Here is a 219,419-nt window from a genome sequence, read left to right on the forward strand (position 1 = left end):
CGCCCAGGTAGAGGATCCGGCGGACATGCCCCCGGCTGCAGGCCTGGGCGAAGGTGCGGGCCTGCCGCAGGTCCTGCTCCCGGAAATCGGGGCTCTTGTCCGCCATGGCGTGGACCAGGTAGTAGGCCTGGTGGACGCCCTCGAGGGCCGGGTCCAGGGTGGCCGGATCGGAGACATCCCCCCGCACGATCTCCACCCCCGGCCAGTTCCGGCCCGCCAGACGCTCGGGGTTGCGGACGAGGCAGCGCACCCGGTGCCCCGACGCCAGGAGGCGCGGCACGAGGCGGCCTCCGATGTAGCCCGTGGCCCCCGTGACCAGCACCGCCGGCCGGCCCGGATCCATCAGCACCGCGCCTGTGGGCAGGAAACCGGCCGAATCGCTCATGCCGGCACCAGGTCCGCGAAGACGAACCCGTTCCGTTCCACCACCTCACCCGGCGTCAGGGCCACCGGCCGGTCGAACATGGGGCCGTCCCAGGCGAAGGTGTGGAACTCGCCCCGCTCGCCGCAGGGGTCCACCCCCGGGGGCAGGGCCGAGAGCAACTCCGCATCGAAGGCCCGGCCCGCGAAGCCGGCGGCCAGGGCCTGCGGATCCACGCAGACCAGGGTGGCCTTCAGCCCGGCGGCCACCATCTCGCGGGCCAGGCGGGCGGTGTCCTCCCCCCACAGCGGGAAGCGCGGTTCCAGGCCCGTGCCGGCGAGCCGGGCCTCCCGGTAGGCCCGGACATCCTCCAGGAACAGGTCCCCGAAGGCCATCACGGTGATGCCCTCGGCTGCGGCCCGGGCACAGGCCCCGGCCATGGCGGCCCCGTAGGCCTCGTCGGAGCAGGGCCAGGGCAGCGGCACTTTCCAGAGGGGGAGCCCCGCCGCGTCGGCCTGGTCCGCCAGCAGGGCCTCCCGGACCCCATGCATGGCCACCCGGTCGAAGGCCTGGTTCAGGGTGGTGAGGAGGCCGACCACCTCCACCTCCCCCTGCTCCCGGAGCCGGTGCAGCGCGTAGGCCGCATCCTTGCCGCTGGACCAGCTGAGCAGCGCCTTGGGGACCGTCATGGGAGCTCCGGGTCCCAAGTATGGCCGCCGCGGGCCCGCTCGCAAATCCTGACGAAAATGGTAAACTTTGTCGGGAGCCGTCCATGCCCAAGGTCATCAACATCGAACCCACCCCCAACCCTGACGCCCTGAAGTTCCTGGTGAACCCGGCCGTGCTCAAGGCGGGCTCCCGATCCTTCAAGGATTTCGGCGCCGCGGTGGGCGATCCCCTGGGCTCCGCCCTCTTCGGCCTGGGCAAGGTGACGTCCGTGTTCTACATGGACCGCTTCGTGACCGTGAACAAGGAATCCTCCGCCGAGTGGAGCGACCTGATCGACCCCATCTGCGAGGCCATCGAGGACCTGAAGCTGCCCGACGACGCCACCGGCGAGGGCCCGCGGCTGGCCCAGGGCGCCGGGGCCGACGAGAAGCTGGCCCGCATCCACGAGCTGCTGGACACCCGCATCCGGCCCGGCCTGGCCGGGGACGGCGGCGGCCTGGAGGTGATCTCCTTCGACGGCCAGACCCTCGAGATCAGCTACCACGGCGCCTGCGGCTCCTGCCCCTCCTCCACCAGCGGCACCCTCCGCTACATCGAGGGCATGCTGCAGGAGGAAGTGGACCCCGCGATCCGCGTGATCAGCTGGTAGGCGGGGTGGAACCGGGCCCCTGCCCCGCCACGGCGCCTCGGTCATGGCCGCAGGCCATGCCGAGTGGAAGTGGACCGCGTGATCCGCTGGCAGCCGGTCCGGGCCTTCCCCGCCGGAGTGGAGTACTCTAGGGATGTCCTCGGAGGCTGTGTGGCCAAGACGGGCGGTCAGGCTCGGAAGAAGGTGGACCATCTGGCGGCGCTGGCCAACCTGCTGGCGGAGAACAGCGCCGATCCCGCCCACCTGTTCGAGCACGGCCTGGCCCTCCTGATGGAGCGGCTCCAGGCGGAGCGGGCCATGCTGACCCGGGTGGCGGGACTGGGGCACGAGGTCTTCTGGTGGGCCGCCGATGACGAGATCGCCATGCACCGGATCTTCCAGAACCCCGAGAAGGGCTACTGCCCCTGGGTGATGGCCCATCCCGAGCGGCCCCTCGTGGTCCGGGACGCCCTCGCCGAACCCATGTGGCGGGAGAGCGCGGCCTGGACGGACCTGGGCATCCGGGCCTACGCCGGGGTGGCCCTCCGCAACGGGAACAAGGTGATCGGCACCCTCTGCGTCCAGGCCAGCGAGGCCCGCGTCTTCGGTCGCGGCGCCCTGACCCTGCTCAAGGCCCTGGGGCACCTCTTCAGCAAGACCCTGGAGACGGAACACCTGAAGCAGGAGCTGCAGGCCACCCGGGATGCCCTGGAGCTGAGCAGTGCCGTGGTGCAGGACAGCGCCCTGCAGAGCGCCCGGTCGGGGCTGCCCAACCGCCGGTACCTCGAGATCTGGCTGCGGGCCACGGTCTTCCTCGCCCGGCGCCGGAACGAGCAGATGGCCCTGACGCTCTGGACGCAGCCCATGGAGAAGGGCCTGAAGGCCCGCATCCAGGCCGTTTCCGACGCCCTCCGCGGAGAAGACCTCCTGGTCGAGTTGGCGGCGGACCAGTACCTGCTGCTCATGCCCCATACGACGCCGGATGGTGCGGCCATCCTGCTCGCCCGGGTCCGCGAATCGCTGGGCACCCACCCCTCGGGCGGCACCCTCTGGGATCCCCAGGGGGAGGATCTCTCCCTTCGCGAGGCCCTCCGCCGGGCCTCGCGGGCCATGGCCGAGGCCCGGAGCCAGGGCCAGCCCCTGGTCTGGCAGGTGGAGCAGGCCTCCGTGCCGGGACCCTGACTGGCCGGCGCCGGAGGGGCATGGGAAGATGATGGGCTCAGGCAAACCCGGGATGCGTCCCGGTTCAGGAGGTGACATTGGATACCCCGACCCTGGTGAAGGTGGCCCTGGATGCCCTGGGCGCCGATGGAACTCCCAGCCGCGAGGACCTCTGCCATTGGTATGAACTCATGCACCTCGGACGGGTGCTGGACGACAAGGCCCCCAACTACCTGAAACAGGCCATCGGCTGGTCCTACCACGCACCCTGCGCGGGCCATGACGGCATCCAGCTCGCCCTGGGCCTGGCCTTCCGGGCGGGCAGGGACTTCCTCTTCCCCTACTACCGCGACCTGATGACCTGCCTGGCCGCCGGCCTCACGCCCGAGGAGATCATCCTCAACGGCATCTCCAAGGCCACCGATCCCGCCAGCGGCGGCCGCCACATGAGCAACCACTTCGCCAAGCCCGCCATCGGCATCCAGAACGTCTCCAGCCTCACGGGCAACCACACCCAGCATGCGGTGGGCCTGGCCCGGGCCGTGAAGTACTACGGCCGGGACGCGGTGGTGTTCAGCAGCCAGGGTGAATCGTCGCTGTCCGAGGGCTACTGCTTCGAGAGCATCAACGGGGCGGACCGGGAGAAGCTGCCCGTGATCTTCGTGGTGCAGGACAACGGCTACGGCATCTCCGTGCCCAAGAAGGACCAGAGCACCAACGCGCAGATCTGCGACAACTTCCGGGGCTTCCCGAACCTGAAGATCCTCAAGTGCGATGGCCTCGACCCGCTGGATTCCATGCGCGCCATGGAGGAGGCCCTGGCCTACGTCCGCACCGGCCAGGGACCGGCCATGGTGTATGCCACCTGCGTCCGCATCGGAAGCCACTCCAATTCCGACCGGCACGAGCTGTACCGCGACGAGGGCGAACTGGCCGCGGCCAAGGCCCAGGACCCCCTGCCCCGCTTCCGCGCCTTCTGTCTGGCGAACGGCCTCAGCGAGGACGAGCTCCAGGCCATCGAGACCGAGAACCAGGCCCGCTACCTGGCCGCCCACGACCGGGCCATGGCCGCGCCGAATCCCGATCCGGCCAGCATCCACGATTTCGTGATCCCCGAAGGCTGGGTGTCGGACGAGTTTCCCGACGGCACCCACCAGGCCGCGGGCGACCCCATCAGCCTCATCGCGGCGCTGAACCAGACCCTGAAGGAGGAGTTCCGCCACAATCCGGACACCTTCATCTGGGGCCAGGACATGGCCAACAAGGACAAGGGCGGCATCTTCAACGTGAGCAAGGGGCTCCAGCAGGAATTCGGCGAGAAGCGGGTGTTCAACGCCCCCATCGCCGAGGACTACATCGTGGGCACGGCCAACGGCTTCTCGCGGCTGGACGACCGCATCCGCGTGGTGGTGGAGGGCGCCGAGTTCGCCGACTACATCTGGCCCGCCGCCGAGCAGATCGTGGAATGCAGCCACGACTACTGGCGCACCCATGGCCAGTTCGCCCCCAATGTCACCATCCGACTGGCCTCCGGCGGCTACATCGGCGGGGGCCTCTACCACTCCCAGAACGTGGAGGGCTGGCTCACCACCCTGCCCGGCATCCGCGTGGTGGTGCCCGCCTTCGCCGACGATGCGGCGGGCCTCCTCCGCACCGCCCTCCGCAGCCGCGGCACCACCCTCTACCTCGAGCCCAAGTTCCTCTACAACGCCAAGATGGCCCAGGCCGTGGTACCGCCCAGCTTCGCCGTGCCCTTCGGAAAGGCCCGGATCCGCCGGGAGGGCAAGGATCTCACCATCCTGGCCTACGGCACCCCCGTCCACTTCGCCCTGGAGGCCGCAGCCAAGCTGGAGAAGGAGGGCAAGTCCGCCGAGGTGGTGGACCTCCGCAGCCTCAGCCCGCTCGATACCGAGGCGATCCTCCGCTCCGTGAAGAAGACCCACCGTGTGCTCGTTGCCCACGAGGACAAGGTCTTCGGCGGCTTCGGCGGCGAACTGGCCGCGATCTGCGCCTCCGAGTGCTTCGCCTGGCTGGACGCCCCGGTGGGGCGCGTGGGTTCCGAGTTCACACCCGTGGGCTTCAACCGCATCCTCGAGCGGGCCGTCCTGCCCAACGCCGAGAAGGTGCTGGTCGCGGCGCGGAAGGTGCTGGCGTTTTGAAATCCATCCGCGAATGACGCGAATCGCCCTCTGGGCGCGCGAAAACAACCGCCACCGGGAATCCATGGCCAGTGTCATGCCTCCTTCGCGTTCATTCGCGCCATTCGCGGTTTCATCGATTGCTTGTAAGGAGTGCCCATGCAGTTCGGTCCCTGGGATGTCCAGATCATCGGCGGCGGCACCTTCCGGCTGGACGGCGGCGCCATGTTCGGCACCGTGCCCAAGGTGGTGTGGCAGAAGCTCTACCCCGCGGACGAGGACAATCAGATCCTCATGGCCACCAACTGCCTGCTCATCCGGGGCGAAGTGGGCGGGAAGCGCCACGTCATCCTCGTGGACAACGGGAACGGCGACAAGGAGAGCGACGACTTCATGGCCCGCTTCAAGTTCGAGGGCCGCGGTGTGCTGGACGCCAACCTCGCGAAGCACGGCGTGAAGCCCGCGGACATCACCCTCTGCATCCTCACGCACCTGCACTTCGACCACGCCGGCGGCAGCACCCGCCTGGACGGCATGGGCCGTCCCGTGCCCAGCTTCCCCAACGCCCGATACGTGGTGCAGGCCCGGGACCTGGCCGACGCCCGGCGCCCGCACCTCCGGGTGAAGGCCAGCTACCTGCCCCAGAACTGGGAACCCCTGGAGGCCGCCGGCCTCCTGGACACCGTGGACGGCGCCACCACCCTCCTGCCCGGCATCTCGGTGCGACCGGCCCCCGGCCACATCGCGGGTCTCCAGAACGTGGTGGTGGAGGGCGGCGGCCGGCGCCTGGTCTACCTCGCCGACCTCATCCCCACCGCCCGCCACATCCAGCCCGCCTGGGTGATGGGCTACGACCTGGACGTGGTCACCTGCGTCGACGAGCGCCAGAAGGTGCTCGACGAAGTCGCCGGCACGGACACCGTCTGCGTCTTCGAGCACGACCCGGACATCCCCGCCGGCACCGTCAGCCGCGATGCGAAGGGGAAGTACCTCGTGGCGCCCGTCAGCCTGTAGCCGCCGCATCTGGCGTGGCGGGTGCAGCCGGCGGGGGCCCCCAGGCGTTCCGGTAGACCATGTAGGGGGTCCCGCGGACGTGGTAGGCCTCATGGCTCGAGAACAGCGGATGCTTCTCGATCACGTTGTTGTGGACGGGATAGCTGTAGATCAGCCAGACCGGGCGGGGATGGCGCCGGACCGATTCGGCGACGTGCTCGATGAATATCGACATGATCGATTCATCGAACGGGTGGAACAGGAAGAAGACCCCGTCCCCCGGGCGCACCGGATAGTCCGTCGCATCACATTCCAGGACCTCGATTTCGCACGCCAGCCCCCTCCTGCGCCGCACCGCCTCGACATTCCTGCAGGCGAAGGCGCACAGCTCGGATGAGAACTCGATCCCTGTGACATGGTTGAATCCGTAATCCATGGCCATCAGAAGGACCTTGCCCTTCCCGCAGCCGACATCGACGAACGTGCAAGCCTTCGGGGGTGCCACCCTCTCCAGGACTTCGAGGAAGGGACGCTGCTTGGTGGCGCCGTAATACACGCCCCGATGCTTGTTGGGGCTTGCGATGGACAGGCCACCCAGGCCGACCACCCCGGCCGTGTCGGTGCCTTCCCGGAAGTCGTACCAGTGGTTGCCCAGCTTCCCGATCAGGTTCTGCAGGAGGCTTGATACGCCATGCCTCGAGACGTGACCGAAGGCCCGCGACACCAGGTTCCGTTTCAATCCATCCGGATTCATCACCCCTGGCGCTTCACCCATCCTGCCACCACCCCTGGAAGTGAACCTCGCCCCTGCGGGAGAACGGCCCTGGCATCCCCCCCCTTCTGGCCATCGATCGGAGGGGTCCAGGCACCCGATTGTCTCACCACGGTCCATGGAGGCTCCCCCGGCCCGGGCGGCGAGGGACAGGCTGAGGGTCGCCAGGAGGCGGCTGCGGCAGCGGGTGATGGGATCTCCGGCCGCGCCGGCTCCGCGCTATCCTGGATCCGTTCCCCGGAGGTGCCCGTGGCGTTCACGCCAGGATCCAGGCGCGGCGCGATGGCCGACATCAACATGACGCCGCTCATCGACGTGATGCTGGTGCTCCTCATCATCTTCATGATCGCGGCGCCGATGATGACCACGGGCGTCGACGTGAAGCTGCCCGAGAGCCGCACCGGTCGCAACCTGGAGAGCCAGGCCCTGACCGTGACGGTGACCTTCGACGGGCGCCTGCAGTTCGAGAAGGCCTTCATGCCCCTGCCCGTTTTGGCCAACCAGCTCAAGCAGGCGGCGCAGTCCGGCGGCAAGCGGCCCGTGCTGGTCCGGGCGGACCACAACGTGCCCTACGGCCGCGTCATCCAGGTGGTGGATGCCATCCGCGATGCGGGCTTCACCCAGGTGGGCTTCGTCACGGCCGCCGCACCGAACCTGCCCGTGCAGCCCACCACCCTGGCCGCCAACACCGGGGCCATGCAGCCGTGAGCCAGGATCTCCAGGGCTACCTGCGCAGCCGCGCGCACCTGGGCGAGATGGCCTGGAGCACGGGGCTCGGCCTGAGCCTGGCCCTGCACCTGGCCCTGGGCGCCGCCTTCCTCTGGCCCCACGGCCGCGGCAAACGATCGGAGGAGGTCAAGGTCACCTGGGTGAACCTGCCCCCGGCCATGGCCACGCCCTCCGGCGGCTCCGATGCCATGGCGGAGGGGAAGACCGGCGAGCGCCTGCGCCGGGTGGAGGAGGTGGCCCCCCAGCGCGACACCACCCCCACGTCCACGGCGCCCAACCCCTTCGCCGAGAAGACCACCCGGGCCGCGCCCAAGGGGAACAACCCCGACGCCGCCAGCCAGGGGGCGGGCACCACCGCGGCCAAGGGGAAGGCCCCCGCCGCCAACCCCGTCACCGGGGCCGCAGGCCAGGGCAACGGAGCCGGCATCGGCGCCGGCAGCGGCATCCCGGGCCTGAACCCCTCGGCGGGCGTGCAGGGCGGCACCGGCCTCGTGGGCGGCGTGGACGGCGACTTCCCCTTCATGTGGTACCTGCAGCAGGTCCAGACGCGCATCACCGGCAATTGGAGCCGGGTCTCCAGCCAGCAGGGCCGCGTGCAGATCTACTTCCGCATCGCCCGGGACGGCAGCCTCGACCGCGTGCGCGTGGAGATCCCCAGCGGGAACCCCGCCCTGGACGAGAGCGCCCGCATGGCGGTCCTCCGGTCCGCCCCCCTCCAGCGCCTGCCCGAGGGCTACGACGGGCAGTACCTGGGGGTGCGCTTCTGGTTCACCTACCTGGGGAACTGAAGCGGGACGGGCCGGCGCGGCGGCCCCTCAGGGGACCCGGCCGCCCCCTGGATCGGGATCGATGGTGAGGCGGGCCAGGGGCTGGGGGGAGTGCCGGGGGAATTCGAGCGTGTAGTCGCCCGCCGGAAAGGACAGCCTGGTCCCCTTCGGCCCCTTCATCTCCCAGTCCCCCTGGACCTCGAAGGACACGGTGACCTGATCCTTCCTCGGGTCATCGGGATCGAAGTCGAAGGTCCGGCTCACATAGAGCGGCCCGGGTCCAGAGAGGAGCCCCCTCCGGGAGGTTGCTGGTTTGGCCATGCTCATGGATCCACCTCGCTTTCGTGCGGGACGTCCTGGATGACGGGGACACCACCATCGGTTCGGCGGACCGGCCCGTCAAGATCGCCGGCCCCAGGCGGAACGCAGCGCCTGCAGCTCAGCCTGGTGCTCGGGATCCCTGTCCCGGGGCGCCGCGAGGGCAGCGGCCAGGGATTCCCGGGCCTCCCGATGCTGCCCGCGCAGGTGCTGCACCCAGGCCCGGGCCCGCAGGACCTGCGGGGAATCCCGGGTGGTGAGGCGCCAGGCCTCCTCGATCAGGCGCTCGGCCCCGCCGGTGTCCCCTTGGCGGGCCTTGCACTCCGCCAGGGCCGCGAGGGCTTCGGCCTGGTTGGCCGGCGTCCCGCCCTGCTTCAAGGGCTCGAGGGCCTCCAGCAGCCGGATGGCGGCCTGGGTCAACCGCCCCTGGGCCCGCAGGAGGTCCCCGAGCCGGTAGAGGGCCCGCCCCTGGATCTGGACGACGTTCAGCTGCCGGCTCCCGGCCAGGGCGGACTCGAAGCGCGCCTGCGCCTGGTCGAACCGCTTCTGCATGAACGCGGCGATGCCGAGGTTCAGCTGCACCCGGCATTCGCCCAGGCGGTCGGCATGCAGCCTGCGCACCCGCAGCACCTCCAGCCAGGTGCGCTCCGCGGCCGCCACCGCCCCCTCCTCGAAATCGAGGATGGCCAGGTTGTTCCGGGTCGTGGCGATGAGCTGCCAGTCCTCGAGGATGTCCGCGTTGGCGATCGAGGCCTCGTACAGGCGGCGGGCTTCCGCACCCCGGCCCTGGTACTTGGCCAGGTTCGCAAGGTTCACCAGGATGCTCCCGCGCAGCCAGCGCGTCCCCCACTGGGTGGCCAGGTCGAGGGCAGGATCGAGCAGGCTGCGCGCGGCGACCCAGTTCTCGCGGTCGATCCAGTAGACACCGAGCTCATTCATCACCCGGGCCTGGAGGTCCTTGTCGCCCTCCTCCCGGGCCAGGGAGAGCGCCTCCATGAACAGGGCCTCCTCGTTCGGCCGGGCTTCCGCCCGGGCCCGGAAGGCCATCTCGATCACGGCCCGCGCCTCGGAGTACCGGTCTCCAGCCTGGCGCGCCGCGGACCGGGCCCACTGGAGGGTGGGTTGGGCCCTGGGGTCGCCGCTGCGATTGAGGGCCGAGGCATAGCTGACCACGACCGGGGGGAACCGGGGCGCCTCCAGCGCCGCCCGCTCCAGGAGCGGAAGGGCCTGCGGGGTGTCGCCCTGGATGAACCGCTCGAGCCCGCGGCCATAGGCCTCGAGCACCTCCGTCGAGGGGATCGGGGGCAGGTCCCGGGGAGGCCCGAGGGGGGAGAGCGCCCGGCCAAGCTCCCTCAGCACGGCGGGCACCGCCAGTCCGGGCTCGAAGACCGCGGCCCGGGAGACGACCTCGCGGGTCACCCTCGGCTGGCCTCCCGCGTCCATCAGCCGCACCCGCAAGCGCACCCGCTCAGAACCGGGGACAGGTTCCACCTCGCCCAGCAGGACGAGATCAGCCGCGGTCCGTGCCACCACCCGCTGGATGAAGGCCCGCTCCGCCGCGGCCTCCCGCGCCTGGAGGCGGGGGCGGGCTTCCGCCGCGCCGCTGCGGCTGTAGAAGTCCTGGACCACCTCCACCTGCGGGAAGGACCGCAGGAGGTACTCCAGCAGGTCCGTGGCGGTCGTTCCGGCCGCGGTCTCGAGGCCGGGGGAGCCCGTGCGGTTCTGGAGGGGCACCACCACCAGCTTGGCCTGGTGGGCCCTGGAGAATTCGGGGAGCGCCCCCCGGCCGTAGGCCCACAGCCCCAGCGAGACCAGCACCAGCGTCACGACGGCGGCCCCGGCGGCCCACCAGGCCGGGGAGGGGGGCGCCTGCAGGCGATCCAGGGCGGCGACCACCTCGCGGGCAGTGGGGCGGGAGGCCGGATCCGGCGAGCGCAGCCGGTCGATGAGGCTCCAGAGGGCATGGGGACCCGGGGGGTGGGCCTTCGATCCGGACCGCGGGCGGGGGATGGCCCGGGGAGGGGTCCCCGCGTCCCGGCCCTCGCCCGCGCGCCGGTCGCCCGTGATGAGCAGGGAGGCGACGACCCCCAGGGCGTACAGGTCGGAAGCCGCGGTGGCCGGCGCGCCTTCCAGGAGCTCCGGGGCCATGAACCCCCGGGTGCCCAGCACCAGTCCCGACTGGGTGAGGGTCCGGTCCGGAGAGGGGCTGGAGCCCGAACCCGGGAGCGAGCGGGTGTCCGCTGCGGCCGTCCGTGCCCGGCTTCCGTCCGGGGCCGCGTCCAGGTGGCCGGCCTCGAGGGACTTGGCGAGCCCGAAGTCCAGGATCTTGGCCGTCCCCTCGCTCGTGAGCACGATGTTCGAGGGCTTCAGGTCCCTGTGGATGACCCCCTTCGCGTGGGCCGCGGCCAGCGCGTGCGCGACTCCCCGGAGCAGCCCGACTGCCGTCCCGAGCGGCATGGCCCCCCGCTTGATGACCGAGGCGAGCGATGCGCCATCCACCCACTCCATGGCCATCACCAGCGTCCCCTGATGGTCCAGCCAATCGTAGACGCGGCAGATGCCCGGGTGGTCCAGCCTGGCCAGGATCTGGGCCTCCCGCTGGAACCGCGTCAGGGAATCCTCCTGGTCGATCAGGTCGACCCGGATGATCTTCAGGGCGACCCGGCGTTCCAGGGTGGCGTCCCAGGCCCGGAACACCTGTCCCATCCCGCCCTCGCCCACGCAGGCTTCCACCAGGTAGCGGCCGACCGTATCACCGACCTGGAGGGGGCTGTGGGTCTGGAGGGGCATGGAACGCGCTGGCGGACACCCCGGCCGGCCATCCCCGGCCGGCCAGTGCGCCCTTCCTTTCCGGGTATCGAGCGCCCGAGGCATTCTACCCTTCGTGTCCAAGGCCCCGGGAACGGTACACTCCCCCCATGCTCCCCGCCCTCGTCCTCCCCGCGGTCCTCGGCCTGGTCCAGGCGCCGGGGACCGGCACCCTCACGGCTGAGCCCCGGGAGGTCCGCCCGGGCGAATCCGTGCTGCTTTCCTGGGACTGCCCGAGGGCCTCCCAGGTGCGACTGGAACCCGGCGGCATGGTGCTGCCGGGCCACGGACAGGTGACCCTGCGCCCTTCCTACACGACCACCTACCGGATCTTCGACACCCGCGCTGACGGGAGGGAACTGGGCAGCACGGAGATCCGCGTCGTCCCCAACCTCCCCCTGGGCGAGCCGGCCCGGGTCTGCAGCTTCGACGCCAGCGCCAAGGCCGTGCTGCCGGGCCAGCCCGTGGTCCTGAAATGGGAGTGCGCCGGCAGCGCGAAGATCCACATGGAGCCCGGCGGCATGGAACTGGACGGCAAGAGCGAGGTGACCGTCACGCCCCTGGAGACCACCCGCTACACCATCAGCGTGAACAACGCCGCCGGCGGCCAGACCCGCACCCTGGAAGTGGCCGTGCTGGGCCGCGGCAAGGGGGCGCCCGCCCCGGCCATGGTGTGCAGCTTCGATGCCAGCGCCAAGGTGGTGAAGCCCGGCGAGCAGGTGATCCTGCGCTGGGTCTGCCAGGGGGACGCGAAGGTGCGGCTGGATCCCGGCGGCCTGGAGCTGGACGGCCTCTCCAGCATCGGCGTGATCCCCGAGAAGACCACGGTCTACACCCTCAGCGTGAACAACCTGATGGGCGGCGTCTCCCACAGCCTGGAGGTCCAGGTGGAGGCGCCCCGCCGGGTGCTGACGGAGAAGGATCTCGGAGACCCCGAGGCGGCTGCGAAGCCCCTGGCCCAGGAGGATCTGCCCGAGGCCCTGCGCCAGGGCGCCGAGCGGCGGGCCGCCGCCCCGGCCGGCTCCTGGACCCTGCGCATGGTGGTGTCCGGCTACGCCGCCGGCCTGAAGCAGGTGGCCCGGGCGGCAGGTTCGAAGGCGCCGGAGATCATGGTGCTGCCCTATGTCCGCCGCGACGGCTTCCACTGGTGGCAGGCCTGCTACGGCACCTTCCCCACCCGGGCCCAGGCGCTGCAGGCCTGGAAGGCGGCGCCGGAGGAGCTGCGCCGGGCGTTCAAGGACGCCTTCCCCCTCCCGGTGCGGCGGCTACCGGGGAGGCAAAAGGATGCCCCTCCGCCCTCGCCGCGGCAGGAACGAGGGACCTGAACAGGGAGGGACCCGGGTTGCGCCCCTAGAGCCTGACTCCGAGCGTGAACCAGAACTCCCGATTGGGGCGGAACTGCGCAAGGTAGGCTTCACGCATCTTCCAATCGCTGGGGCCGGGATCCACGGTGGGAACCGTGGATCCGAACCCGGTTCCGAAGGCGATCTTCTGGAAGGACCGGAACGTCCCCTGGTCCTGGGTGGCCGTGAAGCTCACGGCCACGAACGTATCCTTGTACGCGTGGCTGGCCGAGTAGTGGCTGCTCGAGAACACCCCATTGGTCTGGTTCAAGGTGTTCCCGTCCACGCTAAGGCTGCTGTTGCGCGGCCCCAGGCTCAGCCCGAATTCCCCGAAGGAGAAGCGCCGGGCCAATCCCAGGCTCAGTCTGCTGGACCGGATGGAGCCCGTGCCGTTGAAGGTCTCCGCCTCGGTCGACACCGAGGTGTGGTACTCGCCCGAGTGGGTGATCGCGGGATGCGCGAGCCCCTCGTTGTACTGGCCGTGGATCCACAACCCCCAGTCGCCTTTCTGCAGGAGTCGGTAGCCGACCTGTACCCCTCCCTGGCTCCAAGTGCCACTGATTCCATTCTGGACAATGGCGTACGGGAGCGTCGGGAAGGTCCCGTTGGAGGTCAGTGAACCTTTCTCCGTCTGCGCATCCGCGTAGAGCAGCCCGAATTCCCATTCACCCGCCTGCAGCCCGACGGAGAGGCAGAAGGGAAGCAGAAGGATCGGGATTCTCAGAAATGGTGCGCATCGCATGCGGGAGCCCCTTGTTGATCGAGTTCTTGACCGGAAGCGTGGAAACGGGTGTTGGTCTCGATGGCGTGGATTCAGGATAACAGAGTCCTCTGATGGTGCCGGCGGCATTCCGGATCCCCTTGGCGCCGGATCCAGGCCCCGCCTCCCGCCCGCGGGGACCGCCTCCAGGTCCGCATCCTTTCTGGTGCGCCTCCGGAATTTCCCTGGAAACCATCCATCTGCGAAACCTGGCCGCCTGGAACGGATGTCCGGAATGGCACCGGGCCTCCCGGCCGCGCCTCACCGCGGGGCGAGCGGGCGCTGCAGGCCTGGAAGGCGGCGCCGGAGGACCTGCGCAGGTCCTTCAAGGACGCCTTCCCTTTGCGGCTCCAGCGGCTGCCGGGAGTACCGGCGTCGGACCTCATCCCTTCGCCGCGGCGATGAGCAGGTAGATGACCACGTCCTGAAAGGCGTGGATAAGCCAGGCCCAGGCCGATCCCCGCGTCTCGATCATGCTCTTTCCCCAGAGATAGCCGGCGAATCCCGCCAGGAGCACGCCTGAGGGGCCCGCGGGGTGGCCGAACCAGTGGTCCAGCCCAAACATCACGGATGTCACGAGTAGGGCCTGGGTGCTCCCGACAGCGGGGCCAAGGCGGGCCAGCAGGACGGCCCGGTAGCGGAATTCTTCCTGGGCGGCATTGATGGCCGCGAAAGCCAGGGCTGCGGGGAGGGAGAGCAGCGCGCGACCAGCCAGGTGAAGGTCCGGATGGACTGTCAGGAATAGCTGGATGGCCAGACCGACCGCGAGGATGACCATCAGAAGGGGTCCCAGTCGGGACCAGGGGAGGTGGGGCACCCATCGAGGCAAGTGGCTCGGAGCCGCCATGTCGCCCTTCACCAGGTACACATCACGGCGGGTGAGGCCGCTCCCGACCAGCGAAAGCGCCAGGAATCCGCAGGAGATGACCGCGTGGATCAGCGTGTTGGCGAACATGCGGGCCTGCCAGCCCTCCCAGGTCAGGGCCCCGGACACCTTGTCCCCCACCACATACCCCGCGGCCAGCGCTGTCAGGGCCAGGAAGTAGCCACGCAGCGGACGCCAGCGCGGAGAAGCCCCAGCCAAGAGGACCAGCGCCGCCAGAATGCTGACCTGAAGGAATCCCATCCACGCGGGTGGATCCGTTCCCAACATGGTGGACCAGACGATGGCCCCGAACCCGCTCGCCGGCAGCATGGCGAGCCAGACGACGGCAGTCGCAGGTACGCGGAGGACATGCTGTTCCGGGGCATGAAGGCAGTCAGCCATGTACAACCCCCCTGATAGGCCTTGGGGCAGGCGGTGAAGAACGCTGTTCAGATTCTTGAGGGGGCCTACGGACAGAACCCGAGACGCGTTTAGGGGTTCCCCAGGCCTCCCGAAACTCGGGGCCTTAGAGCCTCGCCAGCAGGTGCTCCGCCACCCGGCCCGCCGCGCCGGGCTCGCCCAGGTGACCCCGCACCTCGCCCAGGCCGGCCCGGATGCGCGGGGCCTCGGCGGGATCCAGCAGCCGGGTCAGTTCCCGGGCCAGCCGCTCGGGATTCACGTCCGCCTGGAGCAGCTCCGGCGCCACCTCGCGACGGGCCACCACGTTGGCCAGGCCGATGTGGGGCAGCTTCACCACCCGCTTCGCCATCTGGTAGGTGAGGGGATTCAGCTTGTAGAGGATGGCGAAGGGCGTGCCCAGGAGGGCCGTCTCCAGGGTGGCGGTGCCCGAGGCCACCAGGGCCGCATCGGCATGGGCCCGGCTGGCGTAGGAGAGGCCCTCCAGGAGCATCACGGGGGCCGGCCCCAGGTGGGCGCGCACGAAGGCAGGATCGAGCGTGGAGGCCACGGGCAGCACCCACTGCACCGTCGGCCGCTCGTGGGCCCACCGCCGGGCCAGCTCGGCCATGGGCGGCAGCAGGGAGGCCACCTCGCCCTTCCGGCTGCCCGGCAGGAGGGCCACCACGGGCCAGGCGGGGTCCAGTCCCGTCCGGGCGAAGAAGGCCGCCCGGTCGCATTCCGGCTTCACGACCTCTACCAGCGGGTGGCCCACGAACCGGGCGTCCACGGGGAAGCCTTCGAACAGGGCCGGCTCGAAATCGAAGAGGCAGTAGAGGGTGTCCAGGGTGCGCCCCAGCTCCGGGATGCGCCCCTTCTTCCAGGCCCAGACCTGGGGGCAGACGTACTGGTGGAGGCCGACGCCGGGCATCCGCTTCCGCAGGGCCTTCGCCAGGCGCAGGTTGAAGCCCGGGTAGTCGATGAGGAGGGCGCCGGCGATGGCCTCCTCGTCCGCGGCGGCGAGGAGGCTCTTGAAGAGCCGGTTCAGGGACGGGAGGTGCTTGATCACCTCCACGAAGCCCACCACGGCCAGGTCCTTCACGTCCGCCAGCTTGCGATCGAGATAGGGGCTCATGCGGGGTCCGCCGACGCCCACGATCCGGAGGTCCGGCCGCCGGGCCTTCAGCTCGCGCAGCAGCTCCGCGCCGTGCAGGTCGCCCGAGTCCTCCCCGGCGACCACCAGGAGGGTGCCGCTCATGGGCGGTCCCAGTGCTTCCCCAGCACCACGTCCGGATCGGGCACCACGGGGCGGCCCAGGGCCGTGGCCGGCATCTCGGCGGGGAAGAGCACGGGGGGGTGGGCCGCCTCCAGGGCCGCAGCCTCGCGGCGATAGCGATCGGGATCCATGGCGGGCAGGGCCATGTCCCACCGGTAGCCCAGGCGCTGGAGCGGCCGCAGGTCGGCCCCGGGTTCGCAGACCCCGGTCCAGAGCCGGTCCGCCAGGGCCTCCAGGTCCTCGCAGCCCGCATGCCAGCAGAAGCCCACGGCCTCGCACCGGGCCTGGCGCAGGAGGTCGAGCACCGGGACCGTGGCGCCGGGCTCCAGCCGCAGGGCCAGCTTCACGTCCCGGCCGGACGTGGCCTCCAGGAGGGCCTCCAGGTCGCCCAGGAAGCGGAAGCCCGCCTCCCGGTTCGCCGGACGGGCCACGGGCACCACGAGGAAATCGGGACCGAGGTTCCGCCGCTGGAGGACCGAAAGGGCCTCGACCACCGGCGCCGTCCCCGGCAGGTGGACCGTGTGGATCTCCAGTCCGCGGAAGGCCTCCGCCTCCCAGCGGGGATCGGGCTCCCCCTCCCAGCGCAGGGCCACCGGGCCCAGGGCGCGCCAGGGCGACGGATCGAGGGCGGAGGAGAGCAGAGGGACGAACCGCATGAGTAGATCCTAGCAACGCCTGCGATACGGCCTCGAACATTCCCCCGGGCTGGAGACGGCCTATCATGGGACACGGGAGGCACCATGGGCCGCATTTTCACCCTCGAGGAAGCCCAGGCGCTCATGCCCCAGGTGAGGGCCATGACGGAGCCGGTGTACAGCCTGGCCTCCAGCCTGGCCGAGGAGCTGCGCCAGGCCGAGGACGAGAAGGACGAGGCCCGGACCGAGGCCCTGCGGGAGCGCCTCCAGACCCTCGTCCAGAGCTGGCAGCACGCCATGCAGGACCTAGAGGCCGAGGTGAAGGGCCTGTGGCTGGTGGACTTCGATTCCGGCGACGGCTACTGGTGCTGGGCCTATCCCGAGGAGGCCCTGGGCCACTGGCACAGCTACGAGGGCGGCTTCCGGACCCGGGTGCCCGCCGACCAGCGACCCGGCGTGCAGGCCTAGCGCGTGGCCAGGGGTCCCGCGGAGCGTCCCGGCCGGCGCCTCGAGGCGCCATCGGCGCCGCGTGATTTCCGCACGGCCGTGCTGGCGGTGGTGGCGCGCATTCCCGAGGGGCGCCTGGCCTCGTACGGGCAGGTGGCCCTGCTGGCCGGCTTCCCCCAGCGGCCCCGGCAGGTGGGCATGGTGCTCTCGGGCCTGCCCGAGGGCACGGACCTGCCCTGGCATCGCGTCGTGAACACCCGGGGCTACGTGCCCAGCCGGGGCCGCTGGTGGGGCGCCATGGAGCAGATCGGCCGCCTGCGGGAGGAAGGGATCGCCGTGGACGACCAGGGCAACCTGGATCTCGAGGCCCACCGCTGGGACGGCGAGGACTGACGCGGCTTCCGGGTTACACTGGAGGGGCGGAGGGCCCATGAAGGTGCGCGTGTCGGTGCAGTTGAAGCCGGGGATCCTGGATCCCCAGGGCAAGGCCGTGGAGCAGGGCCTCCACGGCTTCGGATTCGCGGTGGACCACGTCCGCATCGGCCGGCTCATCGAGATGGACGTCCCGGGCACCGACCCCGCCGAGGTGAAGGCCAAGGCCCAGGCCATGTGCGACAAGCTGCTGGTGAATCCGGTGATGGAGAAGGCCTCCATCGAGGTGCTCTGATGCGGGTGGCGGTCCCCGTCTTCCCCGGGTCCAACTGCGACCACGACGCCCTCCACGCCTGCGGCACGGTGTTCGGCTGGGACACGATCCCCGTCTGGCACCAGGAGACCCGCCTGCCCGAAGGCACCGACCTGGTTTTCATCCCGGGCGGCTTCAGCTACGGCGACTACCTGCGCTGCGGCGCCATCGCGGCCCTGGCGCCCATCATGGCGGACGTGAAGCGCCACGCCGACCAGGGAGGGCTGGTCGTGGGCGTGTGCAACGGCTTCCAGATCCTCTGCGAGGCCCAGCTGCTGCCCGGCGCCCTGCTGCGCAACGCCACCCTCCGGTTCATCCACCAGGACGTCCACCTGCGGGTGGAGCGGACCGACCTGCCCTTCACGACCGCCATGAAGGCCGGGGAAGTCTTCCGGGTGCCCATCGCGCACGCCGAGGGCAACTTCACCCTGGAGCCCGCCGACCTGGCGGACCTGGAAGCCCGGGGCGGCGTGGCCTTCCGCTACTGCTCTCCCGCCGGCGAGATCGGCGAGGCCCACGTGCCCAACGGCGCCATGAACGGCATCGCGGGCATCGTGAACGTCCGCGGGAATGTCCTGGGCATGATGCCGCATCCCGAGCGGGCGGTGGATCCCCGCCTGGGCCCCACGGGCGGCCAGGGCATCTTCCGGAGCCTGGAATCGGCCCTGGCCAGGGGATAGATCGGGGGTTTGTTAAATTTCCATGCGCGGGGAGGAGAATTCCTGTCATCCTTCCTGGGCACCCCGATGGGTATGTCTATTTCTTCCCTGACCATGACCGAAACCGAAGCCAAGAATCTCCAGACCTTCACCAGCGGACCGCTCCGCCTGGCCATCCTCAAGCGCGATCCCGTGCCCGCGAAGCTGCTGCCCTCGCGCGACGCCTGGACGCTGCTGCAGCCCACGCATGCCGTGCGGGTCTGCACCGGCGAGGACCGCGAGGAGGGTGTCATCCGCTCCGGCGACCTGGCCCTGCTGCTGCCGGGCTTCGGGCACACCCTGAAGCGCCACCATCCCAGCACCCACTTCGGGTTCACGGCGCTCTTCCTGGAGGGGCCCTTCCCCGAGCCCCTGCTCTCCTCGCTGCAGAACCCGCCGCGGAAGTGGCAGGAGGCCAGCTTCGCCGTGCTGCGCAGCCTCAGCCTGAAGCAGCTGTTCAACATCTTCACGCAGGAGCTGAGCAATCCCGACGGCGTGCAGCTCATGACGCGGGAGCTCTTCCTCATCCTCCTGGGCGCCGAACTCGCCCGCCTGACGGAGAAGGAGGACCGCGGCCGCTTCCCCTACCGCCTCAACCGCTCCACGCTGCAGCTGGTGCTGGATCACATGGAAGCCCAGATCGGCTCCAAGAACAGCGTGCCCGAGCTGGCCACCATGGCCCGCTGCACCCCGGACCACTTCATCCGGCTGTTCCGCGAGGCCACCGGCACCACGCCCCACCAGTACCTCATCGAGCGCCGCCTCCAGCGGGCCGTGACCCTGCTGGCCAACGGCGAGCGGCCCAGCGACGTGGCGAAGATCCTCGGCTTCTACGATGCCAGCGCCTTCACGCGGGCCTTCAAGCGCCGGTTCAGCGTGCCTCCGAGCGAGTACGCGCAGGAGGCCTACGAGCGTCAGTTCCCGCGCAAGAAGGATTGACGGGCCACCGGCACATCCATCCTGTTCGAGGTCGGACATGACATCGAAGGCCCTGATCCTGCTCACCCCCCTGCTCCTGGCCTGTGGACGACCGGCCGCCGATGTCCTGCGCCAGCAGCCTGCGCCGGTCCTCTCCCTGGAACTGTCCCTGCCGGAGGGCCCCGGGCAGGCCGAGCTCAAGCGGGCCTACCTCGCCGCCTTCCGGGAACGCTTCGGCCGGGGGCTGGACACGGAGGCGACCGCCCCCGCCCCGGAGCGCATCCAGCTGATCGTGATGATCGGAAGCCGCTCCCCCCACTCCGAATCCGACGCCAGGCGGGACCGCACGGCGGACCAGCTGACCTCGGTGGCGGCGGGCTCGCCCTTCGGCCTCATTCACAGTGCGGTCGGGCCCAAGTCCAACTACGAGCAGCAGGTGGACCGCCTGGGCTACCGCCCGGGCTCCATCACGGGACAGGCGTTGGTGCTGAGGACCGGGAAGCCGAGCTTCCAGGAATACCTGCGGCTGGACCCCCTGCCCATCATCCGTCGGATGCATCCCCTGGGCGAGGAGGCCCGGAACCATGGAGGCATCGAGGCCGAGGAAGCGGACGCCGTGGCCCGGGAGATCCTGGCGCTGCTGAAGGAGAAGTTCGGCTGGGTGCCGCCCAACGCCTGACGATTACCCCACAGGGGCGCCCCTGTCCAGAGCGGCGGGCGACTACTTGGCGACCTTCTCGGTCACGGCCTTGGCCTTGGCGGCCCCCTTCTCCGTGCCCTTCCGGGTCCTGCCCTTCGCCTTGTCGCTGCCAGCCTGGGCGGCTCCCTCGCCCTTGGCGGTGGCGGCCTTCACCTTGTCCCCGGCCACGGGCACGCCGCCGGCCTTGGCATCCACCTTGGCCTTGGCGTCCGCGGCCTTCTTGTCCGACTTGGCCTTCGCCTGGTCGGCCTTCTCGTCGGCCTTGGCCTTGCCCTTGTCCACCATCGCATCAGCCTTGCCCTTCAGATCCTCCTTGGCGGGGATCTGCGCGGAGAGGGCTGCGGACACGGTCAGCAGCAGCGGGAGCATGAGCTTCATGGGAACCTCCTGGGTTACCGGCTATTCGGGCTTGCAGACCTTGCAGGGCTTGTAGCCGGCCCTGGCGGCCTCGGCGGCGTTGGCGAAGGCCACGCGGTTGGCGGGCTTCATCTTGGCGACGAAGGTGCAGTCGGCCCGGTGGAACGTCTTGGAATCCTTGTTGGCCACGATGGCCGACGCGGAGGGGACGGCCTTCGCGGCGGGGGCCGGGCGGGTGGCGGGTGCGGGCTTGGCAGCCGTCGCCGGCGCGGCCTTCGCCTCCTGGGCGGCCTTCTTCTCAGCCTTCTTGGCGGCCTTCTTCTCGGCCTTGGTCTGCGGTGGAGCCGCGGGGGCCTGGGCCACGGCCAGGACGGAAGAGGCGAGGAAAAGCGTGAACAGCAGGCGCTTCATGGGTTCTCCTTGAGCCGAATTCCCAGGGTCGGGTCCCGCCGGAGGCCTGTCAATCAGGCCTTCTCCTCGGCCGTGGCCCGGAAGCGCGGCACACGCCGTGCCTGGCGGACCTGCTCGAAGGCGTAGGCCAGGGGCAGGAGCTGGGCCTCCTGCCAGGGCCCCGCCACGAAGGAGAGCCCCACCGGCAGGCCGAAGACGAAGCCCGCGGGGACGGTGATGTGCGGGCAGCCCGCCACGGCGGCGGGGGTGGAGAAGCTGAGGCCGGAGGAGCTGTCCCCGTTCACGTGGTCGATGAGCCAGGGCGCGCCGCTGGTGGGCCCCACGAGGGCCTGGAGCTGCTCCTTCTGCAGGAGATCGGTGATGCCCTGCCGGGCCTGGGCACAGGAGGCCAGTGCCTTGAGGTAGGCCGGATCCGTGAGGGGCCCCTTGGCCAGGGCCTGCTTCACCAGCTCCTGCCCGAAGAAGGGCATCTCCACGTCCCTCCTCGCCTCGTTGAAGGTCTGGAGGGTGGCGAGGTCCTTCACGGCGCCGCCCCGGCCCGCCAGGTAGGCGTTGAGATCGGCCTTGAACTCGCAGAGCAGCACCTCGAATTCGGCCTCCTCGTAGGCGGCCGACTTCAATTCCACTTCCACCAGCGTGGCGCCCCGGGCCCTGAGCAGGTCCAACGCCGGGCGGATGACGGCATCCACGTGGGGCTGCTGGCCCAGGAGGTTCTTCACCACGCCGAGGCGCGCCCCCTTGAGGCCGTCGATGTGGAGGAAGCGCGTGTAGTCCGCCTGCACCTGGGCCTGGGCCGTGGCGGGATCGCGCGGATCCACGCCCGCGAGGGCGCCCAGGAGGATGGCCGCGTCCCGCACGGTGCGGGCCATGGGGCCCGCCGTGTCCTGGGTGTGCGAGATGGGGATGATGCCTGCCCGGCTGACCAGGCCCACCGTGGGCTTGAAGCCCACTAGGCCGCAGGCGCTGGCGGGGCTCACGATGGAACCGTCGGTCTCCGTGCCCACGGCCGCCGCGCAGAGGCTCGCCGAGGCCGCCACGCCGGAGCCCGAACTCGAGCCGCTGGGCGTGCGGTCCAGGGCGTAGGGGTTCCGGGTCTGGCCGCCCCGGCCGCTCCAGCCGCTGCTGCTGTGGGTGGACCGGAAGTTCGCCCACTCGGAGAGGTTCGTCTTGCCGAGGATCACCGCGCCCGCCAGCCGCAGCCGCAGGGCCGCGGTGGCGTCCTGCTTCGGCGCCGGCGCATCCGCCAGGGCCAGGGATCCGGCCGTGGTCTTCATGCGGTCCGCGGTGTCGATGTTGTCCTTGATGAGCACCGGGATGCCGTGGAGCGGCCCCCGGACCTTCCCGGCCTTGCGTTCCGCATCCAGGGCACGGGCGATGGCAGGGGCGTCGGGGTTCAGCTCGATGACGGCGTTCAGGCGCGGCCCGGCCACATCGTAGGCCGCGATCCGCGCCAGGTACCTCTCCACCAGCTGCTCGGAGGTCCAGTGGCCCTCCGCCATGCCCGCCTGGAGCTGGTCGATGGTGGCCTCCTCCAGCACCAGCCCCTTCGGCGCCGGCGCGGCGCCCAGATCCTTCGCCACCGTGGCGGCGGCCCCGGCGGCCAGGGCGGCCTGGAGGAAGGTGCGGCGGTCGAGGGCGAAGGCATCACGGGTCATGTCGCGCTCCGGCGGGGGTGGGACCAGGATGACAGGCCCTCCGCGGAAGAGGCACCACCAGCCACCGGCCCCCGGCCGCCGTTCACCGATCCGAGGGCACCGGCTCCGGCCCCCGGGCCTACCTTTCTTCCAGGAGGCTCCATGCTCACCTTCGTCCTCTGGCTCATCCTGCTCGTGATCTGCTGGCCCCTGGCCCTTCTGGCGCTGGTGCTCTACCCGCTGGTCTGGCTGGTGCTCCTGCCCTTCCGCCTGCTGGGCTTCGCGGTGGAGGGCGCGTTCGGCCTCGTGAAGGCCCTGTTCCTCCTCCCGGCGCGGCTGCTCGGGGGCCGGGTCTGAGGGGGCCGAGCGGAATTCGACGCATCGATTACCCATTGGTCTAGAATGATGGGGTCCCTGGAGGCCCCCGTGTTCAGCAGCTTCGAGCAGGCCCGGCAGCACGTGCTGGCCCGGAACATCCGGATGATCGACCTGGTGTTCAGCGACCTCTGGGGCCGCTGGCACCACGTGAGCATCCCCGCCTCCCAGTTCACGGAGCAGCTGATGCGCGACGGGGTGGGCTTCGACGGCTCCAGCGTGGGGCTGAAGTCCGTGAAGTCCGGCGACATGGTGCTGATCCCGGACCTGGCCACGGGCTACCACGACCCCTTCTGGGAGGAGCCCACCCTGGGCTTCATCTGCTCCGCCTTCGAGGCCGACACCCGCACCCCCTTCGCCGCGGACCCCCGGAACATCGCACTCCGCGCCGAGGCCCACCTGAAGGCCACGGGGATCGCCGACGAGAGCATCTGGGGACCGGAGTACGAGTTCTACGTCTTCGACAAGGTCAGCTACGAGAACGGCGTGAACACCGCCTCCTACCGGGTGGACAGCCGGGAGGCCGACTGGCACAGCGCCGAGGGCGGCCACGGCCACCTGATCCCCCTCCACGGCGGCTACCACGCCATGCCACCCAAGGACCAGCTCTACAACCTGCGCGCCGAGATGTGCAGCGAACTGGCGCGCATGGGCGTCGAGGTGAAGTACCACCACCACGAGGTGGGCGGCCCGGGCCAGTGCGAGATCGAGACCCCGCTCTTCCCCATGCTGAAAGCCGGCGACGCCACCCAGATGGTGAAGTACGTGGCGAAGATGGTGGCTCACCGCCGGGGCCAGACGGCCACCTTCATGCCCAAGCCCCTCTACGGCGAGGCGGGGAGCGGCATGCATTTCCACCAGCTGCTGATGAAGGCAGGCCGGAACCTCTTCTTCGATCCCGACGGCTACGGCTGCCTCAGCCAGGAGGCCCACTGGTACATCGGCGGCATCCTCGCCCACGGCCCCGCCCTGCTGGCCCTCACGAATCCCAGCACCAACAGCTACCGCCGCCTGGTGCCCGGCTTCGAGGCCCCCGTCAGCGCCTTCTTCTCCCTGGGCAACCGCTCCGCCGCCATCCGGGTGCCCAAGTACGCGGACCGGGAGGAGACGGCCCGCTTCGAGTTCCGGCCTCCCGATGCCACCTGCAACGTCTACCTGGCCCTGGCCGCCCAGCTCCTTGCGGGACTCGACGGGATCCAGAAGCGCCTGGATCCCACGGCCCTGGGCTTCGGTCCCATCGACCAGAACATCTTCGGCTGGAGCGAGGAACAGCGACGGAAGATCAAGAGCCTGCCCACCAGCCTCACCGAGGCCTGCGACGCCCTGGAGGGCGACCTGGACTTCCTCCTGGCGGGGGACGTCTTCGATCGCCTCCAGCTGGAGGACTACCTGCTGCAGCTCCGCGCCCGGGAGGCGGCCGTGCGCAACCGGCCGCATCCCTACGAGATGGCGCTCTACTTCGAGGCGTGAGCCGGCTTCTTCTTCTGGAGCGGGCGCATGAACTCGAAGGCCAGGTAGTTGACGCCCTTGCCGGGAACCGCGCCTGCGCCCTGGACGGTCACCTGGTCCTTCCCGGCGCCCGGGATGAAGGCCGGACGGATGTAGGCCAGCCCCTTCGTGCGCTTCGCCTCGGCCTCCAGGGCCGCGGCGGCCTTCTCGAGGTTGAAGCCCGTCTGGGCCTTGAGGGTGGCCAGGCGGCGGAGCTGGCGGGCGGCCTCCTGGTAGCCGCCGGCCACATCCTTGCCGAAATCGGGCAGGCCCTTGGCTTCCAGCCGGAAGGTCAGCATCACGGCCCGGCAGCCCCAATGGGTGATGGTGAGGGTCGCCCCGCCGTCCAGCACGGCGGTTTCCGTGGCCTCCCGGGCCGAGGTCTTCTTGAAGGTGTCCGAGGCGACACCCGGCTGGGGGGCGGTGAGGACCGGCCTCGGGATGGGCCGCAGGCAGTGGCCGCCGGGCTTGGGGGCCGGGGCCTTGGGGGCGGGCGCCGCCTGGAGGGACGTCAGGGCGGCCAGGCCGAGGGCCAGGAGGGTTCGGACGGACAGGGCACGCAGGCGCATGGGGGCTCCGGGGACGGGAGGGGCTGCCCGGACCGGACCCGGCCGGGGCGATCCCTCTTGTAACAGGGGATCCGGGCCTCCGGAAGGGACCCGGGTCACCTTTACCCCAGCGCCGCCTCCAGGGCCCCGGCATGGAGGGCCTTCAGCTCGGCCGCATCCGCGTCCAGCAGCGGCTGGCCGTCCACCGCCAGGGTGATGCGGGCGCCGCCGGTGGTGCCGATCTTGGCGAGGGGCACGCGGTGGGTGCGGCAGAGGGTGGCCAGGCTGCCTTCGCCTTCGGGCCCCACGCTCACCACGATGCGGCCGGTGCTCTCGCCGAAGAGGAGGCTGTCCAGGCGCAGGGCGCCCTTCGCAAGCAGGAGCTGGCAGCCCATGCCTTCGCCGTCCCTGGCCCCGAAGGCGCTCTCCAGGGCGGTGACGAGCAGGCCCCCCTCGCTGGTGTCGTGGGCGCTGCGGATGAGGCCCAGGCGGATGCCCTCGCGGACGCAGGCCTGGAGCCGCAGCTCCTCGTCCAGGCGCAGCTCGGGGCAGGCGCCCTGCACCTTCCCGGTGCGCACCTTGAGGTACTCGCTGCCGCCCAGCTCGTCCCGGGTCTCGCCCAGGAGGAAGATGCCGTCGTGCTCGGCCCGGAAGCCGGCCCCGCAGATGCGGTTGCCCACCTTGGCGAGGGCCGTGGCGTCCGGGGCGTCCACGGCCACCGGGCCCGCGCACTCCTCCACCAGGCCCACGGCCGCGATCATGGGCGTGGGGAAGATGCTCTGGCCCTCGGTGTCGTTGTAGAGGCTGACGTTGCCGCTGACGATGGGCACGTCGAGGGCCAGGCAGGCCTGGCGGATGCCCAGGCAGCCCTGCTCGAAGGTCCACATGTTCTCGGGCTTCTCCGGATTGCCGTAGTTGAGGCAGTCCGTGAGGCCGATGGGCTCGGCGCCCACGCAGGCCAGGTTGCGGCAGGCCTCGGCCACGGCGTGGGCCGCGCCCCAGAAGGGATCCAGGAAGCAGAAGCGGCTGTTGCAGTCGCTCGACATGGCCACGGCCTTGCCTGTGTCCTGCCCCTTCTCGTCCTTCACGCGGATGATGCCCGCGTCGCCCCGGCCCATGCCCAGGAGCGTGTTGCTCCGCACCGTGCCGTCGTACTGCTCGAAGATCCACCGCTTGCTGGCCACGGTGGGCGCCGCGAGGACCTGCCGCAGCGTGCGCTCCACCTCGGCGGGCTTGAGGTCGGCAGGCAGGGGGGCGGCCTGCACGGCGTCCAGGTAGCCGGGCCGCTGGCGGGGCCGGTCGTACTTGGGCGCCGCATCCACCAGGGGCTGGATGGGGAGGTTGATGACGGGCTGGCCCTGCCAGCTGCCGATGAAGCGGCCGCTGTCGGTGACCTCGCCCACCACGCAGGCGTCCAGCCCCCACTTGTGCAGCACGGCGATGATCTGCTCCTCGCAGCCGGGGCGCGCCACCAGCAGCATGCGCTCCTGGCTCTCGCTGAGCATGAGCTCGAAGGGCGTCATGCCCTCCTCGCGCTGGGGCACCTGGTCCAGGCGGATCTCCAGGCCCGTGCCTGCGCGGCTGGCCATCTCGAAGCTGCTGGAGGTGAGGCCGGCGGCGCCCATGTCCTGGATGCCGATGACCCAGTCGGTCTGGAAGATCTCCAGGCAGGCCTCGAGCAGCAGCTTCTCGGTGAAGGGGTCGCCCACCTGCACCGTGGGCCGCTTCTCCTCGCTGCCCTCGCCGAACTCCGCCGACGCCATGCTGGCCCCGTGGATGCCGTCCCGGCCCGTCTTGGAGCCGATGTACATCACCTTGTTGCCCACGCCCGAGGCAAAGCCCTTGAAGATCTTGTCCGAGCGCAGCACGCCAAGGGTGAAGGCGTTCACGAGGATGTTGCCGTTGTAGCTGGCGTCGAAGGCACAGTCCCCGCCCAGCATGGGGATGCCCATGCAGTTGCCGTAGCCCGCGATGCCCGCCGCCACGCCCTTCACCAGGCCCTTCATGCGGGGGGCGTCGAGTTCCCCGAAGCGCAGGGAGTTGAGGTTGGCCAGGGGCCGGGCGCCCATGGTGAAGACGTCGCGCAGGATCCCGCCCACGCCCGTGGCGGCGCCCTGGTAGGGCTCGATGAAACTGGGATGGTTGTGGCTCTCCATCTTGAAGGCCACGGCCCAGCCGTCGCCGATGTCCACCACGCCGGCATTCTCCCCGGGGCCCTGGATCACCCGGGGTCCCTCCGTGGGCAGGTTCTTCAGGTGGAGGCGGCTGGATTTGTACGAGCAGTGCTCGCTCCACATGGCGCTGAACACCCCCAGCTCGGGGTAGGTGGGCAGGCGGCCGTCCAGGAGGCGCAGGATGACCTGCCACTCGTCCTTGGAGAGGCCCAGTTCCAGGGCCAGGGATTCGGTGACGGCCGGTTCGTGCGCAGCGGACATGGAGGCTCCGGAAGCCCTGATTCTAGCGGCCCCTGGGCCCGCGAACGAGGCTTGACAGCGGCCTCAGGCCCCCTCCGGCTCCTTCGGCACCATGGGCGACTCCCCGCCCTCGTAGGTCCGGCGCAGGACCCCCTGCACGAGCCGCTGGAAGAAGGTGCCCCGGGCCGGATTGAAGACGATGGCGATGGTCGCCTTCACCTCCGTGCCCAGTTCCAGCAGGGGACCGCCCTCCACGCCCGTGCCCAGCAGGACGAAGGGCACGCGCCCCTGGAGCAGCTCGGCCATGGGTTTCAGGCGGCGCCGTTCGTCCAGCCCCAGGCTGGGCAGGTGGAAGAAGACCAGGGCGGGGTTCTGCGCGAAGGCCTCCTTCAGGGCCTGGGCCGTGGGGGGCACGCGGCGCAGGGGCTGGAGGCCGCCCAGCAGGTCCTGCAGGGACGCCTCCAGGGCCGGGTCGCCCGAGACGAGCACCAGCCCCCGGGGCAGGATGGAGACGTTCCGGATGCCCTCCAGCGGGGCCGCGGCCTCCCCGCCCCGGCGGGCGGCCCGTTCCCGGTCCTCCTCCCGGCGTTCGAAGACCCACCGGGACAGGGGCTGCAGCACGGCCTCCTCCAGCTGGGGCCGGAATTCCACCCCGAAGGTGCGGCCCTGCAGGTGGCGCAGCCGGACCCGGGCGTTGATGCGGATGCTGTCGGTCAGGGGGATGGTCACCGCCATGTCCGCCCCGGGCTGGAGCTCCTCCTCGGTGAAGTCCCGGGTGCTGTAGATCCGGGCCCCGGTGGTGCTGATGTCCGCCAGCGTGCCCACCACCAGGTCGTACCGGGGCGTGCTGAAGGTGACCGGCACCCGGCCCACCCGCTCCACCCGGTAGGACCCCCGGTGGTCCTCCTCGTTCAGGGCCTCCGGCACGGCCAGGCGCAGGGTGCGGCGCCCCTCCACCATGCCGAAGCCCCGGAGCTGGGTGGCGGCCTCCAGGAAGCTGACCCCGTGGGGGAAGCGCATCCGGAGCTCGGCATTCCTCAGGCCATAGGTGGCGTCCTCCCGGCCCATGGTGGCCAGGACATGGATCTCCTGGCCCTCCAGCCGGAGGAAGGAGGACTCGAATCGCAGGTAGGGCGTGACCAGGATCAGCAGCTCCCGGCGCTCGCAGGCGCGGAGGAGGATCTCCTGGATCGTCTCCGGGTTACGGATCAAGTTTCCGCCCATCGCCCCCCACCCCGCCTCGCCAGGATTGCCTGCCCTCATCATGGATGGGCTCCCGTAGACTGGAAAGCTCCGGATTTCAGCCCATGACCCCGCCCCGCACCCTGCTCGCCTACAGCGCCCCCCGAAGCGGCTTCGGGGACGAGTGGATGACCTTCCTGCCCATCGGGCTGGGGTACCTGCAGGCCATGCTGAAATCCCGGGGGCTCCCCTGCCGGGTGGCCAACCTGAGCGGGAAGACGCGGAAGGAGGTGCTCGCCTACTTCCGGGACCAGGCCCCCCAGGTGGTGGGCATCTCCATGTTCACCTTCAACCGCAAGCGGTCGTACGAGCTGCTGGCCTGGGCCCGGGAGGCCTGCCCGGACGCCGTCCTGCTGGCCGGGGGCCCCCACCCCACCCACCTGGCCGAGGAGGTCTTCGAGGACTGCCCGGCCCTGGACGCCATCGTGAAGGGCGAGGGGGAGCCCATCCTCCTGGGCGTGGTGGAACGGCTGCGGACCGCACCCGGGTCTGACCTTTGGAAGCGGACGCCCGGCCTCATCCTCCGCGGGGGGGCCACCCTGCCCCAGGCCCCGCTGGAGGACCTGGACGCCATCGGCATCCCCGCCGAGCACCTGGAGGCGGACTTCCTGGACGATGTGGGCCAGCTGGCCTACCTCAGCACCAGCCGGGGCTGCCCGGCCACCTGCAACTTCTGCAACACCCCTGAATTCTGGGGCACCTCCATCCGCTTCCGCAGCGCGCCCTCCGTGCTGCGGGAGATGGCCCGGCTGCGCGAGACCCGGGGCCTCACCTACTTCAGCTTCCGGGACGACACCTTCACCGCCAACCGCGGCCGGGTGCTGGAGCTGATGGAGGGCATCCAGCAGAGCGGCCTCCATCCCCTCTGGAACTGCCAGAGCCGCGTGAACCTGGTGGACGAGGATCGGCTGGTGGCCATGAAGCGGGCCGGGTGCGAGTTCATGCAGTTCGGGGTGGAGCACGGCAGCGAGCGCGTGCTGGCCCTCCTCGACAAGGGCACGAACATGCGCCACGTCCGCAACGCCCTGTCGCTGGTCCGCAAGGTCGGCATGAACCTGGGCATCTACCTCATCACCGGCATCCCCGGGGAGACCTGGGAGGACGTGGAGCAGACCGCCGCCCTCATCCGCGACACCCGGCCCCAGGACTGCCAGATCAGCCCCCTGGCCCTCTACCCCGGCACCCGGATGTTCGACCAGTACCGGGCCGAGGGCCGCATCCGGAAGGACTTCTACCGGGCCAGCGGCGACGCGGAGATCTTCGCCCGGGTGGACGCCCACACGGAGAAGGCCCTGCGCCACCTGGACCAGGCGGCCCAGCGGGCCAAGGCAAAATCCCGCTTCTCGCCCGCCGAATTCGCCGAGCAGAAGCGGTGGCTGGGCTTCTGCGCCGTGACCAACCTGCTCTGCGGCGAGGCCGCCGAGGAGGAGGGTCGCTGGACGGAGGCCGAGGCCGAGTACGCCGAGATCGTCGCCCGCGAACCCGGCAACCCCTGGGGTTTCATGAAGCGGGCCCTCCTGCGCGAGAAGCTGGGGCGCCTGGCCGAGGCCCGGACGGACCTGGGCGAAGTGCTGGCCCTGGCCCCCGGCAACCCCGAGGCCACGGAGCTGGCCGCCCTGTGGGGGATGAAGCAGCCGAAGGCCCGGAGGAAGGGACCCGCCCACGGCCCCACCGCCGAGATGAAGGGCGCCGAGGCGTACCTCAGCCGGCCGAAGATGTAGCGGGCAGGCCCGCCGGCGGCGCCTCCCCACGCAGGGTCCGCCGCCACGCCACCAGCCCCATGACGCAGAGCACCTGGTAGACCCCGTAGAGTCCGCTGGTGACGTAGAGCCCCTTGTAGATCAGCAGGCCGATGGAGAGGCAGTTGGCCGCGATCCAGACCGCCCAGTTCTCGATCCACTTGCGGGTCATCATGAACTGGGCGGCCAGGCTCAGGGCGGTGATGAGGGAATCGAAGACCGGCACCGTGCTGTTGGTGTACCGACGCAGCAGCCAGGCCAGGGCCGCGGTCGCCAGGGCCACGCCCGCCGTCAACGACAGGGCGGCAGCGGCCGGGATCCGGCCCACCCTCAGGGCCCCGTGGTCGCGCCCGCCGTGGCCCCAGCTCCACCACCCGTAGAGGGAGATGGCGATGTAGAAGCCCTGCAGGCCCACATCCGCGTAGAGCCCCGCCCGGAAGAACAGGGCGATGAAGAGCAGGTTGTTGGCGATGCCGATGGGCCAGTTCCAGATGTTCTGGCGCACCAGCAGGGCCACGCAGGCCGCGCCCGTGAGGAACCCGAGGAGCTCGATCCCGGAGGGCAAGGTCAGTCCTCGTGTTTCAGGTTGGGGCTCCGTTCGATCACCATGAGCACCAGCCGCTCCAGCTGGTCCACCATGAGGAAGCGCAGGTCGGGATCCCTGGGTTCGAGGGCCTGCCCCGGCTCGCCTCCGCCCCGCAGGATGAAGAGGAACCCCTTCCGCTCGATGCGGGAGATCCGCTTCCAGGGAAGCCGCCCCGCGCCCAGTCGGCGGGCCAGGAAGGGCGGCAGGGCGTTGTGCTCCACGGCGATGCCCAGGTCGTCCACCAGCACCTGGGAGCCCTCCACGAGCAGCAGGCCGAGCAGGGTGCCCACCAGGAGGAGGCCGCCGGCGACCAGGGCCCCCACGGCCGCCACCATGGCCACGTAGAAGGACCAGGTGGGTTCCCCGGAGAGCTCGGCCACTTCCAGCCCCAGCCGCAGGTTGGGCAGGTGCTCGAGGATCTGGGCCAGGGCCCGGACACCCACGAGCCAGGAGCCGGCGAAGAGCAGCACGGCCATGGCCCGCTGGGCGAAGGAGGGCCGGAACACGAGCGGCGAACCGACGGACATGCGGCCTCAGGCCTCCATCTCGGCGAGGATGGCTTCCGCAGCCGCGGCCGGATCCTCCGCGTGGGTGATGGGACGGCCCACGACCAGCCAGGTCGCGCCCTCCCGGAGGGCCTGGGCCGGGGTCATCACCCGGGCCTGGTCCTGGAGGGCCGCGCCCGTGGGGCGGATGCCGGGTGTGAGGCGGCTGAAGCCCTCGCCGCAGGCCTCGCGCACCGCCGCCGCCTCCCAGGCCGAGCAGACGACGCCGTCGCAGCCCGCCTCGGCGGCCAGCTTCGCGTAGGCTAGGGCCAGGTCGCCGGGGCGGCAGGCGTGGCCCAGGGCCGCCAGGGCCTCGCGGTCCAGGCTCGTGAGGACGGTGACGGCCAGCAGTTCCGTGCGGCCCCCGGCCCGCCGATGGGCCCGGACGGCCTCCACGGCCGCCTCCAGCATGGCCGGTCCACCCTGCACATGGACGTTCACCAGGCGGGGATCCAGCTTGAGGACCGCCTCCAGGGCCCGGCGCACGGTGGTGGGGATGTCATGGAGCTTGAGGTCCAGGAAGACCGGGCATTCCTTCTGCAGCTCGCGGACGAAGGCGGGCCCCTCGGCGCAGAACAGCTCGAGGCCCACCTTGAGCATGCCCACCCGGCCGGCCAGTCGCCGCGCCATGGCCAGGGCCTCCCCGGCCGAGGGCACATCCAGGGCCACCACGAGACGCTCGCGGGGGGTGAGGGCAGGAGGGACGGGATTCAAGGCGACTCCACGTATGATGCGGAGGATCATTCTGGCACCAGAAGGAGGATCCCGTGCTGCCACCTTCCCCGCCGCCCGTCGTCCAGACCCCACCCGTCCCCCAGCTGGACGCGGAGACGCAGCTCCTCGAGGCCTACGATTGGGGCCGGCCGCTGCCCGAGGCGCCGAACCTGAAGGCGCCCGCCCTGGCCCGGTACCGCTGGCTCCGCGCCGCAGCCACCTTCCCCCCCGGAGGCCGGCCGGCCGATCCCTTCCCGCCCGGACCCGACCACCAGGAGGCCGAGGCCCTGCGTGCCCTCCTGAGTCCCGCCCCCCAGGATGTGGCCCGCGGCCTGGCGGCCCTTCCCCTGCGCCAGCCTGGGACGGCCCTGGCCCTCTGGCGCTGGGGGAGGCTCCAGGTCCGCCGGGGCGTGTTCGGCCCCGACCTCCGCCGCGCCTGGGAGGACCGCCTCATCGAAGCGGGACCGGCCATGACCCGGAGCTACGCCCTGCGCCACGCCCTCTGCTGGGCCCTGGCGGACCACGACGAGGTGCGTTTCGCCGCCCTCAAGGCCCGGACCGCCGCCTGGGCCGCGGATACCTCCGCCGGTTTCCAGCGGCTCTTCGGCCTGCTGGGCAGCCCCTCGCCCACCCTGCGCCTCTGGTCCCTGCCGGGCCTCGCGTACCAGGACCTCCGCCTGGATCAGCTCGGCGCCCGACGGCTCTGGGTGCTCCCGGCGGGTCCGGAGTCCCTGCCCCCGCTACCTCCCGGCGTGGCCTGGATCATCCCGGACGGCACCGGCGACCAGGATCCCCGCGGCGCGGAGCTGGCTCCCCGGCTGCGGCAGGAGGGCGAGGCCCTGGCCGCCCGGCTCCAGGCGGCCGGCCGTCAGGCCTGGTTCGCCCCCAGCCGCGAGGACATGGAGCGCCTGGGACTCGCCTGGTTCCCGATCCTCATCACCCTGGACGAACGCGGCAACCTCAAGGACATCCGCATGGGCGACGCCGCCCCCGAACATCCATGAGGACCGCGAACTAGCCGATCCCGCAGCCCTGGAGCAGGCCCACCAGGGAGCCCCACACCATCTGGGACCAGTAGTGGAAGCCCCGGCGGCTGGGATTCTGCGTGTAGCTGGCGTGCAGCCGGTCCTTCAGCATGGGGTAGTTGCCGTCGGGATCGAGCACCGCCGCGGCCACCGGCGACTCGAAGGAATAGGTCACCCAGCGATCCTGGCCGTCCCAGATGATCCGGTGTTCCTCCCGGTTCTCCAGCCGCACCCAGAGCGTGATGGGCACCTTGATGCCGCCCCGCCGCTCCAGGGTGATGGAACCCACCCGGCCCGGCGCGGCGGACTGGGGCGGGGCGAACACCGGCTTGTCGCCCGTGAGCAGCCACCCGCCCTCCTGGACGTCCCGGCCCTTCACGGAGCGGATGGCGTAGTCCAGCACCTCGGTCCCTTCCACGAAGTCGCGCCAGAAGGCCGACAGGTCGCGGCCGGAGACCCGTTCCGCGATCCGCCTGAAGTCCTGGCGGGTGGGGTGCTTGAAGGCCATCTCCTGGGTGTAGGCCCGCATCACCTCCTCCATCACCGGCCGTCCCAGCATGGCCTCCAGCTGGTCCAGCACCAGGGTCGGCTTGGCGTAGGCCGTGACGTAGTAGCCCTGCTCACCCAGCGTCCGGAACCCGAACCGCGTGAGGGGATCCTCCGAGGGCAGCCGCCAGTACCCGGCCCACTCGAGGAAGTCCGTCCCCACCTGGAAGCGGCGTCCCCCCAGCAGGGCGTGGTAGGTGCGCTCGAGCGCCTTGTGGGTGAACCAGCTGGTGAAGCCCTCGTCCAGCCAGGGTTCCTCGAACTCGTTGCTGGCGAGCATCCCGTAGAAGAACTGGTGGCCGAACTCGTGGACGGACACCAGCTCGGGCACCACCCGCAGGTGGAAGGGATCGAAGGGCGTCGAGCCCGCGGTGATGAGCGTGGGGTATTCCATGCCATCCGCTCCCGAGGCCGCCTTCGGCGTGTCGATCACCGTCAGGGTCGGGTACGGGTATTTGAAGAACCACTCGTCGCTCCAGCGGAGGGCGTTCTCCACCGCCCGCCGCTGCCGCTGGAAGTTCGCCAGGTCGCGTCCGCTGCGGTAGTAGAAGATCTGGACGCCCCGGTACTCGAACCGCTCCGGCATGCGCCAGTTGGCATCCGGACGGACCGCCCAGGCGAAGTCGTGGACGTCCTCCGCGTGCAGGCGCCAGATGACGTTCAAGGGGCGCTTGGGATCCTTCTCCACCTCGGTGACGAAGTTCGTCTGCGTGCCCGTGTGGGCCAGGCCCAGGGCGTTCGGCAGCGAAAGCGCCACATCGTAGACGCCGAAATCGGAGAAGAACTCCGTATTGGCGTGGTAGGCGTGGCAGTTCCAGCGGTCGCCCTGGTACACGCCCACCTTGGGATACCACTGGCCCGACATGAGGAAGTCGCCTCCCCAGCCGCTGCGGGCGTAGACCCGCGGGTACCGGTTCTCCCAGGCGATGTCCACCCGGATGGTCTCGCCCGGCGCCACCGCGCGCGGGAGCTTCAGCCAGTAGACTGTCTCGTCCTCGCCGAAATGCCCCTGCAGGACCTGGCCCTCCATGCGCACCGACAGGAGGCGGCAGTAGCCCCAGGCGGAGGGATCCGCGGGATTGGCGATCCAGTCGCTGCGGAGGTGTCCCCCGCTCTCCTTCATGAAGAGGCTCTCCGGCCCCTTGAAGGCGTTGAGATAGAGATGCAGCGGCATCTCGCGGACCGGCGCGGTGCCGGCGTTCCGCCAACTCAGGGTCTCCTGGCCCTCCAGCGTCTTGTGCTCGAAATCCAGCGTGGCCTCGATGCGGTAGTTTGCGATGCGCGGCGAGCGCGGCTTGTCGAACCACTTCTCCGGCGTCCACGTCCGCCCCTGCGCCCCCAGCGCGGCACAGGCGAGCAGGAGCACGGCAGAGAGGATGCGACGGCCCATGGACACTCCAGGAAGTGCCTCGAAGCTTAACGCAGTCCCTTGCCCTCCCGCCCACCCGTGCTAGACTGTCCCTTCGGCGCGGGGTGGAGCAGTCCGGTAGCTCGTTGGGCTCATAACCCAAAGGTCGCAGGTTCAAATCCTGCCCCCGCTACCAAATCGAAAAGGCGACTGTAAGTCGCCTTTTTTGTTTACTTGGAAGAAGTCGCCAGCCCGTAGGGCGAAACGGGTCCAAGCAGGATTTGAACGGGAGCCATTCCGGGTTATTTCAGCCCCTGATAGGCCTCCTGACCTCCTGCATCCGCGGCATTCTGCGCGGGATTTGGGCGAGAAATAGGCGCGAAGACCCAGCCCAGTTAAGCATCCGAGAATCCTGGCCCCGATCGATCTTTGCGGTGGGGAGAGGGTTCGTCCCGGAGTTGAAGCTCCTCCGTGTCCTAATCCTGGGCTGATGCTGAGGTCGTCCTGGAGGCCCCGGATCCTCCCAGATGGATCCGGTCCCGAAAGGGTGGCGTGTGGTGGGGTCTGTCGGAAACCCCACAATGCGCTCCGGCCAAGGACCGTGCTACGGCAGACAGATTTTCACCGTGTCACACACGCCGAACCCACACTAGCTCAAGCCCCGAGCTTTCGTACTGGTTTTCCTGGCGGGTGGCCTACCCACGCAAATGCCAGGCTAGGAACTGGCCCTTTGGCAGGTTCTCGCCCTGGGCCGAGGCCCCGGCAGATTGATCAAAAAAAATAATTCAATCGTGTCGATTCCCCCACGCCTCGTTCGACGCATGAGTAGAGCCGTGGCGTGGCCTTCCGAACTGGACCTCCGCCCCACGGCCCCTCGGAGGAATCCCTTGAGAAAGCTCAAGATCATCGAACACACCTCGCTCGATGGCGTGATCCAGCATGGCCAGGACGGCGATTTCCCCTACGGCGACTGGACCGTGCCTTACCGCACCCCGGCGGGCCGGGAGGCCATCATCGCCGCCCACGGCGGCAGCTTCGACCTGCTGCTCGGACGCCGCACCTACGATATGTGGTCGGATTTCTGGCCCAAGGCGCCGAGCAGTCCCCTGGCGGACGGCCTTAATGCGGCCACCAAATACGTCGCCACCCACCGCCCGGAAGGCCTTGAATGGGGCCCTTATGTGGGCTTTGGGCCGGACCTCATCGAGGGCGTTCGCCGCATCAAGTCGCAGGAGGGCCCGGACCTCATCCTCTCGGGCAGTTCCACGCTGACCTCGCCCCTGCTCGAACACGGGCTTGCGGACGAAATCCTGCTCGTCGTCTACCCGGTCTTACTGGGCAGGGGGAAGCGCTTCTTTGCGGAGGGTACCCCGGCACACACCTTCGAGCTGGTCCGCACGGAGTCCATGTCTTCCGGCGTCATCCTCAGCACCTACAAAGCCGCCGGACCTTTGAACCCCTGAGCCCGCGCCATCCATCCAAGGAGACCCTATGCAACCCACCGTTCCTCCCACATCCGCCAAGCTGCTCTGGACCGGCCGCATCCTCAGCGCCCTGCCGATCCTGTTCCTCCTTTTCGATGGCGCCGTCAAGGTCATGCAGTTGCCCTTCGTCCTCGAAGGCACTGCCAAGGTCGGATACCCCCTTGGCACCGTGGTTTCCCTGGGTGTCACCCTGCTCGCGTGCACAGTCCTCTACGCGATTCCGCGCACCACGGTGCTCGGCGCCATCCTGCTCACGGGCTACCTCGGCGGTGCCGTCGCTACGCACGTCCGCATCGGCGACCCGATGTTCTCCCACGCTCTGTTCCCCACCTATTTCGGGACCCTGATCTGGGGCGGCCTCTTCCTCCGAGAACCGCGCCTAAGGGCCCTCCTCCCCTTCGTCAAATCCATCCACTGACCCTCCAGGAGACATTGCCATGCGCGTCATCGTTCTGATCAAGGCCACCCGGGACACGGAAGCCGGCGTGCTCCCCGACGAAAAACTACTGACCGCCATGGGGCAGTACAACGAAACCCTCGTGGAGGCCGGCGTGATGCTCGCCGGCGAGGGGCTGCATCCCAGCTCGAAGGGCGTCCGCGTTCATTTCGCAGGATCCAGCCGTCGCGTCATCGACGGCCCCTTCGCCGAGACGAAGGAACTCATCGCCGGTTTCTGGATCTGGCAGGTGCGGTCCATGGAGGAGGCCATCGAATGGATCAAGCGCTGCCCCAATCCTACGGGGGATGAATCCGAGATCGAGATCCGGCCTGTCTTCGAGGCCGAGGATTTAGGCGCCGAATTCACGCCTGAGCTGCGGAAGCAGGAAGAACGCCTTCGCGCTCAGATCGCCCAGAAGGCCTAGGTACTTCCACCCACCACACCGAAAGGAATCCCATGCAGACCCTCGGCACCTGCCTCTGGTTCGACGACCAGGCCGAAGCGGCGGCGGCCTTCTATATATCCGTCTTCAAGAACGCCAGGATCCTCGGCACCACCCGCTATCCGGAGGGCTCGCCCCGGCCTTCGGGCACGGTCATGACCGTCCAGTTCGAACTGGACGGCCATACCTTCACGGCCCTCAACGGCGGACCTCAGTACCCTTTCACGCCGGCCATCTCCTTCATGGTGAACTGCGACACCCAGGCTGACATCGACCGTCTATGGGAGGAGCTTGGCGCCGGTGGAACCGAGGTGGCCTGCGGATGGATGACAGACAAGTTCGGCGTGTCCTGGCAGATCCTTCCCACCTCCCTGTTGAAGATGATGCATGATCCGGATTTGGCCGCCTCGCAACGCGCCTTCAGCGCCATGCTTCAGATGAAGAAACTCGACATCGCCCGCCTGGAACAAGCCTTTCGAGGCGCCTGACTCCCCTTCGACGAAACCACCCATCGGCTTGAAGTCCGCCACCCTGGAGATACCTCGATGCCCAAAATGATTTTCGTGAACCTGCCCGTCGCCAATCTCAAGAAGTCGATGGCGTTCTACGCCTCCCTGGGTTTCACCAACAACCCCATGTTCACGGACGATACCGCGGCCTGCATGGTATGGAGCGAGACCATCAATGTGATGCTCCTGACCCATGCCAAGTGGCGCACGTTCACGACACGCGCCATTCCTCCGGCGACCTCCAGCGAGGTGATGCTCGCCATCTCCTGCGAGAACCGGGCAGCGGTGGATGCGATGAACACCGCGGCGGCCGCCCATGGCGGGGTGGCCGACATCAACCCCATCCAGGACCTTGGTTTCATGTACAACCGCAACCTGGCCGATCCCGACGGCCACGTCTGGGAGGCGATGTGGATGGATCCGTCGGCCATTCCCTCGGGTCCCCAGCCAGATTGAAGCGGGGCGCATGCCAGCCGGAAGGTTGCGACTGATCGGTGAAGCTGGTCTGATTTCTATGTGACGACATCCGACACCCACCGGGCCGACACCCACCGCGCCATCGACGCTGTCTGGCGAATGGAGTCGGCTCGGCTCATCGCGGGTCTCACTCGGCTTGTGCGGGATGTCGGCCTCGCCGAGGAGCTCGCCCAGGACGCCCTTGTGGCCGCCCTTGAGCAGTGGCCCGATGCCGGTGTTCCCGACAATCCAGGCGCCTGGTTGATGACCGCGGCCAAGCGCCGCGCCATCGACCGCCTGCGCCGCCTCAAGCAAATGGAACGCAAGCACGAGGAACTGGGCCGGGAGATGGAGGCCCTGCAGGAGGCCATGGTGGACTTCGAGGCAGGGCTCGACGATCCCATCGGCGACGACCTGTTGCGGCTCATCTTCATCTCCTGCCACCCCCTGCTCTCCCCCGAGGCCCGCGCCGCGCTCACGCTGCGGCTGTTAGGAGGCCTGACAACCGGGGAGATCGCGCGGGCCTTTCTCTGCCCCGAGCCCACCATCGCCCAGCGCATTGTGCGGGCCAAGCGCACCCTGGCCGAGGCGCGGGTGCCCTTCGAAGTGCCGCGCGGTGCCGAGCTGTCCACGCGGCTCGCCTCGGTGCTGGAGGTGATCTACCTCATCTTCAACGAGGGGTACTCGGCCACTGCCGGAGAGGATCTGATCCGGCCTGCCCTGTGCGAGGAGGCCCTGCGCCTGGGCCGCATCCTCGCCGAGCTCGCCCCCCGGGAAGCCGAAATCCACGGCCTCGTGGCACTCATGGAAATTCAGGCCTCCCGCCTTCCCGCACGGGTGGGCCCGACCGGCGATCCGATCCTGCTGCCCGACCAGAACCGAGGGAAGTGGGACCAGCTCCTCATTCGCCGGGGCCTCGCGGCCCTTGACCGGGCGGAGCAGCTGGGCGGGACGCCCGGACCCTACGTGCTGCAGGCAGCCATCGCCAGTTGCCACGCACGTGCCCGCAGGGCCGAGGACACAGACTGGGAGCGCATCGCGTCCCTTTACGGTGAACTCACCCGCATCAACCCCTCCCCCGTGATCGAACTCAACCGCGCTGTGGCCCTCGGCATGGCCTTCGGACCCGCCGTGGGCCTCAAGGCCGTGGAGGCGCTGGCCGCCGAGCCTGCGCTCAGGGGCTACCACCTGCTGCCGAGTGTGCGCGGCGACTTGCTCGCCAAGCTCGGCCGCGCGGAAGAAGCCAAAGCGGCCTTCGAGAAGGCCGCCTCGCTCACCCGCAACACCCGAGAGCGCGACTTCCTGCTCAAGCGCGCCGCCACCTGCTGCAGCATCTGATCCCGCAGCCCGGACCTCAGAACCACCCCACCAGGAGAGCCCGATGCCTTACATGCTGTTGATCTTGGAACCCCGCGGGCAACGAGCGGAGCGCGGCGAAGAGGCCGGGCGCGCCGTCTACGAGCGGATGTTGCGCTTCGCGGAGGATCTCCAGGTGCGGGGCCTGCTCAAGCTCACCAGCTCGCTCCGCTCGGATCGCGAAGGCGTCCGCGTGCAGGTGCGGGACGGCAAGACCGCGCTGATCGACGGCCCCTTCGCAGAATCCAAGGAGATGGTCGGCGGCTTCTTCTACCTCACCTGCTCCACGCGGGATGAAGCCGTCGCCATCGCCCGGGCCTGCCCCGCCGCCGAATGGGCCACCGTCGAGGTACGCGAGACCGGCCCCTGCTACGAGGGGACCTGAGGGCTGCATCCCTCGGACATTCGCCGTTGGCCGGTCAGGCACGTGGCGTCTGGACCACAAATTGGGAATCGACGGAGGCCTCCATGCCGATGCTGTTCCCCATGAGCCCAGGTATGAACTGGGTACTGAAGAAAGGGGTTCAATTCATTCCCTGTTCCTCCGTCAGAGATTCCCTGTTCGACTCCAAGGGAATTCCAGCTCGAATCAAGCCCAGAAGCCCGTCTTGATTGGAGAATTGCCCCCTACCCTGGCCCGAATGAGGGCTGAATTGGGCCAATTCCCTGTTGTTTCCCTGTACCAGGGAAAACGCTCACGCTCCCAGCAGTTTGGAGGATTGGCCACACTACCAATCGAAAGCAACAGAAGGCCCGGAAACCGAGGTTTTCCGGGCCTTCTGGTTTTGGGGCCCGGACCGGTTCCAGTGTGACCCGGAGGGGACGCCGAATCGATCTGACAGGCCCTGATGGGACGCCCCCTGCGCCAACGGGGGGCCAAGCCTGATTCCCTTCGGCAGGCATTGATCTGGGCAAGCCCTGGCCTCACGACCTTTGAGAAGGACCTTGGACCCCTAAATCTCCCCCATCCAGATTCCCTTCTGCGGCGTTGGGCTACACAGGGGGAGGATCCATGGAGGCCAGGCTGCCGCTCGGGCAAGACGGGGACCCTGTCCGGTCCGTGGCGGTGACGCCGGCCTCCCTGGTGTTCCTGGCGATCCATCTGGGCGCCCTCGGGACCCTCCTGGCGACGTTCCAGTCCCGCCTGGCCTGGATGGCCCTTCTGCTCTACGGGGTCCGGATGTTCGGGGTCACGGCGGGCTACCACCGCTACTTCAGCCACCGGGCCTATCGCCTGGGCCGGACGGCGCAATGGCTCATGGCCTGCCTGGCCCAGTCCTCGGGCCAGAAGGGGGCGCTGTGGTGGGCGGCCCACCACCGGGACCACCACCGCCATGCGGACGGTCCCGGGGATGTCCACAGCCCCGTGCAGGACTCCTTCTGGTGGAGCCATGCGGGGTGGGTGCTGTCCAGCCGTCATGACGGCACGGACCTGGCGAAGGTGGCCGATCTGGCCCGCTTCCCGGAGCTGCGCTGGCTGAACCGCCACCACTGGGTCCCCGCCCTCGTCACGGCCCTCCTCGCGGCCGCCTGGGCGGGATGGCCGGGGCTCGCCTGGTGGTGTCTGTCCACCGTGGCCCTGTACCATGCCACCTTCTGCATCAACAGCCTGGCCCATGTGTGGGGGACCCGCCGCTTCGCGACCCCCGACCGCAGCCGCAACAACGCGCTGCTGGCGCTGCTCACCCTTGGCGAGGGCTGGCACAACAACCACCACGCCTGCCCCTCGGCCTGCTCGCACCGCTGCCGCTGGTGGGAACTCGACCTGACCCAGGCGGGCCTCCAGGCGCTGAGGATCCTCGGCATCGCCCGGAACCTGCGCCCCCGCCCCCTGGAGGCCCGTCCATGAAGGTGGCTGTCATCGGCGCCGGCATTTCCGGACTCTCCGCAGCCCACCGGCTCACCCTCGGGGGGGCCGAGGTCCATGTCTTCGAGCGGGAGGCCAGGATCGGCGGGCACACCCGCACGGTCACCCTGCCGGACGGGCGGGCGGTGGACACCGGCTTCATCGTCCACAACCGGGTGAACTACCCGGGCTTCGTGGCCCTCATGGACGAACTGGGGGTGCCCACCGGGCCCTCGGACATGAGCTTCGCCTACGCCGGGCCGGAGCTCTCCTGGTGCAGCCGGGGGCTCAACGGGCTGCTGGCGGAGCGCCGCCATGCCTTCAGCCCCCGGTTCTGGCGGCTCTGGCGCGAGGTGGCCCGCTTCAATGCCTGGGGCCGGACCCTGGCCCTGGATCCCCATGCCGGCGAGCGTCCTCTGGGCGAGGCCCTGCGGGAGGGCGGCTTCAGCGAGGATTTCCAGACCGCCTACCTTCACCCCATGGCCGGCGCGGTATGGTCCACGCCGCCCGGGGAGATGCAGGCCTTCCCGGCCCTGGCCCTCCTGCGCTTCTTCCTCCATCACGGGATGCTGGGGTTCACCACCCAGCACGCCTGGCGCACCATCCCCGGCGGCACCTCCCGCTACCTGGAACCGCTGACGAGGCCCTTCGCCGGGCGCATCCGCACCCGCGCGCAGGTGGCCTCGGTGCAGCGGGGCGTCGGGGGGCCGGAGGTGGAGGTGGAGGTGGCCGGGGAAGGCCGCCTGCCCTTCGACGCCGTCGTGTTCGCCTGTCACGGCGAGCAGGTGCTGCCCCTGCTGACCGACGCGGACTCCCTCGAGCGGGAGGTGCTCGGCGCCTTCCGGGACAACCCCAGTCCCGTGTGCCTGCACACCGATGCCTCCGTCCTCCCCCGGGCCCGGCGCGGTTGGGCCAGCTGGAACTTCCGCCAGACGCCCGGGAGCCCCCTGCTGCTCACCTACCACATGAACCGACTCCAATCCCTGGGGCCGGGCGGCGAGGTCTTCGTGACCCTGCATGGCGAAGGTCGCGTGGATCCCGCCAGGGTCGCCGCCCGCTTCGAGGACGGGCATCCACGGTTCGACCTGGCGGCCATCCGGGCCCAGGCCCGGTGGGCCGAGGTCAATGGCCGCGGCGGCATCCACCATGCCGGGGCCTATTGGGCCAACGGCTTCCATGAGGACGGCCTGGCCAGCGGCCGGCGGGCCGCGGAAGCCATCCTGCGCGGAGCGGGCCGGTGAGCGCCGCGGCTGCCGTCCTGCCCTGGGGTGAGGCCGCTTCCCGGCTGCGGGTCCGGTGGACTACCCTGGATCCCCTGCCGCCTCCGGCCATGACCCTCACGCCGCCCCCTCCGCCCTCCGCCGACCTGGCGGGCCTGTCCGACAGCGGGCTGCTGGTCCGCGTCGCGCGTCAGGACGAGGCGGCCCTGGCAGAGCTGTTCCACCGTTACGGCGGACGGGTGCTGGCCTACGTGCGGGCCATGGCGGGCCCGGGCTTCCCCCACGAGGACGCGGTGCAGGACATCTTCCTGGCCCTGTGGCAGAAGGCGGGGCTCTTCGCGCCCGAAGGCGGCGAGGCCACGGGCTGGATCTTCACCCTCACCCGCCACAAGGTGCTGGACCGCCTGCGCAGCCAGAGCCGCGTGCGGGAGCGGGGGGACCTGGATCTCGCGTCCCTGGACGCCCCTGCCCCCGCGGAGGATCCCACCCTGGCGCCCTCCCTCCGGAAGGCCCTCGCGGCGCTGCCGGCGGAGCAGCGGACCCCCATCCGCCTGGCCTACTACGGGGACCTGACCTACGAGGAGGCGGCCCGGCAGCTGGGCCTGCCCGTCGGCACCGTGAAGACCCGGATCCGCACGGGCCTGGCCACCCTGCGGGACCTTTTCCAGCGACGGGAGGCGCCATGACACCCCACGGCCACCCCGGAGCCGACCTCTGGCTGGACTATGCCGCGGGCCAGCTGGATCGCCCGACCTGCAGCCTCCTGGAGGGACACCTGGCCTTCTGCGAGGCGTGCCGGAAACAGGCCCGGGCCGCCACGGCCCCAGGAGGCGCCGCCCTGGCCGAAGCCCCGGAGGCTCCCGTGCCATCCCGGCTCCTGGACGGCATCCTCGCCCGGCTGAAGCCGCCCACTCCCCCGCAGGTAGGCCGTGAGGTCCTGCCTCTGCCCAGGGCCCTGTGGCCGCTGCTGCCCGCCCTGGACGGCACCGCCTGGCGTCAGGCCCTCACCCGGGGGTTCCGTTTCCTGGAGGCGGCGCCGGGCCTCTACCTCATCCACATGCGCCGGGGCTGCCCCTTCCCCGCGCACGGCCATCGGGGCCTGGAGCGCTGCCTGATCCTGTCGGGCGGCCTCCGCGACGGCCATCGCGTGCTGGAGGCGGGAGACTTCGACGAGACGGCCCCCGAGGAAGTCCACAGCCCCGTGGCCCTCCCGGACGAGGACTGCTGGCTGCTGGCCAGCCTGGAAGGGGGCATCCGGTTCCAGGGCTGGCGGGGCGTGCTCCAGCGGCTGGCTGGAGCCTGACCGCCGCCACCCTCCTGACATCCAGATTCCGGTCGGCATCGTTGGGGAAGGAGGAGGCCTTCCCTTGAAACCTGCCGCCCTCGCCACCCTGCTCGCCCCCGCGCTGGTCCTCTCGGCCCTGTGGGGGTGCCGCGGGCCCGCCCGTCCGCCCCTCCGCACCGTGACCTCCGTGGACCTGGGCCGGTTCATGGGGGACTGGTACGTGATCGGCTGCATCCCCACCTTCCTGGAGAAGGACATCGCCAACGCGGTGGAGTCCTACCGGCTGGCGCCCGACGGCACCGTGGCCACCACCTTCACCTACCGCAAGGGGGGCGTGGACGGTCCCGAGAAGCGCATGACGCCCCGGGGCTTCGTGCTGGACCGCGCCTCCAATGCCGTGTGGGGCATGCGCTTCGTGTGGCCCATCAAGGCCGACTACCGCATCATCCACCTGGATCCGGACTACCGGGTGACCGTGGTGGCCCGGGAGAAGCGCGACTACGCCTGGATCATGGCCCGCACGCCCACCCTGCCGGCAGCGGAGTACGACGCGACGCTCCGGTTGCTCTCGGAGGCGGGCTACGACGTGTCCAAGGTCCGGAAGGTGCCCCAGTCCTGGAGCCGGCCATGAGGGACCAGGTCTTCCGGGCGATCACGCACCTCTCCCGTCCCCGGACGGAGGTCTTCGCCTTCTTCTCGGATCCCGCCAACCTCGAGCGGCTCACGCCGCCCTGGCTCTCCTTCCGGATCCTCACGCCCGAGCCGCTCCCCCGGGGCGAGGGGGCCGTCTACGACTACGCCCTGCGCCTCCACGGCCTGCCCCTGCGCTGGCGCACCCTCATCCTCCAGTGGGAGGAGGGCCATCGCTTCGAGGACCTCCAGACCCGCGGTCCCTACGCCAATTGGCATCACGTGCACCGCTTCGAGGACGCTCCGGGCGGCGGTACGCGCATGACCGACGAAGTCCACTGGCGGCTGCCCTTCGGCTGGCTCGGCCGGCTGGCGGCCCCCCTCGTGGCCCGGGATGTCCGGCGGATCTTCACCTACCGGGAGGAGGTGCTCAAAGGCCACTTCCAGGAGTCGACCCCACCGGCCGGCAGGCCGGCGCCCAGGATGGCGCCGTGAACGCGCTCTACACGGGGGTCGTCCGGCACCGCCGCTTCTCCCCGAAGCGGCATGCCTTCGCCTACCCCGTGTGCATGGCCCTCCTGGACGTCGACGGCCTGCCCGGGGCCATGGCGGCTTCCCGCCTGCTGGGCTACAACCGCTTCGCCTGGGCCGCCTACGACGAGCGGGACCACCTGGGCGATCCGCGCCTGCCCCTGCGCCAGCGCCTGGCGGAGAGCGCCCGCGCCCAGGGCTACGACTTCCCCGTAGGACCCGCGGCCCTGCTGACGAACCTGCGCTACCTCGGCTACTGCTTCAACCCCGTCAGCTATGTGTATGCCTGGGACCCGTCGGGGCGCCTGGCCCTCATCGGCGCCGAAGTCACCAGCACCCCGTGGAAGGAACGCACCCTCTACTGGATGCGTCCCGCCGAGGCCGGGCCGGGCCACGCCTTCCGGGTGCCCAAGCGCATGCACGTCTCGCCGTTCATGCCCATGGACCTGGAGTACGACTGGCGCTTCCAGGAGCCCGGGGAGGCCCTGTCCGTGCGCATGATGCTGCGCCAGGACGGGACCCCCCTCTTCGACGCGGATCTCCACCTGGCGCGGCGCCCATGGACGCCCCGGGAGATCCGGCGGGCGCTCGTCTCCTTCCCCCTGCACACCGTCAAGGTCATCACCGCCATTCACTGGGAGGCCCTCAAGCTATGGCTGAAACGCATACCCGTGTTCACGAAGCCGCCGGCATCCCCGCCGGAGCCCGCCCCGGGATCCTCCAGGAAGCAGCCCGCGGCCTGATGCTGCGGGCCCTGTCGGGCCTCCGCCAGGGCTGCCTGGACCTGCACCTGCCCGAGGGGGTCCGCACCTACGGCAACCCCGCCTCGCCCCTGCGGGGCGTGGTCCATGTCCACGACCCGCGCACCTTCCGCAAGGGCCTCCTGGGCGGCGAGGTGGGCCTGGGCGAGGCCTACGTGGAAGGCTGGTGGAGCAGTCCCGATCCGGTGGCCGTGGTGCGGGTGGCGGTCCGGAACATGGCCTGCTTCGACCGGGGGCCCCTGGCCTGGAACGGCCGGCTCCTCGGACGCCTGCGGCACCGCCGCCGGGACAACGATCGGGCCGGGGCCCGGACCAACATCGCCGCGCACTACGACCTGGGCAATGCCTTCTATCGCCTCTGGCTGGATCCCACCCTGGCCTACAGCTGCGCCTGGTTCGACAGCCCGTCGACCTCCCTGGAGGAGGCCCAGGAGGCCAAGTACCGCATGATCTGCCGCAAGCTGGACCTGGGCCCCGGGGACCACCTGCTGGAGATCGGAACCGGCTGGGGCGGTTTCGCGATCCATGCCGCGCGACACCACGGCTGCCGCGTCACCACCACCACCATCAGCCGCGAGCAGTTCGCCGAGGCCCGGGCCCGGATCGCGGAAGCGGGCCTGGCGGACCGCGTTGCCGTGGTGCTGGAGGACTACCGGGACCTGCAGGGGCGCTTCACCAAGGCCGTGTCCATCGAGATGTTCGAAGCCGTGGGCCTGGCCCACTACGACGCCTACTTCGGCACCGTGGACCGGCTGCTGGCGCCCGGCGGGTGCTTCCTCATGCAGACCATCACCATGAACGAGCCCCACTTCGAGACCTACCGCCGGGGCGTGGACTTCATCCAGCAGCATGTGTTCCCGGGATCGGAGCTGGCCAGCCTCCTGGAGATCCACCGCAGCCTGGCCCGGGCCACGGGCCTGGCGGTCACCGGGCTCGAGGACATGGGCCGGCACTATGCCCGCACCCTGCAGCTCTGGCGCGAGCGGTTCCACGCCCGCCGCGAGGAGGCGGGGGCCCTGGGCTTCGACGCGCGGTTCCAGCGCTTCTGGGACTACTACCTCGCCAGCTGCGAGGGGGCCTTCCGGGAGCGCCACGTGAGCGTGGTCCAGCTCCTGATGGAGAAGGCCGCTCCCGACGGGACGCGCCCATGAGCGAAGGGGCGCTGCTCCTGGCTGCGGTGCCGGTGGTGCTGGGCCTGCCCTTCCTGGCCTGGGTGGCCTACCTGCGCACGGACCGGGCCGACTGGATCGATGTGGCCTGGGCCTTCAGCCTGGGTGCCCTGGCGGCGCAGTTCGCGGTGCTGGGCTCCGGCGATCCCATCCGGCGGCTGGCGCTGGGCGTCGCGGGCACGGCCTGGGGCCTGCGCCTGGGCACGCACCTGGCCGTCCGCGTGGCCGGGGGTGCCGAGGACGGGCGCTACCAGGCCCTGCGCGCCGATTGGGGTCCGCGTCCCCACGGGCGGTTCCTGGCCTTCTTCCTGTTCCAGGGCGTCCTGAACCTGGTCCTGGGCCTTCCCTTCCTGCTGGGCACCACCGATGCCGCCCCCGGCGTGCCCGCCTGGACCTGGATGGGCTTGGCCCTGGCCCTGGCGGGGGTCGTGGGCGAGGCCCTCGCCGACGCCCAGCTGCGCGCCTTCAAGGCCACGGGCACCCCGGGCACCGTCTGCAGACACGGCCTCTGGGCCTGGAGCCGGCACCCGAACTACTTCTTCGAGTGGCTCACCTGGATGGGGTTCGCCCTGGCGGCCCAGGGCCGACCGGCCGCCCTCGCGGCCTGGCTGGCCCCCGCCTTGATCTACCTCCTGCTGACCCGCGTCACGGGCATCCCTCCCACGGAAGCCCAGTCCCTGCGCAGCCGGGGCGAGGCCTACCGCGACTACCAGGGCGCCGTCCCCGCCTTCTTCCCCTGGCCCCCCTCCCGAAAGGTCCGCCCATGACCGTACAGACCCTGTCGCTGGACGCCCCCTCCCCGTCCTGGATCGACCGCCTGGTGGACGCCGGCCTGCTGCCGGACGCCGTGATCCGGGCGGGCATCCGCCGCCTGCTCCGCCAGCGGTTGGTGGACGAGCAGCGCGGCGGACCGGAGGCCACCTGGGAGCGTCAGCGGCACCTGTGGCGCCGCCTGGACCAGGGTCCCGTCGCCGAGCAGGTGGAGGCGGCCAATGCGCAGCACTACGAGGTCCCCCCGGCCCTGTTCGGCTGGATGCTCGGTCCCCACCTGAAGTACAGCGCCTGCCTGTGGGAGCCGGGCACCACCACCCTGGCCCAGGCGGAAGCCGCCATGCTCGCACGTACCTGCGAACGCGCGGACCTGGCGGACGGACAACGCATCCTGGAACTGGGCTGCGGATGGGGCAGCCTCACCCTCTGGATGGCCGAGCGCTACCCAGCAGCCCGCATCGTGGCCGTCTCCAACTCCCGGGACCAGGGTGCGCACCTCCGCCAGCAGGCGGAGGCCCGGGGCCTGGCCAACGTGCAGGTCGTCACCGCGGACATGAATACCTTCGCCCCCGAGGGGACCTTCGATCGGGTGGTGAGCGTGGAGATGTTCGAGCACATGCGCAACCACCGCGAGCTGATGCGCCGCATCTCGACGTGGCTGGCCCCGGGCGGGCGGCTCTTCGTCCACATCTTCACCCACCGGGAGCTGAGCTACCTCTTCGAGCCCAAGGATGCCGGCGACTGGATGAGCCGCGAGTTCTTCTCCGGCGGCATCATGCCCTCGGACGCCCTCCTGCTCCGGCATCAGGAGCACCTGCGCCTGGAGGACCACTGGCGCGTGGACGGCCGACACTACCAGCGCACCGCCGAAGCCTGGCTCCAGAACCTCGATGCGCACCGTGCCGAGGTCCTGGACCTGTTCCAGCGGACCTACGGCCCGGACCAGGCTGCCGTCCGGTTCCACCGCTGGCGCGTGTTCGTCATGGCCTGCGCAGAACTGTGGGGCTGGCGCGGCCAGGACTGGCTGGTGAGCCACTACCGGTTCCTCAAGCCTGAAGCCCGCCCCTGACCAGCCCGGAAGAAGGGCGGGATCCGGTCGGTTCTCCCCGGAAACCCTCCTCGGGCGTGATCAGGAAAGGGGGCGACCCATCCCGTTCCTTTTGATGGGGCCATGGCTTCATTCTGGTGGATCCCTGGCCCGGCCCGGCTGAAGCGGTGGCAGCTATCGGTCGTATTTGTAGGTTTTGAACCTGGGGCTCGAATCTTGCTGCCCTCGTATCAGCGGTTTGAGGCATCAAATCATCAGGTTCGAGGGGACGGGTCGGGTCACTTCCGCTGAACTTCCCCAGGGGAAGCGCCGGGATGGCCCTCCCATGACCCCGTTCATGGACAGGCGACAGAGTGGAGAACCAAAGCGTGAACCGGACGACAGGAAGTGCACCTGACGCGGCGAGTCTGGATCAACGGGCGATCAACACCCTTCGCTTCCTTTCCGTGGATGCGATCCAGAAAGCCAACAGCGGCCACCCCGGTCTGCCCCTGGGCGCAGCTCCGATGGCCTATGTGCTCTGGACGCGGTTTCTCCGGCACAATCCAGCCAACCCCAACTGGTTCAACCGCGATCGATTCGTGCTCTCGGCCGGGCACGGTTCCATGCTGCTCTACAGCCTGCTGCATCTGACGGGCTACGACCTCCCCCTGGAACAGATCAGGCGCTTCCGGCAGTGGGGCAGCCTCACCCCGGGGCACCCGGAGCGGGGCCTCACTCCCGGCGTGGAGACCACCACCGGTCCGCTCGGCCAGGGCTTCGGCAACGGCGTGGGTCTGGCCATGGCCGAAGCCCACCTCGCCGCCCGCTACAACCGGCCGGGGTTCAAGATCATCGACCACTTCACCTACGGGCTGGTGAGTGACGGCGACCTCATGGAGGGCGTGGCCGCCGAGGCCGCCTCGCTCGCCGGCCATTTGAACCTCGGGAAGCTCATCTACCTCTACGACGACAACCACATCACGCTCGCGGCCTCGACCCAGCTCACCTTCACCGAGGACCGGGCCCGGCGGTTCACGGCCTATGGGTGGCACACCCAGACCGTGGAAGAGGGCAATGACCTCGCGGCCATCGACCAGGCCCTTCGTGCGGCCCGGATGGAAACGGAGCGTCCCTCGCTGATCCTGGTGCGGACGCACCTCGGGTACGGGTCGCCCCACAAGCAGGACACCTTTTCCGCCCACGGCTCACCCCTGGGTGAAGACGAGGTGACCTTGACGAAGGCGCATCTGGGCTGGCCCGTGGAACCGCCCTTCCTGGTGCCCGCGGAGGTCGAACAGTTGTTCCATCGCGCGCTCGACCGGGGAAGCCGGGCCGAGGCCGAGTGGGCGGTGGACCTCTCCCGCTACGCGGCGCAGTTCCCCGACCTCGCCCGGGAACTGCATCAGCTCATCGAGGGTGAACTCCCGGAAGGCTGGGATGCGGACCTCCCCGTGTTCGAGGCCGACGCCAAGGGCATGGCGACCCGAGTGGCCTCGGGGAGGATGCTCCAGACCCTCGCCGCGCGCCTGCCGGGCCTGATCGGCGGCTCCGCGGACCTGAACCCCTCCACGGACACCGAGTTGAAGGACCTGGGCAATTTCCAGAGCTCCGACCAGGCGGTGGGTGACAGGCAGGGCTCGGCCGGCGGCGGATGGGGCTACGCAGGCCGCAACCTGGCGTTCGGCGTCCGCGAGCACGGCATGGGGTCGATATTGAACGGCCTGGCCGCCCACGGCGGCCTCCTGCCCTTCGGCGCCACCTTCCTGACGTTCTCCGATTACCTGCGCCCCTCGATCCGGCTGGCGGCGCTGATGGAGCTTCCGGTGGTCTACGTCTTCACCCATGACAGCATCGGCATGGGCGAGGACGGCCCCACGCACCAATCCGTGGAGCATCTGGCCAGCCTGCGGGCCCTTCCCGGGCTGACCGTCATCCGCCCCGCAGACGCCAACGAAACCACGGTGGCCTGGCGCGTGGCCATCGAATCGCGCCACCGTCCCGTGGCCCTGGTCCTCACGCGCCAGAACGTGCCGACGCTGGACCGCACCCGGTTCGCGCCGGCTGAAGGCCTCCGGCACGGGGCCTATGTCCTGGCCGATCCGCCCCAGGGTCCCCCGCGCCTGATCCTGCTGGCAAGCGGATCCGAGGTCGGCCTGATCGTGGCTGCAGCCGGGGACCTGCTGGCGAAGGACATCCCCGTCCGGATCGTTTCCATGCCGAGCTGGGAGCTGTTCGAGGCCCAGCCCCAGGCCTACCGGGATTCGGTGCTGCCGCCGACCATCCAGGCTCGGCTCGCGGTGGAGGCGGGGGTCACCCTCGGGTGGCACCGCTACGTCGGGGACAGGGGCGATGTGCTCGGCGTGGACCGTTTCGGCGCCTCGGCGCCCGGACCCGTCGTGCTGCGCGCATACGGATTCAGCCCGGAAAACGTCTGCCAACGCGCGCTGGCCCTGCTTGGCCAGGAAGGCAGGTGATCCCATGGCCTTGCCGCCTTCGGAAGGGAAGCGCATCGGGATCGCCTCTGATCACGGGGGATTCGAGCTGAAATCGGATCTGGCCGCACGCCTGCGCCAGGCCGGTTACGAGGTGGAGGACTTCGGCAACAGCCAGTACATGCCTGGCGATGACTATCCGGATTTTGTCGTGCCGCTGGCCCGGGCGCTCGCGGGTGGGCGCCTCCATCGTGGCGTGGCCATCTGCGGAAGCGGGGTGGGCGCATGCCTGATCGCCAACAGGGTCCCGGGCGTCCGGGCCTGCCTGATCCACGAGTCGTTTTCCGCGCACCAGGGGGTCGAGGACGACGACCTGAACCTGCTCTGCCTCGGTGGCCTCGTGGTGGGCAAGGCCTTCGCGTGGGAGCTCGTCCAGACCTTCCTGGCGGCCCGGTTCACCGGCGCCGAGCGTCACCGCCGCCGCCTTTCCAGGGTGGCCGAGCTGGAAACCCACGGAGCCGGAACATGAAGCACAATCCCTTGAAGCAACTGGGCGCGCTGGGTCAATCCGTCTGGCTGGACTACATCCGGAGGGACCTCATCGCCCACGGCGGCCTGCGGCGTCTCATCGAGGAGGATGGCCTGCGGGGAATGACCTCGAATCCGGCCATCTTCGAGAAGGCGATCACGGGCAGCCACGAGTACGATGACGACATCCAGGCCATGGTGAAGGCCGGGAAAGGTGCCCAGGACATCTACGAGGCCCTCAGCCTGCAGGATGTCCAAGGCGCGGCCGATGCGTTCCGGCCGGTCTACGAGAAGACCGACGGAAGGGACGGGTTCGTGAGCCTGGAGGTGAATCCCCATCTGGCCCGCGACACCGACGGCACCCTGCGGGAAGCCCGGCGGCTATGGGCGGCCCTGGACCGGCCGAACGTCTTCATCAAGGTTCCCGCCACGACTCAGGGGCTGGCAGCCATCCAGCAGCTCACCCGCGACGGCATCAACGTCAACGTCACCTTGCTCTTTGGGCTGCCACGGTACCGGCAGGTGGCCGAAGCCTACCTCGCCGGCCTTGAGGCCCGCCTCGCCCAGGGGCAGGCGGTCTCGCACCTCGCCTCGGTGGCCAGCTTCTTCGTGAGCCGCATCGATACCTTGGTGGATCCGCTGCTGGAAGCAGTCATCGCGCAGGGCGGCCCCAAGGCCGATCTGGCGAAGCAGGCCCTCGGACAAGTGGCCGTCGCCAGCGCCAGGCTGGCCTACCAGGACTGCAAGCACCTGTTCGGCTCGGACCGGTTCCGGACCATGGCCGAGAAGGGGGCGCGCATCCAAAGGCTCCTCTGGGCCAGCACCGGCACGAAGAATCCCGGGTACAGCGATGTCAAATACATCGAGGAACTCATCGGGCCGGACACGGTCAATACGGTCCCCGTCGAAACCCTCGCGGCGTTCCGTGATCACGGTGTCGCCCAGGTGAACCTTGAGCGGGACCTTCCGACCGCCGCCCGCACCCTGGCGCAGCTGCCGGCCCTCGGCATCGACCTCGAGGCCGTGACCCGGCAACTCGAGGAGGACGGGATTGAAAAATTCAACCAGCCCTTTGACAAGCTCATGCTGGACCTGGAGAAACGGTCCCGTTCACCTGCCGCAAAGGGTTCCTGACAACCGTTGGTCCCCCCCACCCGAGGGACGGGGGGAACAGGCATGGAGGCCTCCGCATGAAAAGCCCGAGCAGGATCACGACCTTGTTTGTCGACATCGGGGGTGTCCTGCTCTCCGATGGCTGGAACCATGAAAGCCGGATGGAGGCCGCCGCGACCTTCGACCTGGATGCCCAGGAACTGGAGAATCGGCATCACCAGGCGTTCGATACCTACGAATCGGGCAGGCTCAGCCTGGAGGCCTATCTGGAACAGGTGGTGTTCCATCAGCGACGGGCCTTCACCCCTGACCAGTTCATGCGTTTCATGTTTGGACGGTCCAGGCCCATTCCGGGGATGATCGAGCTGATCCGCGGGCTGAAGGCCAGATACGCCTTGAAGGTCGTGGCCGTCAGCAACGAGGGGCGGGAATTGAATGCGCATCGCATCCGGACCTTCAAGCTGGATGGATTCGTGGATGCCTTCATCTCTTCCTGTTTCGTCCACCTCCGCAAGCCCGATCCGGAGATCTTCCGCCTGGCATTGGACATTGCCCAGGTGCCCGCCCCGCACGTGCTCTACCTTGAAAACACCCCGATGTTCATTACGATTGCGGAAGGTCTGGGGATCCAGAGCCTGCGCCACGCGGACTACGACTCCACCTGCAGGAACCTGGCTTCGGTTGGGCTGAACCCGGATGAAACGCTCCCTTGAACCCACAGGAACCTCCATGAGTCAACCCGCCAGCCGCCTCCCCCTCCTCCAGCGTCCATCCTGGAAGGCCTTGGCGGCTCACCACGACGAGGTGCGGCAGCTGCACCTGAAGGACCTGTTCGCCGGGGACGCCGGGCGCGGCGAGCGGTTGACGCTGTCCGCCGGGGATCTGTTCCTGGACTACTCCAAGAACCGCGTCACGGACCGGACCCTGGCGCTGCTGCTCCGCCTGGCCCAGGAGGCGGGCCTGGAGGAACGCATCAGGGCCATGTTCAATGGCGAGAAGATCAATGCCACGGAGGGCCGGGCCGCCCTTCATGTGGCCCTGCGCGCCCCGGCGGGCTCGACCGTCCTTGTGGATGGACGGAATGTCGTCCCCGAGGTGCAGGCCGTGCTTGAGCGGATGACGGCCTTCGCCAACCGCGTCCGGGCGGGCCAATGGACGGGCCACACCGGGAAACCCATCAGGAACCTTGTCAACATCGGCATCGGCGGCTCCGACCTCGGTCCCGTGATGGCCTACGAAGCCCTCAGGCACTACAGCGAGCGCAGCCTCACGTTCCGTTTTGTCTCGAACCTGGATGGCAGCGATTTCCTGGAGGCGACCCGGGATCTCCATCCCGCGGAGACGTTGTTCATCGTGTCCTCCAAGACCTTCTCCACCCTCGAGACCATGACCAATGCGAACAGCGCCCGCGAATGGCTGATCGCTGGGCTGGGGGGCGACCCCAAGGCGGTGGCCAGGCACTTCGTGGCGGTGTCCACGGAGGCGGAGAAGGTGACGGCCTTCGGGATCGAGGCCGCCAACATGTTCGGCTTCTGGGACTGGGTCGGGGGCCGCTACTCCATGGATTCAGCCATTGGCCTCTCGACCATGGTGGCCATCGGACCCGACCACTTCAGGTCGATGCTCCGCGGCTTCCATCGGATGGACGAGCATTTCCGGACCGCACCCTTCGCGGAGAACATGCCGGTTCTCATGGGCCTGCTCTCCCTCTGGAACACCAACTTCCTGGGCGCGGAAACGGCCGCCGTCCTCCCCTACGAGCAGTACCTGAAGCGGTTTCCGGCCTACCTCCAACAGCTCACCATGGAGAGCAACGGCAAGCACGTCACACGCGAGGGCAGACCGGTGGAGTACCAGACCAGCCCGATCTACTGGGGCGAACCGGGCACCAACGGCCAGCACTCCTTCTACCAGCTGATCCACCAGGGAACCCGCCTGATCCCCTGCGACTTCATCGCCTTCGACCACCCGCTGGTCCCCCTGGGCCGGCATCACGATCTGCTCCTGGCCAATGTGTTCGCCCAGGCGCGGGCCCTGGCCTTCGGCAAGACGGCGGAGGAAGTGGAAGCCGAAGGCACGGTGGCGCGGCTGGTGCCGCACCGGGTGTTCGAAGGCAACCGCCCTTCCAATGTCCTCATGGCCGACCGGCTCACGCCGGCGGTCCTCGGCCAGCTCACCGCCCTCTACGAGCACCTCGTCTTCACCCAGGGCGTAGTCTGGGACATCGATTCCTTCGACCAGTGGGGGGTCGAGCTGGGCAAGGCCCTGGCCATGTCCATCATTCCGGACCTGGAAGGCGGAGCCGAGCCCACGCTGGGCTACGACAGCTCCACGAACAACCTGATCCGCCGCTATCGCGCCTCGAAGGCCAGGAGCCCAGGATGACACCGTCCCAGGACCTTCCCTTCGCCCCCGGCTGGCCGGGGATCCCACCCCGCTGGACCTCCAGCGCCAAGAGTGGGGTGGGCACCGCGCTGCGGTCGAGCGGAAGGACCTGGTTCACGGTGAGCCACGGCATCCTGAACGAAGTCTACTACCCCCGCATCGACCAGGCCTGCACGCGCGACCTGGGGTTGATCGTGACGGACGGCAAGGGATTCCTGTCAGAGGAGAAGCGCCACGCCCGGCATGAAATCACCCCCTTCGCCGAAGGCGTCCCGGCCTTCCGCCTGGTGAACACCTGCTGCGAGGGGAGGTACCGGATCGAAAAGGAGATCCTCTCCGACCCCAGCCGGGAAGTCGTCCTGCAACGGATCTCCTTCATCCCGCTCACGGGTGCCCTCGGGGACTACGCCCTCTACGCGCTGCTCACGCCCCACCTGGGCAACGCCGGGGCGGGCAATACGGCCTGGGTGGGCGAGGTCAAGGGCAGGCCCATGCTGTTCGCCGAGCGGAAGGGCACGGCCCTGGCGCTGGCCTGTTCGACAGACTGGCTGAATCGGTCCGCGGGATTCGTCGGCACCTCCGACGGCTGGTCCGATCTCGATCTGCACCGGCGGATGGCATGGGGCTACGGGCGCGCGGAGAATGGCAACGTCGCGCTGACCGGGGAACTGGATCTCGTCGCCTCGAAGGGGCACTTCGTGCTCGCGCTCGGCTTCGGCCAGACCTTCGGCGAAGCCGCCCATCGAGCGGCCGCAAGCCTCCTGGACGGCTTCGATCAGGCGGCCTCCGAGTACTGCAGCGACTGGAAGGACTGGCAGGGCACCCTGCGGCCAATGCAGCAGCGTTCGGAACCGGGGGCACCCGACCTCTACCGGGTCTCCGCCGCCGTCCTGCGGACCCATGAATCGTCCCGCATTCCGGGAGGCATCATCGCCAGCCTTTCCATTCCCTGGGGGTTCTCGAAGGGCGACGGCGACCTCGGTGGCTACCACCTCGTGTGGCCGCGCGACCTGGTGGAGAGCGCGGGCGGCCTGATTGCAGCCGGGGCCTGGGAGGAAGGAAGCCGGGTGCTCCGCTACCTTGCGGTCACCCAGGAAGCCGATGGCCGCTGGCCCCAGAACATGTGGCTGGATGGCTCGCCCTACTGGGACGGCATCCAGATGGATGAGACCGGTTTCCCGATCCTGCTGGTGGACCTCGCCAACCGGTATGGCGCCCTGGAGCAGGCGGACTGCGAACGCCTGTGGCCCATGGTGCGGCGGGCTGCCGGGTTCCTGGCCCGGAACGGTCCAGTCACCCAGCAGGATCGGTGGGAGGAAGACCCCGGCTACTCGCCGTTCACCCTGGCGGTGGAGGTGGCGGCGCTCCTGTGCGCGGCCGACCTTTCGGACCGGTTTGAGCCGGCGCTGGCCGACTACCTCCGGGAAACCGCCGATGCCTGGAACTCGGCCATCGAACGCTGGACCTATGCCACCGAAACGGAGCTTGCCCGTGAGGTTGGCGTCGACGGGTACTACGTCCGCATCGCCCCCCTGGACGAGGCCGACGCCTGCTCTCCGGCCATGGGGTTCGTACCCATCAAGAATCGCCCCCCGGGGGAAAGCTGCGCGGACGCCGCGCGCATCATCAGCCCCGACGCGCTGGCCCTGGTCCGGTTCGGGCTCCGGGCCCCGGACGACCCCCGCATCCTGAACACCCTCAAGGTCATCGACGCACGCCTCAGGACCGACACGCCCAGGGGTCCACTCTGGCGGCGCTACAACGGCGACGGCTACGGGGAGCATGAGGATGGCGCCCCCTTCGACGGCACGGGCATCGGGCGCCCCTGGCCCCTCCTGACGGCTGAGCGCGCCCACTACGAACTGGCCGCGGGCCGGCCTGCGATGGCGGAGGCCATGGCCTCCGCCCTGTCGCGGTTCGCCAACAAGGGAGGCCTCCTGTCCGAGCAGGTCTGGGACGCGGCCGACATCCCCGAACGCGAACTGTTCTTCGGCCAGCCATCCGGTTCCGCCATGCCCCTCGCCTGGGCGCACGCCGAATACATCAAGCTCTGCCGCTCCCTGGAGGACGGCGCCGTCTTCGACATGCCGCCGCAACCGGTCCAGCGCTACCAGGTGCTCAAGGTGGAGTCCCCCCACATCATCTGGCGCTTCAACCACAAATGCCAGACGATGCCCGTGGGCAAGCGGCTCCGGATCGAGGCGCTCCAGCCGGCCATCCTCCACTGGAGCGCCGACGGCTGGGGAACCGTGGCGGACACCCCCACGCGGGACACCGGGCTCGGGCTCCATGTGGTCAATCTCCCCGCCGAGGCGATCCGGCCCGGTGGCCGGGTGGACTTCACCTTCTTCTGGCCCCTCGCCGGCCATTGGGAAGGCCGGGATTTCGCCGTCGCGGTGGGTCGGGCCCCAACCCCAGACGCAGGAGCGCCCCGATGACCAACCTGCCCCCCTCCGATGCCTTCGTCTTCTTCGGCGCCACCGGGGATCTGGCGTACAAGAAGGTCTTCCCCGCCCTGCAGGCGATGATCGGGCGTGGCCACCTGAATGCGCCCATCCTGGGGGTCGCCCGGGCGGGTTGGACCCTCGACCGCCTCAGGGAGCGTGCCAGGGCGAGCCTCGAGGAGCACGGCGGGGGCGTGGACCAGGCCGCCTTCGCGAAGCTCCTGGACCTCCTGCACTACATCGAAGGCGACTACCACGATCGGACCACCTTCGATGAGCTTCGCAGGCAGCTCGCCGGGGCGGCCCATCCCATCCACTACCTGGCCATCCCGCCCAGCATGTTCCCGGTGGTCATCGACCATCTGGGAGGCTCAGGCTCCGCCAGGAATGCCCGGGTGATCGTCGAGAAGCCCTTCGGCCGCGATCTGGCCTCGGCCCGCAGCCTCAGCGACACCATCCACACCGTGTTCAACGAGCCGGACGTCTTCCGCATCGACCACTACCTCGGCAAGGAGGCCGTGCAGAACCTCATCGTGTTCCGCTTCGCGAACACCTTCCTCGAGCCCATCTGGAACCGGAACTACGTCGAGAGCGTGCAGATCACCATGGCCGAATCCTTCGGGGTCCAGGGCCGGGGCAGTTTCTACGAAGAAGCCGGCGCCATCCGTGACGTCATCCAGAACCACCTCATGCAGGTGGTGGGCTTCCTCGCCATGGAGCCCCCTGCGACCACCTACCGCGACGCCATCCGGGACGAGCTGGTCAAGGTGTTCCGCCAGGTCAAGCCGCTCGGTCCGGGGGACCTCGTCCGCGGGCAGTTCCAGGGCTATCGGGATGAGCCCGGAGTGGCCCCCGATTCGACGGTGGAGACCTTCGCGGCCCTCCGCCTCGAGGTGGACTCCTGGCGCTGGGAAGGCGTCCCCTTCTTCATCCGGGCGGGCAAGTGCCTCCCGGTGACGGCGACCGAGGTCAAGGTCAAGTTCAAGCGCCCCCCCCTCACCCGCCTGGCGCCGGGCATCGGGAACCACCTCCGGCTGCGCCTGAATCCCGAGTTGAGCATCGCGCTCGGGGCCCGGGTCAAGAAGCCCGGCGAGGAGATGATCGGTGAACCCACGGAACTGTCCCTGGTCCATCACGAGTCCGGGGATGAGATGGGCGCCTACGAGCGGCTGCTCGGTGATGCCATGGGGGGTGACGCGACCCTGTTCGCGCGCCAGGATGCCGTGGAAGCCGCCTGGGCCATCGTGGATCCCGTCCTCGGCCATGCGACGCCCGTGCATCCCTACCAGCCCGGCACCTGGGGGCCCGCGGAGGCGGCGGCCATGACGGCCGAGGTGGGTGGCTGGTCGGATCCGGAGGGTTCCCCATGAACATCCTCGTCATCGATGTGGGAGGAACCCATGTGAAGGTGCTCGCGTCGGGCCAGACCGAGCCGCGCAAATTCGAATCCGGCCCCACCCTGACGCCTTCCCGGATGGTGGAGAAGGTCAAGGCGCTCACGGCCGACTGGTCCTACGGCGCCCTTTCGATCGGCTACCCGGGCCTGGTCGTGCACGGCCGGATCGCGGCAGAGCCGCGCAACCTGGGCCGGGGCTGGGTCGGTTTCGACTTCAGCGGGGCCTTCGGCCTGCCGGTCCGGATCATCAATGACGCGGCCATGCAGGCCCTGGGCAGTTATGAAGGAGGGCGCATGCTCTTCCTGGGGCTGGGTACGGGGCTGGGTTCGGCGATGATCGTCGGCGGCCGGATCGAGCCGATGGAGCTGGCCCACCTGCCCTATCGGAAGGGCCGCAGCTATGAGGACTGCCTGGGTCTGGCGGGCATGAAACGGCTGGGCCGGAAGAAATGGCGCAAGCACGTCTGGGCGGTGGTGGACCTGCTTCGGGGCGCGCTGGAGCCTGAGTCCGTGGCCGTGGGCGGCGGCAACGCCGTGAAACTGAAGCAGCTGCCTCCTGGCGTGCGCCGCGTCGACAACGCGAATGCCTTCGTCGGCGGCTTCCGCCTTTGGCAGGATGGAGGGCTCGAACGATGAGACTCGGAATGATCGGCCTTGGCCGGATGGGCTCCAACATGGTCCGGCGACTGATGCAGGCAGGCCATGAATGCGTGGTGTTCGATCGCTCGGACGAGGCGGTTCAGGCCATGGTGGAGGCGGGTGCGATCGGAGCCGCCTCGCTGGACGAGCTGGCCGCGAAGCTGCCGCAACCGCGGGCGGTCTGGCTGATGGTGCCGGCGGCCGGGGTGGACGCCGCCCTGGGGGACCTGGCCCCGCGGCTGGCCCCGGGCGACACCCTCATCGACGGGGGCAATTCGTACTATGTCGACGATGTGCGCCGGGCGAAGGAGCTGGAGGCCCGCGGGCTCCACTACATCGACGTGGGCACCAGCGGCGGCGTGTTCGGCCTCGAGCGCGGCTACTGCCAGATGATCGGGGGGGAGCCGGGGCCCGTGAAGCGCCTCGAACCCATCTTCGCGGCCCTCGCCCCGCCCATGGCGTCCAGCCCCCGGACGCCCGGGCGGGAGGGGAAGGGCGGCACCGCAGAACGGGGGTACCTCCACTGCGGGGGCGCCGGGGCCGGACACTTCGTGAAGATGGTCCACAACGGCATCGAGTACGGCCTGATGGCCGCCTACGCCGAGGGCCTCAGCATCCTGCGGCACGCCAATGCCGGCAAGAAGGCGGGCGTGATCGACGCCGAGACCACGCCCCTGCGCGACCCCGAGCTGTATTCGTACGACTTCGACCTCGCGGACATCGCCGAAGTGTGGCGCCGGGGAAGTGTCATCTCCTCCTGGCTCCTTGATCTGACGGCACGGGAGCTCCTGGAGCAGCCTGATCTTGCGGGGTTCGCCGGACGCGTCTCCGACTCGGGGGAGGGCCGCTGGACGGTGAAGGCGGCCATCGACGAATCGGTGCCCACGCCGGTCCTCAGCGCCGCCCTGCACCAGCGCTTCTCCTCCCGGGGCGAAGCGGATTTCGCCGACAAGCTCCTCTCCGCCATGCGCCACGCCTTCGGGGGTCACCTGGAACGGAAGGAATGAGAAGGGCCGTGCGAGCCCCGTCCAGCCCCGGGGCCACGCGGGGGTGATCCCGGGGGGCCTCAGTGGAAATCCACATCCTCCGGGAGTTCGTTGCGGTCCGCCGCGCCGGCGGAGGGGAAGTGGGTGGCCAGGCGCTCCCCCACCATGCGGATGCCCTCCACCAGGCCCTCCGTGAACGCCCCCTTGCGGAAATGGGAGGAGAGGCAGGCCGAGACGTCCTCCCAGAAGGCCTGCCCGACCTTCTCGTGGATGCCCGAATCGCCCAGGACGGCGAAGCGCCTCCGGCTGGGCACCAGGAAGATGAGCACGCCATTGCGATCGGCCGTGCGCGCCATGCCGAGCCGGCGGAAGGCCTTCCCGGCGGTCTTCTCCACATCCCCCCAGAAGAAGGACGCCACGGAGACCCGGATCTCCCCGGAGGTGACCCGCTCCGCCTCCTGGATGGCCGCCACGACCCGGACCTGGTCCACGCACTTCCTCAGGCTCCTGCGGCTCATGCCCACCATGGGGACCCTCCGTCGCTCACCATGATCCCGATGCCCCCCCGCCGCCGGACCGGCCGCCACCCCCGGACCAGCCGCCGCCGCCTCCGCCGCTCCCTCCCCCGCCGCGACCTCCGGACAGCATGTTGAACAGGAGCCAGATCGCCAGGCCCGGGTGGGTGATGGCCAAGGCCAGGAAACCGAGGCCCAGCAACCCCACGACGATCCAGCCCCCGGGCCCGAGGGGTTGGCTCCCCCCGCGGCCCCGCTCCTGGGGCTGCCGGGCGGAGGCGTCGCCCCCCACCACCTTCAGGATGCGATCCACCCCCGCGTTGAGGGCCCCGTCGGCATCCCCGGCCGCGAGCCCGGGCAGGATCGTCTCCCGGATGATCCGCGAGGCCACGAGGTCCGGCACCTGGCCCTCCAGGCCGTAGCCCACCTCCAGCCGGACCTTCCGGTCCTCCGTGAAGACGAAGAGCACCAGGCCGTCATCCAGGCCCTCGCGGCCCACCTTCCAGGCGGCGAAGGCCCGCACGGTCCAGTCCTCCAGCGGATCCCCGCCGGTGGTCTTCCCGATCCACACCAGCACCTGGTGGCCGGTGCTGGCCTGGTAGGCCTTCAGGCGCTGGTCCAGCCCTTCCCGCGCGGCCGGGGAGAGGAGGCTGGGACCATCGGTCACCCAGCGGGTGGGCGGGGGCGGTGCCGCCGGCTGGGCCCCCAGGCGCAGCCCGCCCCAGAGACCCGCGATCAGACCGAGGAGGACAAGGAGTCGCCGCATGGGCGCGGCGGGCTAGAAGGCGACCTTGGGCGCCGTCTCGGCCCCGGCCTGGGCCTTGAAGTAGGGGCGTTCCCGGAAGCGCTCGCCGAAGAAGCCCGCCAGCAGGACCGTCGGGAAGCTGTTGCGGCGCGTGTTGAAGGCCTGGGCCGCCTGGTTGAAGCGCATGCGCTCCACGGCGATGCGGTTCTCGGTGCCCTCCAGCTGGGCCTGCAGGTCCCGGAAGTTCTGGGTTGCCTTGAGGTCGGGGTACTTCTCCACCACCACGAGCAGTCGGGAGAGCGCCGAACCCAGACCGTCCTGCGCCTGCTGGAACCGGGCCATGGCCTCGGGGGAGGCCGGGGCCTGGCTGCCCATGGAGACCTGGCCCACCTTGGCCCGGGCCTCGGTCACGGCCAGGAAGGTGTCCTTCTCGAAGGCCGCGGCACCCTTCACCGTCTCCACCAGGTTCGGCACCAGGTCCGCCCGCCGCTGGTAGACGTTCTCCACCTGGCCCCACTGGGCATCCACGGCCTGACTGAGGCTGTTCAGGGAGTTGTACGCCCCCATCGTGCCCATGCCGATCACCACCAGCAGCACCACCACCAGTCCGCCACACCCCAGTGCGATCTTTCCGCCCAAGCCCATGGTTCCTCCCGATGCATGCCCCGTCAGGATACTCGTCGGTGCCACCGGGAGGCGCCCGGCCTTCGCGAACCCGGCCGATTCCTCCTTTCCTGCGCGCCATTTCCGGGCGGGACGGAGCCGAGTGCCTACTTTTGAGGATGAGGAGGTCGCCATGTTCAACCGGGTCCTCGTGGGGATCGATTTCTCGCCCGCCAGCCGGCGGGCCTTGGCGCGCGGGGCGATCCTCGCCCAGGAGCTGAACCTGCCGCTGGTGGCCATGCACGTGGTGGAGAACGCGAAGCCTCCCTTCTACGCCGCCTACGCGCCGCTCGGCGATCCGGGCTGGTTCCGCGAGGTGGAGCCCATGGCGCACAAGAAACTGACCGAATGGCTGGCGCCCTACCCGTCCGCCCGGGGCATGGTCGCCAGCGGCAGCCCCGGGGAGTCGCTCATGGCCGAGGCCGACCCCGACACCCTGCTCGTGGTGGGCCAGGTGGGGCACAACGCCCTGGAGCACCTCCTGTTCGGGAGCACGGCCAACCGGGTGGTCCACCACGCCGTCTGCGACGTGCTGGTGGTGCGGGAATCCGAGCCCCGGTAGGGCCCGCCGACACAGCCCTCGCAGCACGAGGTCTTTCCGCTATGATCCTTCGGATATCCGCCGAAGGAGTTCCATGCTGCGCCGCACGCGACTCGCCCTCCTGGTCCTGGCCGCCTCGCTGGCCTCCGCCCAGGTGGATCCCGCAGGGTTCCAGGGCCTCCACTGGCGCATGATCGGCCCCTTCCGGGGCGGGCGGGTCCTGGCCGTGACGGGCGTGCCGGGCCAGCCCGAGCGCTTCTACTTCGGCGCCGTGAACGGCGGCCTCTGGGAGACCCGGGACACCGGGCGCACCTGGCAGCCGGTCTTCGATGGCCAGCCCAACGGCAGCATCGGCGCCGTGGCCGTGGCGCCCTCGAACCCGGACGTGCTCTACGTGGGCACCGGCGAGGCGGACATGCGTTCGGACATCTCCCAGGGTGACGGGGTGTACCGCTCCGCGGACGGGGGCCGGACCTGGGCCCGCACCGGCCTGGAGGACAGCCAGCAGATCGGCCGCATCCTCGTGGACCCGCGGGACGCCGACCGCGCCTTCGTGGCCGCCCTGGGCCATCCCTACGGCCCCAACGCCCAGCGGGGCGTGTTCCGCACCACGGATGGCGGGCGCACCTGGACGAAGGTGCTGGGCCCCGACGACGCCACCGGCGCCATCGACCTGGCCTTCGAGCCGGGGAACCCCCAGGTGCTCTACGCCGCCCTGTGGCAGGCCCGGCGCACGCCCTGGAGCATCTACCCGCCCCTGGAGGGGCCGGGCTCGGGCCTCTGGAAATCCGAGGATGGCGGCGACCACTGGACCCGCATCGAAGGCGGCGGCTTCCCGGCGAAGGTGGGCCGCATCGGCCTGGCGCTCTCCGCGGCCGCGCCCCGCCGCGTGTACGCCCTGGTGGACGGGCCGGAGGGCGGGCTCTACCGCTCCGAGGACGCCGGGGGGCACTGGACAAGGACCACCGCCGACAGCCGCCTCTGGGCCCGGGGCTGGTACTTCGGCCGGATCACGGCGGATCCCGCGGACGCGGACCGGATCTACGTCATGAACACCATCCTCCTGCGCTCGGACGACGGCGGGCATCGCTTCCTCGCCCAGAGCGGGGACTTCACGGGCGACGACTTCCACGAGCTGTGGATCGATCCCGCCGATCCCCGGCGGCAGATCGTGGGCTCGGACCAGGGGGCCCAGGTCACCGTGAACGGTGGCCGGACCTGGAGCTCGCGGCTGAACCAGCCCACGGCGCAGATCTACCACGTGGCCACGGACCGCGGCTTCCCCTACCGCGTCTACGGCGCCCAGCAGGACTCCGGGGCCGTGGGCCTCCCCAGCCTCACCACCTTCCACGGCACCCTCAGCCTGGAGCAGTTCCACGAGATCACCGCCGGCGGCGAATCCGGCATGATCGCACCCGATCCGGACGATCCCTCGATCGTCTACGGCGGCACCGTGGACAAGCTGGACCTGCGGACGGAACAGACCCGCTCCGTGGATCCCACCCTGGCCACGCCGGACCTCCACCGGCGGGCCTGGACCCTGCCCCTGGCCTTCTCCCGGAAGGGCCCGAAGGCGCTCTACTTCGGCAACCAGCGGCTCTACCGCACCCGCGACGGCGGCGAGCACTGGGATGCCGTCAGCCCGGACCTGACCCGGCCCGCGCCCGGCGCGCCGCCCTCGCTGAAGGCGGAGGGCATGACCTCCGATGCCGGCGCCGATCCTCGCCGCGCCGTGATCTACGCCATCGCTCCCTCGCCGAGGGACGGGAAGCTGCTCTGGGTGGGCACGGACGACGGCCTGGTGTGGCGCAGCGCGGACGGCGGCGTCCACTGGAACGACGTCACCCCGCCGGACCTCACGCCCTGGTCCAAGATCGCCGGGCTCGAGGCCTCCCCCTTCGACGCGGGCACTGCCTACCTCGCGGTGGACCGCCACCGGATCGAGGACCGGGATCCCCACCTCTTCCGCACCCGCGACGGGGGGCGGCACTGGACCGCCATCACGACGGGCCTGCCGGAGGGCGAGTTCGTGAACGCGGTGCGCGAGGATCCCGCGCGGCGGGGCCTGCTCTACGCCGCCACCGAGCTGGGGGTCCACGTCTCCTTCGACGACGGGGACCACTGGCAGCCCCTGCGGCTCAACCTGCCGCCCATCTCCGTCCGCGACCTCGAGGTCCATGGGGAGGACCTGGTCATCGCCACCCACGGCCGCGGCTTCTGGATCCTGGATGGGCTCGGCCCCCTGCGCCAGGTAGAGGCCGGGGCGCTCCGGACGCGCCTCCTCCGGCCCGCCACGGCCCTCCGGCTGCGTCCCGCCCAGTTCACCGGCACGCCCATGACCAAGGACGAACCCACCGCCCCGAATCCCCCCTTCGGCGCCTGGATCGACTACGTGCTGGCCGCCGTCCCCCACGGTCCCATCACCCTGGAGGTCCGCGGGGCCGGGGGGAGCCTCCTGCGGCGCTACACCAGCACGGACCAGCCGGCGCCGGTGGACCCCGCCACGGCCCACGCCGCCCCCGAGTGGATCGTCCGCCCCAGCACCCTGGCGACCACGCCCGGCATGCACCGCTTCGTGTGGCCCCTCCGCCGGGCCCTTCCGCCGGAGCTCTCCCACGGCAACCCCTTTGCCGACGGCCTCTGGGTTCCTCCGGGACGCTACGAAGTGACGCTCACGGTCGATGGCCGCACCTATCGCCAGCCGCTCCGCATCGCGCCCGACCCCCGCATGAAGCTGCCCGCAACGGCCTACGCCAGGCAGTTCGCCCTGGCCCGCCGCATCGAGGCGGCCCAGGCGAGGTTGGCCCAGGCCCAGGCCGAGGCCCAGGCCCTGCACCGGGCCCTGGCCCTCCGGATGGCCTCGTCGGGATCCCCCGCGGAGCTCCGCCGCCTGGACCAGGACGTCACCGCCCTGGTGGGCCTTCCCGCCACCGCCAACCCCGCCAATTCCTGGGCCGCCCCCGTGACCGGCCTCCAGACCTTCCGCTACCTCGAGGGGGCGCTGGGCCAGTTGCTCCACGCCGTGGACGGCGCCGACGCCGCTCCCTCCCCGGACGCGATCAAGGGATGCGAACGGCAGGAATCCCTGCTCGCCACCACGCTTGCCACCTGGGAGCACCTGCGTCGCCGGGGGCTCGCCCTGGGGGCCGATCCACATCCGAAGCTGGACAGCCCCCCGCGGGGAACGCACATTTAGCTGCTGCCCGGTTGACAGACCACCCGCCCCGTCCGGTGCGCGTTCCCGGCTCCTGAGGAAGGTGAGACAGGCCCTTCACGGTCGCGACCGTGAAGGTTTGCTCTGCATCCGACGAGGGAGGCCCGCCATGGAACGCTACGACCTGAGAACCGAACCCAGCGGCCGGAAGCGGCTGGCGGTGCCCTACCGGGGCGCCCGGCTCCTGCGCCACCCCATGTACACGAAGGGGACGGCCTTCACCCAGGAGGAGCGGGTGTCCCTCGGGCTCGAAGGCCTGCTGCCCCATTCCGTGACCACCCTCGAACAGCAGTCCAGGCGCGTCTACGCCAGCATCCAGCGGAAGACGGATCCCCTTGAGAAGTACATCGGCCTGGCCGCCCTCCAGGATCGCAATGAGTACCTGTTCTACCGGGTGCTCATCGACCACATCCAGGAGTTCCTGCCCATCGTCTACACCCCCACGGTGGGCCGGGCCTGCCAGGAGTTCAGCCACATCTTCCGCCGGGCCCGGGGCCTGTGGATCACGCCCGAGCATCGGGGGCAGATCGCCGATGTCCTGAAGAACGCCCCCTTCGAGGACATCCGCCTGATCGTCGTCACCGACAATGAGCGCATCCTCGGCCTGGGCGACCAGGGCGTGGGCGGCATGGGCATCCCCATCGGGAAGCTGGCCCTCTACACCGCCGCGGCCGGCATCCCGCCCTGGCAGACGCTGCCCATCAGCCTGGACGTCGGCACGGACAACATGGACCTCCTCGACGACGAGTTCTACCTGGGCTGGCGCGCCCCCCGGCTCCGGGGACCGGAATACGACTCGCTGGTGGAGGAGTTCGTCCAGGCGGTGAAGCGCGTCTTCCCCAGGGCCCTGCTCCAGTGGGAGGACTTCAAGAAGCTCAACGCCTTCCGCCTGCTCGATCGCTACCGGAAGACCCTCCCGAGCTTCAACGACGACATCCAGGGCACCGCCGCGGTGGGCGTGGCGGCCCTCCTCGCCGGTTCCCGGGCCACGGGCATCCCCCTGCGGCAGCAGCGGGTCCTCTTCTTCGGCTCGGGTGCGGCGGGCATCGGGATCGGGCGCCTCGTGCGGGAGACCCTGCGCGGGGAAGGGCTCGAAGGCGAGGCCCTGACCACCGCCACCGCCCACCTGGACCTCCAGGGCCTGCTCATGGATGACGACCCCATGCTGGATCCCGTGCAGCGGGCCTTCGCCTGGCCGGCCGAACTGGCGGACCGGATGGGCCTGGTCCCGGACCGGCGCCGCGACCTCGAGGCCGTGATCCGCGCCTACCAGCCCACCGTGCTCATCGGCGTGTCGGCCAGTCCCGGGGCCTTCACGGAAGGCGCCATCCGCGAGATGGCCCGCCATACCGTGCGCCCGCTGGTCCTGGCGCTCTCCAACCCCACGAGCAAGGCTGAGGCCAAACCGGAGGACATCCTCGCCTGGAGCGAGGGCCGGGCCCTGGTCGCCACCGGAAGCCCCTCCGATGCCGTGACCTTCGAAGGCCGCGTGCATCGCATCGGCCAAGGGAACAACGTCTTCATCTTCCCCGGGGTGGGCCTGGGGGCGCTGGTCTCGGAGGCCCGGGAGGTGACGGACGGGATGTTCGCCGCAGCGGCCCGGCAGCTCGCGCGGGAGGTCCGGGACGATGACCTGGAGGCCGGCAGCCTCTTCCCGTCCACCGCCCGCATCCGGGACATCACCGCCCACGTGGCCGAAGCCGTGGTGCGGGAGGCGCGCGACTCCGGCGTGGCGAACCGGCCCCTGGAGGATGGCCTCATTCCCGGGGTCCTGGCCGAGGCGATCTGGAATCCCACGTCCTACCTGCCTTCGGATCCGGCGCCCCTGCGCCCGGCGGGTACGGAAGCCTCCATGCCGATCTTCGTCTGAAGGGGGCTACTCAGGGGCGAGTCTGCCCCTTCTGTTCCAGGGCGATCCGGATGGCCTCGAACCGGGCCACGTCGCATCCCCCTGCGCGGCAGGAACCGCAGGATCCGCCGCTGGCGCAGCCTCCGCGTCCCAGCAGGGTGCGGAGGAGTCCGCGCCCGAACCAGAGGGCCGCCGCGAGCACCATTCCCATTGCGATGAGGTTCTGGAGGTTCATGGCCACCTCACGCGTAGCCCATCCAGCGGCCCACGACCACGGCCATCCAGGCCAGGCCCCAGCCCAGGACGAGGCCGTAGGCGATGGAGAAGCCGGCCCAGCCCCAGCTGCCGGCCTCGCGCCGGATCATGGCCACGGTGCCGAGGCAGGGCGTGTAGATGAGGGTGAAGATCATGAAGGCGAGCGCCGTGAGGGGCGTGAGGCCGGACCGGTCGCGGAGGGAGACCTGCAGGGGGCTCAGCCGTTCGCCGGGCTTGGGCTCGTCGCTGGCCTGGTGGATGACGGCCATGGTGGAGACCACGATCTCCTTGGCCACGAACCCGGCGGTGAGGGCGATGACGTCCTTCCAGGCCTCCGGGCGCCGGTGGTCGGGGTCGAGGATCGGCTGGAGCAGCGGAGAGACCTTCTGGCCGATGCGGGCGGCGAGGCTGCTGTTCACGATGCGGCTCTCCCTGGCCAGCTCAAGGTCCCGGAGCCGGCTGTCCGTCTCGGCCTGGGGCAGCTGGAGGGCGACGACCGCCTGCCGCTGCTGGAGGTACTGCTCGGTCCACTCCGCGTTGGCGATGCCCGGGTACCGGGACAGGAACCACACCAGCGTGGCCCCGGCGAAGATGGTGGTGCCGGCGCGGGTGAGGAACACGGAGCCCTTCTCCCACATGTGCACCACGGTGCTCTTCAGCACCGGCAGGCGGTAGGGCGGGAGTTCCATCACGAAGGGCGAGCTGGGCCCGCTGAATAGCGCGGACCTGAGGAGCCGGCCCATGAGCACCGCCAGACCCAGCCCCAGGAAGTGCATGGCCACGATGGCCATCGCGGCCTTGATTGGCGTGAAGAAGGTGCCGGCGATGACGATGTAGACCTGCAGGCGCGCGGAGCAGGACACGAGGGGCGTCACGAGGATGGTGATCAGGCGGTCCTGGCGGCTCTCGATGGTGCGGGCGGCCTGGATGGCCGGCACGTTGCAGCCGCTGCCCATGATGAGGGGGATGAAGCTCTTCCCGTGCAGCCCCATGACGTGCATGAGGCGGTCCATGATGAAGGCCGCCCGGGCCATGTAGCCCGTGTCCTCCAGGAAGGCGATGCAGCCCATGAGGATCATGATCACGGGCACGAACACGATGACGGCGCTCACCCCGGGGATCACGCCATCCACCAGGAGGCTGGTGAGCTCCCCGGGCGGGAGGTGGTCGCCTGCGACGGCGGCCAGGGACTTGAACCCCTCGGCGATCCAGTCCTGGGGGATCTTCCCGAGGATGAAGGACACCGAGTAGATCAGCCCCAGGATGAGGATGAAGATCGGAATGCCCAGGTAGCGGTGCGTGAGGATCGCGTCGAGGCGGGCGGTGGGGGTCTTCCCCTCCGCCGCCGGCGTGGCGACCTCCTTCACCAGGCCATGGGCGAAACCGTAGCGGCGCTCGGCGACCAGGGTCGCGACATCCTCCTTCAGGTGCTGCTCGAGGAAGGCCTGGCTCTTCGACAGCTGCTGGCCGATGGCGGCGCGCGCGTGGCTGGTCGCCAGGGTGGCCTGGGCCGCGGGGCTGCCCTCCAGGAGCTGCAGGGCCAGCCAGCGGGGGGGCATGGCCGCGGCGAGGGCCTCGTCCCGCTGGATCTCCCCTTCCAGTTTCCTCAGCTCACCCTCGATGTCGTGCCCGTAGTCCACCGCGATGGACCGGCAGCGCTCCGTCTCGCCGCGGGCCAGGGAGGCCAGGAGCGTCTTCAACTCCTCGACACCCTCCTCGCGGTTGCCCACCGTGGCCACCACCGGGCCGCCGAGCAGGGTCTCCATGGCCTTCAGGTCCATGCGGATGCCGCGTCGCTCCGCATCGTCCACCATGTTCAGGACGAAGGCCATGGGCTTGCCCAGCTCCTTCAGCTGGGTGCTCAGGTAGAGGTTGCGCTCCAGGTTGGAGGCATCCAGGACGTTCAGGACCAGATCCACCTCGCCCGAGGCCAGGGCCTGCGCCGCCACCCGCTCATCCTCGCTTCGGGTCGACAGGGAGTAGGTACCGGGCAGGTCCACCACTTCCAGCTGGAGGCCTTCATGCTCGAAGGTCCCGGTGCGGCGCTCCACCGTCACGCCGGGCCAGTTGCCCACGTGATGCCGCGCCCCGGTGAGGGCATTGAAGATGGTGGTCTTCCCGCAGTTGGGATTCCCCGCCAGGGCGATGACCATGGGCATCAAGCCACCCGCTGGACGAGGATGCAGACGCTCTCCTCCCGCCGCAGGGACAGGTGGTAGCCCTTGATGACCAGTTCCATGGGATCGCCCAGGGGCGCCAGCTTCTCCACCCGCAGGCGGGCCCCGCGGATGAAGCCCATCTCCAGCAGCCGCTGGCGGATGGGGCCCTGCGCCTGCACCTGCACCACCTCCCCCTGGTCTCCCGGCTGGAGCAGGCTGAGGGGGATCGAAAGATTTTGAGTCATAATCTCAACTCCGACATCCAGTGTAACCCACCACCAGAGTGCAACAAGGTCCAAGTCTAAGGAAGTGATCTGTGTCTAAACTGGACCCAATGCGCCCCTCCAGTTCCCTGACCCTGCCCAATGCACTGACCCTGCTCCGGATCCTGGCGATCCCCTTCTTCGCCATCGCCCTCTGGTATGGGCACCACTGGCATGCCTTCATCATCTTCGCAGCGGCCGGCTTCACGGATCTGCTGGACGGGCTCATCGCCCGGGCCTTCGACCAGCGCTCGGACCTGGGGGCGGTCATGGACCCCGCCGCGGACAAGCTGCTCATGACCACCGCCTTCATCCTCATGGCCTGGCGGACCCAGGGCATGACCGCGCCCATCCCCGTCTGGGTGGCCATCCTGGCCATCTCCCGGGACCTGGTGATCTCCTTCTACGCCTTCGCCTCGGTGGAGCGCCTCAGCGAGAGCACCTTCCAGCCCAGCTTCCTGGGCAAGCTCAGCACCGCGGCCCAGCTGGTGGCGGTCTCCCTCGGCCTGCTCTTCAACGCCCTGGGCCCCCGGCCCTGGATGGCCCGCTTCCAGCCGGCCATGTACTACGTGGTGGCGGCGCTGGTGCTGGCCTCGGGCATCCACTACTTCCTGCGGGCCAGCCATCCAACGGCCCAGCGCACCTGAACCTACGGCCAGGCGGCATGCATGAATCCGAGATTGGCCAGGTTCCTCGTGGCGCTCCTGGTCCTCGGCACCTTCGCCTGGGTCCTGGCCTCGGCCGTGGCACCCCGCCTTAGGCAGCAGCTGGCTCCGGAGCCCCCCTCGAACTTGAAACCCGTCTCGGCGCCCGGGCCCGCTTCCACCGGCGTCACCGGCGAAGTGTCCGATGCCACCCGGGAATCGCTGCAGAAGCACCTCGAACAGAGGAGGAAGAAGCAGGAGGCCGGGGCGAAACCCTGATAGCCTTGCTATTCCGCGTCGGGAGACGCCGAAGGAGCCACCATGAGGAAGCCCGCCCCGAAAGGGCCCCAGCCTGCCCGGAAACCCTCGAAGCCGTCGCCGGCCAGGTCCGCAGGCCCTGCGCCCCGCGCCGCCAGGCCCGCCCCGGCCAGGGCTGCCGCCCGGCCGGCCCGGCCTGAGACCGCTGGCGCGAATTCCGGCCAGGGAAGGGCCGGCGGGGCGCGCCCCGGCGCGAAGCCCCGCCCGGAGTCGGCCCGTCCGAAGGCGACGCCCCCGCCCCGCGGCCCACGCCCGAACGGGGCCCCTGGCCAGGAGCGCCTCCAGAAGCTCCTCGCCGCGGCCGGCATCGCCAGCCGCCGGGCCTGCGAGGCCATCATCCTCGACGGGCGAGTGCAGGTGAACGGGAAGACGGTCTCCGAACTGGGCGCCAAGGCCGACCCCCGCCGGGACGAGATCACCGTGGACCTGGTCCCCATCCACCGGGAGGCACCGGTCTACATCCTGATGAACAAGCCCAAGGGCTATGTCACCACGGTGAAGGACGACCAGGGCCGCCCCACGGTCATGGCCCTCCTGAAGGACGTCCCGGGGCGCCTCTACCCGGTGGGCCGCCTCGACTTCAATTCCGAAGGCCTCCTGCTCATGACCAACGACGGCGCCCTGGCCCAGGTGCTCATGGGCCCCGAGCACGAGATCCCCAAGGTCTACCTGGTGAAGGTGCACCGGACGCCCAAGCCCGAACTGCTGAAGGAGTTCCAGGAGGGTTTCCGCCTCAGCGGGCGCCGCCTGAAGCCCTGCCACATCGAGATCGCCGAGAAGGGGGACAACCCCTGGCTGAAGGTCACCCTCACCGAGGGCAAGAACCAGCAGATCCGCCGCATGTTCGCCGCCGTGGGCCACCCCGTGAGCAAGCTGCGCCGCGTGCAGTTCGGCCCCCTGGCCGACCCCCTCCTGAAGCCCGGCGCCTGGCGCTTCCTCAACCCGCAGGAGATCGCGGCCATCAAGAGCCTATAGCAGCGAGGAGACGATCCCCCCGTCCACCGCGAGGGTGGAGCCGGTGATGTAGGCCGCGCCGGGACTCGCCAGGAACGCCACGGCCTCGCCGAATTCCCGCGGGTCGCCGTACCGTCCGGCCGGGATCCGGGTGGCCTGCTCCGCCTGCACCTCCTCCAGGGTCCGCCCGCTGCCCTTGGCGGCCTCGCCGTCGAGGAACCGCACGCGGTCCGTGAGGATGCGGCCCGGGGCGACGCAGTTCACCGTGATGCCGTCCCGGGCCACCTGCCCGGCCAGGGTCTTGGCCATGGCCGTCACCGCCGCGCGGAGCGAGTTCGAAAGCACCAGCGCAGGGATGGGCTGCTTCACCGCGCTGGAGGTCACGAAGAGGATCCGGCCCCAGCCCTGGGCCTGCATGCCCGGCACCACGCCCCGGGCGAGGCGGACGGCGGGCATCAGCAGGCTGTCGAAGGCCCCCTGCCAGGCGGCGTCATCGAAGCCCATGAAGGGCCCGGGCGGCGGGCCGCCGGTGTTCGACACCAGCACATCGACGCGCCCGTGGGTGGAGAGGGCCGCCTCGAGCACCGCCCGGATGTCCTGGGCCCGGCCGAGGTCCGCGACCAGCGGGAGCACCTGCCGCCCCGTGGCTCGGCGGATCTCCTCCGCGGCGCGCACCACGGAGGCCTGGTCCCGGCTGCAGATCACCAGGTCGCAGCCCGCCGCCGCCAGGGCCTCCGCCGAGGCCCGTCCGAGCCCGCGGCTCGCCGCGGTCACCAGCGCCACCCGTCCCTCCAGGGTCCCGACCATGCCGCACCTCCTCGTGAATCCGGTCTTCCATCATGCATGGGGCGAATCCGACCCCAGGGTCCCCTCCCGGCGGGCTCAGGAAAGATGCAGGCTCCTCGCCGCGAGGAGCACTTCCCGCAGGAAGAACACCAGGGCGGCGACGAAGGCGGCCATGGCCAGGATGAACAGGGAAGCCACCGGCAGGGCCACGTTGGCCTTCACCACGGCCCCGAGGAACACCGCCGCGATGCTGACGCACACCAGCAGGGCCGCGGTGGTGCCCGACGAGAGGGCCAGGTTCACGAGCCTGCGCCGCCGGCCCAGGATGCGCATCTCGGCCTGCACGGCCTCGGTGCGGCCGCCCAGGGGGGCCCCCGGCCGCTCGGTCAGGGCCCGGGCCCGGTCCACGATGCGCGCCAGCCGCGTGGACAGCACCCCGAGGATGGTGCCGATGGAGGTCAGCAGGAAGACCGGCGCCACCGACAGCTGGATGACGTGCGAGATGTCGGAGATGGTCTGGTCGGAGACAGGCGAGGGCATGGCTCTACCGGTACCAGCGGTCAGCCCCCGGCGGCCAGCGAAAACATCCTGGGCCGGCTGCTCCCTACAGCGCCTCTTCCTCGAAATCCAGCATGTGGCCGCTCTTCCGGGCCTTGGTCTTGAGGTAGCGCAGGTTGTAGGGATTGGCGGCCAGCTGGTGGCGCTCCCGCTCCACCTCGATGCCCGCGGATTCCAGGGCGCCGATCTTGCGGGGGTTGTTGGTGAGCAGCTTCACGTGCTTGATCCCGAAGAACTTCAGCATCTCCACGGCGCAATCGTAGGTCCTCAGGTCGTCGGGGAAACCCAGGGAGTGGTTGGCTTCCACGGTGTCGAGCCCCTGCTCCTGCAGGGCGTAGGCCTTCAGCTTGTTCAGGAGGCCGATGCCCCGGCCCTCCTGGCGGAGGTAGAGCACCATGCCCCCGTGCTCGGCGATGTGGCGCAGGCCCTCCTCCAGCTGCTGGCGACAGTCGCACTTGAGGCTGCCCAGGACATCCCCGGTCCAGCACTCGGAGTGGATGCGCACCGGAATGCGGCGGCGGGCGTCGATCTCCCCGCTCACGATGGCCAGGTGCTCCTTCCCCGTGGCGTGCTCCAGGAAGCCGTAGACCGTGAACTTCCCGAAGATGGACGGGACGTTGGCCTTGGCGATGAAGGGCACCTTCTCCGCCTGGAGCTTGCAGAACAGCTCGAGCTTCGGGGCGCTGCTGGGTTCTTTGGGAGCCATGGGGATCCAGGGGAAAGGGCCGCGTCCATGAGATGCCGGTCGGCCTACGAATGAGTCTGGGATCGCGACGGTGCGGACGCAACCAATTGCGTCTTGGTAATTATCTAGACAATATCCTTTGCCATCTGGGCGAGCACCGCCGCTTCCACCTCGGCGATGAAGTCCGGCAGCGGCACGGCGGCCTTGGCACCGGAAGCCAGACGGTGCCCGCCGCCCCCGAATCGGCGGCAGACCGCGTTCACGTCGACCCGCTCCCGGGAGCGGAGGCTCACCTTGGCGCGGCCGTCGGCGGCTTCGGAAAACAGGGCCGCCACCTCCACGCCCTTCAGCCTGCGGGGCTCCTCCACCAGCTCGTCCAGGTCCTCGTGGGTGGCGCCGCAGGCGGCCAGGTCGGCCTTGGTGACCGCCACGTAGGCGAAGCGCCCGCCATCGCGGAGCTGCAGGCCCTCCAGGGCCCGCCCGAAGAGCTTCAGCTTGGCCGGCGTGGCGGTCTGGTAGAGGGCGTTGTAGGTGCGGGAGGGGTGGATGCCCTGCCCCACCAGGTCCGCGGCGATGCGGTGGATCTTGGGGGTGGTGTTCGAGTGCCGAAAGTTGCCGGTGTCGCTCACGATCCCCGCGTACAGGGCCTGGGCCATGACATCCGGCAGGGGGCCCGCGATGCGCGGGCGGACCAGATCGTAGACCAGTTCCGCGCTGGCGCTGGCGTCGGGGTTCGTGAACTCGGCGTCGAAGCCCTTCGGCGCGTCCTTGAGGTGGTGGTCCAGGCAGGCCCGCATGGCCTGGGTGGTTTCGAAGGCGGCAGACAGCGGCCCCATGCGGTGGGGCTCGGAGGCGTCGATGAGCAGCCAGGCGTCCGGCCAGGCGGCGAGGTCCCGGTGGACGCCCGGATCGTAGGCTTCGATCCACCCTTCCTGATCCAGGAATCGGAGGTTCTCCGGAAGCGCCGGGGTGACCACGATGCGGGCCGTCCGGCCCGCGGCCTTCAGGTGGGCCGCCAGGGCCACCGCCGCGCCCACCCCATCCCCATCGGGATTCTCGTGGGTGGTGAGAAGGAGCCTGGTGTGGCGATCCAGGAAGGCGGCGAAACGGTCCAGCATGAATCCTGACCTCGACAGTCAGGATATCAGAGGTGTTCCTTCCTCTCGGCATCGGCTTCGCCGATGCGCGAGACCGCGCCGACCCACCGGATCCTAGAGGTGCTCCTCCCTCTCGGCATCGGCTTCGCCGGTGCGGGAGACCGCGCCGACCCACCGGGTTCTAGAGGTGCTCCTTTTTGCTCTCGAGGCTGCCCGGCTTGAAGGCCTTCAGCTCGTGCACCACCTCGGCCAGGAGGGCGCGCTTGAGGGCGTAGGGCAGGAAGGCGCTCTTGAAGCCCATGATGATGACTTCCTTGATCTCCTCGAGGCCGAAACCCAGTTCCTCGTGGATGACCTGGAACTCGCGGCTCACGGTGGTGTTCGTGACCATGCGGTTGTCGGTGTTCACCGTGACCCGGAGGCCCAGGTCGTAGAAGAGGCGGATGGGGTGGTCCGCCATCTTCTTCACGGCCTTGGTCTGCACGTTGCTGGACGGGCAGCACTCCAGGGGGATGCGGTGGTCGTTCACGTAGTTGAGCAGGTCGCCGTCCTCGATGAGCCGCACCCCGTGGCCGATGCGGTGGGCGCCGCAGAGGTGGATGGCCTGGTGGATGCTCTCGGGCCCGTAGGCCTCGCCGGCATGGAGGGTGCAGTTGATGTTGTTCTGCAGCACCCGGCCGAAGGCGTCCTTGTGCCGCTTGGCCGGGAAGTTCTCCTCCGCTCCTGCCAGGTCGAAGCCCACCACGCCCTTGTTCTTGAAGGCCACGGTGAGGTCCGCCAGGCGCAGCGAGATGTCCGGCGAGATGTGGCGCATGCCGCATAGGATCACCCCGGTCTTGATGGGGTACTGCTTCTCCGCAAGGGCCAGGCCCTCCAGCACCGCCTGCACGATGGCATGGAGGGTGAGCCCCTTCTGCTGGTGGAGGATGGGGCTGTAGCGCACCTCCATGTAGCGGACGTTCTCCTTCGCCGCGTCCTCCGCCAGTTCGAAGGCCGTGCGGACGAGGCTCTCGTAGGTCTGCATCACCGAGAGGGTGACGTCGAAGGCCCGGAGGTACTCGACCAGCGACTTGCAGTCCTCGCCCACCTCCACGAAGGGGCGCAGGCTGTCCACGGTGTCCGCGGGCAGCTTCACCTTCTGCTGCTCGGCCAGGTCGAGGATGGTGGGGATGCGGAGGCTGCCGTCCAGGTGGACGTGCAGGTCCGTCTTCGGAAGGCGCTGAAGGTCCTGGAGTGTAAGTTTCGGCATGGCCTAGCCTAACGCCATGCGCGCCGGTGGTCAGCTGTCCGCCTGGCGATCCCACCGGCGCGCAGCGCGGAATTCCCGGAGGGTAAAGCGAAAGCCCGGCTCCGCCGGGCCTTCGCGCGGGGGCCCGGGGGTGTGCACGCAGCGCGACCCTAGATCCTCGCAACGCCTGCGTTGCGAGGAGAACCCCCGGAGAAGATCAGACGCTGAGCTGGCTCAGCCGGTGGGCGAGCGCCGACCCGTCCGTGTCCAGCTTCAGGCACTCCTTGCAGAGGCCGAAGATCTGGTGGCTGTGGTGCATGGGCTTGAAGCCGTGCTCACTGCAGATCGCCTCCTGGAGCTTCTCCAGGTCCGCCCGGAAGAACTCGATGATGGTGTTGCAGTTCAGGCAGATGAGGTGGTCATGGTGCTCGTTGCTGCGCACGGGCTCGTAGTGCGCATGCTGGTCGCCGAAGCTGCTCTTGCGGACAAGTCCGCACTGCACCAGAAGGTCCAGCGTGCGGTAGACGGTGGCGCGGCTGATGGCCTTGCCCTTCTGCTTGAGCGCGATGTGCAGCTGGTCCGCGTCGAAATGCTCCGTCTGCGCGAACACCTCCGCCAGGAGCTCCCGACGTTCTCCCGTGAGCTTCAGCTGCCGGGCACGGAGGAAGCTCTCGAAGCGCTGTTGTTCATCCGGTAGATCGATTTTCGACTTTCGCATGGGGGACCTCGGGGGGCAGTGTAATCGAGTTTAATGAAAATTCCGCGGGTCCAGGGAAACAAATGGGATGTATTATGAAGATGTCCCTATACATATCGGAGTCCTCCCATGGCCGTGGTCATCGTTCAATCCCCCTCCCTTTCGGCGGACCAGAAGCGGCGCGTGGGCGAGCGGATCATCACCGCCCTGCAGAACGAGGACATCGCCCCCGGTTCCGTCGTGGTGCTGTTCCGGCCCGAGCGCGGTGACATCTACCTGGACGGCCTGCTGGTGGAGGCCCAGGCCCGGCCCCAGGCCGCCCTGCCCCCCGCCCCGGCCCCCGCCCCCCGGCCGGCGGCCGTGGAACCCCAGGCGGAAGTGCCCGCCTTCAAGTCCAAGGCCCGCCGGAACAAGGGCGAGCTGGAGGATCTCAAGCAGAACCTCGTCCTGGAGCTCCAGAAGGCCGGCTCCCTCAGCAGCTTCGAGGCCCAGGAGGCCCTGGGGCTGAAGGACTGCGACTGGGCTCCCGCCACCCTTCGCCGGCTCTTCACCGAGCTGGAGGAGGCCAAGCTCATCGGCAAGACGGGCCAGAAGCGGGGCACCCGCTACCAGTGGAAGGGCATCGCCAGCACCCAGGCCCCCGCGCCGGCCGTGAAGCTGGTGAAGGCCGACCCGGAAGAGTAGGTCACACTCCGGGGATGGACTGGTTCGCCTGGGACTTCGACCATCCCGCCTATTTCGACATCTATGCCGACAAGGCCGCAGATGCCGGCCGGGAGGGGCCGGCCCTGGCGGCCCTCCTGGACCTTCCCGCCGGGAGCCGCGTGCTCGACCTCCCCTGCGGCTGGGGGCGGCTCCACCCCCACCTGGCGGCCCGGGGCCTGGCCGTGGCCGGGGGGGACCTCAGCCCCCTGAACCTCCGGCGTCACGCCCTGGAGCATCCGGCCCCCCTGGCCCGCCTGGACCTGCGGGCCCTGCCCTTCCGGACCGGCAGCGCCGACGGCGTCTTCTGCGCCTTCACCAGCTGGGGCTACTTCGCCACGGCGGCGGAGAACCTGGCCCAGCTCCGGGAGTTCGCCCGGGTGCTGCGGCCCGGCGGGGTCCTGCTCCTGGACCTGGTCGGCCGGTCCAGCCTGGAGCGGGCGACGGCCCGCCTCCGGAGCCGCTGGCGGGACTATCCCGACCGGGGCTATCGGGAACGGGTGCGCTGGAGCCCGGATCGCCGGCGCATCTGGACGGAGCGCCAGTGCCAGGGCGCCGCCTTCCGCCACGACATCTGGATCCCCACGGATGCCGAGGTGCGGGCCTGCCTGGCCGAGGCGGGCTTCCGCCCCCCCGCGGCCTCCGGGGGCCTGGACGGCCAACCCTGGTCAGAGGACTCGGAGCGGTGGATCTACCGGGCCGTCACCCGCTGAAGCCCCGCGTGGCCAGCAGGAAGGCCCCGAACCCGAGACCCGACACGCCCAGGGCCATGGGCAGGCCCAATCCCTCCACCAGGGCCCCACCCGCCAGGGGGCCCACCATCATGCCCACGGCATAGGCCAGGTTCAGGATCGAGAAGGCGGAGGCGAAACTTTGGCTGCCCAACCGCTCCACCTGATCGGCCACCGCGGGACTGCAGGGGGACATGAGGAAGCTGGCGGTGGCACCCAGGGCCATCATGGCGCCCACCACCATCCAGGCCTTGGGGAGCAGGGCCGGAAGCGGCAGGAGCAGCGCCGCCAGCACCAGGCCGATCCGCAGCACCGGCAGGCGCCCGGCACGGTCGGAGAGGCGTCCCATCAGGGGGGAGGTGAAGGTGTGGGATAAGGCCGCCGCCGCAAAGCACAGGCCGATCCCGGTGGCCGACAGGCCCAGGCGGCGATCCATGTCCAGGGGAAGCATGGACTCGAGCAGGGCCCACAGCCCGGACCCCAGGGTCATGGCCCCCGAGAAGAGGCGTACGACCGGATTGGCCAGCAACTGTCGAAACGGTAGCCTCGGACCCGGCGCTGCGGCGACCTCGGGGAGCAGGAAGGCCCGACCTGCCGCATCCAGCGCCACCAGGACCGCCCCCAGGAGGAAGGGCGCGGAGGGTCCGGCCTGCTGGGCCAGGAAGCCTGAAAGCGGGGGACCGGCCAGCACACCGAGATTCGCCGCAGCGAAGGCCGTGCCCATGGCCCGGCCCCGTTCCCCGGAAGGGAAGTGGTCCGCGAGCAGCGCCATGCCCGGCAGCCAGGTGGCGGCTCCCGCGACGCCCTGGAGGGTCCGGGCCAGCACCAGCAGCCAGAACTGGTGGGAGAAGGCGAACACCAGGGTGGTGACCCCCAGCCCCGCCAGCCCCCACAGCATGGGGCGCCGCCGGCCGAAGCGGTCCGTGAGCACCGCCAAGGGGACGGTCGCCAGGAGCAGGGCCACGGCATAGCTGCCGAAGAGGATGCCCACCTCCATCTGGTTCAGCCGCAGCTCCCGGGCATAGGCCGGCAGCAGGGGCACCAGCAGGTAGTAGAGGAGCGTGTCCACGTGGAAGGCCAGGGCCGTCACGGCCAGGGCCAGGGTCTTGGGGCGGAAGCGCGGCATGCCTCCCATCATGCCGCGCCGGACCCTCCATCAGTCCTTCACCATCTCCACCTTGGGATAGGCCACCCGGAATCCGCAGGCCTCGTAGGACCGCTGGCTGGGGGTGGACGGCAGCGTCGAGGCGCAGGCCACCCGGCACCCCAGCCGGGCGGCCTCCCGAAGACGGGCCTGGATCAGGCGTTTCTGGAGGCCCCTTCCGCGGAACCCGGGCAACACCGCATCTCCGCTCAGCAGGGCCACATCGTCGACCCAGCCCAGGGTGGCCCCGCCGGCCGGTTCGCCCGCCACCCGGACCAGGTACCGCAGGCACCGGGGCACGTCCGCCGGCAGGGAGAAGGGCGGCTGGAAGGTGCGCCAGTCGTCTCTTTCGGCGAATCCCGCCCCGACCACCCGGCCCTGCAGGTCGCACTCCGAGGATCCCACGGGCGAGACATCCCAGTCGGAATCGGGAAAGGCCCCTTCCGGCACCTCCCGCACCAGGAGCTGCTGGAACTGACCGAGACGGTAGCCCCGTCGGGCCAGGAGCAGCCAGAGGCTGGGATCGGCCGCTGGACTGAGCTCCAGCACCGTGGGCGTTCCGAGGAAGGCCTCGATGGCCGCCAGATCCGCCTCAGTGATCGAATCGACGAGGCCCAGGGCCTGGTTGAGGGGGTGGCCAATCCCGCGGAAATGGGCGTAGCCGCCGCCCACCGGCCGGCTGCGTCCGCCGGCCGCCAGGGTGAAGGCGTCGTTCTGCCGGGCCTGGGCGGATTCGAGACGGCGGATGCATGCGTTCAGATCGAAAGTCATGGAAGCTCCGAGCCGGGGCGGTCGACCGCCCCGTGTTCCTGGGTTCAAGGCATCCGGCAGGGCTGCGCCCACCGGAGGTTCAGGCTGCGTCCGGCACCCGGACGGCGCGCGCGATCATCTTGAACAGAGGCCTACTCGAAAAGGGAATCGGAGATTCCGAAGCCGATTGGACCATGGATCCACGGACAAAGCGAAGCCCCCTTTCGGGGGCTCCGGTGGATCGGTAAGCCGGGTTCTGTCTGCTTCTCACGAAGGAGGGCGTCATTCCTCTGGGATGGATGTCGCCATCCACCTCAAGCGACCTACCCGCCGGCTCGGTCGGGTCAACCCTCGCCGCTTGCGCGGTGCGCCGGCCTATTTGGTCTTGCTCCCTGGGGGGTTTGCCGTGCCCGTCCTGTTGCCAGTCCGGCGGTGGGCTCTTACCCCACCGTTTCACCCTTGCCTGTGATCCGAGGATCCATCGGCGGTCTGTTCTCTGTTGCACTGTCCGTCGGGTCGCCCCGCCCTGGTGTTACCAGGCCCAGCACCCTGCGGAGCCCGGACTTTCCTCTGCCCTTGCGGACAGCGACGCCCTGATCCACGGCCCCAGGTTAGCACGCGGTCAGGGGACCTCCCGGGCGGCCCGCAGCGAGAGCCGGGCCTCCGGACGGACACCCCTGACCAGGTCCAGCACCTCGGTGGCTTGGTGGAAGGGCAGCGAGGGATCCACCCGCAGCAGCACCGGACCCGAGGAAGCGCGGACGAGGGCGGGGAGCTCGGCCAGAGAAGCGGGGCGTCCGTCGAGTTCCAGCCCCCCGCCCGGGAGCAGGGTGATCCGGAGCGAGGGGCCCCCGCTCCCGGGCCCCGGCCGCGGCAGGACCGTGGCCAGGGCCGTGGGGAGGGCCGGCACGAGGGTGATGAACACGATGAGGAGGACCAGCACGATGTCCACCAGGGGCGTCACGTTGATGTCGCTGCGGAGCCTCGCGTCCATGGCGGTCTCACGTCAGGCGGAAGTTGAGGGTGAGGCGGAAGCTGGCGGGCACCGGCCGGCCGTCCACCCGCGCGGGCTCGAAGCGCCACTGCCGGGCGGCCTGCAGCGCGGCCTCCTGGAGGCCCGGGTGACCTGCCAGCACCTTCACCTCCGTGGGAGCACCCGATTCATCGATGGTCATCAGGAGCACCACCGCGCCCTGGACACGGGTCATGCGGGCCAGGGCCGGATAGACCGGTGTCACCTGGTGGAGGACACGGACCATGTTCATGTCGATGAAGCGCACCTGGGAGGAACCCGGGGGCTCCGAGGTGGACGCCGGGCCCGTTCCGATCGGCGCCGGGCCGGTGGGCCGCGGAACCTGGAGCCCGCTGAGGTCCTGCGTGGGCAGGCCGGTAGGGATCGCGGCGGGATCGGGGACCTGGGGCAGCGCCGGCCCGGACACGGGCTGGGCGGCCAGGATCGGACCCGTCGCCGGACCGGCCGGAGCCGGAGGATGCACCGCGGCGGGAGCCGCCGGATTCAGGATGACCTCGATCACCCGGGGCGGTGGCCCGGTCCGGAGGATCGTGGGGGGAAGCGCGGCCTTGGCGCGGGAGAGGAGGACCGCCGAGGCCACCAGCGCCAGGTAGACGCTCCCCGCCATGAGCAGGCTGCGGAGACGGTCGCGGGGCGGTGCCGCGGCGGCGACGGCGTGGGGGAGGAGGGTGGGCGGGAGGTCCGGGCGCACGGAGCCCGGGACGCCCTGGGGGGCGAGCTGGAACATGGCATCTCCTGTGGGTGGCGCTCCCGGTTCCCACAGGCCGCAAGGATGCGGCAACGGCAATCCCGGGCCCTGGATCGCACGTCGGCTGAGGGGTCCAAAGATCGCTTGGAAGAGGTATCGGCCTCGTGGAAGGCCCGTCAACCCTGGCTCCGCAGATGTTACGAGAGGCTGATGATCGGCGGCCTCCGCCACCACCGCGTCACGGATCCGCCGCTCCCGCGGATCGTTCGGGCGCCACGGGGCCCTTGCGTCACGGCCGCCTCACAACGCGGGCAGCGGCAGCAGCCACCCTTCGGTCCGGAAGGCCTCGAGGATCTCCCAGGCGGCGCGGGTGGGGTCCGCCGCCTCCAGCGCGAACACCTCCGCGCGGGCCCGGTCACGGTAGGGGGCGAGGGTGGGATGGGCCACGCAGGCGAGGCGCGCCTCCCGCCGGTAGAGCTGCAGGAGCAGGAGGGCGGGATCCACCGGGGCGAGGTGGACCGTGACCAGGGCGGCACCCTCCTGGTCCTCCCGTCCCCCGGCCTGGAGGAGCCGCTCCCGCCAGGCGGGGGCGGAGGGCCCGGGCGCGCCCAGGGTCTCGAAACGGAAGGGGAGCACGCCCGCAAGGTCCACCACCGCGTCCTCGACCTCACCCAGCCACAGGCACGGTGACCGTTCCCCTTCGAAGGGCGCCTGTGGCAGGAGCAGGTGATGGTCCGGCACGTCGTGCACCAGGCCGTGCACCCGGCGCAGCGTCTCGCGGCGGAGGGAGGGATCCGCATCCGGCCCGATCCACAGGAAGGTCTGCACCGCGCCTGGCACCGCGGCCGGCGCCCGGAGGGGCCCATCCCACCCCTCGGCGCTCAGGGGAAGGTCGAGGGCCAGACCCGCCAGGAACACCGGGAGCTGTCCAAGGGCGAAGGGGAGGGACAGGAAGGCCCCCTCCGGCGTGATGCGGGTCTGGAGCTCCGGGAAGCAGGCCTGGAGCTCGCTGCCGCGGAGGGTTTCCAGCAGGGCCATGCGGTGATCCTCGGCGCGCAGTTCCTCCCGGAGATCCAGGCGCCAGTCGCGACCGCCCCGGCTCCACACCACCTGCTGGATCGCCGAGGGCTCGGGCAGCCCGAGGGCATCCAGGCCCAGGAGCCGGAGGCGCACGGTGCCATCGGGCTCACGGGTGCCCCTGAGCGCGGGCAGCAGCCGCGCCCCGCCCAGGCGGGCGCGCCGGAGGGAACGGACCCAGGCCACCCGGGCGGGGGAGCCGTCCCCCGTCGGGGGCGCGGCCAGGAGATGCCCCAGTTCACCGGCGGTCACCTGCCGGTAGGCCGCGCTCCGCCGGATCTCATGGTGCCGGGCCAGGATGTTCCAGATCGCCTCGATGTTCTGCTGGCTGATCTGCGAGAGCTCACGGCCGGAATCCGTCAGCCGCGCCCCGCCGCGGGAGAGCCGCTCCAGTTCGGGGAGCAGCTTGGCCTCCACGGCCCAGAGGCGGCCCATGGCGCTCTCGATGGCCCGGGCCCGCTCCCCCACTTCGTGGAGGGCCAGCTCGGCGTGCTCGGACATCTGCCGGACGTGGTCCACCTGGGCCACCTGCGTGTCCAGGAGGCGCTCCAGCTCCTGGCCCTGCTGGTCCAGGTAGGCCGCGGAACGCAACAGGTTCTGGAGGCCCGACAGGAGGGTCTCGGTCACCTCCTGGAGGGTCCAGAGGCTGGCGGTCTCATGGTCCAGGCCACGGGCGTGTTCTTCCAGGGTCCGTTCGACCTCGGCGACCCCGCGGGAGGTCTGGCCCGCGAGGTGACGGAGCCGCCCGCCGATGGCCTGGATGCCGGCTCCCCCGCCGCCGGTGCCCTGCTGGGACAGGATGGCCGCGTTCACGGCCAGGAGTCCGGCCTGCTGGGCGGCCTCGTCGATGACCCGGAGGGAGCCCTGGACGCCCCCGAAGGCCCGGGTGCGATCCAGGGCGTCGGTGCGGAATCCCTCCAGCCGCCGGCCCAGGGCCTCGGCCTGGTCCCGCAGCTCGTCCGCCGCCTTCCGGAAGTTGCGGAACTGGTCGCGCCGGGTCCGGGCCTCCTCCAGGAGCCGGGGGGTGTGCTCCACGAGCCCGCGCACGGCCATGCCCATCCGCGCGCCGTGGCGCATGCCCGAGTTGGCCAGGCGCCCCAGGTCGTCGCCCTCCCGGAGGAGGCGGGGGAAGGTGTCCCGCAGCTCCTCCACCAGGTTCTCGAAATGGTCCAGCCCCGTCCGCACCTGTTCCAGGGAGCCCACGAAGGCCTGGGCCTGCAGCCGCCACTGGTCGGCCCGCAGCCGCTGGTCCAGCTCGATGCGGTCCAGCTGGAGGCTCTCCTCGAAGACCGTCTTCAGCTCCGCCCCTGCGGCGGCCAGCCGGTCCGCCGCCCGGTCCCGGTTCTCCCGGTCCGCGACCTGCTGAAGTCGGACTTCCGCGAGCGCCCCGTCCACGTCGCGCCAGTCGCGGACCACGGCCTCCTGGAGGTCCGCCAGGGCCTCCCGGGACGCCTCGACATCCGCCAGCAGCGCATCCAGGGCCCGGGCCGTGAGTTCCGCACCCGCGGAGAGCCCCTGGGGGGGCTGGACCCGCTCGCGGCTGCCGGCGGCCACCCGGGCGATCCAGTCCGGCAGGAAGGCGTCGAGGACCAGGTCGCGCTGCCAGGTGAGGCCGCGGCGCCCCAGGATCAGGAGCCCCGCGAAGGCCATCACCAGGACGGCGCCCTCGCCGGGCTGGATGGAGGAGGGATGGCTGAGGATGGCGTATTCGAGCAGGCCCAGCACGGCCAGGATGACGGCATCGACGGCCAGTCGGCCCCCGCCGAAATGTTCCCAGAGTGAACGGTCCCGCCCCATGCGCCCCTCGATGCCTGAGGACCCCATCGGCGCCCCGGCCCCGGAAGGCAAATCCTGTCAGACCAGACGCCAGAGGACGTCGTAGCTGCGCAGGCTCCCCCCCAGCTCCCGGAGGAGCCGCTGGCGCAGGAGGGCCGTCACGGCCCGCTGGGCCTCGTCCGCCGGATCCACCCGCGGAGCCTCCTCCGCGGCGGCCGTGCGGAGCCGGCGCAGGTGTTCCCGCGCCCCGGGGGGGAGGGCCTCGGAGGGATCCACCGCGGTGCAGCCCGTGCAGCACCAGCCCTGCTCCTCCGACAGGAGGGCCAGGGGCGCGTCCTCCCGGCCGCAGCGCCCGCAGGTCCGGGGATGGGGCAGGAGGCCCAGGCAGTGCAGCAGCCAGTGCTCCGCATAGGCCAGGATCCCCAGGGCGTTGTCCGGATGGGCCTTCAGGGCCCGGCCGCAGGCACTGAGGAGCCGGTAGAGGCGCTCGTCCTCCACGCCCTCCCGGGCCACGCGGTCGAAGAGGTCCGCCAGGCAGGCCATCACCAGGCTCGACTCCAGGTGGCCCAGGGTCAGGGGGCTGAACCTCAGGTCGCAGCGGGTGATGCGCTTCAGGTCGGCCTGCTCTTTCCCGAAGAAGCTCACCTGCACCATGCCGAGAGGCTCGAAGGCCGCCACCCACTTGGCGGTGGGCTTCTTGATGCCCTTCGCCACGCCCGAGAGCCGTTCGCCGTGCTCGGTCAGGAAGGAAACCACCGCGCTCCCCTCCGCGTAGGGGGACGCCTTGAGGACGATGGCGGCGAAGGTTCGGAGCACCCCTCCAGGCTACCGGAGCCGGGGGCCCCGATAGACTGGGGGGATGCGCGCCCACCCCCTGCTGTCCGTCCTCCTGGCCTGTCTGACCCTGGGGGCGCAGGAGGCGAAACCCCGGCTCTACCGCCAGTGGATCGCCGGCGAGGAGGTGGGGGGCGCCTCGAAGGCCACCCGCCGGGAGGGGCCGGACCAGGTGGTGGAGAGCCGGGAATGGCTCTCCCTCACCCGCATGGGCATGACCATCCGGCAGGAGCTGGAGGAGACCGCCCGGCGCAGGCCGGACGGGGCTCTCGTCTTCACCTGGCGGGTGAAGCTCTCCCAGGAACCCTTCGAGGGCGAGGCCGAGTGGTTCCCCCGGACGCCGGGCATCCTGAGGCTGAAGCCGAAGCACGGTTCGCCGGTGGAGAAGGCCGTGCCGGAGGGAGCCATCCTCTGGCCCGAGGACCTGGACGCCCGGCTCCAGCAGGCGGCCCGGGCGGGCCGGCCCGTGCGGGCGGTGACCTTCTCCTTCCCGACCCAGCAGTGGAGCACGGTGGAGCTGGAACCCAGGGGCCGGGATCCCCTGCCCGGCTTCCCCGACGCCGTGCGATTCGCCGGGCGGGAGATCGACGGCGACACCCAGGCCCCCCTGGAATCCTGGATCTCACCCACGGAGGGGGAGGTCCGGCAGAAGAGCGACCTGGGCGGCCTCTCGCTCCTGATGCAGCGCCGCGAGCTGCCCGCGCCGGCGACGTCGGGTATCTCCTCCGCGGGGTTCTTCGAGCAGACCCTCCAGACCCTCCCGCCCCATCCCTTCCTGCCCTGGCTGAAGGAGGTCACCCTGCGGGCCGAGGGGGGCGACCCGGCCCTCAAGGAGGACGCCCAGCAGCGCCGGCTCCCCGACGGGCGGTGGCGGTTCGTCCGTGCCGCCGCGCCCAGCCCGGCGGAGGCGGCGGAGCCTCCTGTCACCGGCACTCCCTCCGCCGGGGACGCGCCCTACCTGGCGGCCACGCCCCTCGTGCCCTTCCGGGATCCCGCCTTCGACGGCCTGCTCCGGCGCATGGCGCTGCCACCGGGGCTCAGCCGCTGGCAGCTGGCCCAGCGGGTGACCGACTTCGTCTTCACCTGGATCACGGACAAGGACTTCAGCGTGGGCTTCGCCTCCGCCCTGGAGGTCTGCCACCACCCCCGCGGCGACTGCACCGAGCACGGCGTGCTTGCCGTGGCCCTGCTCCGCCGCCTGGGCGTCCCGGCCCGGGGCGTCACCGGCTGGGTGGCCCTGGACGGCATGCTGGGGCTGCATTTCTGGGTGGAGGTGGAGCTGGGCCGCCGCTGGGTCCCCGTGGATCCCACCTTCGACCAGGCCCCGGCCTCCGCCTTCCGCATCAAGCTCGGGGATTCCGACCTGGCGGACCTCGGCAGCGTGGGGTGGGAGGGCGCCGCCCTGGCCTTCACCGGCCTGCGCTGGATCCCGGCGGACCGGGGCCCCCGCGCCTGGGGCGCCGATGTCCGCGTGGCGGGCGACCAGGTGACCGGTCCCGACGGCCTGCGCCTGCGCCTCCCCGGAGCCAGATGGACAAGCCGCGACGGCCACCTGGACCTGCATCCCGCCCAGGGCGGCTCCTGGGCCGTGCAGGCCACGGTCCGCCCCGGCGAGGCCCAGCTGCGGGGGACCCGCCACCTCGCTGGCGCGAAGACCCTCCGGGAGGGGTGGTGGGAGCCCGCCTCGAGGACGCTCTGGATGGGCCTGCCCGGCCGCCGCTGGCTCCGGGTCGAGGGCCCCGGCGAGACCGAGGCGTTCGAGCTTCTGGATCAGATGGAGACCGGCTCCGGCACCGCAGGATGAAGGGTCTCCTCCCGCAGGCAGTGGTCCCTCAACTTCTCCAGGCGCTCCCCCAGGGCCAGGCACTGCTCCTCGGTGCAGCAGCTGGTGATCCGGTCGGACAGTTCCTGCACGGGCCCTTCGAGGCGTTCCATGAGGCGCCGGCCCTTCGGCGTGATGACCACCCGGCTCACGCGCCGGTCCTTGGTGTCCTGGACCCGCTTCAGGAGCCCCTGGACCTCCAGCCGGTCCACGAGGCGGGTCACGTTCGCGAAGCGGTAGATCTGGCGCCGCTCGATCTCGAAGATGGGATGGCCCTTCGCGGGACCGCCCCGGACGATGCGCAGCACGTTGTACTGCTGGATGGTCAGGCCATGGGCCTCGAAGAGCCGCTCCTGGACCCGGACGATGGCCTCCCGCGTGAGCAGGAGCTGCAGCATGAGCTGGACGCCCGGGGAGGGGAGCTTCGACAGCTGGAGTTCTTCCTGGAGACTCATGACACCCTCGAGATCTTGCGGCCAAGGATCGCCTCAACCATGGGATTCTGAAAGGTCCGAGGTGCCATTCGTGCCGTCCATCGCCCTGAGTTTGATCAATGTCACGAAACGCTTCGGCGCGACACCCATTCTCGACGGACTGAATCTCGGACTCTTCCAAGGCGAGAAGGTGGGCCTCATCGGCCGCAACGGCGCGGGCAAGAGCACCCTGTTCCGGCTCCTCTCGGGCGACGAGAGCCCCGATGCCGGCGAGGTGGTGATGACCCAGGGGCTGCGGGTGGCGCGCCTCAGCCAGGAGCCCCATTTCGCGCCGGGAGCCACGGTGCGCGCCGCCCTGGAGGCGGCCCTGGCGGACCATCGGACCCTGCTGGCCCGCCACCAGGAGATCCACGACCGGCTTCACGGGGCCCCGGCAGCCGAGGCGGAGCGTCTCCACCTGGAACTGGAAGCCATCGAGCACCACCTCCACCACCTGGGCTGGGACCTGGAGCCCCGGCTCAAGGAGGCGGCCGTCACCTGGGGGCTCGCGGATCTCGAGGTTCCCGTGGAGTCCCTCTCCGGCGGCTGGCGCAAGCGCGTGGCCCTGGCCCAGGCCTGGCTCAAGGATCCGGACGTGCTGGTGCTGGACGAGCCCACCAACCACCTGGACCCCGACCAGGTGGAGAAGCTGGAGGCCTGGCTCCAGGCCTTCGAGGGGGCCCTCCTCCTCATCACCCACGACCGGCACCTGCTGGATGCGGTGGTCACCCGGATGCTGGAACTGGAGGACGGCATCCTCCGCAGCTACGAGGGCGGCTACAGCGACTACCTCCTGGAGAAGTCGGACCGCGCCTTCCGGGAGTCCCGCCTCACCGAGCACATGCAGAACCGGCTTCGGCGGGAGATGGCCTGGCTGCGTCGGGGGGCCAAGGCCCGCACGCGGAAATCGAAGCTCCGCATCCAGGAGGTGCTCGACCTCAAGGACACGGTGGAGGACCGCACCCGCACCGAGACCCGGCAGGGCCTGGCCTTCGCCGCCGGGGGGAACCGGAGCGACGCCCTGCTCAGGACCGAGGGACTCCGGTTCGCCCATCCCGGCGGGCCGGAGCTGATCGGTGGCCTGGACCTCTGGCTGCAGCGGGGCATGCGCCTGGCCCTGCTGGGCCCCAACGGCTGCGGCAAGTCCACCCTGCTCCGCGTCCTGCTGGGCGAGTGGCAGCCCACCGCCGGGGAGGTCGCCCGGCACCCGAAACTGGGCGTGGCGGCCATCTCCCAGGGGCGCGGGGAGCTGGACGGGACCCGGAGCATCCTCGACAACCTGGCGGACCGGGCCTCCGTGGTGAACGTGGGCGGCTCGACGGTCCTGGCCCACGTGTACCTCACCCGCTTCGGGTTCCCCGTGGACCAGCAGGCGCGCACGGCCTCGAGCCTCAGCGGCGGGGAGCGCAACCGCCTGCTCCTGGCCAAGGCCATGCTGAGCCCGGCCGACCTGCTGGTGCTGGACGAGCCCACCAACGACCTGGACATCCCCACCCTCCAGAACCTCGAGGAGGCCCTCCAGGGGTTCCCGGGCACCCTGCTGCTCGTGAGCCACGACCGGTTCTTCCTGGACCAGGTGGCCACCCACACCCTGGCCTGGACGCCGGAGGGAACCGTCCGCTGGGAACTCTACGAGGGACCTCCCTCCACGGTCCGGACCCTGCGGGCCGAGCGCGCCGCCCTGGCGATCCAACCCGTGGCCCCGGCCGCCAAGGCCAAGCCCAGGGAGGAGTCGCCGCGGGCCCGGAAGCCCGGCCTCTCCCAGAAGGAGCAGCGCCGGCTGGCCGAGGTGGAGGAGGGCCTGGCGGGCCTCCACGGGCGGCTGGCGGCCCTGGAGGAGATCCTGGCCGACCCTGCCGCCTTCCTCCGGGCCGACAGTCCGGGTCATGCGGCCCTGGCGGACCAGGCCCAGGCCAAGGCCGACCTGGAAGAACTGGAACTGGAGTGGCTGGAGTTGGAGGAGAAGCGCACCTCCCCCTGAATCGGTCACAACGCCCGGGCAGCGGGCCGAGCCGGGGACAGGGCCCCGGGTTTTCGTCTACCCTGTGGGCTGGACTTTCCTGGAGACGCCATGCGCCCGACGATCCTCGCCGCCCTCCCCGCCCTGGTGCTGGTTGCCCAGGCCCCTGCTCCCGCCCCCGTGGACCTGCGCCAGCAGTTCAACGCCGAACTCCCGGCCATCAACCAGCTCCTGAAGACCTTCCAGGCCAAGGCCGCCATGGACAAGGCGGCCTCCCTGATCCCTGCGCAGCCCCCCGTCTTCGATGGCAGCAACCTCCAGACCATCGTCCGCAGCCTCGAACAGGGCCAGGGCCTGCTGTCCATGTACCGCCTCGCCGGCAGCACGGCCATCGCGGCCGGCCAGTGGGAGAAGGCCCAGGAGATCCAGGAGAAGCGCCTCGCCGCCGCCCAGGCCATCCGCGACAACGTGACCAAGGCCCAGGCCCCCATCCAGGCCGTCTGGGACAAGGCCGTGGCCGATGGCCAGGCCTACATCGCCGCCAACCAGCCGCGCCAGGCGGACCTGCTGGCCAAGGTGAAGGCCTTCACCACCGAATTCGACGCCGTGAAGGCTGACATGGCCGCCGGCAAGCGGAAGCTGACCAAGCAGGAAGCCGACGACATCAACGCCCGGGGCAAGGTGGCCGGTCAGCAGGAGCAGGAGGCCGCCCAGATCGCCGCCACCATCAAGCTCCACCAGGACAACCAGGCCAAGGCCCAGACCGTGGCCAAGTTCCTGGCCGAGAACGTGACGGAAGCCAACGGCATGGTGAAGGCCGCCGAGGATGATCTGGCCAAGGTCAAGGGCAACATCGCCAGCCAGGCCAAGGAGATCGCCGACTTCAACGCCCAGGAGGCCAAGAAGAAGGTGAAGGTGGTGGGCAACCGGACCTGGGTGGACGCCGTCCTCCGCAACCACGAGAACCTGACCAAGCTGACCACGCCCCAGGACGAGGCCGGCTTCCTGAACCGGCTGCTGGTCCTGGATCCCGGCAACCCCATGGCCGAGAAGGTCCTGCGCAACGTCACCGAGGGCAAGGACCCCTTCGCCAAGGAGTCCAAGCCCGTCCGCAAGGCCCACCCGAAGAAGAAGTAGGGCGGCGGCGATGAAGCGTCTCCCCCTGCTCGCCCTCGTCCTCGCCCTGGCCCCCGCCCTCGGCGCCCAGTCCCTCACGGATCGCCTCAAGGACGTGCGGGCCCCCTGGGAGGCCCAGATCGACCGAGGCGACGCACCGGCCGTCCGGAAGGGCATCGAGGCCCTCCTGGGCCGGGAGGGCGTGTCCGTGAATCCCTCCGACTACAACGACATGCATGCCCTGGTCGCCCTGCACAGCCTGGCGGCCCGGGCCTGCGTGTCCGAGGGCAGCTGGGAGGATGCCGTGGCCCACCTGCAGCGGGCCCAGGCCGCCGCGGACGAGAACCTGACCAACGCGACGGCGCTCCTCTCCAAGACCCGGGCCGACCACCAGGCCAAGCTCAAGGAGTTCCAGGCGGCCATCGCCAGCCAGGCCCCCCGGCTCAAGGAGCTGGAGGAGGCCCCGGGCCTGGACGCGCCGCAGATGAAGCTCCGCCAGCAGCTCCGGATCTTCATGGAAGAGCAGAAGGCCGCCATCGCCCAGAGCGAGAAGGCCCTCGCGGACATCGACGGCATCCTGGCCCGGCTCCAGCAGGACAAGGTGAGCACCACCAAGGCCCTGACCGACTGGCAGGTCTTCCTGACCGCCGAGAAGGCCCAGATCGCCGAGGCCGGCGGGCCCGGCCCCTACGTCGCCGGGAAGCTGACCCAGGTGAAGGCCGACGAGGCCCGGCCCCAGGCCGAGCGCCTCGCCTACGCCCGCCGGCTCGAGAAGCTGGATCCCGCCAACAAGGATGCGGCCCGGATGGTGGATGCGCTGCTCGGCAAGGAGGAGCAGCCCGCCCCCCTGCCCCGCCCCATGAAGAAAAAGAAGAAGGCGGCCCCGAAGAAGGGCTGAAACGGAAGGCGGCCCCGGGAGGGGCCGCCTTCCTGTACCTGCGGGTCGGTCAGAAGACCCAGCCCAGGCCCAGCTTCAGGTAGTCCGTGCTGGGCGGATCACCGGCATCGGTGTTGTTGCCGGAGATCGTCTTGTGGAAGGTGAACTCCAGGTTGAACCGCGCACCGGCGTCGTAGCCGAAGCTGTGGCCGAAGCCCACGGTCGCGCCCATCCGGCTCTTGCGGGTGGTGTCCGTGTAGTCGTAGAGCGGATCGCCGAAACTGCGGTCGAACTGCTCGAAGTCCGCGGAGATGCCGCCCAGGAAGTAGAGCCCGCGGTGGCGGAAGGCGGTGCCGTTGGGGAAGATCTCCATCTCGCCGCCGAGGTTGAACTCGGAGTGCCGGAGGTTGATGGTCGCTTCGCCGGGGGCCGTGTTGGTGCCATTGTTGGCGGCCCCGCTGAAGCTCATGCGCAGGGCCAGGCTCCGGTCCACGGGGAAGCTCATGAAGAAGGTGCCACCCAGGCCGAGGTCGTAGCCCTCCTTCTGGGTCGGGATGGTGTAGCCCGCCGAGGGGCTGTAGTACGGGGGATAGGATTTGCTGTTGAAGTCCCCTGTGGGGAAGACCAGGTTCAGGCTGAACCCGAAGTGGGGCGACTGGGCCTGGAGGGCGCTTCCCGAGGCCAGGATCAGGGGGAGGGCGGTGAGCAAGAGGGCGCGACGCATGGGGCCTCCGGGGTGGGGTCGATGTCCGAGAGTTTACGAGCGAAGGACGTGCCAGGTTGAGAAAAGCCGCCTGCAGACTTGGATCCCCGGGGAACCACCCCGGTTGAGCCCCCCGGATCCGCGGTATTTTGCCTCCGCGGCGATGCAGGTTTGCAACGGCGGGCTTTGGCTCCCGCACGGCATGGCCTAATCTGAACGGATCAAGGATGGGTCATGGTCTGGAAGCAGGATCTCGCGAAACTCAAACAGCAGCTGGGGGAGGAGGAACCCAAGGCCCCGCCCCCCAAGGCCCTCCCGAAACCCGCACCGAAACCCTCCGGGCCCAAGGACTTGGATGACGAGGACGCGGTCTTCCTGGCCGCCATGGGCCATCGCCCGGCCCCTCCGGTCCGCCGGGCCACCCCCGAGGCGGTGGAGGCCCCCCCCAGCCCGGCCCCCGCCCCTCCGCCGCCTCCAGAGACCTTCGAGGCCGCGCTGGGGGACCTGAAGGGACTGAAACCCCTGATCGGCACCCCGATCCTCGCCGCCCCCCCCCGGGCCAGGACCCTCGAGACTCCCCCACTCGCGCCTCCTCCTCCGGCCCCGGAACCCCCGCCGCCCCCGGCGGCGACGGCCCCGCCCGCGCCTCCGGCCGCCCCCGAACCCGCGGCGCAGCCGGGGCCGGCGCCGGAGGCCCCGGCCCTCCCCGTGCGCTTCCAGCTGGCGGCGGGCATGGCCCTCGAGGTCGACGGCGTGCTGGATCTGCGGGGTCACTGCCGCTCGGATGCGGTGGAACGCCTCAAGGACCGGCTGGAGGACGGAAGCGTCCTGGGCTGGCGCAGCCTGCAGGTGATCCTCGGCCCGGCCCCGGAGCTGCACGAGGCGCTCCTCGAGCTCCTGAACGGCGGCCAGGTCCCCATGGTCTCCCGCTATGCCCAGGCACCGGTCCCCATGGGGGGGAACCAGGCCTGGCTCCTCTATTTCGGCCCCCCGGCGCCCTGAGCCCCGATTCCCGGACGGAGAACGAACCATGAGTTTGCTGGCCATCGGCAGCGTAGCCTTCGATGACGTGGAGACCCCCTTCGGACGCCGGGAGCGGGCCCTCGGCGGCTCCGCCACCTACTTCTCCCTGAGCGCCAGCCGTTTCCACCCCGTGCGCATCGTCGCGGTGGTCGGCGAGGATTTCGGCCCGGACCAGATGCGGGTCTTCGAGGGCCGCCCCATCGATTTGACAGGCCTGTCGCGGGTGCCGGGCCGGAGCTTCCACTGGCAGGGCGCCTACGGCTACGACCTGAACGAAGCCCGGACCCTCGCCACCCACCTGAACGTCTTCGCGGACTTCCGGCCGGACCTGCCGGCGGGCTACCGGACGTCCCCCTACCTCTTCCTGGGGAACATCGACCCGGTGCTCCAGCTGGAGGTGGTGCGGCAGATGGCCGAGCGGCCCAAGTGGATCGCCCTCGACACCATGAACTACTGGATCCGCGGGGCCCGCCCCGCCCTGGAGAAGGTGCTCCGCGAGGTGGACATCCTCCTCGTGAACGACGCGGAGGTGCGCGAACTCACCCAGGAGCACAGCCTCCTGAAGGCCTACCGGCGGATCCAGGCCATGGGGCCCGGGGTCCTCGTGGTGAAGCGCGGAGAGTACGGCGTGGCCCTCTTCACCCCCGAAGGCCATTTCGCAGCGCCGGCCTACCCCCTGGAGGACGTCTTCGATCCCACGGGGGCCGGCGACACCTTCGCCGGCGGTTTCCTGGGCTACCTGGCCTGGATCGACCGCAAGGACGTCACCGCCCTCAAGCACGCCACCCTGGTGGGTTCGGTGATGGCCAGTTTCACGGTGGAACAGTTCTCAACGGAGCGCCTGGAGCAGATCACCCAGGACGAGGTCCGCAACCGCCTGGCATTATTTTCGGATATGATCCGCGTCGAGGACCTATAATCAGCGCAACTTTCCTCCCAGGGGGACCCTGATGTACCAGCCCATTCGCCAGCATGTTGGCCGGCTGCGCGCCCTTGCGGTGGCGCCCAGTCTGGTGGCGGGCCTGTTGGCCCTGAACGCGGTGACCCCCGGGCTCCAGGCCCAGGAGGCCACCCCCACCCCCACCCCGGGCACCGTTCAGGTGGAACCCCACGCCTCCCGCTGGGACTATCCGAAGACCCTGAACCTCCCCGAGGGCTCCAAGAGCCACATCGTCCAGAAGGGAGACACCCTCTGGGACCTGGCCAACAAGTACCTGGGCAATCCCTACGCCTGGCCCCAGATCTGGGAGCTGAACCAGTGGATCAAGGATCCCCACTGGATCTATCCCGGGGACCCCATCGTCATCGACCTCGCCCGGTCCGTGGCGACGGCAGCCAGCGTCCCCCAGGACGTGACGGACCTCCAGCCGGACAACCGGCCCTCCGGGCTCACCGTGGTGCAGAGGCCGGAACTGGCCTTCAGCTTCCAGGACTTCATCCAGCTCCCCTTCCTGGCCCCCGAAGGCGCCGCCGCCCACTACAAGAGCCAGGGCGCCTTCCGCATCACCGGGAACAAGCACAGCGAGCGCAGCTACCTCGGTGAGGGGGAGACCGTCTACACCACCGGGGGGACCGAGCAGGGCGTGAAGCAGGGCGACCGCTTCGTGATCCTGAGGACCGTCACCACCAAGCTCCGCAGCCCCCGTGGCGGGAAGCAGCCCCTGGGCGACGTCATCCAGCAGATCGGCGTGCTCCGCGTGGTCACTCCCATGGCCAAGGGCTCCGTGGCGATCATCGAGCGCTGCATGGATTCCGTGCAGATCGGCGACCACCTCGTCCGGTTCACCGAACCCGCCAACATCCCGATGCAGCTGCGGAAGGACACCGGCGACCCGGTGAAGCTGGCCTCCGATCCCGCCATGGTGGTCTTCGGCCGGGACTCGCGCATCGACACCGCCAGCGGCGACCAGATCATCATCGACCGGGGCAGCAACAGCGGCCTCAAGGTCGGCGACGTCCTCCTGGCCGTCCGGTCCAAGTCCTTCCCCGTCAGCGAAGAGGCGAACAAGAAGGACAAGGCCACCGAGACCACCACCCACTACCTCGGGCAGGCCATGGTCATCCGCGTGGAGCCGGGCAGTTCCACCTGCCGGGTGCTGCGCTCCGAGGAGGAGATCCGCATGGGGGATCTCCTCACCCGGTAACGCCTGCGATGCCATGAACAGGCCCCCGCCCCGGGGGCCTGTTCATGCCCGCCGGAGGACCACCACCACCCGCTTGCCCCGGGTGGGCAGTTCGTAAGGATGGGGCTCCGCCACCCAGCCCTCCGGGAGGGGCTCCCGGTCCCATTCGGGCCCCTTCAGCGCCAGGAAGGGCGCGCCGGGGCGACCGTGGCGGCCCCACCAGGCCGCCAGCTGGCCCAGGGAGCCCAGGGCCTTGGCCACACCGAGATCCGCCTCCAGGGGCGGAAGCTGCTCGAGCCGCCCGTGGAGCGGGCGGAGGTTCGGAACGGGCAATTCCAGCGAGACCTGGCGGACGAAGGCCAGCTTCTTGGTTGAGGCGTCCACCCCCAGGACCGTGATGTCCGGGCGGGCCAGCGCGAGCACCACGGCCGGGCTGCCCATGCCGGTCCCCAGGTCGGCCAGGCGGGCCCCAGCCGGAAGGGAGGCCAGGAACGGCAGGAGGGCCGCCGCATCCAGCAGCAGCTCCTCCCGGCGCGCGCCGGGGGGGAGGGCCGTCAGGGCGTGGGTCCGGTTCCAGCGGTCCAGCAGCTCCAGGTACCGGGCCAGGGGACGCTGAAGGTCGAGGGGGAGCTGGGGCGAGGCCATGGGTCCAGCATGCCAGGACCGGGCCCGGGCCGGTTCATTCCCGTGAATGTCACGCCTTTGTCCACTGAAATCATCATCTCTGGAACAAATTCATTGGAATAAGGCCGTCCGGCATCTAGACTTCGCATCAGGAACAATGGATGCAAATCCTGCATCTAGAAATGGGTCATTGACGATCCATGGAAAACGACAGATGATGGGTTCCCTTTCTTTGATCTCGCCATGGAGTTGACCATGTCTCAGACTGCGATTCCCTTCATGATCGACTGGTCCAGCCGCAGCAAAATGCGTGGGCCTGGTGAGCAGTCGCTGGGAAAGCTGCTGAATGGACTCCGGAATCGGCTTGCACCGAACGCCCAGGGTATCTCGCTCACTTACGTCGATGATCGCGGCATGAGAAAACTCAACCGCGAACATCGCGGAAAAAATGCCACGACCGATGTGCTCAGCTTCCCCTCCTCGCCGGAGCAGGGCGCGTTCCCGCACCTGGGTGACATCGTGATCAGCCTCCCCACCGCGGAGAAAATGGCCAAGAAGTTCGGGGTCAGCCGTCGGCGCGAAGTCGAGACCCTCGTCATCCACGGCTTCCTCCACCTCTGCGGCTACGACCACGAGAAGGACAGCGGGGAGATGATGAGCCTGCAGGCCCAGCTCGAACAGGAACTGCTGGACGAGGCACCGCTGGCCATGACGCTGAAGCGGGGCCGGAAGCCGGGCAGCAAGGTCAAGAAGCTCAAGGACGGCAGCCGGGTGGTGGTCACCGGCCGGGCTGCCGCGGCGCTGGTCCGCAAGGAGCGTGTGAAGAAGGAGAAGAAGGCCAGGGTGCGGAAGGCGCCCAAGCCGAAGGAGGCCGCCATCAAGCGCGGCCCGGGGCGGCCCCGGAAGGAGAGCGCCGCAGTGGCGCCGGCCCGGCGGCCCGCCCGCCGGAAGCGCACGGCGCCGGCCCGCAGCGGGGTCATCGCCTGAGCTGAGCGTGGCGGAAAGCCCCGGGGGCCGATAAAATGGCCCTTTGGCCCGTCCGCGGGCCGCCCGAACGGAGCCTTCGTGATCAACCTCCTGCTCGGCCTGGGCGCCGCCCTCGCCGTGATCCTGCTCTCCACCCTGCTGCACATCAGCCTATGGATCAGCGTGCCCGTCGGCATCATCGGGGGCGTGGCGATCTTCATCTGGCTGGGCCGCAAGGTCCAGAACGAACTGGAGGGGATCTTCTCCCGCGCCGGGGAGCTGCTCAAGCGCCAGCAGTTCGACAAGGCCATCGAGGTCATGAAGGAGGGCTACCGGCTCGCGCCGAGGCAGTTCCTCGTCAAGGGCAGCATCGATGGCCAGATCGGCGTGGTGCAGTACCTCCGGAAGAAGAACGACGAGGCCGAGCCCCTGCTCGCCTCGGCCTCCATGCAGCACTACATCGCCAAGGCCATGCTCGCCATCCTGCAGTGGAAGCGCGGCGAGAAGAAGAAGGCCAAGGAGACCTTCGACCTGGCCCTCAAGGCCGGCAAGAAGGAAAGCCTGCTTTACGCCACCTATGCGTACGTCCTGGTGGAGATGGGCGAGCGCGACCGGGCCATCGAGATCCTCAACAAGGGACTCGGGGTGTGCAAGGGCGACGAGCGCCTCGTCACCAACCGCAACCTGCTCCAGAACGGCAAGGCCCTCAAGATGAAGGTCTACGGGGAGCAGTGGTACCAGTTCCTCCTCGAGCGCCCCATGATCCGCCAGGAGGCCCCGCCCTTCGCGCGGGTGTCGCGGCGGGCACTCCGCGGTTGAACCCCGCTGCGGAATCAGCGCTGCGCCCCGATTCCGCAGGCATTGAAAAGCCCCACATTTCTTAACTCAGCAACCGCACAGCGGCTGCTGAGCAAAGCAGAACGAACGACTCAAGGAGCACCCCCCATGTCCGGCCACAACAAATGGTCCACCATCAAGCACAAGAAGGGCGCGGCCGATGCCAAGCGCGGCAAGCTCTTCACGAAGATCCTCAAGGAGATCACCGTGGCCGCCCGCCTGGGCGGAGGCGACATCGGCAGCAACCCCCGCCTGCGCCTGGCCGTGGACCAGGCCAAGGGCAGCAACATGCCCAAGGACAACTGGGAGCGCGCCATCAAGAAGGGCACCGGCGAGTTGGAGGGCGTGACCTACGAGGAAGTGGTCTACGAGGGCTACGGCCCCGGCGGCGTGGCCGTGATGATCGAGGCCATGACCGACAACAAGAACCGCACCACGCCCGAGGTGCGCAGCTACTTCGCCAAGTTCGGCGGGGACCTGGGCGCCCAGGGTTCCGTGGCCTACCTGTTCAGCAAGCAGGGCCAGATCGTGGTGGAGCCTGAAGTCTCCGAGGACAAGGTCATGGAAGTGGCCCTGGAGGCGGGCGCCGACGACGTGGCCAACGAGGGCGGCGCCTGGGTCATCAAGACCAGTCCCGAGGCCTACCAGGCCGTGAAGGACGCCGTGGATGCCGCCAAGCTGCCCCTGATCGAGGCCAAGCTCATCATGGCCCCCAGCACCAGCACGGCCCTGGACGGCTCCAAGCTCACCAGCTTCCTCAAGCTGGTGGACCTCCTCGAGGACAACGACGACGTGCAGAACGTGTGGCACAACGCCGACTACGAGGAGCCTGAGGACTGAGGTCCCGTGCCCCACGCCCTCCGGGCGGACGCTGAGCGGCCGGGCTTCCCGGCCGCACGCGTCTCTGGCGGCCCGCGATCGGACGCCGCCCCGCGCCATCCTCCCACTCCCCCGCTTCGCGGGCTCGCGGAGCGGGTCCCCCGGCACAACGCCGACTACGAGGAGCCTGAGGACTGAGGTCCCGTGCCCCACGCCCTCCGGGCGGACGCTGAGCGGCCGGGCTTCCCGGCCGCACGCGTCTCCGGCGGCCCGCGATCGGACGCCGCCCCGCGCCGTCCTCCCACTCCCCCGCTTCGCGGGCTCGCGGAGCGGGTCCCCCGGCACAACGCCGACTACGAGGAGCCCGAGGACTGAGTCTTCGGTCTTCCGTCTGCAGTCTTGCGTTCAGGGCAAGCGTCAGCGGGCCTGGAAGGCGCTCTCGGCGGTGGCGGGCATCTCGGGACCGGCCTTGGGGGCCTGGCCGAAGAGGGCCTTGTTGTAGACGACGAAGCTGGCGGCGAAGAACAGCAGCAGGACCAGCAGGGCCGCCCCGCGCTTCCCGACGGCCAGGGCCTTGGGCGCCATCTCGGAGAGTCCCACCAGGATGACCACCAGCAGCAGCTTGACGTGGAAGTAGTGGCCGTTCCGGAAGGGGTTCTGGCCGTGCTGGATCATCATCACCAGCAGGACAAGGCCGGCGATGAGGGCCAGACGGAAAGCCCAGACCACCACCTTGGACCACACGGTGGCGGCCAACCCGCGCAGGTCCTCGCGGCCCTCCTCGAACCCCGAGAGCAGCAGGGCCACCACGGCGGCGCCCCCGCCGGTGGCGATGGCCACGAAATGGAGCCAACGGACGAGATTCACGGCTTCAAGCTTCAGGTTCATGGTCGCCTCGGAGTGTGAGCCTTAGAGCTTAGCAGCCCTGCTAGGCTCAATCCGTTCGGAGGGCACCATGTCCAAGTTGCGCGTGGCCGTCGTGGGAGTGGGACACCTGGGCCAGCATCACGCCCGGATCGCCGCGTCGGCGCCGGAGGCGGTGCTGGCGGCCGTGGTGGATCCCGATCCGGTGCGCGGACCGGAGATCGCCGGCAAGTTCGGCGCCCCCTGGCTGGCCTCCCTGGACCAGGCGCTGCCGGAGGTCGATGCCGTCCAGGTCGCCGCGCCCACGGGCTTCCACCACGCCCTGGGCATCCAGGCCCTGAAGGCCGGGAAGCACGTGCTCATGGAGAAGCCCCTGGCCGCCACCCTCGACGAAGGGCTCGCCCTGCTGGAGGCCCTGTACGCCGCCCGCGCCTCCCATCCCGGCCTCGTGGCGCAGGTGGGCCACCTGGAGCGCTTCAACCCCGCCGTGGCCGCCCTGCGGGACCGCGGCTTCAAGCCCCGCTTCCTGGAGGCCGTGCGCGTCTCGCCCTTCCCCGCCCGCAGCCTGGAGGTGGACGTGGTGATGGACGTGATGATCCACGACCTGGACCTGCTCCGCGCCCTGGTGGGCCGCCCGGTCATCGACGTGGAGGCCGTGGGCGTACCCGTGCTCACGCCCTTCGCCGACCTGGTGAACGCCCGCCTCAAGTTCGAGGGCGGCGCCTTCGCCACAGTCACCGCCAGCCGCGTGGCCCGCAAGAAGGAACGCACCCTGCGGGCCTTCGGCGACAAGGAGTACGCCAGCCTCGACTTCGCCGCGCAGAAGCTGGAGCTGCTGCGCCTCGTGATGGGCCCCGAGGGTCCCCAGGTGCAGCCTGAGCAAGTGGACATCGAGGAGGGCGAGCCCCTCCGCCTGGAGATCGAGGCCTTCCACGCCGCCTGCCTGGGCCGCGGCACCGAGGGGGTCACCTGGGAGGAGGGCCAGGAGGCCATGCGCGTGGCCGACCAGGTGCAGAAGGCCGTGGCGAAGAGCCTGGCGGAACTGGGGCGGGCCTGAGGGCGGGATGGCCCGCTTCTACGACCTCGCCTCCCTGGCCAAGCCGCTGGTGACGGCGCCCCTGGCCCTGGCCTTCCTCGACCTGGATGCGGACCGGCGCTGGGCCCTGGGTTTCCACGACCGGGAGGCGCCCCTGACGGCCCGCCAGCTGCTGTCCCACAGGTCCGGCCTGCCCCCCTGGCGACCCTTCACGGGGGAGGCCCTGGCGGCGCAACTCCGGCGGCCGTTGCCGGACCATCCCCTCCTCCGCCCCGCCACGCCCGGCCTGGCCACCTACTCCGACCTCAACTACCGCCTCCTGGCGGAGCTGCTCGAGCAGGAGACCGGCGTGCCCTTCGCGCGGCTGGGCGAGGCCTCGGGCCTCCGGCCGACTCCCTGGCCCGAGGCCCCGGTGGAGGTTCCTGATGGCCCCGACGCGGAGGCCTGGCGCCTCGCCACGGACCTCCCCCTGCCGCCCCGGGATCCGCACCTCCCCCACGACGCCAATGCCCGGGCGGGCATGCGGGGCCATGCCGGCTTCGGCGCCACGGCTTCAGACATGGGAACCGCCCTGGCCCGCTGGGTCGCCGCCGGCTGGCCCGCCCGCATGGCCGTGGACACGGCGGCCGGCGAGGACGGCGCCTCCTGGGGCCTCGGCCTCCAGGTGGCCTTCGCCGGACCGGGCCGGTTCGGACAGCTCCTGTCGAATCTCCCCTTGGATCTCGGCGTGCACGTGATCGAGGACCCCTCGACGGGCCTGCCCCCGATCGCGCCGGGCCCGGATCCGGGTCCCGGCGTCCCCTCGGGCTGGTGGTTCCACCTGGGCTACACGGGCCCGGCCCTCTTCTACCGGCCTTCGGACCAGGCCTGCCTGGCCCTGCTCGTCCACCGCCGGGGCCCCCAGGGGGAGCTGCTCCCGGTCGAGGCCCTGCGGGCCCGCCGCTGGCAGGTGCTCCGGTCCTGGGTGGAGGCCCTGGCCTGAGGCGTCCGTGGTCCAATGGAGCCATGTTCAGACCCGCCGCCCTGCTCCTGGTCCTCCTCGCCCCGCTCCTTCCCCTCCGCGCCGCAGAACCCACCGTGCGCATCGGCCTCGACACCCAGGCCACCGAATGGGTGGTCCAGCTGGAGGGCGGCGGCCAGGTCTGCGACCGCGCCGGGAAGCCGGTCATGAAGGTGGCCCCGGACGAGAAGCTGCGCATCTGGTGGGACAGCCGGGGCAGCTCGGATCCCACCCAGGAATACCGGGTCCAGGTCAGCCATCCCCTGGCCCTGCCCGAAGCCGAGGCCCTCATGAAGCGCCTGCGGGCCGTGGGTGAGCATCCTGACCGGGTGAAGGTGCCCGACGCCGATACCTGGCGGGTGCTCACCGGCCACTTCCCCACCACGGAGGCGGCGGAACCCGTGCTCCAGAAGCTCCAGGACCTGGGCCTGGACGAGCTCTGGGTGTCTTCCGAATCCCGCACCGTGCCCCCCCGCAAGGGCCGGGCACTGTATGCCATCACCGAGCGCTACGAGCGCCGCCCCCTGCCGCTCGGGGGCATCTGGTTGAAGCCCGCCGGCGAGCTGACGACCCTCGTGGGGAAGGGCCGGTACCGCGGCAAGGTGGAGCTCTTCCCCAACGCCCAGGGACGCCTCACGGTGGTGAACACCCTGGGCCTGGAGACCTACCTCCGGGGCGTGGTGCCCAAGGAGATGGGGGCTTGGGAGTTCCCCTCCCTGGAGGCCCTCAAGGCCCAGGCCGTGGCCGCCCGCACCTATGCCGTCGCGAACCTCGGCAAGCACGCCAGGGACGGCTACGACATGACCGACACCGTGGCCGACCAGGTCTACGGTGGCCGCGACGGCGAGCAGTCCCTCACGGACCGGGCCGTCAAGGAGACCGAGGGCCTCTTCGCCACCTACGGCGGCAAGCCCATCCTCGCCCTCTTCATGGCCAACTGCGGCGGGCACACCGTGGACGTGTCCGAGGTCTTCGGCGGCGACGCGCCCTACCTGAAGGCCGCCACCTGCTACCCGGTGAGGCCCCTCACCCTGCCCTTCGCCGCAGGCGTGCCCGTCTCCCCGGAAGCCCGCCAGCCCTGGCTCGGCTGGGACCTGCTTCGCCTGGCCTCGGGCATCATCCCGCCGGCCTGGCTGGATCCGAACGTCCTCTCGGCCCCCGCCACCCCGGCCACCCTGGCGGCGCCGGTCCTGGCCCTCCAGCAGCGCCTGGGCCTGGACCCCCTGCCCCTGGCCGCGGAGGGCAACCTGTACCTCGCCCTGGCCCGTTCCCTCGGCTTCGACCGGGTGGTCCAGGGCCAGGAACGGCCCCAGGATGCGGCCTACTTCCAGGCGGACGGCCTGCCCGAGGCCGACCGGCTCCTGGCCGAGTTCCTCTCCCGGCGGGGACTCGTCTCCGCCAGCGCGTGGACCGCCAAGGGGCGTCCGACCCTCCGCGAGGCCCTGCAGGCGCTGGCCCGGCTCTGGCAGGACCTCCAGCCCCTGGCCCCGGGCGAAGGCACCCTCCTCATGGATCGGCAGGTGCGGCGCAAGAACGGCGGCCCCGAGCCGCTGCCCCTGGCGCCGGGCCTGCTCCTGGCGGAGGAGTCCCCGGACGGCTCCCTGCGCCTGGTGGCCAGGTCGGACATCCAGGTGGGCGACCGCCTGAAATGGATTCCCGACGCCTCCGGGGCCGCCCTGGTACTGGTGCGACGGCTGGATCCGGACGGCGCGGCCTGGGACCGCTACAGCCCGACGGCACATTGGCGGGTGGATTACTCGGAGGCCGACCTCCTGACCCTGGTCCAGAAACGGTTGAGGGTCCACGGCATCCAGGGCCTGCAGCTCCTGCACGACGCCCAGGGCCGGGTGCTGGAGGCCACGCTGGTGGACGACCGGGGCCGCCCCCACCGCGTGCGGGGCATGCACATCCGCGGCCTGCTGGGCCTGAAGGACAACGTGTTCCGCTACCTGACCGTGGGCCGGGGCGCCGACCGGCACTGGATCTTCTACGGACGGGGCTGGGGCCACGGCGTGGGCATGTGCCAGACCGGCGCCTACGGCATGGCCCTGGAGGGCGCCACCTTCGACCAGATCCTCAAGCACTACTACCCGGGCATTGCCCTCACGAAGCTCGATTGATTTTCAACCATTCGCTCCTTTTCGGGCATTGACGGCCCCCCGGGGTTGACCCACGCTTGCGTTCCACCGGGGGGAGCATGGTCCTGGACGCCTGGATCCTGGGCGCGCCGCTGAAAGTCCAGCGACGGGAGGACCACCCGTACCAGGAGACTGACCTGGCCACCCTCGGCCGGCACGAGCTGGTGCTGAGCCGGGTGCGGTCCCCCCTCGGGGAGCCGGGCTGCCAGCTCTTCCTGGATGGCCGGGCGATCTATGCCCCGGGGGACCCGGCCCCCGGACGGCCCTGGTTCGACCTCTGCCGGGAACTGGGCTACGAGCCCAGCCGGCATTGGGACTGGGACCCGGCCCTGATCCTCTTCCAGCAGGTGGTGCCGGCCCTGGCGGCGGGGTGGCACGAGCCCCCGATCCCCTTGGACGACCAGGGGGTCCCGGAGGGCGTGGTGTGCCTCGCCACCCTGCGCCAGGCCTTCGCCGCCGCCGTGGCGGGCCTCCGCCAGCGGAACGGCGGTCCCGTGGCGGGCAAGGTGGCCGAGACCTTCGAGTGGCTCCCCCTCCGCGCCGTGGTCTTCCACGACGAGGCCCAGCTGCCCCTGGATTTCGAGGGCCTCGGGGGTCCCTGTGGACGCACCTCCCTCTGGCTCGGCATCCACCGGGACCGGGCCGTCGTGCTGGGCGGGGAGGTCCTGCCCGAACGGCAGGGTCGTCACTGGCTCCCGGGCCTCCCAGGAGGGGACGGGCCCGTGGGGCCCGAGGCCTTCCTGGCGGCCGCCGGACTCGATCCCGTCCCGCCGAAGGGCTTCGAGGCGGCCTTCCGCCACGCCCTGGACCACCTCTGCGGCAGCCTGGAAGGCCTGCTCGACGCCTACCGCCGGACCTATCCCGTGGGCATCCCCTGGCAGCACGATGCCTGGGATCGGCTGCGGGGCCGCACCATCGTGGACGTACGGGCCGGCCAGCCGACGGTGCTGGTGCTGGATGATGGCACCGAGCTGGCCCTGGAGAACGCCCCCCAGGTCTCCCGGGAACCCGGGGGGATCTGACTCTCGGGGACTCAGGCCTTCCGGAGGGCCACGGCGGTGACCTTGTACTCGGGCGTGCCGGTGTGCCGGTCCCGGCCCGGACCCGTGGCCTGGTTCACGAAGGCGGGCACGGAATGGAAGGTGGCGAAGGGCTCGCCGGGCCTCACGCGGTCCGTGACGTGGGCCAGGAGGGTGAAGCTGCCGTGCCGGCTGGTCACCGTGACGGCCTCGCCATCCACCACCCCCAGGCTGGCGGCATCGGCGGGATGGAGCTCCAGGCCGTTGTCCGGCCGGAGATGGCCGTTGCGGGTCCGTCCCGTCATGGTGGCCGCGTTGAAATGGAACAGGCTGCGGCCCGTGTTCAGCAGCCAGGGATGGGTGTCGGTCGCCACCTGGGCGCTGGGGGTGTAGTCGAGGAGCCGGAAGGCGGCCCTCCCGCCGCCGGGGAAGCCCTCCGCGTGCAGGACCGCGGTGCCCGGGTGGGACTCGTCCGGGCAGGGCCACTGGATCCCGCCCTCCCGCTCCAGCCGCGCGTAGGTGATGCCCTGGACGTCGGGCCATACCTGGCGGATCTCGTTCCAGACCGATTCGGCATCCGGGAACCGGAAGGGGCCGCCGGCCCCCAGGCGCTCGGCCAGCGCGCAGAGGATCTCCCGGTCCGAGCGGCTGTCGCCCTTCGGGGGCAGGGCCTGGCGCACCCGCTGCACCCGGCGCTCGCCGTTCATGAAGGTGCCCTCCTTCTCGAAGGGGCTGGCCGCGGGCAGGAAAACGGTGCCGAAGGCCCGGGCCGTCTCCGTCATGAAGAGATCCACGACCACCAGGGCTTCCAGGCCGTGCAGGTTCTCCGCCGTGGTCCGGGCATCCGCATGGCTCAGCAGCACGTCGTAGCCGAGGACCAGCAGCGCCCTGAGGCGGCCCTCCCCCGCGGCATCCAGCATCCCCATGGCCGTGAGCCCCGGGGCCTCCGGCAACGCCGCGCCCCACACCGGCAGATGGTCCGCGAGGGCCCGCGCCAGGGGCCGGTAGCCCGTGAGGCGCGTGGGCTCGCAGCCCATCTGGGCGCTGCCCTGCACGTTGTTCTGGCCGCGCAGGGGGTTCACCCCGGCGCCGGGGAGGCCGAGGTTGCCTGTGAGGAGCGCGAGGTGGGCCAGGGCCATCACGCCGTCCGTCCCCTGGATGTGCTCCGTGACGCCGAGGCCGTGGAGGCACATGGCGGGCTTCGACGTGGCGTAGAGCCGGGCGGCGCGCCGGATGTCCTCCGCCGCCACCCCGCAGGCCGCCGCGGCCCGTTCCGGTGTCCAGGCCTGCAGCGAGGTCACGAAGGCCTCCAGGCCCTCCGTGCGCGACTGGATGAAGGCCAGGTCCGCCAGGCCCTCGTCGAGGATGACCCGCGCCAGGGCCTGGAACAGGGGCAGGTTGGTGCCCGGGCGCAGGGCGAGGTGGACCGTCGCCTCGGCGGCCAGCTCCGTGCGGCGGGGGTCGATGACCACCAGGGGGACGCCGGCCCTGGCCCGCTGGCGGATCCGCGCCCCCACGATGGGGTGGTTCTCCGTGGCGTTCGCGCCCACCACCAGGAGCATCGCCGCCCGCTCGATGTCCGCGAAGCTGTTCGTGGCGGCGCCGGTGCCGAGCACCTGGCCCAGGCCCGTGGCGCTGGGCGCGTGGCAGACCCGGGCGCAGCAGTCCACGTTGTGGGTGCCCAGGGCCAGGCGCGCGAACTTCTGGGTGAGGTAGTTCTCCTCGTTGGTGGCCCGGCTGGAGGCCAGCACCCCCACCCCGCCGGGACCGGCGTTCATGACCGCCTGGCGCAGGGCCACCGCGGCTGCATCCAGGGCCTCGTCCCAGGAGACCTCCTCCCAGGCCCCGTTCCGGCGGACCATGGGCCGGGTCACGCGGTCCTCCGCCTCCTGGAAGCCGAAGGCGTAGCGCCCCTTCACGCAGAGGTGACCGCGGCTCACGACCGAGTCCAGGACGGGCCGGGACTCGGTGATCCGTCCATCCGTGAGGCCCAGGTCCAGCTCGCAGCCCGTGCCGCAGTAGGGGCAGGTGGTGCGCACCCAGCGGTCCGGCTGGCCGTGGCGGATCCGGGCGGCATCCTCGATGGCCCCTGTGGGGCAGGTGTCTGCGCAGGCCCCACAGCTCACGCACCCGCTGGCCAGCAGGCTGCCGGCGGTCTCCGGGACCACGTGCCAATCGGTGCCCCGGGAGACGGCCGTCCACACGTCCTGCCCCTGCACCTCCGAGCAGATGCGGACGCAGCGGCCGCAGGCCACGCACCAGGACAGATCCACATCCAGGTAGGGGTGCCCCGCCTCGCGGAATCCCGACCGGTCGTTCCCCGAAGGCGCCACGCCGTACCGGTCCAGCAGCCGCTGGAAGGGCTTGCCGGCCATGCGCTCCGGGGCCCCGGCGGGGAGGCGGCGGGCGTAGAGCTCCAACATGGAACGCCGGAAGTCCTCCAGCGCGGGCGTGTGGGTCTCGACCTCCAGGCCCTCGGTGGCTTCCGTCGCGCAGGCGCACAGCGGCCGCTCCTGGCCGCGGACCTCCACCTCGCAGAGGCGGCAGGCGGAGGCGGGCTTCAGCCGGGGATCCGAGCAGAGGGTGGGCACCTCGATCCCGTGCCGTGCCAGGGCCTCCAGCAGCGTCAGGCCCGCCGGAACGGTCAGGTCGCGGCCGTTGGCGCGCAGGCGGATGGAGGCAGGTGCCATCGGGGGCGGCTCCAGGGAGTCGGGGCGTGGATCGAGTATGCGCCCCGGCAGGCCCCCATCAAGGTTCTTCGTGGTGATCCCACCGGACCGCGAAGTGGTCCAGGATGGCCTGGCGCTCGGCCCGTTCCTGCTCGGCGATGCTGGCGTAGGGATGGCGGAACACCACGCGGCGCACGCCCCGGCGCACGAGGGCCCGGGTGCAGACGAGGCAGGGCTCATGGGTGACATAGGCCGTGGCCACGGGCCCGTCGCAGAAGCCCAGGGCGTTCTCCTCCGCATGGCTGGTGTGCAGGCAACGCTGGCCGGGCTTGCAGGTGTCCGGCGTGCAGTGGGGCATCCCCGGCAGGGCACCGTTGAAACCCGCCGCCGCGATGCCGCCGTCGGCCCTCAGAAGCACGGCCCCGACCTTCAGGCGGCAACAGGTCCCCAGGCGGCTCAGCTCCAGGGCCATGTTCATGAAGACTTCGTCCTTGAGCTGGGCGCGGACCACGGTCACCTCGAGTGCTTCCATGATCGCAGCCCCGGGCCGAATCGTGCCTTCCGTCACAGTCCCGGCTATTCCACCCTACTGCCGGATGAGCATAATAAAATATAGGCAGGTAATTTATGAGAATCCGCACCCTTCTTGCCCTGTCATTCGTGCTCCTGGCCTCGGTTCCAGGCCTCGTCGCCCAGGGCTGGGACCCCGGGACGCAGGCCCGGGGATGGGCGTTCCAGGACGTGGACGGCTCCCTGTTCTTCTACGATGCCGGCAGCCGCGCCCTGCGCCAGTGGCAGAAGGGGGGCGGACTCCTGGCCACCCAGACCCTTCCGCTTCCCCCGGCCCGCAAGGCGCCGGCACCAAAGGTCGAGCCCACCGCCCCCATCGCCACCACTTCGTCCGCCTACGAATCCGCCGGGGCCCTGCTCTACGGCATCCCCGCCTCCCAGCGGACCCAGGTCCGCCAGGCCAAGGCCGCCCCGAAGGTCGAGGCCGAAGCCACCTGCGACGCGGTGCCCGAACGCTGGGTCCTGGACACGGCCAACCGCATCTGGGTGGTCTGCGAGGAGCGCCTGGTGGTGATCGAGCGGAATGGCCAGATGGGCGCCACCTACCCCCTTCCCGGCCCCGTGGAGGATCTCGCCGCCGACCACGACGGCATCTACCTGAACTACCGCACCATCAAGCCCTTCATCGAGAAGCGCAGCCTCAAGGACGGCCAGGTGCTCTGGACCTACGGCGACCGGGGCGCCCTCCGGGAGGCGGCGGCCCTGCCCCTGCTGGTGGCCCTGAACCGCATGACCCTGGCCGGGGACGGCGCCCTCTACCTGGCGGAAGGCGGCGGCCTGGCCTTCACCGTGCTGGACGCCGACCGGGGCCCCCAGACCCCCGGCCAGAGTTTCTTCACCTACCAGGGCTCCGTCGCCTCCCGCGTCAACCTGGGCCGCGCGGGCCGCGGCCCCCTCCTCGCCTGGGCCGGGAAGGACGTCCTCTTCTCCGCCTTCAGCGGCCCCCAGCTCAGGGGCACCGGCGCGCCCGACGCCAAGGGCGTCGTCCTGGCCCGCTTCGACCTCGCGAAGGGCACCCTGGACTGGCTCCCCACCGGCCTCGCCGAGGGTCACCGCCTCGTCGGCCTCCTGGAGCACGAGGCCGTCTTCCTCAACCCCGAGGGCGGCCTCTCCTACGCACCCATCCGTTAGCGGGACCTGGACGCACCCGGCGCGGGAGCCCGCCTAGGGGGCCTTCACCACCGGCGCCAGGACGTTGCAGGCCAGGCAGCGATGGAAGAACTCGCCGCGCCGGGTGCTGGGGATGATCCGCATGGGCTGGCCGCAGGTGGGGCAGGGGCTGCCGTGGAGCTGGGGGGCGGGCGCGTCCTGGAGTTCGGCCACCACGCCGGAGACGAACCCGCGGATATCGGCCATGAAGGCGGCACGGGTCTCCTCGCCGCGCCGCATGCGCTCGAGGCGGGCCTCCCAGCTTCCGGTCAGCTCGGCGCTGCGCAGGGCCTCGGCCGGAAGGCCCTGGATCAGCCGGATGCCCTTCTCAGTGGGCAGCAGGACGTTGCGCTTGCGCTCGATGTAGGCGCGCTTGATGAGGGTCTCGATCATGTTGGCGCGCGTCGCGGGGGTGCCCAGGCCGCAGTCCCGCATGGCCCCGCGCAGGGCCTCGTCATCCAGTTCGCGGCCCGCGCCCTGCATGGCGGCCAGGAGGTCCCCCTCGCTCATGCGCTTCGGCGGCGTGGTCTTCCCCTCCTTGGGATGCAGGGAGACGACCGCGACGGCCTCGCCCTTCTTCACGACGGGCAGCCCGCCTTCGGCACCCTCGTCCCCCTCCTCTTCCCCGGGGCCCTCCTGCGCCTCGCCCTCGGCCGGATCGGCAGCCTTCTCCGCCTTCCTGCGGCGGTGGGGCGGATCGACGGCGGACCACCCCTCGTCCTTCACCACCGTGCCGCTCGTCTTGAAGAGCTCCCCTTCCACCTCAGTGAGGATCGTGGTCTTGGCCTCCACGCGGTCCGGGAAGTAGGCCCCCAGGAAGCGCCGGGCGATGAGGTCGTAGAGGCGGAGCTCGTCGCCCGCGAGGCCCCTGGCCGGCTTCTCGGTGGGCACCAGGGCGGCGTGGTCCTCCACCTCCTTGTCGTTGACGAAGCGCTTGTCCAGCTTCACCGGCCACCGCTTGCGCAGCGCGTCGAGGAAGGGCTGCAGGTCCGCGAGCTGCCCCTGGGCCAGGGCCTTGATCCACTGGGGCGCCTTCAGCGCGTCGGCCTCCGTGAGGTGGCGGCTGTTCGTGCGGGGATAGGAGATGAGCTGCTTCTCGTAGAGGTTCTGCGCCAGCCCCAGGGTGGCCTCGGCGGTGAGGCCGAAGCGTTTGTTGGCCTCCTTCTGCAGGGCGGTGAGGTCGTACAGGAGCTCGGGCTTCTTCTTCTCCGTCCGGCCCGTGACGCTGCGGATCCGCCCCGGCTTCCCCGCCAGCCTGGCCGCGAGGTCCCTCGCCTCGGCCTCGGTGGCGAAGCGTTCCCGGGTCTCGCCCTCGTGCTCCTTGAACCAGCGCCCCTCGTACTCCCCGTCGGGATGCCCGAACCGGGCCCGGAGCGTCCAGAAGGGCTGGGGCTTGAAGTCGCGGATCTCGAGCTCCCGGCGCACCAGCAGGGCCAGGGTCGGCGTCTGCACCCGGCCCACGCTCCACACGCCGTCTTCCGCACCGGCCCGGCGCATGCGCAGGGTCTGGGCCCGCGTGGCGTTGATGCCCACCAGCCAGTCCGCCTCCTGGCGGCTGCGGGCGGCGTCCCGGAGGCCGGCGTAGGCCTCCCCGGGCTTCATGGCGCCGTAGGCTTCGCGGATGGCCTCGGGCGTGAGGCTGGAGGTCCAGAAGCGCTGGACGGGCTTGGCGCATCCCGCCAGCCGGTAGACGAGATCGAAGATCAGCTCGCCCTCGCGCCCGGCGTCCGTGGCGTTCACCACCTCGGTGATGTCCTCCCGGTTGAGCAGGCGGGCCACCACCTCGAACTGCTCCCGCGTCTGCTCGATGGGCGCATAGCGGAAGGGCTCCGGGAAGATCGGCAGCCGGTCCCAGCGCCAGGCCTTCCACGCGGGGTCATACCCTTCGGGATTCAAGGCCTCCACCAGGTGTCCCACGCACCACGTCACGACCAGGCCGTTCCCCTCGATGAGGCTCCGGCCCCTTCCCGGCAGCCCCAGGGCCTCCGCCAGGGCGCGGCCCATGCTCGGTTTCTCGGCGATGATCAGACGCAGTGCGGCCCCCGGGAGCGTTTCCCATTGTAGGGGAGCGCGGGATCCGGCGCCCCGCCGCTCGCGGCCACCAGGGGCCGGAACCACCCGGGCATGAAGAAGGGGGCCGCGAGGCCCCCTTCCCTGATCCTCGAGAAGATGCTGGCTACTTCTTCTTGCCCTTGGGGGCGGCCTTCTTCGCGGCCTTGGGCTTGGCGGCCTTGGGGGCCTTCGAGGCCTTGAAGCTCATGGACTTCGAGGCGGCGATCTTGATGGGGGCGCCGGTCTGGGGATTGCGGCCCGTGCGCGCCTTGCGGGTCTTCTGGCTGAAGGTGCCGAAGCCCACGAGCGTCACCTTGCCGCCCTTGTTGACGTGCCCGGCGATGGACTCCAGGAAGCAGCCGATGGCGGCGGCCGCAGCGGACTTGGTGATGTCGGCGGTCTTGGCGACGGCGTCGACGAGTTCAGCCTTGGTGAGATTCTCGGCCATGTTGCTGGCCTCCTGTCAGTGAGCGCCATCGGGCGCTGAGGGAGTTGTCGATTGGATCGTGCCTCAAATTTCCATTCATTCAAGCAGAGAAATTCTGTTTTCTCGGTTCGACCCCGCCCGCGCCGCCGGCCGGCCCTCCTCGAAGGGCGCCCCGTCAGGCTAGAATGGGCCCTGCTGCACACCGGTCCCGTAGCTCAGCGGATAGAGCGACCGCCTCCTAAGCGGTAGGTCGTGGGTTCAATTCCCGCCGGGACCACCAGCCGCCCGGACGGGCGGCGCCGGGACGGTCCACGGCTTCCGGCCGCCCCCAGGCCCTGCCCACGCCGGGCCGGCAGGGGCACCGGAACCCGGGGGGTCTGGAGGAGGCCGGGGCCCGTGCGATGATGGCCGATCACCGCTGGATCCCGTGCCTGCCTGCTTCGACGCCCACTGCCACCTCCAGGACCTTCCACCCGGCGGGGTGGAGGCGGCCCTGGACCGCGCCCGGGCCTCCGGTGTCACCCGGATGGCCTGCTGCGCCACGGGCGAGGCGGACTGGGCGACCGTCCTGGCCCTTGCCGCGGCCCATCCGGAGGTGGTCCCCCTCCTCGGCCTCCATCCCTGGAACGTGGCCGACGCCCGCCCGGGCTGGGAGGAACGGCTGGAGGCCCTGCTGGCCGGCCACCGCGCCGGGGTCGGCGAATGCGGCCTCGATTTCGCCCGCCGCACCCTCCCCCGCGAGGTCCAGGTCCACGCGCTCCGTCTGCAGCTGCGGCTGGCGGTCCGGCTCGGCCGTCCCCTGGCCCTCCACTGCGTCCGCGCCTGGGGGGCGCTGAAGGCCCTCTTCGCGGAGGAGGGCGTACCGCCGGCCGGCGTCCTGGTCCACGCCTTCGGGGGCAGCGCCGAGACCGCCCGGGAACTGCAGGACCTGGGGCTCTGGCTCTCCTTCGCCGCCCCCGGACCGGCGCTGACGGCCGTGCGCGAGGACCGCCTGCTGCTGGAAACCGACGGGGCCGAGCCGGCCGGACTGCCTGCCCTGGCGGCGGCGGCGGCCCCCTTCCTGAACCGGACGGCGGTGGACCTGGCGGGACTCACCCGCCGGAACGGGGAACGCTTCTTCAAGGAGATCCTGCCATGAGGTGGTACTCACGCACCGAGCTGCTGCTGGGCGAGGCGGCCCTGGCCCGCCTCGCCCGGGCCCGGGTGGTGGTCTTCGGCCTCGGTGGCGTAGGTTCGTTCGCCGTGGAGGCCCTCGCCCGTGCCGGCGTGGGCCACCTCCGGCTCGTGGACCACGACGTGGTGGGCGCCAGCAACCTGAACCGCCAGCTCCTCGCCCTGCGCAGCACCCTGGGCCAGCCCAAGGCCGAGGTGGCCGCGGCGCGGGTGCGCGACATCAATCCGGACTGCGAGGTGGAGGCCCGCCACGTGTTCATCCACCACGACACACTGCCGGAGCTCCTCACGCCCCGGCCCGACGTGGTGGTGGACGCCATCGATTCCGTGAGCTGCAAGGTGGCCGTGCTCCAGACCGCCCATGGCCTGGGGCTGCCCATCCTCTCCAGCATGGGCGCCGGGGGACGGCTCGACAGCTCGCAGATCCGCGTGGGCGACCTCAGCGAGACGCGGATGTGCCCCCTGGCCACGGTCATGCGCCGGAACCTCCGGAAGGTCGGCATCGCCACGGGCATCCGCTGCGTCTATTCCCTGGAGCCCGCGGACAACAAGCGGCCCGCCAATCCCCTCGACATCGAACCCCACCGGGGTCCGGGCCGGGTGCGGCGGCCCGTGGGGACCATCTCCTACATGCCCGCCATCGTGGGGCTGAAGGTGGCGGAGGAGGTGCTGAGGCTGCTGCTGGCCCGCTAACTCCCCTCGATGGCCTGGCGGAGCACGGCCATGAACTGGCCGCTCTGGTAGGGCTTGGCGAGGAAGCCGGCCAGGCCGCGGCCGAGGAAGTCCGTCACCACATCCTCCTCGCTGTAGCCGCTGGTCATCACCACCGGCACCCTCGGATTGATCTCATGCATGCGGAGGAAGGCCCGGCGGCCATCCATGTGCGGCATCGTGAGGTCCATCAGGACGGCGGAGAGCTCCCCGTGGCGCAGCTCGAAGAGCCCCAGGGCCTCCTGCCCGTCCGCCGCCTCGAGCACCTGGAATCCGCAGGCCTCGGCCAGCCCCCGCGCCACCGCGCGGGCGGAGGCCTCGTCGTCCACCACCAGGAGCACACCCCTTCCCCGCCACCCGATCCCCACCCGGGGAACCTGCCGCTCCCCCGCGCCCAGGGCCTGGGCCGGGAAGAACAGCTTGAACACCGAGCCCCGGCCCGGCTCGCTGTACACCTTGAGGCTCCCGTGGTGGCCGCGGAGGATGCCCAGCATGGCGGAAAGCCCGAGGCCCCGGCCGGTGAACTTGGTGGTGTAGAAGGGATCGAAGATGCGCTCCCGCACCTCCTGGGTCATCCCGCAGCCGGTATCGCTGACCTCGAGGGTCACGTAGCTCCCGGGGGGAAGGGGCAGCGCCGGCAGCAGGCCCACGTTCGTGGCCTCGTCCACGGCCTGTACGCCGGTCCGCACGGTGATGAGGCCACTGACCTCCTCCCCGATGGCCTCCGAGGCGTTCGTCACCAGGTTCATGACGAGTTGCTGCATCTGCGAAGGATCCGCCGAGATCCGCGGCAGGTCCGGAGCCAGGTCGTAGCGCACCGCCGCCTTCTTGGAGATGGAGACCGTCAGGAGCTGGGTCATCTCCATCACGAGGCGGTTCAGATCCACCTCGATGACCTGCAGGCGACCCTTCCCCGCATAGGCCAGCAGCTGCCGGGTCAGGTCCGCGGCCCGCAGCGTGGCCTGCTCGATCTGGTGCAGGTAGGGCAGCGCCGGGCTTTCCGGAGGCAGGTGCATGCCCCCCAGGTTCGCGTTGCCCAGGATGGTGGTGAGCAGGTTGTTGAAGTCGTGGGCGATGCCCCCCGCCAGCACGCCGAGGCTCTCCAGTTTCTGGGACTGCCGCAGGGCCTCCTCGGCCTCCTTGCGCTGGGTGATGTCCGCCCGGATCGCCACGAACTGCGACGGCCTGCCGTCCTCCCCCAGGAAGGGCACGATGGTGGTGTCCACCCAGTAGGTGCTCCCGTCCTTGGCCCGATTCCGGATCTCCCCCTTCCACACGTGCCCGGCCAGGATGGTCTTCCAGAGCTGGGTCATGAAGATCCGCGGGTGGTAGCCGGAGTTGATGATGCGGTGGTCCTGCCCCAGCAGCTCCTCGCGGGAGTACTTGGAGATGGCGCAGAACTTCTCGTTCACGTAGGTGATCCGCCCCTTGGCGTCCGTCACGGCCACGATGGCGTGCTCGTCCAGGGCCCGCTTGAAGTCCTCGAGGTCGCGGATGGCGCGCGCGAGCCGCGTGGGAACCCTCCTGGATCGACTCCCATCAGAACGCGGGGCCGGGAGTGCCGAATCCTCGTCCTGCCGAAGCACCACAGGGAGAACCCTCCATGGCCGCCCAAAACGGACGGATACGGACTCAATATAGACTCCAGCCCCTCCCAGGCAAGATAGACCCAAGGGACTAGGCGTGTCGGCGGATCGGGCGAACCTCGACCCCGGCCTGCTCAGCGCCCCGTCGGGGCGTTGTACTCCGCGTAGGTGCCCTGGAAGTCCTCGATGCCGTCGTCCGTGAGGTGCCAGATGCGGGTGGCCACCTCGTCGATGATGTCCTCGTCGTGGGTCACGAAGAGGAGCGTGCCCTCATAGCGCTGCAGCGCGTCGTTCAGCGCGATGACGGCCTCCAGGTCCAGGTGGTTGGTGGGCTCGTCCAGCACGAGGATGTTCGGCTTCTGCAGCATGAGCTTGCAGAAGAGCAGGCGGCAGGACTCGCCGCCGCTCAGCACGTCCGTCATCTTGTTGCCCTCTTCGCCGCGGAAGAGCATCTGGCCCATGACGCCGCGGATCTGCTCCTTGGTGGCGTCGGGGTCGAACTGATGCAGCCAGGTCACCAACTCGAAGCCCTTGGGGATGCTCTCGGCGAAATCCTGGGAGAAATAGCCCACGTTGGCCTCGTGCCCCCACTTCACCTCGCCCCCGTCCAGCTTCAGGCCGCCTTCCGTCACCTGGGGCGCGTTGGCCAGCAGGGCGTTCAGCAGGGTGGTCTTGCCGATGCCGTTGCGGCCCATGATGGCGATCTTCTCGCCCCGCTGCACCATGGCCGTGAAGCCCTTGATGACCTCGTGGCGGCCCCCCGTCCCATCCTTGTCGGTGTCGTAGCCCTTCCGGATGTCCTCGAACTCCAGGGCGTAGCGGCCGCCGGGCTTGCCGATGTTGAACTTGATGAAGGGGCGCTGGATGTTGCTGCGGGCCAGGTCGCTGGGCTGGAGGCGCTCCACCTCCTTGCGGCGGCTGTTCACCTGGCTGCTGCGGGTGCCCGCGGCGAAGCGCTGGATGAACTCGTTGAGCTGGGCGATCTTCTTCTCGCGCTGGGCGTTCTCGGATTCGATGCGGCTGCGCACCTGCATCTTGGCCATGACCATGTCGTCGTAGCCGCCCGTGTACTGGATGATCGTCTGGTAGTCGATGTCGGCGATGTGCGTGCAGACGTTGTTCAGGAAGTGGCGGTCGTGCGAGATGACCACCACCGTGCCCTTGTAGCGGTCCAGGAACTCCTCCAGCCAGTGGATGGAATCCAGGTCGAGATGGTTGGTGGGCTCGTCCAGCAGCAGGGCCTCGGGGTTGCCGAACAGGGCCTGGGCCAGCAGCACCCGCACCTTCTGCCCGCCCTGCAGCTCGCCCATCTTCCGCTCGTGCAGGGCCTCCGGGATGCCCAGACCATCCAGCAGGACGGCCGCGTCGGCTTCCGCCGTGTAGCCGTCCTCGTCCGCCACGATGCCCTCGAGCTCGGCCACGCGCATGCCGTCCTCGTCGGTCATCTCCGCCTTCTCGTAGATGGCGTCCCGCTCCTGCAGGGCCTTCCAGAGGCCCGCATTGCCCATGATCACCGTGTCGATCACCCGGAAGGCGTCGAAGGCGAACTGGTCCTGGCGCAGGATGCCCATCTTGCGGGGGCGGAGGACGTTCCCCGTCTGCTGCTCCAGTTCCCCCGCGAGGATCTTCATGAACGTGGACTTGCCCGCCCCATTCGGCCCCGTGAGGCCGTAGCGCCGCCCCGGATTGAAGGTCGTGGTGACGTCCTCGAAGAGGACCTTCGCGCCGTAGCGCATGGTGACGTTCTGGACTGCAAGCATGCGGACTCCCGAACCGACCATTGTACGGGAGGGAGGCTGTTTATCCGAGAGGCTGGCTCCAGACGGCGCCCTGTGGCCGCCGCCGTCTGGAGGTACGGCGGCTCCGCCGCCGGAAAAAGCTTCTCCTAGCTGCAAAAACGGCGCCCGACTGGGCGCCGTTTTTGCAGCCTGACGATCCCCTCAGAAGGGGATGTCGTCGTCCGGGAAGCTGCCGTCGGCGGCCGGGCTGGGGGCGCCGGCCTCCTCGAAGTCCTGGCTGCCGCCCCGGCTGAAGCCGCCTTCGCGGCTGCCGCCGCCCTCTTCCATGCGGCCCAGCATGACGAAGTTGTCGCAGCGGATGTCGCAGGCGGTCTTCTTCACGCCGGCCTGGTCCGTGTACTCGCGGTACTGGATGCGGCCCTCGATCATCACCTGCTTGCCCTTCCGCAGGTACTTCTCGGCGATCTCGGCCTGCTTGCCCCAGACCACGATGTTGTGCCACTCGGTCTTGCTCTGCTTCTCGCCCGACTGGTTCTTCCAGGTCTCCGTAGTGGCCACGGAGAAGCGGGCCACGCTCTGGCCCGAGGGCGTGGACTTCAGCTCGGGATCGCGCCCGAGGTTGCCGATGAGCAGAACCTTGTTCAATGAACCGGACATGATGTCCTCCTTATGTCTCGGCGGAGCTCTCCGCCTCACCGTCGTCTCAGACCATCTGAGGGGGTGGTAGGGTAATCACGATTCTCCCGAGGCCCTCCCGTGTCAAGCATTCTGGTGAGCTGCAAGAACAAGTCCGGCGCCGAGAAGCATTACCTTCCCGCCCTGCGGGGCGCGGGCTGGGACGGCCCCATCGTCCTGCTGGCCCCCGGTGATCCGGAGCCGGACCTGGACGGGATCTCGGGCCTGCTGCTGACTGGGGGCAACGACATCCACCCCCGCCACTGGGACGCCGCCGAGGCTGTGCACCCGAAGGCCGAGGTGGACGTCGACCGGGACGCCATCGAGATTCCCCTCATCCGGGCGGCCTGGGACCGGAACCTGCCCGTGCTGGGCATCTGCCGGGGCGAGCAGATCCTGAACGTGGCCCTGGGCGGCAGCATGATCCAGGACATCCCCGAGCACTACGGCTGCGAGCCCACCCGCCACCAGCACGGCACGCCCGACAGCCCCGACATGCACCACCGCGTGCAGCTGGCCCCGGGATCGCGCCTGCGGGCCCTGCTGGGCGAGGATGTCTTCCTCGTGAACAGCCGCCACCACCAGGCCCTGAGGCGCGTGGCCCCGGGCCTGGTGGCCGTGGGCTGGCACCTGGACACCACCCACCCGGCCACCGGCCCCCTCATCGAGGCTGTGGAAGCCGCCGATCCCGCCCGCTGGGTCTTCGGCGTCCAGTGGCATCCCGAGAACCTCATCCACCTCAAGGGCCCCGCCGGCGACGCCGCCCGGGACCTGTTCGCGGCGTTCGTGGCCGCCCTCGGATCCTCCTCCTGAGGCGACGTGACCCCTTCAGAATGGTCAGCAGGCCATTCATTCTGGTGACCATGGACCGCGGCCAGAGGCTGGGCCATGTGTTTAAATATTGAAAACAGTTAAATTAAACTTATGGATTGAGAATTGCAGTGAATCCCCTGTCTTTGAGGAGACAGACCATGAACCTGCAAGACTCGAAACTTCGCGCCGCACCCCTGGTGGTCGCCCTGGTCGCCCTGGTGGGCGTCCAGATCGGCTGCCAGAAGATGGCGTTCTGGCGTTCCAAACCCCAGGAGATGCACTCCGCTTCCGACGTCCCCGCGAGCCAGGGAACCGTGCGGGTCACCGCCGCAGACAACGGGAACAATCAGGTCTCCATCCGGGTGAAGCACCTGGCACCCCCTTCCAAGATGGCGCCGGGTTCCACGGTCTACGTCGTCTGGTTCCGGCCGGTGGATGGCGACAACCAGAATGTCGGCGCCCTGGTCCTGGACAACGATCTCGAAGGCAGCCTGGACACCCTGACGCCCCACCAGCGGTTCCAGATCTCCATCACGCCCGAACCCAATGGGCAGGCAGCCTCCCCGACCAACGAGCCGGTCTTCACCTACCAGGTGGAGAGCAACAAGTGATCTGACGGCCCGCCACTGGAGATCCGCGCAGACAGCGGCTCCTGGCGGTCCGCCAGCGGCCTTCCCCCACCCGGGCCAGCGCCCCGGCCCGCCCTTGGCGTAAGGTGGTGGATCGCCGGTGTCCGGCCTCCAGGAGCGTCCATGTCCGCCCCCATCCGCTTCGAGATCCGAGATCGCATCGGCCTGCTCACGCTGGCCCGGCCGGACAAGCTGAACGCCCTCGTGCCCGAGATGCGCCCCGGGTTCGAGGAGGCCCTGGCCAGGTCGGCCGAGCCGGGCGTCAAGGCCCTGCTGATCCAGGCGGAGGGGAAGGCCTTCTCCGTGGGCGGCGACATCGGCTGGATGGCCCAGGCCCTGAAGGAGGGCCGGCAGGGGGACCTGGAGGATCTGCTCAACCTGGGCGGCGAGGTGGCCTACGGGCTGCTGACCCTGCCCAAGCCCGTGGTGGCGGTGGTGCAGGGTGCGGCGGCGGGCGGCGGCATGGGCCTGGCCCTCTCGGCGGACCTGCGCCTGGCCACCCCGGACCTGGTGTTCAGCATGGCCTTCGTGAAGATCGGGCTGCACCCCGACTGGGGCAGCAGCGTGGCCCTGGGCCGCCTGCTGAACCCCGCCACCGCCGCGGAGCTGATGCTCACCGGGGACCGCGTGGACGCCCCCCGTGCCCTGGCCCTGGGCCTGGTGAACCGCGTGGTGCCCGCGGACCAGATGGAAGCCGTCGTGCAGGCCCTGGCCCGCCAGCTGGCCGAGGGCCCCGCGCCCACCTTCTCCGCCATCAAGGCCACCGTCCTGCGCAACCAGGGCTTCGAGGCCCCGCGGCTCAAGGCCCTGCTGGCGGCCGAAGCCGCCCAGATGAAGGCCGCCATGGCGAGGCCCGACGCCGGCGAGGGCCTCGCCGCCTTCCTGGAGAAGCGGGCGCCCAGGTTCGCCTGATCCGGAATCTGGACAGCGGTGACATCTTGGAAAATACAATCAAATAGGTGGCATCCTGGATTCTATGCCGCCCGTCTTCACCATCTGTGCCGACTGTGAACGCCACGCCCTGCGCCAGCCCCGGCGCGGGAAGCCCCTGGTGGAGGCCCTGGCCTGCCTCACCCGGCTTCTCCTGACGCGGAAACGCCTCCAGGGCCTCGAGGTGGTCCGGGAATCCTGCCGGCGGAACTGCCCCCTGGGGAAGATCTGCGTGGCCCTGGACCGGGACGGCCGGGAGATCCTGCACCACCTGTCGCCGGACGACGATCTCCGGGCCGTGGCGGCGAAGCTGGCGGGCACCGCCAGGCCCGGCCAGGGCTGAGGGCCTACTTCAGGGCCCGGCTCTGGGCGGCCTCGATGAGCTCCTTGATGCGGCGGGCGTCGGCCTTGCGGTGGCCGTGGCTGGTCAGGGGGTCGCTGCCGCCGGTGCTTTCCACCAGGATGTCGGCCCACAGCAGGCCGGTGTCGATGCGCACGCTGGCCACCTTGGAGAGGTGGATGCTGAGCTCGTTCACGGTGAGCCAGGACCGCTTGCGGCGAATCACCGCGGTCTCCGACACCTCGATGACCGTGGGGAAGAGGTGATTCCCCTTCGTCCACCGGCTGGCGCGGAAGGTATCCATCAGAGCGCGTCCTTCGCCGCGGCGGCCACGGCCTGGGGCGTGACCCCGTAGGCCTCCAGCAGCTTCTCGGGCTTGCCGCTCTGGCCGAAGGCGTCCTGGACACCCACGCGCCGCAGGGGCATGGGATGAGCTTCCGACAGGAGCTCCGCCACCACGCCACCCAGGCCGCCGTGGGCCTGGTGCTCCTCGCAGGTGACGACGGCCTTGTGCGTCTTCGCTAGGGCGAGCAGCGTGCCGCGGTCGAAGGGCTTGATCGTGGGGCAGTGCAGCACGGTGGCCTCGATGCCCTCGGCGGCCAGCAGTTCCGCCGCCTCCAGGCAGATGGAGGTCCCCAGGCCGCAGCCCGCCAACAGCACCTCCTGGCCGGGCCGCATCACCACGGCCTTGCCGATCTGGAAGCGGTAGTCCTCGGCGTGGATGCGGGGGAACTTGTCGCGGGTGAGGCGGATGTAGACGGGGCCCTTGTGGACGACGGCGGCGCGGACGGCCTGCTTCGTCTCCAGGGCATCGGCGGGGGAGATCACGGTCATGCCCGGGATCATGCGCATGAGGGCCAGATCCTCCAGGCACTGGTGGGTGCCGCCGTCCTCACCCACGGTCAGGCCGGCATGGGTGGCCACGATCTTCACGTTCTGATGGCCCACGCCGCAGGCCTGCCGTACGAATTCGTAGGCCCGGCCCGTGGCGAACATGGCGAAGGTGCTGATGAAGGGCACCACGCCCGTGGTGCTGGCCCCGGCGGCGGCGGCCACCATGCCCTGCTCGGCCGCGCCCATGTTGAAGAACCGCTCCGGGAAGGCCTTGGCGAACTTGCTGGTGCGGGTGGATCCGGCCAGGTCCGCGTCGAAGACGATGATATTGGCGCCTTCGTTGCCAAGCTCCACCAGGGTGTCCCCGTAGGCATCCCGCAGGCTGTCCATCACCACGCCCGCCTTGCCGCCCACGCCCGCCGTCTCCATGCCCGCCATGCCGATCTCCTCGAAGGAACCATTCTACGCGAAGGGGGGCGGTGCCGCCGGGCGGCGCCGGTACCGGGATCGCCAGGGGCGATCCCGCGGTCCGGTAGGCTGGAGGCATGGCCCGTACTCCCCGCCCCACCGCCCTCCTCTGGGGCGCCTTCCTCGCCCTCTCGGTGACGGCAGCCTTCCTGCGCCTTCGGTCCCCGGGCCACCCCGTCCTGCCCTGGCTCACGGGGACGCTCCTGGGGCTCCTGGCCCTGCGCCTCGCGGCCATGGCCGTGGACTGGCGCCGGGGGCGCCTCCCCGGCACGCGGCTCCTCCTGCCGGCGGTGCTGCTGGCGGAGGGCCTGGGCCTCGTCCTGCCCGGCGCCACCCCGGCCGCCCTTCGGATCCGCATGGGCACGGCCCTGGTTCTGGAGTCCCTGCTCCTGGTCCTGGCGGTCCGCGCCCTGCGCCAGGCCGGAACCTCCGCGGAAGGCTGGCCGGAGGACCGCATCGCCGGGGCCTTCGAGGCCTTCGTCCCGCCCCGGGCGGCCCGGCTCATGGCCCTCGAGCTGGTGATGCTGGGGGGCGCGATCCGCTTCCTCCTGGGCGGCTTCCGCGATCCCCTGCCCGCGGGCTTCAGCCTGCACCGGGAGGCCTTCCTGGGCAGCTTCCTGCCGGTGCTGCCCCTGCTCATCCCCGGGGACGTCCTGCTGCTCCGGGTCCTCTTCTCCGGCCTGCCCGTGGGCCTGCGCTGGCTCCTGCACCTGTCCACGGTCTACGCGGTGCTCTGGCTGTTCGGCCTCTGGGCCGGCCTGCGGCGGCGGCCCCACCGGGTGACGGACGAGGCCGTGGAGCTGAACCTCGGGCCCGTGAAGTCGGTCCGCCTGCGCCGGGACCAGATCCTCGCCGTGGCGCCCCTGCCGGAGTTCGAGGACGACTGGGCCCGCCACCGGCACCTGCGGGGCCTGCACCGGCTCACCACGCCCGGCCCGGCCGTCCTGGAGCTGCGCCTGCGGGAGGCCGTCCCGGCCCTGGGCCTCGTGGGGCCCACCGCCCCGCGGGACCGGGTGGCGGTGTCCGTGGACGATCCCGCGGCCTTCCTCGCCGCGCTGGGCGCCTGATGCGGACGCCCCTGCCCATCGATCCCCTCCTGCCGGAGCTCACGGCCTCGCTCCGGGCCCGGTCGAACCTCGTCCTCCAGGCGGATCCCGGCGCGGGCAAGACCACGCGGGTGCCGCCGGCCCTGCTGGAAGCGGGCCTGCTGGGCGGGGGCGAGTGCTGGATCCTGGAGCCCCGGCGCCTGGCCGCGCGTCTGGCCGCCACCCGCGTGGCCGACGAGCTGGGCGAGGAGCTGGGCCGGACGGCCGGCTACGCCGTGCGCTTCGAGCAGAAGGTCTCGAAGGCCACGCGCCTGCGCTTCGTCACCGAGGGCCTGCTGCTGCGGCGCCTGCACGGGGATCCGCAGCTGAAGGGGATTGCCGCGGTGGTGCTGGACGAGTTCCACGAGCGGCACCTGCACACGGACCTGGCCCTCACGCTGCTGCGCCGCCTCCAGCGCGGGGCGCGGCCGGACCTGAAGCTGCTGGTCATGTCCGCCACCCTGGATCCGGGCCCCGTGGCGGCCTACCTGGACGCACCCGTGCTCCGCAGCGAGGGCCGCGCCTACCCGGTGGAGACGGCCTTCCTGCCCCGGCCGGACGACCGGCCCCTCGACCAGCAGGTGGCCGACGCCCTGGATCGCCTCTACGGCGGCGGCCTGGCCGGGCACACCCTGGTCTTCCTGCCGGGCGCCGCGGAGATCCGGGCCTGCCTGAGGGGCTGCGAGGCCCTGGCCGCGCGGCGGGGCCTCAGCCTGCGGCCCCTGCACGGGGAGCTCGCGCCGGACGCCCAGGCCTTCGCCCTGGCGGCCTCCGACCGCCCCAAGGTGATCCTCAGCACCAACGTGGCGGAGAGCTCCGTCACCCTGGACGGCATCGGCGCCGTGGTGGATTCCGGCCTGGGCCGCGAGGCCGCGCACTCGCCCTGGTCGGGCCTCTCGGGGCTGCGCACCACCCGCATCAGCCAGGCCCGCTGCGTCCAGCGCACGGGCCGAGCGGGGCGCACGGGTCCCGGCCGCTGCCTCCGCCTCTTCACGGAGGCCGACTTCCAGGCCCGCCCCGGCTTCGACACGCCCGAACTGCAGCGGGCCGACCTGGCGGAGCCCCTGCTGGTGCTGCACGGCATGGGCATCCGTGAACCCGCGGCCCTGGACTGGTTCGAGGCCCCGCCGGCTCCCGCCCTGGAGGCCGCGGAAACGCTGCTGACGCGCCTGGGGGCCCTGGAGGCCGGCCAGCTCAGCGCCACCGGGCGGCGCATGGCGGCCCTGCCCCTGCATCCCCGCCTGGCCCGGCTGGCCGTGGCGGGTGAGGACCTGGGCATCCCCCAGCTGGCCCTGCGGGCCGCGGCCCTCCTGGAAGCCGGCGACCTCGCCGCCCGCCAGGGCCTGGAGCGGGCCCCGGCGACCACCGGTCACGGCGCGGATTCCGACCTGCTGCTGCGCCTGGACCAGTTCGAGGAGGCCGAGGCCGCAGGGTTCTCCGCGGGCGCCTGCCGGGCCGCGGGGCTGGATGCCTCCGCCGTCCACCGGGCCCACCGCGCCGTGCAGAGCCTGCGCCGCCACCTGCCCGCCCCGGCCGAGCCCCCCGACGCCGAAGCCCGGTTGCTCCAGGCCCTGCTCCGGGCCTACCCGGACCGGGTGGGCCAGCTCTCCGCCAACGGCACCTGCGCCTTCGCGGGCGGAGGCGGCGCCCGGCTGGATCCCCGCAGCCGGGTGCGGCGGCCCGGCCTGGTGCTCGCCCTGGAGGCCGAGGCGGTGAAGCAGGGCACCGGCACCCAGGCCCTCGTCCGGCTGGCCAGCCGCTGCGAGGCCGACTGGCTGCTGGACGCCTTTCCGGAACGGCTGGAGGACGTGGACGAGCTTTCCTTCCACGCCGGTGCAGGCCGCGTGGAGCGGCGCACGGAAATCCGCTTCGAGGGGCTCGTCCTCGACGCCAGCCGGGGCCCCGCCGATCCGGCCGATCCCCGCGTGGCGCCCCTCCTGGCCGAGGCCCTGCGGGGCCGCCCCCTGGACGAGGTGCCGGCCCGGATGCTGGCCCGCCTTTCCTTCCTGCGCAGGCACCGGCCCGACCTGGGCCTGCCCGAGGACCTCCTGGGTCCTCTGCTGGCGGGGGCCTGCGCGGGCCGGACCACCCTCCGCGAGGTGCAGGACGTGGACTGGACCGCCGCCCTGCGCCAGGCCTTCCCGCCCGAGACCCTGCGCCTCCTGGACGCCTGGGCCCCCGAGGCCATCCAGCTGCCCAAGGGCCGGCCCACGAAGGTGCACTACGAGGACGACCCGCCCTGGATCGCCTCGCGGCTCCAGGATTTCTGGGGCCTGAAGAAGGGCCCGACCGTGGCCGGGGGCGCCGTCCCCCTGACGTTGCACCTGCTGGCCCCGAACCTGCGGGCCGTGCAGGTCACCACCGACCTCGCCGGCTTCTGGCAGCGGGTCTACCAGGAGCTGCGGCCGGGCCTGTCGCGGCGCTATCCCAAGCACCACTGGCCGGAGTGAAGGGGCTCAGCCGCCCCACTCCGCCCGCAGGGCCCGGGCCCCGGCCTCCAGGAGGGCGCCGTCGGTGCCGGCGGCAAGGAGGGTGAAGCCCTGGTCGAGGTGGGTCCGAGCCTCGGTCCCGGTCATGCGGAAGATCCCCAGGGGCATGCCCGCGGCGCGGCAGGCGTCCCGGATCGCGTCCAGGGCGGCGCGGAAGGCCGGATGGTCGAACTGCTCCGGAATGCCCAGGCTCGCGGTCAGGTCGTAGGGGCCCACGAAGACCGCATGCACGCCGGGCACTCGGGCGATGGCGGCGATGTCCGCCACGGCCTCACGCGATTCGGCCTGGACCACCACCAGACCCCGGCCCCCCACGGCGCGGACGGCGGCCTCCGCCTGGGCCGCCGAGTCCACGTGGGGCACGATGAGGCCCGCCGCCCCGCAGGACGCCGCATCATTGAGCACGTCCGGGTCCCCGGAGGGCACCCGCAGGAGGCAGGGGACGGTGCCTGCCAGGACGGCCAGGGTCCGGGAGGCCTCGGCGGGGCCGTAGCCGCCGTGCTCGCCGTCCAGGAACAGCCAGTCGAAGCCCTGACGGGCCAGACGCAGGGCCACCTCCGGCCGGGGGATCTGGACCAGGGTTCCGAGCAGGCGTTCCCCCGCGCGGAGTCGGTCGCTGAAGGCAGGCTGGGACATGAGACACCTCCCTTCCAGCTTGGCCCAGGGGGCGTGCCCCGGACAGCCATTCGCGGTACCGTGGACCCATGCTGAGCTTCCGCCCCATCGAACCCCGGGATGACGCCGCCATGGCGGCCGTGATCCGCACGGTGATGCCCGAATTCGGGGCGGACGGCCCCGGCTTCGCCCTCCACGACCCGGAGGTGGATCACCTGAGCCGGGCCTATGCGGTGCCCGGCGCCGCCTATTTCGTGGTGGTGGACGAGGGCGGCCGGGTCCTGGGCGGCGGGGGCGTGGCGGCCCTGGAGGGCGGCGAGCCCGGCGTCTGCGAGCTGCGCAAGATGTACTTCCTCCCGGCGGCCCGGGGGAAGGGCCTGGGCGAGGCCCTGCTGCGCCACTGCCTCCGGGTGGCGAAGGACCTGGGCTACCGGACCTGCTACCTGGAGACCCTCACCGGCATGGACCAGGCCCTGAGGCTCTACGGGAAGCTGGGCTTCCGCCCGCTCTGCGCCCCCCTGGGCCGCACCGGCCACGGGGGCTGCGACCGCTGGTTCGCCCTGGAGTTGTCCTGATCCTCCCGACCGCCGGGTGACGGAGCAGAGCCCAGTGGGCTCTGCGGAGTCGGGCCCCGGCGAGGAGGGAATCAGGACCGGGTGGGACGAGCTCAAGCCCCCGCGCTCTGCGGAGTCGGGCCCCGGCGAGGAGGGAATCAGGACCGGGTGGGACGAGCTCAAGCCCCCGCGCAGGGCGGAGTCGGGCCCCGGCGAGGAGGGAATCAGGACCGGGTGGGACGAGCTCAAGCCCCCGCGCAGGGCGGAATCGGGCCCCGGCGAGGAGGGAATCAGGTCTGGGTGGGACGAAGGGCATCCGCTGTAGGATGGCCCCATGATCCTCGGCCTCGGCACGGACCTCTGCCCCCCCTCCCGCTGGCGCCGGCTGGTGGAGCGCTTCGGGGCGGAGAAGTGCGCCGGGCGGATCCTCCACCCGGACGAGGCTGCCTACCTCCTGGCCGGCAATCGGGAGCGGCTCCCCGAGCGGCTGGCCGGGCGCTGGGCCCTCCGGGAGGCCTTCGGCAAGGCCCTGGGCGTGGGCCTGGACGGCTGGTCCTGGAAGGAGCTGCGCTACCGGAACGGCCGCATGCAGGCCGAAGGCGCCCTGGCGGACCGCCTGGCCGCCCGGGGGGTCCGGACGCTCCATGGCAGCGTCAGCCATGACGGCGACCTGGCCCTGGCGGTCGTGATCCTGGAGGGCTGACCTCGACGAGGGGACCCCCCTCGCAGGGGTCGGGCCAGGCTCAGGGACCGCGTCTGAAAACTCAAGCCTCCGGCCAGGAAGCCGATCCCGCGGGAAGGACGACCGCATGGATCCCCTCCAGGCCAAGCAGCAGATGACCCTCGCCGAGTTCCGGAGCCTCCGGGACTTCATCTATGCCAAATCCGGGATCTTCTTCAACGAGTCCAAGCAGTACTTCCTGGAGAACCGCCTCAGCAAGCGCCTGGGGGAGCTGGGCCTGCGGACCTACGGGGACTACCTGTCGCTGCTCCAGGGCAGCCAGGGCCCCGCCGAACTCAAGCGCCTCTTCGTGGAGATCACCACCAACGAGACGAGCTTCTGGCGGAACCCCCCGCAGATCGAGGCCTTCCAGAACATCGTGCTTCCCGAGGCGGCGAAGCTGGCCCGGGAGCGGGGTCAGACCCGGCTGCGCATCTGGTCCGCGGCCTGCTCCAGCGGGGAGGAGCCCTACACCCTGGCCATGATCTGCCACGAACTCCGGGACACCGCGCTCCGGGGGTTCACCGTGGAGATCCTGGCCACGGACATCAGCGAGAAGGTGCTGGCCCAGGCCCAGGACGGGGTCTACAACGCCTACACCCTGAGGAACCTGACCCCCGAGCAGCTTCAGCGCCACTTCCTGACCCTGGGGCGCGACCTGTTCCAGGTGAAGCCCGACCTCCAGCGCTACACCGCCTTCCGGAACTTCAACCTGGTGGACTATGGCGGCTACCGGACCCTGGGCAGCTTCGATGTGATCTTCTGCCGGAACGTGCTCATCTATTTCGACGAGGCCGTGAAGGGCCAGGTCCTGAAGGGCTTCCACGCCCAGCTCCACCCCCACGCCTACCTCCTGGTGGGACACAGCGAAAGCATCCACGCCTTCAACACAGGATTCGAACTCCTGCACTTCAGCAAGGCCATGGGCTACCGGAAACGGGCCTGAGGGAGCACACCATGCCGATCACGCCGCAAGAACTCATCGCGAACCTGGGCGACCTCCCGCCCCTGCCCCAGGTGGCGACGCAGCTGCTGCGGGTTTCCGCGGATCCCGACGCCTCCGCGGAGGACCTCCGGAAGATCATCTCCACGGACCAGGCCCTCACCAGCCAGATCCTGAAGATCGCCAACTCCGCGATGTTCGGGATGATGCGCGAGGTGAACACCCTCACCCAGGCGATCATGACCCTCGGCTTCTCGACCATCAAGAGCGTGGTCATCGCCAGCTCCGCCAAGAACCTCTACCACCGCGGCACCGTGGGTCTCCAGGAGCGGCTCATCTGGGAACACGCCCTGGTGACCGCCATCGCGAGCCGCGCCTTCGCCAAGGCCGTGCGCTTCCCGCGGGTGGAGGAGGCCTTCATCGGCGGCCTCATGCACGACATCGGGAAGTCGGTGATGGGCGTGAAGTTCCCCGAGCGCTACGGGGCCCTGCTCCGCACGGTCTACAACGAGGGCGGCGACAGCCTGGCCCTGGAGCTGGACACCTTCGGTTTCGACCATGCCATGGTCGGGGAGGCCCTGGTCCAGCAGTGGAACCTGGCCCCCGGCCTCCAGCAGGCCGTCCGCTGGCACCACGATCCCATCCATGCCAAGGAGGAGCACCTGGCCCTGGCCGCCATCGTCGCCCTGGCCAACCACCTGGCCCTGGAGCAGAAGGCCGGCATCGGCAACCCGGCCCACCTGGAGCCGGCCACCCGCCAGGCCATGGAGATCCTCAAGCTGGGGCCCGAGGCCCTGGAGGCCCACAAGGAGAGCGTCAAGCATGCCATCGAGCAGGACAAGACGATGATCGCGGAGTTCTGAATGGTCACCCCGGAGCAGCTGGCCTCGCGTTTGAAGGCCAAGACCTTGCCCAGCCTCCCCCTCACGGTGGTGGCCCTGGGCGAGGCGGTCCAGGACGACCGCTGCACCGTGGACCGCATCCTCGGCATCCTCTCCAGGGATCCCTCCCTCTCGGCCACCCTGCTGCGCCTGGCCAACTCGGCCCTCTACGCCGGGGACGGCGCGGCGGCGGACCTGCGCACCGCGGTCCTGCGCCTGGGCTTCGATGCCATCGCCAACCTCGGCACCGGCGCCGCCGTGATCCGGACCCTCCGGGGCGGCGTCCACCTGGATGCCCTCCGCCTCTGGCAGCACAGCGTCGCCGTGGGCCAGACGGCCCGGGGGATCTGCCGGCTGGCCCGGCGCCACGGGCAGGCGGAGACCGCCTTCCTGGGCGGCCTGCTCCACGACATCGGCAAGGTCGCCCTGGACACCTGCTTCCCGGAGGAATACCAGGCGGTGCTGGCGAAGGTGGCCGCCGGGAGCTTCTCGGTGGACGCCGAGCACGAGCTGCTCGGCATGGACCACGCCCAGGCCGGCGCCCTGCTGGCGGGCGACTGGCACTTCCCCGAGCCCATCATCGAGGTCATCCGCGACCACCATGCCCCGAAGTCCGGCGACTTCCTGCCGAACCTCATCCACCTGTCGGACCTGCTGGTGCGGACCCGCATCCCGGTCGGGCCCGCGGACGAGCGGCTCAGCTTCTCCCTGGAGAGCCTGCCGGCCTTCCGGGAGGTGCTGGCCGGTTCCCTGGACAAGGACCTGGACGTGGAGCGCCTCACCTTCTCCATCGACGACGAGCTGGACCATGCCCTGGCGTTCGTCGAACTCGCCTTTCAAGCCTGAGGAGCAGTGATGACCGTCCGGATCCTGGTGGTGGATGACAGCCCCTTCATGCGGAAGTCCCTCCAGAAGATGCTGGAGGAGGCCCCGGACCTGAAGGTGGTGGCCACGGCCCGCGACGGCATCGACGCCCTGGAGAAGCTCGAGGAGCACAAGCCCGACCTCGTCACCCTCGACATCGAGATGCCCCGGATGGACGGGCTCACGTGCCTGCGGAAGATCATGGCCACCCATCCCCTGCCGGTGCTCATGGTCTCCAGCCTCACCCAGGAGGGAGCCCAGGCCACCCTGGACGCCCTCTCCCTCGGGGCCCTGGACTTCATCCCGAAGGAGAGCAGCTTCGCCACCATGAGCATCATGCAGATCCAGCAGGACCTGCAGGAGAAGGTGCGCCGCCTGGCCGCCAGCCCCCGGTTCCATCCCCGGCCCCCGGCCGAACCGCCGGCCGTGCGGCCCGCCCGCCCCGCGGTCCCCTCCGTCCCGATCTCCGCGGTCCCGATCCCCGCAGGCACCGCCCTCCCCGCCTCGCCCACCGCCGAACTGCTGGTGATCGGCAGCTCCACGGGCGGGCCCAAGGCCCTGCAGGACATCCTCCCGGCGCTGCCTGCCGACCTGCCCGTGCCCTGCCTCATCGTCCAGCACATGCCCAGCACCTTCACCCGGCCCTTCGCGGACCGCCTGGACGGCCTCTGCCAGGTGCATGTGAAGGAGGCCGAGCAGGGAGAGCCCCTGAAGGCCGGCACCGTCTACATCGCGCCGGGCGGCATCCACATGCTCTACGGGGCCCGCGGGCCGAAGGGCTGCGTGGAGCTCACGCCCGAGCCCGTCTCCTCCCTCCACCGCCCCAGCGTGGATGTGCTCTTCCAGAGCGTGGCGGACCACTACCGCGGCCAGGTGCTGGCCACCATCCTCACGGGCATGGGCGCCGACGGCGCCAAGGGCATGGAGCAGCTCAAGCGGAAGGGGGCCCACACCCTCGCCGAGTCCGAGGAATCCTGCGTCGTCTACGGCATGCCGCGGGCCGCCGTGGAGCGGGGGTGCGTGGACCTGGTGGCCCCCTTGCCCGACATCGCCGGCCACCTGCGCCGCCACTTCCGGCTCTGATGGACATCCCCGGTCCCCTGGTCCCCCTGGCCCTCGGGGCCGTGCAACTGCCCCCGGCGGCCGCGGCCTCGGTCTCCGGCCTCGATCTCCTGAAGGGACAGCTCCTGGAGGCTGTCCTGCTGGAGGTCCTGCCCGACAGCGTGCGCCTCCAGCTTCCGGGCGGCCAGGAACTGCGGGCCCAGGGCCAGCTCCCCTTCCCCGCAGGCAGCCTCCTGGCCCTGAAGACCTCGCCCCTGCCTGGGGGAGCCGGCCTGCGCCTCCAGGTGCTCGGGGCCACGCCCCCGCCCACGGATCCGGTCCTGGCTCCCCTGGCCCAGGGCGAGGCCGCGCCCCTCCTGGCCCGGCTCCAGGTCCCTTCAGAGGCCCTGAGGCCCCTGGCCGACCTGTTCCGGACCCTGGCCGGCGCCGAGGCGGCGGCGACGCCGGAGGGCTGGGCCACCCTGCTGAAGGCGGTCATGACGACCCTGTCGGATGCGGTCGCCTCGCCCCGGGAGGCGCCCTTCCACGCCCTCCAGGCCCAGGAAGGCACGGCCCTCTTCGAGATCCCCCTGCCCTGGGCGCCAGGCGCCGATCCCATGCGGATCTGGGTCGAGGCCGACGCGGCAGGCGGGGACGCGGAGGAGCCCACCCGCCGGGTGTTCCTCAGCGTGCCCTTCAGCGCCCTCGGCGAGGTGCGCCTGGGTGTGGAACGGAACCGCGCCGGGCTCCGCGCACGCCTCTGGCTGGAGGACCCCTCCCGCCTGGAAGGCCTCCGGGCCGGGCTGGAGGCCGAGCTGTCCACCCTGGGTGTCCCCGCCACCCTCCAGCTCCTGCCCCTGCCTACCGCCGCCCCCGATCTGCGGGCCCTGGCGGGGGGCAGCTCCCTTTCGGCCCTCGGATGAACATCCCGGAAGCCTTCCCGCTCGACGAGGAGCCCAGCGGCGCCCAGGGGCAGCTGGGACCCGCCCTCCGACGGTCGCGCATGCGCCCCCTGCCCGTGCTGGCGGCCTACCTGGTGCTCTTCATCCTCCTCCAGCGGGCGGCGGCCCACCTGGCCCCGGCCCCTGCGGTCAGCGTCTGGTACTTCCCCGCCGCCCTCAGCCTGGCGCTGCTGTTCATCCTCGGACCGGCCTACGCCCCGGCCCTGGCCGTGGCCGCCTTCCTCGGGAACCTGGCCCTGGTGCTCCCCCCCGTCGGCCTCCCGGTGTCCCTGGCCGCCCTCAACGCCCTGGCCCACGCCGCGGGCTACGGACTGGTGGCCCTGGCCTTCCGGCGGGGCGGCCTATCCCCCCGGCTGCGGCGGCTGCCGGATGTCGCGGGTTTCCTCCTCACGGCCATGGCGGGGCCGATGCTGGTGGCGGCGCCAGCGGTGCTGGCCCTCCGGGCGGGCTCGGAGCTCGGTCCCCTCTCCGCCTTCACCGCCTTCCACGCCTTCTGGCTGGGCGACACGCTGGGCATCCTCACCCTCGGCCCCTTCCTCCTGGTGTGGCTCCTCCCGCTGGTCCGGGGCGGGCGCCCGGCGTCCTGGCGGCCGGAGCGCCCTGTCGAGGCCGCCCTCCAGTCCGCGGCCCTGGCCCTGGGGGCCCTGGCCACGGTGGACCTGAGCGCGCCGGGGACCCTCCACCTGAAGTACGTGCTCTTCCTCCCCCTGCTCTGGGTGGCCCTGCGGGGCGGGATGAGGGCCCTGAGCCTCGCCATTCCCTTCCTCTCGCTCGTCCTGCTCGGTCTCCTGGCCTGGAAGGGGGGATCGACCTCCCTCCTGATCGACGCCCAGGCCTTCCTGGCGGTGCTCTTCGGAACGGCGCTGCTCATGGGCGCCGCCACGGAGGACCAGGCCGCCGCCCTCCGCGCCCAGGCGCGCCACACCGCGCGGCTGAACCAGCTCGTGGAGGGCACCGGCGCCCTCCCCTGGGAGATGAACCCGGAAACCGGCCGCCCGGGCCGCCTCGACGGCCGGGTGGAGGCCCTGGTGGGCTGGCCCCGCCCCGCCTGGCTGGCCCGGCCCTACTGGGGGGAGGTGGTCCATCCCGACGACCGGGCCGCCTTCCATCGCTTCTGCCGGGAGACGTGGCAGTCGGGGACCGGACGGCAGATGGACCTGCGGCTCCGCACCCCGGAAGGGGCGATCCGCTGGGTGCGGGTCCAGGCCGGCCCGGATCCCGCCCCGGACCGGACCATGGTGATGGGCTTCCTCTTCGACATCCACGCCCAGAAGCAGGCCGAGGAGGCCCGCCACCGCTTCTTCCAGATGACCGGCGAGCTGCTGGCCATCTGGGATGCGCAGGGCCGCCTCCAGGACCTCAATCCGGCCTGGGAGGCCCAGCTGGGCTACCGGCAGGGGGACCTGCTCGGCACGCCGATCCTGGACCTGGTGCACCCCGAGGACCGCGACCCCATCCAGGCCCTGCACACGCAGCTGGCGCAGTCCGGGGGTCCCCTGGGCTTCGAGGGCCGGTTCCGCGCCCGGGATGGCGCCTACCGGTGGCTCCTCTGGTCCGCCACCGCGCTGCCGGACCAGGGCCTGGCCTACGGCGTGGCGCGCGACATCACGGAACGCAAGGGGATGGAGCTCCGGCTGCGGGCCAGCGAGGCCCAGTACCGCTCCACCCTCGCCGCCCTGGAGGAGGGCGTGGTGCTGCGGGACGCGGAGGGCCGCATCCTCTCCCGCAACGCCGCTGCGGAACGGATCCTGGACGGCGAACCCTGGCTGATGGACAGCCCCTTCGACGCAAGCATGGACGTCACCCACGAAGATGGGACCCCCTTGCGGCCCGAGGAACTGCCGCCCCTGCTGGCCCTGCGCACAGGCCTTCCCGTGTCCGGTTCGGTCTTCGGCTTCCGCCGGAAGGACGGCCGCCGGACCTGGGTCCAGGTGGCGGCCCAGCCCCTGGTGGCCGACGGCGCGGTCCAGGGCGTCGTCTGTTCCATCGTTGACGTCACCGCCCAGCGGGCCGCCCTCGAGGCCCTCCACCACAGCGAGCGGGAGCTGCGGAGCATCCTGGACACCCTGCCCGACATGATCTTCCACCTGGACGCCCGGGGCACCTTCCTCGGGCTCAAGACCCCGAGCCAGGAGCAGCTCATCCAGCCGCCCGAGGCCTTCCTGGGGCGGACCGTGGCCCAGATCCTGCCCGAGCTGGCGGAACCCACCCTCGCCGCCACCCGCGCCTGCCTCCGGGAGGGCCGGCCCCAGAGCTTCCGCTACTCCCTGCCGGATGCCGCGGGGACGGAACGCCACTACGAGGCGCGGGTCATCCCCCACCGGGCCGACGAGGTGCTGGCCATCGTGCGGGACATCTCGGACTTCAAGCGCCACGAGGAGGCCATCCAGGTGGCCCTGCGGGAGAAGGAGGTGCTCCTCAAGGAGATCCACCACCGGGTGAAGAACAACCTCCAGGTGGTGTCCAGCCTCCTCCGGCTCCAGGCCGGATCCCACCCGGAGCCCGCCGTCCAGGCGGCCCTCCAGGAGGCCCAGGAGCGCATCCAGGCCATCGCCCTCATCCACCAGAAGCTGAAGCACTCGCCGGATCCCACCCGCCTGGACCTGGCCACCTACGTGGAGACCCTCGCCGAGCGCCTGGTGCGGAGCTATGCCAGCACGCCCACCCTGGTGGACCTGCAGATCCGGGTGGATCCGATCCGGCTCGGTCCCGACGAAGCCGTGCCCCTGGGGCTGGTGCTCAACGAGCTGGTGTCCAACGCCCTCCAGCACGCCTTCCCCCCCGGACAGGGCGGGAGCCTGGAGATCGACCTCGAGGGGCTGCCCGGGGGCCGGGCCATGCTCCGCGTGGCCGACTCGGGCAGCGGACTGCCGGACGGGACCGACCTGGAGCACGGCGGCCTGGGCTTCCAGCTGGTGCGCGCCCTGGCCGACCAGCTCGATGGCACACTCGAACTGGAGCGGCGCAGGGGCGCCGCCATCCGACTGACCTTCACCCCCCGTCCGGGCCCCGGCGCCGTTCCCCATGAATCCTGACAAGATCCTGATCGTCGAGGACGAGGCCATCGTGGCCATGGACCTGCGCCTCCACCTCCAGGCCCTGGGCTACGAGGCGGTGGGCGTGGCCTCCACGGGGGAGCAGGCCCTCCGCCTGGCCGAGGCGCACCAGCCCGACCTCGCCCTCATGGACGTCTCCCTCGGCGAGGGCATGGACGGCATCGAGGCGGCCCGGCGGGTCCAGGCCATGGGGGTTCCCGTGGTGTTCCTCACCGCCTATGCGGACGAGGGGACCCTCAAGCGGGCCAAGGAGAGCGGCCCCTACGGCTTCCTGGTCAAGCCCTTCGATGAGCGGGCCCTCCACTCCACCATCGAGATGGCCCTCCTCCGCCACCGCATGGAGCGCGAGCTGAAGGCCAGCGAGTCGCGCTTCCGGGCCCTCATCGAGAACACCCAGGACCTGGTGGCCATCCTGGATTCCAAGGGTGCCATCCGCTACGCCAGCCCCTCCGCCCTGCGCGTGCTGGGCTACCGGGCCGGGGAGCGGACCGGCTACTCCGTGTTCGACCTGGTGCACCCGGGAGAGCGGCCGAACCTCCTGGAGCAGTTCCAGCAGCTCGGGAACCATCCCGGCATGCTCATCAGCGTCGAGGCCCGCGGGCTCCACCAGAACGGGGGCTGGCGGCTGCTGGAGATCACCGCCCAGAACGCCCTCGACGTGCCGGGGGTGCAGGGGATCGTGATCCATGCCCGCGACATCACGGAGCGGCGGCAGGCCGAGCAGGACCGCCGGGCCATGGATTCCAAGATCCAGCAGGCCCAGAAGCTGGAGAGCCTCGGCGTGCTGGCCGGCGGCATCGCCCACGACTTCAACAACCTGCTCATGGGCATCCTCGGCCATGCCGGACTGGCCCTGATGGAGATGGCGGACGACAACCCGCTGAAGCGCCGCATGCTCCAGATCGAGGTGGCCGCCACCCGCGCCGCCGAGCTCACGAACCAGCTCCTGGCCTACTCGGGCAAGGGCCGCTTCCTCGTGGAGGCCATCTCCCTGTCGAAGGTGGTGGAGGAGATGGGCGGCCTGCTGGAGACCGTCATCTCCAAGAAGGCTGCCCTGGAGTACCGGTTCTCCTCGGACCTGCCGCCCATCGAGGGCGACCCCACCCAGATCCGCCAGGTGATCATGAACCTCATCACCAACGCCTCCGATGCGCTGGGGGGGCGTTCCGGCCGCATCCGCGTCACCACGGGCCTCATGCCCAGCGGACCGGCCACACCCACCCTGGCCGGCACCGCCCCCGAGGGGACCGCCGTGTTCCTGGAGGTCTCCGACACCGGGGCGGGCATGGACGAGGCCACCCTCCAGCGGATCTTCGACCCCTTCTTCACCACCAAGTTCACGGGCCGGGGACTGGGCCTGGCGGCGGCCCTGGGCATCATGCGGGGGCACCACGGCGCCATCCAGGTGGAGAGCCGGCCCGGCGAGGGCACCACCTTCCGCCTGCTCTTCCCCGCCGCCGTGGAAGTCCAGGCCTTCGAGGCCACGAGCCGGACCGGTCCCCAGCCCTACTTCGGCAGCGGCACCATCCTGGTGGTGGACGACGAGGAGAACGTCCGCAGCGTGGCCACCACCAGCCTGGAGCGGTGCGGCTTCACCGTCCTCACCGCCTGCCACGGCCGGGAGGGCCTGGAGCGGTTCCGCACCGATCCGGAGGGGATCCGCGCCCTGATCCTGGACCTCACCATGCCCGAGATGGGCGGCGAGGAGGTGCTGGCAGCCCTCCGCGCCGGAGGCGGCCCCGGCGCCTCGGTGCCCGTGCTCATCTCCAGCGGCTACAGCACCGCCGACCTCGCCCCGGAACTGCAGCGGCACGGGAAGGTCTTCTTCCTCCAGAAGCCCTACGGCCCCAAGGAACTGATCCGTCGGGTGCGGGAGTGCCTGGGGGAGTGATCAGGCCTTGGCCCGGAGCTGCTTCAGCAGCCGCGGCAGGCGGTTGAGGGCGGCCTGGGACTCGGTCCATTCGCGGTGGGGCCGGGCGGGGAAGCCGGTCACGAAGCTCCCCTCGGGCAGGCTCTTGGCCACCACGCTGTTGCCGCCCACGATGCTGCGGCTGCCGATCTCGATGTGGCCCACCACGCCCACCTTGCCCGCCAGGGTCACGTAGTCCCCCAGCTTCGTGGAGCCGCTGATGCCCGTCTGGCTCACCAGGAGGCAGTGCTCCCCCACCTGCACGTTGTGGCCCACCTGCACCTGGTTGTCCACCTTGGTGTCGGCACCGATGCGCGTGGGGCCCAGCACGCCGCGGTCCACGGTCACGCAGGCGCCGATCTCCGCCTCGTCGCCCACCTCCACCCAGCCCACCTGGGGCACCTTCTGGTGCCGGCCGTCCACCAGTACGTAGCCGTAGCCGTCGCTGCCCAGCACCGAATTGGCGTGGATCCGCACGTTCCGGCCCAGCCGGGTGCGCCGGTAGAGCACCACGCCGGAGAAGAGCTCGCAGCCCTCCCCGAGGACGCAGTCGTCGCCCACGTGGACGCCGGGGTGCAGGACGCAGCCCGCGCCCAGGACCGACCGGGCCCCCACGGTGGCCCCGGGGGCGACCCGGCAGCCCGCCCCCAGGGTGGCCGTGGGATGCACGGGGGTTCCCCCCCAGTCCGGCTCGGGTTCGGGGTGCAGCCAGCCGATGGCCTGGGCGAAGGCCCAGTAGGGGTTCGACACCCGGAGGACCGGGCGGTCCCCCAGGTCGGCGGAGGGATCCGCCAGGATCAGGCCCGCCCCGCTCCCCAGGGCCTTGGCGGCGTACTTGGGGTTCGCAAGGAAGGAGACGGAGCCCGCGTGGGCCTCGTCCAGCGGCCGTACTTCGGAAATGGGGCGATCCGGGGGACAATGCTCCAGTTCGCCTCCCAGCCTCGTGGCCAGATCCTGGGCGGTGATCCTCGACATGGCGGCCTCCTCGTCGGTCTTCAGTCTTCAGTCTTCGGCCTCCAGTTTCCACCCTCCCGCCCCGGATTTTCGATGCATCCCGTCCTCTTCCAGATCGGCAGCTTCCCCATCGGCACCTACGGCCTCCTCCTGGCCCTGGCCTTCTTCGCGGGCAGGGCCCTGGCCCAGCGGCAGGGGAAGCTCGACAACCTGGTGCCCGCGGCCATCACGGACCTGGCCATCGCCGTCCTCGTGGCGGCCATCGTGGGCTCCAAGCTCCTGATGATCATCGTGGGGCTCTTCACCCCCGCGGGTCAGGAAGGCGCCATGGCCTTCCGGGACATCTTCACCCTCTCCACCCTGCGGGCCGGAGGCGCCATCCATGGCGGCATCATCGCCGCCACCCTGGTGTTCTTCTGGAAGCTCCGGAAGGGCCAGGGCCTGCCCCTGCGGATCACGGGCGACGCCCTGGTGCCCGGCGTGGCCCTGGGCCAGGCCATCGGCCGCCTGGGCTGCTTCTCCGCCGGCTGCTGCTACGGCACGGAGACCCACGTGCCCTGGTCGGTGACCTTCACCAACCCCGTGGCCCAGGCCTTCAGCGGCACGCCCCTGGACATCCCCCTGCACCCGGTGCAGCTCTACAACAGCCTGGCGAACCTGACCGTCATGGCCGTCCTGCTGATCGCGCGCAAGCGCCGCGGCTTCGAGGGCCAGATCTTCGCCCTCTACTTCCTGGTGGAGGGCCTGGGCCGCATCGTCACCGAGACCTGGCGCGGCGACGGGGACCGCGGCACCGGCTGGCTGGGCTGGTCCTGGCTGAGCACCGGCCGGGCCACGGGCCTGGGCTTCATGATGCTGGGCCTGGGCCTCTGGCTGGCCTGGAGCCGCCGGCGGCCCGCGGCGGCGCGATGAGCCGGATCAGCGTCGAGGCCGACGCCCCCCGGCTGGACCGGTTCCTGGCCGACCGCCATCCCGAGGTCCCGCGGGCCCGCTGGGATGCCCACATCCGCACCGGGAGCGTCTCCGTGAACGGACAGCCGGTGTCCAAGGGCGGCGTGCGCCTCCGGGCCGGGGATGTGATCGAGACGGAGCTGCCCACGCCGCCCCCGCCCGCCGCCCACCTGGCCCCCGAAGCCATCGACCTCCCGACGCTCTACGAGGACGGCCTGCTCTGGATCGTGGACAAGCCCGCGGGCATGGTCGTCCACCCCGGGCCGGGGCACCCCGGCGGCACCGTGGTGAACGCCCTCCTGCACCGGCTGAAGGCACCCGCCACCGCCCCGGAGGACCCCGACGAACCGGAAGAGGACGCGGAGGAGCTTGCCACGGGCTGGCCGGGCCTCGTGCACCGGCTGGACCGCTACACCACCGGCTGCCTCTGCCTCGCCAAGACCCAGGAGGCCCAGCGCGCCATCCAGGCCCAGTTCAAGGCCCGCACGGTGGAGAAGCGGTACCTCGCCCTGGTCCGCCACTCCCCCAAGCTGCCCCAGCTGGGCTCGCTGCTCATCGACGCCCCCATCGCCCGCCACAAGCAGGACCGGCTGCGCATGGTGGTGGCTGAGGGCGGGCGGCCGGCGCAGACGCGCATCCGGGTGCTGGCCCGCACCACCAGCGCCGCCCTGGTGGAATGCGAGCTGCTCACCGGGCGCACCCACCAGATCCGGGTCCACCTGGCCTCGCTGCGGGCGCCGTTGATGGGCGACCCCCTCTATGGCGGACCCTCCCGCTGGCTCGGCGTCGACGGCCAGGCCCTGGCCCTGCCCCACCCGGTCCTCCACGCCTGGAAGCTCGCGGTGGACCACCCGGACTCCAGGGCCCGCATCGAGGCCGAGGCCCCCATCCCCGGGACCTTCCGCGCCCTGGCCGAGGCCCTGGGCCTCACCCTGGCCCCTTGAACCCCGCGCGGGTCGGGCGCATCATCCGGGAGACCCCGAGCCGCCCATGCCCTTTCTTCTGCAGGATCCCCCTCCTGGCTGGAGCCAATGGATCCAGGCCCACCCCCAGGTGCCGAGCCTGGTCTTCGCGGGCCTCTGCCTGCTGATCCTGGCCGGGGTCGGGTTCCCGCGCTTCCGGTCCTGGCAGCGGGGCCGCCACCGCCCGGTGCTCGATCCCCTCCAGCTGGAGGAGCTGCTCCTCGGCACAGGGGCCCTGGTGCTGGACCTGCGGGAACCCGAGGCCTTCCAGCGGGGCCACATCCGCGGCGCCATGAACCTCACCCTGGACCAGCTCGCCGCCCGCTTCCGCACCCCCGATCCCGCGGCCCAGCGGGCCCTCGTGCTGGTCGACGACACGGACGAAGTGTCCCACCGGGCCTACGCCCTGCTGCGGGAGCGGGGGTTCGACTGGCTCTACGTCCTCAAGGGCGGCATGCGCGCCTGGCGGGCGCGGAGCCGGCCCCTGGCGAAATAGGCCCTACGGCTTCGGGGGCGGCACCGCGGCCGCGCTCTCGAAGGCGAGGTGCGTGATCCACCAGCGCTTGCCGTCCCAGGCGCACTGGAGGGCGTTCACGCCGGTGAACGCAACCGGTCCCCCGGCCGTGCGGCGGATGGCGTAGGGCGTCCAGACCTGGGCCAGGCCCTGCCAACGCTTCACCACCGGGGCGGCCGCGGCCTGCTCGAAGAAGCCCGTCTCCCACTGGGGCACCGCGAAGGCCAGGAAGGGCTCCAGCTCGATCACCCGGAGGAAGGCCCCCTTCTCGGGATGGTTCCCCGCCACCTCCACGCGGGCCGTGGCATGGAAGAGCGCCCGGATCTTCGCCAGGTCGCGCTTCTGCCCCGCCGGACCGGAGATGAAGGCATAGAGGGCATTCACCAGGGCCTCGGGCGAAGCCGCCTCCCCGGCCGCGAGCTCCGCCCGCAGCGGCGGGACGGGGGCGGCCGGCGGGGCCGGCTGGAGAGGCTGCGGCTTCCCCTGCGCGGACAGGAGGGCCGCCGGGGCGAGGGCCAGGGCGGCCAGCCGGACAGGACGTCGGATCATGGAGCCTCCGGATCGGGGATGCGCCAGCGGTCCCAGCGCAGCAGGAGCAGCAGGCCGGGAATGGCGATGACGGCGCAGAAGAGGAAGTAGCCGGACCAGCCCAGGCGCTTCGCCAGCTCCCCCATGGGCGCGGCCAGGAAGCCGCGGGACAGGGCCATGAGGCTGGTGAGCAGGGCGTACTGGGTGCCCGTGAAGCGCTTGTCGCACTGGCCCATGAGGAAGGCGGCGAAGGCCGCGCCGCCCATGCCGAAGGCCAGGTTCTCCAGGGCCAGGGCGCCCACCAGCATGCCGAGGCTCGGCCCCACCCGCGACAGGGCCCAGAAGGCCAGGATGGAGCCCGCCTGGACGAAGCCGAAGATCCACAGGGCCCGGCGCAGGCTCAGCCTCAGCAGGAGGGCCCCGCCCACCAGCCCCCCCACGATGATGAAGGTGATGCCCACGGTCTTGGTGGTGGCGCCGATCACCGTGAGGCTGAAGCCCATGCCCCGGATGAGAAAGGGCACGGTCATGGAATCCGCGAGCTGGTCCCCGATCTTGTAGAGGACGCAGAAGGCCAGGATCTCCCCGAAGCCCGGCCGGGAGAAGAAGTCGCGGAGGGGTTCCACCAGCGCCGCCCGGAGGGTCCGGGGCGGCCGAGCCACGGCATCCGTGGATTCCGCCAGCAGCGTTCCCGCCGCCGAGGCCGCCATCAGCGCCGCCATGGCCAGGTAGGTGGCCCGCCAGCCCAGACGGTCCGCCAGGATGAGCGCCCCGGCCCCGCTCACGAGCATGGCCAGGCGGTAGGCCCCGATGTGGATGGAGTTGCCCAGCCCCAGGTAGGCCGGCGGCAGCACCTCCGCCCGCCAGGCGTCCGTGGCGATGTCCTGGCTGGCGCTGGCGAAGGCCACGGCCACCGCCAGCAGGGCCACGCGGAGGAGGGAGATGCGCGGGTCGGAGAGGGCGAGGATCGCCAGACAGGCCGCCAGGGCCCCCTGGGCCAGCAGGAGCCAGCCCCGGCGTCGCCCCAGCAGGGGCGGCACGTAGCGGTCCAGCACCGGCGCCCACAGGAACTTCAGGGAATAGGGGAGGGTCACCAGCGAGAAGATGCCGATGGTCCGCAGGTCCAGCCCCTCCTCCGTCATCCACGCCTTCAGCGTCGAGCCCGTCAGGTACAGGGGCAGCCCCGAGGCGAAGCCGAGCAGGACCAGGGCGGACAGGCGGCGGGGAGGCATCCGGAGATGGTAGCGGGAACGGGCCGCCAAGCCCCCTGCCTAGCCGTGGCGGGCGCGGGGTCCGGGGGGAGGCTCCACGTCCGCGAACCTCCGGCGAGCGGGAGCGACGCATCACGTGGAGGCGCGCAGCGCGACCCTAGATCCTCGCCACGCCTGCGTGGCGAGGGGAACCCCCGGAGAATATCAATCCGCCAGGGTGCTCAGGTCCCCCGGATCCTGCCCCAGGGCCTCGGCCTTGAGGGCGCGGCGGACGATCTTCCCCGACCGGGTCTTGGGCAGGCTTGCGCGGATCTCGATGTCGCTGGGCATGGCGATGCCGCCCAGGTCCTCGCGGACGTGGTCCTTGAGGCTGGCGATGAGGCCCGGCCCCGTGGCGACACCGGGCCGCACCACCACGAAGGCCTTGATGGTCTCGCCCTTGATGGGATCGGGGATGCCCACCACGGCGCTCTCGGCCACGGCGGGATGCCGGATGAGGGAGCCCTCCACGTCGGCGGTGCCGATGCGGTGGCCGGCCACGTTCAGCACGTCGTCGGCCCGGCCCAGCACGGCCACGTAGCCGTCGGCGTCCTTCACGGCCACGTCGCCGGCGCTGTAGCAGCCGGGGATGTCACGCCAGTAGTCCTCGTAGCGCTTCGGGTCGTTCCAGACGGTGCGGAGCATGTAGGGCAGCGGGAACTTGATGACCAGCAGGCCGCCCTGGCCGTCGGGGACCGGCGTGCCATCCCGGTTCACCACGGCGAGGCGGACGCCGGGCATGGGCTTGCCGGCTTTGCCCGGCCGCGCCTCGAAGGTGGGCAAGGTGCCGATCACGGGTCCCGCGATCTCCGTCTGCCACCAGTTGTCCACCACCATGCCGTTGCCCTGGCCCACGAGGTGCTGCTGGGCCCAGCGATGGGCCTCGGGGTTCAGGGGCTCCCCGGCGCAGGCCATCAGGCGCAGCTTCGAGAGGTCGAACTTCCCCGGCGCCTCGGCCCCGTGGCTCATCCACATGCGCACGGCCGTGGGCGCCGTGAACATGACGTTCACCCCGAACCGCTCGCAGATCTCCCAGGTCACGTCCGGGCTTGGGTAGTCCGGCGCGCCTTCCCGGCAGAGCACCGTGGCGCCGATGCTGAGGGGCCCGTAGACGATGAAGCTGTGGCCCACGATCCAGCCGATGTCCGAGGTGCTCCAGTAGATGTCCCGCTCCTGGATCTGGAAGAAGGCCTTGGCCAGGTAGTTCACGCCCACCAGGTAGCCGCCGGTGGCATGGACCACGCCCTTGGGCTTCCCGGTGGTGCCGCTGGTGTAGAGGATGAAGAGCGGGTGCTCGGCGTCCACCATCTCGGGCTCGCAGTGGATCTCCCGGCCCCGCTGGATGTCGTAGAAGTCCTTCTCGCGCTCGCTGGCGAACGTCACGGGCGCATCGCCGGGCCGGGAGCCGCGGCGGTGGACGATCACGTGGTCCACGAAGGCCAGGTCCCGCACGGCCTCGTCCACGATGGGCTTCAGGGCCGTGGCCTTGCCGCGGCGGTAGGTGAAGTCGGAGCACACCACCACCTTGGCCCCGGCATCCTCGATGCGGGACTTGAGGGCCTGCACGCCCATGCCGGCGTACACCACGCTGTGGATGGCGCCGATGCGGGCGCAGGCCAGCATGGAGATGATGCCCTCCGGGGTGAGCGGCATGTAGAGGATGACCCGGTCGCCCGCGCGGACACCCAGGCGCTTGAGGGTGTTCGCGAAGCGGTTCATCTCGCGGTAGAGCCGGTTGTAGGTGTAGGTCCGCTCCTCGCCGTCCTCGCCCACCCAGATGACGGCCGCCTTGTTCCGGCGATCGCTGTGCACGTGGCGGTCGATGCAGCTCACCGTGGCGTTCAGCTTCCCGCCCAGGAACCAGGCGTGGTTCGGCGCCTCGAAGCGCAGCGTCTCCGTCCAGGGGGCATGCCAGTCCAGGGCCTTCGCCTTCTCGGACCAGAAGGCCGCGGGGTCCTCCTCCGCCAGGGCCCGCTCCACCTCGTAGTTGATCGCCGCCTGCTTGGCCAGCCAGCCCCGCATGGGGATCGCCGCCTCGCCCTTCTGGAGGGCCTGGATGGTGGCCTGCTGGGTGATGCTGATGTCCACATCGCTCATGGAGGGCTCCGAGAACGGGGTGCGGTGGATGGGCTGGGTAGGTTGGGAGGGAAGGTAGCACAGGCCCAACCCTGAGGCGCGGAACGATGACCGTCGTCACAGGCACCTCCCCTCCCGGAGAGTCCCAATCTCGAAGCTGGAACCGGCCCGTGCCTACGCGAGGGCCACGGACACCCGGTTCACCTCGAGCACGCGGTCCAGGTCCTTCGGGTCCAGCCCCACGAGGAAGCCCCGGCTGCCGCCGTTGAGGTAGAGGCGGTCCAGGTCGAAGATCGTGGCCTCGGCATGGACCGGCATGGCCTTCCGGGTGCCCAGGGGACTGGTGCCGCCCACGAGGTAGCCGCTGTGCCGGTTGGCCACCTCCGGCCGGCAGGGCTGGACAGATTTCGCACCCACCTGCCGCGCCAGCTCCTTCGTGCTGACCTCCCGGTCCCCGTGCATGAGGATGATCAGCGGCGCGCCGGTCTCGTCCTCCATCACCAGGGTCTTGATGACGGCGTGCTCGTCCACGCCCAGCTCCCGGGCGCTCACGCGGGTGCCGCCGTGGTCCTCGTACCGATAGAGATGTTCGGTGTAGGCGATCCCCGCCTGCTTCAGCAGCCGCGTGGCGTTCGTGCTGGGTGCCTTGGCCATGTCCGTCCCGCCCTTCCGTGGCAGCATGGTGCCATGGTGCGGGACGTGGTGGTGGCGGGCGGGACCGGCGAGGTGGGCCGGCGGCTCCTGGCCCGGCTGGCGGCGCGCCCCGACCTCCAGGTGCGGGCGCTGGTGCGGCGCCCCGGCCTCCCGGTCTCCGCCCCGAACCTGCGGGAGGAGATCCTCGACTTCGAGGACGAGGGGGCCTGCGCCCGGGCCCTGGCCGGTCCCTGCGACCTGCTCCTCATCGCCCTGGGCACCACCCGCGCCAGGGCCGGCAGCGATGAGGCCTTCCTGCAGGTGGACCGGGACCTCCCCCTCCGCCTGATCCGGGGCCTGGCCGCCGCGCACCCGGAGGCCCGCGTCGGCCTCGTGAGCAGCGTCGGCGCGGACCGTCCCCGGGGCCTCTACCTGACGGCCAAGGCCGAGGTGGAGGCCGGCCTGGCCGCCAGCGGGCTCGCCCACGTGATCGCCCGGCCCTCGTTCCTCGTGAGCGACCGGGCGGAATTCCGGCTGGGCGAGGTCCTGGTGCTGCGCCTCCTCGCCCCGCCCTGGCTGGCCCTGGGGCGGGGGCTCTTCGCGCGCCGCGCAGGCTGGTGGCGCTGGGCGCCGGTCCATGTCCGCGAGGTGGCGGACGCCCTGCTCACCGCCGCCCTGGCCCTGGCGCCCGGCCAGCATCGCATCCTCGAAGGACCCGACCTGCATCCGGGGCCCGTCGCCACCTGGGGGAAGCCATGAACGAACCTTCCGTTGCGCTCGTCACGGGCGCCAGCCGCGGCCTGGGCCGGGAGGTGGCCCTGCGCCTCCTGGCCCGGGGCTACACCGTGATCGCGGGGATGCGGAGCCCCGAGCCGCTCATGGACCTGGAGATCCTGACGCTCGACGTGGCCGACGAGGGTTCCGTCCGCGCCGCCGCGGAGGCCGTGCGGACGCGCCACGGCCGACTCGACGTCCTGGTGAACAACGCGGGTGTCCTGCTGGACGCCCACCTGGGAGTGCTGGAGGTGGACGGCGACACCTTCCGGCGCACGCTGGAGACCAACGTCCTCGGCGCCCTGCGGATGGCCCAGGCCTTCGCGCCGATGATGCCGCCGGGCGCCCGCATCGTGAACGTGAGCAGCGGGGGCGGCCAGCTCAGCGAGCCCTCCACCTGGGCCCCGGCCTACTGTGTCTCCAAGACGGCCCTCAACGCCGTCACCGTGCAGCTGGCCGAGGCCCTGAAATCCCGCGGCATCGCCGTGAACGCCGTCTGCCCGGGCTGGGTGCGCACGGACATGGGCGGGCCCGAGGCCCCCCGCAGCCTGGGCCAGGGCGCGGCCAGCATCCTGTGGGCCATCACCGAGGCCGGGCCTGAGGTCACCGGCGGCTTCTGGCGGGACGGCAAGCCGGTCGCCTGGTAGAGGGCTGGATTACCATGGGGCCATGCGGATCGACGCCCTCCGGGATCTCCCTGTCACGCCCCTCGGCCCGGGCACGGCCATCGAGAAGTGCCTGCTGGTCGGCCCGGGGGTCGTGCCGCACCTCCAGCAGTTCGTCCGGGCCACCTTCCAGCCGGGCCAGGTCGCCCCGGTCCACGCCCATGCGGATTGGACCGAGGTGTTCTACATCGAGTCCGGCGCAGGCACCCTGACCGTCGAAGGAACCTCCCATGCGCTCCGGCCCGGCGTGACCTTCCGCGTGGATCCGGGGGAGCACCACGAGATCACCAGCGCACCGGATTCCGAACTGGTGGTCGTCTACGTCTCCGTGAAGGCCTGAAATGGGATCTTCCGGGCCGGGTCCCGGGCCGTCCCCCCTCACGGCCCGCCTGGCGGCTGACCATGGCGAGATCGACGGCCTGATCCACCAGGCCACGGAGGCCTTCGGGCGTGGATCCCCGGGGGAGGCCCACGCGACGCTCGATCGCCTCTGGATGCGCCTCGCGGTCCACATCCGGGCCGAGCACAGGGTGCTGTTCCCCGCGCTCTCGGAGGTCCGCCCCGATCTGCGGGCCTCCCTCGGGCTGCTTCGGGCGGACCACGACGGTTTCATGGCCACCCTGGCGGGTGCGGTGAAGGCCCTGGAGGGCCTCCCCCAGGATCTGGAGAGCGCCCGCGCGGCCCTGGAAGCCGTCCGGAAGCGCCTGGCCCCCCATAACCGCCTCGAGGAGGAGCGGATCTACCCAGCGGCCGGAACGCTCCCGCCGGCCCTCCAGGTCGACCTCCTGGAGGCGGTGTCCCGGGAACTGGCGGCGCTCCCGGCCCGCTACACCCGTTGACGGTCAGCCCTCGAAGGCCCTGAAGCGCGCCCCCTCGGGGACGTCGAGGCCGAAGACCTCCCTCAGGGTGGGGATCACCTCGTCGGGGGCCAGCTCCCTGCCCTCCACGGCGTCTCCCCGGATCTCGGCGTAGGCCCGGTTGCGGAGGATGCGGCGCACGTCGGGACCGGGCAGCTGGGCCGTGAGGGTCCTCACGAACCGCGACTCCGGGTGGGTGCTGGTGTAGTGGTTGGCCATCTCGTAGTCCACGGCGAACCGTTCCTCGGGCAGGAAGGCGTAGAGGTCCTCCCAGGTCCCCAGCCGGAGGGACTGGAGCACCCGCAGCCCGCCCTCGTCCACCACCCGGTACGTGCTCTGGAACTGGGCATGGGCAAGGCCATCCAGGGGCACTGGATGGAGCAGGCCCTCCCCCCCGAAGCCCACGTCGGCGAGCCAGTGCAGGCCGGCCAGCCGGACCAGCAGCAGCATGTGGGTGCGGGGCAGCACCTCCAGCGTCCCGTACCGCACCCGGGCCTCGCAGGGCAGGACCTCGAAGCCGAGGGCCCGCAGCGCCGCCAGGAAGAGGGTGTTCTGCTCGAAGCAGTACCCCCCGCGCCGCCGCCTGACCAGCTTGTCCTGGAGCGAGGCGAGGTCGATCCGGATGGGCAGGCCCATCTGCACATCCAGGTTCTCGAAGGGGATGGTGGTGGCGTGGGCCAGGTGGAGGGCCTGCAGCGTGGCCAGGTCGGGGCGCGCCTCGCCCTGGAATCCGATGCGGCGGAAGTAGGTCTGCAGGTCAAGCCCGTCGCTCATGCCCTGCCCTCCCAGGCGGCGAGGTTCCGGCGGATCTGGGCCGTGTGGAGTTCCAGATGTGCGGCGTAGTTCCGGAGCCAGTCGTCGGTGCCGTAGGCCCCGCTCTGCGTGTGCCGGCCCAGGCGGCCCCAGGCCTCCTCGGGCACCCGGTCCAGCGTGGCGGAGGTGTGGGCCCGCACGGTCTCGATCAAACGCAGGGCCAGGTCAGGGTCCGCGGCGGCATAGTCGAACCGCCGGGCCCACTCGTTCTCGTCGTAGCCCACGATGAGCGGATCGCGCTCGGCCAGCAGGAGACGGATGCGGATGGCGGCGTAGGTCTCCGAATCCGCGCAGTGGACCACCACCTCCTGGGCGCTCCACCGCCCCTCGCTGGGACGCCAGGACCGGGCCGCCGCGGGCACCTCCAGCCAGGCCTGCCGGAGGAGGGCCGGCCCCGTGCGGTACCGTTCGAGAAGGGCGGTTCGGGCGGGGGCATCCAGGGACATGGGCTCTCCGCTTCCAGGATGGCCGGACGACGCGGAAAATAAAGCCTCATGTCACGAGGTCTTTGTGGTTGGATGGACCTCATCTTCCGGAGGTCCCATGCGCGTCCCGACGACTTGCCTCGCCCTGGCGCTCGTCCTCCTGCCCCTGCGGGCCGGTGACCGCGTGACCGGCCAGGCCTTCGCCACCCGCTCGGAGGTGGCAGCCCAGCACGGCATGGCCTGCACCAGCCAGCCCCTGGTCACCCAGATCGCCCTGGATGTGCTGAAACGCGGCGGCTCCGCCGTGGACGCGGCCATCGCGGCGGACGCGGCCCTGGGCCTCATGGAGCCCACGGGCTCGGGCATGGGCGGCGACCTCTTCGCCCTCGTGTGGGACGCCAAGACGAGGAAGCTCTACGGCCTGAACGCCAGCGGGCGCTCGCCGAAGGCCCTCACCCTCGCGCACTTCAAGGAGCTCGGCCTCACCCACATCCCGCCCCACGGTCCCCTGCCCGTCTCCGTCCCGGGCTGCGTGGACGGCTGGTTCGAGCTGCACGGGAAGTTCGGCAAGCTGCCCATGACGGAGGTGCTGGCCCCCGCCATCCGCTACGCCCGGGAGGGCTTCCCGGTGTCCGACCTCATCGCCTACTACTGGGACCGCAGCGTGCCCGCGTTGGGCAAGTACCCCGGCTTCCTGGAGACCTTCACGGTGGACGGCAAGCGCGGCCCCCGCAGCGGCGAGGTCTTCCGCAACCCCCGCCTCGCCAACACCCTGGAGATGGTGGCCAAAGGCGGCCGGGACGCCTTCTACCAGGGCGAGATCGCCCGAAAGATCGCCGCCTACATGAAGGCGCAGGGCGGGTTCCTGAGCTATGACGACCTGGCCGCCCACCACTCGGAGTGGGTGCAGCCCCTCTCTGTGAACTACCGCGGCTACGACGTCTGGGAGCTGCCCCCCAACGGCCAGGGCATCGCGGCCCTGCAGATGCTGAACATCCTCGAGGGCTACGACTTCTCGAAGATCCCCTTCGGCAGCCCGCGCCACGTCCATCTCTTCACCGAGGCCAAGAAGCTGGTCTTCGAGGACCGGGCGAAGTTCTACGCCGATCCCGCCTTCGCCAAGGTGCCCGTGGCCTGGCTGCTCTCCAAGGACTACGCCGCCCAGCGGCGGGCCCTCATCAACGAGACCCGCGCCTCCCGGCGGCTGGAGGCGGGCCATCCGCCCCTGAAGGAGGGCGACACCATCTACCTCACCACCGCCGATGGGCAGGGCAACATGGTGAGCCTCATCCAGAGCAACTACCGCGGCATGGGCAGCGGCATGACGCCCGGCGACCTGGGCTTCTGCCTCCAGGATCGCGGCGAGCTGTTCACGCTGGAGGAGGGCCAGGCCAATACCTACGCGCCGGGCAAGCGGCCCTTCCACACCATCATCCCGGCCTTCATCACCAAGGACGGCGAGCCCTTCCTCAGCTTCGGCGTCATGGGCGGCGAGTTCCAGCCCATCGGCCACGTGCAGATCGTCATGGACCTCGTCGACTTCCACATGGACGCCCAGGAGGCCGGGGACGCCCCGCGCATGAGCCACGACGGGTCCCCCGAGCCCACCGGCGAGAAGGGGAGGCTGCCCGGCACCATCCAGCTGGAGAGCGGCTTCCCCTACGAGACGGTGCGCGCCCTCATGGACATGGGCCATGGCGTGGGCTGGATGCTGGGCGGCTACGGCGGCTACCAGGGCATCCGCTGGGATCCGAAGCAGAAGGTCTACTTCGGCGCCAGCGAGAGCCGCAAGGACGGGCAGGCGGCGGGGTACTAGGCAAGCCGGACTCGCCACGCACCCCGAGGTTCCTGGCGACATCCCAGCCTGCTGCGGACTCCCAAAGCGGCTCTCTTTCCTGCCCCCGAGGGGTAGAATGGGGGTTCGGACCGCGCCGGGCGGCGCACTCTGGGGGAGATGACCGTGCTTCAAGCCTACCGTCAACACGTCGCCGAACGCGCCATCCAGGGCATTCCCGCCCTTCCCCTGACCGAGGCCCAGACCCACGAGCTGGTCGATCTCCTCATGGCTCCGCCCGCCGGCGAGGAGGCCTTCCTCCTGGAGCTCCTGGTCCACCGCGTCCCCGCGGGCGTGGATGACGCCGCCCGCGTGAAGGCCGGCTTCCTCGATGCCGTGGCCAAGGGCAAGGAGGCCTGCCCCCTGGTGAGCCGGGAGAAGGCCACGGAGCTGCTGGGCACCATGCTGGGCGGCTTCAACGTGAAACCCCTCATCGACCTGCTGGACGACGCCAAGGTCGGCGCCCTGGCCGCCGAGGGCCTGAAGAAGACCCTCCTCATCTTCGACGCCTTCGGGGATGTGAAGGCCAAGGCAGACAAGGGCAATGCCCACGCCAAGGCCGTGCTGCAGAGCTGGGCCGAGGCCGAGTGGTTCACCAGCCGGCCCGAGGTGCCCCAGAGCCTCACCGTCACCATCTTCAAGGTGTCCGGCGAGACCAACACGGATGACCTCTCCCCCGCGCCGGACGCCTGGAGCCGACCCGACATCCCGCTCCACGCCCTGGCCATGCTGAAGAACCCCCGCCCCGGCATCGAGCCCGACGAGCCCGGCAAGGTGGGCCCGCTCAAGCAGCTGGAGGCCCTCAAGGCCAAGGGCCACCTCATCGCCTACGTGGGCGACGTGGTGGGCACCGGCTCCAGCCGCAAGTCCGCCACCAACTCCGTGCTGTGGTTCACGGGCGAGGACATCCCCTTCGTGCCCAACAAGCGCTTCGGCGGCGTCTGCCTGGGCTCCAAGATCGCCCCCATCTTCTACAACACCATGGAGGACGCCGGCGCCCTGCCCATCGAGCTGGACGTCTCCAAGATGGAGATGGGCGACGTGGTGGAGCTGCGCCCCTACGAGGGCAAGGCCCTGAAGAACGGCCAGGTCGTCGCCGAGTTCAAGGTGAAGTCCGACGTGCTCTTCGACGAGGTCCGCGCCGGCGGCCGCATCCCCCTGATCATCGGCCGCGGCCTCACCGCCAAGGCCCGGCAGGCCCTGGGCCTGCCCGCCTCCACGGTCTTCCGCCTGCCCGCCGTCCCGAAGGACACCGGCAAGGGCTTCAGCCTGGCGCAGAAGATGGTGGGCCGCGCCTGCGGCGTGACGGGCATCCGCCCCGGCACCTACTGCGAGCCGAGGATGACCACCGTGGGCTCCCAGGACACCACGGGCCCCATGACCCGCGACGAGCTGAAGGACCTCGCCTGCCTCCAGTTCTCCGCCGACATGGTGATGCAGTCCTTCTGCCACACCGCGCCCTACCCGAAGCCGGTGGATGTGAAGACCCACCGCGAGCTGCCCCCCTTCATCACGAACCGCGGCGGCGTGTCCCTGAACCCCGGCGACGGCGTCATCCACAGCTGGCTGAACCGCCTGCTGCTGCCCGACACCGTGGGCACCGGCGGCGACTCTCACACCCGCTTCCCCATCGGCATCTCCTTCCCCGCGGGCTCGGGCCTGGTGGCCTTCGCGGCCGCCACGGGCGTCATGCCCCTGGACATGCCCGAGTCCGTGCTGGTGCGGTTCAAGGGTGAGCTGCAGCCCGGCGTCACGCTGCGGGATCTCGTGAACGCCATCCCCTACTACGCCATCCAGCAGGGCCTGCTGACCGTGGAGAAGAAGGGCAAGAAGAACGTCTTCAGCGGCCGCATCCTCGAGATCGAGGGGCTGCCGAAGCTGAAGGTGGAGCAGGCCTTCGAGCTCTCCGACGCCTCCGCCGAGCGCTCCGCCGCGGGCTGCACCGTGCGGCTCGACAAGGAGCCGATCATCGAATACATGACGTCGAACATCACGCTCATGAAGTGGATGATCGCCAACGGCTACGAGCACCGGGAGACGCTGGAGCGCCGCATCAAGGCCATGGAGGCCTGGATCGCGAAGCCCGAGCTGCTGGCGCCGGACGCCGACGCCGAGTACGCCGCCGTCATCGAGATCGACCTGGCGGACGTCAAGGAGCCCCTGGTGGCCTGCCCCAACGATCCCGACGACATCAAGAAGCTGTCGGACGTGGCCGGGGACAAGATCGACGAGGTGTTCATCGGCTCCTGCATGACGAACATCGGCCACTTCCGGGCCGCCGGGAAGCTGCTGGACGGCAAGACCGACGTGCCCACCCGCCTGTGGATCGCGCCCCCCACGAAGATGGACGCCTACGTCCTCACCCAGGAGGGCTACTACGGCATCCTGGGCCGCACCGGCGCCCGCATGGAGATGGCCGGCTGCTCGCTGTGCATGGGCAACCAGGCCCAGATCCGCAAGGGCAGCACGGCCATGTCCACCTCCACCCGCAACTTCCCCAACCGCCTGGGCATCGACACCCGGGTGTACCTCGGCTCCGCGGAGCTGGCCGCCATCTGCGCCCTGCTCGGCCGGATCCCCACCGTGGCGGAGTACATGGAGCAGATCGGCATCGTCGGCAAGAAGGCCGCCGACATCTACCGCTACATGAACTTCGACCAGATCCCCGACTTCCGGGAGGTTGCGGACACGGTGAAGCTCTAGCCCCACGCCCTTGACCGGGACCCCGGATCGCCTCGGCGGCCCGGGGTCCCGGCCTGCAGGCTGGGCCAGGCCCCTGACCTGTGGTATGCTCCTCAGTCCGAGCAAGCCAACCACCTTTCGGGGGGTTCCCATGGGGATCTTTGAGGGCCACATCCGCGTGCACGAGGGCGACCGCTTCGCGCTGGTGGCCTCGCGCTGGAACGACTTCATCGTGGAGCGCCTCGTCGAGGGCGCCAAGGACTGCATCCTCCGCCACGGCGGCCACGACGAGCAGATGGACCTCATCCGCGTCCCCGGCAGCTTCGAGCTGCCCCAGGCCGCCCAGCTGGCGGCCCGGAGCGGACGCTATGCAGGCGTGGTGGTGCTGGGCTCCGTCATCCGTGGCGGCACGCCCCACTTCGACATGATCGCCGCCGAGGTCACCAAGGGCTCCGCCCAGGTGGCCCTGGACACCAACGTGCCCCTCACCTTCGGCGTGCTCACCACGGATTCCGTGGAGCAGGCCATCGACCGCGCCGGCGCCAAGATGGGCAACAAGGGCTGGGAAGCCGCCCAGAGCCTCCTCGAGATGGTGGACCTGGGCCACGCCCTCAAGGGTTCGAAGGGACGTAAGTAGATGGGTGTCCGCCGACGGGGGCGCGAGTACGCGCTCCAGATGCTCTACGCCATGGACGTGACCGGCTACCAGCCGGACCAGGTCTTCGCGGGCTTCTACGCCATCCAGGACCTGAACCGCGATGCCTTCTACTACGCCCGGCGGCTGGTGGACGGCGTGCACGGCCACCTGGAGGAGATCGACACCGCCCTGGCCCGGTACGCCGAGCACTGGAAGATCCACCGCATGGCCGTGGTGGACCGGAACCTCCTCCGCCTGGGCCTCTACGAGCTCATGTTCGTGAAGGAGATCCCCTTCCCCATCGTCATCAACGAGGCGCTGGAGATCGTGAAGGAGTTCAGCGACCAGGAAGGCACGCAATTCCTGAATGGCATCCTCGATGCCGCGCGGAAAGAATTCCGGGCGGAAGAAACCGGCCCCCGAAGCCGCCGGAAGGCGGAAGTCCCCGAGCCTGACGAAGAATCCTGAGATCCCTGGCCCCAGGGGGTTTGCTATGCTCGTTCCCTTCCCCCGAACGGTCCGTACGCTGGAGTTTCCATGAGCACCTCCCGCAAGAAACCCGTCCCCGCCAAGAAGCCCGCGACCTCCCGACCCGCCGGTCCCCAGACCGTGGGGCTGGAGGAGATCAAGGCCCTCATCGCCCTCGTGGGCCGCGAGCCCTTCCAGGAGTTCGAGTTCGAGGCCGGGGACATGCGCTTCCGGATCCGCAAGGACGGTCCTGCCCCCGTCGTGTCCATGCAGGCCCCGGTGCTGATGGGCACCCCCGCTGTGCACCACCTGCCCGCGCCGTCGATGCCCTCCATGCCCGTGGCGCCCGCCGCCCCCGAGGTCCCCGCGGACGAGCCCGGCATCCACTACGTCACCAGCCCCATCGTCGGCACCTTCTACCGCGCCCCCAACCCGACGTCCGCGCCCTACGCCCAGCCCGGCGACTTCGTGAAGCCCGGCCAGACGCTCTGCATCATCGAGGCCATGAAGCTCATGAACGAGATCGAGAGCGATGTGGCCGGCGAGGTCGTCAAGGTCCTCGTGGAGAACGGCCAGCCCGTGGAATACGGCGAGCGCCTCTTCGCCGTGCGGATCGGGTAGGCCATGAGCGCCGCCATCAAGCGCAAGGGAACGCGGCCCGCCGCCGTCCCCGAGGGCGCCCCGCCCTTCAAGAAGGTGCTCATCGCCAACCGGGGCGAGATCGCCCTGCGGGTGATCCTCGCCTGCAAGGAGCTGGGCATCCAGACCGTGGCCGTCTATTCCGAGGCCGACCGGAACGCCCTCCACGTGCGGTTCGCCGACGAGGAGGTGTGCATCGGTCCGCCGCCCTCCTCCAAGTCCTACCTGAACATCCCCCAGGTCATCGCGGCGGCCGAGGTCACCGGCGCCGAGGCGATCCATCCCGGCTACGGGTTCCTCAGCGAGAACGCCCACTTCGTGGAAGTGTGCCTCGCCTGCGGCATCAACTTCATCGGGCCCAGCGCCGAGATCATCCGCAAGATGGGCAACAAGGCCCAGGCCAAGGCCACCATGCAGGCCGCGGGCGTCCCCCTCATGCCGGGCAGCGATGGCGTGGTCGAGACGGTGGAGGAGGCCCTGGTGGTCGCCGAGCAGATCGGCTACCCCGTCATCGTGAAGGCCAGCGCCGGCGGCGGCGGGCGCGGCATGCGCATCGTGAACTCCCCCGAGGAGCTGCCGGACCTCTACCACACCGCCCGCAGCGAGGCGAAGGGCGCCTTCGGCGACGACAGCGTCTACATGGAGAAGTACCTCCTGGAGCCCCGCCACATCGAGGTCCAGATCATGGGGGACCTCTTCGGCAACGTCGTCCACCTCGGCGAGCGCGAGTGCTCCATCCAGCGCCGCCACCAGAAGCTCATCGAGGAGAGCCCCAGCGCCGCCCTTGATCCCGACCTGCGCCGGCGCATCTGCGAAACCGCGGTACGGGCCGCCAAGGCCGTGGGCTACTACAATGCCGGCACCATCGAGTTCCTGCTCGACAGGCGCGGCGACTTCTTCTTCATGGAGATGAACACCCGCGTGCAGGTGGAGCATCCCGTGACCGAGCTGGTCACCGGCATCGACATCGTCAAGGAGCAGCTCCACATCGCCGCCGGGCGGAAGCTCAGCTTCACCCAGGAGCAGGTCGTCCAGAAGGGGCACGCCATCGAGTGCCGCATCAACGCCGAGGACCCTTTCAAGTTCACCCCCTGCCCCGGCCGCATCACCGCGCTGAACTTCCCCGGCGGCCCCGGCATCCGCGTGGACACGGCCATGCATCAGGACGCGGTCATCCCGCCCCACTACGATTCCATGGTGGCCAAGCTGATCGCCTACGGCGCGGACCGGAGCGAAGCCATCGCCCGCATGCGGCGGGCCCTGGACACGCTGGTGATCGAGGGCATCAAGACCACGGCGCCCCTGCACCGCCGCATCATGGACCACCCCGACTTCATCTCCGGCGCATTCTCCACCAAGTGGATGGAGGGGTTCATCGAGGAGATGAAGCAGGATCTGGCCGGCAACGAGGTGCGCTGACCCCCGGGGCCAGCGCCTCCCCGCCCTCCGGGCTCACAGGCGGAACTGGGCGACGTCCCGAGCCAGGTCCTCGGAGATCCGGGCCAGCTCGGCGGAGGTCCGGCTGATCTCCTGGACCGTGGCGGACAGCTGCTGGGTGGCCGCGGCGTTCTGGCCCACCTCCCTGGACGTCTCCTCCACCCGACGGGCCACCTCACCGGAGGTGTTCGACTGTTCCTCGGTGGCGACGCCGATCTGCTGGACCATGCGCTCCATGGTCTCGATGGATTCGTGGATCCGCCCCATCTGACCCAGCGTGGACGTGACGGCCTCGGTGCCCTGGCCCACTGTCTCGTGGGTCTCCTGGATCAGGCTTTCGATCTCCAGGGAGGCCTGGCGGCTCCGCTCGGCCAGCTTCCGGACCTCCTCCGCCACCACGGCGAACCCCTTGCCGTTCGCCCCGGCCTTGGCGGCCTCGATGGCGGCGTTCAGGGAAAGCAAGTTCGTCTGCCGGGCGATCTCCTGGATCACTCCCACGGCCTTGGCGATGCTCGCCGTGGCCTGGCGGATCCGGTCCATGCCCTCCGCAGCCTCCCGGCCGCCCTGCTGGCCCTCCTGGGTCGCGGCCACGGCCAGGTTCGACTGCTCCACGGAGGCCTTCACGTTCGAGGCCACCTGCTGGACGCTGGCGGAGAGCTGGAGGATGGCCGAGGCCATCTGTTCCGTCGTGGCATGGACAGTCTCGCTGCTGCGCGCGATCTGGTCGGTCGCTGCAGACATCTGCTCCGAGGAGGCCGACAGCTCCGTGGCCCCGCTCGCGACCGAGGAGGCAGCCTGGGCCATCCGGGCGATGGTCTGCCGGAGCTGGCGAAGCATCCCGTTCAGCGACTCGGCCAGCCGCCCGATCTCGTCCTTGGTGTCGACGCTGGCCTCCACCCTGAGATCGCCGCCGGCCGCCGCCTCGAGCACTCCCACGAAGGACCGGATGGGACGCGTGATGCTCCAGGTGATGGTGATGGCCGCGAAGGCCCCCGCCAGCACCGCCACCGAGGCCAGGACCACCAGCGAGACCACCGCCGTGCGGTGGGCCTCCTCCGCCTTCTGGTTGGCTTCGGCCAGCCGGTCGCCCGTGAGCCGCGCCATCTCGCCCATCCGGGTTATCCAGGCGTTGTTGCTGTGCCGGGCCTCGCCCAGGAGGAGCGCCGCGGCCTCCTTCCGCTTCCCGTCCGCGGCCAGGGCCAGGGCCTGCTTGTTCAGGGCCAGGGCCTTCTCCCGGTCCTCCGCCATGCGCGCGAAGAGCGCCTTGGCCTCGTCGGAGAGGAGCAGGGCCTGGAGCTGCGAGGCGGCCTCGGCATAGGCGGTCCGGGCCGTCTCCAGGCGTTGCTGGGTGGCCGCCACCTCGGCCGGGTCCTCGGTCAGGAGGAGGGTGCGGAGGTGGACCTGGATGGACTGGGTCTGGAACTGCATGGTGGTCGCCAGGTATTGCTCGCGGCTGTAGACCCGGACGATCCGGTTCAAGTTCTCCCCCATGGTCTGGACCTGCACCAGCGCCAGGCCCACGGCGAGGACCAGGAGTCCGAGGACGAAGCCGAAGGCCAGCCCAAGGCGGCGGCCGATCCGGATTGATTTCAGCATGCAGGAACTCCTTTGAAGTTGGGGCCCGGAGGGCATGTCCAAAAACCATCGGAGGATCCGGCCGCGGGATTAAGCCGCGTTGAAACACCTGGATGGGGCCGGGGCCCGGACCGGGCAAGGACTGCAGGATTCCCGCTAGACTGGATGCGGGCCGCCTTAGCTCAGTTGGTAGAGCTCCAGCCTTGTAATCTGGAGGTCGCCGGTTCGATTCCGGCAGGCGGCTCCAACCCACGGCACCGAATCCCCGGGATCCTCATGGACCTGATCGCCCAGACCCGACCGTGAGCGATCCCTCGCACACCCGCCCCAGCCTCCTCCGTTCTGCAGGTGTCGTCGGCCTGATGACCCTGCTGAGCCGCCTGTCGGGGCTGGCCCAGACCTTCTTCCTCAGCCACTTCCTCGGCGCGGGCGCCGCCGCGGACGCCTACGCCGTGGCCTTCCGGCTGCCCGCCCTGCTGCGGCGGTTCACGGCCGAGGGGACCATGACCGCGGCCTTCCTCCCCACGCTCGCCGAGGCGGAGGCCGCCGAGGGCGAGGCCGCCGTGCGGGCCGTGGCGGCCCGGTTCCTGGGCACCCTGCTGGCCGTCCTCCTGGTGGGGGTGGTGCTGGTGATGGCCTTCATGACCCCCCTGGCCCACCTGCTCACCCTGGGCCGGCCCTCGGCCCAGGGCACCCTGACGGCCTTCCTCGGACGGGTGATGTTCCCCTACCTGGCCCTGGTCAGCGTCACCGCGGGGTTCGCCGGGTTGTTGAACCTGCGCCACCGGTTCGCCCTGGCGGCATCTGTCTCCATCTTCTGGAACCTGGCCTTCATCGGCTTCGGCTGGGGCACCCTCCATGTGCTGCAGCGGAGGGGGCCGGTCCCCATGGAGACCGTCGCCTTCGTCTGCGCCCTGGCGGTGCTCGTAGGCGGCGTGGTGCAGCTCCTGGTCCTCGTGCCCGCTGTCCGCCGGGAGGGGTTCGGCCTCGCCTTCGGATTGCACCTCCGGGATCCCTGGGTCGCCCGGACCCTTCGGCGCATGGGCCCGGGCCTGCTGGCGGCGGGCATCTACCCGATCAACGCCCTCATCAGCCTGACGCTGGCCTCGGAACTGCCCACGGGCGCCCAGATGGTGCTCTACAACAGCGGCATGATGGGCGAGATGGTCATGGGGCTCTTCGCCATGAGCCTGGCCACCGCCGGCCTTCCCACCCTCTCCCGCCAGGCCGAGGCCCGGGACTGGCCCGCCATGAACCGCAGCCTGGCCCAGGCGGTCTCGGCCTCGCTCCTGCTGGTCCTGCCCGCCTCCGTGGGCCTCGCCGTGCTGTCCCGGCCCATCTGCGCGCTGCTGTTCCGGACCGGGGCCTACTCCCCGGCCGCCTCGGACTGGACCGCCATCACCCTCGTCTTCCAGTGCGTGGGCCTCGCCTTCGTGGCCGCCCAGCGCCTGGGCAACCAGGCCCTCTATGCCCTGAAGGACTACCGCGGCCCGGCCGCCATCGCCGGCCTGACCATGGTGCTGAACGTGGGCCTGAGCCTCGCCCTGCTGAAGCCCCTGGGCACCGGCGGCCTGGCCCTGGCCAACGGGCTGGCCAGCCTCGCCGGCGTGCTGGGGCTGGTGCTCCGCCTGCGCCCGCGGCTCCCCGGCTTCCGCCTGGGGCCCATGGCCAGCGCCGCCCTCCGCGCCCTCGGCGCCTGCCTCCTCATGGGCCTGGTCGCCTGGGCCGGCGCCCAGGCCCTGGCCCTGGACCGCCCCTACGCCTTCGCCCGGCAGCTCCTCGCGCTCCGGCTCCTCCCCCTCGTGGTGCTCTGCGCAGGATTCTACGCCGCCGCCGCCGCGGGGTTCGGCCATCCGGAGGCCCGGGCCCTCATCGGGAAGGCGAGGCAGAAGCTCGGGCGGGGTTGAGGACCCCAGCCAGGCGGGTCCCCGGCCACTCATCCCTTCCGCCGTTCCCGCGTAGGCCATCCGAATCCCAGGAGCCGCCATGCCTACCCGCAAGGAGACCATCTGGTTCATCGCCCTCACCCTGCCCCTGAGCTGGGCGGTCGGTGCCTGGTGGCTGCACGATGAACGCCATGGCCAGCTCCTCCGCATCCTCATGTGCGTGCCGGCCCTGGTGGCCTTCGGTTGCGCCTGGGCCTTCCGGCGGGAACCGCCCCGCGCCGCGGGCTTCGCCTTCACCGGCTGGCGGCCCTGGCTGCTGGCCATGGTCTATCCCCTGCTCATGACCACCTTCTGCCTCCTGCTGGCCTACGGCTGGCAGGCGGTCTCCGGCCGCGCCGGATTCATCGTCTTCCAGCCCCAGGCCCTCAGCGTCCACGTGAGCCGAACGCACGTCCTGCACGGGCCAACGGTGCTCCTGTTCCTGGGCCTCGCGTGGGTCCTCATGCTCCTGCCCTGGCTGCTGGTGGCCATGGCCTACCGGCGGGGCTGGCCCGACCGGCTGCAGGGCGCGCTGCCGCCCCGGTGGGCCTGGCTGCACCACCCGTTCCGCCTCCTCCTCTTCGCGCCCACCTTCCTCGTCCACGGCCTCTTCCCCGGCGAGCTGGGCGAGGAGATCGGCTGGCGGGGCTACCTCGTGCGCCGGTGGGCGGACCGCCCCCTCGTGGCCGCGGCCATCACCATGCCCGTGTGGGCCGCCTTCCATCTGCCCATCATCTTCTCCAGCACCCAGAAGGGGCACCCGGTCATGAACGCGGTGTTCCTGCTCTCCATCGCCGCGGCCGCCGTACCCTTCGCCGCGCTCTACCGCTGGGGCCGCTCCGTCTGGCCCTGCGCCGTGCTGCACTTCAGCTGGAACCTCTGGAATCCCGTCCTGCTGGGCGACGTCTACATGGGGCACCCGGGCCTGTTCGGGGGCCAGGTGCGCATCTTCAACGGCGAGGCCCTGTTCGGGCTGATCTTCAACGGCCTCATCGCCCTCGGGCTGATCCTGGTCTGGCGGCGCCAGCGCACCCAGGCCCCGGCCTGAGCCCCTGTCCCACCGCAGGCCCACCTCTGGCAGAGTCGAAGCAGGAGGGTCCGGCGATGAAGGCGGTCATCCAGCGTGTCCAACGGGCCTCCGTGCGGGCCGGGGAGCTTGAGGCCGCCATCGGGCCGGGCCTGCTGGTGCTCACCGGCCAGGAGGTGGGCGACACGGCGGAGGCCTGCGCCTGGGCCGCGGCCAAGATCGCCTCCCTGCGCATCTTCGAGGATGCCGACGGGAAGATGAACCTCGGCCTGGCGGAGGTGGGCGGCGAGATCCTGGTCGTGAGCCAGTTCACCCTGGCGGGAAGCCTCGCGAAGGGACGGCGCCCCTCCTTCGACCGCGCCATGGCCCCCGCGGCGGCCCGGGTGCTCTTCCACACCTTCCTGGAGCAGCTCAAGGCCGAGTATCCCCGCGTGAAATCCGGCTTCTTCCAGGAACACATGGAGGTCGAGCTGATCAACGACGGGCCGGTGACCTTCATCCTGGAGCGCTGAAGGGCGCTACTTCACATCCCCCTTCTGGATCCCCATGCGCGAGGCCCGGTGGGGCAGGCTCTGGTCCACCCGGGTCAGGAAGTCCCTGGGATGGCAGGTGCCGCAGGTGGCGGCCAGGTGCCGCTTGGCCACCTTGGAGGCGGAGTCCCGGGGGGACACGATCTCGTGGGCCGGGCCGTGGCAGGTCGTGCACCAGGGGGCCTTGGCGTTCCCGGCGGCGCGGGTCACACCATGGGCGCTCTGGTCGTAGTCCTCCACCTCGTGGGCATGGCACCGCCGGCACTGGACCTGGGGCAGCTTCTCGTCGTGGGGGATGGCCGTGATGGCGGCATGGCAATCCACGCAGGCCAGCCCGCCGTGGGAGCGGGATCGGAACACCTCGAGCTTCACGTTGTCGTGGCACTCCACGCAGTCCTTGGCCTGGGGCGGCGCGGCGGCGAGGGAGAGGGGCATGGCCAGGCAGGCGGCCAGCAGCCATCGCATGGGAACCTCCGGGGTTGGGTGGCCCCACCCTATCACAGGCGCCCAAGGGCCCTTCAGACTTTGGGGGCCTCCATCCCGATCTCGGCCCAGCCCTCCTGGGTGGGGCCGTAGAGGCTGGGGGGCTTGAGGCCGGCCTGCCGCATGAGGACGGTCATCTGGGCGCGGTGGTGGGTCTGGTGGGACACCAGCACGTAGAGGGCGTAGGCGCCGCTCCAGCTCTCGCCGTAGAGGGTGAAGGTGCGACCCAGCTCCGTGTTGCTCCAGGAGCCGATGTGATCGAGCAGCGAGTCGCTCACCGCGCGATAGGCCGCGGCGATCTCGGCCATGGTGGGCGGCGGGGCGCCGATGAACCCGTCGGGGCCGAGGCTCACGGGGCCCCTCACCCGGATTCCCAGGTTCTGGGGGAGTTCCAGCACGGTCTCCACCAGGTGCCAGGCCAGCCGCCGCAGGTCCCGGTGGTGGGCATCCACGGCCTGGTGGGCCGCGGCGTCGGGTATGGCCGCGAAGGCGGCGAGGGTCTTGTCGGCCTCCTGGGCCCAGATGGTCCTGAAATCCTCCACGCGCCGGAACATGGCTGCCTCCCGGGAAGTCCGGGAGGCAGCTTACTCCAATTCCGGGGAAGGACCGGCGACTACCAGAGCCCCAGCACCTTCCACCAGAGGCCGCCGATCCCCACCCAGATGACGATGTTGATGAGGCTGATGAGCAGCCCCATCCGCCACCAGGTGCCCACCTCCACATAGCCGGTGCCGAAGAGCACCGGCGCGGGGCCCGTCCCGTAGTGGGTCATTCCCGCGAAGAGGTTGCTGAAGAAGGCCAGGACCAGGGCGGCCAGCACCGGCGGCGCCCCCGCGACCACGGACACGCCCAGGAAGGCGGCGTACATCGAAGCCACGTGGGCCGTGTTGCTGGCGAAGAAGTAGTGGCTGTAGAAGTACACCAGGGCCAGCACCAGGAAGGCGGCGATCCAGCCCTTGCCCGCCACCATGCCGCCCATGGTCTTGCTGAACCAGGGGATCATGCCCAGCTTGTTCAGGAAGCCGGCCATCATGACCAGGGCCGCGAACCAGACCAGCGTGTCCCAGGCTCCGGTCTCCTTCTTCACGTCCTCCCAGTCCAGCACGCCGGTGAGGAGCAGCACGGCCAACCCGACGAGGGCCGAGGTGGTGGGATTGATGTCGCCCAGGGGCTTGGCGAAGATCCAGAGGACCAGCAGCAGCACGAAGACGCCCAGCATCATCCACTCCTGGCGCTTGATGGGCCCCAGCTCCGCCAGGTGCCCCCTGGCCATCTGCACGGCTTCGGGGGTCTCGGTGATCTCGGGGCGGTGCAGCCGGTAGATGACGTAGGGGACCACCAGCAGCGCGAGGAGGCCGGGCACGAGGGCCGCAAGGGCCCAGCCGCCCCAGGTAATGGTCACCTTCAGGTCGCCCGCCAGCTTCTGCGCCAGGGGGTTGGCGGCCATGGCCGTGAGGAACATGGCGCTGGTGATGCAGTCCACCTGGTAGGCCGTGAGGGTGAGGAACGACCCCATCCTCCTCGCCGTCCCGTCATCGGGGCGGCTGCCGTAGGCACGGGCCAGGGAGGCCATGACAGGCATGACGATGCCGCCGGCCCGGGCGGTGTTGCTGGGGATGGCCGGGGACAGCACCAGGTCGGTGGCAGCCAGGCCGTAGCTCAGGCCGAGGGTGCGCTTGCCGAGGAGCGCCATGAAGTTGTAGGCGATACGGGCCCCGAGCCCCGTCTTGATGAAGCCGCGGGAGATGAAGAAGGCCAGCACGATGAGCCAGATCACCACGTCCGAAAAGCCGCTCATGGAATCGGCGATGGTGAGGGTGCCGCTGAGGGCCGTCACGCCGATGCCGATCATGGCCACCGCCCCCATGGGCAGCGGCTTGAGGATGATGCCCAGGATGGTGGTCACGAAGATGGCGAAGAGGTGCAGGCCCTTCGTCCAGTCCGACCGACGCTTCTCCTCGGCCGCGGCCTTCACCTTGGCATCCGCCTCAGCCTTCGCCTTGGCCTCGGCTTCCGCCTTCTGCGTCGCCTGGGACTCGGCCCAGGCCTTCGCCTCCGCTTCGGCCTTCACCTTGGCCTCCGCCTCGGCGCGGCTCAACTTCCGGGGCTTCTCGACCGGGGCCGTCACGGTCACCGGGGCGGGTCGGGTCGCGGGCGGGGCCGCCTTCGGCGGCGCGGGTGCGGCGGGTTTGGGGGCCGCCGGCTGTCCCGTGAAGGCCTTGGCATCGGGCACCGGCACCACCGCCGGCAACCCGAAGTAGAGCACCAGGCCCACCAGGGCCGTGAGGAGCAGCGGCCCGATCCGGGCGCCCTGCCAGCCTCCTTTCGGAGAAGCCGCTCCCGTTCCCGGGACCTGGGGCGAAGGTTGGATGGTCATGGACCCTCCTTCTGGCTGTCTGCGGTTGAAGCTGATAGATGATATCAGCGTAGACAACCAGGAAGGGCGATCCCCGCCCCTCCCCTCCACCGCCAGGCCGGATCCCGCCCGGGATCCCGGCGGGTCCTCAGCTGCCGCCACCCACCGTCACCAGGGCGATTCCCACCTGCGTGGGATCGGCGATGTTGGTGGCCACGATATGGAAGGTCCCCGGCAGGGATGGCGCGGTATAGAACCCCGTGGCGTCGATGGTCCCCCCGATCGCCCCTTCCTGGATGGTCCAGGTGAAGGCCGTGTCGCCCGTGGCGATCACCAGGGCGGTGAAGGCCTGGGTGGCGCCCAGGGCCAGATCCGCGGTGGCGGGCGTCATGGTCACGGTCTGGGTCACGGTCACGAGGGCCGTGGCCGCCTTCGAGGGATCGGCCTGGGCCTGGGCCGTCACCGTGCAGGTGCCGGCGGTGACCGGCGCCTGGAAATGGCCCGAGGCATCCACCGTGCCGCCTCCGCTGGTGGACCAGACCACGTTCTTGTTCCCCGCGGAACCCACGCTGGCGGTGAAGGCGGCCTGGCCACCCGCCGGCACGGAAACCGTCCGCGGAGAGATGGAGATGCTGACGTCTCCCACTCCGCAACCCAGGAGAAGCGGAAGGAGGGCTGGCAGCAGCCGACGCGCGCGCATAGGACCCCCGTGAAGGTGCCCCACTCTACACCCGATGGGCCGACGGGAGGCTAGACCGGCGTGACGCTCCGGCGCTTGGCGGGCCAGGCCTCGCGGCGCCGGGCGCGACCCAGGCGCAGGATCAGCTCGCCCCGCAGGTCGGCGGGATCCACGATGGCGTCCACGTGGAGGTCGGCGCCCAGCTTCTTCAGGTCGATGTCCTCGTTGTACTCGTCCCGGAGCTGCTGGACATAGGCGGCCCGCTCCTCCTCCGGCTTCTCAGCGATCTTGTTGGCGAAGACGGCGTTCACGGCGGCCTCCGCGCCCATGACGGCGATGCTGGCCGTGGGCAGGGCCAGGGTGGCGTCGGGGTCGAAGCCCGGCCCGCTCATGGCGTAGAGGCCCGCGCCATAGGCCTTGCGCACCACCACGCAGAAGCGCGGCGTGCTGCAGCCGGCCATGGCGCTGATCATCTTGGCGCCGTGGCGGATGATGCCCTGCTTCTCCACGGCGCTGCCGATCATGAAGCCCGGCACGTCGCTGAGGAACACCAAGGGGATGCCGAAGGCGTCGCAGAGGGTGATGAAGCGGGTGGCCTTGTCGGCGCTGTCCACGAAGAGCACGCCGCCCTTCACCCGCGGCTGGTTGGCGAGGATGCCCACGGGGCGGCCGTCCATGCGGGCCAGGCCCGTGATGATCTCCCCGGCGTAGAGCTTCTTGATCTCCAGGAAGCTGCCCTCGTCCACCAGGCCCTCGATGAAGTCCTTCATCTGGAAGGGGCTGTTGATGTCCTTGGGGACGAGGGCGCCCAAACCTTTCGCTTTGGGCGATACCGCCTTCGGCGGAACCACGGGAAGGGTGTCTTCGCAGTGCTGGGGGAAGTAGGCCAGGTACTGGCGGCAGAGGGCGATGGCCTCCTGCTCCGTCTTGCAGAGGAAATCGCCGCAGCCGCTCACGGAGCAGTGCATCCGGGCGCCGCCGAGGTCCTCGAGCGAGATCTTCTCGCCGATGACCATCTCGGCCATGCGGGGCGAGCCCAGGTACATGCTGGCGTTGCCCTCCACCATCATCACCACGTCGCAGAAGGCCGGGATGTAGGCGCCCCCCGCGGCGGAGGGCCCGAAGAGGAGGCAGACCTGGGGCACCAGGCCCGAGAGCGCCACCTCCATGTGGAAGATGGTCCCCGCGTGGCGGCGGCCCGGGAACATGTCCAGCTGGTCCGTGATGCGGGCCCCGGCGCTGTCCACCAGGTAGAGCATGGGGATGCGCTGGCGGAGGGCCACCTCCTGGATGCGGATGATCTTCTCCACCGTCCGTGCGCCCCAGCTGCCGGCCTTGATGGTCGAGTCGTTGGCCATGATCGCCACGGGCCGTCCGTCCACCAGGGCCGTGCCCGTCACCACGCCGTCGGCGGGGAGGTCCTTGTGGAGCGCGTTGGCGAAGAGGCCGTCCTCCACGAAGGAGCCCTCGTCCACCAGGAGGCGGATGCGTTCCCTGGCGAAGAGCTTGCCGGCCTCGGCGTTCTTCTCGTGGGCCTTGGCGGCCCCGCCCTTCTTGATGCGTTCGGTTTCCGCGTGGAACTGGTCGGGCTGCATGGGGACCTCGGAGGGAACCTCCAGCATACCGGCCGCCCTCGGGAACCCCCAGCCTCGGCGCGGCTGACAGTGGTCTGCGGGCCTGGCCCCGGCCTCCCGGTCCCGTGGGATCCTTGAGTCATGACCGACTCCGTCGAGGCCTCCGCCCCGCCCCGCTTGTGGACCCGGGGCTTCCTGCTCGTCTGGGCCATCACCTTCCTCACCTTCTTTGCAGCCTTCCAGCTCTTCCCCACGGTGCCGCTTCGGCTGCGGGAACTGGGGGCCTCCCTGGGCGAGAGCGGCCGGTTCATGAGCCTGTTCACGGCCGGCAGCGCCACCGGGGCCCTCTTCACGGGGTCGCTGGGCGACCGGGTCGGGCACCGGCGGATGGTGGTGACCTGCGCGCTGGGCTATGGCGCCTTCCTGGCCGCCTACGCCCTCCTGGCGAACCGCTGGGGCTTCTACCTCCTGGCCTTCCCCCACGGGGTGGTGTGGTCCGGCCTCCTGACCGCCACCATGGCCAGCCTGGGCGCGGTCCTGCCCGAATCCCGCCAGACGGACGGCATGAGCCTCTACGGGCTGGCCAGCCCCGGCGGGGTGGTGGTGGGCCCCGTGCTGGGGCTGTGGATCCAGCAGCACTGGGGCTTCGCACCCATCGGCTGGTATCTCGCGGGCCTCTTCGTCCTGCTGGGCATCCTGGGGACCAGCCTGCCGAAGGACCACCCCCACGCGGCGCCGGAACCCTTCCAGCTGCCCGAGGCCTCGGTCTTCGCCCCGGCCCTCGTCTTCTTCTCGGTGGCCCTGGGCTACGGCGCCCTGGGCTCGTACACGGCCCAGGAAGGCCTGGCCCTGGGCATGCCGGTGCCTTCCGTCTTCCTCTCCTGCATGGCCCTGGGCATGGTGCTCATGCGGTTGGCCATGGCGAAGCGCGGCTTCGGCCGGCGTCCCATCCGCCTGCTGCCGGCCATGCTGCTGGGCGCCTTCGCCGGCATGGCGATCCTGGCGCTGTTGCCCGGCGGGACCCTCCGCCACGTGCTCTCAGCCCTGCTCTACGGGGCGGGCTACAGCATGATGCACACCCTGCTGAACGCCCGCCTGCTGGAGACGGTGGACCCCAAGCGCCGGGGCGCGGCCTTCGGGGCCCTCCTCTTCTCCTTCGACGCCGGCATCGGCCTGGGCAGCTTCGCGCTGGGCTGGGCCATCGGCGCTTGGGGCTTCCGGGCGGGCTGGGCCCTGGGCGCCCTGGCGGTGCTGGCCTCCCTGCCCACGGCGCGGCGGCTCAGCCGGGTGGCGACGACCTGACATTCAAAGAATCGCCACGAAGAGCACGGAGGGAAATCCAAGGGCACCAAGTAGGAAGTCCTTCGTGTTCCTGGTGGCGCCTGCAGAGCGTCTTCGTGTCCTTCGTGGAGCTCCTTCCGCCTTGGCTCAGGCCTTCCGGTGGACCTTGAAGGCGCTGCCCTGGTCGGTGGGCTTCACGATGAGCTCGTCGATGTTCACGTGATCGGGCAGGGCCAGGCACCAGCGGATGCACTCAGCCACGTCGCCCCCGCTGAGCGGCGTCATGCCCTGGTAGACGGCCTTGGCCTTGCTGTCGTCCTTCAGGCGGACGTTGGAGAACTCGGTCTCGGCCAGGCCGGGATCCACGGAGGTGACGCGGATGGGTTCCCCGCAGACCTCCAGGCGCAGGCTCTGGGCCATGGCCTTCACCCCGTGCTTGGAGGCGCAGTAGACGCCGCCGCCCTCGTAGGCCTGGTGCCCCGCCACGGAGCCGATGAAGAAGATGTGGCCCCAGCCGGCCTTCCGGAGATGCGGCAGGCCGGCCCGGATGGTCTTCACCACGCCCTCGACGTTGGTGCGCATCATGGCTTCCAGGTCCTCGTCCGGCGTCTCCCACAGCTTGAAGGTGCCGCTGGCCAGGCCGGCGTTGGCCACCAGGACGTGCAGGCCGCCCAGGGCCTCGGCGGCTTCGGCCACGAAGGTGTCCACGCTGGCGGTATGCCGCGTGTCCACGGCCCCGGCGAAGGTCCGGATGCCGTGGGCCTTCGCCAGTTCGTCCGCCAGGGCCTGCACGCGCTCCACGCGGCGGGCGCCCAGGGCCAGGTGGCAGCCCTGGGCGGCCAGGAGCCTTGCCGTGGCGGCGCCGAAGCCGCTGGAGGCGCCGGTGATGAGGACGATCGGGTGGTCGGGACGCATGGGCGCTCCAGGGCTAGCGGTAGGTGCGGTGGAACTCGGCGAGGTCCTTCACCACCTGCTGGATCTTCTCCGTGGGCGGCAGGATGGTGGTGCGGAAGTGGGCCGTGCCCTCCGCCTGGCCGAAGCCCGAGCCCGGCACCACGCAGATGCCCGTCTGCTCCAGCAGGGCCATGGCGTAATCGAAGTCGGTGCGGCCCGGCGGGAGGGTGATGCTCGGAAACGCGTACATGGCCCCCGCGATGACGTTGCAGGTGATGCCCTCGATGCGGTTCAGTCCCTCGGCCAGCAGCAAGGCGCGGTGCTTCAGGGCGTCGAGGATGGCGGCCCGTTCCGCCGCGTACGTCGCGTACGAGGGCATGCCCGGCTTCGGCGGACGCACCATGGCGTAGGTGGCGACCTGGCCCGCCAGGTTGGCGCAGAGGCTCACGGACTGCAGCTTCAGGATCTGGGCCGCCACGTCCTCAGGCACGTTGCGGTACTCGAAGTAGCCGCCCCGCACGCCGCACTCGCCCAGGAAGCCCTTGGAACAAGAATGGAAGCTGAAGAGGGAGACATCCCTCAGGTCCTTCTGGTGGAGCACCTTGGCGAAGGAGGTGAAGGTGTCGCCGGCCAGGTAGATGTTCTCCTGGTACACCTCGTCGGCCAGCACGGACAGGCCGTGGGCCTGGGCGAAGTCGAGGATCATGCCGATGTTGTCCTCGTCCAGCACGGCGCCCGTGGGGTTGCCGGGGTTGATGACGCAGATGGCCTTCACGCGGGTGCCCTGGGCCTTCGCCTCGGCCAGGGACTGCTCCAGCATGGCGCGGTTGAGCTTCCAGCCCTGGGCCTCGTCCAGGTAGTAGGGCACCATGCGCCCCTCGTAGAGGGTGATGGTGGCGGAGTAGAGCGGGTACTGGGGGATGGGGATCATGATCCCGTCCTCCGGCCCGGCGATGAGGAGGCGGAGGATGGTCTGCACGCCCTTGCTGGCGCCGTCCGTGAGGAAGATGGCGTCGGGATCCACGCGCATGTGGTCCCGCTCGAGGATGAACTCGGCCACGGCCTCGCGGATGAACCGCACGCCCCGGCTCTCGCTGTAGGCCCCGAGGCCGTGCCTCGTCCCGGCGAGGATGGCCCGGGCCGTCTCGACCACATCCACGGGGAAGGCCCCGGACGCGGCGGCCATCAGCTCGGGATACTCGCAGAGGGCCAGGATCTGCCGGTTCCAGGTGAGGGGCTTCTGGCCCAGGGACTGGGGGTTGCCGATGTTGCAGTAGATGATCTCCCGCCCCTGCTTCTCCAGTTCCTGGGCGCGGGCCACGATGGGGCCCCGGACGGCGTACTCCGTCTCCAGGACGGCCCTGCCGAGGTCCTTCAGATGCACGGTCATGCGGTCTCCTTGCCCAGAACCCCCGATTGTACCGCCGGGGGCGGGCCCTCCCACACCACCGTCAGGGAAAGTGGGGCATCGGTCACGCGGGGGGAGGCGATAGACTGGGGCTTCCCGGCCCTGCCCGCCCGACACCCCTTCTCTTCCAAAGAGGTACCCATGCCCGATTTCGGCCTCAGCCCCGAACAGAAAGAGACCAAGGAGCGAGCCCACCAGTTCGCCGAGAAGATCATGCGGCCCGTGGCCCGCAAGTACGACGAGACCGGCGAGTGGGCCGTGGACGTCTACAAGGCCGCCTGGGACTACGGCTACCTCCAGGCCCTGGTTCCCGAGGACTGCGGCGGTCCCGGCGCCAGCCAGATGGAGGAGGCCATCGTCTGCGAGGAGCTGTCCTGGGGCTGCGGCGGCCTCTACACCTCCATCATGGCCAACGGCCTGGCCATGACCCCCGTGCTCATCGCCGGCAGCCCCGAGCAGAAGAAGAAGTGGCTGGGCATGATCGCCGAGGAGCCCAAGTTCGCGGCCTTCTCCCTCTCTGAGCCCAATGCCGGCTCCGACGCCGGCGCCATGAGCTGCCGCGCCGAGAAGAAGGGTGACAAGTACGTGATCAACGGGACCAAGTGCTACTGCACCAACGGCGGGTACGCCGACTGGTACGCCCTCTTCTGCAGCACCGATCCCAGCAAGGGCGCCCGCGGCACCAGCTGCATCATCGTGCCCCGCAACACGCCGGGCCTCGTGGTGGGCAAGGCCCTGGACAAGATGGGCCAGCGCGCGTCCAACCAGGTGGAGCTCTACTTCAACGACGCCGAAGTGCCCGCCGAGAACATCCTCGGCAAGGAGGGCATGGGCTTTGTCATCGCCATGAAGACCCTCGACCAGACCCGCGCCGCCGTGGCCGCCGGGGGCGTGGGCGTGGCCCGGGCCGCCTTCGAGATCGCCCTGGAATACGCCAAGACCCGCATCCAGTTCGGCCAGCCCATCTTCGCCAACCAGGCCATCAGCTTCATGCTGGCGGACATGGCCAAGAAGATCGAGGCCGCGCGGCTGCTCACCTGGCAGGCGGCCTGGATGACCGACAACGGCATCAAGAACTCCAAGCAGAGCGCCATCGCCAAGACCTTCGCCACCGATACGGCCATGGAGGTCACCACCGACGCCGTCCAGATCCTCGGCGGCAACGGCTACAGCCGCGACTACCTGGTCGAGAAGTGCATGCGCGACGCCAAGCTCCTCCAGATCTACGAAGGAACCAACCAGATCCAGCGGCTCGTCATCGCGAAGGAAATCCAGCAGGGGAATTGATCCACCGGGACCCCAACCCTGAACGCCGGCCACGAAAAACGCGCCCGAGTGGCGCGTTTTTCGTGGGACATCCCCGGGCGGAGGCCGCTTCCCTGCGTGGGGGTGGAGGCCCCTCGGGTACCTTCCGCTTTTTGGGTCTTGATGACGCCAGGACCCGCACCTAGAATCCCACCCATACATCCACTGCCGGCCCCCCCGGCCGAGAAGCTGGTAGAGGGACACCCATCGGGGTTCCCATTGACTCCGGAGCGCAAGCCCCCGCGACCTGCTCGCCTGGAGCCAGGCCGCGCGACCACCCTCCAGGCAAAGGGGCCGAGTCCCCGGGAAGAAAGTCATGTCCGAAGGCATCGTGAAGTGGTTCAACGCCGAGAAGGGGTACGGCTTCATCACCCCTGATGAAGGTGGACCCGACATCTTCGTCCACTACTCCGCCGTCCAGACGAAGGGGTTCCGAACGCTCGAGGAGAAGCAGCGCGTCAGCTTCGACATCGTGCAGGGTCCCAAGGGGCCCCAGGCCGCCAACGTCAACAAGGTCTAGGTTCCCGGCCCCTCCCCGGCCCCGGCCCAGGCTGGGGCCGCTCCATGTACCGGGGCCCAGGGGCTGCATACTGGTGCCATGTGGACGCGTCTCCGAACGGCCTACCGCCCCCTGGCCGCCCTGCTTCTCGTCGCCCTCCTGGCCGCGTGGCTGCTGGTGGGCCCGATCCCAGCCCCGCGGACCGGGTTCCTGGCCACCCTGTTGGCCGGTGTCCTCCTCGGCACGGGGCTCCGCGCCTGGCTGACGGGACTCCAGGGCCGGCGCTGCCTCCTCCACGCGGAGGCGGCCTGGGCTGCGGGGAGCCCATCCGACGCGGTGCTCCAGGCCCTGCCCCGCCGCATCCGGGTCGCCGGGGAGCTCGGCTACCGCATCGAACTGCTCCGGGGGGCCGTCCATCTCACCCAGGGGGACCGGGACCGGGCCTGGATGGACCACCTCGAGGCCCAGCTGGCACGGCTACCCCTCTGGCGCCGCCTCCTGGTGGCCCCCTACTTCCGGCAAATCCCCGAGCGGCCCTCCGATCGACGGCTGGCCTGGGGGGATCGCCTCATCAAGCTGGCCCCGGCCATGCCCCGCCTGCGGCACCTCCAGGGCATCCTCCTGCTGCGGCGGGCCACGGACGCCTTCCTCCCCCGGGCCTGGGAACGGTTCGCGGAGGCCCTCCCCCTGGCCGCAGAGGATCCCATGATCCTGGAGGACCTCATGCTGGCGGGGCTCCACCATGGCCAGGAGGAACTCGCCATGCGCGCCTTGCGGCAGCTCCTGGACCGGCATGGCGACCCGCGCCTCGCCTGGGACCGCGCCGCACCCGCCCTGCACCTCCTGCGGAACGAGCGCTGGGGTGAGGCCCTGGCCCTGGTGGCGGGCCTTCCGCCCGAATTCCGGGGACACCCCATCCACTGGCTGGCGGAGAGCGTGTCCCGGCGGCGCCTGGGCGACCTCGAGGGGGCCTGGCGATCCGTGGAGGCTGGCGTCGCCCGCCTCCCGGAGGCCTTCCGGCTCTGGATGGAGCGGTACCAGGTCGCCCTCGAGCGGCGGGCGGAGGACGAGGCCCTGCACAGCCTTGAACGGGCCTGGGACCTGATCCCGGGGACCGATGAGGGGCAGGCCATGCGGGACGAATGGCATCTGCGGAGATCCGAGTTCGCCTTCTGGTGGGAGGACGATCCCGGGTTCGCCTGGGAATTGCTGGCCAAGGTGCCCCCGGAGCGGCAGGGGGACCACCATCCCCCGTTGCCCCTGCAGCTCCGCGTGGCCCTGGGCGAGTACGAAGCGGCCTACCGCGAGGTCACCACGCGGCTCGAGGCCCACCCCGGGGATCTGGACCTGCTCATGCTCCAGGCGGACTGCCTGGCGGGACTGGAGGCCTGGGAGGCCCTGCCGCCCTTCCTCGATGGTTTGGGAGAGTCCGCCCGCACCCGCCCGGCCTTCTGGCACCTGCGCGGTCTCGCCCTGGCCAACCTGGGGGACCCGCTGCCCGCCCGCCTGGACCTGGAGCGCGCGGCCCGGATGGACCCCCTCCACCTTCGGTACCTCCTGGATGCGGGTCATGCCTGTGCGGAACTGGGCGAGTGGGAGCGGGCGGAGGGCCACTGGCGCCAGGCCCTCCAGGTGGACAGCCAGTGCGAGGAGGCCCTCATCCAGCTGGCAGAGGCCCGACGCGAACTCCAGGACCCCGAGGGTTCCCGGCGCTACCTGCGTGAGTGCCTCCTGCACCACCCCGAAAGCCAGGACGCCCAGGCCCGCCTCGCGGAACTCGAAGCCCATTGAGGGTTCACGCTAGTCCTGCTTGCCCTTCAGCAGGGAGATCTTGGTGTCGAAGCGGGTCTGCTCCTCGGGACCGGCCCAGCGCTTGGCGTTCTCCAGGGCCTTGATGGCGTTCTTCGTCTTGCCCTCGGCGAGGAAGATGCGAGCCTGGATCAGGTGGAAGTCCGGCTCCTGCGGCAGCAGGCGGATGGCCATCTTGATGCGCTTGGAGGCTTCGCCCCAGTCGCTGTTCGACAGGGCCTCCTCGGCGAGGAAGGCGTTGAAGTACGGATCGTGCTTCCGGACCTCCAGTCCCCGTTCCCGGTAGGCCTGGGCCTCCTCGATCCGGCCCTCCGCCCGCAGCAGGGTCTCCATGTTCCCGCAGGCGCTGCCGTCCTGGGGATCCACGGCCAGGGCCTTCCGGAAGGAGGTCTCGGCGTCCTGATTCAAACCCTGCTCCCGCTGGACCACCCCGAGGATGTTCCAGCCCACGCCCGAGGTGGGATCCACCTCGATGGAGAGCCGAGCCTCGGCCATGGCCTCGTCGGGGCGCAGCCCCTCCAGGAGCTCCACTGCCCGGTTGCTGTGGAAGAGGGCCAGCACCCGCTTGGGATCGAGGATGGCGACCATCTGGGAGCCCCGGCGCATCTCCGGCAGGAAATCCGCGATGAGTTCCTGGCCGATGTTGCCGGAGGGCACCACCGCCACGACGTGCCGCTCGTAGCGGATGGTGCTGCCCACCCGCCGCCAGCGGCTGATGCGGAGGGACTCGCCGAACCGGGCCTCCAGGTTGATCGTCTTGCAGGCGGCGATGTAGAGGGCCGTGAGGGAGAGGCAGTTGGCCTTGCGGTCCCGCCAGGCCTCCTTCACGGTGCGGGTGTACTCGTCGTCGTACACCATGCCCAGGCCGCCCTCCTCGACCGGGGCGAAGAAGGCCTTCAGCAGCGCCGCGGTCTTGGCCGGGGTGCTGACCTGGTTGAGCGTGTGCTTCCGCGCGAAGACCTGCAGGTCCGGGGGCGGGGCGAAGGGATCCTCGCCCGCTGCGAGGCTGGTGATGCCGATCAGGAAGGCCAGGAGGATTCGGCGCACAGCGGGCTCCGCACACAACATAGGTCTACGGACAGGGACTTCAACCGGTTATGAGATGCTGGGACATGAATGGAGGCAGCATGCCATCTCCCACCGCCGTCGTGTGCGCCTATTCGAGCGTGGGGACCGCGGCCCTCGAGGGGCTGATCGGGGCGGGGGTGAAGGTCCTCGCCCTCTACACCTACGCCCAGGGTCCCGACGAACAGTGGTTCACCCCGCCCGAGATCCTCGCCCGGGCCCAGGGCATCCCGGTCCACATGGCCCCCGCCTTCAATGAGGAGGGCGTATACGAGGCCATCCGGGCCCTGGCACCCGACTTCCTCTTCAGCTTCTACTTCCGGGAGATGATCCAGGCCCGGTTCCTGGATCTGCCCCGGCTCGGTGCCTACAACCTCCATGGCAGCCTGCTGCCGAAGTACCGGGGCCGCGCCCCCCTCAACTGGGTGCTGGTGAAGGGCGAGGCGGAAACGGGAGTCACCCTCCACGCCATGACGCCCAAACCCGATGACGGCGACATCGTGGCCCAGGCCCGGCTGCCCATCGACTGGGACGAGACGGCCCTCAGCCTCACCCGCAAGGCCGCCGAGGCCGGCCGCGCCCTGGTCCGCGAGACCGTGCCGGCGCTTGTGGATGGCACCGTCCGCCGCATCAACCAGAAGACGCTCGGCCCCTCGACCTACTTCGGCGGCCGGAAGCCCGCGGATTCCCGGCTGGACTTCGCCATGACCGTCCAGGAGGCCTTCAACCAGGTCCGCGCCGTGGCCGATCCTTGGCCCAACGCCTTCCTGCAGACCGATCAGGGCGCCGTGAAGGTGGCCTGGGCCCTGCCGGCGGCGGCCGCCTGCCCTCCCGGCCACTTCCGGCTGGCCCCCGAAGGGGTGGTGCTGGGCTTCGCCGATGGCGCCCTGGCCCTCCGGGCCCTCCGCCTGGGGGACGAGCGGCTGGAACGTCCCACGGAGCAGGCCCGGGCCCTCCTGGACCTGGGTGTGCCCGAGGCCTGAGTCGGCCTCACCCGGCACGTCCCCCGGCGGGGTTCCCGGGCCCGATCCTCCGGTCAGTCGCAAGTGGACCCGGATCCCGCCTTGGCAGGCATCGCCTTCGCCTGGGCGGGTGAGGCCCCGAGGAGGCCGTCCAGCAGTTCCCGGAAGCCTTCGTAGGTCGGGGCCCCCACCAGCACCTTGGCCGCGGTGAGGACCTGGCCGTCCGGGCTCAGGGTCCCCACCACGAAGGCCGGGGTCCCCATGATGCCGAGGCGCTCGGCACTTCGTGCGCTGAGGCGGATGCCATCGGCGTACCTGCCCGAGGCGACGCAGGCCTGGAGGGCGCCCGCATTCAGGTCCAGGTCGTGGGACAGCTGCGCCATCCCGGCCGCATCCAGGCCGCGCTGGTCGGCGAAGAGCCGGTCGTGGACCTCCCAGAACTTCCCCTGCTCGGCGGCGCAGCGGGCGATGCGGGCCTTGAATGGCGCATCGGGATGGACCGGCAGGGGCAGGTCCCGGAAGAAGTACTTCACCTTCCCGGTCTGGACGTAGTCCGCATCGAGCTTCGGGTAGATCTGGGTGGCGTAGCGCGCGCAGAAGGAACAGTCGAAGTCCGAATACTCCAGGATCGCCACCCGGGCGCCGGCGGCGCCGCGGAAAGGCTCCCCGTGCACATTGATGGACTGGAGGGCCGCGGGCGTGGGCCCCGCGGCCGGCGGGGGAGCCGCCGCACGCTCCCGGAGGAGGGCCTTGATCTCCGCCAGCTCCGCCAGGATCCGCTGCTGGTCCGCCTTCAGGGTCTCGACCTCCTGCCGGAGCGTGGGCCGCGCCTGCTGGGCCCGGGCGGGCGCCGCCAGGGCGAGGCCCAGGATCAGGGCGGAACAGGGGGCGGGGAGGCGCAGCAGCATCGGGGTTCCTGTGGAAAGGGTCGCCGGGGTCGGATGGATGGAGAGGGCCACCGTCGGGTGGGAGTCCCGACGGTGGCCTCGGGTCGCTGGGGTCGCCCAGCGGCAGGTTACTTCACCAGGGAGCAGAACTGGCCGTTGGAACGGATGGTCACGTTCCGCTGGATGAGGAAGTCCCGGGTGCCCAGCTTCATGTTCGCGTAGGCGCCGTTGCTGACCTGGTAGGTGGTGCCGAAGGTCCAGGCGCAGAGGTCGCCGTTCTCGTAGCCGCGGCGGTTGTACCAGGCGCTGCCGTCGGCATCCGTGGTCGCCTCCTCCAGCTCGTGGGCCAGGACGGAGACCATGCCGTCCACGCCCGCGTTGCCGTTGGGGCCGGTGCTCTGGGCCGCGCAGGAGGTGAGGCAGCGGGCAGCGTTCCCGATGAAGGCGTACCGGATGTCGAGCCCGTTGATGGTGCCGTGGGTGTGCCAGCCGCAGTACTGGCTGCAGAACCCGGAGGACTCCGCCACGTCGGAGGAGGTCAGCACGAAGTAGATGCCGTTCGTGTCGGAGGGAAGGGCCTTGCTGTTGATGGCGTCCGTGACGATGGACTGGATGTTGGCATCCGTCAGGCTCGCGCCGTAGGGATAGGCCACGGTGGTGGCGCCCCCGTAGGTCACGTTCCCGGAGATGCTGTTGGAGGAACCGACGTAGGTCGTGTTGATCTGGAAGTAGGGCGAGCCGCCGACGGCGTTGAAGAAATCGGTGACGATCTGCTGCCCGGAGGCCGTATCGGTGCCGTTGCCCTGGGCCCAGTTGCCGTACCAGATGATGTAGGCGGTGGGCGTGCTGAACACGGGGCCGCCGTGGTACTTCAGCGGGGCCGTCAGGGCGCTGGTGGAGCCGGCCGTGGGGGCCGCGCCGAAGGCGACGTGGGGGCCACTGAGGTTCGGATTCACCCGGTGGTGGATGATCTCGGACGGGCCGCGATCCTGCGCCTGGAGGGCGCCGAAGGCGAGGGTCAGGGCCACGGTGAACCGGAGCCTGGCTGCGGGGGTCATGAAGCCTCCTGTGGGAGTGGGGTTGAGGGGAAGCGGGGCCCCTCCAGCCAGGTCCGCGGAAGGATGGCCGCAGGCCTGCACCGGACGGGGTGGACGGAGGCAGGCGTGGTGGGAAGCCCGGAAACCTGGGTCCCGCCCGATCCTGCTGGTTGTCGAAAGACTTGGAATGGATAGGACGATATTGATTCTTAGTTGCTGTGTCTACACAATTTTTATATGCTTTAATATCAATATTAATATTTATTGAATGGGTGCCTGTCCGAAGCGCCTTCCCGCCTCCCCGGAGGGAGCCCCTGGTGGGCCGCACCGTCCGCGGGCTAGAATTCCGACCACAACCCCATGGAGCAGCCCATGAAGATCCGGCCCTTGGCTTCGGCCCTGGCATTCGCAGTCCTGCCCGTGCTCGTCCTCTCCGCCGGGACGGCCAAATCCCGGAAACACGCGTCCGGCCTCGTCCGGACGGCCAAGGAGGCCAAGGCCATCGCCGAGCAGGACACCGGCGGGAAGGCCGTGAGTGCCCGGCGCATCCCGCTGAACGGGGCCTCGGGCGGCTGGGAGGTGGAGGTCCGCATGCCCCACGAGGACCGCGGCTGGCGCTGCGTCATCGACAGTGACACGCGCACCGTCCACACCAAGACCCACATCGAGAACCCCGGGGGGAAGCCGACGGAGAAGGAGCCATCCGTCCGGATGGTCAGGGGCAGCCGCTGACCGCTCCCCGGCCCCCAGCCTCCGTTCGCCGGTTTTTCCCACTCTGGGCCCGGCGAACCTTGACAGGCCTCCCTAGAATCTAGGGTGCGGCTGGTGCCGCAAGGAGACACCCACATGGGTCTGATGGACTGGGGCAAGGCCCAATTCATTGAAATCATCGAGTGGCTGGACGACTCGAACGACACGCTCGCCTGGCGCTTCCCGGTGCGGGACCAGGAGATCAAGAACGGCGCGAAGCTGGTGGTCCGCGAGAGCCAGGAGGCCGTCTTTGTCAACGAAGGCCAGCTGGCCGACGTCTTCAAGCCCGGCACCCACACGCTGACCACCCAGAATCTGCCCATCCTGGCGGATCTGAAGGGCTGGAAGTACGGCTTCGAGAGCCCCTTCAAGGCCGAGACCTACTTCACCTCCACCCGGCTCTACAACGACCTCAAGTGGGGCACCTCGAACCCGATCATGATGCGCGACGCCGACTTCGGCATGCTGCGCATCCGGGCCTTCGGCATCTACTCCATCCGGGTCGCGGACAGCGGCACCTTCCTCAAGCAGCTGGTGGGCACCAACGGCGTCTACACGGTGGAGGACATCTCCGAGCAGCTGCGCAAGACGATCATGAGCCGCTTCACGGACACCCTGGGCGAGGCGAAGATCCCCGCCCTGGACCTGGCCGCGAAGTACGACGAGCTCTCCGACCTGGTGAAGCAGAAGCTCCAGGACGAGTTCAAGACCATGGGCCTGGAGCTGTCCAAGTTCTTCGTGGAGAACATCAGCCTCCCCGAGGAGGTCGAGGCCATGATGGACAAGCGCACCAGCGTGGGCATGATGGCCCCCGTCCTGGGCGCCTACACCCAGATGCAGGTGGCCGACAGCATCCCCCTCGCCGCCCAGAACCCCGGTGGCGTCGCTGGCATGGGCATGGGCGTGGGCCTCGGCTTCGGCATGGGCAACATGATGGGCCAGCAGATGGGCGCGGCCGCCGGCCAGATGGCCCAGGCCCCCTTCCCCGCCGGCGCTGTCCCGACCTCCGCCGCCCCGGCCAAATCCCTGAAGGACGAGCTGACGGAGCTGAAGGAGCTGTTTGACGGCCAGCTCATCACCCAGGCCGAATACGACACCCAGCGCGCCGCCATCATGAAGAAGCACGGCATGGGGGCCTGAGGCGCTTCCATCATTCCGTTCTTCCCATCTGCGAAATCAAGGGCGGCCCGGGCCGCCCTTGATTTCGCAGCATGTGAAAAACCACTCAATGATGATGGTCCTGCTCCGCATCATGCTGGTGGATGAACCGGTGGTGGTGGCGGTCGGCCATCTCGCGGGTCTCGAAGTGCACCGTCAGGTGGCGGACGCCGAACCGGTCCGCCATCAGATGCTCGATCGCGTGAAGGAAGCCTTCCGTCTCGTCGAGCCGCTGGGCCTCCACGATGACGTGGGCGGTGCAGACGGTGAGGTGGCTGCACACGCGCCAGGACCGGAGGTCCTCCACCCCCTGGATGCCGGGGAGCCCGAGCAGCTCGGTGCGCGCCTGCTCCTGGTCGAAGGCCGCCCGGTGCATGAGGATGCCCACGGCGTCCTGCAGCAGCCTCGCCGCGCCCCACAGGATCAGGGCCGCGATGGCGGCAGCCAGCAGGGGATCCACCCAGCGCCAGCCCGTGAAGCGGATGACCACCATCGACCCCATCACCGCCACATTGGCGAGGCTGTCGCCCAGGGCATGGAGGTAGGCGCTGCGCAGGTTCAGGTCCCGTTCCTGACGGGTTCCCGTGGAGGGCACCAGGATCCAGGTCGCCAGCAGGTTCAGGACCAGCCCCGCCCCCGAGAATCCGATGGCCCAGCCCAGGCGGATGGGATGGGGATGCTCCAGGCGGTCCCAGGCTTCGAAGAGCACCGCCCCGGCCAGCACCACCAGCAGGATCACCCCCATGAGGGTGTTGAAGATCTCGAGCCGATGCCAGCCGTAGGTCCAGCGGTCGTCCGGCTCCTTGCGGTTGGCCACCCGGATGCTGCCCATGGCCAGGAGGTTGACCACCGTGTCGTTGAGGTTCTCCAGGCTGTCGGAGACCAGGCCCAGGGAGCCCGTCCAGAGGCCGCCAAGGCCCTGCACCAGGAAGTTCACGCCGAAGACCAGGGAGCTGAGGGCCAGCCGCCCAGTGGTGGTGGGGCCGTGGGAATGGCTCATCACTCGCCCTTGTACTGGGGCCGGCGCTTCTCCCTGAAAGCGGCGAGCCCCTCCAGGCGGTCCTTCGTGGGGATCACCTGGGCATAGCAGGCCTGCTCGAAGGCCAGGCCCGAATCCCGGTCCAGCTCAAGGCCGCGGTTCACCGCCAGCTTCGCCATGCGCAGGGCCACGGGACCATTGGGAAGGATCTCCCGGGCCAGGGCGAGGGCCCCATCGAGGGCGCCGCCCGCGGGCACCACCCGGTCCACGAGGCCCAGGCGGCCAGCCTCCGAAGCGTCGATGCGGCGGGCCGTGAAGATCAGCTCCTTCGCCCGGGAGGCCCCGATGAGCCTCGGCAGCCGTTGGGTGCCCCCGGCGCCGGGGATGATGGCCAGCGAGGTCTCCACCAGGCCCATCTTCGCGTCATCGCCAGCGACCCGCAGATCCGCCGCCAGGGCCAGTTCAAGGCCTCCCCCGAAGGCCGCGCCCTCCAGCGCGGCGATCACGGGCACCGGCAGGTCCTCCAGCTCCGTGAAACCGGCCCGGAGGCCATGGACGAAGGCCGCCACCTCGGCCGGGGCCATGGCGGCCCGCTCCTTCAGGTCCGCCCCGGCGCAGAAGACGCCGGGCACGAGGCTGTGCAGGACCACCACCCGGGTGGTGGGATCGAAGCGCAGCGCGGCGAGGGCCTGCCGGAACGCCTCCATGAGCTGCCGGCCCAGGGCGTTCTTCGCCTCAGGCCGGTCGAGCCCCAGCAGGACGATGCCCTCGTCCTCCCCAGTCAGCCGTTCGAGACGGATCTCCATGTCGGACCGGCCGGGTCAGCCGAGCTCGACGATGGGATCCCCTTCGTTCAGGAACTGGTCGGCGGTCACGAAGACCTTCTTGACCGTCCCCTCCTCGGGGCTGCCCACGGGAATCTGCATCTTCATGCTCTCGATGATGACCAGGTCCTGGTCCTCGCTGACGGAGTCGCCCTCCCCCACGCACAACTCCAGCACCTTCCCCGCCATCTCGGCTCGAACCACGGCCATCGTCCACCCCATCGAATGCGATGGCCCCAGTCTATCCAGGGAAACGGGAGGATGTGGCTACTCGTCCTTGTCGGAATCGCCGATGACCACCAGGTCGTCGTCCTCGTAGGCGAAGTCGCCCTCTTCGATGAGGATCTCGCGGACCTTCCCGCCCTCCGGGGCATTGATGTAGAAGGACGTGCGGGAGGCATCGGTGCCCTCCAGGATCATGAGGGGCTCGTCCTCCTCCACCTCCTGGCCGGGGCGGACGAGGACGTCCACCACGTAGCCCGGCCATTCCGCCCGCACGATCATGCATCCTCCCCACGCGAACCCGCGATCTGGCCGGGAGAGTATGCCGGGGAAGGAGCCGGCGCAAGTCCCGGAAGCTCTTCTTTCCGTCACATCTGCCCTCTGGGATACTGGAGGGCTTGGAGGATCGCATGGCCGTCGCCTGTGGCATCGTGGGGCTTCCCAACGTCGGGAAGTCCACCCTTTTCAACGCCCTCACCCGTGCGGGCGCGGCTTCGGCCAACTATCCCTTCTGCACCATCGAGCCCAATACCGGCGTGGTGGATGTGCCGGATGCCCGGCTGGAGGCCCTGGCGGAGATCGTGAAGCCCCAGCGGGTGCTGCCGGCAGCCCAGGAGTTCGTGGACATCGCAGGCCTGGTGCGGGGCGCGAGCAAGGGCGAGGGCCTGGGGAACGCCTTCCTGGGCCACATCCGGGAGACCGACGCCATCGTCCAGGTCGTCCGCTGCTTCGAGGATGGCAACGTCACCCACGTGGAAGGCGGCGTGGATCCCGAGCGCGACCTGGGCATCATCGAGACCGAACTGGTGCTGAAGGACCTGGAGGCGGTGGAGAAGGGCCTGGACCGCCACCGCAAGGCCGCCAAGACCGGCAACAAGGAATCCCAGGCCCTGGTCGCGATCCTGGAGCGGGTCTACGCCCTTCTGGACCAGGGCCGCTGGGCCAGTGCCGCGGGCCTCTCGGCCGAGGAGCGGGCCCTCATCAAGTCCTACGGGCTGCTCACCCTCAAACCCACCCTTTTCGTCGGCAACATCGGGGAGGAGGACATCCGCGACCCCCAGGCCAATCCGCACTACCGTAAGCTCCTGGACCTGGCCGCGGCCCGCCACGCGCCCTGCATCCCCATCTGCTCGAAGCTGGAGGCGGAGATCCAGGACCTGCCGGCGGAGGATCGGCCGCTCTTCCTGGAGGAGGCCGGGCTGGCGGAGCCGGGACTGAACGTCCTCATCCGCACCAGCTTCGACCTGCTCGGGCTCCAGACCTACTTCACCGCCGGGGTGAAGGAGGTGCGCGCCTGGACCATCCACAAGGGCGACAGCGCGCCCCAGGCGGCTGGCGTCATCCACACCGACTTCGAGAAGGGCTTCATCCGGGCCCAGGTCATCGCCTATGGCGACTTCATCCAGTACCGGGGCGAGCAGGGGGCCAAGGACGCCGGGAAGATGCGGACGGAAGGGAAGGAATACATCGTCCAGGACGGCGATGTCATGCATTTCCTCTTCAACGTCTGAAGGGCCATGAATTCAATCCCAGGTGGCCTCCACCCGATGGGAGGATAGGTACGTCGAGGTGCGATGAACCAGGTGCGGACATCCGGAGGCGGCGGGCAGGGGGTTCCTGTGGAGAACCCCCTGCGCATCCGCCACCACCTGGAGGAACTGCGGGCCGCCGAGGCGGAGTTCCCGATCAAGGTGGAGGGCACGCACACCCTGCCCTACACCGCCCGGGTGGCGGAGCTCGAGAAGGACTCGATGCACCTGAAGCTCATCCGGCCGCTCCCCCACGAGCTGGCCCCGGGTGCCCCCTTCGAGATGCTCTTCGCCACCGCCGAGCAGCGGTTCAAGGGCCTGCTCACCTTCCAGGGGCGGCAGGGCTACCTCCTCTACCGCTTCACGATCCCCAACCGCCTGGTGCCCTCGGACCAGCGGCAGCACAAGCGCTACGCCTTCCGCCCCCGGGAGAAGGCCTACGTCATGGCCCAGGACGGCGGGGTGCCCGGCTTCGGCCTGGCAGGACCCCTGGTGAACCTCTCCCTCGGCGGGCTGGCCTTCCGCGTGGACCGCGTGGTGCGCCTCGACGACCACATGCGCCTGACGCCGGGCCTCGGCTTCTTCGAGAAGGGCAAGACCCTGCCCATGCTCAAGGTCCGTGATCTGCCGAAGCTCCCGCTCTTCGAGGCCCGGGGCATGATCGCCAACGCCTGCGAGCGGGAGGGCGAGATCATCGTCGGGGTGCAGTTCGGCGAGCTCCGGCCCGCGGAACTGGCCGAGCTCCAGGAGGTCCTGGACTTCCGGGAGAGGATGCAGCGGGCCTCCTCGTCCCCCAGCCCGGCCTCCGCCCCCCGCGAGGGACGTCCGGCCCCGGCCCAGGCGGAGGCATCCCCCTCCCCGTCCCCACGGACGAACCCCGCGGGGACCGAAACGCCCGCGGCCCTGAAGCTGCTGGGACGCCGGACGGCGGGCCTGGTGCTCGCCATGCCCCCGGGTCCCCTCCGGGACGGGGTCCTGGCCGCCCTCGCCCAGGGGGGCTACCTCCGGGTGGAGACGGTGGATGCCCTGCACCAGGCGCTCGCCCTCCTCCGGGCGGACAAGGGCGCCTCCAACCGGGTGCTGCTCGCCCTCGACCCCACGCGCGACGGGGACCTCGCGGAGATCCAGGCCCTCCAGCGGGACCAGGGGGAGCTCCGGGAACTGCCGGTGGCCCTCCTGGGAGCCGGCGCGATGCCCAGCCCCGGCGACGGCCTCATCCGTCCCCTGCCCCTGCCCGGCGACTCCATCGAGGCATGGCTCGACGCCCTGGACGAGATCGCGGGACTGGCGGCCTCCTGACTCAGCGCGAGCCCAGGGGCGCCATCTTCACGGGAGTCCCCGAGGCGTCCAGGCGCTGGAACCCGTCTTCGATGCGGTTGGCGCCCCGCAGCACGGGGTCCGAGGCCTCCCGCGCCAGGAGGATGCCCCCGCGGGCGTTGCGGTGGACCACGCATTCCTCCAGGGTGACCTGCGAGTCCTCCAGCAGGAGCAGGCCGGTGTCCCGTCCCTCCTTCAGGGTGCATCGGGCCAGGAGCAGGCTGCCCCCAGGCTCCACCTGGACCCCCACCCCCGCATTCCCCGCGATCTCGCAGCCGTCCAGCACGCCCTGGCCCCCCTCGGCGCAATCCACGCCCAGGGCCCGCCCCTCGGAGAAGGCGCTGTTCCGGGCCTGGACCGTGGCGCCGTGGTGGATCAGCAGACCCGCGCCGCCGTTGGCCTGGACCGTGCAGCCGTCCAGGGTCGCCAGGCCACGGTCCAGGACCGAGAGGCCGAACCCGGCGTTCTCCCGCACCCGGCAGGCCCGCAGGAGCACGTTCGCCCCCGCCAGCACGTGGACGCCCGCGCAGGCATGGCCCGCGATCTCGCAGTCCTCCAGGACCGCGTGGCTCCGTTCGAGGGCCAGGAGCCCTGCATAACGGCTCCCCGCCAGGACGCAGCGGGCCAGTTGGACCCGGCCCTCCGGCGCCACCTCCACCGCCCCGGCCAAGGCCCCGCGGATCGTGCAGCCCTCCAGGGCCACCTGGGCCCGGGCCTCGACACGGACCCCGACCCCGTTCCCACCCCCGAGGACCACCCCCTGGAGCGTCGCCTGCCCCCCCGGAAGCACCAGGACGCCGGACTGGCCGGCACCGGTCACCTGGCCCCCCTGGATGCGGAGCTGGGCGTCCTCGCCCACCCGGACCCCGACCCCGCCGGTTTCCATCCGGCAATCCTGGAACTGCACGGAGGCACCGCTCCGGAGGTCCACGCAGCTCTCCGCCCCCTCGAGCACGCAGCCCTCCACCTGCGCGGAACCGCCGGCGCTCAGGAAGGCGGTCTCCCCGGCCGGGGCCCGCAGGGTGAAGCCCTTCAGGGCCACCCCCAGGGCCTGGAGCGTGAGGGCCGGTCCGCCGACGCCCTCCAGCACCACCTGGGCCGGGTCGCCCTGGGCCTGGATGCTCACGTCCTTGTCCACGACCACGGATTCCCGGTAGTGGCCGGGCAGGAGGATGATCTGCGAACCGACCCGGGCATTGCGGAGGGCCACCTTGAGGCTCAGGGCCTGGCCGCCCCGTCCCACCCGGATGGGCTGCGTCCCTCCCTCGGGCCGGACGACCAGGGCCGCCGGCGCCGCGGGGGCCTCCGGCACCGGCGCCGTCATGGCCAGGCCTCCCCGGATGGCCGCCGCCAGGGCCAGCCCGTCCGGGTAGCGCGCGGCGGGGTTCTTGGAGAGGGCCTTCTCCAGCACGGCAACCATGCGCCCCGGCACCTCGGAGAGGTCCTGGGGGCGGAGCGGTTCTGGCGCGTGGAGGAGGATGCGGTTGAGCACGGCCGTGGCCGTGTCGCCCTGGAAGGGCTTGCGCCCGCCGGTGAGCACCTCGTAGAGGATCACCCCCACGGCGAAGAGGTCGGAGCTGGCCGTGGCCTTGCCGGTGTCGAGGTACTCGGGGGCCATGTAGTTCACCGTCCCCATCCAGGTGCCGGTCTGGGTGAGGGAGGACAGGCCCATCTGGGCCACCCCGAAATCCATGAGCTTGGCGTGGGGCCGGCCGCCGTGGCGCGCCACCAGCACGTTGGAGGGCTTGATGTCCCGATGGATCACGCCCCGGGAGTGGGCGTAGGCCAGTCCTTCGCAGACCTGGGCCAGCACCTCCAGGAGCTCGGCCTTGGGGACCTTCCCCTCGCGGATGAGGGCCTCGAATTCCTCCCCCTCGACCAGCTCCATGACGAGGTAGTGGACCCCCTCGTCCTCGCCGAACTCGTAGACGGTGACCACGTGGGGATGATTGAGGGCCGCGGCAGCCTGGGCCTCCCGCTCGAACCGCGCCTGGGCCTCCTCGCCGAAGGCCGATCCCGAGTGAACCACCTTGAGGGCCACGTCCCGCCCCAGGCGGACATCCCGGCCCAGGTACACCTCACCCATGGCCCCCTTGCCCAGGAGCCGCACGATCTCGAACTTCCCCAGCCGTTCCCGCATGGACCCCTGTATCGGCAGCCGCTGCCGCCAGGTTCAATCTAGCGGGCCTCGACGGGCATGCGGCGCAGCCGTTCCACCCGGGCCGCCATGGGGGGGTGGGTGGAGAAGAGGGACATCAGGCCGCCCGCGCTCAGGGGGTTCACGATCATCATGTGGGCCGTGGCCGGCTGGGCCGCCTGCATGGGCACCTGCTCGTTGGAGCTGTGGAGGCGCTCCAGGGCCGAAGCCAGCATGTCCGGGCGGCCCGTGAGGTGGGCACTGTAGTCGTCCGCCAGGTACTCCCGGGACCGGCTCAGGGCCATCTGGAGCAGGAGGGCCGCCAGGGGGCCGAGGATCATGATCGCGATGCCGGCGAGGGGGTTGGACCGGCCCTCCTCGTCCCGGGGGCTCACCCACATGGCCATGCGGGAGAGGAACATGATGGCTTGGGCCAGCACGGCCGCGAGGCTGCCGATGAGGATGTCCCGGTGCTTCACGTGGCCCAGCTCGTGGCCGATGACCGCCTCCAGCTCGGGACGGCTGAGGATGCGCATGATGCCCTCGGTGACGGCCACCACGGCGTGCTCGGGGTCCCGTCCCGTGGCGAAGGCGTTGGGCGTCTCGTCGGGGATGATGGCGATCCGGGGGGTGGGCAGCCCGGCGCGCTGGGCCAGGTTGGCCACGATGGCGTAGAGCTCCGGCGCCTCGGCCTGGGTCACCACCTTGGCCCCGTAGCTCGCCAGGACGATCTTGTCGGAGAAGAAGTAGCTGACGCCGTTCATCACCAGGCCGATGACGAGGGCGAGGACCATGCCCGACTGCCCGCCGTAGTAGCCGCCAACCCACACCAGGAGGCCCGTCATGGCCGCGATGAGGATGAAGGTCTTCATTTGGTTCATGGAGCGCTCCTCCAGTACCAGGATACGGGTGCGATCAAGGGTGGTTCAGGCGGTCCGCCGCACCACCACGAGGGTCACGTCATCCCGGAATTTCCCGTCCTCCAGGTGCCGGAACGCCTCCACGAGCAGCGCCTCCAGGAGCGACTCGGCCCCCGCACCCGGGCGATCCAGGACGACCTTGGCCAGGGGCCAGTCGCCCAGTTCCTCGCCGGCGGCGTTCTCCGCCTCCACCAGGCCGTCCGTGAAGGCCACCAGCACGTCTCCGGGCTCCATGCGGGCCCTCCCCTCCTCGAACTTCACGCCGGGGAGCAGGCCCACCATGGGACCCGTGGGGGCCAGGCGCACCACCTCGCCGGTGGCGCGCACCAGCAGGGGCGGGTTGTGCCCCCCGTTCACGTAGCGGCAGTCGCCGTTCTCGGGGTTCAGGCTGGCGGCGAAGAGGGTGGTGTAGCGGTTCCGGTCCCGCACGTCGTTCATGCGCCGGTTCAGGCGCTCCGCCAGGCGGCCCCAGTGCTTCACGCGCCGGTCGGCCATGGCGCGGAGGAAGGCCGAGAGCTGCACCATCATCATGGAGGCCGGCAGGCCCTTGCCTGAGATGTCCCCCACGGCCACGTGGAGCCGTTCGCCCAGCTGCTCGTCCCGGGCCATCCAGAGGTCGTAGAGGTCGCCGCCCACCGCCTGGTAGGGGAGGTTCGCGGCGGCGCAGTCCCAGCCGGGGGGCTCCGGAAGGCGCTTGGGCAGCACCTGACGCTGGATGTTGCGGGCCAGCTCCAGGTCCTTCTCCAGCCGCTCGGCCTGGAGCCGCGACTCCCTCAGCTCCAGGGCGGAGAGCTGGGTGGAGGTGAGGTTCAGGAGGGTGCGGAGGAAGACGAGATCCTCCTCGCCGAGCCGCCCGACCGCGGGCTCCGCGGCGTAGGCGAAGCCGTGGCTGTGGTTCTGGTCCAGCAGCTCGATGGCATGGACGAGGCCGCGGCCCTGCACCACCTCGCGGAGGCTATCGCCCTCCAGGACCGGCGGCAGTTCCCCCACGCCCTTGGCGTGGAGCACCTGGCCCTCCGCATCGACCACCAGCAGGCGCATGATGCGGAACTCGCCCATCAGCGTGTTGGCCATGAGGCGCACCAGGTCCCGGCGGGTCTCCACCTCGCCCAGGTTGCGCGTGAGCTCGAACACGGTGTTCAGGCGTGAGAGCTGGAGGGCCAGGGCCTGGTTCTGGGAGCTCCGCAGGGCCTCCAGCCGGCGCCAGGCCAGCAGCGGGGCAGAGATGGAAAGCAGCAGGGGGACGGCATCCGGGAGGTCCGGTGCCTTGAGGACCAGGTGGCCGAAGGTCTCGTCCCCGTACCCCCACGGCAGCACCCGCCAGCCCTCGCCCGGGTGCGTGGGGAAGGCCGGGGCCGCGCCGCGGAGGAACAGCCACTTCCCCCCGTCCCAGATCCCGCCCTGGCGGGCCTTGGCGATGCCCATGGCCGTGATGCCCACCAGGTGGACCAGGTCCTCCTCGCTGCCCTGGTCCGGAAAGGTCTCCAGGAAGTCGATGAGGGGCAACAGTTCCTGGGCGCCTTCGGGGATCCGGAGGGCCAGTTCGCGCAGGCGGTCGAAGGGGGTGGTCTGCATGGCGCGGGGAGAGGCCCCTCAGCCGATCTTCTTGATCAGGCAGCACTCGTTCCGGCCGGAGCCCCCGTCCTCCTTGAAGCTGACTTCGTCCATGAAGCGGCTCATGAGCAGCAGGCCCAGACCGCCCTTCCGGGGGTGCTTGATGTATTCCTTGGGATCCGGCAGCACCACCTGGTCCTGGCGGATGCCCTGGCCCGTGTGGAGGATGTGGATCTCCAGGGCCACCTCGGTGAAGCGAACCTCCAGCTCGACGCTGTGCTCCCCCTCCCCGTGGTAGGCGTGGAGGATCACGTTGGTCACCGCCTCGTCCACGGCGATGCTCACCTTGGCGGCCGTGGCGTCGTCCATGCCGGCCACCAGGGCCGCCCGCTTGGCCAGACCGGTCACCAGGTTCAGGTAGCGGGTCTGGCTCGGGATCACGAGCCGGAACTGGGCGTGGTCCATCTTGGCTCCCACCTCAGCCCTTCCGCTCCGGAGCGGCCGCCGCCAGCGCCTCGCCCTGGTCGCCGAAGACCCGGTAGAGCTGGGTGAAGCCCAGGGTGTCGAAGATGGCGAACACGTTCTCCTGGAGGTTGGAGAGCAGGATGTCGCCGCCGTGCTCGCGCACTGTCTCGATGAGGCCCATGATGGCCCCCAGGCCCGCGGAGCTGATGTAGCTCAGATCCCGGCAGTTCAGCAGGATCGTGTAGCGGCCCCCCTTGACCAGGGCCTCCATCGCCTCTTCGAAGTCCCGGACCGTGTGCGCGTTGATGAAGCCGGCCGGCAGGAGCACCGCCACGCCGTCGACCTCCTGCACCTCGATGGAAAGATCCGCCATCCGCCAACTCCAAGGAACCTGGGCCATGCTAGCGTCCCATCCCCCGGATTGCCAGGGAGGGTACTTCCAGGGCGATGTCGGCTACCCTTGAGGGCGACTTCCCCCCGGATCCCCGATGAGCGACCGCCGCCCCGAGGCCCCACCCAGCCAGGACGCCCTCCGCGCCTCCCTGGAAGCCTGGCTCAACCAGCGCCACCAGGCGCTCCTCGAAGAGGTGATGGCGGCCTGGCAGGAGGGACTGACCCGCTTCCGGCCGGATCCCGAGCTCCTGGCCCGGCTCTCCGAGGCCGCACCGTCCACCCTGGTCCTGGGGAACGCGGAAGCCTCGGAAGGCCACCTGGCCACGGCCCTCGATCTCATCGAGGGCGCGCCCTCCCAGAGCGAGCTGCTGAAGCGCCTGCTGGACGGGCTCGCGCCGTTCGTGGAGCGGAGCGCGCTCTTCATCCTCAAGCAGGGGCTGGCCAGCCTCTACGCCCACCGGGGCTTCGACGGGGAAGCACCCCGGCGGCCCGGCGCCGTGGTCCCCCCGCCGGACCTGGAGGCCCTCATCCACGGCGGCGCCCGGGCCATCCGGCGGCCCGGCCCCGCCTACTCGGCCCTCCTGGCACCCCTCAGCTCCTTCGAGGCCCCGGACCTCGCCATCCTCCCCCTTCGCCACAAGCGGAAGGCGGTGGCCCTCCTCCTGGTGGACTGCGGAGCCCGGCAGAGGCTGGACCGTCCTGAACAGGTCCGTGCTTTGGTCCTGGCCGCCTCCGCCCTCCTGGCCGCCCTGGCCGCGGGCCGGGAGGAGGAACCGCAAGCCCTCCCGCCCGAACCCATGCCCAGCGCCCCCACCCAGGTGGTGCCCGAACCCATCGACCCCCCCCCGAGCCAGGACCTGGATCCCCGGACCCGGGCCGGCGCCGAGCGCCTCGCCCGGGTGCTCGTGGGGGACGTGGAGCTCTACTTCCCCGCCAAGGTGGCCCAGGCCCGCACCCAGGGCAACCTCTACGGGCTGCTCCGGGACGAGCTGGAACGCAGCCGGGCCACCTTCGTCGAGCGCTTCGGCGAGGATGTGGAGCTCAGGCATCGTATTTTCACCAACACCGTCATCCAGCAGCTCTGCGAGGGGGACCCCGCCAAGCTGGGAAGGGCCCCCTGGGCCTGACCCCGTGATCCTTCCTGGTGACAAGACGCCCCGGGTCTGGTAGAACCTTGTTCCTTTGAGTCTGGGCGAGGATAGGGCGATGGCGGATCTCGGCAAGAAGTACACATGCTTCCAGTGCGCGACGAAGTTCTACGACTTCGGCAAGCCGGAGGCACTCTGTCCAAAATGCGGGGCGAACCAGAAGAACGCCCCGGCCAAACCCAAGGTGCTGAAGAAGGAGAAGGTCGCCCACGTCATCGAGGACGACTTCACGCCGGAGCCCGAGGCCGAGAACCTCGAGGAGGCCTTCAGCGAGACCGGCGTGCCCATCGAGCGCGGCCGCGGCGAGGGCTTCGATCCCGGCGACCTCCGGATGGACGACTACGACGAGTAGGCGAACCCCGCCGGACCGCGGAGCAGGGTGCTGACCGCACCCTGCGGAGCGAGGGTCCGGCGCGGGTGAGCATCACGCCCGGGTGGGACGCACACACGCGCGTGGCCCAGGGTGCTGACCGCACCCTGCGGAGCGAGGGTCCGGCGCGGGTGGGCATAATGTCCACGTGAGCCACCCTGCCGATCCACCGCGCGTCGACCGCCACACCCACCTCGAGGGCGGCCTCGACGCGGCCTGGGTACGGGGCGAGGCGGAACGCCGCGGGCTGGCCCTGCCGGGGTCCCTGGAGGTTCTGTGGGGTGGCGGCCCGGTGCCCTTCGAGGGGTTCATCGCCGCCTTCCTCTTCGGCGCCGCGCTCCTCGACAGCCGCGAGGCCGTGCGCCAGGCCGCCCTCGCCGTGGCCCGGCGCACCCTGGCGGCCGGGGCCACCGGCGTGGACCTCTGGGTCTCCCCCCACTTCCTGGTGGTCCACAGGGCCCAGATCTCCCTTGGGGACTTCTGGCGGGGGCTGGACGAGGGCCTCGCCGAGGCGCGGACCCTCGGCCTCCGGACCTGCGTCGTGGTGGACGCCGTCAACCACTTCGGACCGAAGCACGGCCACGCGGTCCTGGACCTGGTGCTGCCCGAGCTGCCCCCCTTCGTGAAGGGCTTCTCCACGGGCGGCCTGGAAGGCTGCCCCTTCCGGGACTGGGCCCCCGTCTTCGACCGGGCGCGCGCCGCGGGATTGCGCCTCGCCGCCCACGCGGGCGAGAACGGGCCCGGCTCGAACGTGCGGGAGGCCGTCCTGGAAGCCGGAGTGGCGCGCATCGTCCACGGCATCCGGGCCGATGACGACACCCTGGCCCTCCTGGCGGAGCGCCGCATCCCCGTGGACGTCTGCCTCCGCTCCAATGCGGGCCTCGCCGCCGACGTCCGCCCCCATCCCCTGCCCCGCATGCTGCGGGCCGGGGTGCGCTGCGCCCTGGGCACGGACGACCCCGGGGTCCTCCCCTGCGACCTCGCCAGCGAACGGGAAAGCGCCCGATCCCTGGGACTGGATGAGGCCGACCTGGCCCGCCTGGACCGCCACGGCGCCGAGGATGCCTGGTGCCTGGCCTGAGGGGCCGGCAGCCGAGGGGGGCTTCCCGCCAACCCAGGGGTCGAAGCGCAGGAGGCTTCCAGCTAGCCCAGGGGGTTCCGGTGCGCGCCCGGCTCCGGCCTCCGCGAGCGAGGCGAGCGGGAGGATGCGCCCGAGGGCGCGTCCGATAGGCCACGGGCGAAGCTGGATGGAGCCCTCGGCATCCGGCGCTCTATCCAGCCAACCCAGGGGTCGAAGCCGGGGATGCTTCCAGCTAGACTAGGGGGTTCCGGTGCGCGCCCATAGCTCAGCTGGATAGAGCATCAGGCTTCGAACCTGAGGGTCGGGCGTTCGAGTCGCTCTGGGCGCACCATCGGCATGACAATTTGGCACCCTGCGAGCGTGGCGGAACTGGTAGACGCACTGGATTTAGGTTCCAGCGGTTCACACCATGTCGGTTCGAGTCCGACCGTTCGCACCATTCGCCAGGACTGGCGAATCGGACGGAATCGCCGCAGGCGATGGCCGCCCGAAGGGCGAGGGCACAGGACGTGCCCGAGCCACGAGGGGAGCCGCGAGAACCCCTGACCAGGAAACCCAGTCACCTCCCTCGACCCACGCATCACCAGGAGCACCCATGTCCGTGACCCTCCACCACCACTCCCCCACCCGCAAGTCCGTCGAGGTGACGGTCCCTGCCGCCGAGGTGGGCACCGCCTTCAACGAGGTGGTGGCGAAGATCGCCCCGAAGGTCCGCATCCCGGGCTTCCGCCCCGGCAAGGCCCCCCGGGCCGTGCTCATGCAGCGCTACGCCCGCGAGATCCAGTCCGACGTGGCCGAGCAGCTGGTGGACCGGCACTTCTGGAAGGCCGCCCAGGAGGCGGGCGCCATGCCCATCTCGCGCCCCGCCCTGGAGAAGCTGGACCTGAAGGAGGGCGCCGACGCGGTCTTCAAGGCCCAGTTCGACGTGGCCCCCGTGGTGGACCTGCCGGACTACAAGACGCTGCAGCTCACCAAGAAGAAGCGCGCCATCGACGAGGCCGCCATCGATGAGCACCTGGAGGGCCTCCGCCAGCGGGCCACCAGGCTCCTGCCGGTGGACGAGGCCGTGGCCGAGGGCCTGGTGGTCACCTGCGACATCCGGGTGAAGCCCCAGGGCCTCAAGGCCCAGACCTATGCCGACCAGGTCCTCCAGATCGAGGCGGGCCGCCCCTTCGACCAGGAGATCCTGGGCATGAAGGCCGACGAGAAGAAGGCCTTCACCATCAACCACCCCGCCGACGACGAGAACCGGGTCCTCGCGGGCAAGACCCTCGCCTACGAGGTCACCGTCAAGGACGTCCGCCGGAAGGAGACGCCCGAGCTGAACGACGAGTTCGCCAAGGACATGGGCGCCTTCGAGAACCTGGCCGCCCTGAAGGCCGCCATCCGCAAGGACCTGGAGGAGGCCGCCGAGCGCGACGCCGTGGCCCGCCTCCATGCCAGCCTCCTGGACACCCTGCTCGACGCCGCCCCCTTCGAAGTGCCCCGTTCCATGGTCATCCTCCAGCTCGACGACTACTGCCAGGAGTTCGCCCAGACCGTGGCCCGCCAGGGACTGGATCCCAAGAAGGTGAACTGGGAGGCCTACCGCCGCTACCGCCTCAACGATGCCGAGCGCGCGGTCCGCAGCGGCTACCTGCTGCAGGCCATCGGCAACGCCGAGGACATCCAGGTCGCGGAAGAGGAGATCGACGCCGACATCCGTTCCTACATGGAGGAGAACAAGGTCCAGCAGCCCTTCGCGGCCTTCAAGGCCGAGCTCGAACGCCGCGGGAACACGACGGAGATCAAGGGCCGCATCCGCACGGACAAGATCTTCGACAAGCTCGCCGCCGCCGCCACGGTGACCGAGGAGCTCCTGGACAAGGAGGCCTTCGCGGCCCTGGTGGAACTCGAGCGCAAGCGCGAGGCCGGCATCCCCGTGGGCCGCTTCGACGCGGGCGGCCTGGAGGGTGGCGACCTGGAGGACCAGGAGGGCGGCGAACCCGCGGCCGTGAGCCCCGCGGAGCACGTCCACGGTCCCGACTGTGACCACGATCACGACCATGGCCACGCCGAGGCGAAGCCCGCGAAGAAGGCGGCCAAGGCCGAGGCCCCCGCCGAGGAGAAGCCCAAGAAGGCCGTGAAGAAGGAAGAACCCGCCGAAGAGAAGCCGAAGAAGGCCGCGAAGAAGGAGGAGGCGGTCGAGGAGAAGCCGAAGAAGGCTGTGAAGAAGGAAGAACCTGCCGAGGAAAAGCCCAAGGCCAAGAAGCCCACGGCCAAGAAGTAGTCTGCGGAAGCGCGTGCCGAAGGGGCGCCGCTGGCGCCCCTTTGCTATCCTGATGACCCAGCCGGAGGGCCCATGCCCAGCAGCTACTATCCCCCCATCGTCATCGAGCAGACCCCGCGCGGCGAGCGCAGCTACGACATCTATTCGCGCCTGCTGAAGGACAACATCATCTTCCTGGGCACCGCCATCGACGACAACGTGGCCAATGCCGTTGTGGCCCAGATGCTCTTTCTCGAGAGCGAGGACCCGGACAAGGACATCCAGATCTACATCAACAGCCCCGGCGGCAGCGTCACGGCGGGCCTGGCCATCTACGACACCATGCAGTTCGTGAAGAACGACATCGTCACCTACTGCATCGGCCAGTGCGCCTCCATGGGCGCCCATCTCCTGGCCGCGGGCACCAAGGGCAAGCGCTTCGCCCTCCCCAACGCCCGCATCATGATCCACCAGCCCAGCGGCGGGGCCCAGGGCCAGGCCACCGAGATCGAGATCACCTTCAAGGAGATCCAGCGCCTGAAGGAGAACCTCGCGGCCACCTTCGCCAAGCACACGGGCCAGCCCCTGAAGAAGGTCATGAAGGACATGGATCGCGACTACTTCATGGGCGCCGAGGAGGCCCTGGAATACGGCATCGTCGACAAGGTGCTTTCCGAACGGCCCCTGTGATGAATTCCGCACTGTCCAGCCTTCCCGCCTTCGAGCACCTGGCGAGCATCCCCCTCTACGTGCCCGGCAAGCCCATCCAGGAGGTCCAGCGGGAACTGGGGCTCACCAGCATCGTCAAGCTGGCCTCCAACGAGAACCCCTGGGGACCGACCGACGCGGTGAAGACCCGGGTGGCCGCGGCGGTGACGGGTGCGGAGTTCGAGGGCCTCGGCCTCTACCCCGTCAGCGACGGCTGGTACCTGCGGCAGCGCATCGCCCAGCGCAAGGGGATCACGCCGGACCGGGTGATCCTGGGCAACGGCAGCAGCGAGATCCTCGAGATGATCGCCAAGGCGGCCCTCCTCGACGGCGGAAGCGCCGTGGTGCCCAGGCACAGCTTCGCCATCTACGGCATCGCCACCCAGACGGCCGGCGGACGGGTCATCGAATCCCGCGCCAGCGCGACCGAGTTGGATGTGGATGACATCCTCCGCAGCGTCGCCGCGGACACCCGGCTGGTGTACCTCGGCCACCCCAACAACCCCACGGGCCTCCGCCTGGAGCGCGCCGCCCTGGAGCGCCTGGTGCGCGGCCTGCGCGAGGACATCGTCCTGGTGGTGGACCAGGCCTATGCCGAGTACGAAGATCCGGCCGAATACCCCGATGCCGCGGGCTACCTGGATGAGCGCCCGAACCTGCTGGTGCTCCACACCTTCTCCAAGATCCATGCCCTGGCGGCCATGCGCATCGGCTACGGGCTGGGCTCGAAGGAGCTGATGCAGTACCTGGAGCGGGTCCGCAGCCCCTTCAACACCAACCACCTGGCCCAGGTCGCCGCCGAGGTCGCCGTGCAGGACCTGGCCTTCGAGGCCTTCTCCCGCCAGAAGAACCACGAGGCGCGCACGGCCTTCGTGGCCGAAGCCGCCCACCACCGCTGCCAGCTCTCGGGGACCTCCGGCAACTTCATCCTGCTGGAGAGCGCCTTCCCGGCCGCCGAGCTCTTCAAGGAGCTGCTGCAGCGGGGCGTGATCGTACGCCCCATGCAGGGCTACGGCCTGCCGAACCACATCCGGATCACCTTCGGAAAGCCCGAGGAGATGGCGGCCTTCTGGAAGGCGGCCAGCCCCCTCCTCGACGGCGGCTGCTGATTGCCGCCAGTCCCCGCGGAGATCGAACGCCTGCGCGCCCTGCTCGCGCAGGGCGCGAGGTCGGCCTGCCGTGAGGGGCTGGACCAGCTGCGGTCCCGCTATCGCCAGGAGCCCGGGGCCTTCGATCCGGGAGCCATCGCGGCCCTGAAGGCCCTGGCCGCGGAGCTCGAGGCGGCGCCGGATCTCCGCGCGGCCCTCAAGGCCACCTTCGGCTACGGCGACTTCCGGCCGGGCCAGCGGGAGATCATCGAGGCGGTGCTGGCGGGCCGGGACGTGGTGGGCGTCATGCCCACGGGGGCCGGCAAGTCCCTCACCTTCCAGCTGCCCGCCCGGCTGCTGGGTGGCGTGACGCTGGTGGTCTCGCCCCTCATCGCCCTCATGAAGGACCAGGTGGACGCCCTCACCGAGGCGGGTCTCCGGGCCGCCTTCCTGAACTCCAGCCTGGATGCGGAGACCCGCCGGGAGCGCATCCGCGCCCTCAAGAACGGTGAGCTCGAGCTGGTGTACGCCGCGCCCGAGGGACTGGAACTGTATCTGGCGGACCTCCTCCAGGAGGTGGACCTGCGCCTCATCGCCGTGGACGAGGCCCACTGCATCAGCCACTGGGGTCACGACTTCCGGCCGGCCTACCGCACCCTGGCCGGGCTGAAGCGGCGGTTCCCGGGCGTCCCGGTGCTGGCCCTCACGGCCACCGCCACCCCCGAAGTGCGCAGGGACATCGCCGCCCAGCTCGACATGCGGTCGCCCCTCGAGGTGCAGGGCTCCTTCTTCCGGCCGAACCTGCGCATCAGCGCCTACCGCAAGGGCGCGGAGGGCCAGCCTGCGGTCCGGGAGGCCATGCTCCAGCTGGTACTCGCCCGTCGCGGCGAGAGCGGCATCATCTACTGCCTGTCGCGAAAATCCGTGGAGGCCACTGCGGCCTACCTCGCGGGGCACGGACTGCGCGCCGCGGCCTACCATGCGGGCATGGAGGCGGGCGCGCGCACCGCCGCCCAGGAGGCCTTCCAGCGGGATGATGTGGACGTCATCGTGGCCACGGTGGCCTTCGGCATGGGCATCGACAAGAGCAACATCCGCTACGTCATCCACCGGGATCTGCCCAAGAGCGTCGAGGGCTGGTACCAGGAGATCGGCCGCGCCGGGCGGGACGGCGCCGACGCCGACTGCGTGCTGTTCTACGGCTGGGGCGACGTGCTCAGCTACGACCGGTTCACGGATGGGCTCGATCCCGCCCTGGCCCAGGCCCAGCAGCGGCAGACCCGGGACCTCTTCCGCCTCGCGGAATCGGGACGCTGCCGCCACCAGGCGCTGCTGGCCCATCTGGGCGAGCGCATGGAGCCCTGCGGCGCCTGCTGCGACAGCTGCGCGGGCCTCGATCCCCTGGCCTCGGCGGCGCCCGTCCCGCGCGGGCGGAGGGGCTCGCCGCGGGGCGACCGGCCCGCCGTGCCCCCGGGTCCGGTGGATGGCGAGGCCGCCCTCTATGGCGACCTGAAGGTGCTTCGCAAACGGTTGGCGGACGAGCGGGGCGTCCCCGCCTACGTGGTCTTCAGCGATGCCACTCTGCAGCAGATGGCCCGGTTCCGGCCCGCCACGGACGCCGAGTTCCTGGCCCTCAGCGGGGTGGGCCCCAAGAAGCTGCTCCAGTACGGCGAAGCCTTCCTCGCAGTGCTCCGGAACCGCCAGGCGTGATGCCCCTCGCGCGATTTCGGTCACATTTCCGAATCGAAATCGAGTCCGCTCCTGCATTTGCGGAATGAGCCCCTTCCCTTCGCTTGTCTGGCCGGGGCCCTGACATTAGTGTGATGGAATGTATTTCACACCCGGACGTCCTCTGTCCGGACACCCTTGGATGATGAGGTGACGGCATGAGTCTTGGAGAACGGTCCCGCGAGCTGGGCCGATCGCTCTTCTACACCGGGAAGAACTGGATCACGATCCTCGGGTTCATCCTCACGACGGGCACCGGCGCCAGCCTGGTGATCTTCTGGGGCCAGGAGCTCGTCAGCACGCACCCGATCCATCCCTACGCCGGCATCGTGCTCTTCCTCATCCTCCCGGCCCTCTTCGTGGCCGGGCTGCTGCTCATGCCCCTCGGCATGTTCCTCCGACGCCGGAAGCTCCGGATGGCCGGCGAGCTGCCCACCGAGTACCCCAAGGTGGACCTGACGCTCCCCTCCGTCCGCAAGCTCATGCTCGGGGTCGGCCTCGCCACGGCGGCCAATATCATCATCGTGGGCACGGCCAGCTTCAAGGGCGTGGAATACATGGATTCTACCAAGTTCTGCGGGCTGACCTGCCACACGGTCATGCAGCCCGAGTACACCGCCTTCCTGAATTCCCCCCATTCCCGCGTCGGCTGCGCCCAGTGCCACATCGGTCCCGGCGCCGGCTGGTTCGTGAAGTCCAAGCTCTCCGGCACCCGCCAGCTCTTCGCGGTGCTCTTCAAGACCTACAGCCGGCCCATCGAGGATCCCGTGCAGAACCTGCGCCCCGCGCGGGAGACCTGCGAACAGTGCCACTGGCCCCAGAAGTTCAGCAACGACAAGCTCTTCATCCACACCAAGTACGCCGATGACGAGGCCAACACCCCCGCCACCTCGGTCCTGATGGTGAAGATCGGCGGCAACACCGCCATGGGCCAGGTGGGCATCCACGGGCGCCACATGGCGGACGGCACCACCATCACCTACGTGAGCACGGACGGCCATCGGCAGGTGATCCCCAAGGTCACCTACACGGACAAGACCGGCAAGACCATCGTGTTCGAGAGCGACGACTTCAAGTCCATCCCCGCGGACAAGCTGGCCAAGGCCGAGACCCGCACCATGGACTGCATCGACTGCCACAACCGGCCCACCCACGCCTTCGAGCTCCCGGAACGGGCCGTGGACGAGGCCATGTCGAGCCGCGCCATCAGCACCGACCTCCCCTTCATCAAGAAGAAGGCCGTGGAGGTCCTGAAGGTGGACTACCCGAGCCGCGAGGCCGCCCGCACGCAGATCCCGGCCGCCATCGCCGCCTACTACCAGGCCTCGTACCCGGCGGTCTTCCAGCAGCACAAGGATCTCGTGGACCAGGCCGGCCAGGCCGTGCTGGCCATCTACCTGCGGAACGTGTTCCCGGAGATGAAGCTCACCTGGGGCTCCCACCCGAACAACATCGGGCACGAGGACTTCCCGGGCTGCAACCGCTGCCACGACGGCAGCCACACCTCCGCCGACGGCCAGACCATCCCGGCGGACTGCGACACGTGCCACGTGCTCCTGGCCCAGGACGAGAAGGACCCCAAGATCCTCAAGGACCTCGGCCTGGCCAAATAGGCCCGACCCATCAGACAAGCAGAAGGGGCGCCGCGAGGCGCCCCTTCTGCTTGCGGCTCCCGAAGGTCTACTTCTTCTTGGCGTAGTACTCCTTCAGCCAGGTGGGATCCACTTCCTTGGCCTTCTTGACCTTCATTTCGTTCATGAGCCACTTGCCGGCATCGTTGAGGGAGTCCTTGGACATCTTCTCAGCGTGGCAGGACTTGCAGCTGGTCACCTGGGTGATGCCGGCCTCCTTGGCCTTCTTCAGGAAGGCGGGCTTGGCGCTGGCGGGCAGGGCCAGCAGCAGGGCCGCGGCGGCGAGGAACAGGGTGGAGCGGCGCATGTGGCCTCCGGATGGTTCCGCCATGCCGATGGCGGAAGGATGTGCGGCGAGCATTATGCGCCGGAATTCCTGTGGCGACGGTCAATTAAACAAGATTGAATCTTGGTCCCAACAACAGATCAAGAGCCCCCCGCATGGACCGCGCCGCGGGCAGCCCTCAGAATCGAAGGCATGGAACCTTGCCTCCCCCTGATCGCCCTCGACGGCCCCAGCGGCGTCGGGAAATCCACCACCGCTCGCAGGGTGGCCCAGGCCCTGGGCTGGGACTACCTGGACACCGGCGCCATGTACCGCGCCGCCACCCTGGCGCTCGCCCGGCAGGGCGTCGACCTGGCGGACCGGCCGCGCCTGGAGCGGGCGCTCGCGGGACTCCGACTGGCCCAGGAGGGCATCCGGATCTTCCTCGACGGGGAGGATGTGAGCGAGGCCATCCGGAGCCTGGAGGTCACCCGGAACGTCACCCCCGTCAGCGCGGACGCCCGGGTGCGCGAGGTGCTCGTGGACCAGCAGCGCGCCATCGGGAAGCGGGGACGCTGGGTCGTGGATGGCCGCGACATCGGCACCGTGGTCTTCCCCTCCGCCTGCTGCAAGATCTTCCTCACGGCCAGTCCCGAGGCGCGGGCGCGCCGCCGCCACCTCGAACTGGCCGAGAAGGGCGACGCCCCGCCCCTGGCGGAGGTGCTGGCCGACCTCCAGCGCCGGGACGCGGCGGACACCACCCGGGCCGTGGCGCCCCTGCGCCGGGCGGCGGACGCCGTGGAACTGGATTCCAGCGGCATGACCTTGGAGCAGGTGGTGGACTGGATCGTGGCCCGGCACCGGGCGCATCCCTGATGGACTGGCTGCAGGGTCTCCGCGAGACGGGCGCCGAGCCCTGGGAGCCCGTGGGCACCGGGAGCTTCGCCGCCGCCTCCCTCGGGTTCGCCGGGCTCATGGTCGTTGCGGCCACGGTCCAGGACGGCTGGATCCCCCTGCTCGACGGCGTGAACCTGGTGTTCCATGAAGCGGGACACCCGATCTTCGGCCTCTTCGGCTCCGAAACCCTGGGGTTCCTGGGCGGCACCCTGATGCAGCTGCTGGTGCCGGTGATCGTGGGTGGGGCCTTCTGGCGGAAGCGCCAGGCCCTCGGCGCCGCCGTGGCCGCGCTGTGGGCCGGCGAGAACGGCCTCAACATCGCCCGCTACATGGCGGACGCCCGGAGCCAGCTCCTGCCCCTGGTGGGCGGCGGCGAGCACGACTGGGCCACCCTCTTCGGCCAGTGGGGCTGCCTCGCGCGGGACACGGCCATCGCCGGTGCCGTGCGGGCGGCCGGCTGGATGGTGATGCTGGGGGCCTGGGCCTGGCTGGCTTGGCGATGGCGCCGGTCCCGGCAGGCGTGAGAAGGGCCCGGTCGCCCGGGCCCTCTCGACCTGCCTCCGCAGAAGCTCAGTAGCCCTCGCCCTCCGCGGCGGCCTTCACCTTGCCCCGGTGGAACCGGAAGAGGAAGGCGAAGTAGCCGAGGGCGATGGGGAAGCCGATGAGCCACCACACCAGGCCCGCCCGGAGCCCGGGGCCGCCCACGCTGGCGTTCAGGGCGGTGAGGCTGTAGGCCGGATCGAGCGTGGAGCGCAGCATCACCGGGTAGACGCAGGCGGCGCTGGCGGCCAGGATCCCCAGGATGAAGGCGCTGGAGCCGAGGAAGGCCAGCAGCGGGCGCGCCTGCTTGGTGCCCACGAACACGAGCGCGAGGCCTGCCAGGAAGATGAGGGTGGCCAGCCAGCCCAGGGGCGCCCGGGACAGGTTCTGGAAGATGCCGGGGTTGACGAGGGAGGTGGCGTAGCTGGACACGATCCAGAGCACGAGCACCAGGCCCCAGAGCTTCATCACGAGCCCGCGGGCCCGGTCGTGGACCGCCCCTTCCGTCTTCCAGGCCAGGAACAGGGCGCCATGGCCCGCGAGGGTGGCCAGGGCGAAGACGCCGATCAGCACGGTGTACCAGTCGAGGATGCCCGGATGCGTTCCCACCCGGAAGTTCGTCCAGAGCGCCATCTCGAAGTAGCCGGAGCCGTCCACCGGCACGCCCCGCAGGACGTTCCCGAGGGCCGCGCCGAAGAGCACCGGCAGGAGGATGCTCGAGACGGCGAAGGTGGTGTCCCAGAAGTGGCGCCAGAGGCCGTCCCGGAGGTGCGAGCGGAACTCGATGGAGATCCCGCGGAGCATGAGGCACCACACCACCAGCCACATGGCCAGGTAGAACCCGGAGAAGCCGGAGGCCAGCACCTTGGGGAAGGCGAGGAACATGGACCCCCCGCCCGCCAGCAGCCAGACCTCGTTGCCGTCCCAGAGGGGACCGATGGCGCCGAGCACCTCCCGCCGCTCCTCGTTGGTCTTGGCCACGAAGAGGTGCAGGATGCCGGCGCCGAAGTCGAAGCCGTCGAGCACCACGTAGATGGCCACCATCACCGAGACGAGCCAGAACCAGAGCATTTCCATGATCGCCTCCTAGGCCTTCTCGGCGTGGGATTCAGGGCCGTGGGCCAGCTCGCGCCCGACGAGGAAGAGGAAGAGGATCCCCAGCACCACGAAGATGCCGGCGAAGCCGAGCGTGGTGAAAGCCGTCTGGCCTGCGTTCACCGTGGGGCTGCCCCCCTGGGGCGTGCGCAGCAGGCCGTAGAGCAGCCACGGCTGCCGGCCGAACTCCGTCACCACCCAGCCCGCCGTGGTGGCGATGTAGGGGAAGGGGAACGCCAGCATCAGCGTCCAGAGCATGGCCTTGCTCGATTCCAGCTTCTTCCGCCAGAGCAGGAGGGCCGCCAGCCCCATCACGAGGATCATCAGCGTGCCCAGGCCCGCCATGATGTGGAAGGCGTAGTAGAGGAACTCGATGTTCTGGGGCCACTGGTCCTGGGGGAAGGCCTCCAGGCCCTGGACGTTGCTGGAGAAGGATCCGTAGGCGATGAAGCTCAGCACGGCCGGGAGCCGGATGGGGTTCTCGATGCGGCGCTGGGCCACATTGGGCTGCCCGATGAGCGTGAGGGGCGCGTGGGTGCCGCTGTCGAAACGGCCCTCCATGGCGGCCAGCGTCACCGGCTGGTGCTTCGCCACCATCTTGCCCTGCAGGTCCCCGGTGGGAAACGCCACCAGCACGCTGAACACCAGGCCGAGAAGCGTCCCCACCTTCAGGTTCAGGCGGGCCTGGGTCTCATGGATGCCCTTCAGGCTCCAGAAGGCGCCCACCGCGGCCACCACGAAGGAACCCGTCACCACCGTGGCCACCATGTTGTGGGCGTACTGCACCAGGGCCCAGGGGTTCAGCAGGAAGGTCCAGAAGCTCGTGAGCTGCAGGGTGCCGTCGGGTCCCAGGGCGTAGCCCACGGGGTGCTGCATGAAGGCGTTGGTGGCGATGATGAAGTAGCCGGACAGCCAGCTGCCGATCCACAGCGCCAGCGCGGCGCCGAAGTGGCCCTTGGGGGAGAGTTTCTTCTCCCCCCACACCAGCAGTCCCAGGAAGCTGCTCTCCAGGAAGAAGGCGAACATGCCCTCCATGCCCAGGGTCTGGCCGATGATGCCGCCGGAGAAGCGGGAGAACTGGGCCCAGTTCGTGCCGAACTGGAACTCCATGGGGATGCCGGTCACCACGCCGATGGCGAAGTTGATGCCGAAGATCCGGATCCAGAACCGCGCCGCGTCGTTGTAGCGGGCCTCGCCGGTCTTCAGCCCCAGCGCCTTCAGCACCACGATGATGAAGGCGAGGCCCATGGTGAGCTGGGGGAACAGGTAGTGGAAGGTGGCCGTGAAGCCGAACTGGAGCCTGTGCCAGAAAAGCGGGTCCCCCATGGGTCCTCCCTGTGGAATCGGTTCCGCGCGGGCCCGGCCCGCGTCGGTGACGAGTATCACACGGCCGCAGGGAGCCGGACCCTCGGGCCTGCGAAAATCAAGGCCGGACGGCCTTCTCCGGATGCCCGCGGGTGGTGACGCAGATCACACAGAAAACCATAGAACTACATTCTTAATTGCCCATACTGTTGTCCAAGCCTGACCGCAGCCGCAAGGCAATGGCTGAGGACTCAGGGGTAGGGGAGGCGGGCCCATCGTGGGCCCGCCAGTTCCGTACGGGCCGGAATCAGGCCTTCAACAGCTCCGCCAGGCTGCGGACCGTGGGCACGTGGCCCTGCACCTTGAGGACGCCGTCCACCGCCATGGCCGGGGTGCTCATGACGCCCCGGGCCATGATGTCGGGGATCTCCTTCACCTTCACGATCCGGTACTCGAGGCCCAGGGAGCGGGCGGCCTCCTCCGCGTGCTTGGCCAGCAGCTCGCACTTGGCGCAGCCGGTGCCGAGGATCTCGATGAGCATGGCGGCCTCCTAGAGAAGGGCGTTGAACAGGTAGCCCACCAGGAGGATCCCGGCGGCCACCACGGCGAGGAAGACGGCGATGAGGCGGGGCTTCAGCACCTTCCGGAGGATGATCGTCTCCGGCAGGGAGAGGCCCGTCACCGCCATCATGAAGGCCAGCACCGTGCCCAGGGCCGCGCCCTTGCCCAGGAGCGCCTGGACGATGGGGATCACCCCGGCCGCGTTGCTGTAGAGGGGCACGCCGATGAGCACCGCCAGGGGCACGCTCCACCAGGCGGCCTTGCCCATGATGTGCGCCATGAGGGCCTCGGGGGCGTAGCCGTGGATGAAGGCCCCTACGGCGATGCCCGCCAGCAGGTAGGGCCACACCTTGCCCACGATGTCCCGCACGCCCTGGACGGCGATCTCCAGCCGGGCCGGGAAGCCCAGGCGTGATTCCTCCGCCGCCTGGGCCGCGTAGGGGATCTCCATCACCCAGGCCTCGAGGTGCCGCTCCATCCGGAGTTTCCCGATCACCCAGCCCGCGAGGAAGGCGACCCCCACGCCGGTGCCCGCGTAGAGGAGGGCGATCTTCCAGCCGAAGAGGCCCAGCAGCAGGAAGAGGGCCACCTCGTTCACCATCGGCGCGGACACCAGGTAGGAGAAGGTCACGCCCAGGGGCACCCCCACCCGCACGAAGCCGATGAAAAGCGGCACCGCCGAGCAGGAACAGAACGGCGTGACGATGCCCAGGAGGCTGCCCAGCAGGTTCCCCCACGCCCCGGCCCGCCGGGCCAGGATGTCGCGGGTGCGCTCGGGGCTGAGGAAGGTCTGGACGAAGGTCACCCCCAGCACCACCAGGGAGAGGAGCATCAGCACCTTCGGCGCGTCGTAGGCGAAGAAGGCCACCGCCGAGCCCAGGCGGGAATCGAGGCGCAGATGGAACACCCGGGCGGTGAGGGCGTTGGCCGCGGGCTCCAGCCAGTGGTAGGCCAGGAACCAGAGCGGCAGGGCCGGGATCAGCCAGCCGCCCCGGGCGAGGAACCCCGGTCCCTTCGGCGCAGAGGGGAGCCCCTGGACGAGGACCGGCGTGCAGGCGCAGGCACAGGCCCCGCCGGCGAACTGGGACGTGGCCTGGATCCCCGCGGGGATCTCGTCCGGCCGGGCCAGGCGATAGCCCCGCGCCACCATCCACGGCCCCACGGTGTCGGTCTTCAGGTAGCGCGGCCGGGCCCCGGCCGCGGCCTCGGCAGCCTGCATCAGACGCCCCCCCAGGCCGCCGCCCCGGTGCCCGGGCGCCACCACGAGGGAGCGCACCAGCACCGCGTCCGCCGCAGCCTCCAGGGCCACGTGCCCGATGAGGGCGCCGGCCTCCTCCGCGACCCAGCCCTCGGTGGCCTCCAGCGCGTCGAGGGGCAGCTGCTCGGCCGCCAGAACGGCGCGGACGGCCTCCAGGTCCTCCGCCGTTCTCGGTCGGATCACCATGCCCGTTCCTCCTTCAGCGTCTCCAGGCGGCGCCGGATCTCGTCCCGCCCGGCCCGGAAGCGGGCCCGCAGCTCCTCCGGCGCCAGGGAGGGATCGTCGCTGGCGGGATCGGGGATGGGCCAATGGAGCCGCTCGGCCTTGCCCAGGAAGAGCGGACACACCTCTTCGGCGCAGAGGGTGATGACGAGGTCCACCGTGGCCGGATCGATGGTCTCGACACTCTTGGAAGTGTGGGTGGTGGCATCGATGCCCTGTTCGGCCAGGGCCTCGAGGGCATAGGGATTCACGCGGCTGGGCCGGCTGCCCGCGCTCTGGATGCGGAAGCCTGGGAACATCTGCCGGGCCAGGCCCTCGGCCATCTGGGAACGGGCGCTGTTGGCCACGCAGAGGAAGAGGATGCTCTGGGTCCTCACGGCTTCACCTCGGGATCGGTGGCGGGGCAGCAGATGACGCCGGCGACGGATTCCGCACATTCGGGATACCAGCGACGCTTGAGCCAGAGGGCCACGTTCACCAGGCCGATGAGGACGGGCACTTCCACCAAGGGGCCGATGACCGCCGCAAAGGCCGCCCCGTGGGCGATGCCGAAGGTGGCCACGGCCACGGCGATGGCCAGTTCGAAGTTGTTGGAGGCTGCCGTGAAGCTCAGGGTGGCGCTCTGCGGGTAGGTGGCGCCCACCTTCTTGGACATCCAGAAGCTCACGAGGAACATCACCACGAAGTAGATGAGCAGCGGAATCGCGATGCGGAGGACATCGAAGGGCAGCTTCACGATGGCGTCGCCCTTCAGGCTGAACATGACGACGATGGTGAAAAGCAGGGCCACCAGCGTGAGCGGGCTGATCTTGGGCACGAACACCCGGTGGTACCAGTCCAGGCCCTTGATTCGGCCCAGGATGAGCCGGGTCAGGAAGCCTGCGAGGAAGGGAACGCCCAGGTAGATGAAGACGCTCTCGGCGATCTGCCCGATGGTGATGGCGACCACCGCCCCGTGGAGGCCCAGGTTCGCGGGCAGCACCGTGACGAAGAACCAGGCGTACACGCTGAAGAAGAGCACCTGGAAGATGGAGTTGAAGGCCACGAGCCCCGCGCAGTACTCGGTGTCGCCCTTCGCCAGGTCGTTCCACACGATGACCATGGCGATGCAGCGGGCCAGGCCGATGAGGATGAGGCCCACCATGTACTCGGGCCGGTCGCGCAGGAACAGCACGGCCAGCCCGAACATGAGCAGGGGCCCGATCACCCAGTTCTGGAGGAGGGACAGCCCCAGCACCTTCCGGTTCCGGAAGACCAGGTGCAGTTCCTCGTAGCGCACCTTGGCCAGGGGCGGGTACATCATCAGGATCAGGCCCGCGGCCAGGGGCACGCTGGTGGTGCCCACGTTCCAGGCGTTGATGGCCCGGTTGAAGTCGGGGACGGCCCAGCCCAGCAGCACACCCAGGCCCATGGCCAGGAAGATCCATAGGGTGAGGTAGCGGTCGAGGAAGGCGAGGCGCTTCTGCATGGCACTACCGGGGCTTCCTGGCGGCAATGATCATGCTGGCCACGTAGTCGGCGGGCCGATCCGCAGCGGGAAGCTGCTCGGCCAGGGAGTCCCCTTCCGGCAGCATGGCCGCCACGGCCCCGGCCTTGTCCTCCAGCGACAGATCCACGAGGCCCGCCGCCAGGATCATGGCCTTCAGGTCGTCCACCAGGGCGGCCCCGGCGATGCAGCCCACGTGGGCCAGCACGTCCGCACGGATCGCCTCGGGCAGCGGGCGGAGCAGCACCATGTCCGAGATGGACACGCGGCCGCCGGGCTTCAGCACGCGGGCGATCTCCCGCCAGACGGCAGCCTGGTCGGGGCTGAGGTTCAGGACGCAGTTCGAGATCACCACATCCACCGAGGCGTCGGGCAGCGGAATCGCCTCGATCTGGCCCAGGTGGAACGCGACGTTGTCCAGGCCCGTGCGGCGGCGGAAGTCCGCGGCGTTCTGCCGGGCCCGGGCGACCATCTCCCGCGTCATGTCCAGCCCGATCGCCTTGCCCTCCGGACCCACCCGCTGGGCGGCGAGGAAGACATCCAGACCGCCGCCCGAGCCGAGATCCAGCACCGTCTCGCCGGACTGCAGCTCCGCCAGGGCCGTGGGGTTGCCGCAGGAGAGGCCCAGGTTCGCCCCCTCCGGCAGGGTGGCCAGCTCGGCATCGCTGTAGCCGACCCCCTGGGCCACGGCCTCGGCGCTGCCCCCGCCGCAGCAGGAGGACTGGGGCCCGCAGCAGCCCCCGCCGCGGACGGTGGCGATGGCCGAGTACGCCGAGCGGACGGCCTCGTGGACGGGGTGATTGGACAGCTCAGGCATGGGCGGTTCCTTTCGCGGCAGAGGCGCTCTTGGGGGCAGGGACGGCGCAGCAGGCCCGCAGATCCTGGTTCCGGGCCTGCAGGGCGGTGGCATGGTCGGCTTCCACGGCGGGGTCCCCGGCCAGCTCGGGCCAGAGGACGCCCAGCAGGGCCGTGGGGAAGGGCTCGGGCACCAGGGCGTAGTGGACCCAGCGGCCCACCTTGCGCTCGGACACGAAACCGGCCCGGCGGAGGTCCGAGAGGTGCTGGGAGATGGTCGAGGGGGCCAGGCCCACCACCTCCGTGATCTCGCAGACGCAGAGCTCCCCGCCCCGGAGCATGGCCAGGATGCGCAGACGCACCGGATGGGCCAGGGCCTTGAGGCGATCCACCAAGGGCGGCAGGGCTTGTTTCGTCATTTCGTCATTCTCCGAAATGAAAATATACGCCCTGCCCCGCCCCGCCGCAAGGGGTAAATACGAAGCCCGGCGGAGGCCCGCCGGGCTTGGCTCCAGGCTCTGTCGCTCAGCCCTCGACCACGATCTCCGTGGTGATGGCGGCGGTCTTGCCCAGCATGGCGGAGACGCCGCAGTACTTCTCCTGGGAGAGCTGCACGGCGCGCGCCAGCTTGTCCATGGGCAGGTCCCGGCCCTTGAAGCGGTAAGTCACACGGATGGCCGTGAAGACCTTCGGATGATCCTCCGACTGGTCGGCGCTGACCTCCACGGCCAGCCCCTCGAAAGGCACCCGCATCTTCTCGAGGATGCTCACGACATCCATGCCCGTGCAGCCGCCGAGGCCCGCCAGCAGGAGCCCCTTGGGGCGCACGCCGCGGGAGGTGCCGTCGGGCCCGGGCACGTCGATGGGGATGCGCCGGCCCTCCTGCTCCGCCTCGAAGGCCATGCCGGAGGTCCAGGTGACGGTGGCCTCCATGCTCACCCCCGCGCCGCGTCCAGATCGGCGAGGATCGGCGCCGCGGCGTCGATGACGCCCACGGCGATGAGATGCCGGGCGATGCGGACGGCATCCATCACCTCGTCGGCCGTGGCGCCTTCGGCCATGGCCATGCGGGCCTGGGAGCGGGCGCAGGCGGGCTGGCGCCGGGCCAGGGCCGCGGAGACGGCCATCAGGTGGCGGTACTTGAGGGGGATGGTGCTCTCCGCCCGCGCGACGCTGCCCTTTGACAGCATGGCCGTGGACAGCAGGAGGTCGGGCGCCTGGTCCTTGAGCTGCGCGGGCCATTCGGGCAGGGTGTCGCCCATCTTGCCCTGCATCATCTGGAGCACCTGGTCGGGCGTGGGCATGCCCTGGGCGGGGGTGGGTTCAGCCATGGTCGGCCTCCGGTTCAGGAAAGGAAGGATTGGATGCGGCGCCAGGAGCCCAGGTTGTGGACCTCCTTGAACCCCTTGCGCTTGAGGATGCCGACCGCGAAGCCGCTGCGGCTGCCGCTGTCGCAGCAGAGGAGCACGGGTCGCGCGGGGTCCAGTTCCTTCGCCCGGGCCTCCAGCTGGTCCGCCGGGATGTTGATGGCCTTGGGATGGCCCGCTGCCTTGAACTCACCCTTGGTGCGGACATCCACGATCTGGGCCCCGCGCTCGAGCAGGGCCTTCACGTCGGCGGCCGAGGCGGAACGCTTGCTCCAGAGCAGGTAGCCGATGACCCCGACGGGGATGAGGTAGATCCAGGGGAAATCCATCAGGCGCCCATCTGCTGGAGGGCGTTCGTCAGGACATGGGCCGGCTGGACGCCCACGAAGCGCTGCTGGATGCGGCCGTCCTTGAGGATCACCAGGGTGGGGATGCTCTGCACGCCGAACTGGCTGGCCAGCATCGGCTCCTCGTCCACGTTCACCTTCGCGACGATCGCCTTGGGGCCGACGGTCTTGGCCACTTCGTCGAGGATGGGACCCTGCATGCGGCAGGGGCCGCACCAGGGGGCCCAGAAATCGATGAGCACGGGCTGGGGCTGGGAGGTGGCCTTGGGGAAGGCGCCGGTGGTGAGGTGGATGACGTCGGACATGGGGGCTCCGGATCAGGAAAGGTCGGGATGGAAGGTCCAGGGGCCCAGATTGTGGGCATCGTACCCCTGGTGCCTGAGGTAGTTGACGGCCTGGAAGCTGCGGGCGCCGCTCTCGCAGCAGAGCAGCAGGGCCCGGTCCCTCGGGAGGCGCTCCTGGGCCAGGGCCGGCAGCAGGTGGAGGGGGAGGTGCAGGCTGCCCGGGGCGTGCCCGCCCTGGAACTCGGGGGCCGACCGGACATCCACCACCAGGGCGCCGCCGTCGAGGAGCTCCCGGGCCTGCTCGGGGTTCAGGAAGAAGCTCATGCGCCTACCTAGCCGTGGCCCAGATCAGTCCCATCACCGCGCCATAGGTGATGGCGCGGAAGGGGGTGGCGGTGAGGGGGCAGGCCCCCGTGCTGCAGCCCACCAGCCGGTGGTAGGCGTAGCCCAGGGCCCCGCCGATGACGAGGCCCAGGGCGAGGCGGACGGCCATGGCCTTCACTTCACCCCCGGCGCGCAGCAGGAGGCGGCCTGGTCGGGCACCCCCAGCTTGCGGAGGATGCTCGCCAGCAGACACCAGTTGGTGATCCCGCTCTGGAGGAGGTTGGCGCCCACGAAGGCGGTGAGCCACAGCCAGTTGGGGTTGTGGAAGTGGGCCAGGGCCAGGCTCGCCAGGATGAAAGTGCCGGCGAAGACGTGGACGATGCGGTCGACGGTCATGGGGAGCTCCTATTCGTCAGAGTCGGGGTGGGAGGCCTGCCGCTGCAGTTCGGCGGCGCGGCTGCGGCGGGCGATCAGGTAGTAGAGGACAGGGATGGAGGGCACGGAGAGCAGCGTGGCCGCCACGGAGCCCGCCATGAGGCTGATGGCCAGCCCCTGGAAGATGGGATCCGCCAGCATCACCAGCGAGCCCACGATCACCGCGGCGGCGGTGAGCAGGATGGGCCGGAACCGGACCACGCCCGCCTCCTCCACGGCCAGGGCCAGGGGCATGCCCTCGCGCAGCTTCAGCTCGATGAAGTCCACGAGGATGATGCTGTTGCGGACGATGATGCCCGCCCCGGCGATGAAGCCGATCATGCTCGTGGCCGTGAAGAACGCGCCGAAGAGGCCATGGGCCGGGATGATGCCGATTAGGCTGAGGGGGATGGGCACGAGGATCACCCAGGGGATCTCGAAGCTCTCGAACCAGCCCACCACGAGCACGAAGATCAGCACCAGCACGGCCGCGAAGGCCATGCCGAGGTCGCGGAACACCTCGAGCGTGATGTGCCACTCGCCGTCCCACTTCATGATCAGGTTCTCGGTGTTCTCAGGCTGGGCGAGGCCCAGGCGCTCGATGTGCGCGCCGCCGGTGCCCTTCAGGGCGTCGATCTTCTTGTTGAGGGCCGCCAGGGCGTAGACCGGGCTCTCGATGGTGCCGGCCAGGTCGCCGAAGACGTAGGTCACGGGCATCAGGTCCTTGTGGAAGATGACCGGATCCTCCGTGCCCCGCTTCACCGTCACCAGCTCGCTGACGGGCACCATGCCGCGGGCGCCCGGTACGGAGAGCTGGAGGATCTGGTCCAGCCGCTGCCGCTTGGCTGCAGGGATCTGGATGATCACCGGCACCTGGCTGGAGCCGCGCAGCACGTGGAACGCGCCGGCCACGTGGCCGTAGCCCGCCATGTAGAGGGTCTGGATCACGTGGGCGGGGGCCACGCCGTGGAGGGCGGCCTTCTCCCGGTCCAGCACGAGGCTGATCTTGGGGTTCGTGGCGTTGAGGGTGGAATCCACGTCCACGATACCATCCACGGACTTGAAGGCCTTGAGGACCTCCCCGCCCAGGCGCTCACGCTCCGCCTCGGAGGGACCGTAGATCTCGGCCACCATGGTGTCCATGACCGGCGGTCCGGGCGGGATCTCCACCAGCTTCATGCGGGCGCCGGCGGGGTTCGTGATCTTCTCCAGCTCGGGGCGCAGGCGCACCACGATCTGGTGGCTCTGCTCCTTGCGATCGCCCTTGGGCACCAGGTTCACCTGGATGTCCACCATCTCGGCCCCCTGGCGCAGGAAGCTGTGGCGGACCATGCCCACGAAGGTGAAGGGCGCGGCCTCGCCGGCGTACACCTGCACGTTGCGGACCGTGGGTTCCTTCAGCAGGCGCCGGGCCACGTCCTGGCCCACGGCCAGCGCGTTCTCCCGGGGCGTGCCCGCGGGAAGGTCGAGCTGGACCATGAACTCGGACTTGTTGTCGAAGGGCAGCATCTTGACCTTCACCACCCCGAAGCCCACGAGGGACATGGCGGCGATGAGCAGCAGGAACACGCCCCCGAAGAAGGTCCAGCGGACCTTCGGCTGATTGAGCAGGGCGCGGATGGCCTTGCGGTAGAGGGCGGCGAACTTCGTGTCGGGGGCCACCTCGGGGTTGTCCGGGTGGTGGCGGTGGGCATGGACCTCCGGCGCGGCCGTCTCGGGTGTGGCGGGATGCAGGCCGGTCTCGTCCGTCTCCGGAAGGTGCGCCTCGTGCTTGAAGGCGTGGAGGCTGGCCCAGGGGCTGATGATGAAGGCGATCAGCAGGCTGAAGATCATGGCCACGCTGGCGCCCACGGGGATGGGCCGCATGTAGGGGCCCATGAGGCCGCGGACGAAGGCCATGGGGAGGATCGCCGCGATGACGGCGAACGTGGCCAGGATGGTGGGGTTGCCCACCTCGTCCACCGCCTCCACCACGATCTGGGCGAAGCTCTTCGGCCGGCCGGGGAGGTGCATGTGCCGGTGGATGTTCTCCACCACCACGATGGCATCGTCCACCAGGATGCCGATGGAGAAGATCAGCGCGAAGAGGGTGACGCGGTTCAGCGTGTAGCCGAACAGGTAGGTGATGAGCAGGGTGAGGGCGAGGGTCACCGGGACCGCCACGCCCACCACCACGGCGCTCCGCCAGCCCATGGCCAGCAGGATGAGCGCGATGACGCTGAGGGTCGCGATGAGGAGGTGCTCGATCAGCTCGTTGGACTTGTCGCCGGCCGTCTCACCGTAGTTGCGGGTGACGGTCACCTTCAGGTCGCGGGGGATGAGGTTGCCGCGCAGGGCGTCCACCTTGGCCAGCACGGTCTCGGCCAGGGCGGTGGCGTTGGTGCCGGCCCGCTTGGAGAGGGCGATGCTCACGGCGGGCTCGAAGCCGGGCTTCGCGCTGTCCGCGAACAGCACCATGGGCGGCTCGGGATCGGTGGCATCCACCACCTTGGCCACGTCACCCAGGAAGATGGGCTTCATGTCCCGGACGCCCACGACCAGCCGACGCAGTTCGGAGGCCTGGAGCACAAAGCCGGTGGCCTCGAGCTCCGTGCGCTGGCCGCGGTCCACCAGGGCGCCCGCGGGCAGCTGGGCCTCGGCCGCCTGGAGGGCGGGCTGGAGCTCGGCGATGGACATGTTCAGCGAGCGCAGGCGATCCACGTCCGGCTCGATGCGCACCTGGCGCGCCGCGCCGCCGATGACCTTCACCTGGGCGGTGCTGGGCACGTCCGACAGTTCCCGGGCCACCACGTCGCCCATGCGCCGGAGGCTGCCCGGCGTCTGGCCTTCCCCGTGCAGGGTGAGCACGAGGAAGGGCACGTCATCGATGGTCTGGAGCTTGATGATGGGCTTCATCGCCCCGGGCGGGAGGATCTGGGGGTTGGCCTTCAGCTCCTGGTACACCTTCACCAGGCTGGGCTCCTGGGGCTCGTTCACCTTGAAGCGCACGGTGATGAGCGCCATGCCCGGCGTGCTCATGCTGTAGAGGTACTCGACGCCGGGGATGCCCCACAGGCGGCGCTCCAGCGGCGTGGTGACCTGGCTCTCGATCTCCTTGGGGCTTGCGCCCGGGTAGGGCACGTAGAGGTCCACCATGGGGACGATGATCTGGGGTTCCTCCTCGCGGGGCGTGAGCACCACGGCGAGGACGCCCAGCATCAGCGACGCCAGGACGATGAGCGGCGTCAGCTTGCTGCGCAGGAAGGACTTGGCGAGGCGACCCGCCAAGCCGAGCTTGGGTTCACTTGCCATGGCTCACCTCGGCCTGGCGCACGTCGATGGGCTGGCCATCCTGGATGGCGCCCGGGTTGTCGATGACCTTCTCGCCGTCCTTCAGGCCGGCGCGCACGGGGACCAGGTCCCCCACGGCCTCGCCCAGGGACAGCCAGCGGAGCTCCGCCTGGCCGTCCTTGGCCACGAAGACCCCCGACAGCTCGCCGCGCTGCACCAGGGCGCTCTTCGGCACGGTGAGGTTCTCGGCATGCAGGCCGGGCACGAGGATGCGGGCGAAGGTGCCCTGGCGCAGGCCCTTCGGCTTGAGGACCTTGGCGCGCAGGGTGCCCTTGTGGCTCCACGGATCGCCCCCGGGGGCCAGGGCCGTGATCTGGGCCTCGCCCTGGGTGTCCTCGGCGGTGAAGGCCACCTTCTGGCCCACCTTCAGGCCCTTGGCCTCGCTGGCGGACACCGTGGCCACCAGTTCCTGTTCGCCGTCGGCGTAGAGCTCGACCAGGGGCATGCCGGGGCCCACGAAGTCCCCCTCGTTGACCTTGCGGGACTGCACCACCCCGGCGAAGGGGGCCCGGATCTGGGTGTAGGCGATGTTGGCCTTGAGGGCGGTGACGCCCGCCTGGGCCTGGGCCACCTGGGCCTCCACCTGCTGGAGCTCGGCGATGGTGCTGGCCTTCTGGGCCTGCAGCGCCACGATGCGGCGATGCTGGGCCTCGATGGTGGCCAGCCCGGTCTCGGCGGCCTTCAGCTGGCCCTGGAGGTCCTGGTCGTTGAGGGAGATGAGGAGGGTGCCGGCGGCCACGCGCTGGCCCTCTTCCACGAGGACGCGCTTCACCTGGGCGGCCATGCGGGTGGACATCATGGCCGTGCGGGTGGACTGGAGCGTGGCGGCCACCCAGGCGCCCCCCTCGGGGGTGCTGGTGGCGGCGAGGGACACGGCTACGCGGGGGAGCGCCTTCGCCTCGGGACGGGTCTCCTTCTGGCCGCAGGCCAGGGTGCCCAGGAGCGCGCTGGTCACGGCCAGGGCGGAGAGGGTGGTCTTCATGGCTGGACTCCTTCGATGGGGGTGCCGGTGGCCAGGTCGAGGCTGGCGCGGCTCACGCGAAGTTCGTAGAGGCTCTGGAGGATGAGGGTGCGGGCGCCCTGGACGGCGGCTTCGGCGTCGAGCACCTCGATGAGCGGGGCCAGGCCCTCCTTGTGGCGGGCCTCCCGCAGGCGGCGGGACTCCTCGGCGGCGGCCAGGGCGTCCTTGGCGGCGGCGTAGCGGGCCTCGGCGGCCGTGACGGCCTCCCGGGCCACGCGGGTCTCATGCTCCGCCTGCTGCTCCTTGAAGATCTGCATGTCCTTGGCGGCCTGCGCCTGGGCCTTGGCAGCCCGGGCCTTGGCCAGGTCCGGGGCGGAGAACACCTTCCACTTCACCCCCACGCCGGCCCAGGTCCAGTCCCCCTTCTGGGACCAGGAATGGTGCAGCGTGCCCGCGCCCAGCTCCAGGCCCACCTCGGGGAGGTTGTTGCCCTTGGCGGCCTTGGCGCCCTCGCCCGCGGCCTTGGCCTGCAGTTCCGCGGCCACCAGGTCGGGCCGGCGCGCGGGCGCGGCGGCCGGCGCCGGGGTCCCCGGCTCCAGGGGCGTCGCCAGGGCACCGTCCACGGGGCCCTGTCCCAGGAGCAGACCCAGGCCCGAGCGGGCCGAGCGGATCTGCATGACGACCTCGGCCTTCTGGGCATCCACCTGCGCGTGGAAGGCCTTGAGGCGCTGGAGCTCGGATTCGAGCATGAGGCCCTGGTTCACCCGGGCCCCCACGAAGTCCTCCATGCCCTTCACCCAGGTCTCGGTGTCGCCCACCCACTTGAGGGCCTGCTCCGCCACCTCGGCGCCGAAGTAGGCCTGCACCACCGCCAAGGCGGTCTCCTGCTTGCGGCGTTCCTGGCTGGCGGCCTCGGCCTGGGCCATGAAGTCGCCGGCCTTCCGGGCCGCGGTGATGCGGCCGCCGGTGTAGAGGGGCTGCTGGAGTACCGCGGAACCGCCGTAGGCGCCGATGGCGTCGGGGTGGTTCAGCACCAGGGGATTGAAGTCCGCCATCCCGATGCGCGCCTGGTTGAGCTTGATGCCGAAGGCCATCATGGGCTCGTTGGTGCGCACCCCCTGGGCCTGCAGGGTGAGGGTGGGCAGGCGCAGGTCGCGGTAGCCCTCGGCTTCCGCCTTGCGGCTGTCCACCATGGCCTGGCCGGCCTTGAGGCCGGCCTGGTCCACCCAGGCCTTGCGGATGGCATCGGTGACGGTCATGCTGCCCTGGCCCCAGAGACCCGTTCCCGCAGCCAGGAGCAAGCCGAGCCTTTGTATGACTTTATTGGTCATAAAGGAATACTCCTAAGCAAAAAAAAGCAAATGCCCATACCCTTAATCACTTAAGGGCCTTGTAGGTCATCTTGGCGCGGTCGCTCACATGGCCGCAGACGAGGTCGCACAGGTCGGACACCAGGGGCATCACCGGGGTGAAGTACACGGCATTGCCCTCCGGCTCGCGGTTCACGAGCCCCACGCGCACCAGGCAGGCCAGGTGCTTGGAGGCATTGGCCTGGGAGAGGCCCGACGCGTCAGCCACCGCGCCCTGGCTCAGGGGACCCTTCGAATCGAGCAGCGAGCGGAGGATCTTCAGGCGGGATGCATCGCCCAGGGCACTGAACAGGCCGCTCACTTCATCGATCATCGGGTTGCTGAGCTGATGGTTCATCTTCAACTCCATGCACAAATGATTATCCAGTTCCATCCCCGGGTCAAGCCGAAAATTCCCGTCAAGGAAAACTCTATACCCATCGGGGCATCCATCAACCAGAGTTGCCACCGTGCTGAAGCCTCCTGGGAGAATTTTGATCTTCGTCAACGCCCAGCGCCAGGCATGGATCCGGCGACCCCGCCATCGCCTGACACCCCTCGCGGCCTTGCTACGCTGGAGCCAGGAGGCCCCCGTGGACGACCTGGATGCCCGCGCCGCGAAGATCCGCCTGCTCTGCACCGACATCGACGGCGTGCTCACCGATGGCGGCCTGCGCTACGGCGGCGGGGCCAGCCACACCAAGGTCTTCCACGTCCGCGACGGCGCCGCCATCAAGTGGCTCCAGCGGGCCGGCATCCCCGTGGCCTTCATCTCGGGCCTGGCCTCCCCAGCCACCGACCACCGGGCCCAGGACCTGGGCGTGGAGGACTGCTTTGCCGGCCACCTGGACAAGAAGCCCGTCCTGGACGAGCTCTGCGCCCGGCACGGCCTGACCTACGACCAGGTGGCGCACCTGGGGGATGACCTGGCGGACCTGCCCCTGCTGCGGCGCGTGGGCCTGGCCTGCTGCCCCGCCGATGCCGCGGAGGAGGTGCGGGCCGCCTGCCAGTGGACCGTCCCCGTGCCCGGCGGCCGGGGCGTCCTGCGCGCCGTGGCCGAGCGGATCCTCAAGGCCCAGGGGCGCTGGGACGAGACGGTCTCCAGATACGAGGTGTGACCATGCGCCGTCTCCTTCCCCTCCTGCTCGCCGCCCTGCCCCTCTGCGCCCAGGACGCCGCCCTCGGCGTGCGGGTCCAGGGCGTGATCCCGATGGGCGATCTTCGTGACCTCACGGACGGCCAGGTCGGAATCGGTGCCGGGGGCTTCGTGGAGATCCCCGTGGGAGAGGCCTTCAGGCTCCGCCCCACGGTGGGCGGGCAGTACTTCCCGAAGAAGGTCAGCGCCAGCCTCGGCGGCGCGGAGGTCACCGTGTCCTCCGTCGATTTCATGCTGGACGCCCTGTGGTTCCCGGGGGAATCCACGGACCACGGACCCTACCTGGTGGGCGGGGCCGGAGGCCAGATGTGGCGGGTGAGCCCCACGGGCGCGGCAGCGACCTCCCACACCCGCCTGGGGGTGAGCGGCGGCATCGGCTACCAGCTCACGCCCCACATCGCTGCCGAGGCCCGGGCCTTCTGGAGCCCCGTCGAGCCCACCCTCACCGCCACCGGCCTCAGCCTGGGCGGCGTGCTGCGGTTCTAGGGGCCGCCTCGACCTAGAACGCCAGCCCCCGCTTGGTGAGCAGCGGATCCACCTTCGGATCGCGGCCGCGGAAGTCGCGGAAGAGCACGGCGGGATCCTCCGTGCCGCCCCGGGAGAGGATCTTGCCCCGGAACGCGGCCGCGGTGGCCGGATCGAAGAGGTCGCCCTTCTCCTTGAAGGCCTGGAAGGCGTCGCTGTCGAGGACGGCGCTCCAGATGTAGCTGTAGTACCCCGCCGCGTAGCCGCCCAT

General features: G+C 70.3%; 220 protein-coding genes, 5 tRNA genes, 1 other RNA gene and 1 pseudogene (2 of these 227 cut by a window edge). 126 read left to right on the top strand and 101 right to left on the bottom strand.

What is annotated here, in order from left to right; genetic code table 11:
- Together QSJ33_RS08470 and QSJ33_RS08475 are read right to left on the bottom strand one after the other, a co-directional pair.
- Positions 1-385: the 5' portion of an SDR family oxidoreductase gene (locus QSJ33_RS08470; protein WP_285724549.1), read on the bottom strand. The gene continues 1,100 nt to the left of window position 1, outside the view; only the first 385 of its 1,485 coding nucleotides appear in the window; the start codon lies at positions 383-385; the stop codon falls past the left edge of the window.
- Positions 382-1,050, bottom strand: coding sequence for a Dph6-related ATP pyrophosphatase (locus QSJ33_RS08475; RefSeq protein ID WP_285724551.1), 669 nt, complete (start codon positions 1,048-1,050; stop codon positions 382-384). The genes QSJ33_RS08470 and QSJ33_RS08475 overlap by 4 nt, the downstream gene beginning before the upstream one ends.
- Before the next feature lie 83 nt (positions 1,051-1,133).
- Between QSJ33_RS08475 and QSJ33_RS08480 the strand changes: the two genes are divergently transcribed.
- The 4 genes from QSJ33_RS08480 to QSJ33_RS08495 all read left to right on the top strand — a co-directional run bounded on the left by QSJ33_RS08480 (position 1,134) and on the right by QSJ33_RS08495 (position 5,971).
- Entirely contained in the window at positions 1,134-1,679 is a 546-nt protein-coding gene (locus tag QSJ33_RS08480; RefSeq protein WP_285724553.1) for a NifU family protein, read from the top strand.
- A 69-nt stretch (positions 1,680-1,748) separates the two neighbouring features.
- Entirely contained in the window at positions 1,749-2,840 is a 1,092-nt protein-coding gene (locus QSJ33_RS08485; RefSeq protein ID WP_285724555.1) for a GGDEF domain-containing protein, read from the top strand.
- A 170-nt stretch (positions 2,841-3,010) separates the two neighbouring features.
- Positions 3,011-4,978: an alpha-ketoacid dehydrogenase subunit alpha/beta gene (locus QSJ33_RS08490; RefSeq protein ID WP_420801389.1), complete on the top strand. Its 1,968-nt coding sequence runs from the start codon at positions 3,011-3,013 to the stop codon at positions 4,976-4,978.
- Between the two features lie 138 nt (positions 4,979-5,116).
- Positions 5,117-5,971: an MBL fold metallo-hydrolase gene (locus tag QSJ33_RS08495; protein ID WP_285724560.1), complete on the top strand. Its 855-nt coding sequence runs from the start codon at positions 5,117-5,119 to the stop codon at positions 5,969-5,971.
- Here QSJ33_RS08495 and QSJ33_RS08500 read toward each other — a convergent pair.
- Entirely contained in the window at positions 5,961-6,689 is a 729-nt protein-coding gene (locus tag QSJ33_RS08500) for an SAM-dependent methyltransferase (RefSeq protein WP_285724563.1), read from the bottom strand. The genes QSJ33_RS08495 and QSJ33_RS08500 overlap by 11 nt on opposite strands.
- Positions 6,690-6,971: 282 nt before the next feature.
- On the opposite strand from QSJ33_RS08500, the gene QSJ33_RS08505 reads away from it, so the two are divergent.
- The gene (locus tag QSJ33_RS08505; RefSeq protein WP_285724565.1) at positions 6,972-7,430 is read left to right on the top strand and encodes an ExbD/TolR family protein; all 459 of its coding nucleotides are present in this window, start codon (positions 6,972-6,974) and stop codon (positions 7,428-7,430) included.
- Positions 7,427-8,239, top strand: a complete 813-nt coding sequence (tolA, locus tag QSJ33_RS08510; RefSeq protein ID WP_285724567.1) for a cell envelope integrity protein TolA — start codon at positions 7,427-7,429, stop codon at positions 8,237-8,239. The genes QSJ33_RS08505 and tolA overlap by 4 nt, the downstream gene beginning before the upstream one ends.
- Positions 8,240-8,266: 27 nt before the next feature.
- On the opposite strand, the gene QSJ33_RS08515 is transcribed toward tolA, so the two are convergent.
- Entirely contained in the window at positions 8,267-8,545 is a 279-nt protein-coding gene (locus tag QSJ33_RS08515) for a hypothetical protein (protein ID WP_285724570.1), read from the bottom strand.
- Positions 8,546-8,617: 72 nt separating this feature from the next.
- Entirely contained in the window at positions 8,618-11,326 is a 2,709-nt protein-coding gene (locus QSJ33_RS08520) for a serine/threonine-protein kinase (RefSeq protein ID WP_285724572.1), read from the bottom strand.
- Between the two features lie 128 nt (positions 11,327-11,454).
- On the opposite strand from QSJ33_RS08520, the gene QSJ33_RS08525 reads away from it, so the two are divergent.
- Positions 11,455-12,669 (top strand): hypothetical protein, encoded by a 1,215-nt coding sequence (locus QSJ33_RS08525; protein WP_285724574.1) that lies wholly within the window; start codon positions 11,455-11,457, stop codon positions 12,667-12,669.
- A 25-nt stretch (positions 12,670-12,694) separates the two neighbouring features.
- Here QSJ33_RS08525 and QSJ33_RS08530 read toward each other — a convergent pair whose 3' ends face one another.
- The 4 genes from QSJ33_RS08530 to QSJ33_RS08545 form a co-directional block, all read right to left on the bottom strand.
- The gene (locus QSJ33_RS08530; RefSeq protein ID WP_285724576.1) at positions 12,695-13,429 is read right to left on the bottom strand and encodes a hypothetical protein; all 735 of its coding nucleotides are present in this window, start codon (positions 13,427-13,429) and stop codon (positions 12,695-12,697) included.
- A 400-nt stretch (positions 13,430-13,829) separates the two neighbouring features.
- Positions 13,830-14,714 (bottom strand): CPBP family intramembrane glutamic endopeptidase, encoded by an 885-nt coding sequence (locus tag QSJ33_RS08535; RefSeq protein WP_285724578.1) that lies wholly within the window; start codon positions 14,712-14,714, stop codon positions 13,830-13,832.
- A gap of 124 nt (positions 14,715-14,838) precedes the next feature.
- A complete protein-coding gene (gene lpxB, locus QSJ33_RS08540; RefSeq protein WP_285724580.1) occupies positions 14,839-15,966 on the bottom strand; it encodes a lipid-A-disaccharide synthase in 1,128 nt (375 codons plus the stop codon).
- Positions 15,963-16,640, bottom strand: a complete 678-nt coding sequence (locus tag QSJ33_RS08545; RefSeq protein WP_285724582.1) for a hypothetical protein — start codon at positions 16,638-16,640, stop codon at positions 15,963-15,965. The genes lpxB and QSJ33_RS08545 overlap by 4 nt, the downstream gene beginning before the upstream one ends.
- A gap of 84 nt (positions 16,641-16,724) precedes the next feature.
- Between QSJ33_RS08545 and QSJ33_RS08550 the strand changes: the two genes are divergently transcribed.
- The 6 genes from QSJ33_RS08550 to QSJ33_RS08575 all read left to right on the top strand — a co-directional run bounded on the left by QSJ33_RS08550 (position 16,725) and on the right by QSJ33_RS08575 (position 20,046).
- Positions 16,725-17,087 carry a DUF2203 domain-containing protein gene (locus QSJ33_RS08550; protein WP_285724584.1) on the top strand — a complete coding sequence of 121 codons (363 nt, stop codon included), beginning with the start codon at positions 16,725-16,727 and terminating at the stop codon, positions 17,085-17,087.
- 3 nt (positions 17,088-17,090) lie between these two features.
- Positions 17,091-17,459 carry an MGMT family protein gene (locus QSJ33_RS08555; protein WP_285724585.1) on the top strand — a complete coding sequence of 123 codons (369 nt, stop codon included), beginning with the start codon at positions 17,091-17,093 and terminating at the stop codon, positions 17,457-17,459.
- Between the two features lie 37 nt (positions 17,460-17,496).
- A complete protein-coding gene (gene purS / locus QSJ33_RS08560) occupies positions 17,497-17,733 on the top strand; it encodes a phosphoribosylformylglycinamidine synthase subunit PurS (RefSeq protein ID WP_285724586.1) in 237 nt (78 codons plus the stop codon).
- A complete protein-coding gene (purQ, locus tag QSJ33_RS08565) occupies positions 17,733-18,431 on the top strand; it encodes a phosphoribosylformylglycinamidine synthase subunit PurQ (RefSeq protein ID WP_285724587.1) in 699 nt (232 codons plus the stop codon). Before purS ends, purQ begins: the two co-directional genes overlap by 1 nt.
- 93 nt (positions 18,432-18,524) lie before the next feature.
- Positions 18,525-19,388 carry a helix-turn-helix domain-containing protein gene (locus QSJ33_RS08570; protein WP_285724589.1) on the top strand — a complete coding sequence of 288 codons (864 nt, stop codon included), beginning with the start codon at positions 18,525-18,527 and terminating at the stop codon, positions 19,386-19,388.
- A 37-nt stretch (positions 19,389-19,425) separates the two neighbouring features.
- A complete protein-coding gene (locus QSJ33_RS08575) occupies positions 19,426-20,046 on the top strand; it encodes a hypothetical protein (protein WP_285724591.1) in 621 nt (206 codons plus the stop codon).
- Between the two features lie 42 nt (positions 20,047-20,088).
- Here the strand turns inward: QSJ33_RS08575 and QSJ33_RS08580 are convergent, their stop codons facing one another.
- From QSJ33_RS08580 to QSJ33_RS08590, 3 genes are read right to left on the bottom strand one after another with little or no spacing between them, the layout of a single operon-like run.
- Entirely contained in the window at positions 20,089-20,445 is a 357-nt protein-coding gene (locus QSJ33_RS08580) for a hypothetical protein (RefSeq protein ID WP_285724593.1), read from the bottom strand.
- Between the two features lie 21 nt (positions 20,446-20,466).
- Positions 20,467-20,835: an Ada metal-binding domain-containing protein gene (locus QSJ33_RS08585; protein ID WP_285724596.1), complete on the bottom strand. Its 369-nt coding sequence runs from the start codon at positions 20,833-20,835 to the stop codon at positions 20,467-20,469.
- Between the two features lie 53 nt (positions 20,836-20,888).
- Complete coding sequence (locus tag QSJ33_RS08590) at positions 20,889-22,490, bottom strand: amidase (RefSeq protein ID WP_285724598.1); 1,602 nt, start codon at positions 22,488-22,490, stop codon at positions 20,889-20,891.
- Positions 22,491-22,631: 141 nt separating this feature from the next.
- On the opposite strand from QSJ33_RS08590, the gene QSJ33_RS08595 reads away from it, so the two are divergent.
- A complete protein-coding gene (locus QSJ33_RS08595; RefSeq protein WP_285724600.1) occupies positions 22,632-22,826 on the top strand; it encodes a hypothetical protein in 195 nt (64 codons plus the stop codon).
- A gap of 69 nt (positions 22,827-22,895) precedes the next feature.
- Positions 22,896-24,314, top strand: coding sequence for a type I glutamate--ammonia ligase (gene glnA, locus QSJ33_RS08600; RefSeq protein ID WP_285724604.1), 1,419 nt, complete (start codon positions 22,896-22,898; stop codon positions 24,312-24,314).
- Here glnA and QSJ33_RS08605 read toward each other — a convergent pair.
- From QSJ33_RS08605 to QSJ33_RS08615, 3 genes are all read right to left on the bottom strand, one after another.
- Positions 24,299-24,901 (bottom strand): hypothetical protein, encoded by a 603-nt coding sequence (locus QSJ33_RS08605; protein ID WP_285724606.1) that lies wholly within the window; start codon positions 24,899-24,901, stop codon positions 24,299-24,301. The genes glnA and QSJ33_RS08605 overlap by 16 nt on opposite strands.
- Positions 24,902-25,002: 101 nt before the next feature.
- The gene (gene purL / locus QSJ33_RS08610; RefSeq protein ID WP_285724608.1) at positions 25,003-27,315 is read right to left on the bottom strand and encodes a phosphoribosylformylglycinamidine synthase subunit PurL; all 2,313 of its coding nucleotides are present in this window, start codon (positions 27,313-27,315) and stop codon (positions 25,003-25,005) included.
- Between the two features lie 63 nt (positions 27,316-27,378).
- Complete coding sequence (locus tag QSJ33_RS08615; protein WP_285724610.1) at positions 27,379-28,506, bottom strand: PilZ domain-containing protein; 1,128 nt, start codon at positions 28,504-28,506, stop codon at positions 27,379-27,381.
- Positions 28,507-28,601: 95 nt separating this feature from the next.
- On the opposite strand from QSJ33_RS08615, the gene QSJ33_RS08620 reads away from it, so the two are divergent.
- Positions 28,602-30,257, top strand: coding sequence for a B12-binding domain-containing radical SAM protein (locus QSJ33_RS08620; RefSeq protein ID WP_285724612.1), 1,656 nt, complete (start codon positions 28,602-28,604; stop codon positions 30,255-30,257).
- Here the strand turns inward: QSJ33_RS08620 and pnuC are convergent.
- The 3 genes from pnuC to pyrF are packed head-to-tail and all read right to left on the bottom strand — an operon-like array spanning position 30,238 to position 32,120.
- Positions 30,238-30,840, bottom strand: coding sequence for a nicotinamide riboside transporter PnuC (pnuC, locus tag QSJ33_RS08625; protein WP_285724614.1), 603 nt, complete (start codon positions 30,838-30,840; stop codon positions 30,238-30,240). The two genes, QSJ33_RS08620 and pnuC, sit on opposite strands and share 20 nt — an antisense overlap.
- A gap of 2 nt (positions 30,841-30,842) precedes the next feature.
- Complete coding sequence (locus QSJ33_RS08630) at positions 30,843-31,388, bottom strand: hypothetical protein (protein WP_285724616.1); 546 nt, start codon at positions 31,386-31,388, stop codon at positions 30,843-30,845.
- Between the two features lie 6 nt (positions 31,389-31,394).
- Positions 31,395-32,120 carry an orotidine-5'-phosphate decarboxylase gene (pyrF, locus tag QSJ33_RS08635; RefSeq protein WP_285724618.1) on the bottom strand — a complete coding sequence of 242 codons (726 nt, stop codon included), beginning with the start codon at positions 32,118-32,120 and terminating at the stop codon, positions 31,395-31,397.
- A 53-nt stretch (positions 32,121-32,173) separates the two neighbouring features.
- Here pyrF and QSJ33_RS08640 point away from each other — a divergent pair, with 53 nt between their 5' ends.
- Entirely contained in the window at positions 32,174-33,124 is a 951-nt protein-coding gene (locus tag QSJ33_RS08640) for a hypothetical protein (RefSeq protein ID WP_285724620.1), read from the top strand.
- Between the two features lie 10 nt (positions 33,125-33,134).
- Here the strand turns inward: QSJ33_RS08640 and QSJ33_RS08645 are convergent, their stop codons facing one another.
- Positions 33,135-35,081: a M1 family metallopeptidase gene (locus QSJ33_RS08645; RefSeq protein ID WP_285724623.1), complete on the bottom strand. Its 1,947-nt coding sequence runs from the start codon at positions 35,079-35,081 to the stop codon at positions 33,135-33,137.
- A 77-nt stretch (positions 35,082-35,158) separates the two neighbouring features.
- On the opposite strand from QSJ33_RS08645, the gene QSJ33_RS08650 reads away from it, so the two are divergent.
- The 27 genes from QSJ33_RS08650 to gnd all read left to right on the top strand — a co-directional run bounded on the left by QSJ33_RS08650 (position 35,159) and on the right by gnd (position 60,912).
- Positions 35,159-35,235, top strand: a tRNA-Met gene (locus QSJ33_RS08650).
- Between the two features lie 691 nt (positions 35,236-35,926).
- Positions 35,927-36,502 (top strand): dihydrofolate reductase family protein, encoded by a 576-nt coding sequence (locus tag QSJ33_RS08655; protein WP_285724625.1) that lies wholly within the window; start codon positions 35,927-35,929, stop codon positions 36,500-36,502.
- A gap of 28 nt (positions 36,503-36,530) precedes the next feature.
- The gene (locus QSJ33_RS08660) at positions 36,531-36,941 is read left to right on the top strand and encodes a DoxX family protein (RefSeq protein WP_285724627.1); all 411 of its coding nucleotides are present in this window, start codon (positions 36,531-36,533) and stop codon (positions 36,939-36,941) included.
- Positions 36,942-36,960: 19 nt separating this feature from the next.
- Positions 36,961-37,386 (top strand): YciI family protein, encoded by a 426-nt coding sequence (locus QSJ33_RS08665; RefSeq protein ID WP_285724629.1) that lies wholly within the window; start codon positions 36,961-36,963, stop codon positions 37,384-37,386.
- 32 nt (positions 37,387-37,418) lie between these two features.
- Complete coding sequence (locus QSJ33_RS08670) at positions 37,419-37,892, top strand: VOC family protein (protein ID WP_285724631.1); 474 nt, start codon at positions 37,419-37,421, stop codon at positions 37,890-37,892.
- A gap of 57 nt (positions 37,893-37,949) precedes the next feature.
- Positions 37,950-38,369, top strand: a complete 420-nt coding sequence (locus tag QSJ33_RS08675) for a VOC family protein (RefSeq protein ID WP_420801383.1) — start codon at positions 37,950-37,952, stop codon at positions 38,367-38,369.
- Between the two features lie 120 nt (positions 38,370-38,489).
- Positions 38,490-39,707: an RNA polymerase sigma factor gene (locus QSJ33_RS08680; RefSeq protein WP_420801390.1), complete on the top strand. Its 1,218-nt coding sequence runs from the start codon at positions 38,490-38,492 to the stop codon at positions 39,705-39,707.
- Between the two features lie 43 nt (positions 39,708-39,750).
- Complete coding sequence (locus tag QSJ33_RS08685; protein ID WP_420801384.1) at positions 39,751-40,110, top strand: YciI family protein; 360 nt, start codon at positions 39,751-39,753, stop codon at positions 40,108-40,110.
- 627 nt (positions 40,111-40,737) lie between these two features.
- On the top strand, positions 40,738-41,574 hold the full coding sequence (locus QSJ33_RS08690; protein WP_285724641.1) for an acyl-CoA desaturase: 837 nt from the start codon (positions 40,738-40,740) through the stop codon (positions 41,572-41,574).
- Positions 41,571-42,812, top strand: coding sequence for an NAD(P)/FAD-dependent oxidoreductase (locus tag QSJ33_RS08695; RefSeq protein WP_285724643.1), 1,242 nt, complete (start codon positions 41,571-41,573; stop codon positions 42,810-42,812). The genes QSJ33_RS08690 and QSJ33_RS08695 overlap by 4 nt, the downstream gene beginning before the upstream one ends.
- Positions 42,809-43,477, top strand: a complete 669-nt coding sequence (locus QSJ33_RS08700; RefSeq protein WP_285724645.1) for an RNA polymerase sigma factor — start codon at positions 42,809-42,811, stop codon at positions 43,475-43,477. The genes QSJ33_RS08695 and QSJ33_RS08700 overlap by 4 nt, the downstream gene beginning before the upstream one ends.
- Positions 43,474-44,094, top strand: coding sequence for a cupin domain-containing protein (locus QSJ33_RS08705; protein WP_285724647.1), 621 nt, complete (start codon positions 43,474-43,476; stop codon positions 44,092-44,094). The genes QSJ33_RS08700 and QSJ33_RS08705 overlap by 4 nt, the downstream gene beginning before the upstream one ends.
- Before the next feature lie 64 nt (positions 44,095-44,158).
- Entirely contained in the window at positions 44,159-44,707 is a 549-nt protein-coding gene (locus QSJ33_RS08710) for a lipocalin family protein (protein ID WP_285724649.1), read from the top strand.
- Complete coding sequence (locus tag QSJ33_RS08715) at positions 44,704-45,201, top strand: SRPBCC family protein (RefSeq protein ID WP_285724651.1); 498 nt, start codon at positions 44,704-44,706, stop codon at positions 45,199-45,201. The genes QSJ33_RS08710 and QSJ33_RS08715 overlap by 4 nt, the downstream gene beginning before the upstream one ends.
- Complete coding sequence (locus QSJ33_RS08720; protein ID WP_285724653.1) at positions 45,198-45,980, top strand: DUF1365 domain-containing protein; 783 nt, start codon at positions 45,198-45,200, stop codon at positions 45,978-45,980. Before QSJ33_RS08715 ends, QSJ33_RS08720 begins: the two co-directional genes overlap by 4 nt.
- Positions 45,980-47,149 (top strand): SAM-dependent methyltransferase, encoded by a 1,170-nt coding sequence (locus tag QSJ33_RS08725; RefSeq protein ID WP_285724655.1) that lies wholly within the window; start codon positions 45,980-45,982, stop codon positions 47,147-47,149. Before QSJ33_RS08720 ends, QSJ33_RS08725 begins: the two co-directional genes overlap by 1 nt.
- Complete coding sequence (locus QSJ33_RS08730) at positions 47,146-47,934, top strand: DUF1295 domain-containing protein (RefSeq protein ID WP_285724657.1); 789 nt, start codon at positions 47,146-47,148, stop codon at positions 47,932-47,934. The genes QSJ33_RS08725 and QSJ33_RS08730 overlap by 4 nt, the downstream gene beginning before the upstream one ends.
- Positions 47,931-49,007, top strand: coding sequence for an SAM-dependent methyltransferase (locus QSJ33_RS08735; RefSeq protein WP_285724659.1), 1,077 nt, complete (start codon positions 47,931-47,933; stop codon positions 49,005-49,007). Before QSJ33_RS08730 ends, QSJ33_RS08735 begins: the two co-directional genes overlap by 4 nt.
- 347 nt (positions 49,008-49,354) lie before the next feature.
- A complete protein-coding gene (gene tkt, locus QSJ33_RS08740; RefSeq protein WP_285724661.1) occupies positions 49,355-51,442 on the top strand; it encodes a transketolase in 2,088 nt (695 codons plus the stop codon).
- A gap of 4 nt (positions 51,443-51,446) precedes the next feature.
- Positions 51,447-51,929, top strand: a complete 483-nt coding sequence (locus tag QSJ33_RS08745) for an RpiB/LacA/LacB family sugar-phosphate isomerase (protein ID WP_285724664.1) — start codon at positions 51,447-51,449, stop codon at positions 51,927-51,929.
- Positions 51,926-53,062, top strand: coding sequence for a transaldolase (gene tal / locus QSJ33_RS08750; protein ID WP_285724666.1), 1,137 nt, complete (start codon positions 51,926-51,928; stop codon positions 53,060-53,062). The genes QSJ33_RS08745 and tal overlap by 4 nt, the downstream gene beginning before the upstream one ends.
- Before the next feature lie 56 nt (positions 53,063-53,118).
- The gene (locus QSJ33_RS08755) at positions 53,119-53,754 is read left to right on the top strand and encodes an HAD family hydrolase (RefSeq protein WP_285724667.1); all 636 of its coding nucleotides are present in this window, start codon (positions 53,119-53,121) and stop codon (positions 53,752-53,754) included.
- A 16-nt stretch (positions 53,755-53,770) separates the two neighbouring features.
- Positions 53,771-55,426, top strand: coding sequence for a glucose-6-phosphate isomerase (gene pgi / locus QSJ33_RS08760; RefSeq protein WP_285724669.1), 1,656 nt, complete (start codon positions 53,771-53,773; stop codon positions 55,424-55,426).
- Complete coding sequence (locus QSJ33_RS08765; protein WP_285724671.1) at positions 55,423-57,864, top strand: glucan 1,4-alpha-glucosidase; 2,442 nt, start codon at positions 55,423-55,425, stop codon at positions 57,862-57,864. The genes pgi and QSJ33_RS08765 overlap by 4 nt, the downstream gene beginning before the upstream one ends.
- On the top strand, positions 57,861-59,240 hold the full coding sequence (zwf, locus tag QSJ33_RS08770) for a glucose-6-phosphate dehydrogenase (RefSeq protein ID WP_285724673.1): 1,380 nt from the start codon (positions 57,861-57,863) through the stop codon (positions 59,238-59,240). Before QSJ33_RS08765 ends, zwf begins: the two co-directional genes overlap by 4 nt.
- Complete coding sequence (locus tag QSJ33_RS08775) at positions 59,237-59,902, top strand: ROK family protein (RefSeq protein ID WP_285724675.1); 666 nt, start codon at positions 59,237-59,239, stop codon at positions 59,900-59,902. Before zwf ends, QSJ33_RS08775 begins: the two co-directional genes overlap by 4 nt.
- Complete coding sequence (gene gnd / locus QSJ33_RS08780; protein WP_420801385.1) at positions 59,899-60,912, top strand: phosphogluconate dehydrogenase (NAD(+)-dependent, decarboxylating); 1,014 nt, start codon at positions 59,899-59,901, stop codon at positions 60,910-60,912. The genes QSJ33_RS08775 and gnd overlap by 4 nt, the downstream gene beginning before the upstream one ends.
- Before the next feature lie 59 nt (positions 60,913-60,971).
- Here gnd and QSJ33_RS08785 read toward each other — a convergent pair whose 3' ends face one another.
- Genes QSJ33_RS08785 through QSJ33_RS08795 form a run of 3 tightly spaced genes read right to left on the bottom strand, consistent with a single transcriptional unit; the run spans position 60,972 to position 62,796 of the window.
- A complete protein-coding gene (locus tag QSJ33_RS08785; RefSeq protein WP_285724677.1) occupies positions 60,972-61,409 on the bottom strand; it encodes a TPM domain-containing protein in 438 nt (145 codons plus the stop codon).
- A 25-nt stretch (positions 61,410-61,434) separates the two neighbouring features.
- Positions 61,435-62,172, bottom strand: coding sequence for a TPM domain-containing protein (locus QSJ33_RS08790; protein ID WP_285724679.1), 738 nt, complete (start codon positions 62,170-62,172; stop codon positions 61,435-61,437).
- A gap of 12 nt (positions 62,173-62,184) precedes the next feature.
- Positions 62,185-62,796, bottom strand: coding sequence for a LemA family protein (locus QSJ33_RS08795; protein WP_285724680.1), 612 nt, complete (start codon positions 62,794-62,796; stop codon positions 62,185-62,187).
- A 151-nt stretch (positions 62,797-62,947) separates the two neighbouring features.
- On the opposite strand from QSJ33_RS08795, the gene QSJ33_RS08800 reads away from it, so the two are divergent.
- From QSJ33_RS08800 to QSJ33_RS08810, 3 genes are all read left to right on the top strand, one after another.
- On the top strand, positions 62,948-63,376 hold the full coding sequence (locus QSJ33_RS08800; RefSeq protein WP_285724682.1) for a universal stress protein: 429 nt from the start codon (positions 62,948-62,950) through the stop codon (positions 63,374-63,376).
- A gap of 73 nt (positions 63,377-63,449) precedes the next feature.
- Positions 63,450-66,551, top strand: a complete 3,102-nt coding sequence (locus tag QSJ33_RS08805) for a WD40/YVTN/BNR-like repeat-containing protein (protein WP_285724685.1) — start codon at positions 63,450-63,452, stop codon at positions 66,549-66,551.
- Between the two features lie 127 nt (positions 66,552-66,678).
- Positions 66,679-68,439, top strand: coding sequence for an NAD-dependent malic enzyme (locus QSJ33_RS08810; RefSeq protein WP_285724687.1), 1,761 nt, complete (start codon positions 66,679-66,681; stop codon positions 68,437-68,439).
- 10 nt (positions 68,440-68,449) lie between these two features.
- Here QSJ33_RS08810 and QSJ33_RS08815 read toward each other — a convergent pair whose 3' ends face one another.
- From QSJ33_RS08815 to QSJ33_RS08825, 3 genes are read right to left on the bottom strand one after another with little or no spacing between them, the layout of a single operon-like run.
- Positions 68,450-68,653 (bottom strand): hypothetical protein, encoded by a 204-nt coding sequence (locus tag QSJ33_RS08815; protein ID WP_285724689.1) that lies wholly within the window; start codon positions 68,651-68,653, stop codon positions 68,450-68,452.
- A 7-nt stretch (positions 68,654-68,660) separates the two neighbouring features.
- On the bottom strand, positions 68,661-70,832 hold the full coding sequence (gene feoB / locus QSJ33_RS08820; RefSeq protein ID WP_285724691.1) for a ferrous iron transport protein B: 2,172 nt from the start codon (positions 70,830-70,832) through the stop codon (positions 68,661-68,663).
- Positions 70,832-71,077, bottom strand: coding sequence for a FeoA family protein (locus QSJ33_RS08825; protein ID WP_285724693.1), 246 nt, complete (start codon positions 71,075-71,077; stop codon positions 70,832-70,834). The genes feoB and QSJ33_RS08825 overlap by 1 nt, the downstream gene beginning before the upstream one ends.
- Positions 71,078-71,166: 89 nt before the next feature.
- Between QSJ33_RS08825 and pgsA the strand changes: the two genes are divergently transcribed.
- From pgsA to QSJ33_RS08840, 3 genes are read left to right on the top strand one after another with little or no spacing between them, the layout of a single operon-like run.
- On the top strand, positions 71,167-71,742 hold the full coding sequence (pgsA, locus tag QSJ33_RS08830; RefSeq protein WP_285724695.1) for a CDP-diacylglycerol--glycerol-3-phosphate 3-phosphatidyltransferase: 576 nt from the start codon (positions 71,167-71,169) through the stop codon (positions 71,740-71,742).
- A gap of 21 nt (positions 71,743-71,763) precedes the next feature.
- Positions 71,764-72,018 carry a hypothetical protein gene (locus QSJ33_RS08835; protein ID WP_285724697.1) on the top strand — a complete coding sequence of 85 codons (255 nt, stop codon included), beginning with the start codon at positions 71,764-71,766 and terminating at the stop codon, positions 72,016-72,018.
- Positions 72,019-72,060: 42 nt separating this feature from the next.
- Positions 72,061-73,032: a pseudouridine synthase gene (locus tag QSJ33_RS08840; protein WP_285724699.1), complete on the top strand. Its 972-nt coding sequence runs from the start codon at positions 72,061-72,063 to the stop codon at positions 73,030-73,032.
- Here the strand turns inward: QSJ33_RS08840 and QSJ33_RS08845 are convergent.
- From QSJ33_RS08845 to QSJ33_RS08870, 6 genes are all read right to left on the bottom strand, one after another.
- Complete coding sequence (locus QSJ33_RS08845) at positions 73,027-73,818, bottom strand: SDR family oxidoreductase (protein ID WP_285724701.1); 792 nt, start codon at positions 73,816-73,818, stop codon at positions 73,027-73,029. The two genes, QSJ33_RS08840 and QSJ33_RS08845, sit on opposite strands and share 6 nt — an antisense overlap.
- A 75-nt stretch (positions 73,819-73,893) precedes the next feature.
- The gene (locus tag QSJ33_RS08850) at positions 73,894-74,337 is read right to left on the bottom strand and encodes a DUF2721 domain-containing protein (protein ID WP_285724703.1); all 444 of its coding nucleotides are present in this window, start codon (positions 74,335-74,337) and stop codon (positions 73,894-73,896) included.
- Between the two features lie 64 nt (positions 74,338-74,401).
- A complete protein-coding gene (ribA, locus tag QSJ33_RS08855) occupies positions 74,402-75,061 on the bottom strand; it encodes a GTP cyclohydrolase II (protein ID WP_285724704.1) in 660 nt (219 codons plus the stop codon).
- A gap of 104 nt (positions 75,062-75,165) precedes the next feature.
- Complete coding sequence (locus QSJ33_RS08860) at positions 75,166-76,158, bottom strand: DHH family phosphoesterase (RefSeq protein WP_285724706.1); 993 nt, start codon at positions 76,156-76,158, stop codon at positions 75,166-75,168.
- 160 nt (positions 76,159-76,318) lie between these two features.
- A complete protein-coding gene (gene add, locus QSJ33_RS08865) occupies positions 76,319-77,386 on the bottom strand; it encodes an adenosine deaminase (protein WP_285724710.1) in 1,068 nt (355 codons plus the stop codon).
- 196 nt (positions 77,387-77,582) lie between these two features.
- Positions 77,583-78,083, bottom strand: a complete 501-nt coding sequence (locus tag QSJ33_RS08870) for a Fur family transcriptional regulator (RefSeq protein WP_285724712.1) — start codon at positions 78,081-78,083, stop codon at positions 77,583-77,585.
- Between the two features lie 108 nt (positions 78,084-78,191).
- Here QSJ33_RS08870 and QSJ33_RS08875 point away from each other — a divergent pair, with 108 nt between their 5' ends.
- The gene (locus QSJ33_RS08875) at positions 78,192-78,746 is read left to right on the top strand and encodes a hypothetical protein (protein WP_285724714.1); all 555 of its coding nucleotides are present in this window, start codon (positions 78,192-78,194) and stop codon (positions 78,744-78,746) included.
- 14 nt (positions 78,747-78,760) lie between these two features.
- Positions 78,761-79,477: a class I SAM-dependent methyltransferase gene (locus tag QSJ33_RS08880; RefSeq protein WP_285724716.1), complete on the top strand. Its 717-nt coding sequence runs from the start codon at positions 78,761-78,763 to the stop codon at positions 79,475-79,477.
- On the opposite strand, the gene QSJ33_RS08885 is transcribed toward QSJ33_RS08880, so the two are convergent.
- The 7 genes from QSJ33_RS08885 to recO form a co-directional block, all read right to left on the bottom strand.
- A complete protein-coding gene (locus tag QSJ33_RS08885; protein ID WP_285724718.1) occupies positions 79,467-80,621 on the bottom strand; it encodes an MFS transporter in 1,155 nt (384 codons plus the stop codon). The genes QSJ33_RS08880 and QSJ33_RS08885 overlap by 11 nt on opposite strands.
- A gap of 30 nt (positions 80,622-80,651) precedes the next feature.
- A complete protein-coding gene (locus QSJ33_RS08890; protein ID WP_285724720.1) occupies positions 80,652-81,410 on the bottom strand; it encodes a GNAT family N-acetyltransferase in 759 nt (252 codons plus the stop codon).
- Between the two features lie 208 nt (positions 81,411-81,618).
- An RNA gene (gene rnpB, locus QSJ33_RS08895) (RNase P RNA component class A) lies at positions 81,619-81,994 on the bottom strand.
- A gap of 17 nt (positions 81,995-82,011) precedes the next feature.
- Positions 82,012-82,383 (bottom strand): ExbD/TolR family protein, encoded by a 372-nt coding sequence (locus QSJ33_RS08900; RefSeq protein WP_285724722.1) that lies wholly within the window; start codon positions 82,381-82,383, stop codon positions 82,012-82,014.
- Positions 82,384-82,390: 7 nt separating this feature from the next.
- Complete coding sequence (locus QSJ33_RS08905) at positions 82,391-83,149, bottom strand: energy transducer TonB (protein WP_285724725.1); 759 nt, start codon at positions 83,147-83,149, stop codon at positions 82,391-82,393.
- Between the two features lie 261 nt (positions 83,150-83,410).
- Positions 83,411-86,011: a coiled-coil domain-containing protein gene (locus QSJ33_RS08910; protein WP_285724727.1), complete on the bottom strand. Its 2,601-nt coding sequence runs from the start codon at positions 86,009-86,011 to the stop codon at positions 83,411-83,413.
- A gap of 30 nt (positions 86,012-86,041) precedes the next feature.
- Positions 86,042-86,779, bottom strand: coding sequence for a DNA repair protein RecO (gene recO / locus QSJ33_RS08915; protein ID WP_285724729.1), 738 nt, complete (start codon positions 86,777-86,779; stop codon positions 86,042-86,044).
- A gap of 43 nt (positions 86,780-86,822) precedes the next feature.
- On the opposite strand from recO, the gene QSJ33_RS08920 reads away from it, so the two are divergent.
- Positions 86,823-88,601 (top strand): transglutaminase family protein, encoded by a 1,779-nt coding sequence (locus QSJ33_RS08920; RefSeq protein ID WP_285724731.1) that lies wholly within the window; start codon positions 86,823-86,825, stop codon positions 88,599-88,601.
- On the opposite strand, the gene QSJ33_RS08925 is transcribed toward QSJ33_RS08920, so the two are convergent.
- Positions 88,568-89,074: a MarR family winged helix-turn-helix transcriptional regulator gene (locus QSJ33_RS08925; RefSeq protein ID WP_285724733.1), complete on the bottom strand. Its 507-nt coding sequence runs from the start codon at positions 89,072-89,074 to the stop codon at positions 88,568-88,570. The two genes, QSJ33_RS08920 and QSJ33_RS08925, sit on opposite strands and share 34 nt — an antisense overlap.
- A 70-nt stretch (positions 89,075-89,144) precedes the next feature.
- Here QSJ33_RS08925 and QSJ33_RS08930 point away from each other — a divergent pair, with 70 nt between their 5' ends.
- From QSJ33_RS08930 to QSJ33_RS08940, 3 genes are all read left to right on the top strand, one after another.
- Positions 89,145-91,073: an ABC-F family ATP-binding cassette domain-containing protein gene (locus QSJ33_RS08930; protein ID WP_285724735.1), complete on the top strand. Its 1,929-nt coding sequence runs from the start codon at positions 89,145-89,147 to the stop codon at positions 91,071-91,073.
- Positions 91,074-91,163: 90 nt separating this feature from the next.
- Positions 91,164-92,189: a hypothetical protein gene (locus tag QSJ33_RS08935; protein ID WP_285724737.1), complete on the top strand. Its 1,026-nt coding sequence runs from the start codon at positions 91,164-91,166 to the stop codon at positions 92,187-92,189.
- Between the two features lie 10 nt (positions 92,190-92,199).
- On the top strand, positions 92,200-93,066 hold the full coding sequence (locus tag QSJ33_RS08940; RefSeq protein ID WP_285724739.1) for a hypothetical protein: 867 nt from the start codon (positions 92,200-92,202) through the stop codon (positions 93,064-93,066).
- 49 nt (positions 93,067-93,115) lie between these two features.
- Here QSJ33_RS08940 and QSJ33_RS08945 read toward each other — a convergent pair whose 3' ends face one another.
- Positions 93,116-93,769 (bottom strand): outer membrane beta-barrel protein, encoded by a 654-nt coding sequence (locus QSJ33_RS08945; RefSeq protein WP_285724741.1) that lies wholly within the window; start codon positions 93,767-93,769, stop codon positions 93,116-93,118.
- A gap of 213 nt (positions 93,770-93,982) precedes the next feature.
- Here QSJ33_RS08945 and QSJ33_RS08950 point away from each other — a divergent pair, with 213 nt between their 5' ends.
- The 3 genes from QSJ33_RS08950 to QSJ33_RS08960 are packed head-to-tail and all read left to right on the top strand — an operon-like array spanning position 93,983 to position 96,915.
- Entirely contained in the window at positions 93,983-94,750 is a 768-nt protein-coding gene (locus tag QSJ33_RS08950; RefSeq protein WP_285724743.1) for a hypothetical protein, read from the top strand.
- A gap of 28 nt (positions 94,751-94,778) precedes the next feature.
- Positions 94,779-95,690, top strand: a complete 912-nt coding sequence (locus QSJ33_RS08955; protein WP_285724745.1) for a PfkB family carbohydrate kinase — start codon at positions 94,779-94,781, stop codon at positions 95,688-95,690.
- Between the two features lie 31 nt (positions 95,691-95,721).
- Entirely contained in the window at positions 95,722-96,915 is a 1,194-nt protein-coding gene (locus QSJ33_RS08960) for a LysM peptidoglycan-binding domain-containing protein (protein ID WP_285724747.1), read from the top strand.
- Between the two features lie 42 nt (positions 96,916-96,957).
- Here QSJ33_RS08960 and QSJ33_RS08965 read toward each other — a convergent pair whose 3' ends face one another.
- Positions 96,958-97,539, bottom strand: a complete 582-nt coding sequence (locus tag QSJ33_RS08965; protein WP_285724749.1) for a 16S rRNA (guanine(527)-N(7))-methyltransferase RsmG — start codon at positions 97,537-97,539, stop codon at positions 96,958-96,960.
- A 285-nt stretch (positions 97,540-97,824) separates the two neighbouring features.
- On the opposite strand from QSJ33_RS08965, the gene ybeY reads away from it, so the two are divergent.
- From ybeY to QSJ33_RS08985, 4 genes are all read left to right on the top strand, one after another.
- The gene (gene ybeY / locus QSJ33_RS08970; protein WP_285725840.1) at positions 97,825-98,505 is read left to right on the top strand and encodes an rRNA maturation RNase YbeY; all 681 of its coding nucleotides are present in this window, start codon (positions 97,825-97,827) and stop codon (positions 98,503-98,505) included.
- Positions 98,506-98,583: 78 nt separating this feature from the next.
- Positions 98,584-99,303 carry a tetratricopeptide repeat protein gene (locus tag QSJ33_RS08975; protein ID WP_285724751.1) on the top strand — a complete coding sequence of 240 codons (720 nt, stop codon included), beginning with the start codon at positions 98,584-98,586 and terminating at the stop codon, positions 99,301-99,303.
- 126 nt (positions 99,304-99,429) lie between these two features.
- Entirely contained in the window at positions 99,430-100,161 is a 732-nt protein-coding gene (locus QSJ33_RS08980; protein WP_285724753.1) for a YebC/PmpR family DNA-binding transcriptional regulator, read from the top strand.
- A 183-nt stretch (positions 100,162-100,344) separates the two neighbouring features.
- A complete protein-coding gene (locus QSJ33_RS08985) occupies positions 100,345-100,515 on the top strand; it encodes a hypothetical protein (protein WP_285724754.1) in 171 nt (56 codons plus the stop codon).
- Between the two features lie 42 nt (positions 100,516-100,557).
- Here QSJ33_RS08985 and QSJ33_RS08990 read toward each other — a convergent pair whose 3' ends face one another.
- Positions 100,558-101,028, bottom strand: a complete 471-nt coding sequence (locus QSJ33_RS08990; protein WP_285724756.1) for a hypothetical protein — start codon at positions 101,026-101,028, stop codon at positions 100,558-100,560.
- A gap of 67 nt (positions 101,029-101,095) precedes the next feature.
- Here QSJ33_RS08990 and QSJ33_RS08995 point away from each other — a divergent pair, with 67 nt between their 5' ends.
- The 4 genes from QSJ33_RS08995 to QSJ33_RS09010 all read left to right on the top strand — a co-directional run bounded on the left by QSJ33_RS08995 (position 101,096) and on the right by QSJ33_RS09010 (position 106,200).
- On the top strand, positions 101,096-102,061 hold the full coding sequence (locus tag QSJ33_RS08995) for a Gfo/Idh/MocA family protein (RefSeq protein WP_285724758.1): 966 nt from the start codon (positions 101,096-101,098) through the stop codon (positions 102,059-102,061).
- Positions 102,062-102,068: 7 nt separating this feature from the next.
- Entirely contained in the window at positions 102,069-103,022 is a 954-nt protein-coding gene (locus QSJ33_RS09000; protein ID WP_285724760.1) for a serine hydrolase, read from the top strand.
- 23 nt (positions 103,023-103,045) lie between these two features.
- Complete coding sequence (locus QSJ33_RS09005) at positions 103,046-105,160, top strand: SpoIID/LytB domain-containing protein (protein ID WP_285724762.1); 2,115 nt, start codon at positions 103,046-103,048, stop codon at positions 105,158-105,160.
- Positions 105,161-105,237: 77 nt separating this feature from the next.
- Positions 105,238-106,200 carry a hypothetical protein gene (locus QSJ33_RS09010; protein WP_285724764.1) on the top strand — a complete coding sequence of 321 codons (963 nt, stop codon included), beginning with the start codon at positions 105,238-105,240 and terminating at the stop codon, positions 106,198-106,200.
- Between the two features lie 11 nt (positions 106,201-106,211).
- Here QSJ33_RS09010 and fdhF read toward each other — a convergent pair whose 3' ends face one another.
- Both fdhF and QSJ33_RS09020 read right to left on the bottom strand, forming a co-directional pair.
- A complete protein-coding gene (gene fdhF / locus QSJ33_RS09015; protein ID WP_285724766.1) occupies positions 106,212-108,887 on the bottom strand; it encodes a formate dehydrogenase subunit alpha in 2,676 nt (891 codons plus the stop codon).
- A gap of 58 nt (positions 108,888-108,945) precedes the next feature.
- Positions 108,946-109,398, bottom strand: a complete 453-nt coding sequence (locus QSJ33_RS09020; protein ID WP_285724768.1) for a deoxycytidylate deaminase — start codon at positions 109,396-109,398, stop codon at positions 108,946-108,948.
- Positions 109,399-109,493: 95 nt separating this feature from the next.
- Here QSJ33_RS09020 and QSJ33_RS09025 point away from each other — a divergent pair, with 95 nt between their 5' ends.
- Entirely contained in the window at positions 109,494-110,567 is a 1,074-nt protein-coding gene (locus QSJ33_RS09025) for a hypothetical protein (RefSeq protein ID WP_285724770.1), read from the top strand.
- 33 nt (positions 110,568-110,600) lie between these two features.
- Here QSJ33_RS09025 and QSJ33_RS09030 read toward each other — a convergent pair whose 3' ends face one another.
- Positions 110,601-112,703: a DNA topoisomerase 3 gene (locus QSJ33_RS09030; RefSeq protein ID WP_285724772.1), complete on the bottom strand. Its 2,103-nt coding sequence runs from the start codon at positions 112,701-112,703 to the stop codon at positions 110,601-110,603.
- A gap of 58 nt (positions 112,704-112,761) precedes the next feature.
- The gene (locus QSJ33_RS09035) at positions 112,762-113,085 is read right to left on the bottom strand and encodes an HU family DNA-binding protein (RefSeq protein ID WP_285724774.1); all 324 of its coding nucleotides are present in this window, start codon (positions 113,083-113,085) and stop codon (positions 112,762-112,764) included.
- A 183-nt stretch (positions 113,086-113,268) separates the two neighbouring features.
- Between QSJ33_RS09035 and QSJ33_RS09040 the strand changes: the two genes are divergently transcribed.
- From QSJ33_RS09040 to QSJ33_RS09050, 3 genes are all read left to right on the top strand, one after another.
- Positions 113,269-113,344: transfer RNA gene (locus tag QSJ33_RS09040), tRNA-Arg, on the top strand.
- A gap of 147 nt (positions 113,345-113,491) precedes the next feature.
- Positions 113,492-114,202, top strand: coding sequence for a TatD family hydrolase (locus tag QSJ33_RS09045; RefSeq protein ID WP_285724776.1), 711 nt, complete (start codon positions 113,492-113,494; stop codon positions 114,200-114,202).
- The gene (locus QSJ33_RS09050) at positions 114,199-114,930 is read left to right on the top strand and encodes a tRNA threonylcarbamoyladenosine dehydratase (RefSeq protein ID WP_285724778.1); all 732 of its coding nucleotides are present in this window, start codon (positions 114,199-114,201) and stop codon (positions 114,928-114,930) included. The genes QSJ33_RS09045 and QSJ33_RS09050 overlap by 4 nt, the downstream gene beginning before the upstream one ends.
- Here QSJ33_RS09050 and QSJ33_RS09055 read toward each other — a convergent pair.
- The 3 genes from QSJ33_RS09055 to QSJ33_RS09065 form a co-directional block, all read right to left on the bottom strand.
- Positions 114,927-116,534 (bottom strand): hybrid sensor histidine kinase/response regulator, encoded by a 1,608-nt coding sequence (locus QSJ33_RS09055; RefSeq protein WP_285724780.1) that lies wholly within the window; start codon positions 116,532-116,534, stop codon positions 114,927-114,929. The two genes, QSJ33_RS09050 and QSJ33_RS09055, sit on opposite strands and share 4 nt — an antisense overlap.
- A 134-nt stretch (positions 116,535-116,668) precedes the next feature.
- On the bottom strand, positions 116,669-118,294 hold the full coding sequence (locus tag QSJ33_RS09060; protein ID WP_285724782.1) for an ATP-binding cassette domain-containing protein: 1,626 nt from the start codon (positions 118,292-118,294) through the stop codon (positions 116,669-116,671).
- Between the two features lie 180 nt (positions 118,295-118,474).
- Positions 118,475-118,930 (bottom strand): single-stranded DNA-binding protein, encoded by a 456-nt coding sequence (locus QSJ33_RS09065; RefSeq protein WP_285724784.1) that lies wholly within the window; start codon positions 118,928-118,930, stop codon positions 118,475-118,477.
- A 99-nt stretch (positions 118,931-119,029) separates the two neighbouring features.
- Between QSJ33_RS09065 and QSJ33_RS09070 the strand changes: the two genes are divergently transcribed.
- From QSJ33_RS09070 to QSJ33_RS09085, 4 genes are all read left to right on the top strand, one after another.
- Positions 119,030-119,761, top strand: a complete 732-nt coding sequence (locus QSJ33_RS09070) for a gamma-glutamyl-gamma-aminobutyrate hydrolase family protein (RefSeq protein ID WP_285724785.1) — start codon at positions 119,030-119,032, stop codon at positions 119,759-119,761.
- A gap of 158 nt (positions 119,762-119,919) precedes the next feature.
- Positions 119,920-120,372, top strand: coding sequence for an anti-sigma factor (locus QSJ33_RS09075; protein WP_285724787.1), 453 nt, complete (start codon positions 119,920-119,922; stop codon positions 120,370-120,372).
- A gap of 141 nt (positions 120,373-120,513) precedes the next feature.
- Complete coding sequence (locus tag QSJ33_RS09080; protein WP_285724789.1) at positions 120,514-121,302, top strand: enoyl-CoA hydratase/isomerase family protein; 789 nt, start codon at positions 120,514-120,516, stop codon at positions 121,300-121,302.
- Positions 121,303-121,366: 64 nt separating this feature from the next.
- Positions 121,367-121,663, top strand: a complete 297-nt coding sequence (locus QSJ33_RS09085) for a hypothetical protein (RefSeq protein WP_285724791.1) — start codon at positions 121,367-121,369, stop codon at positions 121,661-121,663.
- Between the two features lie 4 nt (positions 121,664-121,667).
- On the opposite strand, the gene QSJ33_RS09090 is transcribed toward QSJ33_RS09085, so the two are convergent.
- Entirely contained in the window at positions 121,668-121,964 is a 297-nt protein-coding gene (locus tag QSJ33_RS09090) for a PH domain-containing protein (protein WP_285724793.1), read from the bottom strand.
- Positions 121,964-122,932, bottom strand: a complete 969-nt coding sequence (locus tag QSJ33_RS09095) for a transketolase family protein (RefSeq protein ID WP_285724795.1) — start codon at positions 122,930-122,932, stop codon at positions 121,964-121,966. The genes QSJ33_RS09090 and QSJ33_RS09095 overlap by 1 nt, the downstream gene beginning before the upstream one ends.
- 107 nt (positions 122,933-123,039) lie before the next feature.
- On the opposite strand from QSJ33_RS09095, the gene QSJ33_RS09100 reads away from it, so the two are divergent.
- Positions 123,040-124,029, top strand: a complete 990-nt coding sequence (locus QSJ33_RS09100; protein WP_285724797.1) for a hypothetical protein — start codon at positions 123,040-123,042, stop codon at positions 124,027-124,029.
- A complete protein-coding gene (gene hrpB / locus QSJ33_RS09105; RefSeq protein WP_285724801.1) occupies positions 124,029-126,497 on the top strand; it encodes an ATP-dependent helicase HrpB in 2,469 nt (822 codons plus the stop codon). The genes QSJ33_RS09100 and hrpB overlap by 1 nt, the downstream gene beginning before the upstream one ends.
- A gap of 6 nt (positions 126,498-126,503) precedes the next feature.
- Here the strand turns inward: hrpB and QSJ33_RS09110 are convergent, their stop codons facing one another.
- A complete protein-coding gene (locus tag QSJ33_RS09110) occupies positions 126,504-127,172 on the bottom strand; it encodes an HpcH/HpaI aldolase family protein (RefSeq protein WP_285724803.1) in 669 nt (222 codons plus the stop codon).
- Between the two features lie 68 nt (positions 127,173-127,240).
- Between QSJ33_RS09110 and QSJ33_RS09115 the strand changes: the two genes are divergently transcribed.
- The 9 genes from QSJ33_RS09115 to QSJ33_RS09155 all read left to right on the top strand — a co-directional run bounded on the left by QSJ33_RS09115 (position 127,241) and on the right by QSJ33_RS09155 (position 138,064).
- A complete protein-coding gene (locus tag QSJ33_RS09115; protein WP_285724805.1) occupies positions 127,241-127,726 on the top strand; it encodes a GNAT family N-acetyltransferase in 486 nt (161 codons plus the stop codon).
- Positions 127,727-128,039: 313 nt separating this feature from the next.
- A complete protein-coding gene (locus QSJ33_RS09120; RefSeq protein WP_285724807.1) occupies positions 128,040-128,408 on the top strand; it encodes a holo-ACP synthase in 369 nt (122 codons plus the stop codon).
- Positions 128,409-128,514: 106 nt separating this feature from the next.
- Complete coding sequence (locus QSJ33_RS09125) at positions 128,515-129,372, top strand: CheR family methyltransferase (protein ID WP_285724809.1); 858 nt, start codon at positions 128,515-128,517, stop codon at positions 129,370-129,372.
- A gap of 11 nt (positions 129,373-129,383) precedes the next feature.
- Complete coding sequence (locus QSJ33_RS09130; protein ID WP_285724811.1) at positions 129,384-130,232, top strand: HDOD domain-containing protein; 849 nt, start codon at positions 129,384-129,386, stop codon at positions 130,230-130,232.
- Positions 130,233-131,096: an HDOD domain-containing protein gene (locus tag QSJ33_RS09135; RefSeq protein ID WP_285724813.1), complete on the top strand. Its 864-nt coding sequence runs from the start codon at positions 130,233-130,235 to the stop codon at positions 131,094-131,096.
- Positions 131,097-131,105: 9 nt separating this feature from the next.
- Positions 131,106-132,197 (top strand): protein-glutamate methylesterase/protein-glutamine glutaminase, encoded by a 1,092-nt coding sequence (locus QSJ33_RS09140; RefSeq protein WP_285724815.1) that lies wholly within the window; start codon positions 131,106-131,108, stop codon positions 132,195-132,197.
- On the top strand, positions 132,197-133,078 hold the full coding sequence (locus QSJ33_RS09145; protein WP_285724817.1) for a hypothetical protein: 882 nt from the start codon (positions 132,197-132,199) through the stop codon (positions 133,076-133,078). Before QSJ33_RS09140 ends, QSJ33_RS09145 begins: the two co-directional genes overlap by 1 nt.
- Entirely contained in the window at positions 133,075-136,152 is a 3,078-nt protein-coding gene (locus tag QSJ33_RS09150) for a PAS domain S-box protein (RefSeq protein WP_285724819.1), read from the top strand. The genes QSJ33_RS09145 and QSJ33_RS09150 overlap by 4 nt, the downstream gene beginning before the upstream one ends.
- Positions 136,142-138,064, top strand: coding sequence for an ATP-binding response regulator (locus QSJ33_RS09155; protein ID WP_285724821.1), 1,923 nt, complete (start codon positions 136,142-136,144; stop codon positions 138,062-138,064). Before QSJ33_RS09150 ends, QSJ33_RS09155 begins: the two co-directional genes overlap by 11 nt.
- Here QSJ33_RS09155 and lpxD read toward each other — a convergent pair whose 3' ends face one another.
- Complete coding sequence (gene lpxD / locus QSJ33_RS09160) at positions 138,065-139,057, bottom strand: UDP-3-O-(3-hydroxymyristoyl)glucosamine N-acyltransferase (RefSeq protein ID WP_285724823.1); 993 nt, start codon at positions 139,055-139,057, stop codon at positions 138,065-138,067.
- A gap of 72 nt (positions 139,058-139,129) precedes the next feature.
- Here lpxD and QSJ33_RS09165 point away from each other — a divergent pair, with 72 nt between their 5' ends.
- The 3 genes from QSJ33_RS09165 to QSJ33_RS09175 are packed head-to-tail and all read left to right on the top strand — an operon-like array spanning position 139,130 to position 141,445.
- Complete coding sequence (locus tag QSJ33_RS09165; RefSeq protein WP_285724826.1) at positions 139,130-139,948, top strand: prolipoprotein diacylglyceryl transferase; 819 nt, start codon at positions 139,130-139,132, stop codon at positions 139,946-139,948.
- Positions 139,945-140,931 (top strand): RluA family pseudouridine synthase, encoded by a 987-nt coding sequence (locus QSJ33_RS09170; RefSeq protein WP_285724828.1) that lies wholly within the window; start codon positions 139,945-139,947, stop codon positions 140,929-140,931. The genes QSJ33_RS09165 and QSJ33_RS09170 overlap by 4 nt, the downstream gene beginning before the upstream one ends.
- A 46-nt stretch (positions 140,932-140,977) precedes the next feature.
- On the top strand, positions 140,978-141,445 hold the full coding sequence (locus tag QSJ33_RS09175) for a rhodanese-like domain-containing protein (protein ID WP_285724830.1): 468 nt from the start codon (positions 140,978-140,980) through the stop codon (positions 141,443-141,445).
- A gap of 3 nt (positions 141,446-141,448) precedes the next feature.
- Here QSJ33_RS09175 and QSJ33_RS09180 read toward each other — a convergent pair whose 3' ends face one another.
- The 4 genes from QSJ33_RS09180 to ybaK form a co-directional block, all read right to left on the bottom strand.
- The gene (locus QSJ33_RS09180) at positions 141,449-142,012 is read right to left on the bottom strand and encodes a hypothetical protein (RefSeq protein ID WP_285724832.1); all 564 of its coding nucleotides are present in this window, start codon (positions 142,010-142,012) and stop codon (positions 141,449-141,451) included.
- Complete coding sequence (locus QSJ33_RS09185; protein ID WP_285724834.1) at positions 142,009-143,253, bottom strand: AmpG family muropeptide MFS transporter; 1,245 nt, start codon at positions 143,251-143,253, stop codon at positions 142,009-142,011. The genes QSJ33_RS09180 and QSJ33_RS09185 overlap by 4 nt, the downstream gene beginning before the upstream one ends.
- A gap of 153 nt (positions 143,254-143,406) precedes the next feature.
- Positions 143,407-145,338 carry an acetate--CoA ligase gene (gene acs / locus QSJ33_RS09190; protein WP_285724836.1) on the bottom strand — a complete coding sequence of 644 codons (1,932 nt, stop codon included), beginning with the start codon at positions 145,336-145,338 and terminating at the stop codon, positions 143,407-143,409.
- Between the two features lie 153 nt (positions 145,339-145,491).
- Positions 145,492-145,971, bottom strand: coding sequence for a Cys-tRNA(Pro) deacylase (ybaK, locus tag QSJ33_RS09195; RefSeq protein WP_285724838.1), 480 nt, complete (start codon positions 145,969-145,971; stop codon positions 145,492-145,494).
- Positions 145,972-146,004: 33 nt separating this feature from the next.
- Here ybaK and QSJ33_RS09200 point away from each other — a divergent pair, with 33 nt between their 5' ends.
- Genes QSJ33_RS09200 through QSJ33_RS09215 form a run of 4 tightly spaced genes read left to right on the top strand, consistent with a single transcriptional unit; the run spans position 146,005 to position 148,228 of the window.
- Positions 146,005-146,709 carry an NAD(P)H-binding protein gene (locus QSJ33_RS09200; protein ID WP_285724840.1) on the top strand — a complete coding sequence of 235 codons (705 nt, stop codon included), beginning with the start codon at positions 146,005-146,007 and terminating at the stop codon, positions 146,707-146,709.
- Complete coding sequence (locus QSJ33_RS09205; protein WP_285724842.1) at positions 146,706-147,371, top strand: SDR family NAD(P)-dependent oxidoreductase; 666 nt, start codon at positions 146,706-146,708, stop codon at positions 147,369-147,371. The genes QSJ33_RS09200 and QSJ33_RS09205 overlap by 4 nt, the downstream gene beginning before the upstream one ends.
- Before the next feature lie 22 nt (positions 147,372-147,393).
- The gene (locus tag QSJ33_RS09210) at positions 147,394-147,729 is read left to right on the top strand and encodes a cupin domain-containing protein (RefSeq protein ID WP_285724845.1); all 336 of its coding nucleotides are present in this window, start codon (positions 147,394-147,396) and stop codon (positions 147,727-147,729) included.
- 1 nt (position 147,730) lies between these two features.
- The gene (locus tag QSJ33_RS09215) at positions 147,731-148,228 is read left to right on the top strand and encodes a hemerythrin domain-containing protein (protein ID WP_285724848.1); all 498 of its coding nucleotides are present in this window, start codon (positions 147,731-147,733) and stop codon (positions 148,226-148,228) included.
- 3 nt (positions 148,229-148,231) lie between these two features.
- On the opposite strand, the gene QSJ33_RS09220 is transcribed toward QSJ33_RS09215, so the two are convergent.
- Positions 148,232-149,020, bottom strand: coding sequence for an arylamine N-acetyltransferase family protein (locus tag QSJ33_RS09220; protein WP_285724850.1), 789 nt, complete (start codon positions 149,018-149,020; stop codon positions 148,232-148,234).
- The gene (locus QSJ33_RS09225; RefSeq protein ID WP_285724852.1) at positions 149,017-149,505 is read right to left on the bottom strand and encodes a DinB family protein; all 489 of its coding nucleotides are present in this window, start codon (positions 149,503-149,505) and stop codon (positions 149,017-149,019) included. Before QSJ33_RS09225 ends, QSJ33_RS09220 begins: the two co-directional genes overlap by 4 nt.
- 97 nt (positions 149,506-149,602) lie before the next feature.
- On the opposite strand from QSJ33_RS09225, the gene ggt reads away from it, so the two are divergent.
- The 6 genes from ggt (at position 149,603) to accC (ending at position 157,163) form a co-directional block, all read left to right on the top strand.
- Positions 149,603-151,300 (top strand): gamma-glutamyltransferase, encoded by a 1,698-nt coding sequence (gene ggt, locus QSJ33_RS09230; RefSeq protein ID WP_285724854.1) that lies wholly within the window; start codon positions 149,603-149,605, stop codon positions 151,298-151,300.
- A 144-nt stretch (positions 151,301-151,444) separates the two neighbouring features.
- A complete protein-coding gene (gene acnB / locus QSJ33_RS09235; RefSeq protein WP_285724857.1) occupies positions 151,445-154,021 on the top strand; it encodes a bifunctional aconitate hydratase 2/2-methylisocitrate dehydratase in 2,577 nt (858 codons plus the stop codon).
- A 130-nt stretch (positions 154,022-154,151) separates the two neighbouring features.
- Positions 154,152-154,637 (top strand): 6,7-dimethyl-8-ribityllumazine synthase, encoded by a 486-nt coding sequence (ribH, locus tag QSJ33_RS09240; RefSeq protein WP_285724859.1) that lies wholly within the window; start codon positions 154,152-154,154, stop codon positions 154,635-154,637.
- Positions 154,638-155,105: a transcription antitermination factor NusB gene (nusB, locus tag QSJ33_RS09245; RefSeq protein ID WP_285724860.1), complete on the top strand. Its 468-nt coding sequence runs from the start codon at positions 154,638-154,640 to the stop codon at positions 155,103-155,105.
- Positions 155,106-155,174: 69 nt separating this feature from the next.
- Positions 155,175-155,726: an acetyl-CoA carboxylase biotin carboxyl carrier protein gene (accB, locus tag QSJ33_RS09250; RefSeq protein WP_285724862.1), complete on the top strand. Its 552-nt coding sequence runs from the start codon at positions 155,175-155,177 to the stop codon at positions 155,724-155,726.
- 3 nt (positions 155,727-155,729) lie between these two features.
- On the top strand, positions 155,730-157,163 hold the full coding sequence (accC, locus tag QSJ33_RS09255) for an acetyl-CoA carboxylase biotin carboxylase subunit (RefSeq protein WP_285724864.1): 1,434 nt from the start codon (positions 155,730-155,732) through the stop codon (positions 157,161-157,163).
- 33 nt (positions 157,164-157,196) lie between these two features.
- Here accC and QSJ33_RS09260 read toward each other — a convergent pair whose 3' ends face one another.
- Positions 157,197-158,777, bottom strand: coding sequence for a methyl-accepting chemotaxis protein (locus tag QSJ33_RS09260; RefSeq protein ID WP_285724866.1), 1,581 nt, complete (start codon positions 158,775-158,777; stop codon positions 157,197-157,199).
- Between the two features lie 150 nt (positions 158,778-158,927).
- Between QSJ33_RS09260 and QSJ33_RS09265 the strand changes: the two genes are divergently transcribed.
- The 4 genes from QSJ33_RS09265 to dtd all read left to right on the top strand — a co-directional run bounded on the left by QSJ33_RS09265 (position 158,928) and on the right by dtd (position 162,220).
- Positions 158,928-159,003 (top strand) — tRNA-Thr (locus QSJ33_RS09265).
- 55 nt (positions 159,004-159,058) lie between these two features.
- Positions 159,059-160,663, top strand: coding sequence for a murein biosynthesis integral membrane protein MurJ (gene murJ, locus QSJ33_RS09270; protein WP_285724868.1), 1,605 nt, complete (start codon positions 159,059-159,061; stop codon positions 160,661-160,663).
- Between the two features lie 79 nt (positions 160,664-160,742).
- A complete protein-coding gene (locus QSJ33_RS09275) occupies positions 160,743-161,729 on the top strand; it encodes a CPBP family intramembrane glutamic endopeptidase (protein ID WP_285724870.1) in 987 nt (328 codons plus the stop codon).
- 56 nt (positions 161,730-161,785) lie between these two features.
- A complete protein-coding gene (dtd, locus tag QSJ33_RS09280; protein WP_285724872.1) occupies positions 161,786-162,220 on the top strand; it encodes a D-aminoacyl-tRNA deacylase in 435 nt (144 codons plus the stop codon).
- Positions 162,221-162,226: 6 nt separating this feature from the next.
- Here dtd and QSJ33_RS09285 read toward each other — a convergent pair whose 3' ends face one another.
- The 5 genes from QSJ33_RS09285 to QSJ33_RS09305 all read right to left on the bottom strand — a co-directional run bounded on the left by QSJ33_RS09285 (position 162,227) and on the right by QSJ33_RS09305 (position 167,351).
- Positions 162,227-162,703 (bottom strand): cytochrome c3 family protein, encoded by a 477-nt coding sequence (locus QSJ33_RS09285; protein ID WP_285724874.1) that lies wholly within the window; start codon positions 162,701-162,703, stop codon positions 162,227-162,229.
- A gap of 53 nt (positions 162,704-162,756) precedes the next feature.
- The gene (locus QSJ33_RS09290) at positions 162,757-163,275 is read right to left on the bottom strand and encodes a DinB family protein (RefSeq protein ID WP_285724877.1); all 519 of its coding nucleotides are present in this window, start codon (positions 163,273-163,275) and stop codon (positions 162,757-162,759) included.
- Between the two features lie 59 nt (positions 163,276-163,334).
- Positions 163,335-165,098 carry an anion permease gene (locus tag QSJ33_RS09295; protein ID WP_285724879.1) on the bottom strand — a complete coding sequence of 588 codons (1,764 nt, stop codon included), beginning with the start codon at positions 165,096-165,098 and terminating at the stop codon, positions 163,335-163,337.
- Positions 165,099-165,225: 127 nt separating this feature from the next.
- Complete coding sequence (locus QSJ33_RS09300) at positions 165,226-165,777, bottom strand: Ig-like domain-containing protein (RefSeq protein ID WP_338001141.1); 552 nt, start codon at positions 165,775-165,777, stop codon at positions 165,226-165,228.
- 50 nt (positions 165,778-165,827) lie between these two features.
- A complete protein-coding gene (locus tag QSJ33_RS09305) occupies positions 165,828-167,351 on the bottom strand; it encodes an acyl-CoA carboxylase subunit beta (RefSeq protein WP_285724885.1) in 1,524 nt (507 codons plus the stop codon).
- A 120-nt stretch (positions 167,352-167,471) separates the two neighbouring features.
- On the opposite strand from QSJ33_RS09305, the gene QSJ33_RS09310 reads away from it, so the two are divergent.
- Complete coding sequence (locus tag QSJ33_RS09310; RefSeq protein WP_285724889.1) at positions 167,472-168,632, top strand: MFS transporter; 1,161 nt, start codon at positions 167,472-167,474, stop codon at positions 168,630-168,632.
- 126 nt (positions 168,633-168,758) lie between these two features.
- On the opposite strand, the gene QSJ33_RS09315 is transcribed toward QSJ33_RS09310, so the two are convergent.
- Complete coding sequence (locus QSJ33_RS09315) at positions 168,759-169,526, bottom strand: SDR family NAD(P)-dependent oxidoreductase (protein ID WP_285724891.1); 768 nt, start codon at positions 169,524-169,526, stop codon at positions 168,759-168,761.
- Between the two features lie 13 nt (positions 169,527-169,539).
- Entirely contained in the window at positions 169,540-170,895 is a 1,356-nt protein-coding gene (locus tag QSJ33_RS09320; protein ID WP_285724893.1) for an aminotransferase class I/II-fold pyridoxal phosphate-dependent enzyme, read from the bottom strand.
- A gap of 159 nt (positions 170,896-171,054) precedes the next feature.
- On the opposite strand from QSJ33_RS09320, the gene QSJ33_RS09325 reads away from it, so the two are divergent.
- From QSJ33_RS09325 to QSJ33_RS09335, 3 genes are all read left to right on the top strand, one after another.
- Positions 171,055-172,200 carry an acyl-CoA dehydrogenase family protein gene (locus tag QSJ33_RS09325; RefSeq protein WP_285724895.1) on the top strand — a complete coding sequence of 382 codons (1,146 nt, stop codon included), beginning with the start codon at positions 171,055-171,057 and terminating at the stop codon, positions 172,198-172,200.
- A 334-nt stretch (positions 172,201-172,534) separates the two neighbouring features.
- Positions 172,535-172,738: a cold-shock protein gene (locus QSJ33_RS09330; protein ID WP_285724897.1), complete on the top strand. Its 204-nt coding sequence runs from the start codon at positions 172,535-172,537 to the stop codon at positions 172,736-172,738.
- Between the two features lie 78 nt (positions 172,739-172,816).
- Positions 172,817-174,508, top strand: coding sequence for a tetratricopeptide repeat protein (locus QSJ33_RS09335; RefSeq protein WP_285724899.1), 1,692 nt, complete (start codon positions 172,817-172,819; stop codon positions 174,506-174,508).
- A gap of 9 nt (positions 174,509-174,517) precedes the next feature.
- Here QSJ33_RS09335 and QSJ33_RS09340 read toward each other — a convergent pair whose 3' ends face one another.
- Entirely contained in the window at positions 174,518-175,573 is a 1,056-nt protein-coding gene (locus QSJ33_RS09340) for a tetratricopeptide repeat protein (protein WP_285724901.1), read from the bottom strand.
- A gap of 80 nt (positions 175,574-175,653) precedes the next feature.
- Between QSJ33_RS09340 and QSJ33_RS09345 the strand changes: the two genes are divergently transcribed.
- Positions 175,654-176,574, top strand: a complete 921-nt coding sequence (locus tag QSJ33_RS09345; RefSeq protein ID WP_285724903.1) for a formyltransferase family protein — start codon at positions 175,654-175,656, stop codon at positions 176,572-176,574.
- A gap of 53 nt (positions 176,575-176,627) precedes the next feature.
- On the opposite strand, the gene QSJ33_RS09350 is transcribed toward QSJ33_RS09345, so the two are convergent.
- Together QSJ33_RS09350 and QSJ33_RS09355 are read right to left on the bottom strand one after the other, a co-directional pair.
- Positions 176,628-177,461 (bottom strand): DsbA family protein, encoded by an 834-nt coding sequence (locus tag QSJ33_RS09350; protein WP_285724905.1) that lies wholly within the window; start codon positions 177,459-177,461, stop codon positions 176,628-176,630.
- Between the two features lie 107 nt (positions 177,462-177,568).
- Positions 177,569-178,498, bottom strand: a complete 930-nt coding sequence (locus tag QSJ33_RS09355; RefSeq protein WP_285724907.1) for a hypothetical protein — start codon at positions 178,496-178,498, stop codon at positions 177,569-177,571.
- 351 nt (positions 178,499-178,849) lie between these two features.
- Between QSJ33_RS09355 and QSJ33_RS09360 the strand changes: the two genes are divergently transcribed.
- On the top strand, positions 178,850-179,209 hold the full coding sequence (locus QSJ33_RS09360; protein WP_285724909.1) for a PepSY domain-containing protein: 360 nt from the start codon (positions 178,850-178,852) through the stop codon (positions 179,207-179,209).
- 114 nt (positions 179,210-179,323) lie between these two features.
- Positions 179,324-180,367, top strand: coding sequence for an SPFH domain-containing protein (locus QSJ33_RS09365; RefSeq protein WP_285724912.1), 1,044 nt, complete (start codon positions 179,324-179,326; stop codon positions 180,365-180,367).
- 85 nt (positions 180,368-180,452) lie between these two features.
- On the opposite strand, the gene QSJ33_RS09370 is transcribed toward QSJ33_RS09365, so the two are convergent.
- The 4 genes from QSJ33_RS09370 to QSJ33_RS09385 are packed head-to-tail and all read right to left on the bottom strand — an operon-like array spanning position 180,453 to position 182,692.
- Positions 180,453-181,385 (bottom strand): cation diffusion facilitator family transporter, encoded by a 933-nt coding sequence (locus QSJ33_RS09370; protein ID WP_285724914.1) that lies wholly within the window; start codon positions 181,383-181,385, stop codon positions 180,453-180,455.
- Positions 181,385-182,170 (bottom strand): enoyl-CoA hydratase-related protein, encoded by a 786-nt coding sequence (locus tag QSJ33_RS09375; protein ID WP_285724916.1) that lies wholly within the window; start codon positions 182,168-182,170, stop codon positions 181,385-181,387. Before QSJ33_RS09375 ends, QSJ33_RS09370 begins: the two co-directional genes overlap by 1 nt.
- Before the next feature lie 15 nt (positions 182,171-182,185).
- A complete protein-coding gene (locus QSJ33_RS09380; RefSeq protein WP_285724918.1) occupies positions 182,186-182,398 on the bottom strand; it encodes an acyl-CoA carboxylase biotin carboxyl carrier protein subunit in 213 nt (70 codons plus the stop codon).
- Between the two features lie 57 nt (positions 182,399-182,455).
- Positions 182,456-182,692 carry an acyl-CoA carboxylase biotin carboxyl carrier protein subunit gene (locus QSJ33_RS09385; protein WP_285724920.1) on the bottom strand — a complete coding sequence of 79 codons (237 nt, stop codon included), beginning with the start codon at positions 182,690-182,692 and terminating at the stop codon, positions 182,456-182,458.
- Positions 182,693-182,820: 128 nt separating this feature from the next.
- Between QSJ33_RS09385 and ychF the strand changes: the two genes are divergently transcribed.
- On the top strand, positions 182,821-183,921 hold the full coding sequence (gene ychF / locus QSJ33_RS09390; RefSeq protein ID WP_285724922.1) for a redox-regulated ATPase YchF: 1,101 nt from the start codon (positions 182,821-182,823) through the stop codon (positions 183,919-183,921).
- A gap of 63 nt (positions 183,922-183,984) precedes the next feature.
- On the top strand, positions 183,985-185,238 hold the full coding sequence (locus tag QSJ33_RS09395) for a PilZ domain-containing protein (protein ID WP_285724924.1): 1,254 nt from the start codon (positions 183,985-183,987) through the stop codon (positions 185,236-185,238).
- Between the two features lies 1 nt (position 185,239).
- Here QSJ33_RS09395 and QSJ33_RS09400 read toward each other — a convergent pair whose 3' ends face one another.
- Genes QSJ33_RS09400 through QSJ33_RS09420 form a run of 5 tightly spaced genes read right to left on the bottom strand, consistent with a single transcriptional unit; the run spans position 185,240 to position 190,705 of the window.
- Complete coding sequence (locus QSJ33_RS09400) at positions 185,240-187,396, bottom strand: protein kinase domain-containing protein (RefSeq protein ID WP_285724926.1); 2,157 nt, start codon at positions 187,394-187,396, stop codon at positions 185,240-185,242.
- 38 nt (positions 187,397-187,434) lie between these two features.
- Positions 187,435-188,274 carry a zinc metalloprotease HtpX gene (htpX, locus tag QSJ33_RS09405; RefSeq protein ID WP_285724928.1) on the bottom strand — a complete coding sequence of 280 codons (840 nt, stop codon included), beginning with the start codon at positions 188,272-188,274 and terminating at the stop codon, positions 187,435-187,437.
- A 45-nt stretch (positions 188,275-188,319) separates the two neighbouring features.
- A complete protein-coding gene (locus QSJ33_RS09410) occupies positions 188,320-189,888 on the bottom strand; it encodes a PP2C family protein-serine/threonine phosphatase (protein ID WP_285724930.1) in 1,569 nt (522 codons plus the stop codon).
- Between the two features lie 18 nt (positions 189,889-189,906).
- On the bottom strand, positions 189,907-190,332 hold the full coding sequence (locus tag QSJ33_RS09415) for an ATP-binding protein (RefSeq protein ID WP_285724932.1): 426 nt from the start codon (positions 190,330-190,332) through the stop codon (positions 189,907-189,909).
- A gap of 13 nt (positions 190,333-190,345) precedes the next feature.
- Positions 190,346-190,705: an STAS domain-containing protein gene (locus QSJ33_RS09420; RefSeq protein ID WP_285724934.1), complete on the bottom strand. Its 360-nt coding sequence runs from the start codon at positions 190,703-190,705 to the stop codon at positions 190,346-190,348.
- A gap of 115 nt (positions 190,706-190,820) precedes the next feature.
- On the opposite strand from QSJ33_RS09420, the gene QSJ33_RS09425 reads away from it, so the two are divergent.
- The 10 genes from QSJ33_RS09425 to QSJ33_RS09470 all read left to right on the top strand — a co-directional run bounded on the left by QSJ33_RS09425 (position 190,821) and on the right by QSJ33_RS09470 (position 200,709).
- Positions 190,821-191,852: a hypothetical protein gene (locus QSJ33_RS09425; RefSeq protein ID WP_285724936.1), complete on the top strand. Its 1,032-nt coding sequence runs from the start codon at positions 190,821-190,823 to the stop codon at positions 191,850-191,852.
- A gap of 79 nt (positions 191,853-191,931) precedes the next feature.
- Positions 191,932-192,225: an FYDLN acid domain-containing protein gene (locus QSJ33_RS09430; RefSeq protein ID WP_285724938.1), complete on the top strand. Its 294-nt coding sequence runs from the start codon at positions 191,932-191,934 to the stop codon at positions 192,223-192,225.
- Positions 192,226-192,391: 166 nt separating this feature from the next.
- Entirely contained in the window at positions 192,392-193,324 is a 933-nt protein-coding gene (locus tag QSJ33_RS09435) for an adenosine deaminase family protein (protein WP_285724939.1), read from the top strand.
- Positions 193,325-193,578: 254 nt separating this feature from the next.
- Positions 193,579-193,655: transfer RNA gene (locus tag QSJ33_RS09440), tRNA-Arg, on the top strand.
- A 23-nt stretch (positions 193,656-193,678) separates the two neighbouring features.
- Positions 193,679-193,763, top strand: a tRNA-Leu gene (locus tag QSJ33_RS09445).
- 156 nt (positions 193,764-193,919) lie between these two features.
- Positions 193,920-195,593, top strand: coding sequence for a trigger factor (tig, locus tag QSJ33_RS09450; protein WP_285724941.1), 1,674 nt, complete (start codon positions 193,920-193,922; stop codon positions 195,591-195,593).
- A gap of 72 nt (positions 195,594-195,665) precedes the next feature.
- Positions 195,666-196,262, top strand: a complete 597-nt coding sequence (gene clpP, locus QSJ33_RS09455; protein ID WP_285724943.1) for an ATP-dependent Clp endopeptidase proteolytic subunit ClpP — start codon at positions 195,666-195,668, stop codon at positions 196,260-196,262.
- Positions 196,262-197,389 (top strand): histidinol-phosphate transaminase, encoded by a 1,128-nt coding sequence (gene hisC / locus QSJ33_RS09460; protein ID WP_285724945.1) that lies wholly within the window; start codon positions 196,262-196,264, stop codon positions 197,387-197,389. Before clpP ends, hisC begins: the two co-directional genes overlap by 1 nt.
- On the top strand, positions 197,390-199,078 hold the full coding sequence (locus tag QSJ33_RS09465) for a RecQ family ATP-dependent DNA helicase (protein ID WP_285724948.1): 1,689 nt from the start codon (positions 197,390-197,392) through the stop codon (positions 199,076-199,078). It abuts the gene before it with no gap.
- 176 nt (positions 199,079-199,254) lie between these two features.
- A complete protein-coding gene (locus QSJ33_RS09470; RefSeq protein WP_285724950.1) occupies positions 199,255-200,709 on the top strand; it encodes a cytochrome c3 family protein in 1,455 nt (484 codons plus the stop codon).
- Positions 200,710-200,776: 67 nt separating this feature from the next.
- On the opposite strand, the gene QSJ33_RS09475 is transcribed toward QSJ33_RS09470, so the two are convergent.
- On the bottom strand, positions 200,777-201,034 hold the full coding sequence (locus tag QSJ33_RS09475; protein ID WP_285724955.1) for a hypothetical protein: 258 nt from the start codon (positions 201,032-201,034) through the stop codon (positions 200,777-200,779).
- Positions 201,035-201,205: 171 nt separating this feature from the next.
- Here QSJ33_RS09475 and cmk point away from each other — a divergent pair, with 171 nt between their 5' ends.
- Positions 201,206-201,868, top strand: coding sequence for a (d)CMP kinase (cmk, locus tag QSJ33_RS09480; RefSeq protein WP_285724957.1), 663 nt, complete (start codon positions 201,206-201,208; stop codon positions 201,866-201,868).
- The gene (locus QSJ33_RS09485; RefSeq protein WP_285724959.1) at positions 201,868-202,413 is read left to right on the top strand and encodes a hypothetical protein; all 546 of its coding nucleotides are present in this window, start codon (positions 201,868-201,870) and stop codon (positions 202,411-202,413) included. The genes cmk and QSJ33_RS09485 overlap by 1 nt, the downstream gene beginning before the upstream one ends.
- A 46-nt stretch (positions 202,414-202,459) precedes the next feature.
- Here the strand turns inward: QSJ33_RS09485 and cydB are convergent, their stop codons facing one another.
- The 20 genes and pseudogenes from cydB to QSJ33_RS09580 form a co-directional block, all read right to left on the bottom strand.
- On the bottom strand, positions 202,460-203,506 hold the full coding sequence (cydB, locus tag QSJ33_RS09490) for a cytochrome d ubiquinol oxidase subunit II (protein WP_285724962.1): 1,047 nt from the start codon (positions 203,504-203,506) through the stop codon (positions 202,460-202,462).
- 9 nt (positions 203,507-203,515) lie between these two features.
- Positions 203,516-204,850: a cytochrome ubiquinol oxidase subunit I gene (locus tag QSJ33_RS09495; RefSeq protein WP_285724964.1), complete on the bottom strand. Its 1,335-nt coding sequence runs from the start codon at positions 204,848-204,850 to the stop codon at positions 203,516-203,518.
- A gap of 286 nt (positions 204,851-205,136) precedes the next feature.
- Positions 205,137-205,370: a thioredoxin family protein gene (locus QSJ33_RS09500; RefSeq protein WP_285724966.1), complete on the bottom strand. Its 234-nt coding sequence runs from the start codon at positions 205,368-205,370 to the stop codon at positions 205,137-205,139.
- Between the two features lie 9 nt (positions 205,371-205,379).
- On the bottom strand, positions 205,380-206,372 hold the full coding sequence (locus QSJ33_RS09505) for a permease (protein ID WP_420801391.1): 993 nt from the start codon (positions 206,370-206,372) through the stop codon (positions 205,380-205,382).
- 201 nt (positions 206,373-206,573) lie between these two features.
- A pseudogene (locus QSJ33_RS15600) lies at positions 206,574-206,834 on the bottom strand (GNAT family N-acetyltransferase); the annotation flags it as partial.
- Positions 206,828-207,247 (bottom strand): arsenate reductase ArsC, encoded by a 420-nt coding sequence (locus tag QSJ33_RS09510; protein ID WP_285724969.1) that lies wholly within the window; start codon positions 207,245-207,247, stop codon positions 206,828-206,830. The gene QSJ33_RS09510 and the pseudogene QSJ33_RS15600, both read right to left, overlap by 7 nt.
- The gene (gene arsB, locus QSJ33_RS09515; RefSeq protein WP_285724972.1) at positions 207,244-208,338 is read right to left on the bottom strand and encodes an ACR3 family arsenite efflux transporter; all 1,095 of its coding nucleotides are present in this window, start codon (positions 208,336-208,338) and stop codon (positions 207,244-207,246) included. Before arsB ends, QSJ33_RS09510 begins: the two co-directional genes overlap by 4 nt.
- Before the next feature lie 4 nt (positions 208,339-208,342).
- Complete coding sequence (gene arsM, locus QSJ33_RS09520) at positions 208,343-209,173, bottom strand: arsenite methyltransferase (protein WP_285724974.1); 831 nt, start codon at positions 209,171-209,173, stop codon at positions 208,343-208,345.
- On the bottom strand, positions 209,166-209,570 hold the full coding sequence (locus QSJ33_RS09525) for an ArsR/SmtB family transcription factor (protein ID WP_285724976.1): 405 nt from the start codon (positions 209,568-209,570) through the stop codon (positions 209,166-209,168). Before QSJ33_RS09525 ends, arsM begins: the two co-directional genes overlap by 8 nt.
- Positions 209,571-209,676: 106 nt before the next feature.
- A complete protein-coding gene (locus QSJ33_RS09530) occupies positions 209,677-210,084 on the bottom strand; it encodes an OsmC family protein (protein WP_285724978.1) in 408 nt (135 codons plus the stop codon).
- 2 nt (positions 210,085-210,086) lie between these two features.
- On the bottom strand, positions 210,087-210,482 hold the full coding sequence (locus QSJ33_RS09535) for a carboxymuconolactone decarboxylase family protein (protein WP_285724980.1): 396 nt from the start codon (positions 210,480-210,482) through the stop codon (positions 210,087-210,089).
- A 14-nt stretch (positions 210,483-210,496) separates the two neighbouring features.
- Positions 210,497-210,847 carry a rhodanese-like domain-containing protein gene (locus QSJ33_RS09540; protein WP_285724982.1) on the bottom strand — a complete coding sequence of 117 codons (351 nt, stop codon included), beginning with the start codon at positions 210,845-210,847 and terminating at the stop codon, positions 210,497-210,499.
- A complete protein-coding gene (gene trxA / locus QSJ33_RS09545; protein ID WP_285724984.1) occupies positions 210,847-211,170 on the bottom strand; it encodes a thioredoxin in 324 nt (107 codons plus the stop codon). The genes QSJ33_RS09540 and trxA overlap by 1 nt, the downstream gene beginning before the upstream one ends.
- A 12-nt stretch (positions 211,171-211,182) precedes the next feature.
- Positions 211,183-211,473, bottom strand: coding sequence for a rhodanese-like domain-containing protein (locus tag QSJ33_RS09550; protein WP_285724986.1), 291 nt, complete (start codon positions 211,471-211,473; stop codon positions 211,183-211,185).
- A gap of 4 nt (positions 211,474-211,477) precedes the next feature.
- Complete coding sequence (locus tag QSJ33_RS09555; protein ID WP_285724988.1) at positions 211,478-211,642, bottom strand: DUF6132 family protein; 165 nt, start codon at positions 211,640-211,642, stop codon at positions 211,478-211,480.
- Positions 211,643-211,647: 5 nt separating this feature from the next.
- On the bottom strand, positions 211,648-211,869 hold the full coding sequence (locus tag QSJ33_RS09560) for a YgaP family membrane protein (protein ID WP_285724990.1): 222 nt from the start codon (positions 211,867-211,869) through the stop codon (positions 211,648-211,650).
- A 9-nt stretch (positions 211,870-211,878) separates the two neighbouring features.
- A complete protein-coding gene (locus tag QSJ33_RS09565; RefSeq protein WP_285724992.1) occupies positions 211,879-215,178 on the bottom strand; it encodes an efflux RND transporter permease subunit in 3,300 nt (1,099 codons plus the stop codon).
- On the bottom strand, positions 215,168-216,199 hold the full coding sequence (locus QSJ33_RS09570) for an efflux RND transporter periplasmic adaptor subunit (RefSeq protein ID WP_285724994.1): 1,032 nt from the start codon (positions 216,197-216,199) through the stop codon (positions 215,168-215,170). Before QSJ33_RS09570 ends, QSJ33_RS09565 begins: the two co-directional genes overlap by 11 nt.
- Positions 216,196-217,437: a TolC family protein gene (locus QSJ33_RS09575; protein ID WP_285724996.1), complete on the bottom strand. Its 1,242-nt coding sequence runs from the start codon at positions 217,435-217,437 to the stop codon at positions 216,196-216,198. The genes QSJ33_RS09570 and QSJ33_RS09575 overlap by 4 nt, the downstream gene beginning before the upstream one ends.
- Positions 217,438-217,555: 118 nt before the next feature.
- Complete coding sequence (locus tag QSJ33_RS09580) at positions 217,556-217,885, bottom strand: ArsR/SmtB family transcription factor (RefSeq protein ID WP_285724998.1); 330 nt, start codon at positions 217,883-217,885, stop codon at positions 217,556-217,558.
- Between the two features lie 235 nt (positions 217,886-218,120).
- Between QSJ33_RS09580 and QSJ33_RS09585 the strand changes: the two genes are divergently transcribed.
- Positions 218,121-218,645 carry a KdsC family phosphatase gene (locus tag QSJ33_RS09585; protein ID WP_285725000.1) on the top strand — a complete coding sequence of 175 codons (525 nt, stop codon included), beginning with the start codon at positions 218,121-218,123 and terminating at the stop codon, positions 218,643-218,645.
- A 2-nt stretch (positions 218,646-218,647) separates the two neighbouring features.
- Positions 218,648-219,169, top strand: coding sequence for a hypothetical protein (locus QSJ33_RS09590; protein WP_285725002.1), 522 nt, complete (start codon positions 218,648-218,650; stop codon positions 219,167-219,169).
- A 13-nt stretch (positions 219,170-219,182) separates the two neighbouring features.
- Here the strand turns inward: QSJ33_RS09590 and QSJ33_RS09595 are convergent, their stop codons facing one another.
- Positions 219,183-219,419 carry the 3' portion of a M3 family metallopeptidase gene (locus tag QSJ33_RS09595; RefSeq protein WP_285725004.1) on the bottom strand. It continues 1,857 nt past the right edge of the window, so the window shows 237 of its 2,094 coding nt (coding positions 1,858-2,094); the start codon falls outside the window, past its right edge — the gene reads right to left on this strand; its stop codon occupies positions 219,183-219,185.

Source organism: Geothrix rubra (assembly GCF_030268065.1).
GTDB classification, from domain to species: Bacteria; Acidobacteriota; Holophagae; order Holophagales; family Holophagaceae; genus Geothrix; species Geothrix rubra.

What these genes read in the sequence shown, in the direction of transcription:
- QSJ33_RS09415 (WP_285724932.1), bottom strand. Translation starts at nt 190,332, where the DNA reads ATGGACCACGCCCAGTTCCGGCTCGTGATCCCGAGCCAGACCCGCTAC.
- QSJ33_RS09180 (WP_285724832.1), bottom strand. Translation starts at nt 142,012, where the DNA reads ATGATCCGACGTCCTGTCCGGCTGGCCGCCCTGGCCCTCGCCCCGGCG.
- QSJ33_RS09155 (WP_285724821.1), top strand. Translation starts at nt 136,142, where the DNA reads ATGAATCCTGACAAGATCCTGATCGTCGAGGACGAGGCCATCGTGGCC.
- QSJ33_RS09410 (WP_285724930.1), bottom strand. Translation starts at nt 189,888, where the DNA reads ATGCAGACCACCCCCTTCGACCGCCTGCGCGAACTGGCCCTCCGGATC.
- QSJ33_RS09550 (WP_285724986.1), bottom strand. Translation starts at nt 211,473, where the DNA reads ATGAGCTTCTTCCTGAACCCCGAGCAGGCCCGGGAGCTCCTCGACGGC.
- QSJ33_RS08525 (WP_285724574.1), top strand. Translation starts at nt 11,455, where the DNA reads ATGCTCCCCGCCCTCGTCCTCCCCGCGGTCCTCGGCCTGGTCCAGGCG.
- QSJ33_RS09540 (WP_285724982.1), bottom strand. Translation starts at nt 210,847, where the DNA reads ATGGATTTCCCCTGGATCTACCTCATCCCCGTCGGGGTCATCGGCTAC.
- hrpB (WP_285724801.1), top strand. Translation starts at nt 124,029, where the DNA reads ATGCGGACGCCCCTGCCCATCGATCCCCTCCTGCCGGAGCTCACGGCC.
- QSJ33_RS09300 (WP_338001141.1), bottom strand. Translation starts at nt 165,777, where the DNA reads ATGCGCGCGCGTCGGCTGCTGCCAGCCCTCCTTCCGCTTCTCCTGGGT.
- QSJ33_RS08990 (WP_285724756.1), bottom strand. Translation starts at nt 101,028, where the DNA reads ATGAACCTGAAGCTTGAAGCCGTGAATCTCGTCCGTTGGCTCCATTTC.
- trxA (WP_285724984.1), bottom strand. Translation starts at nt 211,170, where the DNA reads ATGTCCGACGTCATCCACCTCACCACCGGCGCCTTCCCCAAGGCCACC.
- QSJ33_RS08870 (WP_285724712.1), bottom strand. Translation starts at nt 78,083, where the DNA reads ATGCGAAAGTCGAAAATCGATCTACCGGATGAACAACAGCGCTTCGAG.
- QSJ33_RS08685 (WP_420801384.1), top strand. Translation starts at nt 39,751, where the DNA reads ATGCCTTACATGCTGTTGATCTTGGAACCCCGCGGGCAACGAGCGGAG.
- pgsA (WP_285724695.1), top strand. Translation starts at nt 71,167, where the DNA reads ATGCGCCCCTCCAGTTCCCTGACCCTGCCCAATGCACTGACCCTGCTC.
- QSJ33_RS09050 (WP_285724778.1), top strand. Translation starts at nt 114,199, where the DNA reads ATGAGGTGGTACTCACGCACCGAGCTGCTGCTGGGCGAGGCGGCCCTG.
- QSJ33_RS09315 (WP_285724891.1), bottom strand. Translation starts at nt 169,526, where the DNA reads ATGCGTCCCGACCACCCGATCGTCCTCATCACCGGCGCCTCCAGCGGC.
- QSJ33_RS09290 (WP_285724877.1), bottom strand. Translation starts at nt 163,275, where the DNA reads ATGTTCCGGCGCGTGGAGGATTTCAGGACCATCTGGGCCCAGGAGGCC.
- QSJ33_RS09110 (WP_285724803.1), bottom strand. Translation starts at nt 127,172, where the DNA reads ATGTCCCAGCCTGCCTTCAGCGACCGACTCCGCGCGGGGGAACGCCTG.
- QSJ33_RS08605 (WP_285724606.1), bottom strand. Translation starts at nt 24,901, where the DNA reads ATGCGCCTGCGTGCCCTGTCCGTCCGAACCCTCCTGGCCCTCGGCCTG.
- tig (WP_285724941.1), top strand. Translation starts at nt 193,920, where the DNA reads ATGTCCGTGACCCTCCACCACCACTCCCCCACCCGCAAGTCCGTCGAG.
- arsB (WP_285724972.1), bottom strand. Translation starts at nt 208,338, where the DNA reads ATGCAGAAGCGCCTCGCCTTCCTCGACCGCTACCTCACCCTATGGATC.
- QSJ33_RS08735 (WP_285724659.1), top strand. Translation starts at nt 47,931, where the DNA reads ATGACCGTACAGACCCTGTCGCTGGACGCCCCCTCCCCGTCCTGGATC.
- QSJ33_RS08705 (WP_285724647.1), top strand. Translation starts at nt 43,474, where the DNA reads ATGACACCCCACGGCCACCCCGGAGCCGACCTCTGGCTGGACTATGCC.
- QSJ33_RS09580 (WP_285724998.1), bottom strand. Translation starts at nt 217,885, where the DNA reads ATGAACCATCAGCTCAGCAACCCGATGATCGATGAAGTGAGCGGCCTG.
- QSJ33_RS08745 (WP_285724664.1), top strand. Translation starts at nt 51,447, where the DNA reads ATGGCCTTGCCGCCTTCGGAAGGGAAGCGCATCGGGATCGCCTCTGAT.
- QSJ33_RS08695 (WP_285724643.1), top strand. Translation starts at nt 41,571, where the DNA reads ATGAAGGTGGCTGTCATCGGCGCCGGCATTTCCGGACTCTCCGCAGCC.
- add (WP_285724710.1), bottom strand. Translation starts at nt 77,386, where the DNA reads ATGCCGAAACTTACACTCCAGGACCTTCAGCGCCTTCCGAAGACGGAC.
- QSJ33_RS09335 (WP_285724899.1), top strand. Translation starts at nt 172,817, where the DNA reads ATGTGGACGCGTCTCCGAACGGCCTACCGCCCCCTGGCCGCCCTGCTT.
- QSJ33_RS09590 (WP_285725002.1), top strand. Translation starts at nt 218,648, where the DNA reads ATGCGCCGTCTCCTTCCCCTCCTGCTCGCCGCCCTGCCCCTCTGCGCC.
- QSJ33_RS09500 (WP_285724966.1), bottom strand. Translation starts at nt 205,370, where the DNA reads ATGCTCATCGAGATCCTCGGCACCGGCTGCGCCAAGTGCGAGCTGCTG.
- QSJ33_RS08960 (WP_285724747.1), top strand. Translation starts at nt 95,722, where the DNA reads ATGTACCAGCCCATTCGCCAGCATGTTGGCCGGCTGCGCGCCCTTGCG.
- QSJ33_RS08850 (WP_285724703.1), bottom strand. Translation starts at nt 74,337, where the DNA reads ATGCCCTCGCCTGTCTCCGACCAGACCATCTCCGACATCTCGCACGTC.
- QSJ33_RS09350 (WP_285724905.1), bottom strand. Translation starts at nt 177,461, where the DNA reads ATGCTGCTGCGCCTCCCCGCCCCCTGTTCCGCCCTGATCCTGGGCCTC.
- QSJ33_RS09095 (WP_285724795.1), bottom strand. Translation starts at nt 122,932, where the DNA reads ATGGCGGGCATGGAGACGGCGGGCGTGGGCGGCAAGGCGGGCGTGGTG.
- QSJ33_RS09035 (WP_285724774.1), bottom strand. Translation starts at nt 113,085, where the DNA reads ATGGCCGAGAATCTCACCAAGGCTGAACTCGTCGACGCCGTCGCCAAG.
- QSJ33_RS08480 (WP_285724553.1), top strand. Translation starts at nt 1,134, where the DNA reads ATGCCCAAGGTCATCAACATCGAACCCACCCCCAACCCTGACGCCCTG.
- QSJ33_RS09080 (WP_285724789.1), top strand. Translation starts at nt 120,514, where the DNA reads ATGTCCGCCCCCATCCGCTTCGAGATCCGAGATCGCATCGGCCTGCTC.
- QSJ33_RS08715 (WP_285724651.1), top strand. Translation starts at nt 44,704, where the DNA reads ATGAGGGACCAGGTCTTCCGGGCGATCACGCACCTCTCCCGTCCCCGG.
- QSJ33_RS09125 (WP_285724809.1), top strand. Translation starts at nt 128,515, where the DNA reads ATGGATCCCCTCCAGGCCAAGCAGCAGATGACCCTCGCCGAGTTCCGG.
- accB (WP_285724862.1), top strand. Translation starts at nt 155,175, where the DNA reads ATGAGCACCTCCCGCAAGAAACCCGTCCCCGCCAAGAAGCCCGCGACC.
- QSJ33_RS08980 (WP_285724753.1), top strand. Translation starts at nt 99,430, where the DNA reads ATGTCCGGCCACAACAAATGGTCCACCATCAAGCACAAGAAGGGCGCG.
- QSJ33_RS08940 (WP_285724739.1), top strand. Translation starts at nt 92,200, where the DNA reads ATGAAGCGTCTCCCCCTGCTCGCCCTCGTCCTCGCCCTGGCCCCCGCC.
- QSJ33_RS08810 (WP_285724687.1), top strand. Translation starts at nt 66,679, where the DNA reads ATGGAACGCTACGACCTGAGAACCGAACCCAGCGGCCGGAAGCGGCTG.
- QSJ33_RS09145 (WP_285724817.1), top strand. Translation starts at nt 132,197, where the DNA reads ATGGACATCCCCGGTCCCCTGGTCCCCCTGGCCCTCGGGGCCGTGCAA.
- QSJ33_RS09385 (WP_285724920.1), bottom strand. Translation starts at nt 182,692, where the DNA reads ATGATCGTGCGGGCGGAATGGCCGGGCTACGTGGTGGACGTCCTCGTC.
- QSJ33_RS09060 (WP_285724782.1), bottom strand. Translation starts at nt 118,294, where the DNA reads ATGCTTGCAGTCCAGAACGTCACCATGCGCTACGGCGCGAAGGTCCTC.
- ribH (WP_285724859.1), top strand. Translation starts at nt 154,152, where the DNA reads ATGGGGATCTTTGAGGGCCACATCCGCGTGCACGAGGGCGACCGCTTC.
- QSJ33_RS09565 (WP_285724992.1), bottom strand. Translation starts at nt 215,178, where the DNA reads ATGGCAAGTGAACCCAAGCTCGGCTTGGCGGGTCGCCTCGCCAAGTCC.
- QSJ33_RS08725 (WP_285724655.1), top strand. Translation starts at nt 45,980, where the DNA reads ATGCTGCGGGCCCTGTCGGGCCTCCGCCAGGGCTGCCTGGACCTGCAC.
- QSJ33_RS08845 (WP_285724701.1), bottom strand. Translation starts at nt 73,818, where the DNA reads ATGGTCGGGACCCTGGAGGGACGGGTGGCGCTGGTGACCGCGGCGAGC.
- ybeY (WP_285725840.1), top strand. Translation starts at nt 97,825, where the DNA reads ATGCGTGGGCCTGGTGAGCAGTCGCTGGGAAAGCTGCTGAATGGACTC.
- QSJ33_RS08520 (WP_285724572.1), bottom strand. Translation starts at nt 11,326, where the DNA reads ATGCCCCTCCAGACCCACAGCCCCCTCCAGGTCGGTGATACGGTCGGC.
- QSJ33_RS08690 (WP_285724641.1), top strand. Translation starts at nt 40,738, where the DNA reads ATGGAGGCCAGGCTGCCGCTCGGGCAAGACGGGGACCCTGTCCGGTCC.
- QSJ33_RS08495 (WP_285724560.1), top strand. Translation starts at nt 5,117, where the DNA reads ATGCAGTTCGGTCCCTGGGATGTCCAGATCATCGGCGGCGGCACCTTC.
- QSJ33_RS09345 (WP_285724903.1), top strand. Translation starts at nt 175,654, where the DNA reads ATGCCATCTCCCACCGCCGTCGTGTGCGCCTATTCGAGCGTGGGGACC.
- QSJ33_RS09475 (WP_285724955.1), bottom strand. Translation starts at nt 201,034, where the DNA reads ATGCGCCGCTCCACCCTGTTCCTCGCCGCCGCGGCCCTGCTGCTGGCC.
- purL (WP_285724608.1), bottom strand. Translation starts at nt 27,315, where the DNA reads ATGTCCGCTGCGCACGAACCGGCCGTCACCGAATCCCTGGCCCTGGAA.
- QSJ33_RS09295 (WP_285724879.1), bottom strand. Translation starts at nt 165,098, where the DNA reads ATGACCATCCAACCTTCGCCCCAGGTCCCGGGAACGGGAGCGGCTTCT.
- QSJ33_RS08825 (WP_285724693.1), bottom strand. Translation starts at nt 71,077, where the DNA reads ATGACTCAAAATCTTTCGATCCCCCTCAGCCTGCTCCAGCCGGGAGAC.
- fdhF (WP_285724766.1), bottom strand. Translation starts at nt 108,887, where the DNA reads ATGGCACCTGCCTCCATCCGCCTGCGCGCCAACGGCCGCGACCTGACC.
- QSJ33_RS09555 (WP_285724988.1), bottom strand. Translation starts at nt 211,642, where the DNA reads ATGGCCGTCCGCCTCGCCCTGGGCCTCGTCATCGGCGGGGCCCTGGGC.
- QSJ33_RS08995 (WP_285724758.1), top strand. Translation starts at nt 101,096, where the DNA reads ATGTCCAAGTTGCGCGTGGCCGTCGTGGGAGTGGGACACCTGGGCCAG.
- QSJ33_RS09285 (WP_285724874.1), bottom strand. Translation starts at nt 162,703, where the DNA reads ATGCGATGGCTGCTGGCCGCCTGCCTGGCCATGCCCCTCTCCCTCGCC.
- QSJ33_RS09380 (WP_285724918.1), bottom strand. Translation starts at nt 182,398, where the DNA reads ATGGCCGTGGTTCGAGCCGAGATGGCGGGGAAGGTGCTGGAGTTGTGC.
- QSJ33_RS08550 (WP_285724584.1), top strand. Translation starts at nt 16,725, where the DNA reads ATGGGCCGCATTTTCACCCTCGAGGAAGCCCAGGCGCTCATGCCCCAG.
- ggt (WP_285724854.1), top strand. Translation starts at nt 149,603, where the DNA reads ATGCGCGTCCCGACGACTTGCCTCGCCCTGGCGCTCGTCCTCCTGCCC.
- cydB (WP_285724962.1), bottom strand. Translation starts at nt 203,506, where the DNA reads ATGGAAATGCTCTGGTTCTGGCTCGTCTCGGTGATGGTGGCCATCTAC.
- QSJ33_RS08675 (WP_420801383.1), top strand. Translation starts at nt 37,950, where the DNA reads ATGCCCAAAATGATTTTCGTGAACCTGCCCGTCGCCAATCTCAAGAAG.
- QSJ33_RS08755 (WP_285724667.1), top strand. Translation starts at nt 53,119, where the DNA reads ATGAAAAGCCCGAGCAGGATCACGACCTTGTTTGTCGACATCGGGGGT.
- QSJ33_RS08490 (WP_420801389.1), top strand. Translation starts at nt 3,011, where the DNA reads ATGCACCTCGGACGGGTGCTGGACGACAAGGCCCCCAACTACCTGAAA.
- QSJ33_RS09275 (WP_285724870.1), top strand. Translation starts at nt 160,743, where the DNA reads ATGCCTACCCGCAAGGAGACCATCTGGTTCATCGCCCTCACCCTGCCC.
- QSJ33_RS08950 (WP_285724743.1), top strand. Translation starts at nt 93,983, where the DNA reads ATGGTCTGGAAGCAGGATCTCGCGAAACTCAAACAGCAGCTGGGGGAG.
- QSJ33_RS09395 (WP_285724924.1), top strand. Translation starts at nt 183,985, where the DNA reads ATGAACCAGGTGCGGACATCCGGAGGCGGCGGGCAGGGGGTTCCTGTG.
- QSJ33_RS08535 (WP_285724578.1), bottom strand. Translation starts at nt 14,714, where the DNA reads ATGGCTGACTGCCTTCATGCCCCGGAACAGCATGTCCTCCGCGTACCT.
- accC (WP_285724864.1), top strand. Translation starts at nt 155,730, where the DNA reads ATGAGCGCCGCCATCAAGCGCAAGGGAACGCGGCCCGCCGCCGTCCCC.
- QSJ33_RS09085 (WP_285724791.1), top strand. Translation starts at nt 121,367, where the DNA reads ATGCCGCCCGTCTTCACCATCTGTGCCGACTGTGAACGCCACGCCCTG.
- QSJ33_RS09025 (WP_285724770.1), top strand. Translation starts at nt 109,494, where the DNA reads ATGAGAATCCGCACCCTTCTTGCCCTGTCATTCGTGCTCCTGGCCTCG.
- QSJ33_RS08765 (WP_285724671.1), top strand. Translation starts at nt 55,423, where the DNA reads ATGACACCGTCCCAGGACCTTCCCTTCGCCCCCGGCTGGCCGGGGATC.
- QSJ33_RS08805 (WP_285724685.1), top strand. Translation starts at nt 63,450, where the DNA reads ATGCTGCGCCGCACGCGACTCGCCCTCCTGGTCCTGGCCGCCTCGCTG.
- lpxB (WP_285724580.1), bottom strand. Translation starts at nt 15,966, where the DNA reads ATGAGCGGCACCCTCCTGGTGGTCGCCGGGGAGGACTCGGGCGACCTG.
- QSJ33_RS08595 (WP_285724600.1), top strand. Translation starts at nt 22,632, where the DNA reads ATGCTCACCTTCGTCCTCTGGCTCATCCTGCTCGTGATCTGCTGGCCC.
- QSJ33_RS08795 (WP_285724680.1), bottom strand. Translation starts at nt 62,796, where the DNA reads ATGGGCTTGGGCGGAAAGATCGCACTGGGGTGTGGCGGACTGGTGGTG.
- QSJ33_RS09170 (WP_285724828.1), top strand. Translation starts at nt 139,945, where the DNA reads ATGAGCCGGATCAGCGTCGAGGCCGACGCCCCCCGGCTGGACCGGTTC.
- QSJ33_RS09135 (WP_285724813.1), top strand. Translation starts at nt 130,233, where the DNA reads ATGGTCACCCCGGAGCAGCTGGCCTCGCGTTTGAAGGCCAAGACCTTG.
- QSJ33_RS09215 (WP_285724848.1), top strand. Translation starts at nt 147,731, where the DNA reads ATGGGATCTTCCGGGCCGGGTCCCGGGCCGTCCCCCCTCACGGCCCGC.
- QSJ33_RS09200 (WP_285724840.1), top strand. Translation starts at nt 146,005, where the DNA reads ATGGTGCGGGACGTGGTGGTGGCGGGCGGGACCGGCGAGGTGGGCCGG.
- QSJ33_RS09305 (WP_285724885.1), bottom strand. Translation starts at nt 167,351, where the DNA reads ATGCAGCCCGACCAGTTCCACGCGGAAACCGAACGCATCAAGAAGGGC.
- QSJ33_RS08955 (WP_285724745.1), top strand. Translation starts at nt 94,779, where the DNA reads ATGAGTTTGCTGGCCATCGGCAGCGTAGCCTTCGATGACGTGGAGACC.
- ribA (WP_285724704.1), bottom strand. Translation starts at nt 75,061, where the DNA reads ATGGCTCCCAAAGAACCCAGCAGCGCCCCGAAGCTCGAGCTGTTCTGC.
- QSJ33_RS09010 (WP_285724764.1), top strand. Translation starts at nt 105,238, where the DNA reads ATGGTCCTGGACGCCTGGATCCTGGGCGCGCCGCTGAAAGTCCAGCGA.
- QSJ33_RS08800 (WP_285724682.1), top strand. Translation starts at nt 62,948, where the DNA reads ATGTTCAACCGGGTCCTCGTGGGGATCGATTTCTCGCCCGCCAGCCGG.
- QSJ33_RS08890 (WP_285724720.1), bottom strand. Translation starts at nt 81,410, where the DNA reads ATGACTTTCGATCTGAACGCATGCATCCGCCGTCTCGAATCCGCCCAG.
- QSJ33_RS08790 (WP_285724679.1), bottom strand. Translation starts at nt 62,172, where the DNA reads ATGCGGCGACTCCTTGTCCTCCTCGGTCTGATCGCGGGTCTCTGGGGC.
- QSJ33_RS09420 (WP_285724934.1), bottom strand. Translation starts at nt 190,705, where the DNA reads ATGGCGGATCTTTCCATCGAGGTGCAGGAGGTCGACGGCGTGGCGGTG.
- QSJ33_RS09165 (WP_285724826.1), top strand. Translation starts at nt 139,130, where the DNA reads ATGCATCCCGTCCTCTTCCAGATCGGCAGCTTCCCCATCGGCACCTAC.
- QSJ33_RS08580 (WP_285724593.1), bottom strand. Translation starts at nt 20,445, where the DNA reads ATGAAGCTCATGCTCCCGCTGCTGCTGACCGTGTCCGCAGCCCTCTCC.
- QSJ33_RS09495 (WP_285724964.1), bottom strand. Translation starts at nt 204,850, where the DNA reads ATGGGGGACCCGCTTTTCTGGCACAGGCTCCAGTTCGGCTTCACGGCC.
- QSJ33_RS08905 (WP_285724725.1), bottom strand. Translation starts at nt 83,149, where the DNA reads ATGTTCCAGCTCGCCCCCCAGGGCGTCCCGGGCTCCGTGCGCCCGGAC.
- QSJ33_RS08965 (WP_285724749.1), bottom strand. Translation starts at nt 97,539, where the DNA reads ATGGCCTCGCCCCAGCTCCCCCTCGACCTTCAGCGTCCCCTGGCCCGG.
- QSJ33_RS09005 (WP_285724762.1), top strand. Translation starts at nt 103,046, where the DNA reads ATGTTCAGACCCGCCGCCCTGCTCCTGGTCCTCCTCGCCCCGCTCCTT.
- QSJ33_RS09120 (WP_285724807.1), top strand. Translation starts at nt 128,040, where the DNA reads ATGATCCTCGGCCTCGGCACGGACCTCTGCCCCCCCTCCCGCTGGCGC.
- QSJ33_RS09330 (WP_285724897.1), top strand. Translation starts at nt 172,535, where the DNA reads ATGTCCGAAGGCATCGTGAAGTGGTTCAACGCCGAGAAGGGGTACGGC.
- QSJ33_RS08585 (WP_285724596.1), bottom strand. Translation starts at nt 20,835, where the DNA reads ATGAAGCGCCTGCTGTTCACGCTTTTCCTCGCCTCTTCCGTCCTGGCC.
- QSJ33_RS08515 (WP_285724570.1), bottom strand. Translation starts at nt 8,545, where the DNA reads ATGAGCATGGCCAAACCAGCAACCTCCCGGAGGGGGCTCCTCTCTGGA.
- QSJ33_RS08570 (WP_285724589.1), top strand. Translation starts at nt 18,525, where the DNA reads ATGACCGAAACCGAAGCCAAGAATCTCCAGACCTTCACCAGCGGACCG.
- QSJ33_RS09425 (WP_285724936.1), top strand. Translation starts at nt 190,821, where the DNA reads ATGAGCGACCGCCGCCCCGAGGCCCCACCCAGCCAGGACGCCCTCCGC.
- QSJ33_RS08860 (WP_285724706.1), bottom strand. Translation starts at nt 76,158, where the DNA reads ATGCTGGACCGTTTCGCCGCCTTCCTGGATCGCCACACCAGGCTCCTT.
- nusB (WP_285724860.1), top strand. Translation starts at nt 154,638, where the DNA reads ATGGGTGTCCGCCGACGGGGGCGCGAGTACGCGCTCCAGATGCTCTAC.
- ychF (WP_285724922.1), top strand. Translation starts at nt 182,821, where the DNA reads ATGGCCGTCGCCTGTGGCATCGTGGGGCTTCCCAACGTCGGGAAGTCC.
- QSJ33_RS08665 (WP_285724629.1), top strand. Translation starts at nt 36,961, where the DNA reads ATGCGCGTCATCGTTCTGATCAAGGCCACCCGGGACACGGAAGCCGGC.
- tal (WP_285724666.1), top strand. Translation starts at nt 51,926, where the DNA reads ATGAAGCACAATCCCTTGAAGCAACTGGGCGCGCTGGGTCAATCCGTC.
- QSJ33_RS09310 (WP_285724889.1), top strand. Translation starts at nt 167,472, where the DNA reads ATGACCGACTCCGTCGAGGCCTCCGCCCCGCCCCGCTTGTGGACCCGG.
- QSJ33_RS08840 (WP_285724699.1), top strand. Translation starts at nt 72,061, where the DNA reads ATGAGGAAGCCCGCCCCGAAAGGGCCCCAGCCTGCCCGGAAACCCTCG.
- clpP (WP_285724943.1), top strand. Translation starts at nt 195,666, where the DNA reads ATGCCCAGCAGCTACTATCCCCCCATCGTCATCGAGCAGACCCCGCGC.
- QSJ33_RS08775 (WP_285724675.1), top strand. Translation starts at nt 59,237, where the DNA reads ATGAACATCCTCGTCATCGATGTGGGAGGAACCCATGTGAAGGTGCTC.
- zwf (WP_285724673.1), top strand. Translation starts at nt 57,861, where the DNA reads ATGACCAACCTGCCCCCCTCCGATGCCTTCGTCTTCTTCGGCGCCACC.
- QSJ33_RS09115 (WP_285724805.1), top strand. Translation starts at nt 127,241, where the DNA reads ATGCTGAGCTTCCGCCCCATCGAACCCCGGGATGACGCCGCCATGGCG.
- QSJ33_RS08835 (WP_285724697.1), top strand. Translation starts at nt 71,764, where the DNA reads ATGAATCCGAGATTGGCCAGGTTCCTCGTGGCGCTCCTGGTCCTCGGC.
- QSJ33_RS09260 (WP_285724866.1), bottom strand. Translation starts at nt 158,777, where the DNA reads ATGCTGAAATCAATCCGGATCGGCCGCCGCCTTGGGCTGGCCTTCGGC.
- QSJ33_RS09225 (WP_285724852.1), bottom strand. Translation starts at nt 149,505, where the DNA reads ATGTCCCTGGATGCCCCCGCCCGAACCGCCCTTCTCGAACGGTACCGC.
- QSJ33_RS09065 (WP_285724784.1), bottom strand. Translation starts at nt 118,930, where the DNA reads ATGTCCGGTTCATTGAACAAGGTTCTGCTCATCGGCAACCTCGGGCGC.
- QSJ33_RS08645 (WP_285724623.1), bottom strand. Translation starts at nt 35,081, where the DNA reads ATGGGCCGTCGCATCCTCTCTGCCGTGCTCCTGCTCGCCTGTGCCGCG.
- QSJ33_RS09100 (WP_285724797.1), top strand. Translation starts at nt 123,040, where the DNA reads ATGGCCCGTACTCCCCGCCCCACCGCCCTCCTCTGGGGCGCCTTCCTC.
- QSJ33_RS09535 (WP_285724980.1), bottom strand. Translation starts at nt 210,482, where the DNA reads ATGGCTGAACCCACCCCCGCCCAGGGCATGCCCACGCCCGACCAGGTG.
- QSJ33_RS08575 (WP_285724591.1), top strand. Translation starts at nt 19,426, where the DNA reads ATGACATCGAAGGCCCTGATCCTGCTCACCCCCCTGCTCCTGGCCTGT.
- purS (WP_285724586.1), top strand. Translation starts at nt 17,497, where the DNA reads ATGAAGGTGCGCGTGTCGGTGCAGTTGAAGCCGGGGATCCTGGATCCC.
- QSJ33_RS09220 (WP_285724850.1), bottom strand. Translation starts at nt 149,020, where the DNA reads ATGAGCGACGGGCTTGACCTGCAGACCTACTTCCGCCGCATCGGATTC.
- QSJ33_RS09530 (WP_285724978.1), bottom strand. Translation starts at nt 210,084, where the DNA reads ATGGAGGCCACCGTCACCTGGACCTCCGGCATGGCCTTCGAGGCGGAG.
- QSJ33_RS09150 (WP_285724819.1), top strand. Translation starts at nt 133,075, where the DNA reads ATGAACATCCCGGAAGCCTTCCCGCTCGACGAGGAGCCCAGCGGCGCC.
- QSJ33_RS08920 (WP_285724731.1), top strand. Translation starts at nt 86,823, where the DNA reads ATGCGCGCCCACCCCCTGCTGTCCGTCCTCCTGGCCTGTCTGACCCTG.
- QSJ33_RS09320 (WP_285724893.1), bottom strand. Translation starts at nt 170,895, where the DNA reads ATGACCGTGCATCTGAAGGACCTCGGCAGGGCCGTCCTGGAGACGGAG.
- QSJ33_RS08880 (WP_285724716.1), top strand. Translation starts at nt 78,761, where the DNA reads ATGGACTGGTTCGCCTGGGACTTCGACCATCCCGCCTATTTCGACATC.
- QSJ33_RS09000 (WP_285724760.1), top strand. Translation starts at nt 102,069, where the DNA reads ATGGCCCGCTTCTACGACCTCGCCTCCCTGGCCAAGCCGCTGGTGACG.
- feoB (WP_285724691.1), bottom strand. Translation starts at nt 70,832, where the DNA reads ATGCCCATGGTCATCGCCCTGGCGGGGAATCCCAACTGCGGGAAGACC.
- QSJ33_RS09365 (WP_285724912.1), top strand. Translation starts at nt 179,324, where the DNA reads ATGGGTCTGATGGACTGGGGCAAGGCCCAATTCATTGAAATCATCGAG.
- QSJ33_RS08545 (WP_285724582.1), bottom strand. Translation starts at nt 16,640, where the DNA reads ATGCGGTTCGTCCCTCTGCTCTCCTCCGCCCTCGATCCGTCGCCCTGG.
- purQ (WP_285724587.1), top strand. Translation starts at nt 17,733, where the DNA reads ATGCGGGTGGCGGTCCCCGTCTTCCCCGGGTCCAACTGCGACCACGAC.
- QSJ33_RS08885 (WP_285724718.1), bottom strand. Translation starts at nt 80,621, where the DNA reads ATGCCGCGCTTCCGCCCCAAGACCCTGGCCCTGGCCGTGACGGCCCTG.
- QSJ33_RS08680 (WP_420801390.1), top strand. Translation starts at nt 38,490, where the DNA reads ATGGAGTCGGCTCGGCTCATCGCGGGTCTCACTCGGCTTGTGCGGGAT.
- QSJ33_RS08935 (WP_285724737.1), top strand. Translation starts at nt 91,164, where the DNA reads ATGCGCCCGACGATCCTCGCCGCCCTCCCCGCCCTGGTGCTGGTTGCC.
- QSJ33_RS09355 (WP_285724907.1), bottom strand. Translation starts at nt 178,498, where the DNA reads ATGACCCCCGCAGCCAGGCTCCGGTTCACCGTGGCCCTGACCCTCGCC.
- QSJ33_RS09400 (WP_285724926.1), bottom strand. Translation starts at nt 187,396, where the DNA reads ATGCGGGAACGGCTGGGGAAGTTCGAGATCGTGCGGCTCCTGGGCAAG.
- QSJ33_RS09485 (WP_285724959.1), top strand. Translation starts at nt 201,868, where the DNA reads ATGGACTGGCTGCAGGGTCTCCGCGAGACGGGCGCCGAGCCCTGGGAG.
- QSJ33_RS09140 (WP_285724815.1), top strand. Translation starts at nt 131,106, where the DNA reads ATGACCGTCCGGATCCTGGTGGTGGATGACAGCCCCTTCATGCGGAAG.
- cmk (WP_285724957.1), top strand. Translation starts at nt 201,206, where the DNA reads ATGGAACCTTGCCTCCCCCTGATCGCCCTCGACGGCCCCAGCGGCGTC.
- dtd (WP_285724872.1), top strand. Translation starts at nt 161,786, where the DNA reads ATGAAGGCGGTCATCCAGCGTGTCCAACGGGCCTCCGTGCGGGCCGGG.
- acs (WP_285724836.1), bottom strand. Translation starts at nt 145,338, where the DNA reads ATGAGCGATGTGGACATCAGCATCACCCAGCAGGCCACCATCCAGGCC.
- QSJ33_RS09570 (WP_285724994.1), bottom strand. Translation starts at nt 216,199, where the DNA reads ATGAAGACCACCCTCTCCGCCCTGGCCGTGACCAGCGCGCTCCTGGGC.
- QSJ33_RS09075 (WP_285724787.1), top strand. Translation starts at nt 119,920, where the DNA reads ATGAACCTGCAAGACTCGAAACTTCGCGCCGCACCCCTGGTGGTCGCC.
- QSJ33_RS09325 (WP_285724895.1), top strand. Translation starts at nt 171,055, where the DNA reads ATGCCCGATTTCGGCCTCAGCCCCGAACAGAAAGAGACCAAGGAGCGA.
- ybaK (WP_285724838.1), bottom strand. Translation starts at nt 145,971, where the DNA reads ATGGCCAAGGCACCCAGCACGAACGCCACGCGGCTGCTGAAGCAGGCG.
- QSJ33_RS08910 (WP_285724727.1), bottom strand. Translation starts at nt 86,011, where the DNA reads ATGGGGTCCTCAGGCATCGAGGGGCGCATGGGGCGGGACCGTTCACTC.
- QSJ33_RS08620 (WP_285724612.1), top strand. Translation starts at nt 28,602, where the DNA reads ATGACCCCGCCCCGCACCCTGCTCGCCTACAGCGCCCCCCGAAGCGGC.
- QSJ33_RS09360 (WP_285724909.1), top strand. Translation starts at nt 178,850, where the DNA reads ATGAAGATCCGGCCCTTGGCTTCGGCCCTGGCATTCGCAGTCCTGCCC.
- QSJ33_RS09205 (WP_285724842.1), top strand. Translation starts at nt 146,706, where the DNA reads ATGAACGAACCTTCCGTTGCGCTCGTCACGGGCGCCAGCCGCGGCCTG.
- QSJ33_RS08875 (WP_285724714.1), top strand. Translation starts at nt 78,192, where the DNA reads ATGGCCGTGGTCATCGTTCAATCCCCCTCCCTTTCGGCGGACCAGAAG.
- QSJ33_RS09130 (WP_285724811.1), top strand. Translation starts at nt 129,384, where the DNA reads ATGCCGATCACGCCGCAAGAACTCATCGCGAACCTGGGCGACCTCCCG.
- QSJ33_RS09560 (WP_285724990.1), bottom strand. Translation starts at nt 211,869, where the DNA reads ATGACCGTCGACCGCATCGTCCACGTCTTCGCCGGCACTTTCATCCTG.
- QSJ33_RS09470 (WP_285724950.1), top strand. Translation starts at nt 199,255, where the DNA reads ATGAGTCTTGGAGAACGGTCCCGCGAGCTGGGCCGATCGCTCTTCTAC.
- QSJ33_RS08945 (WP_285724741.1), bottom strand. Translation starts at nt 93,769, where the DNA reads ATGCGTCGCGCCCTCTTGCTCACCGCCCTCCCCCTGATCCTGGCCTCG.
- QSJ33_RS08660 (WP_285724627.1), top strand. Translation starts at nt 36,531, where the DNA reads ATGCAACCCACCGTTCCTCCCACATCCGCCAAGCTGCTCTGGACCGGC.
- QSJ33_RS08630 (WP_285724616.1), bottom strand. Translation starts at nt 31,388, where the DNA reads ATGTCCGTCGGTTCGCCGCTCGTGTTCCGGCCCTCCTTCGCCCAGCGG.
- QSJ33_RS08785 (WP_285724677.1), bottom strand. Translation starts at nt 61,409, where the DNA reads ATGAGCCGCAGGAGCCTGAGGAAGTGCGTGGACCAGGTCCGGGTCGTG.
- QSJ33_RS08475 (WP_285724551.1), bottom strand. Translation starts at nt 1,050, where the DNA reads ATGACGGTCCCCAAGGCGCTGCTCAGCTGGTCCAGCGGCAAGGATGCG.
- QSJ33_RS09175 (WP_285724830.1), top strand. Translation starts at nt 140,978, where the DNA reads ATGCCCTTTCTTCTGCAGGATCCCCCTCCTGGCTGGAGCCAATGGATC.
- gnd (WP_420801385.1), top strand. Translation starts at nt 59,899, where the DNA reads ATGAGACTCGGAATGATCGGCCTTGGCCGGATGGGCTCCAACATGGTC.
- QSJ33_RS08730 (WP_285724657.1), top strand. Translation starts at nt 47,146, where the DNA reads ATGAGCGAAGGGGCGCTGCTCCTGGCTGCGGTGCCGGTGGTGCTGGGC.
- QSJ33_RS09210 (WP_285724845.1), top strand. Translation starts at nt 147,394, where the DNA reads ATGCGGATCGACGCCCTCCGGGATCTCCCTGTCACGCCCCTCGGCCCG.
- QSJ33_RS09370 (WP_285724914.1), bottom strand. Translation starts at nt 181,385, where the DNA reads ATGAGCCATTCCCACGGCCCCACCACCACTGGGCGGCTGGCCCTCAGC.
- QSJ33_RS08670 (WP_285724631.1), top strand. Translation starts at nt 37,419, where the DNA reads ATGCAGACCCTCGGCACCTGCCTCTGGTTCGACGACCAGGCCGAAGCG.
- lpxD (WP_285724823.1), bottom strand. Translation starts at nt 139,057, where the DNA reads ATGTCGAGGATCACCGCCCAGGATCTGGCCACGAGGCTGGGAGGCGAA.
- QSJ33_RS09090 (WP_285724793.1), bottom strand. Translation starts at nt 121,964, where the DNA reads ATGGATACCTTCCGCGCCAGCCGGTGGACGAAGGGGAATCACCTCTTC.
- QSJ33_RS08925 (WP_285724733.1), bottom strand. Translation starts at nt 89,074, where the DNA reads ATGAGTCTCCAGGAAGAACTCCAGCTGTCGAAGCTCCCCTCCCCGGGC.
- QSJ33_RS09375 (WP_285724916.1), bottom strand. Translation starts at nt 182,170, where the DNA reads ATGGAGATCCGTCTCGAACGGCTGACTGGGGAGGACGAGGGCATCGTC.
- QSJ33_RS09575 (WP_285724996.1), bottom strand. Translation starts at nt 217,437, where the DNA reads ATGACCGTCACCGATGCCATCCGCAAGGCCTGGGTGGACCAGGCCGGC.
- QSJ33_RS08530 (WP_285724576.1), bottom strand. Translation starts at nt 13,429, where the DNA reads ATGCGATGCGCACCATTTCTGAGAATCCCGATCCTTCTGCTTCCCTTC.
- QSJ33_RS09525 (WP_285724976.1), bottom strand. Translation starts at nt 209,570, where the DNA reads ATGACGAAACAAGCCCTGCCGCCCTTGGTGGATCGCCTCAAGGCCCTG.
- QSJ33_RS08900 (WP_285724722.1), bottom strand. Translation starts at nt 82,383, where the DNA reads ATGGACGCGAGGCTCCGCAGCGACATCAACGTGACGCCCCTGGTGGAC.
- QSJ33_RS08815 (WP_285724689.1), bottom strand. Translation starts at nt 68,653, where the DNA reads ATGAACCTCCAGAACCTCATCGCAATGGGAATGGTGCTCGCGGCGGCC.
- hisC (WP_285724945.1), top strand. Translation starts at nt 196,262, where the DNA reads ATGAATTCCGCACTGTCCAGCCTTCCCGCCTTCGAGCACCTGGCGAGC.
- QSJ33_RS08590 (WP_285724598.1), bottom strand. Translation starts at nt 22,490, where the DNA reads ATGACCCGTGATGCCTTCGCCCTCGACCGCCGCACCTTCCTCCAGGCC.
- pgi (WP_285724669.1), top strand. Translation starts at nt 53,771, where the DNA reads ATGAGTCAACCCGCCAGCCGCCTCCCCCTCCTCCAGCGTCCATCCTGG.
- arsM (WP_285724974.1), bottom strand. Translation starts at nt 209,173, where the DNA reads ATGCCTGAGCTGTCCAATCACCCCGTCCACGAGGCCGTCCGCTCGGCG.
- htpX (WP_285724928.1), bottom strand. Translation starts at nt 188,274, where the DNA reads ATGAACCAAATGAAGACCTTCATCCTCATCGCGGCCATGACGGGCCTC.
- QSJ33_RS09430 (WP_285724938.1), top strand. Translation starts at nt 191,932, where the DNA reads ATGGCGGATCTCGGCAAGAAGTACACATGCTTCCAGTGCGCGACGAAG.
- QSJ33_RS09020 (WP_285724768.1), bottom strand. Translation starts at nt 109,398, where the DNA reads ATGGAAGCACTCGAGGTGACCGTGGTCCGCGCCCAGCTCAAGGACGAA.